Origin of the sequence: Demequina sp. NBRC 110053 (genome assembly GCF_002090095.1) — a bacterium.
GTDB lineage: Bacteria > Actinomycetota > Actinomycetes > Actinomycetales > Demequinaceae > Demequina.
Window position 1 is genome coordinate 1,514,720 of the sequence record NZ_BBRJ01000002.1, and the last position, 230,686, is coordinate 1,745,405.

The following is a 230,686-nucleotide window of genomic DNA, read 5'->3' on the forward strand; positions in this document are numbered from 1 at the left end:
CGTCGCGTGCGGAGGAGCTGCTCGACGAGGTGGCAGGACTCAGCGCCCAGGCGTACACGCAGGCCACCTGGAGCGCGGTCGAGGACGCGGCCGAGTGGCTCGCGGAAGCGGTGGACGGAGCGTCGACACAGAATCAGATCGACGCTCCTGAGCACGAGCTCGAGGTCGCGCTCGTGTCCCTGAGGCCCGCTCCGTCGGTGTCGTTCGTGGACGTGACGCCGGACAGCACGGAGTTCTTCGAGGAGATCATGTGGCTGGCTGGTCGCGGGATCACCAAGGGCTGGGAGACTCCTGCGGGGATGGAGTTCCGTCCCGAGAGCGAGATCACTCGTGATGCGATGGCGGCGTTCCTGTACCGCTATGCGGGTGAGCCTGAGGTGGACACCTCTGGCGAGTCGCCGTTCGTGGATGTGACGCCGGACAGCACCGAGTTCTACGAGGAGATCGTGTGGCTGTCCGAGCAGGACATCACGCTGGGCTGGGACACGCCCAGGGGTCAGGAGTTCCGTCCCACGGCGCCTATCACCCGTGATGCGATGGCGGCGTTCCTGTATCGCCTGGCCGGGGAGCCCGACTGGGACGCTCCGGAGGAGTCTCCGTTCGTGGACATCACGGACTCGAACACGGAGTTCTACACGGAGATCACGTGGCTGGCTGACACGGGCATCACGCAGGGCTACGACTCGCCTCGTGGTCTGGAGTTCCGTCCGTTCAACGAGACCACTCGTGACGCGATGGCCGCGTTCCTGTACCGCTACGAGGCGGCCGCCGCATGATCGGCCGCGAGCGCGCTGGCGCGCTGGATCGCGCCGTGAGACCTCAGACCACGAACCACGAACCACACCAAGCACATCCAAGGAGGAATGTCACCATGGTTCTGAAGACACCACGACGGGCCGCGGTCGCGGCCGTGGGGTTGGGTGCGGTGCTCGTCGCCGCGCTCGTTCCCGCGGCTCACGCCGCGGACCTCGAACTCATCCCGGACGGCGGCTTCGAGTCGGGCAGCCTTGAGGGCTGGTCGGCTCAGCGCGGCGGCGCCCTGCAGATCACCGATGACGCTCGCACCGGCGACCAGGCGATGCAGGTGAACAACCGCACCGGCACGCAGTCGGGCCCCTACTTCGACATGTCGGACGCCGCTGAGGCGGGCGTCGAGTACAGCGTCTCCCTGTGGCTGAAGTGGAACTCCGCGGAGGCCACCGTCACCGAGAAGACGTTCAACCTCACCACGTGGTCGGGCGCCTACGCGTTCGACGACCGCTTCTCCGTCACCGCCCAGGAGGGCGAGTGGACCGAGCTGACCGGCACCTTCACGCTCACGGAGGACCAGGTCAACGAGGACACCTCGATCATGATCGAGACCCCGTTCGTCGGCTCGCCCGGCGCGAACGACCTCATGAGCTTCGTGGTCGACGACGTCTCCCTGCTGGCCCCGATCCCCGAGGATGCCAACATCATCGAGAACGGCGGCTTCGAGGAGGGCATCGAGCCCTGGTACGGCGACGGCAACGGCGTGTCCACGATCGAGCTCACGGATGAGACCGAGGCCCGCACGGGCGACGCAGCGCTGCTCGTCAGCGAGCGCGCGGGCACCTTCGCCGGAGCGTCCTACGATCTCAGCGGGATGCTCGAGCAGGGACGGCAGTACTACCTGTCGGCGTGGGTGCGCTACGAGGGCGAGGACACCCCGGCGACCAAGCGCTTCAACGGAACGGCGAGGTTCGGAGGCACGTCCAACACGTACTTCGACTTCGCCTACACCAACAGCACCGGCAACGGCGTCGCGGCCAAGGGCGAGTGGACGGAGATCACGGGAACTCTCAACGTCGGCGCCAGCGCCAACGTGGACGACGTGATCCTGTTCTTCGAGACGCCGTACGTCGCGAGCGGCGATCCCGACGCCGACCTCATGGACTTCTACCTCGACGACGTCGTCATGACGCTGCTCCCCGAGGTGGAGACCCCCGAGGCCGACGACGTCACCATCCCGATCGTCGGCAAGCGCGTGGGCGAGCACAATCCGCTGATGTCGCACCGCTTTGGCGCCGACGGCAACGCGTTCGTGTTCGACGGCCGCGTGTACATCTACATGACCAACGACACGCAGGAGTGGGACCCCACTCTGGACAGCGACACCAACACCTACGCTCGGATCAACGAGATCGTCGTGATCTCCTCCGATGACATGGTGAACTGGGTCGACCACGGCGCCATCTCCGTGGCCGGGCCCGAGGGCGCCGCGACGTGGGCATCCAACTCGTGGGCGCCCGCATTCGCGGCCAAGGAGGTCGACGGCGAGCAGAAGTTCTTCCTGTACTTCTCGAACAACGGCTCGAGCGTGGGCGTCCTCGAGGGCCCGACCCCGACCGGTCCGTTCACGAGCCCGCTCGACGGACCGCTCGCGGACCGCAATACCCCGGGCGTGCCCGAGGAGTACTCGGCTTGGTACTTCGACCCGGGCGTGTACGTCGCGGACGACGGCCAGGCGTACCTCTACTACGGCGGCGGCGACCCGAACCCGTCATCCGCGGTCGAGGACCCGGTCAACAACCCGATGACCACCTACGCGGTCAAGCTGGCCGACGACATGATCTCGCTCGACGGCGAGGCTCAGGTGGTCGACGCCCCGAACATCTTCGAGGCGAGCCACGTGTTCGAGCGAGACGGGAAGTACTACTACTCGTACTCGACGGACTTCACCACCGGCGGCCGTGATCCCGGAGCACCCCCGACGGGCGCGATCGCCTACCTGATGGCGGACGACCCGATGGGTCCGTGGACTCCCGCTCAGTTCGCTGGCACGGCGTTCCTCAACCAGGCGAACTTCTTCGGCAGCGGCACGGGTGGCAACAACCACCAGTCGTTCTTCGAGCTGAACGGCGAGTACTACTTCACGTACCACGCGCCCACGATCAATGCCCGGATGAACTCGGAGGCGGGGACCAACATCTCCGGCTACCGCAGCCCCCACATGCAGAAGGTGGAGTTCAACGAGGACGGCACCATCGTCCCCATCGTCGGCAACTACGCCGGCGTGGAGCAGATCAAGAACTTCGATCCGTTCCGCGTCATCGAGGCCGAGACCATCGGCTGGCAGTCCGGCGTGCTCACCGAGCTCATCGAGCGCGGCTCTGCGGAGTTCGGTCCTCAGGAGGCCAACTCCGTCCTGACGGCGCTGAACGATGGCGACTGGACCGCGCTGTCCTCGGTCGACTTCGGCGATGAGGACGAGGTGACTCTCACGGCCCGCGCGAAGCCGCTGGCTGAGGGCGCCGCCATCGAGGTCCGCGCGGGCAGCTCCACGGGCTCCCTGCTCGGCACCATCGACCTCGACGGCACCGTCGACGAGTTCGGCGAGTTCTCCACCACGCTGTCCGGCGTGGCCGGCGTGCACGACATCTTCTTCGTCTTCACGGGCGCCGAGGACGTCGAGCTCGCTGACATCGACACGTGGACCATGGCCCCCGCAGGGGGCAACGCCATCGAGTTCGGTGATGTGACGCCGGAGTCGACGGAGTTCTATGAGGAGATCATGTGGTTGGCCGGTGAGGGGATCTCGCTGGGCTGGGAGACTCCTGAGGGTCGGGAGTTCCGTCCCACGCGGTCGATCACTCGTGATGCGATGGCGGCGTTCCTGTACCGCTATGAGGGTGAGCCTGAGGTGGACACCTCTGGTCCTTCCCCGTTCGTGGATGTGACGCCGGACAGCACCGAGTTCTACGAGGAGATCGTGTGGCTGTCCGAGCAGGACATCACGCTGGGCTGGGACACGCCCAGGGGTCAGGAGTTCCGTCCCACGGCGCCTATCACCCGTGATGCGATGGCGGCGTTCCTGTATCGCCTGGCCGGGGAGCCCGACTGGGACGCTCCGGAGGAGTCTCCGTTCGTGGACATCACGGACTCGAACACGGAGTTCTACACGGAGATCACGTGGCTGGCCGACACGGGCATCACGCAGGGGTGGGACTCGCCTCGCGGTCTGGAGTTCCGACCGTTCTCCACGACCACCCGTGACGCGATGGCGGCGTTCCTGTTCCGCTACGACGACCTGCCCGTCTAAGGGCAGGTGACCGGTGTGCCCCGGCTCCCTTGCGAGAGCCGGGGCACACCCTCGCCCACAGCCACGCCGCATCGGTGACGGTGCCGCGCCCCGCTCGCAGACTCCGAGGAGAACCATGACCACCGCCCCCGCCTCTCGTGCCGTGACCGTCCTCACGGCGGGTCTCGCGCTCCTCGTCGTCTCCCTGGCACCGGCGGCTGCCGAGGAGCCGGAACCTGGCCTCACACCCATGGCGGAGGCTCTGGGCGTGCCCTTCGGGTTCGCGATCGACACGCGCGAGACGTCCGGGGCGGCTGCGGAGGTGCTGCGAACGCACGCAACGCAGTTCACGGCGGAGAACCACATGAAGCCCTACGCCTGGTACTCCGCGCCCGACGTGTTCTCCCCGCACCCCGACATCGAGACCCTCATGACCTTCGCGGTCGACAACGATCTCGACGTGCACGGCCACACGCTGGTTTGGCACTCGCAGACTCCCGACTGGTTCTTCGAGAACGCCGCCGGCGAGCCGCTGCCGGCTGACGATGCGGGTCAAGAGGTGCTGCGCGAGCGCATGCGCGACCACATCTTCGGCGTCGCGGAGCACCTCAGCTCCGAGTTCGGGCTGTTCGGCGCCGGCAACCCCATCGTCTCCTTCGACGTCGTCAACGAGGTGGTCAGCGACGGGTCGTCGGACCCGGGTGGGCTGCGCCAGTCGGAGTGGCATCGCATCCTTGGCGAGGACTTCATCGATCTCGCGTTCGCCTACGCCGACGAGGCGTTCAATCAGACGTACGCCGCTGCCGGCGCCGACCGCCCGGTCGACCTCTACATCAACGACTACTCGACGGAGTGGCCGGACAAGCGCGCCCGCCTCCACGACCTGGTCGAGAGGCTGCTCGAGCGTGGCGTGCCCGTGGACGTCGTGGGCCACCAGTTCCACGTCAGGCCGTTCATGTCGCCGCAGCAGCTCGACGACACGCTGGACGACTTCGAGGACCTCCCCATCGACCAGGCCGTCACGGAGTTCGACCTGCCCGTGGGCACGCCCGTCACCCAGCAGCGCCTCGAGGACCAGGCAGCGTACTACCGGGACGCCTTCGAGATCTTCGTCGCGCATCGCTCGGTCATCGCGGTCAGCGTGTGGGGCATCACCGACGACCGGAGCTGGCTCGCCGCGGAGGGCGCACCGCTGATGTTCGATGCCGCTGTTCAGCCCAAGCCCGCGGCGTTCGCGGTCGCCGACCTCGAGCCGCGGGTGTCCTTCGAGGATGTGACTCCCGAGTCATCGGAGTTCTTCGACGAGATCATGTGGTTGGCCGATCGAGCGGTGACGACGGGTTGGCCGACCGCGACAGGTCGGGAGTTCCGTCCCGAGAGCGAGATCACCCGTGATGCGATGGCGGCGTTCCTGTACCGGTATGCGGGTGAGCCTGAGGTGGACACCTCTGGCGAGTCTCCGTTCGTGGATGTGACGCCGGACAGCACGGAGTTCTACGAGGAGATCGTGTGGCTGTCCGAGCAGGACATCACGCTGGGTTGGGACTCGCCTCGGGGTCAGGAGTTCCGTCCCACGCAGCCGATCACTCGTGATGCGATGGCGGCGTTCCTGTACCGCTATGCGGGTGAGCCCGATTGGGATGCTCCTGAGGAGTCTCCGTTCGTGGACATCACGGAGGACAACACGGAGTTCTACACGGAGATCACGTGGCTGGCTGACACGGGCATCACGAAGGGCTACGACTCGCCTCGTGGTCTGGAGTTCCGTCCGTTCAACGAGACCACTCGTGACGCGATGGCCGCGTTCCTGTACCGCTACGACGACCTGCCCGTGTAGGTGGGCCAGTGGCGCTGAGGGCCGATGCGCGGTGTGGGCGGGCACCCGTCTACCCTTGACCCATGGCTGGAAACTCGAAGCGCCGCGGCGCCACCCGGACGGCGGGCTCCAAGAAGGGCGCGCTGAAGGGCACCGGTGGCCACGGCCGCAAGGCTCTCGAGGGCAAGGGCCCCACGCCCAAGGCGGAGGACCGACCCAATCACAAGGCGTACAAGGCCAAGCGCAGGGCCGAGTCCGAGGCCGCCAAGCGTCCGCAGCCCCGCCGCACCACTCCACGCGACCGGACCTCGGGCTCGCTGGAGCTCGTCATCGGCCGCAACTCCGTGCTCGAGGCGCTGCGCATGGGGATGGCGGCAGAGCGGCTCTCGGTCTTCACCCGGATCGACGCGGATGACCGCGTCACTGAGATCGTGTCGCTCGCCGTCGAGCACGGGCTCGAGGTGCGCGAGGTGACCAAGGCGACCCTGGACGCCATGGGCGGAGGGTCGCCGCACCAGGGCGTCGCGCTCGAGGTGCCTCCCTATGCGTATGCGGAACCCGAGGACCTGCTCGACGGGCGCGCGCCCGTGCGCATCGTCGCGCTCGACGGCATTCAGGACCCCCGCAACCTCGGCGCGATCATGCGCTCGGCTGCCGCGTTCGGTGCGACAGGAGTCGTCATCCCCGAGCGCCGGGCCGCGGGCGTGACGGTGGCCGCCTGGAAGGTGTCGGCCGGTGCCGCCTCCCGGGTTCCCGTGGCCCGCGCGACCAATCTCACGCGCGCGATCGAGGGGTACAAGAAAGCGGGCTGCTTCGTCGTGGGCCTCGACGCCGACGGCGACGTCGAGGTCGGCAGGTCCGAGCTGCTCGACGGCCCTCTCGTCATCGTGACCGGCGCTGAGGGTGCCGGTCTGTCCCGGCTCGTGCGCGAGGCGTGCGACCAGATCGTGTCCATCCCGATCGCCGGCGATACCGAGAGTCTCAATGCCTCCGTCGCGGCGTCCATCGCGCTGTACGAGGCACGCAAGGCCCTCGGCTGACCGAGCCCCTACTCCGCTGTCGGCTCCGACGGGGGAGAAGGGGGCGCGTCGGCCGTGGCCCGCTCCCGGTCACGGCCCGGCACCACGGGTGCGTTCCTCACCGGGATGCGTGTGGAGGACCGCCTGACGGTGGGCGGCTCCGACTCATCGGGCTCGGGCACCCGGCCCCACGCATACGTGTTGTCGTTGGCGTACGGGTCCCGCGCGGCGTACTCGGTGCCGTGCTCCTCGGTCAGAGCAGGGAGCTCCGCGGTCATCTCGGCGATCGAGCGGCCCAGCACGGCCTGCTCGTCGTCCTTGGTGGGAAGGATGTTCTTGACGTAGCTCGCCGTCGCCACCGGCAGGGGCACGTCGTGATCGGCGGCCTCCGCCAGGTACCACCGGTGATCGAGCACCTCGTGGTACACCTGCGCCGGCTCGAGCTTGCCGCGCAGCCCGCGCGGCACGGCCCGAACCGTGGGCTCGAACATGGTCGTCAGCCACTCGTGGGCCGCGTGCGCCTCATCCTGGTCGGGCTGGTCGCGCCACGCGCGGTACTCATCCAGATCGTTGAGCAGGCGGCGCGCCTGGTTCTCCTGGACGTCGAGCCCCGTCAGCCGCATGAGCCGCCGCTGGTGGAAGCCTGCGTCCACCACCTTGGGCCGGATGGTCACGGCCGTGCCGTCCTCGGTCTCCTCCATGTCGATCTCGTCGAGGTCGAAACCCAGGTCGTTGAGCTGGCGGACTCGTTCGGCGATCCGCATGCGGATGTTGGACGTGTGCGTCGAGGTCTCGGTCAGCGCGCTCCACAGCTCGCGATAGCGCTTCTCGAGCCGCGCGCCGATGTCGAACGGGTCGACGCTCTCATCGAGATCCTCGGAGGCTTGGAGGTCGAGCAGCTCTCCGGTGATGTTCGTGGTGGCGATGTCGAGGTCGGTCTCGCGCTGCCCGTCCGTGAGTCGCGCGTGCATGTCACCCGTCTCGGCGTCCACGAGGTAGGCCGAGAACTCCGATGCGTCGCGCCGGAACAAGGCGTTCGACAGCGACACGTCGCCCCAGTAGAAGCCCAGCAGGTGCAGTCGCACGAGCAGCACCGACAGCGCTCCCACCAGCCGCTTGAGCGTGGCGCGTCGCAGGCCCTGCGAGAACAGCGCGCGATACGGCAGCGAGTACGCGAGGTGCTCCGTGATCAGCGCGGCGGACAGCGGCTCGCCCGACGCGGACGTGCGTCCTGACACCACCGCGACGGGGTGCACGCACGGTGCCTCCATGCGCTGGAGCTCGCGCAGCATCGTGAACTCGCGGTGCGCGATCTCCGCGTTCGTCTCCTTCACCGCGATCACGCCGTCGCCGTGGCGCACGAACCGCACGACGTGGCGGGATAGCCCGCGCGGCAGCGCCGCGATGTGCTCCTCCGGCCACGCCTCGAGCGGCACGTCCCACGGGAGCTCGATGAGGGCAGGGTCTGCGGCTCCGGTGATGTGCAGCGGCATGGCCCCAGCGTAACCGGCGCCCGCGCGCCCGAGCCCGCCCGCGCATCGGCTCTGCGGCCGGCCGATGCGCTCCGTCCGAGTTTCGCAACCCGCGCTGCGCACCGGCGTCGCGGAGCAGGCGGCAGGGCGGGAACAGCAGGAGGGGCGGCCCCTCGCGGGACCGCCCCTCCTGTGACTGCTACGCGATCAGGCCTTGTGAGTCGCCGATGCGTCGGTGTGCACCTCGGACGACAGACGCTCGCCGGTGGCAGCGGAGAACACGTGCTGCTCGCCCTCGCGGATCTTGACCCACACGGTGTCGCCCTTGCCGGGGACATCGCGGGGGTCGATGCGCACGATCATCTGCGAGTCGCCAGCGGCGAAGTGCACGTCCTCGGCACCGCCGAACTCGTTGGGCACCTCGCCGTAGACGAAGGCGTCCGAGCCGAGCTCCTCGACCACGTCGACCTCGATCGGGATCGCTCCGTCGGTGTTGGGCGCCACGCGGTCGAGGGACTCGGGGCGGAAGCCCAGGACGACGTGGTTCTTGTCCTCTGCCTTGAGCGCGGAGACGGCCTCGCGGGCGAGGTCGACCTTGGCGCGGCCCACCTGAGCCTGGCCGTCGAACACCTGGTAGGTGCCGATGTTCATCGCGGGCGAGCCGATGAAGCCTGCCACGAACACGTTGGCGGGGGCGTCGTACATGTCGCGCGGCGAGCCCACCTGCTGAAGGACGCCGTCCTTGAGCACGGCGATGCGGTCGCCCATGGTGAGCGCCTCGACCTGGTCGTGGGTCACGTAGACCGTGGTAGTGCCCAGACGGCGCTGGAGCGCGGCGATCTGGGTACGGGTCTGGACACGGAGCTTGGCGTCGAGGTTCGACAGCGGCTCGTCCATGAGGAACACCTGCGGCTGGCGCACGATCGCGCGACCCATGGCCACGCGCTGGCGCTGACCGCCGGACAGGGCCTTGGGCTTGCGGTCGAGGTACTCGGTCAGGTCGAGGATCTTCGCCGCGGCCTCGACGCGCTGGCGGATCTCCGCCTTGTCGACCTTGGCGATCTTGAGCGCGAAGCCCATGTTGTCCGCCACGGTCATGTGCGGGTAGAGCGCGTAGGACTGGAACACCATCGCGATGTCGCGATCCTTGGGCTGGACGTGGGTGACGTCGCGGTCGCCCACCCAGATGGCTCCCTGGTCGATGTCCTCGAGTCCCGCGAGCATGCGCAGGGAGGTCGACTTTCCGCAGCCGGAAGGTCCGACGAGGACGAGGAACTCGCCGTCGGCGATCTCCAGGTCGAGGGAGTCGACCGCCGGGCGCTCGGTCCCGGGATAGATGCGCGACGCCTTGTCGTAGGTAACGCTGGCCATGAGATGGTCCCTTCACCGGCAGGTACGTGCCGGACGATCCGTAGTGAAGAGTGCCGATGTGGTGTCCACAGTGACACTTCCCGTGCCGAAGTCGAGACGGGTGCATTCATCCTGCCACATCGTGCGGACGGGTCCAACCGCGGTCGGGGTAGCGTGATGCCATGGCTGGCGTGACGCGCGAAGCGGGTGAGGACATCGGCGGGTACGTCGTCATCGAGACCTTGGGTCGGGGCGGCTCTGGCGCGGTGTACAAGGTCCGCGACGCCGGCGGCCACGAGGCCGCTCTCAAGCTGGTCGATGCCCGCCACGACCACGTCGCGGCGCAACGCCTCGAGCGCGAGGTGCACGCGTTGCAGGCCCTGCGGCACCCCGCGGTGCCGCGCATCCTCGACGCGGAGCTCGACGGCGACGAGACGTTCGTGGTGTTCGAGTACATCCCTGGGGTGAGCGTGTGGCAGCACGTCCAGGACCACGGCCCCCTCGTCGGAGAGGAGCTCGCGACCTTCGCCGAGCGGACTGCGTCCGCGCTGGAGGCAGCGCACCGGGCAGGCGTGGTGCACCGCGACGTCACCCCTTCCAACATCATGATGGGACCTGACGGACCGGTGCTGATCGACTTCGGTCTGTCGCACCGGGAGCAGGACCCCCGTCTGACCAGGGACGGACTCGTGTCCGGCACCGCCGGCTACGTCGCGCCAGAGGTCATCGACGGTGCCGTTCCCGGGCCCATCGCCGACTGCTGGTCGTGGGCGGCGACGGTCGCCTACGCGATGACGGGCAGGGCGCCGTTCGGTTCCGGCACCGGCGCGATCTCGAAGACCCTCGAGGCCGACGTCGACCTCCCGCGTGTTCCGGGCGCCGAGGCGCTGCAGGCGGCGCTCGGGCGCGACATCGGCGACCGCCCCTCCCCGTCCGAGGTGGTCGCGGCCATGCGCGGAGCCACCACGGTGATGGCGCGTTCGGACGGAGGCCTCGCGCCCACGGCCGTGATGACCGCATCGGCCGCGCACAGCGCATCCGCCGCGCAGAGCGGCATGGCCGTAGAAGGAGGCGCGGCCGTCGATCCGACCCTGATCTATGGCGATGACGAGCCGAGCGCGTCGACAGGCACCCCCGCATCGGTCCCGTCGCCGCCGCTGTCCGGCGACCCCATCGCGCTTGAGGACGCCGATGCGGGCACGCTGCCCATCGCGCGGGTCCGTCGCCACCACCTGATGGTGGCCACGTGGATGCTCGCCGTCGCCGGGGCGGCCGCACTCGCACCGTTCGTCGCGTTCTTCGTGCTGGTGGGCGGCGCAGTCGTGGTGCGGGCGGTGCAGCGACGCGCGCATGCGCTCCACCTTGCACGCCAGCGCAAGGGTCAGCGACGCGGGGACGCGGCGCTGCACACGCTCGGCCTGCCGTGGCACCTGCTGCGCGCGGCGGGCGAGACGGTGCCGGCCGCGCTGATCGCCGCTGGCCTGGGCGGCGCGACGGCGGCGGGCTCGTGGTGGCTCGTTTCCGCCGAGCACCTCGCGCCCGGCACCGATGCCGCTCAGGCGTGGGGTCATGCGATCGCGCTCGCGGCGGGAGGCGTCGTGGCCGCGCTCGCGCTGTGGTGGGGCCCCTGGATGGCGATGACCCGCGAAGGCGCGCACCGGGTCGCGGACGCCCTCGCGCCCACCCGCGGTGTCGCCGCGGCATGGGTCGTCGTGGCGCTCGCTGCCCTGGGCGTCATCGCGGTCGCGGTGTATCTCGGCGCGACGCCGTGGTCATGGCCGCTCCCTGAGCTTCCTGCGTAGCGAGCGGCCGGTCGCGGGCGCGAGGAGCTGTCCGCGTCAAGCGGTGGCGCGCACGGGAACCCGGGTCGGGTGCGGTACGTTGGCCCGGCAATGGCAAGAGCGCCAGGGGTGGGTCGCACCGCGCGATCGCACCCGGCGTGGAGGGATTCGACTTCATGGGCTTCAAGAGCCGCTTCGCGACAGTGCAGCCGTGGGTGAGCCTGCTGGTGCGCCTGTCGATGGCGATCATCCTGTTCGCAGCGGCGATCCCGAAGTTCGCCGACATCCAGCAGTCCGTCAGGGCCGTGCGCGCGTATCAGCTGCTTCCCGAGGCAGTGGTGCCGTTCGTCGGCACCATGCTGCCGTTCGTGGAGGTCATCCTGGGAGCGCTGCTGCTCGTGGGGGCCTTCACGCGCTGGGCAGCCGTCGTGTGGCTGGTGATGATGGCGGGATTCACGTTCGGCGTCATCTGGGCGTGGTCGACGGGACTCAACATCGACTGCGGCTGCTTCGGCGGCGGGGGAGAGGTCGCGGAGAGCGAGACCAACTACCCCATGCACCTGCTCGAGCGCGTGGGCTTCATCGCGTTGGGCACGTACCTGGCGATCTGGCCCCGCAGTCGGTTCTCGGCGGATGGCTGGCTCAGCGGCGGCGAGGCCGACCCCGAGGCGGACCTAGAATCTGTACCGAACGACGTGAGGAAGTAGCACCATGGCCAAGAACACCAGCGCCCCCAAGAACGCCAAGGCGGCCGCGGCTCGCGCCCAGGCGCAGAAGAACGTGAAGTCGCAGGAGCGCCGCACGACGCTCGGCATCATCATCGGGGTCGCCATCGCGATCGTGGTGTTCGGCGGCATCGTGCTGTTCATCGTGCAGTCGTCCCAGGTGCCCGGCCTCGACTCGGCGGACGCCGTGGCCCCGGCCGGGGCCGATGAGACCGGCGGCATCCCGATCGGCGCTGACGGTGCCGCGGGCGGCGCGGTTCCCGCAGACGCCCCGAGGCTCGACATCTATGAGGACTTCAACTGCGTGCACTGCGCGAGCTTCGAGGCGACCAACGGCGCGGACATCGAGGCGATGGCCGAGGCCGAGGAGGCGGCGATCTGGGTGCACCCCATCGCATTCCTGGGCGACTACTCGACGCGCGCGGCGAACGCCGCAGCGACCGTCGCGGACGCCGAGCCGGAGGCCTACCTCGACTTCACCTCCGCGCTGTTCGCCAGCCGTCCCGAGTCGGGCGGCCTCACCGACGACCAGATCGAGCAGGTCGCGGTGGACGCCGGCGTCTCTGCCGACGTGGCCGCCACGTTCACCGACGGCACGTTCACGAAGTGGGTCCTCGCGGCCACCGACCAGGCCAGCCAGGACGGCGTCACCGGCACGCCGTCGCTGATGCTCGACCGCGAGCTGCTGACGCAGGAGGACGTGCTGTACACCCAGCCGGGCGCTCTGCGAACGTTCATCCAGGAGCAGTAGCCGCGCAAGCGCTGGGAGCCCCGCCGCTGCTGCGGCGGGGCTCCCTGGCGTGTACGGCCGATGCGCAGGCTGGGTATCCTTCTGGGGCGGCCCCTGTCTCCCGAGGGTCAGACGCTGGCATGGCGCAATTGGTAGCGCACCGTACTTGTAATACGGGGGTTGCGGGTTCGAGTCCCGCTGCCAGCTCCCTTGAGCCCCGCGGCGCGCACGCACCCGTCCATCCCACTGGTGCGGGACCAGGGTCCCGGGTGTGATCCTCGTCACCGCGCGAGACTTGAGGTCATGGGACCGCGTAGGATTCCGTCGTTCCAGGTAAGCAGCGGGTTCGCGCGAGGATCGAAACGTTCTCGATACCTGGAACCAGAAACCGCGTCATCACCGTCTCGATGCCGCGTCCCATCCTCCGTGGCAGCGCCGGCGTCAGCCTGCCGGGCCCACAGCACGATGGCAACCCGTTCCAGGTGTCTCGAATTCGTCGAGCCCGGACGCATGTAGAACAGAGGAAAGAAATACGATGGCTCAGAAGAACAACACCCGCAAGCACGCGGCGATCGCACTCGGCATCATCGGCATCGCCGGCCTGTCGCTGGCGTCGGCCGCGACGCTCGGCGTCACCGAGGACTCGCCGCTCGTCGGCGTCAGCACCGGGGCCGAGTGCGACGACTCCGTCAACGTCGCCTACACGACCGCGTACGGCGCGACCGGCTTCTCGACGACCGGCATCAAGCTCTCCGGCGTCGACGCCGCGTGCAGCGGCAAGGCCGTCACGGTCTACGTCCTGAACGGCTCGGGCAACCAGATCGGTTCCGCGACGGGCACCCTGAACGCCACCGGCTCGGTCACCCTGACGCCGGCGTCGCCGATCGTCTCCGAGCAGATCCGCCAGGCCGCGGTCGCGATCTCCTGACATCGCTTCACCCGTATCGACGACCCCCCGTGACCGCACTCTCCGAGCGCCGGACCGCCGGCGGCCTTCGTGGCCGCCGGTGGTCTCGCGTGCTCTCGAACGTGCTGGCATGGGGGCTCGTCGGGGTGCTGGCCTACTTCGTCTGGCCCAGCAGCCTTGGCGGCGGCACGACGGCCATCGTCGTCAATGGCGAGTCGATGGAGCCGACGTATCACACCGGCGACATCGTGATCGCGCGCTCCGGCGAACCAGCCGTAGGCGATGTCGTCGTCTACACCTCTGAGGAGCTGGGCGATGGCAAGATCGTCCACCGCGTGATCGGCGGCGACGCGCGCTCCGGCTGGGTGCTGCAGGGCGACAACAACGACTTCATCGACCCGATCGAGCCCGTGGGCGACGACGTGCTCGGCGTGGCCCGGGTGCACCTGCCGTCCATCGGCGCCTGGGCCGGCGCCCTGCAGAGCCCGATCGTGTGGGGCAGCCTCCTGCTCGTCGCGCTCGCGCTGCTCATCTGGCCCTCGCGCCCGTGCCCCGAGACAGGCGACGCCGAGACACCGGCGCCGGAGTCCGCGGACTCCGCTCGACACGGCGACGCCTCGCGAGCCGGCTCATGAGTGAGCCCACGCCCCGTCGGACGCGCACCATGGCGGTGCTCTGCGCGGCTGTCGCCGCGATCGCGGCGCTCGTCGCGAGCTCCGTGACGCACGCCTCCGCAGCGACGCTGAACGTCTCCGGCTCGGGCATCGTGACCATGACCAATCAGGCCTGCACGACCGCGTCGCTGGCCGCCACGGCGCCCGCCGCCAGCGCCGCGCAGACCACCGTGCGACTCACGGGCGTGCCCGCGGCGTGCATCGGCACCAGCATCGATGTCGCCCTTCGTGCCTCCAACGGTGCGCGGCTGTCATCCGGCACTCTCACGCCGGCAGCTCAGGGTCAGAACGCTGTGCCGATGAGCAGCTATGACACGTCCGCCGTCGCGACGGTCGCCGTACTGCTGAACGGGTGGTGGGTGCCGGCGTCATGGACCGCGCCAGCGCCTCCAGCGGCCTACTCGTGCGTCAGCGTGAACGCTTCGCTGCAGCCCACCGGTGCCCCGTGCACGGTCAATCCCACCGGCCCGTTCGATTCCTACGGCTCCCCCGGGTCACGACAGGGCCACGGGACCTTCACCGTCACCACGACATCGGCGAACGCGATCGTGTCCCTGAACCTCAACGCGGCACCGTTGCCCTCCTGGGCGAAGGGTGCGGTCGGGACCAACGGCGACTGGATCAAGGTGCCCGGCTACTCGTGCTCGGAGCTGCCGGTGCTTCGGCTGTATGCCAATCCCTCGAACGGCGGGAAGGGCACGCCTGTCTACGTGAGCTTCGCCGAGAGCGCGTCAGCTGCGGTAGGCGGGCGGATCTGCCCCGCGCCCTGACGCGGGCTCGATGGGAGCGCCCCAGCGAATGGGTCGAGCCCCTTGCCTCTCGAGCAGCGCGTTGACCTGAGAGAACGGCCGCGACCCGAAGAATCCTCGTGAAGCGCTGAGGGGACTGGGGTGCGCGCTCGCGACGTACGGCACGTCGCCGAGCATCGGGATGAGCGACTGCGCGTCGCGGCCCCACAGGATTGCGACCAGTGGGCCGCCGCGCTCCACGAGCGTGCGGATGGCGTGCTCCGTGATCTCCTCCCAGCCCCGACCGCGATGGGAGGCCGGCGCGCCAGGGGTGACGGTCAGCACCCGGTTCAGCAGCATCACGCCCTGATCGGCCCAGTGGCTGAGATCGCCGTCGGCGAGCAGCTCGCCGGTGTCCTCCCGCAGCTCGCGCGCGATGTTGACCAGCGAGCGCGGCATCGGGTGTCCCGGCGGGACGGAGAAGCTCAGGCCCACCGGGTCGCCCGGAGTGGGGTAGGGGTCCTGCCCGACCACGAGCACGCGGACATCGGCCAGCGGGGCATGAAACGCTCGCAGGATCGCTGCGGAGGCGGGCAGGTAGCCGCGACCGGCAGCGATCTCCTCGCGGAGGAAGCCCCCGATCGAGGCGAGGCTCGGTGCCAACGGCGCGAGCGCATCGGCCCAATCGGTCGCCACCTGGGAGCGCCATGCATCCTCCATGCGGGTCACCCTAGCTGCCACCTTTGCGCCCTCGCCGGCGAGGCGTCTGCGAACGCCGGAGGGGCCGATGCGCTCGCTGCGAGGACGAATGACAGGCGTGTAGTTCGCGGGTAGGGTAGGCGCAGCAGGACGCGGCACTGGCACGAGGAGGAACGATGGGCGAAGCGGCACGCACCCTTGATGCGTCGACGGGTCTCGACCTGTCCGATCGTGACGCCGAGATCCTCCGGTTCGAGCGCCAGTGGTGGAAGTTCGCGGGCGCCAAGGAGGACGCGATCCGCGAGCTCTTCTCGATGTCCAGCACGCAGTACTACCAGGTGCTCGGCGCGCTGATCGACACGGAGGCGGCCCTGGTGTTCGACCCGATGCTCGTGAAGAGGCTGCGGCGCATGCGCTCCGCGCGCCAGCGCGGCAGGTCGGGTCGCGCCTTCGACGTGACCACCGTTCGCTAGAGTTCTGCCCGTGGCACAGGACTACCCGCGCGACGAGTTCGACGAGATGGCCGCCGAGGGCGGCCCCGTCGGCGTCCATCGGGCGCCGCGATCGTGGTGGACCCGGGTCCTCCCGCCACTCGTCGCACTGGTCGTCGGTGGCCTCGTCGCGTGGCTGATCGCGACCTGGCTGTGGAACTCGGGAGACACGCCCGCCGAGCCGCAGCCGACTCCGACCGTCACCGTCACACCCGACGCCGAGCCCACCACGTCTCCCGAGCCGTCCGCAGAGCCGAGCGTCGAGCCCTCCGAGGCCCCGAGCCCGGATCCGACGCCTACGGAGACCGCCGAGCCCGAGCCCGAGATCATCTACGACGCTCAGGTGCACGTGCGCAACGGCGCAGGCATCCAGGGCCTCGCCGGCGAGCAGGAGGCCATCCTCACGGAGGCCGGCTACACCAACACTGACGCGAACAACATCTCCGCGAGCCTGATCCCTGGTGACGAGAACGTGGTGCTGTACGACGGCGATCGCCTCGCGGACACGGCACAGGACGTCGCGGACCAGCTGGGCATCGATGCCGTCGAGGGCGGAGGCACGCCCGGCGGCGCCGAGATCGAGGTGCTGCTGGCCTCGGATCCCGGCTGATCGGGCTCGCTCGGCGCGGCGACGGACCGCCAGACAGTTTCGAACCTGCGCGCGGCGACACGCCGCCGCCACCGCCATCGCGGCCCCGTGCGAAGGGTGTCCGCTTCCGAGATGTTCGGGACTGTCGCGGCGAACAAGCTGGGGGCGTGACGCCGCCCGCCGTCCGCGCATCGGCGCTGCATGGGTAAGGGGCGCGGTCAGCGGACGGTGAAATCCCGGTGACACGGTTTGCACTCGCAGGTGGAGAGTGCCAGAATCGCATTTAGCACTCTCGTCATGAGAGTGCTAACCACCGGCTCGTCGAGCCGAGGTGACCGGACCGGGCGTGAAAGGAACGCGCGGCCTCGGCATCGTCCGTCGCGGGCGGCTCGACGCCACATTCATCGAAAGAGGAATAGACACCCATGGCAAAGCAGATTGCCTTCGATGAGGAGGCCCGTCGCGGTATGGAGCGGGGCATGAACGCCCTCGCGGACGCCGTCAAGGTCACCCTCGGCCCCAAGGGCCGCAACGTCGTGCTCGAGAAGAAGTGGGGCGCCCCCACGATCACCAACGACGGCGTCTCGATCGCCAAGGAGATCGAGCTGTCGGAGCCCTACGAGAAGATCGGCGCTGAGCTCGTCAAGGAGGTCGCCAAGAAGACCGACGACGTCGCTGGCGACGGCACCACCACCGCCACCGTTCTCGCCCAGGCGCTCGTCCGCGAGGGCCTGCGCAACGTCTCGGCCGGCGCCAACCCGATCGCCCTCAAGAAGGGAATCGAGAAGGCCGTCGAGGCCGTCACCGCCGAGCTGCTCAACTCCGCCAAGGAGATCGAGACCAAGGAGCAGATCGCCGCGACCGCTGGCATCTCCGCCGGCGACCCCGCCATCGGCGAGCTCATCGCCGAGGCGATGGACAAGGTCGGCAAGGAGGGCGTCATCACGGTCGAGGAGGCCTACCAGTTCGGCCTCGAGCTCGAACTGACCGAGGGCATGCGCTTCGACAAGGGCTACCTCAACCCCTACTTCGTCACGGACGCCGAGCGCCAGGAGGCCGTCCTCGAGGACGCGTACGTCCTGCTCGTCGAGTCGAAGATCTCGTCCCTCAAGGACCTGCTGCCCGTTCTCGAGAAGATCATGCAGGCCGGCAAGCCTCTGGCGATCGTCGCCGAGGACGTTGACGGCGAGGCCCTCGCGGCGCTCGTGGTCAACAAGCTGCGCGGCAACCTCAAGGTCGTCGCCGTCAAGGCACCCGGCTTCGGCGACCGCCGCAAGGCGATGCTGCAGGACATGGCGATCCTCACCGGTGGCCAGGTCATCTCCGAGTCGGTCGGCCTCTCGCTCGAGAACGCCGGTCTCGAGCTGCTCGGTCAGGCCCGCAAGGTGGTCGTCACCAAGGACGACACCACCATCGTGGACGGCGCCGGCGCCGAGGACCAGGTCGCTGGTCGCGTGAACCAGATCCGTGCCGAGATCGAGAACTCCGACTCGGACTACGACCGCGAGAAGCTCCAGGAGCGCCTCGCCAAGCTCGCCGGCGGCGTGGCCGTCATCAAGGCGGGCGCGGCCACCGAGGTCGAGCTCAAGGAGCGCAAGCACCGCATCGAGGACGCCGTTCGCAACGCGAAGGCCGCCGTCGAGGAGGGCATCGTCGCCGGTGGTGGCGTGGCCCTCATCCAGGCTGGCACCACGGCACTCGCCTCCCTCGAGCTCGAGGGTGACGAGGCCACGGGCGTGCGCATCGTCGAGTCCGCGATCACCGCGCCGCTGCGCCAGATCGCCGTCAACGCCGGCCTCGAGGGCGGCGTCGTCGTCGAGCGCGTCAAGGGCCTCGAGGTCGGTCACGGCCTCAACGCCGCGACCGGCGTCTACGAGGACCTGCTGGCAGCGGGCGTCAACGACCCCGTCAAGGTGACCCGTTCGGCGCTGCAGAACGCCGCATCCATCGCGGGCCTGTTCCTCACGACCGAGGCGGTCGTGGCGGACATCCCCGAGCCCGAGCCGGCGATGCCCGCCGGTGGTGGCGACATGGGCGGCATGGGCTTCTAAGCCACAGCCTCAACGCCACGAAGGCCCCCGGAGCTCGCGCTCCGGGGGCCTTCGTGCATCCTGGCGGCGCGCTTCCGCTCATCCGACGCCCATTGTGCGCGAGTGGGGCCCCACTCGCTCATGAGAAGGGGGCTGGTGAGCGAGAACCGACCACCAGGAGCCGGCAGGAGCGCCGATGCGCGGGCCGGCTCCGCCGGTCAGGCGCGGCCGTGACGCTCAGCGGCGGTGACGCGAAGCGGGGAGGCGCGCAGGCGGCGGATCAGCTCGCGAGTGCTCACGGGGCGCGCGCCCAGCGCGACGAGCGCGTCGTGGCGCTCGGCCGGGACGTCGTAGTGATCGAGGTCGAAGGCGCGAGCAGGAACGCCAGCGGACCGCGCGAGGGCGTGCAGCTCGTCGAGCGCTGCGTCCGAGACCAGATGGCTCCACGTGGTGCCGTGGCGGGGCCACAGCGGCGGATCGATGTACACCGTCACCATGCCGAGCGTACGCGCGCAGCCGACCCCGCATCGGCCGGGCTCCTAGGGCCGCGACGCAGCGACGGCAGGCGGGGCCGCCCCCAGCGCGGCCCCGCCCGAGCCCCGCTACCGCACCGTGAACAGGCGCGACGCGGTGTCCTCGGCGGTCTGGTACTCGCTCGCCGCCTGCGACAGCGCGACGGTGATCGAGTCCAGCGCGCTCTCGACCTGCGCCTGTGCGCCACGCCATTGGTCGAGCACGCCAGCGAAGGCGGTCGCCGCGGAGCCCTGCCACGTGCTCTCCAGGGCGGTGAGGTGGCCCAGCATCGCGCCCACCTCGGAGCGGATGGTGTCTGAAGAGCGGGCGGCGAGTGCCGAGGCGGATGCCACCTCTGCGGCGTCGACGTGATAGCGGGTCATCGGGGACTCCTTCCAGGTGAGCGGGCCGTGCCGCATCTGGCGCGAGCCGCACGCGGCGTCTGCCGCATGGCTCCGACGCTAGGTCGCCGCCGTGCTGCCCGGCAGGGGTCACTCGCCTTCTGTGGATAACTCTGTCGAGGCGTCGCCCGCGCGGGCGATGTCGCGCGTCAGGCGGGCGCGCTCGGCCGTGAGATTCTCGCGCGCCTGACGCTCCCATGGTGCGCCGAGCGGGCTCGTGTAGAGCCGGTCCCGCGACAGCAGCTTCTCGACGATCGAGCGGCGAGCCTCGAGATAGGCGGTCGTGGGGATGTGCGCGTACTCCTCCCGCACACGCTCCAGGTAGAGCCGGTAGCGCTGAGGGTCGGAAGCGAGGATGGCGAGGTCGGCGTCCGACAGGACTGCCGCGTCCACGCTCTCCGTGGGCGCCGCGTGGCGGGCGAGCCCCGCGACCATGGCGGCGACCCTGTCGACCGCCTCCTCGGGCAGCCCGAGCGCGGCGAGGTCCTCGCGCGCGACCTCCGCGCTCGCGGTCTCGTCCTCTCCGCCGCGGTGGGCGTACGCCGCGGACTCGTCAGCGTCGAAGATCGCTCCGTGGTACCAGGCGGCGAGGCGGACGGCATGGACGTCGTGCGCCTCCTGATGGAGCTCGTCCACATGCTGCAGCAAATCGACCAGATGCGACACATCGTGATAGCGCCGCTCCGGCTCGGACCAACGGTCGAGCAGTCGCCGTGCGGCCGCATCGATGGTCGCTGCTGGCGCGGTGGCGCCCGCGCCGGCGGCCGCACGCGCGAACGCAGGGATCAGCCACGCAGGAGCGGTGGACGGGGGCATGCGCACCTCGAGAGGATCGTCAGACGTGCCGGGACCCTTCCAGTCTGCTCCCGCGCAGGGCCGCGAGGCAAAATGGCGTGGCGGCAGGTGACGAAGTCCACCCGGCCTGGGTGAGCCCCATGAACGGTAGACTGAAGCGGCGCCGAATCCGCGGCGTCCAGGACTCACGCGAGGTAGATGTGCCCACCGGCAAAGTGAAGTGGTTCGACACCGACAAGGGGTTCGGCTTCATCGCCAGCGATGAAGGCGACGAGGTCTTCCTCCACGCATCGTCGCTGCCCGCCGGCATGTCGACGCTCAAGCCAGGTGCCCGCGTCGAGTTCTCCATCGCGGACGGCCGCCGCGGCCCATCGGCCATGGGCGTCTCCGTGCTCGACCCCGTCCAGACGGTCTCGCAGGGGATGCGCAAGAAGCCCGACGAGATGACGGTCATCGTCGAGGACCTCATCAAGATGCTCGACGGAGTGTCGACGTCGTTGCGTCGCGGCCGCTACCCCGACCACGCCAAGGGCCAGAAGGTGGCCGCGGTGCTGCGCGCGGTGGCGGACCAGTTGGAGGCGTAATGCCCGTCATGGATGCCGTGCTGGCGAAGGCGATCGACGTCGCTCGTGAAGCGGCGATCGAGGTCGCCGGCTCCGGCGACGCCGTCGGCGACCACCTCAGCGCGCACGGGGACAGCGACCGACTGCTGACTCATCTGTTCGCGTGCTCGTTGCCCGGCTACCGCGGCTGGGTGTGGTCGGTGACGCTCTCCCGTGCCCCTCGCGGCAAGGAGGCTGCTGTCTGCGAGGCGCACCTGGTCGCTGCTGACGATGCGCTGCTGTCCCCGCCGTGGGTGCCGTGGGCGGAGCGCGTGCAGCCGGGCGACATCAAGCCAGGCATGGCGGTGCCGCGGTTCGACCCTGACCCCCGGCTGGAGCCCGGCTACACCGTCACCGACAGCGACGAGCACGATGCCGTTGCCATCTGGGAGCTTGGTCTCGGGCGCGAGCGCGTGCTCGGCCCTCTGGGGCGAGACGAGGCGGCCGAGCGCTGGACTGCGCGCTCGCAGGAGTCCGGCTCGGCGTCGCGTGACTCGTCGACCCCGGTCGAGGCCGTCGGAGAGTTCGTCATCCCGCTTGCGGGATCCATGCGCCTGCACTTCGGAGTATGCGCGAACAAGTGGTGCCCGTTCGACGGGACCGTGGTGCCGCTCGATCACGCGTGCGACGGGCAGTCGCAGTCCACACCCGAGCGGTCCAGCTCCCTGTGGCCGGTCGACAACCCGGTGTTCGACACCGACGCTTCCGTGCCGCTGGACCTCAGGACGCCCGACGCGGGGGACGGCGGTGATGCGTCTGTCAACGGCGATGAGGCGCTGGCTGAGTCAGCAGACGAGGGCTCTACTGGCGCTGCGGTCGACGGCGCTGCGACGGAGGACGCCACGGCGACGGGTGACCCAGCGCCAACCGCCGAGCAGGCGGACCAGCAGGTGGGCGATCAGCCCGCTGGCGGAGAGCCTGAGGCGCAGGCCGCCGAGGAGCCCGAGCCTGCTGCGGCATCGACGGACGACGACGCATCCAGCGCGGCACCCGAGGTCCGCTGAGCCGAGTCGGCGCGCGCGAGCCGGGTGCGCTCGCCGAAGCGGTGGCTACCGGAAGTTCGCCGTCGTGTAGACGACGTTGCCGTTCGCGGTCGCCGCGGCCCCGGCACCCATCTGGGAGTACGACGGGTTCATGATGTTCATGCAATGGCCGTAGGACGCGATCCAGCCGGCGTGAGCCTTCGGGATTGCAGCTCCCATCGATGTGCCGGCGCTCGACCCGCTCATCGCGACGTTCTCGGCGCCGGGACGGTTGGGGTTGTGGGCGAGGGCGCTGCCATTGCCCTGGGTGTCCTTCGATGCCATCGATGACGACCACGATGCCGCGGCCGAGGCGAGCGATCCGCTCCACGACAGCGGCTTGGCGCCGATCTGTGCGCGCGCAGTGTTCGCCGCCGACAGCAGCGACTTGACGCTGCCCCCCGCAGCGCCGGAACCGGACGGCGCGGAGCAGTACTGCTCGGGGGTCTTGCTCGACGTCGACGTCTCGGAACGCGACGCCTTCGACCCGGACGCCTCGGACCCCGACGATGTCGCAGGCGAACCCGTGTCGGACCGAGCGGCCTTCGACGCCTCCGGCGCCGTGCCCACGGGGACGGGCTCGGGCTCGGGCGGCGGAGGGAGCGTGACCGTGATGGGCGAGACCTCCATCGCGAGGTTCACCTGGGTGGCCGAGCCGGGCGCGATCACCGGGGCGATGGTCGTCGCCATCGGCTCGAGGGGGCGGGCCGGCTCAGGGAGCGCGAGCGAGGTCTCCTCCGGCTCGGGCACGAGCGATGACGCGGCGAGCCCGGCGGTACCGGCGACGACGAGGGGCAGAGCTCCCAGCAGGATGACTCCGAGTGCGCGACGGCGTCGCCGCGGGATCTCGAGGACATCCTGCTGCTGGGTCATGTCACCAATCTCTCCACTAGCCAGTCGATGCAAGCAGTGAGCGCGGACACGTCGTCCGGATCCACGGCGGGGAACATCCCTACGCGAATCTGATTGCGGCCAAGCTTGCGGTACGGGTCGATGTCGACCACGCCGTTCGCCTTCAGATGCGATCGGATCTCGGTCGAGTCGAGCGGGTCGTGCAGGTCGACGGTAGCGACCACGGTTGACCGATTTGAATGAGATGTGACGAATGTCTCAGCGAAGGACGAGGCATCCGCCCAGGCGTAGATCCGGCGGGCGGACTCGTCGGCGCGGCCCGTGGCGAACGCCATCCCCCCGTTGTCGTTGAACCACCGGACCTGGGCGTCCATCATCACGAGCGTCGCGACCGCAGGCGTGTTGAGGGTCTGCTGCTGACGCGAGTTTGCCAGGGATGTCGCCAGATCCAGCGTGGGAGGGATCCACCGTCCAGACGAGGCGATGCGCTCGATGCGCTCGATCGCCGCAGGAGAGACCAGCGCGAACCACAGCCCTCCGTCGGACCCGAAGCTCTTCTGCGGAGAGAAGTAGTAGACGTCCGCCTGCGACGCGTCGAGCGCCAGGCCGCCCGCTGCCGAGGTGCCGTCGATCACAGTCAGCGCGCCAGCGTCGGCCACGACTCGCTCGACGGGCGCCATCGCCCCTGTCGACGTCTCGTTGTGCGGCCACGCGTAGACGTCGATGCCCTCTTGGGCCTCCGGCAGCGCCACGGCGCCCGGTTCGGCGGTTCGGATCACGGACGGCTCGAGAAACGGTGCAGTGTCGGTCACCGCCGCGAACTTCGCGCCGAACTCCCCGAACGCGCAGTGCTGAGCGCGGCTCTCGACGAGCGAGAACGCCGCGGCGTCCCAGAAGCTCGAGGCGCCGCCGTTTCCGAGGATCACCTCGTAGCCGTCCGGCAGGTCGTAGAAGGCGGCGAGCCCTTCCCGCACGGAGCGCACCACGTCCTTGACGGGCGCCTGGCGGTGCGACGTTCCCAGCACACCGGGCTGGGAGGCGACGAGCGCCTGGAGCTGCGCGTCGCGCACGCGCGACGGTCCCGACCCGAACCGCCCGTCGCGGGGCAGCAGGTCACGCGGGATGGAGAGCGGTTCGGCCATGGCCACAGCGTAGTGCTGAGGGGTGCTGGCACACTGTCGCCATGCACTTCCTCACCCCGGTCCTGCGTGACTACGCCTGGGGTACGTCACGGGACATCCCCGACCTGCTGGGAATCCGCCCGACGGGCGAGCCAGTCGCGGAGGCGTGGTGGGGAGCGCACACGAGCGCTCCTTCGCGGGTGCACTCCCACGACGGGCCGCTGCCGCTGAGCTCGCTCGTGGCACGTGAGCCTGTCGCGTGCCTAGGGGCCGATGCGGTGGCGAGGTGGGGAGCGAGGCTCCCCTTCCTCCTCAAGGTGCTGGCCATCGACAAGCCGCTGTCGATCCAGGTCCACCCCACGCTCGAGCAGGCGCGCGCGGGGTTCGAGCGCGAGCAGCGCGGGACGGGTGGGGCGGCTCATCACTTCCTCGACCCTTTCCACAAGCCGGAGATGGTCGTCGCGATCTCGCCGATGACGGTGCTCGTGGGCGTCCGCCAAATCGCTGCGCTCCGCGACGACCTGACCGCCATCGCGACCGAAGGCGCCGCGGTGCTGTCAGCGACGCTCGACTCGGGCGACCTGCACCACTTCATCCCGGCCGCGCTTGCGGGAGCGGCGGACTCGCGGACCCTGTCGCGGCTCGCAGAGGTGGGCGCGGGGGCGCCACCCGGCACGTCGCTGGGCGCGGCTGCGGCGGCGCTGCGGAGCTTCCCCGGCGATCCCGGCGCCATGATCGCGCTAGCGATGAACGTCGTCGAGCTCGAACCGGGGCAGGCCATCTTCACCGATGCCGGGGTGCTCCACAGCTACCAGTCGGGCATGGGGCTCGAGATCATGGCGAACTCGGACAACGTGGTGCGCGCAGGGCTGACGCACAAGCCGGTCGACGTCCCGCTGCTTCTCGACCTCGCCGACACCCAGCCGACCCTGCCCGCCCGGCCCGAGCGGCGCGAAGGCGAGGGGCGCGTCGACCTCACCACCTCCGCGGAGGAGTTCGCCCTCACCCTCGTGACGGCGAGCGCGACCGTGCCGGCCGGCTCGCGCATCGTCCTTGCCGTCCGCGGTGGTGCGACGATCACGGCCGGCGCCGCGACGATGACGCTCGCCCCGGGGCAGGCGGCATTCGTCCCCCACGCGCAGGGCGACGCGGAGATCGTGTCGACCGGGATGTGCGCGGTCGCGCGCGTGCCCTGACAGCGCGGTGCGGGCGAGTCGCAGCCGATAGTCTGAGCGGCATGGCTGAACGCATCTCCGTCTTCGGCACGGGGTATCTGGGTGCGACCCATGCGGCAGGGATGGCAGAGCTGGGTCACGAGGTCATCGGCGTCGACATCGATCCATCGAAGATCGAGCGGCTCGCTCGCGGCGAGGCCCCGTTCTTCGAGCCTGGCCTCCCGGAGCTGCTGAGCAAGCATGTCGAGTCGGGGAGGCTGCGCTTCACGACGGACGCCGCCACGGCGGCCGCGTTCGCCGATGTCCACTTCATCGCCGCTGGGACGCCGCAGGTGGAGAACGGCTACGGAGCGGACATGTCGCACGTCGACTCCGTGGTGGAGACGCTGGCGCCGATGCTCGACCGTCCCGCAGTGATCCTGGGCAAGTCGACTGTGCCCGTCGGCACGGCCCAGCGGCTCGCCGCCCGCGTGCGCGAGCTCGCGCCCGCAGGAGATCAGGTGCAGCTGGGCTGGAACCCGGAGTTCCTGCGGGAGGGACTGGCCGTCGAGGACACGCTCCGACCCGACCGGCTGGTGCTGGGAGTCGATCCTCACGACCCCGGTCGCGTCGAGGAGGTCGCTCGGCGCGTCTACGCGCAGGCTCTCGAGCGCGGCACCCCGTTCGTGGTGACTGACCTCGCGACCTCCGAGCTGGTGAAGGTGTCGGCCAACGCCTTCCTCGCGACCAAGGTCTCCTTCATCAACGCCATCGCCGAGGTGTGCGAGGCGACGGGCGCGGACGTCAAGGACCTTGCCGACGCGATCGGATACGACGAGCGCATCGGTCGGAAGTTCCTCGGTGCTGGCCTCGGCTTCGGCGGCGGCTGCCTTCCCAAGGACATCCGGGCGTTCATGGCGCGCGCGGGCGAGCTGGGCGTCGACCAGGCGCTGACGTTCCTTCGTGAGGTCGACACCGTCAACCTGCGCCGTCGCCAGCACGTCGTGAACCTCGCAGCCGCGCAGGTGGGAGGGCGTCTCAACGGCGCCCGCATCGCGGTGCTCGGCGCCGCGTTCAAGCCCGACAGCGATGACGTGCGCGACTCGCCCGCACTCGATGTCGCTGGCACTCTTCACCTGAAGGGCGCGCAGGTGCGTGTCCACGACCCCCAGGCGATGGACAGCGCCGCGCGCGTCTGGCCCACACTCGACTTCGTGCCCACCCCCGACGACGCGATGCGTGACGCCGACCTCGTCATCGTCGCGACCGAGTGGACGGTCTTTCGCGAGCTCGACCCCGACCACGTGGGCAGGCTCGTCGCGCACAAGCGCATCATCGATGCGCGCAACTGCTTGCCCGAACGTGCCTGGATCGACGCGGGATGGGCGTACCGAGGGATGGGACGGCACAGCGCATGAGCGACCTTGTCGACACGACCGAGATGTACCTGCGGACCATCTACGAGCTGATCGAGGACGGCGTGGTGCCCATGCGCGCGCGGATCGCCGAGCAGCTCGGCCACTCCGGGCCCACGGTGTCGCAGACCATCGCGCGCATGGAGCGTGACGGCCTCGTGCGCCTCGCACAGGACCGGCACCTCGAGCTCACCGACGAGGGCGAGGCGACGGCGCTGCGCGTGATGCGCAAGCATCGTCTCGCCGAACGGCTCCTCGTGGACGTCATCGGCCTCGAGCTGCCGTACGTGCACGACGAGGCGTGCCGCTGGGAGCACGTGATGAGCGAGCGCGTCGAGCGGCGGCTGCTCGAGCTGCTCCACGAGCCGCGTCGCTCCCCGTATGGCAACCCGATCCCCGCGCTGGACGAGCTCGGGCTCTCCGACGATGACACGTCCGAGGCGACCCTGATCTCTCTCGAGCAGGCGGCCGACGAGGGTGTGAGCAAGGTCACCCTGGTGCGCATCGGGGAGAACCCCCAGGCGGCATCAGGGTTCCTTGAGGCAGCCGTCTCGGCAGGCGTCGTACCAGGAGCGACGGTGACCGTGAGCGTCGAGGGCGGGCGCATCGCCGCAAGCACCGGCGAGCAGGGCGTGTCGATGACGCGAGAGGCCGCTCGACACCTCTTCGGAACCCCCGACTTGGAGATTCATCACGAATTGGTAACATAGGCGATCAGACACACCAGAGGAAGACCACCTCGCCGGTCTCTCGTACGCAGCTGGGGAAGGCTGCATCGTCCGAGAGGCCATGGAACATCGACGCACTGGATGGCGGTGCGGAAGGAACGTGGCATTGAAGTACGGATACATGCGTGCCAGGACGCGCGCGGTGGCGGCTACGGCCGGCGCAGCACTCGTCGTGGTACCTCTCACGGGAGCCGCTGCGGCCGCTCTCGTCTCGCAGGACCTGACCACCGACGGCACCGTCGACCCCGACACCCTCGCGATCGCGACGGTGTCTGACGATGTCGCAGCCGTCGACGCCGGCGCCGCCGCCGCGACGGACCTCGCAGCGGTGACCGCGACCGTGACCGCCGACGACGAGGCTGCCTTCGACGTCGCGACGCCGGAGATCAAGGTGAAGGAGGACCCGCCGCCCCCGCCGCCGCCAGTGGCCGCGACCTCGACGGCATCGGACTCGGGCGACTCCGGGAACTCCGGCAGCTCCGGCACCAGCGCCCGGCCCGTGGCCCAGTCCGCGAACGTGAAGTCCGCGATCTCGGGCTCGGCGATCATCGCCGAGGCCGCCAAGTACGTGGGCGCGCCCTACGTCTCAGGCGGGTCGTCGCCAAGCGGCTTCGACTGCTCGGGCTTCGTGTCGTACGTCTACAAGCAGTTCGGCATCTCGCTGCCCCGGTCATCGGGCGCGTACTGGAACGTGGGCACTCGCGTGTCCTCCCCGCAGCCGGGCGACATCATCGTCACCCCCGGCCACGTGGGCCTGTACGCCGGTCCGAACCTGCAGATCGACGCGCCGACGCACGGCAAGACCCTGCAGTTCCGTGGGATCTGGCAGTCGAACCCCACCTACGTCCGCGTCACGGGCTAGCGCCCCGACGCCTCACGAGAGCCGCCGCCCCGCTGGGGTCGGCGGCTCGCGTGCGTCGAGTGCGCCCGATGCGCGAATGGGGTCCAACTAGTGCGTCAAATGCGCCTGACGCGCGAGTGGGGCCCCACTGGTGCATCAAGAGGGCACGATGCACCAGGAGCGACCACTCCGGCTTCCTGAAGCCGATGCGCGGGCTCGGCTGTCGTCTGCCGCCACGTTCGCGCTCTGCCCGCCGCGTCCCCAGGTGGGAAGGCTTAGGGTGGAAGGCATGCGTTCAACCTTCGTCCCGCGGCTCGGCCGCGACGTGTCCGTGATCGGCCAGGGCTGCTGGCAGCTGGGGGCCGACTGGTCCCACGTGGGCGACGACACCGCGCAGGAGATCCTCAGCGCGGCTGCCGACGCCGGCGTCACCTTCTTCGACAGCGCCGACGTCTACGGCGACGGCCGCTCGGAGCGCGCGCTGCGTGACTTCCTGGCGTCCCACGGCGCGACGGGCATCACCGTCGCCACCAAGATGGGTCGGCGTGCCGACCCGCACGTCGCCTCCGAGTACACCCTCGACAACTACCGCCGCTGGACCGACCGCTCGCGCGAGAACCTGGGCGTCGACACCCTTGAGCTGGTGCAGCTGCACTGCCCTCCCACGGAGGTCCTGGAGGATCCGCGCACCTACGACCACCTGAGGACCTTGCGGGACGAGGGGCGCATCGCGCACTTCGGGGTGTCGGTGGAGACCTGCGACGAGGCGCTCGCCGCGTTGCGCGACCCCGATGTCGCAACGGTCCAGATCATCCTCAACGTGTTCCGCCGCAAGCCGCTCGAGCAGGTGGTGGGCGCCGCGCATGAGGCGGGCGTGGGCATCATCGCGCGCGTCCCCCTGGCCTCCGGACTGCTGTCGGGCAAGTACGACGAGTCCACGACGTTCGGCGAGGGCGACCACCGCAACTTCAACCGCCACGGCGAGGCCTTCGACGTGGGCGAGACGTTCTCGGGCGTGCCCTACGAGGTGGGGGTCGAGGCCGCTCGCGAGGTCGCCGCCCTCACGCCCGAGGGCTGGACGACGGCGCAGTTCGCGCTGGCCTGGATCTCCGCCGTCGGTGCTGCGACCATCATCCCTGGCGCCTCGCGGCCCGAGCAGGCGCGCGCCAACGCCGCCGCAGCTGACCTGCCGTCGATCGACGACGAGACGCTCGCCGCCCTGGCCGCCATCTACAACGACAGGATCCGCGAGCACGTCCACGCGCGCTGGTGAGGTGACGGGCGCATCGGCCGCCATGACGAGGCCGATGCGCAGGTGAGGGTACTCTCGTAGGTGCCCCACGCGCCTGTAGCTCAGGGGATAGAGCACCGCTCTCCTAAAGCGGGTGTCGCGCGTTCGAATCGCGCCAGGCGCACCACGAAGGTGCTGGTAGACGCGTTGGTCATTGCGCACGACCGAACGAGACCGGTTCACCAGTCCGCAAATAGTCCGCACGAGCCCGCTCCCGCGCCGAGTCGAGCGCGCCGGCCACGGCATCGAGATCCTCGTCGAACAGGTCCGAGTACACGTCGAGAGTCGTCGAGGCCTTCTCATGCCCGAGCATCCGCTGCAAGGCCAAGACGTTCGCACCGTTGCTCACGGCCAGGCTCGCCGCGGTGTGGCGCAGCTCGTGCGGCGTGAGGCCCTCGAGCCCGCAGGAAGCAGCCGCGAGGTCGAACCAGCCACGGCGTGCGTTGCGCACTCGAAGCGGTGTTCCCTGGCCCGTCGTGAACACCAGATCGCCCGACCCCTTGTCGGCCACTCGCGCCGCGAGATCGTTCGTCAGGAACGCCGGGAACGGCACTGCGCGCCGCTGGTGGTCTTTGGGCGCCGACCACGTGAGCGTGCCGTTCACCTCTGTGACTGACTCCTCGATCAGCACACGCCGCTTGAGCATGTTCACGCGCCCGACGCGCAGCGCAGCCATCTCGCCCCACCGAAGTCCGGTGTACGCGAGGAAGTGCACCACGTCGCCCCACTCGTCACACGCTTCGGCTAGGGCCTCGACCTCGAGTGCCGTCAAATACTTGCGTGGCACGAGGCGCTGACGCGGCAGCCGCAGGTCGGTGAGCGGGCTGACCTTGAGGCCGAGCGAGACGATGCCAGTAAACACTCCTGCGATCTTGCGAACGGTGCCGCCAGCGAGCCCCGACGCCGCGAGCTCATTCACCCACTTCTGAGCGTCCTCGAGCGTCACTCGGTTGAGCGGCACCGCTCCCCAGCGGGGCAGCACGTGTACGTCAAGGATGCTGCGCATGCGCGCGGCAGTCGACGCCGACCATTCCGGATGTGCGGCCCACACCTCGGCAGCGCTCGCCACGGTCTTACGCGCATCTTTGGGGTCGACGTAGGTGCCGGTCGCCACTGCGGTCGTCACGCCGTCGAGCCACGCCTGAGCATCGACCTTGCGGGCGAAGTGGCGCGAGTGCTCCTTGCCGCTGGCGTCCCGGTAGCGGGCTCGCCACTTGCCGTGTGGACGCTTCTTCACTGATGCCATTTCAAGCCTTCTTCTGTCCGCGCTTTGTTGGTGGAAGGTAGCCCCTTTTCCGAGCGCGCGAGACGTACTCAGCTGCCGTTCGCTGGCGCACCTGAAAGTAGTGCTCCACGGCCTTGTTGGGATGCCGGTCGATGTTTTCCCGGTAGACCCGGGCGACCTCGCGAAGAAGGGCATCGTTGATGTTGCGCGTTGCCGGGGATGTGCGCAGGCGGCTCGCGAACCGCAACGCGGCGTCGAAGTCAGGGGTATTCGCGTAGGGCGCGCGCACTTCCTTCGCGTCGCGATCGATGTAGAACGTGAACCCCGCGATGAAGTCCTCGAGCAGCGCCGAAATGGACACGTCGCGCAGGTCTTGCTGGATCACGCCGCGCTCGTCGTCGCCCGTGTCAAAGTGCAGCGCGGTGAGCTTCTGTCCGTGCTCACTTACCTCAACCCGGGCGTAGACGCGAGGCTCCCCAGGATTGGAAATCTCGATCTCGAGAGTGCGCGGGATCGAGTGATCGGAGAGCACGACGTGCTCGTCCGAAACGCGCAAGCGCACGGGAAGCCCGTCGAGAACTATCCACTCCGTACTGTTCCGCATGTTGCCAACTATGCACCCAACTATGCATCCTGTCAATGTGGCCACGCAGCGCCACCGACAACCACAGGGAGTTGAGCGGCATGACGAAGTACATGACCACCGAGGAAGTTGCGGAGTATTTGCGCACTTCCGTCGACACGGTGCGCTACTGGCACCACCGGGGCACTGGGCCGGCTTCCGTAAAGCTCGGGCGACGGCGGCTCTATGCAATCGAGGACGTTGAGGCGTGGATCGCGAAGCAGCGCGAGGCGGTGCCGGCCTGATGATGAGCATGGAAAAGCCCGCCCCTCGCGGCAACGAGGAACGGGCCGAGCAGATCAACCTCCAGGCGACTGCTGACCCCACACTACCGAGCCGCCGGGTCATCCGCGATGACCTCGAGCGCCAGAAGGTGTCCCATGCACTCGAGAGGATCATCGGTTCGCAGACCGCCCAGCGGGAACCCCGCCGTTCGTCGTACGGCATGACAGCACCACAGTTGCGGTCCTACGCCGCCGAGCTCATGTCGCACGGATGGCAGGCCTGGGAGTGCCGCGCGCGACTAATGGACCCTCGAGAGGTTGCCGCGTGACGACCGACTTACTCGCAGGCATCCGCACTGGCGACCAGCTCGACAGGATGCATTTTCCCCCGCTCGCGTGGGCCGTTCACGGCATCCTCCCGGAAGGGTTCGGGATCTTCACTGGTGCACCCAAGACCGGCAAGTCATGGGCGGCCTACGGGATCGCCCTCGCGGTCGCCAGTGGCAAGCCCGCTTTCGGGAAGATCGCCACGGGTCACCCGCGACCCGTCCTCATGCTCGCACTCGAGGACGGCGAGAAGCGCCTGCAGGCCCGAGCCCGCCACCTCCTCGACGAGGGGCAGCCGATCCCTGCGAACCTGCACTACCTGACCGTCGTGAACCCGCACGAGTGGGCAGACACGATCGCGGCCTGGCTCGAGGTGCACGGCGACCGCGACCCGCTGGTGGTGCTCGACACGCTCGGGAAGGTCATGCCGCCGTCGATGCCCGGCGAAGGTGCCTACAACCGCGACTATCGGATCGGGTCGAAGCTCAAGGCCCTTGCCGACGCCCACCCCGGCACCTGCCTGATTGTGGTGCACCACACGAACAAGCGCGCCGCAGGCGACGATTGGATGGACTCGACCAGCGGCACCAATGGTCTGAACGGTGCGGCCGACTTCACTGTCACGCTGACCCGGACGCGGGGCAGCACCGCCGGCACACTCAAGGTGACTGGGCGAGACGTTCCCGAATCCGAGTACGCCGTCACGAGCGATGACGGTCGATGGACGCTCGACGGGAACACCCTGGCCGATGCGGCCCGCGCGGCCTTCCAGCGCGGCACCACAGACGGTCTCGGGGATCGCTCCGCTGAGATCCTCGCCTACGTCGCTTCGCAGGCTGACCCTGTGAGCCCTAAGCAGGTCGACGATGCGCTCGACATCCCGGATGCGCGTGTGTACCTCAAGCGCCTTGCGGACAGTGGCCGTCTCGGTCGGGCGGGCCGTGGCCTGTACGTACCTGTAACAACCGTCACGGTGTCACTTTCCGATGAGGCACTACCCCTCGAAAGTAACGAAGTTACGGATGTAACACCGAGGCACCAGGGGGGCGACGAGTGATGGCCTCCGCGATCCAGATCCCGGGCGGTTGCCAGGACTGCGACGCCTTCCAGACCCTCGACGAGACGAGTCCCGGCATCTACGTGCTCGCGGTGCACCACGACGACACGTGCCCCCAACTGCGGGCGCAGATCCGAAAGGGGAACCGATGACCCGGCTGCGCGATGACCGCTACGGCTGGCCCAAGCGTGCACTCAAGGAGCGCAGACGCCGCCGACTCAAGTCCCAGGGGCAGCCCGACAAACCCGGCCCACGCGACTACGGCCTCGCGGGCGCTCAGTGGGAGATCGTGCGCGCCGTTCAGGCTCACCGAGAGCAGTACGGGCACATGACCTCACCGCCGCCCCCGCCGATCCTCGAGGCCCCACGCCTTGACCTGAACGGACGCCCTGCCCGCGGCAGGAACTGAAAGGAAACACGATGACCACGACGCCCCCACGTGACCCGATGGCCGACTTCGCTCGCCAGCTGTTCGGGACCGCTGACCCTGAGCCCACCGCCGAGCCCGACACTCGCCCCGGCCCGCGCGCTCCACAGTCCAAGCGCACAGCCTCCGGCACGGACGTACTCGCGTACGGCAAGCACGGCGACATGAGCGACTTCACCCGCCGCCTGTTCGGGCGCGACTGAACACCCCCAACGAAAGGAATCACCATGACTACCGACCTCGACCGAGCCATCGCCCCGGCCCGCACGCACCAGTTGTCTGGCGTGATCTCATCCCTGCGAAACCTGGGACTCGACCTGCCGGCCAAGCATGCCAAGGCCATCGACACCGCGCAGACCCTCCCTGCTAGCATCGCAGAGCACGCGCCCACGCCTGACGAGGTGCTCGCCGCGATGGAGAAGGCACTCAAGGGCGGGAAGAACCCACTGGACTGCGAGGAAGCCCGTCGCTACGCCGCGGCGCAGATGCTCACCGCCCCCGACATCGCAGGCCTGAGCCGACGCCGTGCCGAGGCTGCGGTGAACGATGCCGTCGCACACGCCATCCCCGACGTGGTCGAGAGCGTCCGTCCCCTGGTCGAGAAGGCCGGCGAGGACATTGAGCACGCCTTCGCCAGCCTGGGCAGCGGATGGGTCAACCAGGCGTCGAACTCGTACGGCGGGGCGTCGCTGGCCGCATGGGCGAACGGCACCGAGGCCCTCAAGACCCTGCACAAGGTCGCCGGGCTGTGGGGGTCGATCATCAACCTGTCCAGCGTCAAGGCAGGCATGGGCGACAAGTGGCTGATCTTCGCTGAGCCAGATGCCGACCACCTCGCCATCCCGAGTGAGCGTCTCGACGCGCTGTGGCTCGTGCGCCAGGGCAAGCCCGTGGAGATGGCCACGCTCGAGACTCTCGCCCAGCGTCGCGCCAACGCAGCCGAACTGAACGCCGCGGCGCAGCGTGCCCAGCAGAGGAGCGACCTCGACGCTCGCACCAACCACATGAACCGCGTTCGCGTGAGCTAGCGAGTCGTCACAGCCGGTCCCGCGTCGACTCAACTGCTCGCGCGGGGCCGGCCCAGGGGGAGGTGCCCCCTCCCGGGGCGGCTCGGCTCACTCGCAGGCACTGAGCAATCCTTCCGCAGCAAATCTCAAATGACGAGCCCTTGAAAGGCCATGACATGACCACACGAGCCCCCACCGGCCTCAGAGCACCGGGCAAGAAACTCTGGTCCGCGGTGACGCACGAGTTTGAGCTGGCAGAGCATGAACTGGCTCAACTCGAGGAAGCGTGCCGGGTTCGCGACACGATCGCGAGGCTTCGTACGGCCCTCGAGAGGGACGGCACCATGATCGCGTCGTCTCAGGGGTCGCGCCTGCACCCGGCGATAGCTGAGATTCGCCAGCAGCAACTCGCGTTGGCGCGACTGCTAGCGACACTCGATGTGCCCGGCCTCGAGGATGACGACCTACCGGCCTCACGGGGCGTGCGCGGCGTCTATAGCCTCGGATCGCGGAGCGCGTGACATGCGCCGTCGGCGCCCAGCCGTCGAGGTACAGGACATCCCAGAGCATCTCGACCTGTTCGACATCGCGTATTGGCATCCCCTGCCCGCCGACAAGGCACACGAGCAATGGCTCGAGGCGCGCAGAGAGTGGATTGCAGCGCACCCGCTGTTCCCCCTCGAGCTGTGTGATGGCGACTACTTCGACGGCACAGGCTCGGAGTTCGTCGACGCCCGCGAGGCTTGGGAAGCGTTGCACGATCGGGAGCTGCCGTGGCCCGAGCGCGTGCCCGACGATCCGTTCGACCCCGACGATGTTTGACCACCAACTGTGCCGCGCCGGGTTTCCTCCTTTCCCCGTCGCTGCGGCCCCAGCGCCACCCCGCCGACACTTACCCCCGCCTGGCGGGGTGGCGAGCTGGGCCTACACCAACGAACGTGCGTGCCCCGTGGATGCCGACCTCGCGGGGGGGGGGGGGGGAAGTGGGCGTGGAATGCAATTGTTCACCCAGCGACGAGAATCAGGCGTTTCTAGTGCGTGTCAGAGGTGTGATGCACCATGATGAGACATACCGGCGAGAGTGGAGGCAACATCGTGGTTGAGGTTCTCGATCCCCAAGATGCACGCGAGCGTCGCGACGCACTCCTTCGCACTGTGCACCTCTCTGAAGATGAGCTCGCTGACCGGGCGGAGCGCTACGCCTTGACACTCGACGAACTCGAAGTCGCTGACGAGGTTAAGGGCCTGACGTTCATCATCGGCGACCGTTGACGTCTGCCGACGACGCGAGGCTCATTTCCGAGTCGAGCGCGTTCGCACAGCGTTGTAGCAACCTCGTGCGCTCGGTGGTCGGAGACCACTGCCCCGCATTCTCGGCGGTCGCCGTTGCCGGTGGTGACGCCGTTTTTGTTCGCCAAGAAGGCAAGGGCATTCCATTGCGGAGCAGTGACGGGCGCCTAGTCCTGTACCTTCAGGCAAAGTTCAACTGCCGCTTCAGCGCGATGCACGATTACCTCAAGGTCGAGCGATCGTCCTTCTCGGTCTTCCCAGCTCTCGACGAAACGCCGGCAGAGCCCGTTGTGCGCTACGACTTCAATGAAGATCCTGTGGGAGACGTTCCAGCTGCGCACGTGCAGTTCCACGGTTCCCACCGGGGCCTCGAAGCGGTCTTGGCGGTGTCCGGGGACTCAACTCGGCGTGGACGCCGCCGCCGCAGGGCCGCGGATCGCGGTGACGCTATGCACATCCACCGCCTGCACTTTCCGGTCGGTGGCCGACGTTTCCGACCCGCACTCGAGGACGTTCTAGAGATGCTTATTGTCGAGTTCGGGATCAGTCATGTCGAAGGCTCTAGGGAGGCGATAGCCGACGAACGCGAGCACTGGCGACGAATCCAACTGCGAGCGGCCGTGGCGGACGCTCCCGAGGTCGCAGTGCAGGAACTAGAACGGCGTGGCTACGTTGTCGACAACTCGAAGGCGGACCGCGTCGGCAGCCCTAATCGAATGCGCGAGGCCTAGTTGCGCGCGGATAGGATCCCTAGGATCGCCTGCCGGTCTTCGCAACTCACACGCAGATCGTTGGCACTGGGCGAGGTGTAGACCTCGACTGGGCTGTCGCGGCTCGCCACGTTGATTGCGAGGAATGCCGATCCTGGCCGCAACCGTTCGACATTGCGTGCATCACTCGCGAGCCCTCGGAGCCCCGCAAGTTCCGTCCACTGACCGCACCGGAGCGCTACCGTCGGGTCATGGAGAAGCGTAATGGCGTGTGGACCTCGCAAACGCGCGAGGATGACGCTCGAGACATCGCGTCGCTCGCGCGGCGCATCGCTGAGTCGACTGACGACCCGCAGGTCAAGGAGTGGGCCGAGAAGATTCGCAGGCTCGCGCGAGACCTCGAGGACAGTTAGCCCAGTGGACACACCACCGCCCCACCTAGCCGCAATGGTCGGGTGGGGCGGTGTTTGTGTCCGACGCGCAGGAGATGGTCCGTCGCTCCGCGTTCGCGCTAGGAAAGGCGATTCGCGCTGGGCAAGAGACCGGGACGATTCGCCGTCAAGGGTAAGAACGTGGTTACACCCAACAACTTCCGATGCCCACCGACTTCGCAAGCCACGACGAACCGATGGGCAACGAGGCCGGCATCTACCAGATGTCCGACGGCCTGGACGAGGCTGAGTTCGAGTCTGCTCTGTCCGAAGCCCGCGCCGAGGGCAACGTCTCCCGCGCCAACGTCGTGCGCGCTAGGGTTCCCTCATGGAAACCGTTGCAGTCCGAGACATCCCCGAAGACTTCACCAAGGGCTCGTATCGCATCATTGTCGATGGAGACGAGTACCGTGTGAGCCGGTTTCAGTCGAACGTGATGCTCGACCGACTCGACACCAAGAGCCACATCGGAGAGGTCTATCCAGTAGAGGGGGGCTGGACCAGCGACGGCGCGCCAGTCGACGCGTCCCTCGAGGACGCCATCATGCGTTTTTTGACACGGTAACCGCCACCGCCCCGCCAGCCCAAGCCGACGGGGCGGTGCTCATGCGTGTCAGGCGCCCTGCATCGCCCAGCCCTCGCGCCGGGCAGCCTCGACAACCTCCTCGAAGTCGACCTCGACAGGCGCAGCGTCGACGTCCCCTGCGACCCCCGACAACACCGCACTCGTTCCGACGCGCAGTGCTCGAGCAAGTCTCGCCACGTGGTCGGTGTTGAACGGCAGATCGCCGTTGATCATCGTGGCGAGTTGAGTGGGACGAATCTCCGCGGCCTCTCCGAGTTGCTTGATGGTGAGGCCTCGCTGATCTGCCAACTCCGAGATCGTCGCACCGATGGCGAGCGCGAGGTTCGCCCCCTCGTGCCGACTCATGATGCCGCGGCTTCCGCTCGGTACATCACGTCACTCAGCCTCTCGCCGAGTGCGTTCGCCAGCACGCGCGCCTCATCGACCCGCATCTTGCGAGGGTGCCCGCTGAGCTTGTTGGCGACGGTTGACCACGCCATGCCGGTACGCCGTGCCAATTCAGCACGTGTCACCCCGGCCTCGTCTGCCATGCGCGCGAGCTCGCGGCTCAGAGCGAACGCGGGGTCGTAGTCCGCTGGCTTCATCGCGCATCCCCGAACGCGCGCTGCATCACATCGCCGGGCATCACGCCCCTGGCCCTGCAGGCGCGTACGAACGCGACGATGCCGATTTCCTCACCGTCCTCATCCTTGACGGGGATGCCGTAGTGCTCGAGGGCGAGCTGCCACTTCGCTTCGTCGAACACGCGCGCAACATCGCGGCCCGACTCATCTGCCTCGATGAGCACGTCAGTCGCTGTCTCGTACTTGGTCATGATTCCTCCTGTAGTTGTCGTGCGCGGCAGCGCACCATCGGAGGCCGTGCGCCCCCGAAGATCTGAGGGCGCGAGTCCGCGCCAGTCCGCAAACAGTCCGCAAGAACTCCACAAACGACCACTAACAGCCAATGGGCCGATGCGCGCGGGGAATTGGTTTGGCCTGCTATTCCGCAATGGCCGTCGGTGGCCACCAAGTGCCACCAACCGCCGGTGCGCTCTCCTAAAGCGGGTGTCGCGCGTTCGAATCGCGCCAGGCGCACCACCTCGCCCCACGTGCGGATCGCGAGCGCCAGAGCCGCCGCCCGTGAGCGCCGAGCCCCTGAGGCGTCTCGCGGGCGCCGACACCTTCATCGGCATCGGACCACGAGGCCGCTGCGTGTCCGGGTCGGTGTCCGACGGCACGCTGGAGACGGAGACTTAGGGCGTCATCATGGACGGCGCGTGCCACCCCGCCACCGGCTGCTGACGGCGTCACGCCGAGCGCTCTCGCGGCGCTACGATCTGCGTAACAGTGCGTGTCGGCTGCATAAGTCGGCGCGCACTGTCTCGTTCTCGGGGCGGGTGCGGCGGCGTGGTGGCGAGGTGCCTCAGACGCGGGCGGATACCGTAGGGGAGTGGTGGATTACATCGGACGCGCGCTGGTCGCCGACGCCCTTCGCGAGTGGCGCGAGCAGCTCCACGACCACGCGTCCGCGTCCCCGCTGCGCGACCTCGACGGCGCGCGCGCGAGGCTGATCGACATCCGCGCGGGCCACCCATCTGGACTGGCCCAGCTGTTCGCCTCGCGCCCCACCGCGGTCTCCGCGATCCTTCGCGACCCCCAGGTGCGCGAGGCCGGTCTGCATCGCGCGCGGCTCATGCTCGACGAGGCCGAGCGCGTCCGCGCGGCGACGGGGGCGTGGACGGCGGCACTCGTGGTGGGCACGGTCGCCTGGACCGAGGGCGAGCGCCCGGTCGAGATGCCATTGCTGATGCGGGCGATCGAGCTCGAGCGGTACCGCTCGGACGACGTTCAGGTGACGCTCGGCCCGCAGACCGAGCTCAATCCGGTGTTCCATGGCGTGCTGCGCGAACGCGCCGCCGTCGCCGGTCGCGAGCTGTCGTTGCCGCAGGTCGCGGGCGGGTCCGACTTCGATCCGCGTCCGCTGTGGGACGCCGTGCGCGAGCTCACCGACCTGCTCGGCGAGGACCTGGAGGTCAGGGACCGCCTCCTGCTGGGCGCGTTCGACGATCCCGAGCAGAGGCTGCTGGACGACCTCGACGACTGCGACCCCGTCATCGCAGGGTCGACCGTGCTCGCCGCCGCCGCCGGAGACCACGACGCGCGTGGCCAGCTGGGCGAGCCCCTGCCGGCCTTCCCCCGCGGTGACCGCGATCCCTTCGCCGAGCGCGGGGTGGGCGACCTCGACGACGTGCAGTTCGCGGTGCTCGACCTCGTGGCGACCGGCCGCGACGTGTTCCTGCAGTGCCCCCCTGGAGCCGATGCCGTGGGCATGGCTGCGGCGCTCGCGGCCGACGGCGCGGCATCCGGTCGCACGGTCGGTGTGATCGGCGGCGCTGAAGGCACGCTCGCGGCCATCGCCTCCCGGCTTCGCGCGCTCGGCGCCGCCGACCTGGTGGTGGACGCGACGGTGCCGTCGTGGAACGCGGAGGCCCGCTCGCGCCTGCTCGAATCCATCACGATGGGCACGCCGCCCGTCGACGATGCGGCACTGCGCGCCTCCGGCGAGACGCTGCTGCGCACGCGCGCCGAGCTGCACCGCCGGTTCGACGCCCTGCACCGCTCGCATCGCCCATGGGGAGTCAGCGCCTTCGAGGCCGTTCAGGCGATCGTCCGCCTCACCACGTCGGAGCCAGCTCCGGCCACGGGCCTCAGGCTCAGCACTCAGGCGGGCACCGTCGTGGCTGAGCACGGGTTCGCCTCGGTCGCGTCTGCGCTGAGCGCGGTGGTGCGCCCGCCGACCGCTGACGCCGAGCCCGAGCAGGAGCGTCAGCCCGCGCCTGTCGACACTTCTGGGCACGAGCCGTGGTGGACGGCGGTTGCGGAGCCCGAGCAGGGCGCGCGGCTCGACGAGGCTCTCGCGACGCTGCTGGGGCGCGTGGTGCCCAAGCTGCGCGCCGAGGCCGCGATCGCCGCGCACGAGACGGGCGTGGATGAGGCCGGCTCGATGCTCACGTGGATCGACCAGGTGCACATGTTCGAGGACCTGCGCGAGATCCTCGAGATCTTCTCACCCGCCGTGTTCCATCGTTCGCTGCATGACCTCGTCGCCGCCACCGCGCCCCACGGCTCGCCGCGGCACGTGGACCTGCCACGTCGCGAGCGCCGGGCGCTGATGCGCCGTGCGGTCGAGCTGCTGCGGCCGGGGCGCGGCAAGGAGTCGCTGCACGCTGACCTGGTGCGCGCGCACGAGCTGGCGCTGCGCTGGCGCTCCCACTGCTCCGCGGGCGGCTGGCCCGCCGTCCCCGACGACTACGACATCTTCACGGAGCGCGTCGCGGAGGCGACGGCCCTGTGGGAGACCCTGCGCGTGCCCGTCGAGACCGTGGGCGAGGAGGCCGAGGTCGCGTCGCAGCCGTGGGATGACATGGTGAACCTCCTCGACCGGCTCGGCCAGGGGCTGCCGGGCATGCTCGAGTTCGCCGGAGCCGAGCCCCTCGAGATCGATGTCGAGGCGACGGGGTTCTCGCCGCTCATCGACGATCTCCGGGGACGGGACGCCTCCGACGCGCAGGTCCGCCGCGACCTCGAGTTCGCGTGGTGGGCGGCGGCGTTCGACGCGATCGTCACCGCTGATCCCTCGCTGACCGAGTATGGCGCTCTCGGCGACGCTGTCGAGCGGTTCCGCGGTGCCGATGCGTCCTTCGCCGAGTCTCGCATCGGTCCTCTCATGCGCGCCGCCGCGGAGCGACGGCGCACGGCGATCGCTCGGCACCCCGACGTGGCACGCGACCTGTTCGCCGCGCTGGTCGAGGGCGGGAACGCATCCATCAAGGAGCTGTGGCGTGACTATGGGGCGCTGACCTCCGCGCTTCGGCCCGTGCTCGTGTCGAAGGCAGAGCAGGTGTCCCGACTCGCGCCGCCCACGCGCGTGTTCGACGTGGTCGTGCTGGTGGCGAGCGAGTCCCTCGCACTCGCGGAGCTGGTGCCGGCTCTCGCCCGAGCCAAGCAGGTGGTGGTCGTGGGCGACGCCCACGCCGCGACGCGCTCGGCCGTCGCCGCGCTCGCGTCGATGCTCCCTCGCGTCACTCTCCACGCCACCCCGCAGCCACGCGATGTCCGTGTCACCGCCGTTCTCTCCCGCGCGGCGTACGGGCGCAGTCTCGAGGCCCTCCCCGCCGCCCAGGACGCAGGCGCCTTCGCAGTCCACCACATCGACGGCGTGGGTGCTCCCGTCGCGGGCTCCTCGGTGGTCGAGTCCACGCGCGCCGAGGTGGCTGCCGTGGTGGAGCACGTCGAGCGCGCGCACGCCTCGCTGCCGCGCCGCTCGCTCCAGGTGATCGCCGGCAACGAGCTGCACGCCTCGCGCATTCGCGACGCGCTCGCCGAGCGTTCCGCTCGACTCGCTGCGACCGTCCCTGTCGCCGCGCTGGGAGACGTCGCCGGACCAGTGGTGGATGAGGCAGTGCTCGCCCTGGGCTTCGCGCGAGACGCACGCGGCACCGCGCCAGAGCTGCTGGGGGTGCTGTCCGAGCCCTGGGGCCACGAGGCGTTGGTGCAGGCGCTCGTTGCGACGCGCGAACGGCTGGAGGTGTTCACCGCGCTGGACCCCACGCATCTGCCGAGCGACTCACCTGAGGGCGCGGGCGTCGACGATCTGCGAGACCTCCTGCATGCCGCGTCCGAGCGTGCGATCCCGCCCGAGCGGCCCGAGCCCGCGCCCAGCGACTGGCTGCTCGCCGACGTGGCGCAGCGGCTGCGTCTGCAGGGCTACGGCGTGCACGTGCGCTACGGAGCCGGACCCGATGCGGTGCCGATGGTCGTGGGCGGCAAGCGCGAGCGCGGCTATCGCGTGGCAGTCGTCACCGACGAGGCCGCGCCCGCGGGGTCCGCATCGCTTCGCGACCGCATGCGGTGGCAGCGCGCCTCGCTGGAGGCCCTCGGCTGGACCGTCGTCCCCCTGTGGACCATCGACGTCTTCATGGACCCTGATGCCGCCGCGGCACAGGTGGTCGAGGTGCTTGAGCACACCGACCCGAGCGGCGTGCAGGACGCGCTGGAGATCGAGCTTCCGCCGGTTGCGCAGGCGGCGCCGGTCGACGACGACTCGGCTCCCGAGGCCGACGGTGACGCCGATGTCGAGGTGACGACTGCGCCGGCCCCCGAGGTCGACGCTGACGCCGACCTCGAGGCCGCCGATACGTCTGCTCCTGGGGCCGACGGCGACAGCGACCGCCCCGGCGCATCGGCTCTCCAGGATGACCGTGACCTCGACGACGACCCGGCCACAGCCTCGCCCACATCGTCAGACGACGAGGGCGACGAGGACGAGGCGGGCGGCGACGACGGCCCGGCCGCCGCATCGGCCCCCGACGCCGATGACGACCGTGAGGGCGACGCGGCGAGCGCATCGGCGGCCGAGGTGCCGGGCATGCTCGACCTCGATGGCCTTGGCGACGACGGCGCCGCAGGCGACGAGGGCGACGATCCCGACCCCGACCCCGAGCGTGATCCCGAGCCCGAGTCGAGCGCTGGCCCGGCTCCTGTGCCGCCGACGCTGCCTGTCACCTCACGCGGCGCCGACCGCCCGCTGATCCCCACGCGCGCGCGAGAGGACCTCGACGAGAGCTGGGGCGGCGCCGACCATGACAGCCGGGACGACGAGATTCTCCGGGAGCGGCCACCGCACTGGTGAGCCGCCGGGCGACGTCAGGAGTCGGACGAGCTCTTGGCCGCGGCGCGGGAGTCGGTGCGGTAGAAGCCGGAGCCCTTAAAGGTCACGCCGACGTTGCCGAACACGCGGCGAACGGCACCATCGCAGGACGGGCAGGCTTCAAGCGCATCGTCGTGAATCGACTGGACAGCATCGAAGGTGTGTCCGCAGGCGCGACAGGCGTAGGCGTACGTGGGCATGCGCGTATTCTACGCCGTCAGAGAGGTGAATCCCTCCGGCGTGATGACGGCGTGGACGCCCACGTCGTGCGCCTCGCGCGGCAGCGGCAGGTCGTCGGGCCCGCGGAACTCCGCGGCGAAGGCGAGCGCGACGATCGGCACGCGCGGATCCAGGCCCTCGAGAGCGCGGTCGTACCAGCCTCCGCCCTGCCCGAGCCGGGTTCCGCGCGAGTCGACGGCGAGCGCCGGCACGACCACGACGTCGGCTTCGCCGATCGCGTCGGAGCACAGGAACTCGCCCGACGGCTCGGGCGGGCGGCCAGGGGCGCGCTCGATGAGGTCCTCGGCGCCCTGGTAGGGGGACCAGCCGCGCTGGAGGCCGTCGCCCAGGCGCGGGATCAGCACGCGCACGCCCCGCTCGTGGAGCGCCTCGATGAGCGGCAGGGTCCCGGGCTCGTGGGCGCGCGAGGCGTACACGGACACGCATGTGGCCCCCGCGATCGCAGGCATGGCGAGCACGTGGTCGCGCAGCAGCAGGGCGAGCTCCTCGCGCCGACGCTCCGAGCGGTGCAGGCGGGCCTTGCGGATCGACGTTCGCAGCTGCGCCTTCGCGTCCTCCGGAGCCGGTGCGCGGGTGCCTTGCTGTGACGTCGACATGCCACCCATCATGTCAGTCATGTGCGTCCGGCACCTGACGCGCGCCGCACGACGTCGCGGTTGGCTGCTGGGCCGGCGTTGTTTGCCCAGCCCTGTGCGCCACGGGACAATGGCGTCATGACCGCTCGCAGCCTGGCCGACCACCGCGATGCCGTGGCAGCGGCGCTGAGGCCGAGCCTCGTCCTCGACGTCCTGCTGGCCGACGCGGTGGGCGCGACGCTCGCCGAGGACCTCGTCGCTCCTTCCGACCTGCCGCCCACGCCAGTCGCCGAGCGCGACGGCTACGCGGTGGTCGCGGCTGACACGGCGACCGCCAGCGCCGATGCGCCCGTGTCGCTGGCCGTCTCCCATGACGTCAGCTTCGACGTCCGCGCGCCGCGCAGGCATGTGCGGGGGGCCGCGGCGCGCGTCCCCTCGGGTGCTGCCGTCCCCACGGGAGCCGATGCGGTGGTGGCCCTGTCGGACACCGACATGGGTGTGGCGAAGGTGGGGATAGCGCGGCCCGTCCAGCGCGGCGAGGGTGTGCGCGAGGCCGGGTTCGACGCGCGCGGAGGCACCGTACTGGTTGCCGCCGGCACCAGGCTGGGCCCGCGTCAGGTGGCAGCTGCGGCCGCGCTCGGCCGCGCACGTGTGCGCGTTCGCCCGGTGCCGCGCGTCGTCGTGCTGGCCGTGGGCGACGAGCTGATCGAGCCGGGCACCTCTCGACCTGGCGGCGGGGTCGCGGAGGCCACCACCCACATGATCGCCGCCCTGGTCCAGGAGGCCGGTGCCAAGCCGTATCGCGTGGGGGCGGTGCCGGATGACGCGCTGCAGCTGCGCGGCGCGATCGAGGACCAGCTGGTGCGCGCTGACATGGTCATCACGACTGGCGGGCTGTCGGACGGACCGCAGGACACCGTCGCGGACGTGCTCGCCCGCATGGGCCGCTTCACCGCCGTCGACCTGCAGCTGCGCCCCGGGCGGCGGCACGGGCTGGGCGTCATCGATGCCGGTGACCGGGAGGTGCCGGTCGTGGCGCTGCCGGGCTCCCCCGCCGCTGCCGCCATGGGGTTCGAGGCCTACGTGCGGCGCGCGGTGCGCGTGCTGTGCGGTCACCCCAACGTCGAGCGGGCTCCCTTCGCGGCGCGTGCGCGCCGCCGTTGGATCGCGGCGCCTGGGGTCGTGACGGGCATGCCGGTGGTCGTCGAACGCGATGCTGACGGGATGCTGTCCGTGACGCCCCTCGGAGCCGAGAACCTCTCGCTCGCTGACCTCGCCAGGGCCGATGCGGTGGTCTGGTCCGGCCCCGATGCGCACGTCTTCGACGTCGGCGACACGGTGTCGTGCACCGTGTGGGGGGGCTAGCCGGTGAAGCCCGTCGAGCTTCTCGCCGGCCCGATCACTTTGCGTGCCCTCGCGCGAGCGGACGAGACCGCGTGGATGGCGGTGCGCCGCCGGCACCGCGCCTGGCTCGCGCCGTGGGAGGCCGCGTCGCCCCCCGAGCGCGCCGAGAAGACCGTCACGTTCCCGCAGCTCGTGCGACGGGAGCGCGCCCAGTGGCGAGAGGAGTCGGCGTATCCCTTCATCGTGGAGCACGACGGCGAGCTCGTGGGTCGCGTGAGCGTGTCCGGGATCCGCTGGGGAGCGGAGTGCGGCGGCTCGATCGGCTACTGGATCGCGCAGTCGCACGCCGGGCGGGGGATCACGCCGCGCGCCGTGGCGCTCGCGACCGAGTTCGCTTTCTCGCGGGGGCTCCACCGCCTCGAGATAGCAGTGCGGCCCGAGAACGTCGCGAGCCTGCGCGTGGCGCACAAGCTGGGCTTCCGCGAGGAGGGTCTGCGCCCGTCGTACCTGTACATCGACGGGGCGTGGCGCGACCACACGATCTTCGCTCTCACTCAAGGTGAGCCGCGAACCGGCCGATATTGGTCGGATGGCTCCTGACACGCCGCGCGCCATCCGCGGCTGAGCAGTCCCCGAGCCGTACCGTCGTGGCATGGTTCCCGTTGGACTTCTCGCGATCATCGCTCTGGGTCTCGTGGTCGCGTACGTCCTTCCGCAGCGTGTCCGCGAACGCGGCGAGTACGCGCTGGTCCGCGTGGATGACCGGTACTCGTCGGACATGCGGGTGGTGAGGTCGTCGGCGCAGCGCGTCGGGCGTGCCGCCGCGCGCCCCTCCACCGACTCGGGGGAGATGCCGCTGCTGCGCACGGGTGCTGCGCGGGCCGATGCTCGCGTCGAGCACATGTCGCGCCCCGCCACGCCCCTGGATCGCGCTGCGGTGCACGCACGCCGGGAGCAGTACGCGATGCGGCGCGACCGCGCGCGAGTGGGCGCTGCCCGGGCTGCGCAGGCGCGCCGCCGCGGGCTCGTCGCGCTCGCGGCGACGGTGATGACGCTGATCGCGTGGGGCCTCGTGGCCTTCGCAGGGGCGTCGGCGGTCCTGGGTGCGGTCGCGACGTCCGTCCTGGTAGGGGTCGTCACGTCGAGCACGCGCGCCGCGTCGGCACATCGTCGAGCCGACGAGGAGATGGTCGCCGTGTCGCGCGAGGTCGAGGCCGCCGCGACCGCGACGCAGGCGCTGCGGGTGGTGTCGCGCGAGCGCGCAGCCGGTCACGAGGCCGAGCCGTCGGACGTCGCGACGCAGGCCATCCGTATCGTCACCGCGGAGGACCTCGCACCCCTGGCCGTGCCCGCCGCGATCCCCGCTCCCGAGCTTCCCGCAGTGGAGGAGGATGCCGGAGCGCCGTGGGTGCCCCAGGGCGTTCCCGCTCCCGCATACACGCTCAAGTCCACGGTGCGTCAGCGCGAGGCGCGGCCCATCTCGGACGAGGACTACGACGCCGCCGCAGCCCGCGCGGCCCGATGGGGCGACCTGCGTGCCAACGACGCTCCCGAGCGCTCGACCGCGGCGTATCAGCTCGACGAGGCCGCGCCGACCACCGCCGCGCTCGACGCGATCCTCGCGCGGCGCAAGCGCGCGTCAGCGTAGAGCAGCAGCGGGGCGCAAGCGCGCGTCAGCGTAGGCGCACACCGCGTGCGCGGTGCGGGCTGTTGCGGGCTGCCGAGCCGCGCCCGCACGGGTCGGCACGACACCTGAGCGCCCTCGCGACTCGCGCTGCTCGCACCCATCAGTCGTGAACGCGCGCATGCGTCGGTTCCTGCGGGCGATCGGGCCGCCGTCCCCGCGGGAACCTGCGAAGATGCACTTCCTGCGGGCGATCGGGCCGCCAGACCCTCGCGATCCGTCGGAGCCGCCGCCGGCGCCCGCGGTCAGTGGTGCGCCACCACCGCGACCTTCTCGAAGAGCCGGTCGAACACAGGCTCGCGATCGAACTGCATGGCGAACACCCGCGCCCGGGCGCGGTGAGCGGCCCGCGCTGCGGCGCTCATCCCGAGCACGGCCGTGTCGATCGCACCGGCGATCGCGGCCGGATCCTCCACGGGGACCATGAGCGCCGTGTCGCCCACCGCCTCGGGGATGCCTCCCGTCGGGCAGGTGATCACCGGCCCGCCGCCCGCCAGCATCTCCTCGACGAGCGCGATCCCGAACGTCTCCGTGAACTCCCGCCCAGGCTTCGACGGCAGCGCGTAGGCGGCGCAGGCCGCCATGAGGTGGGGCTTCTCCTCGTCGCCCACGTCGTCGAGGAACACGATCCGGTCCGCGGCGTCCGAGCTGGCGGCATGCGCGCGCAGCGCCTCGGCGTCCGGCCCCCGCCCGGCGATGACCAAGGTGGTCGAATGCCCCGCCATCGAGGCCGCGAAGCCGTCGATGAGGTCAGCGACGCCCTTCGAGAACCCGAGCCGCGACAGATACAGGATGTACCCGTCTCGCGTGAGGCCGCGGGCGGCGAGGAACCGCTCCGTGTCCGCGGGGTCGAGGTCAAGGTAGGCGGACGTGTCGATCGCGGGGAAGGAGATGCCGATGCGGTCGCGGCACCGGGGCGCGAAGCGCGTGCCATGCCGGGCGTCGATCTGTTCGGCCGCCTCGACGATGACGTCCTTGGTGTACTGGGAGACGGCGACGCAGACGTCCTGCTCGAGGTAGGCGGACAGCACGTGGGCCGCCGCGCCGAAGCGGTCGGCCTCGACGCACTCCTGCACCACCGCCGTGACGTCCGAGCCCACGGCCTCGGCGATGGTGGTGACGTCCATCGGCAGTCCCGTCGAGCGTGCGACTCGCACCGCATCGGCGACCGCGAGGGTGTGGGGCGACAGGTACAGCGACATGCACACCGTGGGGACCCCGTCGGTGAACAGCTCGACGAGCCGTCCGACGAGCCCGGAGAGGTAGCGCCCGTCGGGGATCTTGTACCCCCCCACGGGCTCGGGGCGCTCCACGGTGATGCCAGGGCTGTAGGGCAGCACGCTGTCGACGGGCTTGAGGGGCAGCCCGGTCCGCTCGAGCAGCTCGATGGGCCACGACAGGATGCGAACGTCGTCGAAGCCGCGCGCGAGGGCGGCCTCGGCCAGGTTGCGCGCCTCGCCGGAGTGACCGCAGATGACGGGATCGGCGCGGACGACGATGACCAGCCGGCGGTCGGGCTTGACGTTCATGATGTCTCCTCGATGACCTCTGGCGCCGATGCGGGGATCGGCTCGGGCTCGACCTGGAAGGTCGGGTTCGGGTGGGGCGGCTGGGCCCCAGCCGGTCGGAAGGATGGGGGCCGATGCGCTCGTCCCCAGTCGCTCGGCTCGGGACCGAGCGAGATGTGAAGCCTGCCGCCCTCGTGGAGGTCGGTCCCCGACAGCCACGATGAGTCGAGCGATGCACCGTTGAAGCTGACGGACTGGATGTACTGCACAGGGCCGCCCGGCGTGGGCTCGACGAAGCCTGAGGTGTCGATGGTGAGCGACCCACGGGCCATGGGCATGGTCGAGTAGCGGAAGGCCGGTGGATGGATGAGGAAGAGGTTCTGGCCCGCCACGGGGAACAGCCCGAGCGCCGCCCAGAGGTACCAGCTCGACAGTCCGCCCGAGTCGTCGTTGCCCGGCAGGCCGCCGCGCCCGGTGCCGAACTGCTGGGTCACGATCGCGTGCACGATCTCGGCCGTGCGGTCCGGGCGGCCCGCGTAGTAGTAGGCCCACGGGGCCTCCATGTCGGGCTCGTTGTTGAGACCCTCGAAGCGGCCCAGCTCGTACCCTGCCGTCATCTCCTCCGACGACGGGGACTCGCCAGGCTGAACCACCGCATCGGCCCCATACCCGAAGAACTCGTCGAGGAGCGCGACGAACCGGTCGTCGCCGCCCGCCAGAGCGATGCGCCCCTCCATGTCGTGCTGGAGGCGGAACGAGTAGTTGTGCCGCGTGCCCTCGTAGTAGGTGGAGTCCTTGAGCAGACCTGTGCTCGCGTCGTAGGCGTTGACCCACCGCTCGGCGAGCTGGTCGAACTCCTCGGCCAGCGCATCGTCCCCGACGACGGACGCGACGTGTCGCGTGCACCAGTAGCCGAACGCAAGGTCGAGGGTGTGGCTGATGGGGTGCGCATGCCCGTGCAGCAGGTAGTCCTCGCCGTAGGTGCGGCGCAGGTCGGTGGCGAGGTGCACGAGCGCCCAGTCCCAGTCGATGCCCGGCAGCCCGAGCTGGCAGATGTCGGACAGCAGGGTGTGCGCGAGGGCGCTGCCCTGACGCCCGAAGCGGTCGGAGCCGCGAGCCATCCGGTAGCCGATGGGCAGGTTGCCCTCCTCCTCGCAGATCGTCAGCAGCGCGTTCGCGAGCTCGACGGACTTGTGCGGCAGCAGGGCGGTGAGCAGCGGCAGCTGGGTGCGATAGATGTCCCACATGGTGGAGACGTCGAACACCCACGGCCCCTTGGCGGGCCAGAAGGGGCTCTCGTCAGCGGCGAACGACGGCTTGATGAGCGAGTGATACAGCGCGGTCGCGAACACCTGACGACGGGCGGGGTCGGCGGTCTCCACGCGGATCGCGTCCAGCCGCTCGCGCCATTGCTCCTCCGTGTCGGCTCGCCTGCTGTCGAAGGCGGGAACGACCTCCGCGGTGTCGCGGTGCAGGTTCTTGCGCGCCTGTCCCTCGCCGCGCAGCGAGAAGCCGATCCGCAGCTCGACGGTCTGGCCGGCCAGCGACGGACCGGCCCACATGAGGCCGAAGGGGCGCAGAGTGGTGGGCCGGATGTGGTCGAGGTCGAGCCGGGTGCCGCCCGGCATGAGGCGCCGGTCGTACCAGAGCATCTGACGCCAGCCCTCGACGTCGCACTCGAGGTGCACGGCGAGCGGGGCTCCCTCGACAACGATCTCGCCCTGGGCCACGCCCGGTGCGACGGACTCGAGGTGGCCGCGCAGCGGCACCGTCGCCCCGTAGGGGATCTTCAGGCCGCCCATCGAGAAGTCGACCACGACGCGGGCGTCGCGGTGCTCGGGGAACGTGTACCGATGGATCGCGGACTTGGGGCCCACGGTGATCTCGGCTCGCACGCCGGAGTCGAGCGTCGCCGCGTAGTACCCGGGGTTCGCGGCCTCCTCAGTGAGCTCCCAGGTGCGTCCCAGCACGTCGAGCGGTTCGAGCATGGGGCTCACGCGGAAGTAGTTGTAGTACTTGCGGATCGCTCCCGTGCCTGACTGCTGGAAGTGGGTGAAGCCCGAGGCGTGGTCGCCGTCGTGCAGCCGCGGCGGCAGCCCCTCGGTGGACAGGTCGAACGGGCCGTAGCCGGTGGGGTAGCCGCCCGAGTACGCGCATGCGCTCACCATCCCCAGCGGGTACGTGGCGCCCGGGTGGGTGTTGCCGACCTGCGGCTTGGGCCACCACCAGGTCGCGGCCAGGCCGGTCTGCGCGGGCAGGTCGGTCCGGCCCGTCCCGATGAAGGGATCGACGTCGTCGAACACTGTGGCCTCCGTTCCCGCGCGCTGGACCGCCCTCGCTCCCGCCGTGACACTCCTGACGGTACGGCCGCGGCTTTGCGCGGCCGTTGCGACTGTGTGACGGTCTGATGACGGCCGATGCGCCGGCTGGGCGGTCGCTCTCGCGACAGGCGGGCGCCGGGCGGGTCAGGCGTCGATGGTCGCTGGACCCTTCGGGACGGCCTTGCCCAGCATGTATGCCTGGATGAGTCCCGCGACGCCGAGGAGCACCAGCGACACCCCCGTGACGATGACGAGAGCGAGGGCGCTCCAGCCGGGGACGACGAGCACCACGATGCCGGCGATGATCGCGATCGCGCCGCGCAGGTATCCCCACGCCGAGCCCTGGCCCCGGCCCGTCTGAGCCAGCGTCGCGATGCCCTCGATGATCCATCCGATGCCGATCAGCACCACCACGATGAGTGTCAGGACCCCGGTGGCCGCCGCGAGATTCTTCAGCACCACGATGCCGCTGATGAGGAGGAACAGGCCGAGGATGATGTTGAGGACGCGGAAGCCGGTCGAGCTGTCGCCCATGAAGATGCCCACGCCGATGCGCACGACGCCCGTGATCGCGAAGAACGCTCCGGTGAGCGCGCCGAGCACCACCAGCGTGGCCTCGGGCCACACCACGAGAGCGACGCCGATCGCGAGGGCGAGGAATCCGAGGACGCCGATCATCACGCGCGCCATCCCCACCGCCTTGCGGCCGAGTTGATCCGCGTCGAGCGCGATGCCATCGAGGTTGAACTGCGGGGACTGCTGCGACATGGCTGCTCCTGTCGGGTCGGGTGATGCCTCGACCTCATGCTAGCGACGGATGCCTCGCGAGTGTCGGACGAGTGTGCGCAGGTGGTAACCTGTCATCTGCACTTTGGGGCTGTGGCGCAGTTGGTAGCGCGTCTCGTTCGCAATGAGAAGGTCAGGGGTTCGATTCCCCTCAGCTCCACCACCGAGGGCCGCCTGATGATCAGGCGGTCCTCTGCCGTTTCGGTGCACTGGTCTTCGCCGTGAGGGAGGCGCCGTGAGCGACGCGCAGGACATCGAGTCGCGGTGCGACTATTGCGGCAAGGTCGTTTCCGACCGGGGCTGGATCGGCCTCGAGGTCTCGAGACCCAGGGTAGCGCCGGAGGAAGCCAACTATCCCTTCCCTGACTACCTCAACGAGATCTTCTGCAGCCAGGAGCACGCGGCCCTGTGGCTACAGCAGCCCCTCCCCGACCCCGAGCCGGTGAAGCCGTACGTACCTTCCTGGCGGGAGCGGCTCATGGACGTCGGTCTGGTGAGTGCACTCGTGGTGACGGTCGCCTTCGCCGCGGTCGGGCTGACCCTGACGCTGCGGTGGCTCCTGTTCGACTGACCGGCGCGATGCGGACGTGCGGCCTGCACCGCCGTCCCGACCGAGGCGGTCACCCGCCTCAGCCGACGTGCGAGGCCGCGAGGCCCGCGCATCGGCCCTGTGCAGTCTCGTCAGCCGGCCCAGGAGGTGAGACGATGCCGCCATGACACGCGACGTGCGCTCCAGCCTCACCATCGATGCGAGCGGCCCCGTCCGCCTGGTCCTCGCGATCGCCGTGGCAGAAGGGCAGCGGGTGAAGGAGACCCTCGCCGTCACCCAGGACGGCCAGCCCGTCGAGGTCCACGAGCTCAGCGAGGAGCATGGCGGTCGACTCCACTCGTGCGACGTGACGCAGGGCCGCATCGAGGTCTCCTACTCTGCGACGGTCGACGGCCGCGCCGAGCCGGCCCTGTTCGACCCCCTCGACGAGATCCGCTATCTGCGACCGAGCCGCTACTGCGAGTCGGACACGCTGCTGGCGGTCGCGGCGGCGGAGTTCGAGGGACTGGCCTCCTTCGAGCTGCTGGCGGCCGTGTCGAGCTGGGTCGGGACCCGGCTCACCTACGATGGCGCGTCCACCGACCCCACCGATGGCGCCGCCGCGACCCTGCTGTCGCGCCGCGGCGTCTGCCGGGACTTCGCCCACCTGGTCGTGGCGCTGCTGCGCGCGCTCGACGTCCCCGCCCGGGTGGTCGCCGTCTACGCCCCCGGCCTCGAGCCCATGGACTTCCATGCCGTGGCGGAGGCGATGATCGACGGCCAGTGGTGGGTCGTGGACGCGACCACGCTCGCGCCGCGCCAGAGCATGGTCCGCATCGCCACCGGGCGCGACGCCGCTGACACGGCGTTCCTCACGAGCATCGGCGCCGACATCCAGCTGGTGTCGATGGAGGTCGTCGCGACAGCCGATGCACTCGCCGAGGACGACGTGCGCGCGCCGGTCCAGCTCGGGTAGCCGCGGCGCGGGGCACCGAGGTCCTCCCGCACTACGGTGGAGCCGTGGACATCCTGGTGGTCGCCTCGACCGTGCCGGCGCACGCCGACGATGCGGTGCCGCGGTTCGTGCTCGACCAGGCGCTCGCGCTTGCTGCAGGCGACCCGGGCGTGACGGTGCGGATCCTCGCGCCGCACACGCCAGCGTCGCGCAACCGGCAGTGGCCACAGGCCGAGTCCGCTGACGGGCGCGTGACCCAGGATCGGTTCTCCTACGCGCCGCGCTCGCTCGAGACGCTGACCGCGCGCGGCATCATGCCGGCGATTCGCGAGCGCCGCGCGATGGCGGCGGTGGTGCCGCTGCTGGTCGCGGGCGAGCGCCGTGCGCTGGCCAGGGAGGTCGCCCGCACCCGGCCCGACGTGATCTACGCGCACTGGTTCACTCCACAGGCGATCGTCGCAGCGGGGGTGGCGCGGCGCGCGGGCATCCCGTTCGGCTTCACGACCCATGCGGCCGACGTCGCCGTCCTGCGGCGGCTGGGTCCGGTCGGGCGATCCGTGGTGCAGCGCGTCACCGGCAGGGCCTCGTTCGTGACCGCCGTGAGCCGCCAGACCGCGGAGCGGCTGCTGTCCTTCTACCGTGCCGAGCTGCGCGGCAGCGTCCGCGGCCGGATCGCCATCGCCCCCATGGGCGTGAACCTGCCGGAGCAGCCCGCTGCGCCGGGCGATCCACACGCCGTCGCGGTGATCGCTCGGCTGGTCGAGAAGAAGGGCATTCAGGTGCTGCTCGAGGCGTGGCCGGCGGTGCGCGCCGCCGTCCCCGACGCGCGACTCGTGATCGCCGGCGACGGGCCGATGCGCGGGCAGCTGGAGCGGCAGGCGAGCGGCCTCGACGGAGTCGAGTTCGTCGGCTTCGTCACGGGGGACGCGAAGGCTGCGGTCGAGTCCGGGGCCGGCATCGTGGCGGCGCCGTCCGTCTCCGCTTCCGATGGGGACGTCGATGGGCTGCCCGTCGCGGTGCTCGAGGGCCTCGCTCGAGGTGCGTTCGCCGTGGTGAGCGACGCCTCGGGCGCTCAGGACATCCTCGGGGGAGGTCCTGCCGGAACCGTGGTGCCCGCCGGCGATCATGCCGCCCTCGCATCGGCCCTCATCGATGCCATGCGACGCGGCGACGGCGAGACCGACCGCGACGCGGCCGCCGCGCGTGCCGTGGCGGAGACGGTCAGCTGGGACCACCTCGCCCCCCGGATGCTGGCCACCCTGCGGGCTGTGGCAGGGTTGCCCGCGTGAGGGTGCTCGTCGTCAACTCGGACCTCGCCGCGAACCGCGGGGACCGCGCCATCGCGGCCGGCCTGGTCACGCTGATCCGCGACGTCCTCCCGGGAGCGGACATCACGCTCGTCTCCCAGCATGCCGAGCGAGACGCCGCATGGTTCGGCACCGAGGTGCTCGCGCAGGGCATCCACTCGCTGTCGCCGCTGGGCCTCGTGCGCCTCATGCGCGCCGCACGGAAGGCGGACGTGGTGCTGTGGGGCGGTGGCGAGCTCTTGAAGGACTACACGAACCGCCTGGGCGTCTGGTACTGGGCGGTGAAGATGAGGTGCGTGGCCTGGGCCAACCCTCGGGTGATCGGAGTCTTCCAGGGCATCGGCCGCACCGAGGGGGCGTCCAGCCGGCGTCTCATCGCCGCGACGGTGCGCCGCACGCGCGCGTTCCTCACCCGCGACGAGCAGTCGAAGGGGCTGCTCGAGTCATGGGGAGTCCCGCCCGGCCTGGTGACCGCGAGCTTCGACAGCGCGGTCTACGCAGCGGGTGTGCCCGATCGCGAGCTGCCCGAGGGGCTGACCGACCTGCTCCCCGACCGCTACGCGGTGGTGGCACCACGGCGCTGGTTCCACTACGCCCAGGGAGGCTGGCTGCCCCACCGGTGGCGTCGCGGCTCCGGCACCTCGCGCGGTGGCGGCGGCTCACGACGCGCCGAGCTGTTGACGCAGCGCCTGGTCGCGGCGATCGACGCGCTCGTCGAGTCGCACGGCGCCGTCGCCGTGGTCCCCATGCACATGGACGAGGACCCCGCGTACGCGATCGAGCTGCGAGCGCGCGCCGCCCGACCCGACCGCGTGGTCGCGCTCACGGCGGACTCGCTGGGTCCTGAGGATGTGCGCGCGGTCATGGCCGGCGCGGACGTGGTGGTCGCGCTGCGACTGCACGCGGGCATCGTCGCGATGTCGGCAGGCGTGCCCACGCTCACCTACTACTACGTCGACAAGGGCAGGCTCTTCGCAGGCCAGGCGGGCGCGAGCGCCTATGCGCGCCCCATCGAGAGACTTCTCGAAGCCGATGCGCTCGCGGAGCTGGAGGGCCTCGTTGCCTCGGTCGAGGCGGACGGGGCGCAGCGGGACGAGTCCGCAGCGCGGCTGGCCGACATGCGCGATCGGCTGCGCGAGGACTTCGAGGCCGCGCTCGCCCAGGCGGGCGTGACGACCGCGGCGGCGAGCCCCGGTGAGCGGGGCGCTGACGAGACGCTCGGGGACGGCGCATGACGGGGGAGTCGACGGGGCGCGCCGAGGTCCCCGCCCGTCCGCCGGCGCCCGCGCCAACACGCTCCCGGTGGCGCACCGGTGCGACGTGGGCGTTTTACGCGGCGATCGTGGCGGCGTTCGCCTGGTTCGCGTGGACGGTCGACTGGCAGGCGCTCCAGGGGATCGACCTCGGCTGGGCATGGGTCGTCGCAGCCACGGCCGTGGCGATCGCCTTCCGCTACCTGGGCGTCGTGGTGTGGCGCGTCGTCCTCGTCCGGCTCGGCGCGCGCCGCATGCCTCCCATGCGCGTGCTCGCCGACGTCTACGCGCGGGCGTGGCTCGCGCGCTACATCCCCGGCACGCTGCCGTGGATCGCCGGCAAGATCTACCTGGCTGCCGAGCAGGGCATCTCGAAGTCCCGCCTCGCCGTGTCGACGCTGGTCGAGTCGGCGGCGCAGGTGGTCGCGGTCGGTGCGGTTTCGCTCACGCTGCTGGCGACGGATCCGCGCCTGGGCGAGATCTCACCGACGCTTCGGGTGCTGGTGGCCGCAGGCGCGGTGGCCGCGTTCGTCGCGATGGCCCCGCCGGTCTTCAATCGCCTTCTGGTGCTGGGCTTCAGGCTGCTGCGGCGCGGGGCCGCCGTGCCGGTGGGGTGGCCCGTCGTGCGCGACGCGGTGCTGCTCTACGGCGGCGGAGCTCTGCTGTCGGGGCTGGCGTATGCGCTGCTCATGCGCTCCGTGGTGCCGGACGCCGTCGGCCGCGACCTGCTGTTCGCCGTGGGCGCGTTCGGCTTCGCGGGCGTCGTCGGAATCCTGACGCCCTTGGTTCCGAGCGGCCTGGGGACCAGGGACGCGACCCAGCTGGTGCTGCTGCTGCTGATCCTGCCCGCGCCCACCGCGGCGCTCGTGGTGCTGCTCAGCCGCGTGTGGTCCGCAGCTGTGGACGTGCTGTTCTGGGCGATCGCCGCCGGGTGGGCGAGGCTCAGGCCCGTGCGTGCTCCGTGACGGTGAGACCGAACAGGTCCTTGGGGTCAGCCGGATCCGCGATGAGGTCGATCTCCTCGACGAAGTCCGTGCCGTGCACGGACGCGAGCAGGAATCGCAGCGCGGAGAAGTCCTCCATCGCGAAGCCCACCGAGTCGAAGACGGTGATCTGCGCATCGGCCGTGCGCCCCGGCGCCTCGCGGTTGAGCACGTCCCACAGCGCCGTGACCGGGAAGTTGGCCGGCATCTGCTGGATCTCGCCCTCGATGCGCGTCTGCGGCTCGAACTCGATCGCGACCACGTCCGCCTGCGTCAGGATCGCCGCCTCCAGCTCCGTCTTGCCGGGGCAGTCGCCGCCGATGGCGTTGACGTGGACGCCAGGCTCGATCATGTCCGCCGTCAGGACCGTGGCATTGGTCTTGTCGGCGGTGCACGTCGTGATCACGTCGGCGCCGGCGACGGCGTCCGCTGCCGACGACGCGCGGCGCACGCGCAGGCCAGAGCCCCGCATGTTGCGCTCGAACTTGTCGAGAGCGGCCGGATCGGTGTCCCAGACGGCGACGGACTCGATGCCCACGGCGGCCCGCATGCCGAGCGCCTGGAACTCCGCCTGGCTGCCGGCGCCGATGAGGGCGAGGTGAGTGGAGCCGGGACGCGCCAGCGCGCGCGCCGCCACTCCCGAGGTCGCCGCGGTGCGCAGGGCGGTGAGCAGCGTCATCTCGGCCATCAGCACGGGGTAGCCGCTGGACACGTCGGCGAGCACGCCGAACGCCGTCACGGTCTGCAGCCCGCGCGACGGGTTGGAGGGATGGCCATTGACGTACTTGAAGGCGTACTGCGCGCCGTCCGAGGTGGGCATGAGCTCGATGACGCCCACAGGGGAGTGCGAGGCGATGCGAGCCGTCTTGTCGAACCGACGCCAGTGGCGCAGGTCCTCCTCGACCGCGTCCATCATTGCCGCGACGATGGGCTCGGCTCCGACGGTCGCGATCCACCGCCGCATCTGCGGCACTCCCACGAACTGCACCATGTGCCGCCTCCACCTGAGCTCCATGCCGCGCGCCTGCCGCGAGGACCCTGCCAGTCTCGCAAAGTGGAGGTGAGGATTTCTTGACAGAAGGAGGGGTTCCTTGCGTAGTCTCATGCCCAATCGCATGATTCGTGCGGCTACGCGCAACTCTTGGGGAGAAGATGAGCGTCGACGCCCTTGACCGGCGAATACTGGCCATGCTGCGAGCCGACGGCCGCGCGAGCTTCGCCCAGATGGGGGACGAGGTGGGCCTCTCGCCCTCGGCGGTCAAGCGGCGTGTCGACCGACTGGTCGCCGACGGCGTCATCCAGGGCTTCACGGCGCTCATCGACCCAGAGATCGAAGGGCGCTCGACCGAGGCGTACGTCGAGCTGTTCTGCCGCGGCACCGTCGCCCCTGCCGAGCTCACCCGCATCCTCAGCCAGATCCCCGACGTCGACGAGGCGTTCACCGTGACCGGCAGCGCAGACGCGATCGTGCGCATCCGCGCGGTCAGCCCACCGGCGCTCGAGATCGCGCTCGAGCGGGTCCGACTCGCGCCCCAGGTCGACTCCACGCGGTCCGCGATCGTCCTGTCACGACTCTTCGGCCCGCACGCGGCTGACCCGCTCGACGGCGGTTCGCGGTAAGGTCACGGAACAGCCACGACGGCCGCGGGTCGGGAACCATTCACCGTTCCCATCGGTTGTCGAGGTGCCCCAGCGGCCCGCGCGGCCGCTCTCGCGCGCCTGGTGAACGGCCTGCGCCACCTGAACTACGCAAGGAGCCCTTTCCTGTGAACAAGCACCTGCCCTGGGCTGCGGCCTCCGCCGCGGCCGTCCTGGTCCTCGCCGGCTGCGCGAGCGGCGGCGACGATCCGCAGGATGGCGGCGAGTCCCAGCAGCCGTCCGCGGACGCCAGCACCAACGCCTCCGGCGACGGCTTCGGAGCGCCTGAGGACATCGCGATCCTCGAGGGCCTCACCTGGACCGAGGACGCCGAGGGCAATCCCACCCTCGAGTTCGAGTCGCCCAGCTCGGTGAGCGCCGTCGCCACCCTGGTCAAGGATCCGGGCGAGGGCGACCCCGTCGCCGCCGGCCAGCTGGTCGCGCTCGACTACACGATGGTGAACGGGTCGGACGGCAGCGTCCTGTACTCGACCTACACGGCCGGCGCACCCGAGGCGATCCTCCTCCAGGAGGACACGTTCGACCCCGAGCTGTGGAACGCGCTCCTGTCCACAGGCGAGGGCGGCGAGCTCATCTACGCGAGCGTGAACCCGGAGGCCACCTCCGCCGACGAGTCGACCACGTACATGGCGATGACGGTCACGGAGGTCGTGGCGCCCCTCGACGAGGTGGCCGGCGCTGAGGTCGAACCCGAGGCCGGCGTCCCGACCATCACGTTCGGCGAGGATGGGATCCCGGCCGTGTCCTTCGAGGGCGCCGAGAAGCCGGACGAGCTCGTGATCCAGCCCTTGGTCGAGGGTGAGGGCGCGGTGGTCGAGGAGACCGACACCGTGCTCGCGCACTACACCGGCTGGGTGTGGGATGGCGAGCAGTTCGACTCATCGTGGGACCGCGGCGCTCCCACCTCCTTCTCGCTGCAGGGCGTGATCCCCGGGTGGACCCAGGGACTGGCCGGGCAGACGGTCGGCTCGCGGGTGCTGCTGGTGATCCCGCCGGACCTGGGCTACGGCGAGGCCGGCCAGGGCGAGAGCATCCCCGGCGACTCGACGCTCGTGTTCGTGGTCGACATCCTGGGCGCGATCTGACGCCCCCCTGAAGCACTCGGTCGAGCGCCGGTCACCCCGCCAAGGGTGACCGGCGTTCGCCGCTTGTGGCGTGCGCGCGCCGAGGCGAGCCGCTCACCACACGCGTGCGACTGGTGGGACGCGAGGGACGGATGGGACGGCACACGGTCCTCTCGAGTCACTCCTGTCCCAGCCGTGTGTTGGCGTGCACGCACGGAGGGCTGCTGCACGAGCGCTCGACCGTGCCCGCGCATCGGCCCCCCGAACGTGCCAGCACTTGGACAGCCCGAACCACGTCAGGGTCGACACGCCGGTGGCGCCACCGGCGGGGGTGCCACGAGCGGGGCCTCGGGCGCGCCAAGGTTCGCGGCTAAGGGCGAGCGTCCTCTGGGGGAGAGGTCTTCTCCGGCGCGTGGCCGGGCAGACCGTCGCCGTCGGCGTCCTCGAGCACCTCGTACGTCCTGCCCGTGTTCTTCGCGATCGACGTGATGAGCGCGGCGACGGGCAGGGCCATGAACGCGCCCATCGGCCCAGCGACCGCGCCGCCGGCCATGGCGCCGCCGAATGCGACGGCGCCATTGAGCTCCATCGTCTTCGATGACAGTCGCGGGCTGAGCAGGTAGTTCTCGATCTGCTGGTACACCAGCACCCAGCCCAGTAGCACCAGCCCCGGCACCAGGCCCTGCACCGCGATCACCACGAGGATCGGGATCGCGGCGCCGATGTACGTGCCGATGAACGGGATGAACACGGACACGAAGCCCATGAACAGCCCCAGCGGCAGCGCGTAGACCATGGGCAGGCCCACGATCAGCATGACCACGAAGCCGGAGCCGCCGCACACGATCATGAGCAGCAGGCGCGAGTAGAAGTAGCCGCCGGTCTGCTCGATCGACGTGCGCAGCACCCAGGCGGCGACCTTCTGGCGCTCAGGCGGCATGCGCCGCATGATGGCGCGCGTGAGGCGCGGGAAGTCGGCCGCGAAGTAGAAGGTGAACATCGCGATGGTGAGCAGGTCGAACGCGATCCCGAGCCCCGAGGTGAGAAGCCCGAAGAGATTGTCGCCCCACTGCTGGACGGCGTGCAGCAGCGCCTCGGTACCGCTGGCCGCGGCCTCCGAGTCGATGACCTCACCCCCCGTCTGGGACGCGAGCCAGCCGTCGAGCTGCTCGTACCAGCCCGCCACGTTCGAGCTGACGGCCGCGGCGAACTCCACGATCGCGGGGATGAGCACGGAGACCATGAAGATCAGGAATGCGAGCGCCGCGAGGTAGATGATTCCCACGGCGGCGCCGCGGCGCATGCCGAAGCGACGGTTGAGGGCCTCGACGCCCGGGATGATCGCGAGCGCGAAGAACAGCGAGATGACCAGCGTCGAGATCAGGCTCCGTAGGTCGATGACGACGAACACGCCGACCGTGACGAGCACACCGACCGCGACGACCTTCCATAGGACGGTCCACACCCACCGGTTCAGCCACGCCGGCGGCGCTGGAGCGTCGCCCTCGTCCGCCTCGGCGGCGATGACCGCGTGCCTCACCTCCGTGGGCGGCTGTGCGGGCGGCTGTGCATCGGACATGGTGTCATCGTGCCAGGGACGGCGCCGATGCGCGGGCCAGCCACGCGCGCGGGTGCGACCTCGGCTGCGCCGAGTCAGACCCAGCTGGGCAGCCACATGTGCAGCTGCCAGTACCCGAAGGGGATGGGATCGCCTATCCAGATGGGCGCGAAGAAGCCCGCCACGACGATGGTCGCGGAGACGAACACCGCGGCGGCTATTGCGCCCGGCGGCCACCAGCGTCCCGCCAGGCGCGCGGGCTGCGCGAGGCGGCTGAGCCCCCACACCAGCACCAGCACGAGGAACGGCGCCATCGCGACGGTGTAGAACGTGAAGATCGTGCGGTGAGCGTACGGCAGCCAGGGCAGCCACGCGGCGAGCACGCCGGTGGCGACGGTCAGCGCGAGCAGGTCGCGGCGCACCACGATCCGCCACAGCGCGTACGCCAGGACGATGGCGCCCGCCCACCAGATGAGGGGGTTGCCGATCGCGTGGATGGCGCTCACGCAGCGGTCGGCGCCGCAGTCGACGTCGACGACGTCCTCGAAGTAGAAGGCCGTGGGTCGGTACTGGATGATCCACAGCCACGGGTTCGACTCGTAGTTGTGCGGGCTGTCCAGGGTGCGATGGAACTCGTACGCGGTCTGGTGGTAGTGCAGCAGCGAGTTGAGGCCGTCGGGCAGCCACGTGACGCCCTCGCCGGGGTGCTCCGCCGCCCAGTCCCTGCCATAGCCGTCGGGGGACCGGAACCAGGGAATCCACGTCGCGAGGTACGTCAGCGGCAGCAGGACCAGCGTGGCGACGAAGGCTGCGACGCCGCGCACCAGGCCGCCGGCGAACCATCGCTCGGCGCCCGCCTCGCGACGGTCCGCCCAATCCCAGATGACCGACAGCAGCAGGAACGCGGCCGCGAACCACAGGCCCGACCACTTCACCCCGGTCGCGAGCCCGAAGGAGACGATCGCCGCGAGCCGCCACCACCTGACCCCCGTCCGCGGGCCGAGGCCCGTGACCACCGCATCGGCGCTGAGGAGGCGCCGCCGCGTGCGCGCGCGATCGACCAGCAGCAGGGCGAAGCCTGCGACCACGAAGAACGTGAGGTAGATGTCGAGCAGCGCCGTGCGTGACAGCACGATGTGCGCGCCGTCGACCGCGAGCAGCACGCCCGCCACGGTCCCCCACAGCGTGGACCGCAGCAGGTGGCGCGCGATGAACGCGACCATCACGACGGTGATGACGCCCAGCAGCGCGCCCATGAATCGCCAGCCGAACGGCGTGGGCCCGAACATCTGCATGCCGAGGGCGATGAGCAGCTTGCCGACCATGGGGTGGACGACATAGTCGCCGTCGGTCGACAGCTGCGAGACGTCGCCCGATGCGAAGTCCTGGTTCTCGCCGCCCCACTCGCCTTCGAAGCCCTGGGTGAGCAGCGAGTAGGCGCCGCGCGCGTAGAACACCTCGTCGAAGACGAGCGCCTGCGGCGACCCGAGGTTGGCGAAGCGCAGCAGCGCCGCGAGAGCCGCGACACTTACGGCCATCAGCGCGACGCGCCAGCGGTACGCGGTCTCGACGATCACAGGCGTCAGCCTAGTTGTGGCCGCCCTGCGCACGATGCCGGGCCAGGGTGTCGCGCGCGGCGGGGGTTCGTGCCGTCAGGGCGCTGCGCCGAATGGGGCCGCAGCGCCGATGCGCCGGCTGGGTCAGGCGACGGCCTCGCGTGCCGCCCGCGCGGGCCGCACCTCGAGCGTGCAGCACTTGACGCCACCGCCGGCGAGGCGCAGCTCGCTGAGATCCACGCCCACGGGGACGAAGCCATGGGCCGCGAGCTGGGCGTGGAAGCGCGTCGCCTGCGCGGCCGTCACCACGTGGAGGCCGTCGGACACGGCATTGAGGCCGAAGACCGCGGCGTCCTCCTCCGACACCTCGATCGCATCGGGGTATCGACGGCGCAGCTCCGCGAGGCTTGCCGCGTCGAACGCACTCGCCAGGAAGGCCACCTGCTCGTGGCCGGGGCGGGCATCGAGCACGGCGATGGCGGTGTCGAGGTGGTAGTAGTCGTCGCGCACGAGCGTGAGCGGCACGACCTCCATGTCGATCAGCTCGCTGAGCTCGTCATGCGACCCTGGCGTCGAGCGGAAGCCGGTGCCGGCGAGGATCGCGTCGCCGACCACCAGGAAGTCGCCCTCGCCCTCGTTGACGCACGCCGCGCGCGCGACCTCGAGCCCCGCCGTCGCGAACCAGTCCGCGTAGGCGTCCGCCTCGGGCTGGCGCTGCGCGTGACGGAAGCTCGCCGTGTACGCGAGTCCGTCGACCACCAGCCCCCCGTTCGCCGCGAACACCATGTCCGGCAGTCCGGGCACGGGCTCGATGAAGGACACCGAGAAGCCGAGCGACCGGTAGGTGGCGACGAGCGCATCCCACTGGGCGATCGCGCGGGCGGTGTCGGTCGGGGTCGCGGGATCCATCCACGGGTTGATGCTGTAGGACACCGTGAAGTGGGTGGGGCGGCACATGAGGACCGACAGGGGGCTGGGGTGGCGCGCGGGAACGGTCATGGCACCTCCTTCGGGTCAAGGATGACAGCGATCGCGCGCACGCGTGGGGGGTTCCGGAACAGGAAAGCGGCGAGAAGGACCCATTGTGCGCTCGATTGTTGCGTGGGAGGCACCTGTGGCGCTCGAAGCGACGTGACGCTCGGCGCCGGTGCGCTGTGGGACGCTGGAGTCATGACCGGACGCATCGTGCTGGCGGCGACGCCCATCGGCAACGCCGCCGACGCCTCCGAGCGACTGCGCGAGGCCCTCGCCAGCGCCGACGTGGTCGCTGCCGAGGATACCCGGCGCGCGCGCGATCTCGCGCGTCGCATCGGCGCGGAGATCGCCGGAGACCTCATCGCAGTCCACGACCACAACGAGGCGGACCGCGCGGCCGCGCTGGTGGAGCGCGCCTCGGCAGGGGCGACGGTCGTGCTCGTCTCCGATGCCGGCATGCCCACGGTGTCCGACCCAGGCTTCCGACTCGTGGAGGCCGCGACCGCCGCCGGCGTCGACGTGACGGTCCTGCCCGGCCCGAGCGCGGTGCTCGCCGCGCTCGCTCTCTCTGGACTGCCCACCGACCGCTTCTGCTTCGAAGGGTTCGCCCCGCGCAAGGCCGGCGAGCGGCAGCGAGCCTTCGCTGCGCTCGCCGCGGAGGCGCGGACCATGGTGTTCTTCGAGGCCCCGCACCGGCTCGTCGACACGCTCGCGGCGATGGTCGCGTCATGGGGACCGGACCGGCGAGCGTCCGTGAGTCGTGAGCTCACCAAGACATACGAGGAGACCAGGCGCGGCACGCTCGGAGAGCTCGCGGCCTGGGCTCGCCAGTCCGAACCGCGCGGCGAGATCGTGGTGTGCATTGCGGGCAGGCCCGCGCAGGCGCCCTCGATGGAGGCGCTGGTCGAGGAGGTTCTCGCGAGGGTCGACGGCGGCGAGCGGGCGAAGGATGCCGTCGCGGACCTCTCGCAGACCTCGGGCGTCTCGCGGCGCGACCTCTACGCCCGCGTGCTGCAGGCGCGAGGCGAGCGCTAGTGGGGCACGGCGGCGGCGCGTCCGCCCGGGCACGGGGTGCTCGCGGGGCACTGGCATGAGCGGCGCGCACGAGCACGATGACGGCGGGCCGACCGGTGCTCGGCGCAGGCGCCTGGCGCTCGTCGCCACCGCGGTGGTGGCACTGTTCACGTTCGGCGGCGCGCTCGGCGTCGCCGGCGCGCTGTGGCTCGGCAGCCCTGCCGAGCGGAGTGCGCCGGGGCCGCCGGCTCCCACCGTGACCGTCACGGCTGGCGCCGTCGCGGGCGAGGCTGGCGATGGAGCCGCGACGGGCGCGCCCACCGACGCCGCCGCGGACGCCCCCGCCACCACCGCGGCGAACACGACGGCGCCCATCACCGCCCCGTCTCTGGACTCGTCGAGCGCCGCCGCGCCCGAGCCGCGCGTGTCCGTGTCCCCGAGCGTCGATCTCGACGCGCACTCGCTCGACGACCCCGCATCCATATGGGTCGTCGTCAACAAGCGCCGCCCGATCGATCCGCTCGGGTGGGCGCCGCCCGAGCTCGATCCCGTCCCTGGCGGTGGCCGGATGACGCCCGAGGCGGCGACGGCGATGATCGCCATGCGCGACGCGGCGGCCGATGCGGGGGCCGGCTTCTCGATCGGCACGGCCTACCGCAGCCACGGCGTGCAGCAGGGACTGTACTCGCGATACGTGGGCACCTGGGGCACGGAGCGCGCGGACACGTTCTCCGCACGACCCGGCTACTCGGAGCACCAGACGGGCCTCGCCGCCGACATCTATCAGTCGAGCGCGTGCCGACTGAAGCCATGCTTCGGAGACGAGCCCGCGGGGCGATGGGTGGCGGAGCACGCGCACGAGTTCGGCTTCCACCTGACCTACCCCGAGGGATCGACGGACGTCACCGGCTATCGCTATGAGCCGTGGCACGTGCGCTACGTGGGCGTCGAGCTCGCCACCTACCTTCACGACCAGTCGATCGCGACGCTCGAGGAGGCCTTCGGCCTGCCGGCAGCACCCGACTACGACTGAGCGGCACAGGTTTCTGAGCCTGCCCAAGCCCGCCGGCGCCCGCATCAGCGGCACCGCCTGCGGTCACTAGGATGGTCGCCATGTCTCGCATCCTCTCCGCTGTCGCCTGGCCGTACGCCAACGGGCCCCGTCACATCGGCCACGTGGCCGGTTTCGGCGTGCCATCGGACGTGTTCAGCCGGTACATGCGGATGGCGGGCGAGGACGTCCTGATGGTGTCGGGCACCGACGAGCACGGCACGCCCATCCTGGTGCAGGCCGAGGGCGAGGGCGTCAGCGCGCAGGAGCTCGCGGATCGCTACAACAGGGTGATCGTCGAGGACCTCGTGTCGCTGGGCCTGTCCTACGACCTGTTCACGCGCACCACCACCGGCAACCACTACAAGGTCGCCCAGGCCATGTTCAAGGCCGTCCACGCCAACGGCTACATGATCGAGCAGACCACCCGCGGCGCCATCTCCCCATCGACGGGGCGCACCCTGCCCGACCGATACATCGAGGGCACGTGTCCCATCTGCGGCTACGACGGCGCCCGCGGCGATCAGTGCGACAGCTGCGGCAACCAGCTCGACGCCATCGACCTCAAGAACCCGGTGAGCCGCATCAACGGCGAGACGCCCAGGTTCATCGAGACCGAGCACTTCTTCCTCGACCTGCCCGCGCTCGTGGGGCCGCTCTCCGAGTGGCTCGGGGCGCGCCACGGCTGGCGGCCCAATGTGCTGAACTTCTCGCTCAACCTGCTGAACGACGTGCGCCCGCGCGCGATGACGCGCGACATCGACTGGGGCATCCCGGTGCCGCTCGACGGGTGGTCCGACAACCCGAGCAAGCGCCTGTACGTGTGGTTCGACGCGGTCATCGGCTACCTGTCCGCGTCCATCGAGTGGGCACGCCGCGAGGGCGATCCGGACGCCTGGCGCCAGTGGTGGAACGACCCGGAGGCGCTGTCCTACTACTTCATGGGCAAGGACAACATCACCTTCCACTCGCAGATCTGGCCCGGTGAGCTGCTCGCCGCGAACGGCCGGGGAGCGAAGGGCGGCAACCTCTCCGAGTTCGGCGACCTGCAGCTGCCCACCGAGGTGGTGTCGAGCGAGTTCCTCACCATGGAGTCCAGCAAGTTCTCCTCGAGCCGCGGCCACGTCATCTACGTGCGCGACATGCTCAGCCGCTACCAGCCCGACGCGTTGCGCTACTTCATCGCGGTCGCCGGACCCGAGTCATCCGACGCCGACTTCACCTGGTCGGAGTTCAAGCGCCGCACCAATGACGAGCTGGTCGCCGGCTGGGGCAACCTCGTCAACCGCACCGCGTCGCTGCTGCACAAGAACGTGGGCTCGATCCCCGAGCTGACGGACCTCCAGGACGTCGACCGGGCGGCGCTCGCTGGATCGGAGAAGGCCTTCGGCGCGGTGGGCGACCTCATCCGCGGCCAGCGCCAGCGCGCCGCGGTCAACGAGGCCATGCGCGTGGTGGGCGACGCCAACAAGTACCTCGCGGACACGGCCCCGTGGAAGCTCAAGAACGAGGATCCCGAGCGCATGCGCACCGTCCTGGGCGTCGCGGCGCAGCTCGTGACCGACGCCAACACGATGCTCGCTCCCTTCCTGCCGCACAGCGCCCAGAAGGTGCACGAGGTGCTGGGCGGCGAGGGCACCTTCGCGCCCATGCCCGTCATGAACGAGGTCGAGGACCTCGACCTGCCCGACCGGCACTACCCCGTGATCCAGGGTGACTACTCTGCTGCGCACGGCACCTGGGGCAGGCGGCAGGTGGTGCCGGGCACGCCCATCGGCAAGCCCGAGCCGGCGTTCGTCAAGCTCGACGACGAGATCGTGGAGTCCGAGCTTGAGCGCATGCGCACGGGCGACGAGTGACAGGAGCTGCGTGAGGGTGGCGCGCTCGGGCCAGTGGCCGCCGACGCCCGAGGCGCTGCCAGCGCCCATCGTCGACAACCACTGTCATCTGGAGTACCCCGCGGGCGACGGGTCGGAAGGTGCCGCGCCGCGCTCCGTCGAGGATCGGCTCGCCGAGGCCTCCGCGGCCGGCGTGACGCGCGTGGTCCAGATCGGCTGCGACGTCGAGTCGGCGAGGTGGACGGCCGATGCGGTCGCACGCTTTCCCTCCATGCTCGGGGGAGTGGCCCTGCACCCCAACGACGCGGCGACGCTGGCGGCGGCGGGGGAGTACGACGACGCCTTCGCGGAGATCGCGTCGCTCGCGCGGGGCGAGCGCATCCGTGTGGTGGGCGAGACCGGCCTCGACTTCTTCCGCACGGGACCCGAGGGGCATGCCGCGCAGATTGCGGCCTTCCGCGACCACATCGCGCTCGCCAAGGAGCTCGGCAAGCCGCTCCAGATCCACGACCGCGAGGCGCACGCCGAGGTGATCGACGTGCTGCTGCGCGATGGCGCTCCCGAGGCGACGGTCTTCCACTGCTTCTCCGGCGACGCGGCGATGGCCCGACTGGCGGCGCACCAGGGGTGGTACCTGAGCTTCGCCGGAACGGTGACGTTCAAGAACGCGCATCCCCTCCGTGCTGCGGCGGCCGTCACTCCGCTCTCGCAGATGCTGGTCGAGACGGACGCGCCCTTCCTCACCCCGCATCCGCACCGGGGCGCACCGAACGGGCCCGCGCAGGCGGCGCGCACGGCACGCGAGCTCGCGCGGGTGCTCGACGTGCCGCTGGTCGACCTCTGCACCACTGTGTGGGAGACTTCGCACAGGCTGTATGGTCCCTGGTAGATTGCCGATGCGCGAGCACCTCAGCGGATCGTCTGTGAGATCTCGGCTGGCTTTCTGAGGGTGACGTGTGAGATAACAGTTCGGTTACGGACACCCGTGCCCCACGCAAGTGGAGCGCGGGGCGGACGCCGAGAGAGGACCTGACCGAGTGAGCTACCGACGCAGAGCCGCCGCACCGGGCGGTCGTAGGGACGCGCGCGAGCGCACCGCGACCCGCACGCGCACCACACGGACGTTCGCGGGCGGCATCGCCCTCAGCGCCTTCGCGGTCGGCTCGTTCGCCTCCGCAGGGGTGAACGCCTGGGCGCAGGAGACTCCGACTCAGGACTCGCAGCTGGCCGTCGCGAGCGAGGTCGCCGCCGTGAACGCCGGCGCCTCCGACCTCGAGGTGGTCACGCGTACCGAGGAGGAGACCATCGCGCACTCCTCGGTCGAGGAGAAGGACTACGACGAGTACGAGGGCTCGGAGAAGGTCGTCACCGAAGGCGAGGACGGCACCGCGCTGGTCAGCTACACCGTGACCCTCAAGAACGGCGAGGAGGTCGAGCGTCAGGCGGGCATCCGCGTCGTGGTCGACGAGCCCGTCGACGAGGTGGTCGCCGTGGGCGCCCGCAAGGAGCCCGTGATCCCGAAGACGTCGAACGCCGGTGCGAACCGCGCCCTGGGTCGTGAGCTCGCCGCGCAGCGCGGCTGGACCGGATCGGAGTGGGAGTGCCTCAATGCGCTCTTCACGAAGGAGTCCAACTGGCGCCACAACGCGCACAACCGGTCGTCGGGCGCGTACGGCATCCCGCAGTCGCTGCCTGGCTCGAAGATGGCGTCCGTCGGCTCGGACTGGCGCACCAACCCTGCGACCCAGATCACGTGGGGTCTCAACTACATCAAGGGCCGCTACGGCACCCCGTGCGGCGCCTGGGGTCACTCGGTCAACCGCGGCTGGTACTGAGCGGCCGGTAGACCGACGTGGCGGAGCTGTTCGGTCCCACGGACATCCGCACCCTCGCTGAGTCCCTGGGCACCGCGCCTCACAAGAAGTGGGGCCAGAACTTCGTGGTCGACCCTGGCACGGTGCGGCGGATCGCGCGCATCGCCGGGGTCGGACCCGACGATCACGTGGTCGAGGTGGGTCCCGGCCTCGGCTCCCTGACGCTGGCCCTGCTCGAGACGGGTGCGGCCGTCACCGCCGTCGAGATCGACCCGCTCCTCGCGGCGGCGCTGTCCCAGACCGTGGCGACCCGCGCCCCGGATGAGGCGGACCGCCTGACCGTCCTCCACCGGGACGCACTCACGGTGACCGGGCTCGACCGCGAGCCGACGGCACTGGTCGCGAACCTGCCCTACAACGTGTCCGTTCCCGTGATCCTGCACTTGCTCGAGACCTTCCCTGCCATCGGGCGGGTGCTCGTCATGGTGCAGGCGGAGGTCGCCGATCGTCTCGCGGCGCCTCCGGGCTCGCGCACCTACGGCATTCCGTCAGCGAAGGCGGCGTGGTACAGCGCGACCCGCCGAGCGGGTGACGTGGGACGCGCGGTGTTCTGGCCGGTGCCGCGCGTCGACAGCGCGCTGGTCCTGATGGAGCGGCGCGATCCGCCGGAGACTACCGCGAGCCGCGAGGAGGTGTTCGCGGTCGTCGACGCCGCCTTCGCCCAGCGGCGCAAGGGCCTGCGCGGGGCGCTGTCAGGCATCGCCGGCTCGGGCGCCGGGGCCGAGGAGGCGCTGCGCTCGGTCGGGATCGAGCCGCTCACGCGCGGCGAGCAGCTCGACATCGTCGCGTTCGCGCGGATCGCGGAGGCGTTGGCCTCCCGCAGCCCGGGCACTTCTGACACAGTGGGGGCATGACCCGCTCCGTCACCGCGCGCGCCCCGGGCAAGGTGAACCTGCAGCTGTCGGTGGGGCCGGTGCGCGAGGACGGCTATCACCCGCTCGCGACGGTCTTCCAGGCGGTCGACCTCTACGAGACGGTCACGGCGACGGTCCGCGCCGACGAGGCGATCACGGTGCGCGTCCGGGCCGCCCGCGGCGCGACGGTCGACGTCGACGCCGTCCCGCTCGACGAGACCAACATCGCAGTGAAGGCGGCGCAGGCGCTGCGCGCGGAGTTCGGCGTCACCGACGGCGTGGACCTCGAGATCGTCAAGGGCGTGCCCGTCGCCGGCGGGATGGCAGGGGGCAGTGCGGACGCCGCCGCTGCGCTGCTCGCGTGCGCCGAGGCGTGGGACCTGGGCGCGTCGCGTGCTCAGCTCGACGAGGTCGCGGCGACGCTCGGCGCCGACGTGCCGTTCATCCTGCATGGCCACACGGCTGTGGGACTGGGCCGCGGTGACGAGATCACGCCGGCGATGACGCGTGGCGAGTACCACTGGGTGCTCGCGACCCAGTCGGAGGGGCTGTCGACGGCCGAGGTGTACGCGGAGTTCGACCGCATGATCGAGCGGGGCCACGTGCCCGCCGAGCAGCCGCAGATCTGTGACGAGGTGATGGTCGCGCTGCGCGCCGGTGACGCCGAGGTGCTGGGCGACGTGCTCATCAACGACCTGCAGCCTGCCGCGATCCGGCTCGCTCCCCACCTGCGCGCCGTGATGGAGCAGGCGCTCGAGGCGGAGGCGCTGGGCGTCATGGTGTCTGGCTCCGGCCCCACGGTCGCGGCGCTCGCGCGCTCGCGCCAGCACGCGCTTGCCGTGGCGGCGCACCTGACCGTCTCAGGTACGGCCGATGCGGTCGTCACGGCCTCGGGCCCCGCGCCGGGCGCGGTGGTCGTCGGCTAGCGTGCGTCGGGGGGCGCGGTCGCCGTCTCGTCCTCCACGAAGCTGGGCCGGCAAGCGTAGCGGCCCGCGATCAGGCCCGGGATGACGGTCGCCGCGAGCACGAGGATCGGGATCGTCCACGAGCCTGTCCACTGTCGCAGCAGGCCCAGCCCGATGGGCCCGAGGCAGGCGAGTCCGTATCCGATGCCCTGGACGAACCCCGACACCGCGGAGGCCGCCTGCGCAGTCCTGGTCCTCCGGTTGATCAGCGTCATGCACAGGGGGAACGTGCTCACGCCTATCCCCAGCAGGCACGCCCACAGGACGGTGCCGCTGAGAGGCGCGAGGATCAGTCCCAGATATCCAGCCACCAGCAGCACGGTGCAGACGATGACGACCACGAAGGGGTTGGCCATCCTCGTGGCGACCTGCGGGACCACCAGAGCGGCGACCACGCCCCACGACGAGTACAGCGCGACCATGGTGCCGCCCAGCGTCGCGCTGCCTCCGGCGTCCGTCAGGATGGCGGGCAACCAGGTGATGATCGAGTAGTTCGAGATGGACAGCACCGCGAACAGGCCCACCAGGCCCCACACGGTCGCCGAGCGGCTCACGCGGATGCGCTCGAATCTCGACGTGGCCGTCGGAGCTCCAGCGGCTGCGCGGTCGCGTCTGGGCGAGCCCGCGGCCACGACGATCCACACGATCGCCGTCACCGCGGCCGGCACGGCCCAGACGCCCACCGAGAACCGCCACGACGTGGCCTGGGCCACGGGGACCGCGAGCAGCGGGGCGATGAACTGCCCCGTCTGCATGAGCAGCAGGTACAGCGAGGTCCACAGCGCGAGGCGATCGGGGAACCACGCCTTGACCAAAGGGACGATCACGACGTTCGCCGCTCCGATGCCCGCGAGGGCCAGCACCGTCGATGCCACCAGCGCGGTGGGTGTGGGCGAGAAGGCGCGGAGCGCAAGCGACAGTGCGGTCAGCGCGAGGGCGACCGCCGCCGTCCGCTCGAGCCCGAAGGAGCGGGTGACGGCCGGCGCGAGGAACCCGAACACCGCGAAGGTCGCCGCCGGCACCGTGCCGATCAGACCGGCGACCGCGACGCCGAAGCCCAAGTCGGCGCCCATGGTCTCCAGGAGCGGCGTGAATCCCGTGACCGCGGTGCGGAGGTTGATCGCGGTGAGCGTGATGGCAAGTCCGGCCCACCACGCGAGGCGGTGGGGCCGCGTTCGAAGACCGGAGGGAAGGGCAGTGGTCACGCTAGACTCCACGGAAGGCCGATGAATGATGGGGTCATGGGATGAATGTCGATCAAGATAGCACGCGCGCTCCCATGCGCCGGTGGGGTCTCGTGGGCCAGGCCTCGGAACGCTTCCGTGACGAGGTGCTCTCGGGGCGATGGCCCGTAGGAGAGCGGATCCCGACCGAGCCCGAGCTGGTGGAACAGTTCGGGATCGGCCGCAACACGGTCCGTGAGGCGCTCCAGTCCCTGGTGCACGCGGGGCTGCTGCGCCGTGACCAGGGTCGCGGCACCTTCGTGATCTCCACCTCCGAGCTGACGGGAAGCCTCGAGCGTCAGCTCGCGGGCGGCAGCCGGCGTGACTACCTGGAGCTCCGCCTCGCCCTCGACAGCACCGCGGCCGCGCTCGCCGCCGCACGACGATCCGTGGACGACGTGGCGCGCCTGCGGGAGCTGTGCGGGCGGCGCCAGGAGGCGTGGCGAAGCGAGGATGTCGCCGACCGCGCGAACGCGGATCTGGCGCTGCATCGCGCCGTCGTGGATGCGACGCACAACCCGCTCTACGTCACGCTCTACGCGGGCATGCTCGACGTCTTCGCGGTCCACATGCGTGACGACGAGGACTCGGACGCCGATGCTGCGCACGACCTCCACCTCGAGCTGGTGGAGGCGATCGCCGACCAGGACGCCGACCGGGCCGCACGGGCCGTCGCGGCGATCATCGATCCCTTCCTGGAGTGACCGGCGCACGCGCGCCGGGGGCGGCCACGCCCGCTATGGGCGGGGACGGGTCCTGAGCTCGTCGCGGATCTCCATGAGGACCTCGACCTCCGTGGGCCCAGCCTCCTCCACCACCTCGTCGCCCTTCTTGCGTCGCTCGGCGAGCTTGTTGAGCGGCATCACCACGAGGAAGTAGATCGCCGCCGCGATGATGAGGAAGTTGAGGATCGCGGTGAGGAAGGCGCCGATGGCGAGCACCGCATCGTCGGCGGGGTCGGGCGTGCCGGCGTCGTTGAGCGTCCACACCAGCACCTCCGAGAGGTCTGGCTTCCCGAACAGCGCTGCGATGATCGGATTGATGACGTTGTCGACGAGCGATGTGATCACCGCGCCGAACGCGGCGCCGATCACGACTGCGACCGCCAGATCGACCACGTTGCCGCGAGCGATGAAGTCCTTGAAGCCCTTGATCATTGCTATGCCCTCTCCTCCGGTGACGATCGTCGTTGACACTGTAGGGCGCATCGGCGCTGGAGCGGCAGATGCGCGCGACGGAACCGGTGCTATTCCGCGGTCGGTTCGCGCGACGGCAGCACCGGATCCGCCTCGAAGTCGCTGAGGCCGTTCCACGCGAGGTTGACCAGGTGCGCCGCGACCTCCTCCTTGGACGGCTCCCGCACCTCGGCCCAGTGCTGGCCGGTGAGCGCGACCATGCCCACGAGCATCTGCGAGTAGATGGGAGCCGCGGACGGGTCGAGGCCGCGCTTGGAGAACTGGTGGGCGAGCAGGTGCTCGACCTGGGTCGCGACGTCGCCGATGAGTGAGGAGAACGTGCCCGTCGCCTGCGCCACCGGCGAGTCGCGCACGAGGATGCGGAACCCGTCAGGCGAGGACTCGATGTAGCTGAGGAGTGCGAACGCTGCTCGCTCGACCAGCTGCTTGGGGTGGCCACGCTCCGACAGGGCGCCGGACAGCGCGCCCAGCAGCGCCTGCACCTCGCGGTCCACGATGACGGCGTAGACGCCCTCCTTGCCGCCGAAGTGCTCGTAGACGACCGGCTTCGAGACATCCGCGCGAGCGGCGATCTCCTCGACCGACGTCCCCTCGAAGCCGCGCTCGGCGAACAGCGCGCGGGCCACCGTGAGCAGCTGCTCGCGGCGCTCGCGTGCGCTCATGCGGGCGCGCGGAGCCTTCCTTGGCATGTCGGTCACGTTCCTAGTGTGCCGTGAATCCTGGCAGACTTGACCATTCGTGGGGGCCCGACCCCGCGTTCCGCCCTGGTGTAACGGCAGCACGCAGGCCTTTGGAGCCTCGCAGTACAGGTTCGAATCCTGTGGGCGGAGCGGTGCGAGCGCGGCGTGCGACCACATGACGCGCAGGTAAAGTGGTGGGTGCATCTGTACCCCCAGCAGGGCGATCGAAGGGACCTCGGTGAGCCTCACCCGACCCGCCGCAGTGATGATCCTCGCCGCCGGCGCCGGCACCCGGATGAAGTCGGCCACCCCCAAGGTGCTGCACCCGCTCGCGGGACGCTCGCTCGTGGGTCACGCTCTCACGGCCGCCGCCGCGCTCGATCCGCATCGCGTCGTGGTGGTCGTGCGCCACGAGCGAGAGCGCGTGGCGGCCCACGTCGAGGCGATCGCTCCTCACGTCCTGCTGGCCGACCAGGACGAGATTCCCGGCACCGGTCGCGCCGTGTACTGCGGGCTGTCGACCCTCGACGCCACCGCGGTCGCCGCGCGCGTCGCGGGTGGCGAGGTGGGCGCGGACGTGCTCGACACGCAGCTCGACGGCGCGGTCGTCGTCACCAGCGGTGACGTGCCTCTCGTCGACGGCGAGCTGCTGACCGCTCTGGCCGATGCGCACGTCGCCACCGGTGCCGCCGTCACCGTGCTCACGGCGCAGGTGGAGGAGCCGACCGGCTACGGCAGGATCGTGCGCGACGCCGGCACGGGCGAGGTGGTGGAGATCGTCGAGGAGAAGGACGCGACCGAGGAGCAGCGCGCGATCACCGAGATCAACGCCGGGATCTATGTGTTCGACGCCGCGACCCTGCGCGGAGCGCTGGCCCGGCTGGGCCAGGACAATGCGCAGGGCGAGATGTACCTCACGGACGTCATCGCGATCGCGCGCGGAGACGGCGGTCGCGTCCAGGCCTTCGTCGCCCCTGACGCCGATGCGGTCGAGGGCGTCAACGACCGCGTGCAGCTGGCAGCAGCCGGGCGACGCCTCAACACCAGGATCGTCGAGCGCTGGATGCGCGAAGGCGTGACGGTCATGGACCCGGAGACCACGTGGATCGACGCGGAGGTGGTCCTGGCGCCTGACGTCACGCTGCTGCCTGGCGTTCAGCTGCACGGAGCGACCGAGGTCGCGAGCGGCGCCGCCGTAGGCCCCGACACGACTCTGACCGACGTCTCGGTGGGAGCGGGGGCGACCGTCACCCGCACGCACGGCTCGCGCGCCGTCATCGAGGCCGGCGCGACGGTGGGCCCATTCTCCTTCCTGCGGCCCGGCACCCACCTGGGCGCGGACGGCAAGATCGGCGCGTTCGTCGAGACCAAGAACTCGACCATCGGGGCGCACTCCAAGGTGCCGCACCTCAGCTACGTGGGTGACGCCACCGTGGGGGAGCACAGCAACGTCGGCGCGGGCACCATCTTCGTCAACTATGACGGCGTCACGAAGAGCCATTCGACGGTGGGCGACCACGTCCGCATCGGCTCCGACAACGCGTTGATCGCGCCCGTCACCATCGGTGACGGCGCGTACACCGGCGCAGGCACCGTGGTCCGCCGCGATGTGTCGCCCGGCGCGCTCGCGCTGAGCGCGGGTCCCCAGCAGAACGTGGACGGGTGGGTGCAGCGGCGCCGTCCCGGCACCCCGTCGGCCGCGGCAGCCGAGCGCGCAGAGCAGGCACGCGCAGACGGCGACGCACTATCGTCAGACACACAGGCCGGACCGGCCGCGAACTCTCGAGGAGACGCATGAGCGCAGGGATCTCGCACGCGAGCGAACGTCGACTGGTGCTGGCGGGCGGACGCGCTCACCCCGAGCTCGCTGAGGCCGTCGCCTCGGCGCTCGAGATCGAGCTGCTGCCCACCACCGCCTACACCTTCGCCAACGGCGAGCTCTACGTGAGGTTCGGCGAGTCCGTGCGCGGCGCCGACGCCTTCGTGATCCAGTCCCACGCGGCGCCCATCAACGAGGCGATCATGGAGCAGCTCATCATGGTCGACGCCCTCAAGCGTGCCTCGGCCAAGCGCATCACCGCCGTGATCCCGTGCTACGGCTATGCGCGCCAGGACAAGAAGCACAAGGGGCGCGAGCCCATCTCCGCACGACTGATGGCGGACATGTTCAAGACCGCCGGCGCCGACCGCGTCATGTCGGTCGACCTGCACACGGCGCAGATTCAGGGCTTCTTCGATGGGCCCGTCGACCACCTGTGGGCGATGCCCATGCTCGCCCAGTACGTGCGCACCCGGGTCGCCCCCGACAACCTCACCATCGTCTCGCCGGACGCCGGCCGCGTGCGGCTGGCCGACCAGTGGTCGGATCACCTGGGCGCGCCGCTGGCGATCATCCACAAGCGCCGCGACCCCTCGGTCCCCAACCAGGTCAAGGTGCACGAGCTGGTGGGCGAGGTCGAGGGTCGCACCTGTGTGCTGGTGGACGACATGATCGACACCGGCGGCACCATCGTGCAGGCAGCGGAGGCGCTGTTCGAGAACGGCGCCAAGGACGTCATCGTCGCCTCGACCCACGGGCTCCTGTCGGGCCCGGCCGTCGAACGCCTGCGCGACTCTCAGATCACCGAGGTCGTCATCACGGACACCCTGCCCATCACGGACGACAAGCAGTTCGACAAGCTCACCGTGCTGTCGATCGCGCCGCTGCTCGCGCGTGCGATCAGCGAGGTTTTCGACGACGGCTCGGTGACGAGCCTGTTCCAGGGCGGCGTCTGACCCGCGCGGGCGCGCGGATCTGCCGAGGGCCGGCGGCGGCCGGGCTACGGCCGCTGCGCCGTACGGCTGGGTGACGTGGTGGCCTCCTCGGGTGCGTCCGCCCGGTCTCCGGTCGCCTCACCGCCATCGGAGATCACGCCGGTCGACGTCGTGCCGCTCACCACTGAGCCCGTCGTGCGGGTGCTCATGGCCGTGCCGGCCTCAGCGCTCGCCGCGATCACCCCTTCGGCGGCGTCGCGCAGCGGCAGCCAGTTCCACGCGATGAGGGCGCACGTAGTACCGACCACGAACCCGGCGATCACGTCGGACGGGTGATGCATGCCGCGGTACACGCGTGACACGCCCACGCCGACGGGCACCGCCACGCAGAGCACCTGGATGGTGATGCGCAGTCCCGCGTTCCCGATCCGCGTCGCGCAGAGAGCGAACGCGAGATAGACCGCGGTCGAGGCTCCTGTATGCCCGCTCGGGAAGCTCGAGGTGGGAGGCGCGTGGTCCAGCTGCTCCACCTCGGGCCTCGGGCGGCCGATGACGAGGGACGAGGTGAGGAAGACCAGCGCCTCCAGGCCGAGCGCCAGCGCCGGGACGATCGCGAACCACCATTGCCGGGACTGCCACCAGATGAAGGCGACGATCAGCAGGCACGTGGCGATCAGCACCTGAGTGTTGCCCATCTCCGAGATGACCGCGGAGACGCTGTCGAGCGTGTCGGTGCGCGCTTCGACGAAGGCATCGCTCACGGCCCTCTCGTCGAGCGCGATGACATCGACGATCAGCAGGCCCGTCCCGACGACCGCGAGCCACAGGATCGTGGTCGGCAGGAGCACGCGGCGCAGCATCGAGGTGCCGACGAGCGAGGCGGAGGGCGCTGTCGTGCCCGGGCCATGTCCTATCACGGCGTCACAGCCGCCCGTAGCGGGCGCGGACAAAGCTGTACAGTCCGTAGGCGGCGAAGCCCAGCCCCACCAGGATGACGATCACCGGACCCCCAGGCAGGTCGAGCAGCGACTTCACCGCTCCGTCGAGCCCTTCGGCGTTGTCGGGATCGGCAGTCACGGCGGCGTAGGTGAAGAGCACGCCCACCACACCGAGCGCGACACCCTTCGCGATGTAGCCCGTCATGCCGAGACCCCTGACGACGCGGCCGGAGCCGCTCGGCACGCCACGAAGGTCCTCCAGGAACTTCTTGCGCGCTCCCTTGATGACGTGGAACACGCCTGCTCCGAGGATCGCGAGGCCGACGGCGCCCACGATGAACTGTCCGCCCGGCCATCCGAGCGCGGTCGCCACGATGCCCTGGGCCTGCGAGTCCCCGCCGCCCCCGCCAGAGCCCATGGCGATCGACGCGGCGCTGAACGCGAGCACCGCGTAGACGCCGGCCTTGGCGGCAGCCTTGACGCGGTCCTTGGCCTCGTCGTGACCCCGCAGGGCGTCCGCGAGCTGCCACAGGGCGAGCGCTGCGAACGCCACGACGGCGATCCACAGGATGACGGCGCCGAAGGTGTTGTCGGCGAGACTGGACAGCGCTTGGCTCGAGCTCGCCTCCTCGCCCCCTCCGCTGAGCCCGATCTGGGCGATGAGCAGGCCGAGGGCGATGTGGAGGGCTCCCGACACGGCGTATCCGGCCCTGGCGGCCTTCTCCCAGGCGCCTCCGGCGCTCGACGGCTTCAATGGCGTGTTCGACGTGACCATGGCTGATGAACTTCCGGCGATGCCCCTCCTATTCCCGCCGACGTCGATCATGCCGCGCGTGTGCGGGTACACTGGTGCGGTTCCTCGGCGAGGGAGGCCCACTGGGCGCTCCGTGATCGACGCGGCAGATGCACACCGCAGCCTGCCTTGCCGTGGCCATCTGACCGATCCCGAGGAGAACCACCATGTCTGACAAGCTCAAGCTCACGGCCGAGACTCGCACCGAGTTCGGCAAGGGCGCCGCCCGCCGCATCCGCGCAGCGCACCAGATCCCCGCCGTCATCTACGGCCACGGCGAGGACCCCCTGCACGTCGTGCTGCCCGGCCACGACACGATGATGGCGCTCAAGCACCCGAACGCCTTGCTCACCATCGAGCTCGACGGCGACAAGCAGCTCGCCATCGCGAAGGACGTGCAGCGCGACCCCATCAAGCCCGTGATCGTCCACGTTGACCTGCTCACCGTGAAGAAGGGCGAGAAGATCACCGTCGACGTGCCGGTGCACCTCGAGGGCGAGTCCGCTCCCGGCACCATCCACGTGCTCGAGAACTCCACGCTTCAGGTGCTCGCCGAGGCGACGCACATCCCGGAGTTCTTCACCGTCTCGATCGAGGGCCTCGAGGAGGGTGCGAAGGTGACGGCTGCCGAGGTCGAGCTGCCCCAGGGCACCGAGCTCGCCGTCGACGGCGAGCTCCTCGTGGTCCACGTCACCGTGCCGCGGGCCGCTGCCGACGACGAGGCCGAGGCGCCTGAGGGCGACGTCGTGCCCGCGACCGAGGAGGGCGACGGCCCCTCGGAGGCTCCCGAGGGCGACGAGAACTAAAGTCGTATCCATGCCGAGCGCCCGTCACCCTTGGTGGCGGGCGCTTCGCATCGGTGGTGCCGGTCGCGGCGCCACTCGAGACGCTGTCGTCCCTGACACGTCCGCGACGAGGGAGATCATGACCGCGCTGGTGATCGGCCTGGGCAACCCGGGCGAGGAGTACGCGGCGACGCGCCACAACGTTGGCCAGATGGTGCTCGATGAGCTCGCGTCGCGTGGCGGCGGCGCGTTGAGCGTGCACAAGAAGACCAGGACCCGCTCCGCGACGGTGCGGCTCGCCTCGCAGCCCGTCGTGCTGGGCGTCCCCATGTCCTACATGAACGTCTCCGGCGGGCCGGTGTCCTCGCTCGCGAAGTACCACTCCGTCGAGCCTGCGGACATCATCGTCATCCACGACGAGCTCGACATTCCCTTTGGCGAGGTGCGGCTTAAGCGCGGCGGCGGCTCGGGCGGGCACAACGGTCTTAAGGACCTCTCCAAGGCTCTCGGCACTCCTGACTATGTACGGGTCCGCGTCGGGATCGGCCGCCCGCCGGGTCGCATGGACGCTGCCGCGTTCGTCCTCAAGCCGTTCTCGGCAGCCGAGCGCAAGGAGCTGCCCCTCCTTCTCCACGACGGTGCCGATGCCGTCGAGACGGTGCTCTCGGACGGACTCGAGGCCGCTCAGCAGCGCTTTCACACCAGGTCATAGAGCGCATCGGCGGTGGGGCCGTCCGCGTGTGATGTGACCGACGCGGAATGGACAGACCCCCGGGGCGCGTCACTACTATCGAAGTGCCGGAGCGGGCCCACCGTCGCGCCTGCGTCGCACCACGTCGATTGCACGAGGAGGACGCGTGACCACCACCGAGAACACCTGGGCGATCCCCCAGACCCCCGAGCGCCTCTATGCTGCGGCGCTCTTCGACCTCGATGGGGTGCTGACGCCTACGGCCGAGGTCCACATGAAGGCTTGGAACCGGATGTTCACGGACTACTTCACCGCGCATGGCATCACGCCCGAGTACACCGACGCGGACTACTACGCCTATGTCGACGGCAAGCCCCGCTACGACGGCGTGCGTGCCTGCTTGGCCTCGCGGGGCGTCACCCTGCCGGAGGGCGATCCGTCCGATCCGGCGGGCGCGGAGACGGTGTGCGGCATCGGCAACACCAAGAACGATGCGTTCGCGGCCATCCTGCGCGACGAGGGCGTCTCGCCCTTTCCCGGCTCCGTGAGGCTCCTGGACCACCTGCGATCGCTCGGCACGGAGATGGCCGTGGTCTCGAGCTCGCGCAACGCTCCGGACGTTCTCGCAGCGGCCGGCATCGCCGATCGCTTCGATGTCGTGGTCGACGGCAACGTGGTCGCTCACGAGGGTGTGAAGGGCAAGCCCGCGCCCGACATGTTCGAGCTCGCCGCGTCGCGGCTCGGCGTCGCTGGGGCCGATGCGGTGGTGGTCGAGGACGCGCTGTCAGGCGTGGCCGCAGGGGCAGCGGGGGACTTTGGGCTTGTCGTGGGCGTGGACCGCGGCGCGGGCGCCGATGCTCTGCGCGCGGGCGGAGCCGACATCGTGGTGGACGACCTCGAGGAGCTGATCGCACAGTGAAGGCCGCCAAGCGCACCGTGGGCGACACGTCCGCGCCTGACTACCTGGACCGGCTCCGATTCCCCGTCGATCCTTGGCGGCTGGTCGAGACCGAGTTCTCGAAGGAGGACCTGGGCGTCACCGAAACCCTTTTCGCGGTGGGCAATGGCTACCTGGGGCTGCGGGGCAACGTGGAGGACGGTCACGACGCCCACGCGCACGGCACCTTCATCAATGGCTTCCACGAGACGTGGAAGATCCTGCACGCCGAGGAGGCGTACGGCTTCGCGCGCACGGGCCAGACGATCGTCAATGTCCCCGACCCCAAGATCATCCGGCTCTACGTCAACGATGAGCCGCTGCTGCTGTCCATCGCCGACCTCGTGAGCTATTCGCGCGTGCTGGACATGCGCGAGGGGGTGCTGTCGCGCGATCTGCTGTGGCGCACCCCGTCGGGCAACAGGGTGCGGGTGCGCTCGAAGCGCATGGTGTCGTTCGCGCAGCGCCACCTGGCCGTCATGTGCTTCGAGGTGACGCTGCTGGACCAGGAGGCCCCCATCGCCATCTCGTCGCAGCTGCTCAACCGGCAGGCAGGCCTCGACGAGTACCGCGCGAATCCCTCGCCGGACGTCATCGCCGACCCCCGCAAGGCGGAGAAGCTCGAGAAGCGGGTGCTGGAGCCCCGCCTGCACCACGGTCAGGATGACCGCATCGTGCTCGGCTACCAGTGCGCAGCCTCTGGCATGACGCTCGCCGCCGCGATGGAGCACTCCGTGGACTTCGAGGACGACTACGATACGGTCACCGAGGTCGAGGAGGACTACGCGAAGCAGGTCTTCCGGGCGCGCGCCAAGCCAGGACAGACGTTCTCTCTCACCAAGGTCGTGAGCTATCACACCTCTCGCGTGGTGCCGCCGCGCGAGCTGGCTGACCGGTGCAACCGCACTCTCGATCGGGTGCGCTCCGAGGGCCTGTCGACGCAGTTCGAGGACCAGCGCCGCTGGCTCGAGGAGTACTGGGCGAAGTCGGACGTCGAGATCGGCGGCAACGACGCCATCCAGCAGGCAGTGCGATGGAACCTGTTCCAGCTCGCACAGGCTGCGGCGCGCGGCGACGGCCACGGCATCGCCGCGAAGGGCGTCACCGGATCCGGCTATGGCGGCCACTACTTCTGGGACTCCGAGATCTACGCGCTCCCGTTCTTCACCTATACCTCGCCGGTGATCGCGAGGAACGCGCTTCGATATCGGTATCGAATGCTCGGGCAGGCCGAGAAGCGAGCGGCCGAGCTCGCCCAGAACGGTGCCCTGTTCCCGTGGCGCACCATCAACGGGGAGGAAGCGTCGGCCTACTACGCGGCAGGCACCGCGCAGTATCACATCGATGCCGACATCGCGTATGCGATCGACAAGTACGTGCGCGCCACGGGCGACGACGACTTTCTCGCGCGCGAGGGCATCGACATCCTCGTGCAGACGGCGCGCATGTGGGCTGACCTGGGGTTCTGGCGCCAGATTCCCGGCAACGGGGAGTCGTTCCGCATCCATGGGGTCACCGGACCCGACGAGTACACGACGGTCGTCAACGACAACCTGTACACGAACGTCATGGCGCGGTTCAATCTTCGCTGCGCCGCGCAGAACGTGCGCAAGCTCCAGGATCGCTGGCCCGATCAGTACGCGCGTCTCACGTCTCGCCTGGGCGTGACCGATCAGGAGATCGCTGAGTGGGAGCGGGCCGCCGATGGCATGGCGATCCTGTGGGATGAGCAGCTGGGCATCCACCCGCAGGACGCGCTGTTCAACGAGCGCGAGGTGTGGGACCTCGCCAACACGCCGGCCGAGAAGCGTCCGCTGCTGCTGCACTTCCATCCGCTGGTCATCTACCGCTTCCAGGTGCTCAAGCAGGCCGACGTGGTACTCGCACTCTTCCTGCAGGGCGACTACTTCACCTATGAGCAGAAGAAGGCCGACTTCGACTACTACGACCCGATTACCACGGGCGACTCGACGCTGTCCGGCGTGGTGCAGTCGATCATCGCCGCCGAGGTGGGCTATCACGAGCTCGCGCTGCGCTACTTCTGGGATTCGCTCTACGTCGACCTGGGAGACCTGCACGCGAACGCTGCCGATGGCGTCCACGTGGCGTCGACCGGCGGCGTGTGGTCGGCGCTCGCGTATGGGTTCGGCGGTTTCCGTGACCAGGGTGACGTGCTCAGCTTCGATCCGCGTCTGCCTGACTCGTGGGACTCGCTCACGTTCCGCCTGAGCCAGCGGGGCACTCGCGTGAAGGTGACGGTCCGTCAGGAGGAGGTGACCTTCACCATCGAGGAGGGACCGGGGTTGTCGGTCGAGGTGCGCGGCGAGCGCTTCTCGCTCACGCAGCTCCAGCCGTTGACGGTGCCGCTCGAGAATCAGGGGCCACGGCTGAGTGGCGCTCCCGATGCGACGGCGTACCACGGCACCGTGCGCGCAGATGGCACGGTCATTCGCCCGTCGCTGCCCACCACGGTGAACGAGGAGACCACGATGACGCATGAGATCCAGCTCGACGAGGTGGTTCATCACTATGCCGAGGACGAGGACTAGAGAAGTGTGAAGTGGCCGTCGGGTGGCGGCTGGTCGAGCCAGGACGGTGTGGCGGCGGGCTGAGGGCGCTTGCGACGTCGAGGCGACTGCTTGCGCTGTGACCGGTGCTCGGGTCGTGGCACGGCATTCGCAAGGGGCGCGTTGCGGTGCCCGGCCTCGTCGGGCGGTCTGGCTGCGAGTTCGAGCTCTCGTTGTTCTCGTGCGGTGATGCCGAACTTCGCTGTGCCGCCCAGTTGCCACGGCCGTTTCGGGTCCACCGACCCTGGCGGTCGGAAGTACACGTCGGTGGCGGTGGCGTCGATGTCCCAGCCGCCGGCATGAACCGTGTGGTGGCAGGCGACGCGCAGCAGGACACCGTTGTCGAGATCGGTGCGGCCGCCATGGGACCACCAGTCGATGTGGTGGGCTTCGCAGTGGCTCACGGGTGCGCCGCACATCGCGCAGCCCCCATCACGGTGCACGAGGGCGGCCCGCTGAGCCGGGGTGAACAGCCGCTGCTCACGTCCGACGTCCAGCGGCTGAGAGTCGCCGCCGAGGACGACGGGCAGGAAGCCGGCGTCAACGGCAAGGCGTCGCAGCTGCGAGATCGGCATGGCGGCACCGTCGATGTCGGCCACGCCCGCGCCGGCACGCAAAGCGTCCAGGTCGATGCGGATCTCCACTCGGGTGGTGGCATGCGCGAGGGGTGCCTGGTCGCAGCCGAGCATGTGGGTCGCGAACGACGCCAGCGCGTCGGCGCGGATCTGGCCGGTGGTGCGCTTGTCCTCAGCGAGCGCATCACCGTCGCGGCGCCGGCGCAGCGCATCCTTGACCGCACCTTCCAATGCGGCACGGATGGGCGCGGCCGACACGGGATCGAGCACGCCCTTGACCTCGATGGCGCCGTCCTTGCGGTCGGACAGGATCAGATACCGGCTGTCATGCAGGTGTTCCTGGCGCCGCTCAGCGGCAGCGGCTTGGAGCTGATGCTGGAAGCGCCGCACGATCGGCGCGAGCTGGTTGACCGACAAGCCGTTGGCTTTGTCCACCAGCATCGTCTCAACGCGCGCGATCCGCTCCGGTGTCGCATCACAGCGCGCCGAGTCGAGCATGCTGGTGATCATCGACGCCGCCGCGGCAGAGAGGTCTCCTGTGGCAAGCGCCTTTGCGACCACCGGATACACGGGTGTGTCTGGCTCGGGTGCGGGGAGGCCGGCTTGCTGGGCCTCGCGGGCCTTCTTCTCATGCTCGGCGGCCTCACCCAGCGTCGCACCGGTGCGGATGAGATCGTGTGCCTCGCGGCGCGACCCGCCCGTGATCCCGGCCAGGAACCTCTCGGGGGTGGTGTGCCCGTTCTTGCGCGCCAGCCCCTTGGCGCCCAGCTCTGGCGCGGAGCGCCGGCCGATCTCCGCGGCAGCGGTGGCGACCATCAGGTCCCACTCCTTGCGTGCAGCGGCGGTCGCGTGCTGCAGCTCGAGCAGCGCCCCCTCGGACAGGTCCCGGACCGTGGCCGCACAGATCAGCTCCTTGGCCTTCGCGCGCGCCACCCGGTCGGCCTCGAGCGCTTGCGCAAGCTCGGCGGGGACCTCCGTGAAGGAGGACTCAGCAGGGGCCGTGGTGGTCATGACTCCAGTCCACCACCTACGTCTGACACACGAAATCGGCCCACCACCATCCTGTGGACAGACCCAACAGGACCCCACCCTGGGGACGCCAACGAGCGCATCGGCCCATTGCACGCGACCCGGCCACGGAACCCGCCCACGGAACCCGACCGCGCGACCTTCGCCAGCCGGCGGCACCTGCCGGCCACCACCGCGCGACGCGCTGTCACCGTCCACGCCTAGGATGGCCATGCCGGAGATTCCGGTCGTTTGGCATGCCCTGGAGGCTGTGTGACCCGCCCGCTCGCCCCCCTGCTCGAGCGCCTCGACGCGCCCGCCATCGATGCCGCGCACCTGGTGGCGCCCACGGCGGCGGCACCCCCGATGATCGCCCGCACCGTCCGCGATCAGGACGGGCTTCTCGTCGTCGTCACGGCGACGAGCGGTGATGCAGACACGTTCGCGGCGGCCCTCGGCAGTTACCTCGACCCCGCGCGCGTGACCGTGCTGCCGGCCTGGGAGACCCTCCCGCACGAGCGCCTCAGCCCTCGTTCCGATACCGTCGCGCGCCGCCTCGCGACCCTGCGACGCATCGTCCATCCGGAAGCTGTGGCACAGGAGGCCGGCCTCCCGCCCCTGGACGTCGTCGTCGCGCCCCTGCGTGCGATCCTGCAGCCCGTCATCCCGGGCCTCGCCGACCTCGAGCCGGTCTCGCTCCACGCGGGCGACGTGCGTGACCTGACTGACCTCACCGAGGCGCTCGGCAGCGCCGCCTACACGCGCGTGGACATGGTCGAGCGCCGCGGCGAGTTCGCCGTCCGCGGCGGCATCGTCGACGTCTTCGCGCCCACGGATCCTCACCCCGTGCGCATCGAGTTCTTCGGCGACGAGGTCGACTCCATCCGCTCCTTCTCGGTCGCTGATCAGCGCTCGCTCGCGTCCGTCGATCAGCTCTGGGCGCCGCCGTGCCGCGAGCTCCTGCTGACCGAGGACGTGCGCGTGCGCGCCGCGGCGCTGCAGGACCAGGTGCCCGCCGCCGCGGACATGCTGGGCCGCATCGCGAGCGGCGTCGCGGTGGAGGGCATGGAGAGCCTCATCCCGCTGCTCGTCGACCGCCTGGTCCCCGTCACCGATGCCCTTCCGCGCGGAACTCGGCTGGTCGCGATCGAGCCCGAACGCCTCGCGCGCCGCGCCGAGGATCTGCAGCGCACCGCGCAGGAGTTCCTGGCCGCCGCGTGGGTTGGCGCCGCCGCCGGCGCGGATGCCCCTCTCGAGCCCACGGAGGGCTCGTTCCTCTCGCTGGAGCAGATCGAGGAGTCGGCCGCCGATCGCGCGCTCCACTGGTCGACCGTCGGTCCGTTCGGCAGCGCCGATGCGGTCGCCACGGGCCTCGCCGACGTCGAGGACCACCGTGGTCGGCTCGAGGCGGCGCTCGCCGCCGTTCGCACGCGCGTGGCGGAGGGCTGGACGGTCGTGGTCACGGCCGCCGGCACGGGCTCGGCTCACCGGATCGCCGAGCAGTGCGGCGAGCTGGAGATCGCCGCCCGCGTCACCGAGGTGTGGGAGCCCGCCGACGGCGTGGTCAGCATCGTGCCGCACATCACGGGCGCCGGCTTCCAGTCGCCCGAGGCGCGGGTGATGGTGGTCCATGAGTCCGATCTCACGGGACGCGCCGCGGCCGCGGCCGGACCCAAGGTCAAGGTGCCCAGCCGCCGACGCAACGCCGTCGATCCGCTCCAGCTGCGCCCGGGCGACTTCGTGGTCCACGAGAGCCACGGCGTGGGGCGGTTCATCGAGCTCACCAAGCGCACGGTGAGGGGTGTGGAGCGCGAATACCTAGTCATCGAGTACGCGCCCTCGAAGCGCGGCGGGCCCGCCGACCGCCTGTCCGTCCCCACCGATCAGCTCGATCTGGTCACCAAGTACGTGGGCGGCGAGGCGCCGAGCGTCAACAAGATGGGCGGCTCCGACTGGGCCAAGACCAAGGGGCGGGCGCGCAAGGCGGTCAAGGAGATCGCTGCGGAGCTCATCCGGCTGTACTCCGCGCGCATGGCCTCCAAGGGCCGCGAGTTCGGCCCCGACACCCCGTGGCAGCGTGAGCTCGAGGAGGCATTCGCGTTCGTCGAGACGCCCGACCAGCTCAGCACCATCGACGAGGTCAAGGAGGACATGGAGAAGGGCGTCCCGATGGACCGCCTCATCTGCGGCGACGTGGGCTTCGGCAAGACCGAGATCGCCGTGCGCGCCGCGTTCAAGGCGATCCAGGACGGCGCGCAGGTCGCGCTGCTGTGCCCGACCACGCTGCTCGTGAAGCAGCACGCGGACACCTTCGCGGAGCGCTTCGCGCAGTTCCCGGTCAAGGTCGCCGCCCTGTCGCGCTTCCAGACCGACAAGGAGGCCAAGGAGATCGTCGAGGGCCTCGCGGACGGCACCATCGACATGGTGATCGGCACGCACCGGCTGGTGACGGGCCAGGTGCGGTTCAAGGAGCTCGGCCTCATCATCATCGACGAGGAGCAGCGGTTCGGCGTCGAGCACAAGGAGACGCTCAAGGCGCTGCGCACCGACGTGGACGTGCTCGCGATGTCGGCGACGCCCATCCCGCGAACGCTCGAGATGGCGGTCACCGGCATCCGCGAGATGTCCACGCTGGCGACGCCGCCGGAGGAGAGGCACCCGATCCTCACCTACGTGGGTCCGCAGGAGAACCCGCAGGTCGCCGCGGCCATCAGGCGCGAGCTGATGCGCGACGGTCAGGTGTTCTACATCCACAACTCGGTCAAGACCATCACGAGCGCCGCACGGCGCCTCTCCGAGCTCGTGCCGGAGGCACGCATCGCGGTCGCGCACGGTCAGATGAGCGAGAAGCAGCTCGAGCAGGTGATCGTCGACTACTACGACCGGCGCTACGACGTGCTGGTGTGCACGACCATCGTCGAGACCGGGCTCGACATCTCGAACGCCAACACCTTGATCGTCGAGCGCGCGGACAAGTTCGGGCTGTCGCAGCTGCACCAGCTGCGCGGCCGCGTGGGCCGCGCCCGCGAACGCGCGTACGCCTACTTCCTGTACCCGCCGGATCGCACGCTCACCGAGACCGCGCACGATCGCCTGCAGACCATCGCCGCCAACACGGACCTGGGCGCGGGCATGGCCGTTGCGATGAAGGACCTCGAGATCCGCGGCGCCGGCAACCTGCTGGGCGCGGAGCAGTCGGGCCACATCGAGGGCGTGGGGTTCGACCTCTACATCCGGATGGTGGGCGAGGCCGTCGCCGGCTTCCGCGGCGAGGGAGGGGAGGAGCGCGCGCCCATGACGATCGACCTACCCATCGACGCCCACATCCCCGAGCAGTACATCGAGCACGAGCGACTGCGTCTCGAGGCGTACCGCAAGATCGCCGATGCGGCCGACGAGGCCGCGCTCGCCGCGATCGAGGAGGAGCTGCGCGACCGCTACGGCAACCTGCCCGAGCCGGTGGAGCACCTGTTCGCGGTGGCACGGCTGAGGCTCGAGGTGCGGGAGGCCGGCATCACGGACGTGGTGGCGCAGGGACGGTACGTGCGCTTCTCGCCCCTGGAGCTGCCGGACTCCGCGACCATGCGCATCAACCGCCTCTACCCCGGCACGCTCATCAAGCCGGCCGTGCGGCAGGTGCTGGTGCCCGCGCCCATGACCTCCCGCGTAGGAGGCAAGCCCGTCGAGGGTCCCGAGGTGCTCGAGTGGGCACGCGAGGTCATCAAGGCCACCCGTCCCGCGACAGTAGGATGATGCCCATGCCTCAGCTTCACCGCCGTTCGCTCGTGGCCGCCGTGTGCGGCGCGCTCGTCCTCGCCGGCTGTGCCGTGCCCGGTCAGCCTGCGCCCGCTGGAGTGGCGGCGGAGCTCGATGGCGTGCAGCTCACCAACAGCGAGGTCACGGCGCTGTCCGACGCCTGGCTCGAGGACATCGGCGCTCCGGCGGACCGACGTCAGGTCATCACCCTCGAGATGATGCGCGAGCCGCTCCTGGCGGCGACGGACCAGATCGATCTCGAGTACACGCGCTCGCAGTCCCGCCAGCAAGCGGAGGCGCTGCTCGAGCTGCAGGGCGTCACGACGGAGCCGAGCGAGGAGATGGTCGATGCCGTGGAGGGCGCGCTCATGATCGCGGCCTTCACGGTGCTGCCCGCGGACACCTCGGTCATCCAGTCGGTCGCCGAGCAGGTCGAGGCCGACGCGACGACCAACGCCCGCACCGGCTCGTTCAGCACCGACGCCTTCATGGAGTCGCTGGTGGTCACCGCGGAGAAGGCGGCTGCCGCCGCGCAGCAGGGCCAGCCCGCGTGGTTCCTCGAGTTCAACGATGTCGTCGGCCTCACCGAGCCCGACGCGTCCTGGATCGTCAGTGAGTGACGGAGTCGACCGACTCATCCAGGTGATGGATCGCCTGCGCTCGCCAGGCGGCTGCCCGTGGGACGCGGAGCAGACCCACCAGACCCTCACCGCCTACGCCCTCGAGGAGACCTACGAGCTCATCGAGGCCATCGAGTCGGGCTCGCGCGAGGACATGCTCGAGGAGCTGGGCGACGTGCTGCTCCAGGTGGTGTTCCACGCGCGCGTCGCGCAGGAGCACGCCGAGGCCCCGTTCGACATCGACGACGTCGCGAACGCCGTTGCCGACAAGCTCGTCGAGCGTCACCCGCACGTCTTCGATGGGGCCGATGCGGGCTCGGCCGAGGAGGTCCACGCTCGCTGGGAGCGGATCAAGAAGGAGACCAAGCAGCGGGAGTCCGTCATGGACGGCATCCCCGCTGCCCAGCCTTCTCTCGCCCGCGCGCAGAAGGTGATCAGCCGCGCGGCCCGAGCGGGGCTGTCCGTGCAGGACCCCGCGGGCGTCGGCATCGGCCCGCAGCTCCTCGCGCTGGTCGCCCGCGCCCAGGCCGAGGGCGTCGACGCGGAGGCGGCGCTGCGCGACGCGACCCGCGACTACGAGGCCGCTGCGCGCGAGGCCGAGGCAGCATCGGCCGTCACCGAGGGTTCACCCAGCCGGGACCTGGGTCGCGACGCGACGCCAGCGAGCCGCCGATAGACTCCACGGAGAACCCCTACACAACTGAAGGAGCATCCATGGCCAGCATTGAGGCTATTGGCGCACGCGAGATCCTCGACTCGCGCGGCAACCCGACCGTCGAGGTCGAGGTCGCGCTCGAGGACGGCACGTTCGCCCGCGCAGCAGTCCCGTCCGGAGCATCGACGGGTGCATTCGAGGCGGTGGAGCGTCGCGACGGCGGCTCCCGCTACCTGGGCAAGGGCGTCGAGCAGGCCGTGGACGCGGTCATCGACGACATCGCCCCCGAGATCGTCGGCCTCGACGCGACCGAGCAGCGCATCATCGACCAGACCATGCTCGACCTGGACGGCACCGACAACAAGGGCAAGCTGGGCGCGAACGCGATCCTCGGTGTCTCCCTCGCGGTGGCGAAGGCCGCTGCGGACTCGGCCGACCTGGCGCTGTTCCGCTACCTGGGCGGCCCCAACGCGCACCTGCTGCCCGTGCCGATGATGAACATCCTCAACGGCGGCTCGCACGCGGACTCGAACGTCGACATCCAGGAGTTCATGATCGCTCCCGTGGGCGCCTCGACGTTCCGCGAGGCCTACCGCTACGGCGCCGAGGTCTACCACGCCCTCAAGTCCGTCCTCAAGGAGCGCGGTCTGGCCACCGGCCTGGGCGACGAGGGCGGCTTCGCCCCCAACCTCGAGTCCAACCGTGCGGCACTGGACCTGATCCTGGTCGCGATCGAGAAGGCCGGCCTCAAGCCCGGCGAGGACGTGGCGCTCGCGCTCGACGTCGCCGCGACCGAGTTCTTCAAGGACGGCGCCTACCAGTTCGAGGGAGCCGCGAAGTCCGGCGAGGAGATGTCCGCCTACTACGAGCAGCTCGTGGCCGACTACCCGCTCGTGTCGATCGAGGACCCGCTGTCCGAGGACGAGTGGGCTGACTGGTCGCACCTCGTGTCGACTATCGGCGACAAGACCCAGATCGTCGGCGACGACCTGTTCGTCACGAACCCGACCCGCCTCAAGCGCGGTATCGACGAGAAGGCCGCGAACGCGCTGCTGGTGAAGCTCAACCAGATCGGCACGCTCACCGAGACCATCGACGCCGTCTCCCTCGCGACCGCCAACGGCTTCACCTCGATGGTGTCGCACCGTTCCGGCGAGACCGAGGACGTCACCATCGCCGACCTGGTCGTGGCGCTCAACACCGGCCAGATCAAGACCGGCGCTCCGGCCCGCGGCGAGCGCATCGCCAAGTACAACCAGCTGCTCCGCATCGAGGAGGAGCTCGACGACGCCGCGACGTACGCGGGCACGTCGGCCTTCCCGCGCAGCTACTAGGCGCACGGCTTCGACGGCCGCGGCTCCCACGTGAGGGGGTCGCGGCCGTCGTGCTGTCCGGCCCTCCGCGCGCCTGACCGGAACCGCGCCGCGCTCCGGAGAGAATCATCGCCATGAGTGTGCCCAGCCGCCCCGGTGCGCCGCGAACGTCCCCCACGACGCCGCGGCGCGCTGCGACAGGCCCGGCGGAGCGCGCGCGCACTCGCGCCAAGGCGGAGCCCCAGCACGCCCCGTCCGCGCCAGCGCGCGGCAGCGCCAAGCCCACGCGGTCGTCCTCGACGTCCACGCGCCGCGGTCCGACGACGGGACCCATCGCCAAGCCGAGCAGCCGTCCAGGCGGCCCCACCGCATCGGCCCGTACGAATCGGGACGCGGGACCGCGCATCGACCCCTCCCGCCCTCAGGGATCGTGGACGGGCATGCTCACCTGGCGCACGGCCGTCATGGTGGGCGTCATCGCCATCGCGTTCGCGGTGGTCGCACCGTCGGTGCGCGCCTACCTCAACCAGCAGGCGATGCTCGAGTCGCTGCGCACGGAGGCCCAGGCTGCACAGACGGAGGTCGACGACCTCGAGGCAGATGTCGCGCGCTGGGACGACCCCGCCTTCCTGGTCGCGCAGGCGCGCGAGCGCCTCGCCTACGTGTTCCCCGGCGAGACGCCCTACCGCGTGATCGATCCCGAGTCCGTGGGCAGCGCGAGCGAGGGATCACCCATGGAAGGCACCACACCCGAGTCGCTGGTCGACGCCGCGTGGTACGACCGCCTGTGGGGCTCGGTGGTCGAGGCAGGGGAAGGCGCCGATGCGGTTGCGCCGTCGCCGCAGGATGTGTCGGCGCCGCCGGAGCCGGGCGAGGCGTCCGTCGACGCCGGCGGCGAGTCCGGGTAGCCGACCGACGTAGACTTCGGAGGGTGACAGACACGCCCGCGACCGAGAGCGACCTGCGGGTGCTCGCGGCGCAGCTGGGACGCGAGCCGCGTGGCGTGGTCGCGATCGCCGCGCGCTGCGTGTGCGGCAACCCCACCGTCGTGCACACCGCGCCGCGACTGCCGGACGGCACGCCCTTCCCCACGCAGTACTACCTCACGCACCCCGAGGCGGTGTCCGCGGTGTCGACCCTCGAGGCCCGCGGCGTGATGAAGGACATGACGGAGAGGCTCGCGGAGGAGCCGTCGCTCGCGGAGCAGTACCGGCGTGCGCACGAGACCTATCTCGAGGAGCGCTACGCGCTCGAGGACGTCCCCGAGATCCACGGCATCTCCGCTGGCGGCATGCCCGACCGCGTCAAGTGCCTCCATGTGCTCGTGGGCCACGCGCTCGCGGCTGGCCCCGGCGTCAATCCGCTGGGCGACGACGCGCTTGAGATGATCCGCAGCCACTGGCGGCCCGACCGGTGCACGTGCCCCGCGCTCGGCACCGACCCGGACGCCGCCGTCTCCCTCGACCCCGACGCCTACACCCAGGAGGCCTGATGCCACGCGTCGCCGCCATCGACTGCGGAACCAATTCGATCCGCCTGCTCATCGCCGATGTCGACCTCGCCTCCGGCACCCTCACCGACGTCGTGCGCCGCATGCTGGTGGTGCGCCTGGGCCAGGGCGTCGACCGCACGGGCCGGTTCGCTCCCGAGGCGCTCGAGCGCACGCTGGCCGCGACCGACGAGTACGCGGCTCAGTGCCGCGAGCACGGCGTCGAGGCGATCCGGTTCGTCGCGACCTCGGCCACGCGCGACGCGAGCAACCGAGTGGACTTCATCGAGGGCGTGCGTGCGCGGCTGGGCGTGGCGCCTGAGGTGATCTCCGGGACCGAAGAGGCAGAGCTGAGCTTCCGCGGCGCGCTGTCCGCGCTCGATGCGTCCCGCCCGGGACCGTACCTCGTGGTCGACCTGGGCGGCGGCTCCACCGAGCTCGTGCTGGGTCAGTCCACGCCGGACGCTGCCCACTCGATGGACGTGGGCTGCGTGCGGATGACGGAGCGTCACCTGGAGGCCGACCCGCCGACTCAGGAGCAGGTCGAAGCGGCCCGCGCGGACGTCCGCGCGGCGCTCGACGCAGCATCGCGCGAGGTGCCGCTGGGCGATGCCCGCACGCTGGTGGGCCTGGCCGGGTCGATCACCACGGTCACCGCGGCGGCGCTCGACCTGCCCGACTACGACCGCGACGCGATCAACGGCGCCGAGCTCGCCATCGACGATGCCGCGCGCGCGTGCGACGAACTGCTCGCCGCCACCCGTGAGGAGCGGGCCGCGATGCCGTTCATGCACCCCGGTCGCGTCGATGTGATCGGTGCCGGCGCGCTCGTATGGCGCGAGGTCATGGAGCGCGTGCGCGCCGAGGTCGCCGCCGCAGGCGGGGAGCTCGCCACGGCCGTGACGAGCGAGCACGACATCCTCGACGGCATCGCCTTCTCCGCGGCCGAACGGCTGTAGCAGCCCCGGCCCAGCCAGCGCATCGGCCCTCCGCGCGCGTGCGAAGGGCCGATGCGCCCGCCCGGCGCTACTCGACGATGTCGCGTCCGTGCACCGTGAGCGCCCAGATGACGAACACGGCCAGCGCGATCATGATGATCCCCCACACGGGGTACCAGGGCAGCCACAGGAAGTTGGCGACGGCGCTGAGCACCGCGAGGATGACGCCGATGGTGCGCGCCCATACCGCTCCGCTGAACACGAACACGCCTGCCAGGGCCACGACGATGCCGAGGATCAGGTGGATCCACCCCCACGTGCTGATGTCGAACTGGAAGATGTACTCCTCACCGACGACGAAGAACTCGTCATTGAAGAGGGCGATCAGGCCCGTCAGCGCCTGGACGAGTCCTGCCGTCATCATCAGGACTCCGGCGAAGACGGTGAAGCCGACCGCTGTGGTGCTGCGGGGCGTGGCGTCGTGCTGCGTCATGGCTGCTCCCTCGAGTGGCGGTTCTGCCTGCGCCTTCGCGTCGTTGCGTCGGCACTGCCAGTATGTCGTGCGCGCCGCCGCGGCGCGCGGCGAGCGTCTCGGATGCGGGAGGATGGAGGCGCGCCCTCGTAGCCCAATTGGCAGAGGCGGCCGACTTAAAATCGGCGCAGTGCGGGTTCGAGTCCCGCCGAGGGCACGGGAATCGGATCGGGCCGGGCCTGGTTGCATGTGTCCGTGCCGCCCTCCTCAGCCTCGGTGGGCCTGCGCTCCGAGCGCGGGCCCATCCTGCTGTCGTTGATGCTCTCCACCGCCCTGGTCGCGCTCGATGCGACGATCATCGCCACCGCGTCCGCGACCATCGCGAGCGAGCTCGGCGCCTTCGAGCAGGTTCCATGGCTGTTCTCCGCCTACCTCCTGGCCCAGGCGGTCAGCACGCCGCTGGCAGGCCGGCTCTCCGACATCCTCGGCCGCAAGTCGCTGATCGTGGCCGGGATCGGGATCTTCCTGGCGGGCTCGGTCCTGTGCGGCGCGGCATGGTCCATGGGTGCGCTCATCGCCGGTCGCGTGCTGCAAGGGCTCGGCGCGGGCACCGTGATGCCGGTGGCACAGACCATCGCCGCCGACATCTACTCGCTCGAGGAGCGGGCTAAGGTGCAGGGATACCTCGCCTCCGTCTGGGCGATCTCCGCCGTGGTGGGGCCGACCCTGGGGGGCGTCTTCTCCGAGTTCGTCTCGTGGCGCTGGATCTTCTTGATCAACGTCCCCCTGTGCGCGCTTGCCGCCTGGATGATCCTGCGCCGCTATCACGAGGCCCCTCGCGAGGGGGCCCGCGAGCCCATCGACTACACCGGCGCGGTGCTGCTCGCGAGCGCCAGCACGCTGCTCCTGTTCGGGCTCCTCGAAGGCGGGACCACCTGGGCGTGGTGGTCGGTGCCCTCGGTGCTGGTCCTCGCCAGCGCGATCGCGCTGGGCGCGTGGTTCGTGCGCCACGTCCTGCGCTCGCAGCACCCGATCGTCGACCTCCGCCTGCTCCGTCGCCGGGTGATCGGCGTCGCGACGGCCGTGTCCCTCGTGGTGGGCATGGTCGTCCTCGGACTGTCCACCTACATCCCCATCTACGCCCAGGGAGTCCTGGGCTACGGTCCGCTGATCGCAGGCTTCGCGCTCGCGGCGATGACGATCGGATGGCCCCTCACTGCATCGAACTCCGGACGGCTCTACCTGCGCCTGGGCTTTCGCATCACGTCGGTGATCGGAGCCGCGGTGGTGGTGGTGGGCAGCGCCGCCACCCTGCTGCTGACCTCGACGACGCCCCTCATCGTGACGGCCGCCGCCACCTTCCTCGTGGGCGGCGGCATGGGTCTGTGCGCGATCCCGACCCTCATCGCCGCGCAATCGGCCGTGGGTCGAGAGATCCGCGGCGGCGTCACCGGGGTGAACATCTTCGCGCGATCGCTCGGCTCGGCTGTCGGCGTCGCCATCTGCGGTGCCATGGTCAACGCGCACGCGCGGATCGGGCCGGACGGATCGCCGCAGGGCGACGGCCTCATGGAGGGACTGCACCTGGTCTTCATCTTCGTCGCGATCAGCGCCGTCGCCCTTGCGGCGCTCACGGCCGCCATGCCGCGCGACCGCGAGGAGGCGCGCGACAGGCGGGCCGCTCGGAGCCGCGAGCAGGAGAGAGCCGTCGAGGGTCAAGGCGCGGAGTAGAGCGGCCGTAGGCTCGGGGCCATGGCAGCAGGCGCGACCGTCCACACCTTCGAGATCACGCTCGCCGACGTGGACCGCGGCGTCTACGAGGAGGTGAGCCTGCGGGTCGCCCGCCATCCCTCCGAGACCGCCGCGTTCATGATGACCCGCGTGCTCGCGTTCTGCCTCGAGCACCAGGAGGGCATCGCCTTCAGCGAGGGCATCGCGACCGCCGACGAGCCGGCCATCGTGGTGCGCGACCTGACCGGAGCGCTCGTGGCGTGGATCGAGGTGGGCGCGCCGGATGCGGAGCGGCTCCACCGGGGCAGCTGCGCCGCGGACCGCACGGCGGTCTACACCCACCGCGAGCCCGCGAAGCTGCTCGCGAGCTGGGAGGGCAAGCGCATCCATCGGCGCGAGGGGGTCGCGCTCCACTCCTTCGACCGCGCCTTCATCGACGCTGCGGCAGCGCTCGTCGAGCGCCGCAACGCGGCGACGGTCTCCGTGACCGAGCGCCACCTCTACCTCGAGCTCAACGGCACGAGCATCGACACCGCGATCTGCGATCACCCGCTGACCTGAGTCCTCGCGCTGTCCCGACCCGCGCATGGGCCCCCCTGCGCCCCAGCAGGTGCTCAGTGCCCAAATCGGCACGAACTGGGCACTCAGGACCTGCTCGGGCGCCGGGCGCGCGAGGAGAGCGCGAGGGCATCGCAGGCCGAGCCAGCGCCGCCGGCCGAGCCCGCACGCGCATCGGCCCCTTGCGCTCCCGCTATTCAGTGTTACTATCTACTGGTAGTCAACATCACTGAGTAGTAGGAGGCCCACCGTGGGCAAGCAGATGACCGAGATGCTCAAGGGGACCCTTGAGGGCATCGTCCTCGCGATCCTCGCGGCGAGCCCCGCCTACGGCTACGACATCACGGCGCGGCTGCGCGAGCAGGGCTTCGCCGACATCGCCGAGGGCACCGTGTATGCGCTGCTGCTGCGCCTCGAGAAGAAGGAGCTCGTCGCAGTGGAGAAGGTGCCGTCGGAGAAGGGCCCGCCACGCAAGGTCTACAGCATCACCGCCGAGGGTCAGGGATACCTCGATGACTTCTGGAACACGTGGAGCTTCCTGAAGGACCGACTCGACCAGCTCCACACGAAAGGACAGGGATCATGAGCAGGAATTGGATCGAGATCGTCACCGGCTCGCTCGAGGACAAGAAGAAGTACCGCGAGTACAAGGCGCGCAAGGCCGCACTTCCGGCTCCCTACGAGCAGACGGTGGAGGCCGTCGAGCGCTATCTCAACTACGCAGGGGGCATCTCGAAGGGTGACGTGCTGGTCGAGATGTACGAGGACCTCATCGTGCTGTTCGAGCAGGCCGCGGCCGACGGAACGCCCGTGCGCGGCGTGGTGGGGGACGACGCCGTGGAGTTCGTCGAGGACTTCCTCCGCGGCTACGAGGACGGCCGCTGGGTCGCCAAGGAGCGTGCTCGACTCACGGACGCCGTGGATGCGGCGGCGAAGGAACAGGGGCACGGCCATGGTGACTGACGCCGCCGTTCGGATCGAGGGGCTCGTCAAGTCCTACGGCGATCTCGAGGTGCTGCGCGGAGTCGACCTGGCGGTCTCGCGCGGCTCCATCACCGCGCTGCTCGGCGCGAATGGCGCGGGCAAGACCACGCTGGTGCGCATCCTGTCCACCTTGGGCAGCGCCGATGCGGGGGTCGCCTCGGTCGCGGGTGCGGACGTGGACAAGGAGCCGGGGAAGGTGCGGGAGGCTATCAGCCTCACCGGCCAGTTCGCAGCCGTGGACGAGATCCTCACGGGACGCGAGAACCTGGTGCTGGTGGCGAGGCTGCGACACGTGGACTCACCGCGAGCCGTGGCGGAGCAGCTTCTCGCGCGCTTCAGCCTCTCCGACGCCGCCGACCGTCGCGTGGGCACCTACTCGGGTGGCATGCGCCGCAGGCTCGACATCGCGATGAGCCTCATCGGCGAGCCGCCGGTCGTGTTCCTCGACGAGCCCACCACCGGCCTGGACCCTCAGGCACGCCAGGAGGTCTGGGAGGCCGTGCGCACGCTCGCGGCGGGCGGCACCACGGTGCTGCTCACCACGCAGTACCTCGAGGAGGCCGAGCAGCTCGCCCACCAGATCGCGATCCTCCACGAGGGCCGCATCATCGTCGACGGAACCCTTGCGGAGGTCAAGGCCCTCATGCCGCCCGCGACCGTCGAGTACATCGAGAAGCAGCCGAGCCTCGAGGAGATCTTCCTCGCGGTCACCGGATCGAGCATGGCCACGCCTGAGGAGCTGTCATGACCACCCACGCCCTTGCGGACACCACCACCCTGACGGGCCGCAGCCTGCGCCACATCCTGCGCAGCCCCGACACCATCATCACCACGGTGATGATGCCCATCGCGTTCCTGCTGCTGTTCGTCTACGTGCTGGGCGGCGCGATCGATGCGGGCACGGAGTCCTACGTGGGCTACCTGCTGCCCGGCATCCTCGTCATCACGATCGCGTCGAGCGTCTCGTACACCGCCTTCCGGCTGTTCACCGACCTGCAGGGCGGGATCTTCGAGCGCTTCCAGTCGCTGCCCATCACCCGCTCGGGGCCGCTGTGGGCGCACGTCCTCACGTCTCTTGTGGCGACGGCGGTCTCGCTCGTCGTGGTCGTGGGCGTGGCGCTCCTGATGGGCTTCCGGCCGCAGGCGGACGTGCTCGACTGGCTCGCGATCGCGGGAATCCTCGGACTGCTCACCCTCGCGCTCACGTGGCTCGCCATCATCCCCGGGCTCACAGCGAAGACGCCCGACGGCGCGGCGGCGTTCTCCTACCCGCTCATCCTGCTGCCATTCGTGAGCTCGGCCTTCGTGCCCACGGAGTCGATGCCCGGGCCAGTACGAGCGTTCGCCGAGAACCAGCCCGTGACGGCCATCGTCGACGCGCTGCGCGACCTCATGGCCGGCCAGGCTCCCGGGAACGACCTCTGGGTCGCCCTCGCATGGTGCGCAGGGATCCTCGTGGTCGGCTACCTGGTCGCCACGGCGCTGCACCGCCGCCGCGCGGCGTAGCGTCACGGGCGCGGCGTCTCCCGATCGTTCGCACGGGGGATGCCGCGCCCGGGATGCGCGCGGGTATGCTGAATCCGCCAACCCCGTCGAGGAGGACCTCCATGGCCAGCCCCGTTTTCAGCTCGAACAGCGCCTTCAAGCCCGGTCAGACGTACGACGTCAACGGCACGCCGGTGACCGAGGCTGACCTCGAGCAGCAGTACGCGATGCCGTCCGCCGGCCCGGTGGAGACCGGCCGCATGAGCTACGAGGGCGTCATCACCAAGGCCTCCGGCATGATCCTGCTGGCGTTCCTCACGGCGATCCCCGGCTACATGTTCTTCAACTTCGCCGGCCTGATGATCTCGGCGATCGCCGGCATGGTGCTGGGCCTCGTGCTCGCCTTCAAGAAGGTCACGACACCGGCCCTCGCGCTGGCCTACGCCGCGATCGAGGGGTACTTCCTGGGCTCGATCTCGACCTACATCGAGACAGCCTTCGACGTCCCCGGCGCCGCGCTGCAGGCGCTGCTGGCCACGGCCTGCACGTTCGCCGTGTGCCTGTGGCTCTACAAGTCCGGCCGCGTGCGCTACACGCCCAAGATGCAGAAGTTCCTGATGATCGGCGGCATCTCCTACCTGCTGTTCTCGCTGGTCAACATCGGCCTGATGATCTTCGGCGGCACCGACTCGGCGTGGGGCCTGCGCACGGGCGTCGAGATCGCCGGCATCCCGCTCGGCGTGCTCATTGGCGCCTTCGCCGTGATCCTCGGCTGCGTGTCCCTCATCGGCGACTTCGACTTCGTCGAGAACGGCGTCAAGAACGGGCTGCCTCAGCACTTCGACTGGAAGGCCGCGTTCGGCATCGTCGTCACGCTCGTGTGGCTCTACATCGAGTTCCTGCGGATCATCGCGATCCTCCAGGGCCGCGACTAGCGCCCGGAGACACCCGACCATGGTGAAGCACGGGCTCACCCGCGCCCGCACCTCGCCTGTGGCGGCGCACGTGCTCGGTGCAGAAGGCGCGTGACCCGTGCCCCTGTTCGACCTGCCTGAGGACCAGCTGCGCGCGTACCGCCCCGACGTGCGCGAGCCTGCGGACTTCGACGCATTCTGGACGTCCACCATCGATCAGGCTCGTGAGACGCCGATGCGCGTGGACCGGCAGCCGGGTCCTGTCGACCTCGCTCAGGTGGTCCTCGAGGACGTGACCTTCCCCGGCTTCGATGGCCACCCCATCAAGGCGTGGCTCGCGTATCCTCGCGGCGCCGACGCCCCGCTGCCGTGCGTGGTCGAGATCAATGGCTACGGCGGCGGACGCGGGCTTGCGCTCGAGCGCATCCTCTGGGCGACCGCCGGCTACGCCCACCTGTACGTCGACTCCCGCGGGCAGGGAATCACGTGGGGCAACGGCGGCGCGACGGCGGACCCGGTCGGGCATGCCCCGGCCGCGCCCGGCGTGATGACGCGTGGCATCTCCGACCCCCACGACTACTACTACCGTCGCCTGTACACGGACGCCGTTCGCGGGGTCGACGCGGCGCGATCGCTGCCCGAGGTCGACGCGGCGCGCGTCGTCTTCGTGGGCGGATCGCAGGGCGGCGGAGTCTCACTCGCCGTGGCGGGCATGGTGCCGGACCTCGCGGGCTGCGTCGCCGACGTGCCTTTCCTGTGCCACTTCGAGCGCGCCATCGACATCACGGACGAGTACCCGTATCAGGAGCTCGTCACCTACCTGAAGACCACGCGCCTGCCGCGCGACGCGGTGCTCGACACCCTGCAGTACTTCGATGGTGTGAACCACGCCAAGCGCGCCCATGCGCCTGCCCTGATGTCGGTCGCGCTTTTGGACGCGGTGTGCCCGCCGTCCACGTGCTTCGCCGCCTTCAACTGGTACGGAGAGCGGTCGGGCCAATCGGACAAGACCATGGAGGTCTACGGCTACAACGGCCACGAGGGCGGGCAGGCGCACCAGCAGGAGCGTCAGCTGGAGTTCGTCCGCCGCGTCACCGCCTGAGACCTCGACCAGGCGTACGGCCGATGCGCACTCGAGCGCGCATCGGCCGTCCCCCTACGCCGTGGCTGGGGCGTAGCTGACCTGGCAGAAGCCGTGGTTGCAGTACCCGCCGGGGTTCTTGTGCAGGTACTGCTGGTGGTAGTCCTCGGCGTAGTAGAAGCGGCCGTCTCCGGCATCCTCGGCCCGCACGATCTGGGTCGTGATCGTGCCGAACCCCTTGTCCGCCAGCTGGGCCTGGTAGCGATCGCGCGACGCTTCCGCGGCAGCGAGCTGCTCGTCCGAGGTCGCGAAGATCGCGCTGCGGTACTGGGTGCCGATGTCGCCGCCCTGCCTGTTGAGCGTCGTGGGGTCGTGGTTCTCCCAGAACGCTCCCAGCAGGGTGTCGAACGCCACCTTCTCGGGGTCGTACACCACCTGCACGATCTCGGCGTGGCCGGTCCGCGCCGTGCAGGTCTCCTGGTACGTGGGATTGGGCGTCCAGCCGCCCATGTAGCCCACGGACGTCGAGTGCACGCCGTCCAGCTGCCAGAAGATCCGCTCCGCCCCCCAGAAGCACCCCATGCCCACGTACAGCACCTGGTGCCCGTCGGGCCACGGCTCCGTGAGGGACGTGCCCAGCACCATGTGCCGGTCCGCCACCTCGAAGCTCGTGTCGCGGCCGGGCAGCGCCTGATCCGCGGTGATCATCGTCGTCTTGTCCAAACCAAGCATCATCGCTCCTTCCACGCGGCACAACGCCGCCGTGCCCACTCCTGTTCCTGCCGAGCGACAGATTCTCGACGCCGTCGCTGCGCCCCCACCGGGGCGGCGCGCGTTAGGCTCGCGACATGGCCAACAGTCCTGGTGAGAGCAAGCCCACGTCGTCCGTGCTCTACACCGAGCAGACGTCCGTGGTGGACCGCGTTCCCGTGACGCTCAGGGTGGCGGGCGCGTGGTCGTGGCGGATCGTCGTCGTCGGCATCGTCGTGGCGGCCGGGGCGTGGGCGTTCACGAGCCTGTCCGCCCTCTTTGTGCCGCTCATCATCGCGCTGATCATCGCCGCCCCCCTCGAGCGCCTGGTCGCCCGCATGGCGCAGGTGGGCGTGCCGCGGGCTCTCGGCTCCGTCCTCGCGATCCTCGGCCTCATCGCGGTCGTGCTCGGCCTCGGCACCCTCGCCTCCACGTCGTTCGTCAACGACTTCGACGAGCTGCGAGAGTCAGCCGTCGAGGGCTTCGAGACCTTCGTGGCGTGGCTCGTCGAGGGGCCGCTGGGGATCAGCCAGGAGCAGATCGATCAGGTCGTGGGCAACATCCAGGAGTTCGTGCAGGGCAACGCGCTGGGTGTCGCATCGGGAGCGCTGTCCGTGGGATCGGCGATCGGTGGCGTGTTCGCCGGCGTCGTCATCGCCCTGGTCGCGCTGTTCTTCTTCATGCGCGACGGTCGCCAGATCTGGTCGTGGACCGTGGGCCTGCTGCCGGACTCCGCGGTCGAGCGCGCCGATCACGCGGGCGTGCACGCCTGGGTGACGCTGCGCCGCTACACCCAGACCACGGTGTTCGTGGCGTTCGTGGACGCGGTCGGGATCGGCGTGGGCGCCTGGATCCTCGGAGTGCCGCTCGCGCTGCCCATCGCGATCATCGTCTTCCTGTTCTCCTTCATCCCGCTCATCGGTGCGACGCTGTCGGGCATCATCGCTTCGCTCGTCGCGCTGGTCAACGGCGGCTGGGTCGATGCGCTGTGGATGATCGGCATCGTGCTGCTGGTGCAGCAGATCGAGGGCAACGTCCTGTATCCCTGGCTGTTCGGCAAGGCAGCGTCGATCCACCCGCTCGCAGTGCTGCTGACGATCTCCGCCGGAACCCTGACGCTGGGTCTCATCGGCGCGATCATCGCGGTGCCCATCGTGGCCACGCTCTACGCGTTCAAGCGTGGCCTGCGGCTGGGAGACGCCATCGACGAGGTGGACCGGCCACCCATATCGACGCAGATGCCCGTGGTCGCGGAGAGATTCCGACGTGCCAGGGAGGCCGTGACGCACACCGGCGAGATCCGCACCCGCCGCCACGGACACGGGGACGCGCCCGCCACGGACGAGCATCCGGTCGCCGGCGCAGACGGCGCCCACGTCGCGGAGCCTGAGCCGCACAGCGAGCAGATCCGCACGCGACCCCCGCGTGACGACGACGCCTGAGGCTCGTGCAGCGAGGCCCCGACCATCCCCTCCGGTGCGAGTATCACGCCGCCGGACTGTGCTTCTCCTGCACGCTGATCGATGAGCCCTACTCGCGGCAGGTCGCGGACAAGCAACGGGCGATCGCGGCCCTGATCGACCCGCTCGCGCCCGGCCTGCGGTGGCTCGAACCGCGCCTCAGCGAGCAGCTCGGGTTCCGCACCAAGGCCAAGATGGTGGTCGCCGGAACCGTCGATGAGCCCACCATCGGGATCCTCGCGGCCGATGGATCGGGGCAGGACCTGAGGGACTGCCCGCTCTACCCGCCTGCGCTGTCGAGCGCGTTCGCGCCGCTCGCCGCGTTCGTGACCCGAGCGCGCCTCGAGCCGTACTCGGTGCCGCTGCGCACCGGCGAGCTCAAGCACGTCCTGGTGACGGTCGCACCTGATGGCGACCTCATGGTGAGGTGGGTGCTGCGGTCGACAGAGGCGCTCGCGCGCGTCCGCAAGCACCTGCCGTGGCTCCTGGAGCAGCTGCCGCGGCTCGCCGTCGCCTCCGTCAACGTGCTGCCAGAGCACAAGGCCGTGGTCGAGGGCGAGCGCGAGATCGTGCTCACCGAGCGCGAGACGCTCGCGATGACCGTGAATGGCATCGATCTGCACCTTCGCCCGCAGAGCTTCTTCCAGACCAACACCGAGGTGGCCGCCGCGCTCTACCGTCAGGCAGGCGCCTGGCTCGAGGCCGTGTCGCCGGACAGCCTGTGGGACCTCTACTGCGGCGTGGGCGGGTTCGCGCTCCACTGCGCCGCGGCGGGGCGAGAGGTCGTGGGCGTCGAGGTCAGCGAGCAGGCCGTCGCGTCCGCTCAGCGCTCGCGAGACGAGCGCCTGGCCGCTGACGACGCGACGATGGAGTCGGTCACGTTCGTCGCGGACGACGCCGTGGGCTGGGCCTCTCGACAGCGCGGCGCGCCCGCGGCGATCGTCGTCAATCCGCCCAGGCGAGGCCTGGGGGAGGAGCTGTCGCGCAGGCTCGAGGAGTCCGGTGCGGAGGCCATCGTCTACTCGAGCTGCAACGCGACCACGCTCGCGCGCGACCTCGCGTGGATGCCGTCCTATGCCGCCCGCGAGGCGCGGCTGTTCGACATGTTCCCGCACACGGCTCATGGCGAGGTCGCGGTGCTCCTCGAGCGACGCTGACCCCCACCAGGGGTGGTCACCTCGACGGCCCGAAGACGATGGCGGGCGCGAGACGTGGTCACCTGGTGCTCGCGCCAGGCGCGCGGGCTATCCCGAGAAGGGCTCCGCGGCGATCACCTTGACGGAGATCTCGTTGCCATTGGGGGCGGTGTAGCTGGTCTCGTCGCCCACGGACTTGCCGAGGAGTGCAGCACCCAACGGGGACTGGGCGGAGAACACGTCGAGCTCGGTGCCGCCCGCGACCTCGCGCGATCCGACCAAGAACTTCATCTCCCGACCCGCGACCTCGGCCGTGACGACGGTGCCGGACTGGATCTCGCTCGAGTCGGCGGCCTCGCCCACCGTCGCGGTCTGCAGGATGTGGCGCAGCTGCTGGATGCGCGCCTCCTGCTTCGCCTGCTCCTCGCGCGCAGCGTGGTAGCCGCCGTTCTCCTTGAGGTCACCCTCCTGGCGGCGCTCGTCGATCTCCTTGGCGATCGCCGCGCGGCCGTCGCCCACGAGGTGGTCGTACTCGGCCTGAAGACGGTCGTACGCCTCCTGGGTCAGCCAGGTGCCAGTGGTCTCGGTCACGATCGTCCCTCCTTCTGGACAGAAGAGGTCAGGTTAGCAGGAGCGATCGGGCGCATGAAAGCAGCATCCCTCTCGTGAGCCCGTCGACCTCGTTCGGCGACGGCTACTGCACAGGGACTACTGCACTGGGACTACTGCACTGGGCCGCAGCCGCGCACGAGGGCCGTGTTGGCCTCCTCGACCGTGCTGATGGGTACGGTGAGCCGCTGCTGGGACCCGTCCGCTGGATCGATGTCGACCTCGGCGACGCCCACCTCGGCGTACTGGACGTTCATGGCGTGCAGGTAGCAGGTCACGGGCTCGTCGTCGTAGAAGTAGATCTCGAACGTCGCCTCGACCTGGGTGGGCGAGATGATGTCGAACCCGACGTCCTGCCACCGCACCGGCTGATCGGTGACGAGGTAGGCGATCCAGGCGGTCACTGCGGTGAGCGCGACCAGTCCGGTGAGCACCCATGCCCAGCCCTTGCGCGACAGCCGGGGCCGGGCGCCGGAGCGCTCGTCCTCGATCGGGTCAGGCGCGGTGCTCATGATGAGGCAGGATAGTTCACGGAACGAAAGGGGCTCGACCGTGGCGGACTTCACCGGGGGACCGGGCTTCGCGGCATTCGTCGCGACGTTCGCGCTCGTCGCGGGCGCGATCCTGCTGTTCCGCTCGCTGTCCAAGCACCTCCGCAAGGTCCGCACCCACCCGCCCGAGGGCGAGAAGCCCGCGGGCGCATCGGCTTCCGAGCGGCCGCCCGCGACGGACGCTGCGTCCGACGGCGCGGCCCCTTCGACGCCGAGCCCCGCCTCGGGAGCCTAGGCGGAGACGGAGAACACCACGATCGCGATCGCGATGTAGTGGCAGAGGAACCCCGCGATGGTGAGCGCGTGGAAGATCTCGTGGAAGCCGAAGTACCGCTCGGAGCCGCGCGGCCACTTGGTGCCGTAGATGATGGCGCCCACCGTGTAGCACAGGCCTCCGACGATGATCAGCGTCACCACGGCCGCGCCGCCTGCAGCGTAGAACGGCCCGATGAACCCGACCGCGACCCAGCCGAGCGCGAGGTACAGCGGCACGTACGCCCATCGCGGGGCTCCCAGCCAGAAGATGCGCAGCAGCAGCCCGATGAGCGCGCCACCCCACACGACCGCGAGCACCACCACCCGCGTGGTGCCGTCGAGCAGCATCACGGTCAGCGGCGTGTAGGTGCCCGCGATGATGAGGAAGATGTTCGCGTGGTCCATGCGGCGCAGCACGGCCAGCGTCGTGGGCGACCAGTTGCCGCGGTGATAGACGGCGGAGGTGCCGAACAGCATGACGGCCGTGAGCGTGAAGATCGCCGTCGAGACGCGGCCGGCGAGCGTGGGCGCGAACACCACGAGCACCATGCCGGCGATGAGGGCGATGGGTGCTGCACCCAGGTGCAGCCAGCCGCGCATGAGCGGCTTTCCTGGCACAGGGAGGTTCTCGGACATGAACCTACGTTACCGTAGGTTAGTGCGCGCGAGTACCGTGTGATCCATCACGTGAGTCACGGGAGGGATGCCGATGGGACTGCGCAGCCTGCTCTATGGGCCATACGAGAGGCAGCTGGCGCGCACCCTTCGCGAGCAGGGGGAGATCCCCCGGCACATCGGCGTGATCCTGGACGGCAACCGCCGCTGGGCGAGAGCCTCCGGAGAGTCTGCAGCGCATGGGCACCGGCGTGGGGCGAGCAAGATCGCCGAGGTCCTCGGGTGGTCGGAGGAGGCCGGCGTCGAGGTCGTGACGCTGTGGATGCTCTCCACCGACAACCTGTCGCGCGACCCCGCCGAGCTGGACGCCCTGCTCGAGATCATCTGCTCCGCGGTCGAGTCGCTCGCGGACGACGGGCGCTGGCGGCTCCAGCACGTGGGCGCGGCCGACCTGCTGCCGGCCGATGCGGCGGCCAGGCTGGATGCGGCCGTCGCGAGGACGTCCGCGAACAAGGGACTGCACGTCAATGTCGCCGTCGGCTACGGCGGGCGCCAGGAGATCGCCGATGCGGTGCGGTCGGTCCTGCGGGAAGGCGTGGCCTCGGGGAAGTCGCTTGAGGAGCTCGCGGAGACGGTGTCCGTCGAGCACATCGCCGAGCACCTCTACACGAAGGGCCAGCCCGACCCCGACCTCGTCATCCGAACCTCGGGCGAGCAGCGGCTGTCGGGGTTCCTCATGTGGCAGTCCGCCCACTCGGAGTTCTACTTCTGTGACGCCTACTGGCCGGACTTCCGCCACGTGGACTTCCTGCGAGCGTTGCGAGCGTTCTCCCAGCGCGAGCGCCGGCACGGGCGCTGAGCAACCTGCCCCGCGTGCACGCAAGCGGGCGCATGCGTCCAACCCGCCCGCGCATCGGCCTCGGTGAACGTGCGTGCGGGCACGACTGCGAGACGCGCCCGCCCGGGCGAGCGCGCATCGGCGCCCGCGACCCGCGCGAGCCAACGTGACGAACATGTGACGCGCGGCGTGTCGCGCGGTCGGCTCGGATCCCGGGCGTACCGTCAGGATCGTGGTACCCAACCGACGTCGGCCCGACTTGGGACCGGCCTAGACCGATCGCCGTGGGGCGTTCGGCGCCCTGCGGCCTGAAACGCGGGGAGCCCCTGTGAGCATCACTCAGCCCGACACCACCCCCTCCGTCAACGCCGCAACGGCGACCGAGCTGCGAACGTTCGTGCTCGACACGTCGGTGCTGCTGTCGGATCCGAGGGCACTCAAGCGCTTCGCGGAACACGCGGTGGTGCTGCCGGTGGTCGTCATCACCGAGCTCGAGGCCAAGCGCCACCACCCCGAGCTGGGCTACTTCGCTCGCTCCGCGCTGAGGATGCTCGACGAGTTCCGCGTCCAGCACGGCAAGCTCGACGAGCCCGTCCCGGCGAACGAGGCCGGCGGCACCGTGCGCGTCGAGCTCAATCACACGGATCAGGACGTTCTGCCCAGCGGGTTCCGCCTGGGCGACAACGACACGCGCATCCTGGCGGTGGCAGCGAATCTCAAGGCGGAGGGTCTCGCCGTGACGGTGGTGTCGAAGGACCTTCCGATGCGCGTGAAGGCCTCGGCGCTCGGCATCGAGGCGGAGGAGTACCGCGCCGAGCTGGCCGTCGACTCCGGCTGGACCGGCATGCGCGAGATCCAGCTCACGGACGAGCAGATGTCCGCGCTGTACGAGGCCGAGTCCGCTCCGGCTCCGGCCCCGGAAGACTGCGGCGAGGACCTCGCGACCCTGCCCGTTCACACGGGTCTCGTGATCCACTCGCCGCGCGGGGGAGCGCTCGGCCGCGTCACGGATGACGGAGCCATCCGGCTTGTGCGCGGCGACCAGGAGGTGTTCGGGGTCCATGGCCGCAGCGCCGAGCAGCGCATCGCGATCGATCTGCTGCTCGACGAGACGGTCGGGATCGTGTCCATGGGCGGCCGCGCCGGCACCGGCAAGTCCGCCCTCGCCCTGTGCGCGGGCCTCGAGGCCGTCATGGAGCGGCGCCAGCACAAGAAGATCATGGTGTTCCGCCCGCTGTACGCCGTGGGCGGTCAGGATCTGGGGTACCTGCCCGGCAACGAGTCCGAGAAGATGAACCCCTGGGCGCAGGCCGTGTTCGACACGCTGGGCGCGATGGTGTCCTCCGAGGTGGTCGAGGAGGTCATGGCGCGCGGGATGCTCGAGGTGCTGCCGCTCACCCACATCCGCGGCCGCAGCCTCCACGACGCCTTCGTGATCGTCGACGAGGCGCAGTCGCTCGAGCGCAACGTGCTGCTCACGATGCTGAGCCGCATCGGCCAGGACTCTCGTGTGGTGCTCACCCACGACGTCGCGCAGCGCGACAACCTGCGTGTGGGACGCCACGATGGCATCGCCGCGGTCATCGAGGCGCTCAAGGGTCACCCGCTGTTCGCGCACATCACCCTCGAGCGCTCGGAGCGCTCGGCGGTCGCCGCGCTGGTGACCGACATGCTCGAGCGGCTCGACCTCTAGTCCCAGCCCGAGAACGACGGAAGAGCCGATGCGGTGGCAGCCACCGCATCGGCCCTCCTGACGCGCTCGAGGACTCTCCGTCAGGCGCTGCAGAGCCCAGAAGGTCTCGCTGCATCGTGGCAACGGGCCCATCTGAGTCCTGCATCGCCGCGACCGAAGTCCTCGATCGCCCTGCGCTTCGCGTCTGCACGGGTGCGTGCTCGCTGGGTGCGGGAGTCCTCATGCGGACTCGCTGCTGATGAGCGTCGCTTCTCGACCATCGCCTGGTGCAGCTGGTCGTTGCCCATGCTGGCCTGGCCGTTCGCGCGCCTCCGCTGGCGGCGTCTCTTGCTCATCGCTGTCTCCTCTCGTGTCGTCGCCGTTGGACATGATGACCGATGCGGCCGATGACGGCAACGGCGCCCGATGATTCGAGGGAGCGCTTCAGCAGTCCTCGAACCCGACGCCAGACAATACGGAAAGGCCGATGCGGCGGCAGCCACCGCATCGGCCCTGCGGCGTTCCTGGTGGTCGATTCTCGCTCGCCTCCGGCGTGAGGCGAGCGAGTGGGGCCCAACTCGCTCGAAGAGTAAGGAGCGGGACCGGCTAGAGACCCAGCTCCTGGAGGTAGGGCTCGAGCTCGAGCCAGTTGACCTCGTCCGGGCGCGATTCGTCCCAGATGGCCGCGTACTTCGCCTGCTGCTCGGGGGTGAGGGCGTTCCACTTGCGCAGCTGCTCCTCCTGGTCCACGTGCCAGTACCCGACGATCCGGTACAGCGTGTGGTGGCGCGTCCACTCCTGGCGGATGAACGTGCGCGCCCGACGGGACTCCGCGGACTCGCACGCCACCCACACGTAGGCGTCGCCCTCGGGGACGGGGAGGCTGCGCATGCAGCTCACCAGCGCCGAGGGGCCGCGGCCGTTGCCGGACACGCGCCACTCCACGTTCACGGTGGCGGGGGAGGGCAGCGCGATCGCATCGTCCATGGAGATGAGCTCGATCAGCACGTCGAAGGTCTCCTCGGGTGCCGCCTCCTCGAGGATGCGCGCGATGGCGGGCAGGCCAGTGGCGTCCGCGATGAGGAGGCGTCGCGTCGAGCCCTCGGGCGCACCGTAGTACCCGTGCGCCGTGCTGATGGCGCACACGTCGCCCACCTGCGCGTCGCGAGCCCAGCTCGCGCCCAGGCCGTGGCCGTGCGTGACGACGTCGATCTCGACGCTCGGCACCTCGGGGTTCCAGCGGCGGATCGTGTAATGGCGCGCGATGTCGTGGTCGTCCTCCCAGCCCTCGGCGGGGTCCTCGCCGGGGATGTGGACGTGCACGAACTCGTCGGGCTTGCTGGTGGACTCCCACGCGCGCAGCGCCTCACCCGCGAGCGTCACGCGGCGCAGGTTCGGGCTCAGCTGTTCGGTGGCGGTCACATTGACGAGGTACGAGTCGGTCATGGTGTCTCCAGTTCCGGGTGGGGCTGGTGGTGAGGGCCGATGCGCGGGCCGGCCGCGCATCGGCCCTCACCGGGGCGTCAGCTGGCGGACTCGAACGGCACGACCTCGGTGGCGGTGTCACCATCGAGGGCCTGCTCGAGCATGGGCACGAACGCGTCGAGCGAGTACAGGATCGAGGAGGGGGAGTTCGCGAAGAACGCTCCCTCGAGGATCGGGTCCGACAGCCAGATGTTGCCGCCCACCTCGGTGGAGTTCAGCGACGGGAACAGCGGCAGCGCCTCGAGCTCGCCACGCGCCTCAGGGGTCGTGGCGACCTGCCACACCACGGAGTCGAGGTCGCCGATCACGGTGTCGAGCTGCTCGGCGCTGATCTGGAGCCATGCCTCCTCGGTGTTCTCGACGGCGGTCACGTCGAGACCAACGTTCGCGAGGAACTGGTTGCGGGTGTCGTTCACGGCGTAGACGAAGGCCTGGCCCTCGTAGTAGCCGCCCACCTGGCTGGTGAGGCCCTCCCACTCGGGGTGCGCCTCTCGGACCTCGGTGTAGGCCGCATCGATCTGGTCGATGATGTCCGCGGCCTTGTCGGTGGTGCCGGTGGCCTGCGCGAGGATGGTCAGCTCATCGGCGAGGCTCACGCCCCACTCGGCGGTCTCGTTGCCCTCGGAGTCGGTGGCAGGGCGAGTGACGACCGGCGCGATGCCGGACAGCAGGTCGAACTCCTCCTGAGTCATGGTGTGGTTCGGGTACGTCGCGACGATGAGGTCGGGGTCGAAGGCCGCGATCGCCTCCGCGTCGTAGGTGGTGGTGCCAGGCTCGAAGAGCTCGGGCTCCGCGCCCGCGGCCAGGCGGTCCGCCTCTGCCCACGGGCCGGTGCCGTTGTCGTAGCCCTGCCAGGAGACCGGCACGGCGACGGGCGCGACGCCCAGCGCGTACAGGTACTCGTGCTCGTGCGATCCGAGCGTGACGACGCGCTCGGGCGCCTCCTCGACGACGACCTCGCCCATGACGGTGTCGAGGGTCACGGGGAACGCGGACGCGTCCGCCGAGGTGCTCTCCTCGGCGGTGGGCTCGTCGGAGGTGCCGGCGGTGGCCTGCTCGTCGGCGTCGCCCGAGGAGCAGGCGGCGAGCACGAAGGCCGCTGCTGCGGCCATGGTGATGGCGCCGCTGCGGCGCTTGGATGTCGTGAACATGGTGGTCCTCTCTTCGGGGGTGGGGTGCCTAGACGGCATCGGTGGTCGCGATCAGGTGCGCGACCAGGCAGGACGAGAACGCCGCGAGGGCGACCTCGTCGAGGTTGGGATCGTGCTCGTGCGGAACGGTGGCGGCGCCGGAACGCGTGACGCGCACCACGGACACGCCCAGCTCCTCGTCGCCACGGACCATCGCGAGGAAGGGCGGGCGGACGGCGTCGGAGGCGCGCAAGGTGTCGGCGGTGTGGCAGGAAGGCAGCGGGCTGACGAAGTAGCGGGCGCCTGGCGTGCGCGCGAGGCCCGTCGCTGCATCGACGCCATCGACCTCGAGCGATCGCGCACCGTGGGCCGCCGCATCGGCGCCGCGCATCACCAGCTCGCGGAAGCCCTCGCCGCACAGCTCCGCGTCCTCCGCCGCGCCCGCGATCACGCGGGCGCCGCCCGCGGTGGTGAGCCGGCACACGATGCCGGGCACGCACGCGGCGAGCGCGGCGGCCGATCGCAGCTGGGGCCCGGTGACGCTCATCGCGTGCCTCCTGGTCCGTGGGCGGGCACGACCATGGGCGTGCCGGTGACGGGGTCAGGGATGACGCGAGCCTCGAGCCCGAACACCCGGCGGATCAGGTCCTCCGTGAAGACCTCGGCGGGCGGTCCAGCGGCGGCGACCTCGCCGGCATGCATCGCGATCACATGATCGGCATAGCGAGCCGCCTGATGAAGGTCGTGGACCACCATGACGATCGTGCGCTCCTGCCGGGCATTGAGCCTGTGCAGGAGGTCCATGACGTCGTACTGATGCGCGATGTCGAGGTAGGTGGTGGGCTCGTCGAGCAGCATCAGCGGCGTGTCCTGGGCGAGCGTCATCGCGATCCAGGCGCGCTGGCGCTGCCCGCCCGAGAGCTCGTCGACCACAGCGTCCTCGATGTCGGTGAGTGCCGTCGAGTGCAGCGCTGACATCACTGCCGTCTCGTCGGCGGGGCTCCAGGGACGCAGGATCCTCTGATGAGGCGTGCGACCGCGCGCGACGAGCTCCTTGACGGTGATGCCGGCCGGGGCGACCGGTGACTGTGGCAGCAGTCCCACGCGCCGCGCCACCTCCCGGGTGGGGATGCGATGGATGTCGCCGCCGTCGAGCAGCACGGTGCCGCCGCTGGGCTCGAGAAGCCGCACGAGGGCGCGCAGCAGGGTCGACTTGCCGCAGCCGTTGGGGCCGACGATCGCGGTGATCCTGCCGTCAGGAACCTCGACGTCGACGCCGCGCACGATGGGATCGCCACCGTAGCCGATGATCGCCTGGTCAGTCCGGAGTCGAGTCATGCGGGACCTCCTCGAGATGCTCGCCACACGAGCCACAGCAGGTACGGGGCGCCGATCGCGGCGGTGAACACCCCGACGGGGAACTGGAGAGTCGCGGGCATCTGCTGCGAGACCTGGTCGGCGGCGAGCAGCAGGGTCGCCCCCATCAGGGCGGACGGAATGAGCGTCGCGCCAGCGTTGCGGGTCACACGCAGCGCGAGCGCAGGAGCCACCAGGGCGATGAAGCCGATGGGCCCGCAGACCGCGACCGCCGCGGCGGCGAGCAGCACGGAGCACACGGCGAGCACGCCCCTCGACGCTCCCACGCGGATGCCGAGCGCGCGGGCGGCGTCCTCGCCCATCTCCATGGTGCGCAGGGCCCGAGCGTTCCACAGCACGAGCGGGACCAGCACGGCGCAGCACAGCGCGGCGACGGAGACGTGCGTCCACGTGCGGCCGGTGGTGGTCCCTACGAGCCAGCCGAGCGCGTTCTGGGCGTCGTGCACGTCCATCCGTGTCAGCAGGTACTGGGTGGTGGCCTGCGCGACGAACCCGATGCCGATGCCCGCCAGGATGAGGCGCAGCGGAACGATGCCGCGCCGCAGCCAGGACAGGGCGAGGATCAGCGCCGCGGTGATCAGAGCGCCGGCGACGGCGCCGGCGGCCGTGACCCACAGCGACGCCGCGCCGATCAGCCACAGCGTCAGCACCGCTCCGGTGCCGGCGCCCATCGTGATCCCGATGAAGTCTGGCGACGCGAGCGGGTTGCGGGTGAGCGACTGCAGGATCGCTCCCGACAGACCGAGCATCGCGCCCACGAGGACCGCGGTGAGCATGCGGGGCGCGCGCACCTGGCCTACGATGAAGTCCGCGGGGGAGTCAGACGTCGCTCCCACCGACGCCCTGATCGCGTCGAGCATGCTGTACCCGGACTGTCCCGCGGTGAGCGCGACCAGCATCAGGCCCGCGAGGACCGCGAGCAGGGCGAGGCCAGCGATGAAGGTGCGGCGGTGGGTGGTGATTCCCAGGGGGCCGATGCGGAGGATCTTCACAGCTCCACCACCTTCATCCGCCGCGCCATCAGCGCGAAGATGAGGCCGCCGATGAAGGCGGTGGTGATGCCGACGCCGATCTCGGACGGCGGGGCGACCACGCGCCCGATCACGTCGCACACGAGCACGAGCGCGGCGCCGCCGAGCGCGCTGACGGCGACGAGCCAGGGAAGCGATGCGCCCACGAGCGCGCGAGCGACGTGCGGCACCGCGAGTCCGACGAAGATGATGGGGCCGGCCGCCGCGGTGGCGGCCGCCGCGAGCAGCGTCACGATGACGATCACGACGGTGCGGATGAGGCCGATCCTCACGCCGAGCGCTCGCGCTGCATCCTCGCCGAGCGCGACGGCCTCCAACTGGCGGGAGGCGATCAGCGCGGCGACGATCGCGACCACGACGATGGGCACGAGCATCATGACGTCGCTCGCGTCGCGCCCCGTGAGCGAGCCGGCCACCCACAGGCGGTACTGCTCGAGCGTCGCGTCGTCCACCAGCAGCACGGCGTAGACCAGCGACTGGATGAGCGCGGTGAGCGCCACGCCCGCGAGGGCCAGGCGGACAGGTGCCCCCGCCGCCGCGCCTCTCGCTCCGATGGCGTACACGATGAGCGCGGCGACGCCTGCGCCCACGAAGGCGATGGGGACCTGCATCGCGAAGCTCGTCGCCAGTCCCGTGGTGAGGGCCAGCACCACGGCCAAGGAGGCGCCCGCGTTGATGCCGAGCAGGCCAGGGTCCGCGAACGGGTTGCGGGTGAGCGCCTGCATGAGAGCCCCTGCCACTCCGAGCGCGGCTCCCGCGAGCAGTCCGATGAGGGTCCGCGATGCGCGCAGCTCGCGCACGATGAGCTGCTCCGGATCGGTGTCGTCGAAGCTGACGACCGCATCCCAGACGGTCGAGGCGTCGATCACGCGCGAGCCGATGGCGAGCGACAGCGCGATGGCGATCAGCAGCACCACGGCGGCGGCGATCGCGATCAGGGCGCGGCGGCGCATCGGTCTCCTAGCGGGGGGGGTGGCGCGCACGTCGTGGTGCGCAGTGAGGCTTGCCTAACCTAACGCACGGAAACCCATTAATCCAACATGGGAGTTGCTGAAATGGTCACGGTTCTCTCACGATCCGCACCGCGCCCCTTAGGTGCGCGAGTTGGGCCCAACTCGCGCATCTGAGACGTTGAGTGCACGAGAATCGACCACTCCAGCGGCCGGGTGAGGGCCGATGCGCGGGGCGCGCGGAGCGTCCAGGCTCAGTTCAGCGCTGGTCGCCGAGGTACGCGTGGGCAGGCAGCTCGACCTGGATGTCCTGGCCCATCTCGGGGGCCGGGCAGGCATCCGGCGGCACGTCGACGCCGATGCCGTACAGCGCGCGGATCGCGTCGAGGTAGCGCTCGGCCTCGCCGGCCTGAGCGTGCTCCCGGGCGCGCACCGTGGGGGTGTGCAGGAGGGTGCGCGCAAAGCGGCGCAGCGCCTCCTCGGTCGCGTCCGCGACGGCGACGGCCTGGTCGCTCGCTCCCGAGCCGGGTCGCACGCGCGCCACCTCGCGCTCGAGCAGCCCGAACACGTGCTCGCGCAGGGCGACCACCGCCGGGTCGAGCGCGCGGGCGGACTCGCCGTCGCCGAACCGGGCGACCGCGTGGGCGACGATGGCGCGCGCAGCCTCGATGGAGCCGATCGACTCGTCGGGCGCGTGGGCGCCCACGGACTCGAGGTCCACGACGGTGACACCACGCAGCTGCGCGACGCCGGGAGCGACATCGCGGTGGAGCGCAAGGTCGACCAGGGTAAGGGGCTTCGTGGAGTCCTGCCGCGCTGCCGCGACCAGCGCCGGGGTGAGCACGATGGACTCGCCACCGGAGCACGCGAGCACCACATCCACCTCGGCGAGCGCCGCTCGCAGCTGCTGGTGGTCGAGAGAAGCAATGCCGTGGCGGCAGCCGAACTCCTCGCCGCGGCCCGACGGCGAGAAGACGCCGGCGATGGAGACGCCGCGGGCGAGCAGTGACCCGACTCCCGTCTCTGCCAGGGCGCCGGTGCCGATGATCGCCGCCCGCGCATCGGCCCATTCCACGGTCTCCGAGGCGAGGTCGAAGGCGACGGACACGACGGAGCGGCCCGACGTGCCGAGTCCCGTGGAGGACGCGACCACGCGCGAGGTGCGCAGGGCGGACTGGAACAGGCGGTCCAGCAGGGGGCTCAGGTGGCCAGAGGCCTGCGCGTCGATGTGCGCGCGGCGGACCTGCCCCGAGATCTCCCGCTCGCCCACGACCATCGACTCGAGACCGGAGGAGACGGACAGCAGATGCTGCACGGCATCGTCGCCCTCATAGGTGGCGAGCGCCGTCTCGATCGCCTCGCGGTCCAGCGCCGTCGTGCGCGACAGCTCGGCGACGACGGCCTCGCGCCCAGACTCGACGTCCTCGGCCTCGAGGTACACCTCGAAGCGGTTGCACGTCGGTAGGACGACTGCACCGCTCACGGACGGGCCACCCGCGACCGCTGGACCGAGCGCGTCGGAGCCCACGCTGAGCTGCTCGAGGACGGCGAGGTCACGGTTGCGGTGCGTGGCCACCAGAGACATCAGAACCACGGCTCCATTCTGACACGTCTGAGAAACAGGGCAGAATCGAGACATGACGTCCGCCGTGCTGCCCACCTCCCACCCGCTCGTCGATGGGCGCACGGCGACCTCGCCGCTGGTGACGGCGCTGCGCGGCGGCGCACCCTCTCACCGGCCCGTGTGGTTCATGCGGCAGGCGGGCCGGTCCCTCCCCGAGTACATGGAGGCGCGCGCCGGCACCGCCATGCTCGAGGCGTGCCTGACCCCAGGACTCGCGTCGGAGATCACCCTGCAGCCGGTGCGACGCTACGGCGTGGACGCCGCGATCTTCTTCTCCGACATCGTGGTGCCCATGAAGGTCGCCGGAGTCGACGTGGACATCAAGCCGGGCGTCGGCCCGGTGTTCGCGCGGCCCATCAGGACCATGGCCGACATCGAGGCGCTGCCGGCGCTCGGCATCGTGGGCGACCGCGGGCCGTTCGACTCAGGACTGGACGCCGTGCGCGCGGCAGTCCAGCTCACCGTGCAGGAATTGGACCGCACGCCGCTCATCGGATTCGCGGGCGCGCCGTTCACCCTCGCGGCGTACATGGTGGATGGGCGACCTTCGCGCGACCACCTGGGCGCGCGCGAGCTGATGCACACCGCGCCCGACGTCTGGCAGGCGCTGGTGCGCTGGACGTCCAAGGCCGCAGGCCTCTTCCTGCGCGCGCAGGTGCTCGCGGGGGCGTCGGCCATCCAGCTGTTCGACTCGTGGGCCGGGTCGCTGTCGGCGCGCGACTACGCCGAGCAGTGCCAGGGCGGCTCGCACACCGCGCTGATGGCCGTGGCAGATCTCGACGTCCCGCGGATCCACTTCGCCGCCAACGCCGGCCACCTGCTGATCGAACTGGGCGCTGCGGGCGCGACGGCGCTCGGCGTCGACTATCGCACGCCCCTCGATGTGGCGGCAGAGATGACCGATGGGCGGTTCCCCTTGCAGGGCAACATCGACCCCGCGATGCTCGCCGCGCCGTCCGCGACGCTCGAGCGCCACGTGCTCGACGTGCTCAGACGCGGAGAGGCTGCCCCAGGCCATGTGGTCAACCTCGGCCACGGCATGCCGCCGCACGCCAACCCCGACACGGTCAAGCGCATCGTCGACCTCGTCCATGAGCGTGGCTGAGCGGCGCAGCTTCACGGTCGTCGGTGCCGGGCCCGCGGGTCTGCTCGCGGCGCGCCGCCTCGCGCGCGCCGGCCACCATGTCACGGTGCTCGAGTCCGAGCCGCACGTCGGCGGCCGCGTGTCCCGCATGTCCGTCGACGGCCTCGACCTCGACGCGGGCGCAGAGTCCTTCGCGACCCGAGGCGGGCATGTCGCGAGGCTCGTGCATGACCTGGGCATCGGCGACTCGATCGTCGCGCCCGAACCGCTGCCGGCGTGGGTGGTGACGCCGGACGACGCGTACCCGCTGCCTCGCGCGGGCTGGCTCGGCGTCCCGACGGTCTCCCTCGCGCGCGACGTGCGGCGTGCGATCGGCTGGCGGGGCGCCCTGCGCGCGGTCGGTGATCGGCTGCGACCCGTAGGGCACGTCGCGCCGGACACGAGCCTGGGCTCGCTCGCCCGCGACCGGCTGGGCGATCGCGCCACCGATCGGCTGGTCGCGCCGGTCGTGCAGGGCATCTACTCGCGCCCCATCGAGGACATCGCTCTGGGCGACATCGCCCCCGGCCTCGCCGAGGACATCCGAACCAAGGGCGGGCTCGTGCGCGCGGCCACCGCGCGGCGGGCCGCCGCTCCCGCCGGCTCCGCGGTGCTGGGGCTGCGCGGCGGCGTCGCCACCCTGGCAGAGGCCCTCGCGGCCGATGCGCGCGCTGCCGGCGCTCGAATCCTCACCGAGTCGCCGGTCGGGGCGGTGGAGAGGGTGGGGAAGCGGTGGCGCGCGTGGTCCGAGGGGACCGCGCACGACGGCGACCACCTGGTGCTCGCCGTCCCCCGACCCATCGTGTCCGCGCTCGTGCCGGACGTCGCGTGGGCAGAGGATCGCCAGGTCGCGCTCGTCACGCTGGTGCTGGACGCGCCCGAGCTCGATGCGGCCCCGCGCGGGACGGGCGTGCTCGCTGCGGGCTTCGACTCCGGCGCGAAGGCGCTCACGCACTCCACGGCCAAGTGGTCGTGGCTCGCGGCGGCGGCCGAGGGCCGGCACGTGGTGCGGCTGTCCTACGGCATCGACAACGCGCGGGACGCGCGGCCCCACGCGCTCGCGGACGCCTCGGCCCTGCTGGGCGTCTCGTTGAGGGAAGGCCAGCTGCGCGACATCGAGCGGGTGCAGTGGCACGACTCGGCGCCCGCTGCTGTCGACGATCGGGAGCCGGTGCCGGGGCTGCATCTCGTGGGCTCCGCAGCGGGGCTGAGCGGCCTGGCGGCGATCGTGGCCGACGACGCGAGCTCGACCCTCGGCGCCTGAAGCGGCGCTGTCCCCCGCGCAGTCGCGCACGCTCCCCGACAGTTCCGAACATTCTCGATGCGATCGCGCGGCGATTCGGACGCGCAGGGGTGTCCGCCGCGGCGTGCCATGGCGAGATGGTTCGGAAGTGTCGGACTGGGGTGGGTGGGTCGTCGGCCGGCGCATCGGCGCTTGCGGCGCCACCGGGATTCGCATCCGCGAGCCCGACCACGGACAATGGAGCCATGACCGATGCGACCGCTGACGATCAGCCCCACGGCTTCACCCTCTTCTCCGTCCTCGACGGCCTGCTCGACGCCCCGGACGAGGACCTTCCTGACATCGTCGAGCACTTCGACCAGGCGGTCGAGGAGCTCGCCGAGCACGACGTGGTCCTGCGCGGCATCTACGACGTGTCCGGCCTGCGCGCCGACGGCACCGTCATGCTGTGGCTGCATGGCCCCGACCTCGCCGACCTGCAGCTGGCGCTGCGCGAGCTGCACGCGACCGAGTTGCTGGCCGACACCACGCTCACCTGGTCCGCCGCAGGCGTTCACCGCCCAGCAGAGTTCAACAAGGCCCACGTGCCGGGCTTCCTGCGGGGCGAGCGCCCTCGGGACTGGCTGACCGTCTACCCCTTCGTGCGCAGCTACGAGTGGTACCTGCTGAGCGACGAGGAGCGCGGCCAGATGCTGCGCGAGCACGGCATCAAGGGCTCGAAGTTCAAGGGCGTGATCGCGAATACTGTCGCGGCGTTCGCCTTGGGCGACTACGAGTGGCTGCTGCCCATGGAGGCCGACGAGGTCACGGATCTGGTCGACATGATGCGCGACCTGCGCTACACCGAGGCGCGGCGTCATGTGCGCGAGGAGGTCCCGTTCTACACCGGGCGCCGAGTCGAGACGGCCGAGGCCGTGGAGGTGCTCGCGTCATGACCGAGCCCACCCCCGCCCAGGTGACGACCGAGCTGCCGCCGCTCGCCGCATCGGCCCGCACGAAGGCGCCAGCGACGTACGACTGCATCCTGCTGGCTGGCTTCGGCGGGCCCGAGGGTCAGGACGACGTCATCCCCTACCTGCGCAACGTCACGGCTGGTCGAGGAGTGCCGGATGAGCGCCTCGAGGAGGTCTCGCACCACTACCGCCACTTTGGCGGCGTGAGCCCCATCAATCAGCAGAACCGCGACCTCAAGGCCGCGCTCGAGGCGGAGATCGCCTCGCGCGGCCTCGGCCTGCCGGTCTACTGGGGCAACCGCTTCTGGGCGCCCTACTTCGACGACGCGCTGCGCGAGCTCCACGCGGACGGCCACCGCCGCGTGCTGGTGCTCGTCACCACCGCCTTCTCCTCCTACTCGGGGTGCCGGGCCTACCGGGAAGACCTCGCGGCGGCGCTCGAGCGGACCGGGCTCGACGGGGAGATCGTGCTCGACAAGGTGCGTCAGTACTTCGACCACCCCGGGTTCGTCGAGCCCAACGTGAACGCGGTGCTCGAGGGCCTGCGGCAGCTGGTCGCAGACGGCAACGGCGAGAGCCCGCACGTCATGTTCGCGACCCACTCGATCCCCTCGGCGGCGGCCGATGTGTCCGGACCTCGTGAGGCGCGCCCGGACGGCACCCCGGTGCCCACCGGAGGGGGCGAGGCCTGGTACGCGGGCGGCGGCTGGTACGCCGAGCAGCAGCGGGCCGTGTCCGCGCTGGTCATGGATCGCGTCGCGGGCGAGTTCCCCGACGTGCCCTGGACGCTGGTCTACCAGTCGCGCTCGGGCGATCCGTCCGTGCCGTGGCTCGAGCCCGACATCAACCTCGCGATCGAGGCGCTCGACGAGTCCGTGACCGGACTCGTGATCTCGCCCATCGGGTTCGTCTCGGATCACATGGAGGTCGCGTGGGACCTCGACAACGAGGCCCTCGAGACGTGCGAGGAGCGCGGACTGCCGATGGTGCGCGTGCCGACGGTGGGGATCGATCCCGCGTTCGTGTCGGGGCTCATCGACCTGGTCGAGGAGCGCCATGTGGGCGCGGCCGACGACGCGCCGCGGCCGCGCGAGGCGCTGACGGACCTCGGGCCGTGGCAGGACGTGTGCCCGGCCGACTGCTGCCTCGGCCGCGCTGCGAAGCCGACCGTCGCATCGGCCGGCTGAGCCCCTCCTCGAGGGGGCGTCGGCCGCCGGCGCCGATGCGCGCGCCCGTCGATTTACGTCACACGGGTATTGCTTAAGTCGGGTCGGGTGGCTAGCGTGGGCACTGCGAGGTCGCCTCGCAGCCGCACCCTGGAGGATCACATGGCCATGCCCGTCTCGACGCTCACCCACGTCGCCGCCCTCGCCGGGGCCGTGCCGCACCTCACGGTCTCGCTCGACACGGACAATGGCGCGACCGTCATCGTGGGCGATTTTCCAGAGGCTTCCCTGTGCACGCACGCGTTCCGTCAGGTCATCGCCGACTGGCCGACCGAGTCCGGGCACGCTCCGTGCGTCGACGACATCCACTTCGACGGGGCCGACGCGCGCGGGCCAGTCCTCGCCACCGGCCAGGTGCGATGGTTCTCGACGGGGCTCGGGGCCCAGCGTGCCGTCGCGGCGCTGCGCACGTCCCGCAGGGGTCAGCAGAAGATCAGCGTGCAGGTGCGCTTCGACGCGCTGCTCGCCGTTTCGGTGGTGCGCATGGAGTCGGACGCGCTCGCGGACGACGAGCTCGATGACGCCGCCATCGCCGCGTACGCGACCTGTGAGGCCGAGAGCCTCCTGGCCTCGGTGAGCGCCGCCGCCTGACCTAACTGTCCGCCGCCTCGGTGAAGGCCCGTCGCGGCTCATGGATCCGACCCATCGACACGAGGTCACGGCGGAAGAACAGGGCGGTCGTCCAGTCCAGCACCACCCGCGCCTTGCGGTTGAAGGTCGGGATCTGGCTCATGTGATAGGTCCGGTGCATGAACCACGCGGGCCAGCCGCGCAGCTTCACGCCCATGACGTCCGCGACGCCCTTGTTGAGGCCGAGCGACGCGACGAGGCCCAGGTGCTTGTGCTTGTAGTCCGTGAGCTCTCGGCCCCTCAAGTGGTCCGCCAGGTTGGCGCCGAGGTGACGCGCCTGGCGCACCGCGTGCTGGGCGCTCGGCGCGCAGTAGGCGGGCTGCTCCTTGGTGAGGTCGGGCACCTGGGCGCAGTCGCCTGCGGCCCACGCGCCCTCCACGACGGTGCCGTCCTCGTCGGTCACCTGCAGGGTCGGCGCGCAGATGACGTGACCCTTGGGGCCGAGGGGGAGATCGGAGGAGCCGAGGATCGGCGATGGCTTGACGCCCGCTGTCCACACCACCGTGTCCGCCTCGAACGCCTCGCCATTGGACAGCTCGACGTGCCCATCGACGCATGACTCGAGCTTGGTCTCGAGGTAGACCTCCATGCCGCGATCGCGCAGCTCCTTCAGGGTGTACTCGCCCATCTCCTCGCCCATCTCGGGCAGGATCCTGGGCATCATCTCGACCATGACGAACCGCAGATCCTTCGCCGACAGCTCGGGGTGATAGCGCAATGCCGCCCGCGCCATGTCCTCGGTCTCCGCGAAGGCCTCGACGCCTGCGAACCCACCACCCACGAACACGAACGTAAGCAGGCGGCGGCGCAGGTCAGGATCGTCGGTCGACGCGGCTCGAGCGAGTCGGCCCAGAACACGGTTGCGCAGGTTGATGGCCTCCTCGACGTACTTGAAGCCGATCGCGAACTCCTTGAGCCCCGGGATGGGCAGCGTGCGGGACACCGACCCGAGTGCGACCACCAGCTCGTCGTACTCGAGGGTGCGCTCGTCGCCGTAGTCGCTCGTGACGTCCACCTGTCTCTGATCGTGGCGAATCGCCGCGACCCGTCCCTGGATCACCCGGGACCCTTTCATCTCTCGCCGCAGCGGCACCACGGAGTGGCGTGGCTCGATCGAGCCTGCGGCCGCCTCGGGCAGGAAGGGCTGGTAGGTCATGTAGGGCCGGCGGTCGACGATGGTGACGTCGACGTGCCTGCCGGCCCTCTTCTTGAGCTCGAGGGCGGTGTACAGGCCTACGTATCCGCCGCCGAGGATGAGCACGCGAGTTGTCATGGAAGAGCCTCCTGGACAGTGCAACCGAACGGCGGCCGACACTGTTCCGCGAGAGGTGGTGATGCGGCGCTGCCGCGGTGGTCGGTGGCGAGCCATCGCGACAGCGCGGGTTCTCGATCATCTCGCGCCCGAAGGATTCGAGAACGATTTCGATGCTGAGGGGATCGCCTCAGCGTTGACCTGGACTAGATGTGAACGCTAACGTTCTCGGCATCGCACGAGGCCGTGCCGCGGCCGACAATCACGATGGAGTGAGTCACCTCATGAACGATGGCGTTCGCAATCGCACCGCACGTCCCCTCAGCGCTTCCCTGATCGCCGTCCTCGTGGCGAGCGCGGCAGGCACCGTCGCGGCGGCTTCCCCGCTCGACGACGCCGCGGGCGACCTGGTCCTGCACTATGACTTCGCCGATGGGATCGTGGACGGCGCTGTCGTCGACGTCTCCGGAGGGGGACACCACGGCACGGTGCAGGGCTCCGGGGCCACGGTGGAGGACGGCGCGCTGGTCCTCAGCGGCGAGGCGACGGTCGACCTCCCCGCCGAGGTGTTCGAGGGGCAGGACGCCCTCACGATCAGCACGTGGCTGCGCAACGACGTCCCGGACGGCAACTACGCCGCCCTCTACGTGGGTAGCGAGGAGCTGCCGCCGTCCCAGTACTGGCTGCTCAACCCCTCGAACCCGGCTGGCCGCTTCAAGTCCGTCATCACCGACGGCCTGGACGCAGGCGCGCCGTGGAACACCGAGTCCGGCATCTCTCCCACGACTGCGTCGCGCGGGATCGCGGGGCCCGTCACCGGCTCCGACTTCGCGCTGTACACCACCGTCATCACCTCCACCTCGATCACCGGGTACCTCGACGGCGACAAGATCGGCACCGTGCCGACCTCGCGCGGCATCGGCGACCTCGGCACGGAGCTGATAGCCCGCATCGGCACCTCGCCGTACTCGGGTTACGGCGATCCCCACTGGGAGGGCGCGATGGGCGACCTCAAGGTCTTCACCGCGGCCCTCACGGATCAGCAGGCCGCGTCGCAGTACTACGAGGAGCTGGGCGACGACGCGATCAGCCAGGCGGGGGTGGACGAGGACGCCGCCGCGCTGTCGCTCCCCGCGACCACGGCATCCGACCTGGTGCTGCCCACTGCGGGCGTCAACGGCTCCGAAATCGTATGGTCGAGCTCGGACGAGGGCGTCATCGCGACGGACGGCACCGTCCAGGTGCCCGGCGCCGACACCGCCGTCACCCTGACGGCGGACCTCGAGCTCGCCGGGCAGACCGCCCAGCGCGAGTTCACCGTGACGGTCACCGGCGACCTCGACTCCACCCTGGTGCTGCGCTACGACTTCACGGACCCCATCGACGACGGCACCATCGACGACATCTCCGGCAACGGCTTCGACGGCACGGTCGCCGGCACCGGAGCGACGGTCGACGCCGAGGCCGGCGTGCTGACGCTCCCCGGCGGCGCGGGTGGCTCGGGAGCGGGCCACGTCTCCGTGCCTGCCGAGGCGTTCGAGGGCAAGAACACCCTCACGATCTCCACCTGGCTGCGCAACCGCACCGGCTCCGGCAACTACGCCGCGATGTTCTTCGGCAAGGCCGCGAGCACCCCGCTGCAGTACTGGCTCCTCAACCCCAAGAACCCCGAGGGTCGCTTCAAGACCGTCATCACCAACGGCAATCCCTCCTCGCAGCCGTGGACCACGGAGGCCGGCGTCACGACCGGCACCAGCGCGACGCGCGTGCAAGGCCCCGTCACGCCGGTCGACGAGTGGATGCACATGACGACGGTCATCACGCCCACCTCGGTCTCCGGATACCTCGACGGCGAGCTCGTGGGCACCGTTCCGGTGACCCGCACGGTCTCGCAGTTCGGCGCGGATCTGGTCGCCTACCTGGGGCGCTCGTCCTACCCCGACAAGTTCTTCGCGGGCGACTTCCGCGACGTCGCGGTCTACGAGGCCGCGTTCACCGAGCAGCAGGTGTCCCAGGAGTACTGGACCAGCGCCGGCGACGACGCGATCGACGTCGCTCTCGAGGCGGATGCGGACGCGATCATGTTGGACGGCACGTCCGTGACCGAGGACGTCGACCTGCCCTTAACAGGTGCGTCGGGCTCGACCGTCACCTGGGCGTCCTCCGACGAGGCCGTGATCTCCACGGACGGCGCCGTCACGCGACCGGCCGATGCGAATGCCACGATCGCGTTGACGGCCACCTTCGAGTTCTACGGCCGCACCTACGAGCGCGCCTACGAGGTCACTGTCATCGCGGACAACCCGGAGGCGGATCTGGATTACGCGGTCGCGCAGTACGACCTGGGCGTGTCCGTGCTGTGGGACGACATCACGCTGGCCGACTCGTGGGGCGAGGCCATCGCCGTCACGTGGGAGACCTCCGATGACGCGGCGGTGACGGACGAGGGCATCGTGACCCGCGGTGCGAGCGCGCAGGATGCGACGCTCACCGCGACGTTCACGCGCGACGCGGTGAGCGTCGAGCGCGCGTTCGACGTGACGGTGCTGCCCGAGGTCGCGGGCTACCTGGGCACGTATATCCGCACCCCGCAGAACGACGACGACACCGCAAGCGTCCACCTGGCGCTGTCCGAGGACGGTGCGGCGTTCCAGGCCCTGAACGACAACAAAGGCGTGCTGTTCCCCTCGGCGGCGGACGTGAACACCGACGTCAATCGCGAGATCGCCTCCCCCACGGCATTCCATCTGCCGGACGGCGGGTACGGACTGCTGGCGACCATTCCTGGGACCAGCGCGAACGACGCCTACGTGTACGAGACCGACGACCTGGTGACCTACGCGAACCAGCGCCGTGTGACGTTCGCGCCCGGCACCTCAGGAGTGACCCGAGTGGCCGTCGAGTTCGACAACGCGATCGGCGCGTACCGCCTGCTCTACACCGCCGGCGGCACCGACTACGAGGTCACCACCCCGGACTTCTCGAGCTTCTCCGAGCCGGTGGAGGCGGACCAGGCCGCATCGTTCGTGAGCGGCACGTTCCCCGAGGGTGCGCTCACCACCGACGCCATCGGGATCACGCAGGCGCAGTTCGACCACCTCGCCATTGCCCTGTCCCTCGAGCGCGTGCACTCGGTCAGCGTGGACGGCTTCGACCCGCTCGACGTCAACCGCAGCGAGGGCGTCGAGCTGCCCGACAGCACCACGGTCCACTACTCCAGCGGCGACACGTCTCGCATGGCCGTCGAGTGGGACACCGAGGGCATCGACTTCGATATACCCGGCACCTACGAGATCACCGGCACCGTCCAGGCTCCGCTGTCCACGACCGCGCTCGAGCCGCTCGCCTGGAAGCGTGCGGACCCCGACGTGACCGTGGGGGACGACGGCCTGTACTACCTGACCGGCTCGTACCCGATGTTCAACGCCTCGGACCCGGACGGCTATGACCGTGTGGTCCTCCGTCGGGCGGAGACCCTCGAGGGCCTCGACGCTGCAGAGTCCGAGGAGACCACCATCTGGCTCGAGGACGACCACCCGGGCTACAACGAGTACGTGTGGGCCCCCGAGCTCGCGAAGATCGGCGACGACTGGTACATCCTGTTCACGACCTCGCGCAACACCAGCGTGTGGGACAAGCAGCCGGCGATGCTGAAGTACACGGGCGGCGAGCTCGCGGGCGAGGGCCCGCTCCAGGCCGAGAACTGGGAGACCGTGGGCTACACCGAACCAGCGGCCGGCGACTCGATCGCCTTCAGCGGCAACTTCGCGCTCGACATGACCCACTTCGAGCACGACGGCACCGACTACATGGTGTGGGCCGACAAGTTCGCGCTGTCCACGCTCCGGATGGCGTCGGTGGACGCCGATAATCCGCTCGAGCTCACGAGCGAGTCGATCGAGATCACCTCGCCCGAACACGCGTGGGAGATCGAGAGCGAGTCCGGCACCCCGGTGAACGAGGGCCCGGCCGTGCTGAAGCACGACGGACGGATCTTCATCGCGTTCTCCTCCTCAGCGGTCAACACGTCGTACAACATCTCGTTCCTGTGGGCCGATGAGGACGCCGACCTGCTGGACCCCGCGTCATGGCACAAGGCCCAGTATCCGTACCTCGGCACGGGCGACGTCCCCGGGATGTACGGCATGGGCCACAACTCGTTCACCGTGGACGAGCTCGGCAACCCGGTCCTCGTGTACCACGCACGCTCCTACGACGACACCGACGTCCCGTCCGGCACGGCCACCAATGGGGGCCTGTTCGACCCGCGCCGCAACGCTCACGCCAGGCTGGTGCACTTCGACAAGCTGGGCATGCCGATCCTCGACATGACCCCCGCCGAGGAGCTCGACCCCGCGCTCGCGGACGTCACGATCAGCGTGACCGTGCAGCCCGAGGAAGGCCTCGTGGGCCACTGGCCTCTCGACGAGACCGAGGGGACCGTCGCCGCGGATACCTCGGGCAACGGTCTCGACGCCACCTACGTGGGCGGGCCTGAACTGCAGGGAGACGCCGGCGCTCGTCTGGACGGCATCGACGACTACATCCAGCTTCCCGATGACGTGATGGACGGCCTCGACTCGATCACGGTCAGCACGGAGGTGCTGGTGCGCTCGGGCCAGGCAACGCCCTACTTCATCTGGGGCCTGGGCAATCCCGCCACCTCCAGCTCTGGCGACGGCTACCTGTTCTCGACCGGCAATCCGTACCGAGCCACCATCTCGGACACGAACTGGCAGGGCGAGCAGAACGTCAACTCGGGCGCGAACCTTGAGCGCGGCGTCTGGAAGACGCTGACCTACACGCTCGATGGGGCCACGGACACCGGCGTGCTGTACCTCGACGGCGTCGAGGTCGAGCGCTCCGAGTCCATCACGTTGTCGCCCAGCGACATCGGCGACGGCGTGACGACTCGCAACCTCATCGGCTGGTCGAACTACGCGGCCGACAACCGCCTCGCTGGCACGGTGAGAAACTTCCGCATCTACGACCGGGCGTTGGATGCCGGCGCGGTCGAGGCGCTCGACCCCTCGGATGCGCTGCGAGTGCAGCGCGATCGTCGGTGGCTGGCCATCGACGGCGCGACCGCGGTCACCGACGACATCGACCTGCCGCAGGCAGGCGTCAACGGCAGCGCCATCACCTGGTCCTCGTCCGACCCCTCGGTCATCACCGACGATGGTGTGGTCACGCGGCCCTCGGTGGCCGAGGGCGACGCCTCGGTGGTGCTCACCGCCACGCTCACGCGCGGCGACGAGACGGTGACCAAGGCCCTTTCCGTCGACGTGCGGGCGCAGGCCGACGACCAGTCGATCGCCGATGCGGCGGTGGGCGCTCTGGAGATCGTGAACATCGACGATGTGCGCGGCAACCTGTTCCTCCCGGACTCCTCGTTCGGTCAGGACGTGGTGTGGTCCAGCGCGGACGAGGCGATCGTGGGCACGGACGGTGTGGTCTCGCGTCCCGAGGCGGACGCCGCGGTGACCCTCACCGCGACGGTGACCGTGGGCGAGGCGACAGCCACCCGCGAGTTCGACGCTCAGGTGCGCGCGGCGATCGAGCTGGCGCCGTTCGAGGGCTATGGCTTCTCGTACTTCACCGGGAACTCGATCGACGGCGAGAAGATCTACTTCGCGGCGTCCGACGGCAACGACGCGCTGCACTGGGACGAGCTCAACGGCGGCGAGCCGATGCTCGAGTCCGAGTACGGCACCCGTGGGCTGCGCGACCCGTTCATCATCCGCTCTCCCGAGGGCGACACCTTCTACATGATCGCCACCGACCTGTCGATCGGTCGCAACGGAGACTGGGGTGCCGCGCAGACGAACGGCTCGCAGTATCTCGAGGTGTGGGAGTCCGACGACCTGGTGAACTGGTCCGAGCAGCGGCACGTGAAGGTCGCGCCGGACAACGCCGGCAACCTGTGGGCACCGGAGGCCTACTACGACGAGTCGATCGGCGCGTACGTGGTGTTCTGGGCCTCGAAGCTCTACCCGGACAATGACCGCAGCGTGAGCGTCCCCAACGAGATGCTCTACTCCACCACTCGCGACTTCGTGAACTTCTCGGAGCCGCAGGGCTGGCAGACGGGGCTGTCCCGCATCGACTCCACGGTGCTGGAGGAGGACGGTGTCTATCACCGCTTCACCAAGGACGAGGGTGCCGGCACCACCGGTTGCTCCGACATCATCCAGGAGTACTCGGATGACCTGCGGGCACCCCTCGACGAGTGGGAGTTCGTGACCGGCTGCATCGGCGACAACGCCGGGACCGGTGCGGTCGAGGGTCCGTCGATCGTCAAGTCCAACCCGGGCGACGTGAACGGCGACCACTACTACCTGTTCGTCGACGAGTACGGCGGCCGTGGCTACATCCCGCTGCAGACGGACGACATCGCGAACCCGGACTGGCAGGTGGCGTCCGACTACGACCTGCCGGCCAGCCCGCGTCACGGCACCGTCTTCCCGGTGACCGCCGCGGAGCTCGAGACCCTGCGTGCCGAGATCGTGACGGCGGACCCGGTGAAGGCAGACGAGGACGGGCAGGTGCTGCGCTATGACTTCGAGTCGTACGACGGCACCACGCTGACCGACGTGACGGGCAACGGCTACGACGGCATCATTCAGGGGGGCGCGTCGCCTGTGGATGGAGCGCTGGCCTTCACGGGCGACGACTACGTCGACCTGCCTGACAACATCTTGGCGGGGGTCGAGGACATCACCATCGAGGCGGAGGTCTACCTGGACCCGGCGCTGAGCGGCAACTACTTCATCTACGGGCTGGGCAACACCGACGGTTCGGGAGTGGGCAACGGCTACCTCTTCACCACGGGCAACGCCCAGTACCGCTCCAGCCTCGCCACAGGCAACTGGTCCACGGAGCAGACCGTCCGGGCGTCGTCCGCCTTGCCGCGAGGCGAGTGGGTGACGATGGTCTACACGCTCGACGGCGACACCGCGACCCTGTACCTGAACGGTGTCGAGGTGGCCACGGGCACGGTGACGGCCAACCCTGGTGACATCGGGGCCGGCTTCACCACCGCCAACCACCTGGGTCGCTCCAACTACGATGCCGACGGGCTGTTCCGCGGTCAGTTCCGCGAGTTCGCGCTCTACAACCGGGCGCTGAGCCCGGAGGAGGTCCTCGCGGGCTCCGGCCAAACCGACGTGCTGCTCGGCATCAGCCTCGAGGACGAGTCCGTGCTCAAGGTCGACCCGATCGTGAACCAGACCGAGCGCACGGTCGTGTTCCCCGTCGAGCCGGGGACCGATCTGACCCAGCTGGCCCCCGTGTTCTCCACGGTCGACGGAGTCACCTCCGACCCGGCCTCCGGCAGTGTCGTGGACCTCAGCTCGGAGGTCACCTACCAGCTCGGTGGTGACTCCGATGCGACATGGACCATGGAGGCAGTCGAGATGCGGTCGCCGGTGCTGCCGGGCCTGTACGCGGACCCGAACATCATCGCGTTCGGCGACACGTACTACATCTACGCGACCTCGGACGGCTACCCCGGCTGGGGCGGCAACGAGTTCTACACCTGGTCGTCGAAGAACCTCGTCGACTGGGAGCGCGCGGAGGAGCCTTTCTTGACCCTCGATGGGGAGGACGGCGACGTGCCGTGGGCCACCGGCAACGCGTGGGCGCCCACCGCGATCGAGCGGGACGGGAAGTACTACTTCTACTTCTCAGGTCACAACGCCGAGCTGAACCGAAAGACCATCGGCGTCGCCGTGGCGGACCACCCTGAGGGGCCGTTCGTGGCGCAGCCGGAGGCGATGATCCTCAACAACGAGGCCGTCACCTCAGGCCAGGCGATCGACCCGCACGCGTTCAAGGATCCCGTCTCGGGCACGTACTACCTCTACTGGGGCAACGGATCGCCCGTGATGGCCGAGCTCGCGGACGACATGGTGTCGCTCGAGCCGGGCACCATCCAGGGCATGGCGGGCCTGACCGGGTACCGCGAGGGCTCGTTCATGGTCTACCGCGACGGGATCTACCACCTGACCTACTCGATCGACGACACCGGCAGCGAGAACTACCGGGTGGGCTATGCGACCTCGGACTCCCCTGAGGGTCCGTGGACCTACCGCGGAGTGATCCTCGAGAAGGACGCGTCGTTGGGCATCCTCGGCACTGGTCACAACTCGATCCTCAACGTGCCGGGCACGGACGACTGGTACATCGCGTACCACCGCTTCGCCATCCCGGGCGGCAACGGCACCAACCGGGAGACCACCATCGACCGGCTCACGTTCAACGAGACTACGGGTCTGATCGAGAAGGTCACGCCGACTCTCGGATCCGTCGACCCGCAGGAGATCGAGACCGACGATCCCTCGGTGGAGTCGATCGCGGTGACTCAGCCGCTGACCAAGACCGAGTACATGGTCGGCGACGAGCTGGACCTGGATGGCTTGGAGGTCACGGCGACGTGGACCGACAACGCCACGACGGTCCTGTCCGAGGACGAGTACACGGTGTCCGGCTTCGATTCGTCGACTGCTGGTGACGTGACTGTGACGGTCACGTACGACGAGGACACCTCGATCACCACCACCTTCGCGGTGACGGTGGCCGAGGAGCCTGCCACGGTGGAGTCGATCGAGGTCACGCGGCTGCCGACCACGACGGACTACATGGTGGGTGAGGGCCTGGATCTGGCGGGTCTGGAGGTCACGGCAACGTGGACCGACAGTGCCACGACGGTCCTGTCCGAGGACGAGTACACGGTGTCCGGCTTCGATTCGTCGACTGCTGGTGACGTGACTGTGACGGTCACCTATGACGAGGACACCTCGATCACCACCACCTTCGCGGTGACGGTGGCCGAGGAGACGCAGCAGCCGGAGTTCACGGATGTGGATCAGTCGCTGGAGCACTACGCGTCGATCATGTGGCTGGCGGAGCGTGGCATCTCGAAGGGATGGCAGACCGACAACGGTAGGGAGTTCCGACCGTTCGAAGACATCACGCGTGATGCGATGGCGGCGTTCCTGTACCGCTATGCCGGTTCGCCGGACGTGGACACCTCCGGTCCTTCGCCGTTCGTGGACGTGAACGAGGGCAACACCGAGTTCTACGACGCGATCGTGTGGATGGCTCAGGAAGAGATCTCCGAGGGTTGGGAGGTCGACGGAGAGTACGAGTTCCGTCCGTTGGAGCCCATCACCCGCGATGCGATGGCGGCGTTCCTGTACCGCTACGCGGACGAGCCCACGTTCACCCTGCCGGTGAGCTCGCCGTTCGAGGACATCACGCCCGCGAACACCGAGTTCTACGACGCGATCGTGTGGATGAACCACGAGGGCATCTCGTTCGGCTGGGAGGTGGACGGCGGCTACGAGTACCGGCCGTTCCAGCCCACTACCCGTGACGCGATGGCCGCGTTCCTCGAGCGGTTCCACGAGCAGATCAGCTAGGAACGAGCACACGGACGAGCCCCGGCCCCACCCACGGCGCCGGGGCTCGTCGCGACTGTCAGGAGGGTCGGCGCTCGCCCACCATGGTGGTGACGTCGAGCAGGCGGTCGAGCTCCTCGACGGTGATCTCCCCGCGCTCGACGAAGCCCAGGTCGAGCGTCGCCTCGCGGACCGTGAGGCTCTGCTTGACCGCGTGCTTCGCGATCTTCGCGGCATTCTCGTAGCCGATCACGCGGTTGAGCGGCGTCACGATCGACGGCGAGGCCTCCGCGAGGAACCGGGCACGGTCGATGTTCGCGGTGATCCCGTCGACGGTGCGCTCGGAAAGGACGCGGGAGGCGTTGCCGAGGAGGCGCATGGACTCGAGGACGCCGAGTGCCATGACCGGGATCTGGACGTTCAGCTCGAATGCTCCTGACGCCCCGGCCCACGCGACGGTGGCGTCGTTCCCGACCACGCGGGCGCACACCATCAGCACGGCCTCGGGCACCACAGGGTTGACCTTGCCCGGCATGATCGACGATCCGGGCTGGAGGTCGGGCAGGGCGATCTCGCCGAGCCCCGTGTTGGGGCCTGAGCCCATCCAGCGCAGGTCGTTGCAGATCTTGGTGAGCGACACGGCGATGGTGCGGAGTGCCCCCGAGACCTCGACCAGGCCATCGCGCGCCGACTGCGCCTCGAAGTGGTCGCGCGCCTCCGTGATCGGCAGGCCGGTGTCCTCGGCGAGCAGCTCGATCACGCGCTGGGGGAAGCCCGCAGGGGTGTTGATGCCCGTCCCCACGGCGGTGCCGCCCAGCGGGACCTCCGCGACGCGAGGCAGCGCGGCCTCGAGCCGCTCGATGCCGTAGCGAACGGCGGCCGCGTAGCCGCTGAACTCCTGACCGAGCGTCACCGGCGTGGCGTCCATCAGGTGCGTGCGGCCGGACTTGTAGACCTCGGCGAACTCGGACGCCTTGGCCTCGAGCGAGGAGGCCAGCCGGTCGAGCGCGGGGATCAGGTCGTTCACCAGCGTCGACGTGGCGGCGACGTGCACCGAGGTCGGGAACACGTCGTTGCTCGACTGCGAGCAGTTGACGTGGTCGTTCGGGTGCACCTCGGAGCCGAGCGATCGGGTCGCCAGGGTGGCGATGACCTCGTTGGTGTTCATGTTCGAGCTGGTGCCCGAGCCGGTCTGGAAGATGTCGACAGGGAAGTGCTCGTCGTGCGCACCCGAGGCGACCTCGTCCGCGGCGGCGACCACCGCATCGGCGATCGCCTGGTCGAGAACGCCGAGCTCGGCGTTCGCGCGTGCCGCGGCCTTCTTCACGCGGGCGAGCGCCTCGATGTGGCGGCGCTCGAGCGCGGTGCCGGAGATCGGGAAGTTCTCGACGGCGCGCTGCGTCTGGGCGCGGTAGAGGGCGTGCGCGGGCACGCGGACCTCTCCCATGGTGTCGTGCTCGATGCGGTACTCGGCGGCGTCGTCGCTCTGCTGGCTCATGGCGCCATTGTGTCAGGGCCTCATGGGCGAGACTTCACGGAAGTCGCGTCATCGTGGTCAGGCGCGGCCCTCTCATCTGCTGACAGGACGTCCATCACGAGAGGGAGGCGCCGATGCACGAGCCGCGCAAGCCGTGGACGCCGCAGACGCGCAGGGATCTGCGCGAGGTGCTGGCGCACCCGTCGCATGAGCGCGCCGTGCAGCTTGCCGGCTCCCGCAACGCCCTGGTGCGCGCGACACTCGCGGCGGCGCATGAGACGCCCATCGGGGTGCTGATCCACTTGTCGACCGACGACCACACGGCGGTCCGAGCCGCCGTTGCCGGCAATGCGGCTGTCGTCACGTCGGTGAGCACGGTGCGCCGCCTCGCGGCAGACTCCGATCGCACGGTGCGCGACGCGCTGCGCGCGAACCCCGCGGTGCCCTCCGCGCTGCTCGCGCCGGGAGCTCTCGCGCTCGTGTGAACGCGGAAGCGCGACGCAGTGGGGCCGTCACCGGTCGGTGACGTCAGGCCTCGCCCAGCTCCGCGCTGCTCGGAGGATTCGCCCCTGGCCGTGACACCGTGACGGCCGCGATGCGGGCGCAGCGCTCGAGGACCGCGACCAAGGTCGCATCGTCGATCGCGCGCAGGGCGGAGCGGCGATGGGCACCGAGCAGACCGGCCGTCCACAGCCCGTCCACCAGGCCGCCCATGAACGAGTCGCCGGCGCCCACGGTGTCCGCGACGTCGACGCTGGGCGCATCGATCGTCACCTCGCGCCCGTCCGCGACGAAGGCCGTGGCGCCGTCGCTGCCGCGCGTGAGCACGACGAAGGCGGGTCCGCGAGCGGCCCACTGGTGGGCGACCGCATCGACGTTCTCGCCGTCGGTCAGCCACGCGATGTCCTCGTCCGACACCTTCACCACGTCCGCCAGGGCGATCACGCTCTCGATCCGAGCCAAGGCGCTGGCAGCGTCCCCCATGAGGGCGGGCCTGGCATTCGGGTCGTAGGTGATGGTCGACGTGGACCGTGCGTCCGACAGCAGCCGCATCACGTCGGCGCTCCCTGGCTCGAGCACCGCGGCGATGGAACCGGTGTGCACGACCACAGGCTCGGGGGTGGGTGCCGCGTTCGCTGGCACCTCCCACGTGAGGTCGAAGTCGTAGGCGGCGGCACCGGAGCCATCGAGTGTCGCCGTCGCCACGGGCGTCTGCGCCGCGGTCTGCGAGCCCGCCACGAGGCGCACCCCTGAGGACTCGACGTGCTCGCGCACCTGCGTGCCGTGCGCATCGGCGCCGAGCCAGGTCAGCAGCTCGACCGAGCGGCCCAGCCGCCCCAAGCCGATTGCGACGTTCGCCGGAGAGCCGCCGGGGTGGGCGTCGGTGGAGCCATCCGTGCGGCGCACCACGTCGACCAGCGCTTCGCCGATGATCAGCGCCGTCTCGCTCACGCGTCGTCCTCGGCGGCGGGATCGGGCTGCGTGGCGACGACGACGACGCCGGCGTCAGCGTCGTCCCCCCGCGCCTGCGTGATCCGGTCGCGAGCGCCGTCGAGAAGGTGCTGGCAGCGCGCGGCGAGCGCCTCGCCGCGCTCCCACAGTCCCAGGGACTCGTCGAGCGTGGCCGCGCCGGCCTCGAGCTTGGCCACGATCCCGATGAGCTCGTCGCGTGCCTGCTCGTAGGACAGGGAGTCCACGTCGTCTTGAGACATATGCCACACGCTATCGCGTCATGGCAGTGACCTCGGGCACTCTCATCGTGTACAAGCCACGGGTACACCGATTCACAACGGAGTGATGACCGATGTTCAGTGAGAACTACTCGCGCCAGACCGCGCTGGCCAGCGTCCAGAGGGCGCTCGATCACAACCTGACCGACAACGAGCTCTACGCGCTGGCGCGCTCCGAGGAGGCCAAGGTGCGCGCCGCGGTCGCCGAGAGGCCAGGCATGCCGTTGACGACCCTGCTCAAGCTCGCCGAGGATGTCTCGCCCGTGGTCAGGGCGGGGGTCGCGCGCAATCCACGTGCTGACATCCCGGAGGACCTGCACCGTCAGCTCGCGGGCGACAAGTCGCCCGAGGTGGTGTTCGCGCTCATCGAGAATCCGCAGGTGCCCGACTCGGTGATCGCCAAGCTCGCTCGACAGGTGCACAAGGAGTACGCCGCCGCTGCGCGTGCTCGTCTCGCGTCCAAGGGCGGCAGCGCGAAGCTGCTGGGCCGCCTGGGATTCGCGACGAGCCGCTGACTCATGAGCCACTGAGCCGAGGGCGGGTCTCGCGGCCTCACTGAGGGGTGCCGCGCTCGAGCCCCAGCGTCCCCCGCGGACGCGGGGCTCGCGCTGGACGGCCGCGAGACCCGTCTTCCATCGTGCGCAGGCGTGAGCAGGCCGACGGCCGCCGCGCCAGTCAGCCGGCCTTGCCTGCGACCTCCGCGTCGATCTCGCCGCGCGCGACGCGTACCCGCAGCCGCTGCCCGGGGTCGACCACGGACACGTCGCGCACGATCGTGCCCTGCGCATCGCGCGCGATGGCGTAGCCGCGGTCGAGCGTCCCCTGCGGGCTGAGCGCGCGCAGGCTCGCCGCGAGCTCGCGGGAGGCTCCGTCGGCGGCGGTGAGCGTGGCCACGAGCGCGCGACCGCTGTGCTGGCGCAGCTGCGCGAGTCGCTCCGCATGGGGATCGAGCATGCGGTGAGGATGCGCCAGCACGGGTCGCCCTCGGAACTGCTCGAGCCCGTGCGTCTCGCGATCGAGCTGACGCGCGACCGCGCCGCGAATGTCGGCACGCGCCTGTTCCAGTCCTGCTCGTTCCGCCCGGTCGTCCGGGACGATGCGCTTGCCGGCATCCGTGGGCGTGCTCGCCCGGTAGTCCGCGACGAGGTCGAGGATGGGGGAGTCCTTCTCGTGCCCGATCGCGCTCACGAGCGGGGTCTCGCAGGCCGCAGCAGCCCGGACGAGGGACTCGTCGGAGAAGGCGATGAGGTCCTCGAACGACCCGCCGCCGCGGGCGACCACGATGACGTCCACGTCGGATGCGGCGTCGAGCTCGCGGATCGCCGCCGTCACCTCGCGCACGGCATGCCTGCCCTGGACGGACACGCGCCGGATCTCGAAACGCACGGAGGGCCATCGCTGCGTGGCGTTGACCACGACGTCGTGCTCCGCGTCACCCTGTGTCGCGCACACCAGCCCGACGGTGCGCGGGATGAGCGGCAGCGGTCGCTTGCGGTCGGCGTCGAACAGCCCCTCGCCGGCGAGGGCCTCCTTGAGCGCCTCGATGCGCGCGAGCAGGTCGCCCACGCCCGCATGGCGGATGTCCGAGGCGTCGAGCTTGAGCTGGCCGCCTCGCGGCCACCACCGGGGGCGGGCGTGGACCACCACGCGAGAGCCGTCATCGAGGTCCGCCCCCATGCGCTCGAGAACGCTCGCCTGCGTGGACACGCCCAGCGTCATGTTCTCGTCAGCGTCCCGCAGGTCGAAGAACACCAGCGACTTCCAACGAGACGGTCGCAGCACCTGACCCTCGACCCACACCGGCCCCATGCGGTGCACGTACTCCCCGATCTTGGAGGTGAGGTGGCTCACCGGCCACGGCGCCTCCGCGGTGGTGTCCGCGGCGGTCGCGGGCAGTCCGCGTGGCCGGGAAGCATCCGGCCCGTCCGGCACGTTGGGGGAGGAGATGCCGTGAGTCACGCCACCTAGCGTGCCACGTAGGATGGAGATCATGCCTGACACCACCGCCAAGCGCGTGCTGCTCGCTGCGCCCCGCGGCTATTGCGCGGGAGTCGACCGCGCAGTCATCGCCGTCGAGAAGGCGCTCGAGATGCACGGCTCGCCCATCTATGTCCGCAAGGAGATCGTCCACAACAAGTACGTGGTGGAGACGCTGTCCGAGCGCGGAGCGATCTTCGTGAATGAGACCGACGAGGTCCCCGAGGGCGCGCGCGTGGTGTTCTCCGCCCACGGCGTCTCGCCCGCAGTGCGGCAGAGCGCCGATGCGAGGAACCTGCTGTCGATCGACGCGACCTGTCCGCTGGTCACCAAGGTTCACAAGGAGGCGGTGCGGTTCGCCAAGGCCGAGCAGACGATCCTGCTGATCGGTCACGACGGTCACGAGGAGGTCGAGGGCACGGCCGGTGAGGCGCCCGAGCACACCATCGTCGTGAACTCGCCCGACGAGGCGGACACGATCGAGGTCGCGGATCCCGACAACGTGGTGTGGCTGTCGCAGACCACGCTGTCCGTCGACGAGACCATGGAGACGGTGCGCCGCCTGCGCGAGCGCTTCCCCAACCTTCAGGATCCGCCCAGCGACGACATCTGCTACGCGACTCAGAACCGCCAGGTGGCGGTGAAGAAGCTCGCACCCGAGTGCGACCTTGTGATCGTGGTCGGCTCGGCGAACTCCTCGAACTCGGTGCGGCTGGTCGAGGTCGCGCTGCAGTCGGGTGCCCGGACGTCGTATCGCGTCGACACCGCGAAGGAGATCCGCGACGAGTGGTTCGATGACGTGACGACCGTGGGTCTCACGTCGGGCGCGTCGGTGCCCGAGATCCTCGTGAAGGACGTCATCGCGGACCTTGCGGATCGCGGCTACGCGACCGTGGAGGAGGTCCGTACCGCGACCGAGGACCTCATGTTCTCGCTGCCGCGTGAGATCAGGGCGGACATGAAGGCCCAGGAGGCCGAGCGCGCGCTGCGCGCGTGACCAACCGGCGCCTGAGCGCCCTATGAGGACGCCAGTGACGGGTCTGCGCGCGGCTCGCGTCCTGTGAGGACGTCCGTGCCCAGATGGTGACGCAATGCGAGCGCCTCCCGGAGACGGGGCCGGGCGGCGCTCAGGTCGCGCGGTCGTCGGCGAGCTCAGGTGCGCTGAGCTGGCGCACGTCCGTCTCGACCTGGCGTGACTCGTCGATCGGAGCGTCGATGTGCTGCATCGCCCCGAACCGTCGGGCGCTGACCAGCACGCGCGACTCGAGCGACGCCACCGTCTCGTTGTAGGCCTTGCCTGCAGACTCGATCGCGCGACCCACCTTCGCGAGATGCCCGCCCATGGTCGCCAGCCTGTCGTACAGCTCCTTGCCGGTGGAGAGCACCTGCTGCGCATTCTGAGCGAGCGCGTCCTCCTTCCACGCATGCGCGACGGTGCGCAGCATGGCGACCAGCGTGGTGGGCGTCGCGATGACCACCCGCTTGCCGAACGCGTACTCCTGCAGGTACGGGTCCTGCTCGACCGCCGACTGATAGAAAGCCTCCGACGGCACGAACATCACGACGAACTCGGGCGCGGACGCGAACTGATCCCAGTACCGCTTGCCGGCGAGGTCGTCGACGTGTCTGCGCACATGCTTGGCGTGCGCCTGCAGCCGCTCGGCGCGTACCGACTCGTCCTCGGTCTCGAACGCCTCGAGCAGGGCAGCGAGAGCGACCTTGGAGTCCACCACGATGGTGCGCCCGCCGGCGAGCCGCACCGTCATGTCGGGCCGAAGGTTGCGGCCCTCGGCGTCACGGACGGACTCCTGCTCCTCGAAGTCGACGTGCTGGACCATGCCCGCCAGCTCGACCACGCGCCGCAGCTGCACCTCGCCCCAGTTGCCGCGCACATCCGAGCGCCGCAGCGTGTTGATGAAGTCCGTGGTCTTGCGGTCGAGCCGAGCCGACGCCTCGATCATCTGCCGCACCTGCTCGCCCATCGCCGCCTCGCCCGCGGCCCTGGCCTTGTCCGTCTCGGTCGTCTGCCGCTGCACCTTCTCGAGCGCCTCGCGCATGGGCTCGACCAGCTGACGCATCGCCTGCTCGCGCCTCGCCAGCTCCTCCGTGCCGGTCGCCTGGGCGCGCGCGAACCTCTCGCCGGCGACGCGAAGGAAGGTCTCCTGATTCGCCGCGAGCGCATCGGCGCTCAGCGCCTTGAACTGGGCGAGGAGCCTGTCCTGGTCGCCACGCACCTGAGCCACGTACCTCTCGTGCTCGGACTGGAGCCGAGCCTCGCGTGCGGCTGCCGCATCGGCTTCACGGCGCAGCCGATCCTCGAGCGCGGCGCGCTCCGAGCGCGCCCGTGCGAGCTCGGCGTGGCCCGACCCGAACCGCGAACCGAGCCAGAGCCCGAGCCCCAGCCCTAGCACGACGGAGAGGACGGCGATGATCGCTTCAGTCATGCAGACATGGTGGCGCGACGGTCTGACACGTCGCGGCAGCACGCGCGGTCGGGGCCAGCGGCGGGCGCTCCCGTTCGCGGTGTGACAAATGTCACACTTCGCGCGCATTCTGTCACGATTCGGACACGATGCGCAGTCTCACAGGGTTCTCGTCACATGCGTGAAACAACGATCGACTTATCCTGTGCGGGCTGTCCGGCGCACCAGCCGGCACCACTGTCGTTGTCGCGAAACCCCGCGGCAGCGCCATCCCACAGCTCGCACAAGCAGCGGGCGCAAGGAGGAAAAGTGAAGATCAACAGGAAGATCCTCGGGGGTGTGGCCGTCCTCAGCGCCGCCACCCTCGTGCTGGCGGCGTGCACGTCTGACCCTGAGGGCGAGGAGACGAGCGAGTCCCCCACCGCAGAGGCCACGACCGGCAGCGCTGCCGGCCCGAACGACGACACCATTCTTATCTCCGTCGGTGAGGACGAGTGGGCCGGCTACAACAACATGACGCCGGACACCTACTCGACGTACAACTCGGTCGTCAACGACCGCGTGCGCGAGACCTTCACGTACTTCGACGAGGAGTCCGCGATCCAGATCAACGAGGAGTTCGGCAACGTCGAGCTCATCTCGGAAGACCCCATGGTCGTCGAGTACACCATCGCCGAGGACGCCGTGTGGTCGGATGGCACCCCCATCACGTATGACGACGCCCTGCTGACCTGGGCCGCCCAGAAGTTCGCCGATGGCGAGAACGAGGACGGCACCCCTGTCCAGCTGTTCAACCACGTGGGTGGCCTGGACTACGGCGAGCGCGTGCCTGCCGGACCGCAGGGCGAGCCCGGCGGCAAGACCTTCACGGTCGAGTACACCAACCCCTTCCCTGACTACCTGCTCACCACGGTCATCGACCTTCCCGCGCACGTCGCGGCCGAGCAGTCGGGCGTGTCGCTCGAGGACATGGCCGCCGCGATCGCGGCTGAGGACATCGAGGCCCTGCGCCCCGTGGCCGAGTTCTGGAACACCGGCTGGCTGTCGCCGGTCCCCGGAGAGCTGCCCGACCCCTCCATCGCGCTGTCCTCCGGTCCGTACACCTACGGTTCGTGGGAGGCCGGTCAGTCGATCACGCTCGTCCCGAACGAGAACTGGTGGGGCACCCCTCCCGCCACGGGCAACCTGACCTTCCGCTTCGCCGCTGCTGACACGCACGTGCAGGCGCTGCAGAACGGTGACCTCAACGTCATCGAGCCTCAGGCGACCGTCGACACCCTCTCCCAGCTCGAGGCCATCGGAGACGCCGTCACCGTCGGCACCTACGACACCCTCATCTGGGAGCACCTGGACATCAACTTCAAGGAGGGCGCTGCCCTCGCCGAGAGCCAGGAGCTGCGTGAGGCCTTCGCCATGTGCGTGCCGCGCCAGCTGATCGTGGACAACCTCATCGCGCCCATGAACCCCGAGGCGGGCATCATGAACGCTCGCGAGGTCTTCCCGTTCCAGGAGAACTACGAGGAGATCGTCTCCGCCTCGTACGACGGCCGCTACGACGAGGTCGACATCGAGGGCGCGGCCGCCAAGATCGCCGAGGCCGGCGTGACGGAGCCCGTCCAGGTGCGCATCGGCTACAACACGCCGAACCCCCGTCGTACCGACATCGTCGCCCTGATCAAGGACTCCTGCGACCAGGCCGGCTTCGAGATCGTCGACAACGGCAACGCCGACTTCTTCGGCGTCGACCTGACCGCCGGTGACTTCGACGTCGCGCTCTACGCGTGGTCCGGCTCCGGCCAGATCGCCTCCGGCCAGAACATCTACGCCTCCGATGGCGCCCAGAACGTCACGGGCTACGTGAACGAGGACGTGGACGCTGCTTGGGACGCTCTGACGTCGACCCTCGACCCCGAGGTTCAGAAGGAGCAGACCATCATCATCGAGGGTCTCCTGTGGGACACGCTGTTCGGCATCCCGCTGTTCGCGCACCCCGGTGTCGCGGCCTGGGACTCCACCATCCAGGGTGTGGTGCCGACGCCGTCGCAGTCCGGCATCGTGTGGAACGCTGAGGAGTGGGTCCGCTAGGCTTGACGACCTAGTAGCACAGCACCTGCCGGTGGGGTGGGGCTTCACGGCCCCACCCCACCGGTCACATGTGGGTCAGCTGCGGACCACCGCCAGCAATGGAGCGGCGTGGCGAGCGGACAGCTCACTGTTCACGAGGAAGCCTCTACATGACCCGCTACATCCTCAGGCGACTGGCGATCTCCTTCGGAGTTCTGTTCGTCGGTTCGTTCCTGCTCTACATCATGGTGATCAACTCGGGCGACCCGCTCGAGGATCTGCGCCAGTCGACCGCGAGCAATCGCGACGTGCTGATCCAGGGGCGCATCGACACCATGGGACTCGACCTTCCCTGGTACCAGCGTTACTGGGACTGGCTGACCGGAGTCGCGGGGTGCTTCACGGGCAACTGCGACCTGGGCACCGACCAGACCGGCACGGACGTCCTGTCCATGCTCGAGCAGGCCGCGACGGCCACGCTGCGCCTGGTGACGATCGCGACCTTCGCCGCCATCATCATCGGCATCATCGTCGGAATCCTCACCGCGATCCGCCAGTACTCCGGCTTCGACTACGCGGTCACCTTCCTGACGTTCCTGTTCTTCTCGCTGCCCGTGTTCTGGGCGGCGGTGCTCCTCAAGGAGTACGGCGCCATCCGCTTCAACGACTGGATAGCGGATCCACAGATATCCGTGCTGCAGGCGTTCATCGTCGGAGCGGTGCTGGCATTCATCTTGCAAGCGGTGATGGGCGGCTCGATGCGGCGCCGCCTGTTCACGGCGGGCGCCACCGGCGCCTTCTCCGTCATCGCGCTGCTGTACTTCACGTACGTCGGCTGGTGGCGCAGCCCTGCGCTCGGGCCAGTCATCGTGATCCTGGTGTCGCTCGCCTTCGCCGTGGGCCTGGTCGCGCTCTTCGCCGGCCTGGGCAAGCGGCGCGTGCTCTACGCGACTCTCACCACCGTGGGCGTGGGGTCGGTCCTGTACTTCGCCCTCGCCCCGCTGCTGGAGGAGCCCAACTGGTGGCTGCTGCTGGGGCTGCTGGTGTCCGCCGTCGTGGTCGGCCTCGTGGTCGGCTACTTCTGGGGCGGCTACTCGCGGGGCCAGGCGATGGCCATGTCGGCCATCACGGCAGTGTTCATGGCGGGCATGACGTTCGCCGATCACCTCGTGTATGCGTGGCACGGGTTCCTCGAGCTCAAGCCCAGGCCGATCTCCACGATCGGCGCCTCCACCCCCAACTTCCAGGGTGACTTCTGGGAGACGACGCTCGACTGGGGCACGCAGCTGATCCTGCCCACGATCCTGCTGACCCTGATCTCGGTGGCGACGTACTCGCGCTACACGCGCTCGTCGATGCTCGAGACCATGAACCAGGACTACGTGCGCACCGCTCGCTCGAAGGGCCTGTCCGAGCGCACGGTGATCACCAAGCACGCCTTCCGCAACGCGCTGATCCCCATCACGACCATCATCGCGCTGGACTTCGCCGCCCTGATCGGCGGTGCGGTCATCACCGAGACGGTGTTTGGCTGGAACGGCATGGGAGCGATGTTCCGCGAGGGTCTCGACCACGTCGACCCCAACCCGGTGATGGCGTTCTTCCTCGTCACAGGCACGGCGGCGGTGGTCATGAACCTGGTCGCTGACCTCGCGTACGCGTCCCTCGACCCGCGGATCAGGAGGTAGTGCCATGACCATCGCTGCCTTCACCACCGCGCAGGAACGGAGCCACTCATGAGCGAGGAACGGCGCGACTCCGCCATGCAGGGCTCACCCGAGCCGCTGCCTCATGCAGGCGTCGAGATCGACGAGCCCAAGTTCGCCGACAAGTCCTACAGCCAGGGCCAGCTGGTCCGCCGGCGCTTCTTCCGCCACAAGGGCGCGCTGGCCGGGCTCGCCGTGCTCATCCTGATCACCCTGCTGGCGTTCACGTCGATCGGCATCGGCCCCCTGCCCGGGTGGTGGGACAAGGACTTCACGACGACCGGCAGCGTCATCAACGGCGGCAGGCCGACGATGGGCTGGTTTTACCTGGGCGAGCACCCGTTCGGCCAGGACACCACGGGCCGCGACTACTTCGCGATGGTGATGCGCGGGACGCAGATCTCGCTGGTCATCGCGTTCACGGTGGGCATCCTGTCCACCATCATCGGCACTCTCATCGGCGCGATCGCGGGCTACTACCGCGGCTGGACCGAGAGCCTCCTGATGCGCGTGACGGACCTGTTCATCATCATCCCGCTCCTGGTCTTCGCCGCGGTGCTGGGCCAGATCGCGGGCGGCGCGGGCATCTTCGCCCTCGCTGTCGCACTCGCCTTCGTCACCTGGACCGGCCTCGCGCGCCTCGTGCGCGGCGAGGTGCTGTCGCTGCGCGAACGCGAGTTCGTCTCAGCCGCCCAAGCCATCGGCACGGGCAGCTGGCGCATCATCATGCGCCACATCCTGCCCAACACCATCGGCGTGATCATCGTGGCGACGACCTTCGCCATCGCATCGGCGATCCTGCTCGAGACCTCGCTGTCGTTCCTGGGGTTCGGCGTCCAGCCGCCGGACATCTCCCTGGGGTCACTGATCAGCGACTACCAGACCGCGTTCACCTCGCGCCCCTGGCTGTTCTGGTTCCCGGGTCTCTTCATTCTCGCGATCGCGCTCAGCGTGAACTTCATCGGTGACGGGCTGCGCGACGCGTTCGACCCGCGCCAGGGCAAGGACGGTTGATCATGACCATCATCGACGAGACCCCCGCCCAGCCCGTCCAGGGTGGCGCGGTGCTGTCCTTCACCGACCTCGAGATCAAGTTCAACACTGAGTTCGGCCGAGTCCACGCGGTCAAGGGCATCACCCTCGAGGTGAATCCCGGCGAGGTGCTCGCCCTCGTGGGCGAGTCGGGCTCGGGCAAGTCCGTGACGTCGACCTCGGCATTGGGACTGCTGCCGCGCAACGCGACCGTCAATGGCGCGATCAGCGTCGCCGGCAAGTCCGTCGACTCGATGTCGGACCGCAGCCTGCGCAAGATGCGCGGCGACGACGTCGCGATGGTCTTCCAGGAGCCCATGACGGCGCTCAACCCGGTGCTCACGGTGCGCACGCAGATGATCGAGGCGCTCGAGCTGCACGGCAAGGCGTACGGCAAGGACGCCGAGGCGCGAGCGGTCGAGCTGCTCACCATGGTGGGCATCCCCGACCCCGAGCGCCGCATCAAGCAGTACCCGCACGAGTTCTCGGGCGGCCAGCGTCAGCGCATCGTGATCGCGATGGCGCTGTCCTGCGATCCGACGGTGATCATCGCCGACGAGCCCACGACGGCTCTCGACGTGACCGTGCAGGCCGAGATCCTCGACCTGCTGCGCTCCCTCAAGGACGAGCTCAACACGGGCATTCTGCTCATCACCCACTCCATGGGCGTGGTGGCGGACATGGCCGACCGCGTCGCCGTCATGTACAAGGGGGACCTGGTCGAGCAGGGCAGCGCGCAGGAGGTGCTCACGCGCCCCCAGCACGAGTACACCAAGCGTCTGCTCGAGGCGGTGCCCAAGCTGGGCTCGCGGGGCGAGACGGCTCCGGTGGTCCAGGAGGAGGGCCCCAAGGCTCTGGAGGTCCACGACCTGGTGGTCGAGTACCACCGCCAGGGCAAGGAGCCCTTCCGCGCCGTCGACGGCGTCTCGCTCAGCGTCAAGCGAGGCGAGATCGTCGGACTGGTGGGCGAGTCGGGCTCCGGCAAGTCCACGATCGCGCGCTGCGCCCTGGGTCTGATCCCGGCGGCCTCCGGCGAGGTCGCGATCCTGGGCGAGGACATCACCCAGATGAGCCGCAAGCCCCTCAAGGAGCTGCGCCGGCGCATCGGCGTGGTGTTCCAGGACCCGGCGAGCTCGCTGAACCCGCGCCTGCCGGTGGGCGACTGCATCGCGGAGCCGATGGACGTCCACAGCATCGGCGACTCCAAGTCCCGCCGGGAGAAGGTCGCGGAGCTTCTCGATGCGGTCGAGCTGCCCCGCTCGGTCGCGAACCGCTACCCGCACGAGCTGTCGGGCGGTCAGCGCCAGCGCGTGTCCATCGCGCGCGCGCTGAGCCTCGACCCGGAGTTCCTGGTGGCCGACGAGCCCACCTCTGCGCTCGACGTCTCGGTGCAGGCCTCCGTGCTCAAGATGTTCACGCACCTGCAGGAGCAGTACAACTTCGGCTGCCTGTTCGTCAGCCATGACCTCGCGGTGATCGACATGCTCGCGGACCACGTGGTGGTGCTTAAGGACGGCAAGGTCGTCGAGCAGGGCGCCCGCCACAAGGTCCTCGCCGACCCGCAGGAGGAGTACACCAAGCGCCTGCTCATGGCCGCGCCGGTGCCGGACCCAGCGGAGCAGCGCGCCCGGCGCGAGCAGCGCTACGCGTTCATGAAGGAGATCGGCGAGGAGGACCACGGGCTGCACATCGAGCACGACGACTCGGCGCGCGGCAACGGTCCCAACCAGCCGTTCAACTCCAGTGGTCTGGGTGGTTTGGCCGGAGGTCACTAGCGCAGCGGCGCCGTGCCACTGCGGCGCCGCGCCACTGAGCAGCGCCGATGCGCGGGCTGGCTACTCCTGCTCGGGTCGCTTGACGCGGGGAGGGTCGGGCAGCACCGCGGCGGCCGCAAGCGGAGGGATGATCACCTCGTAGCCGTCCTCCGTCTCGAGCGGACGGTCGCCCGCAACGGGCGACGGCGCCGGCAGGATCTTCTCCGAGTTCAGCTCCTTGGCCATCTCGGCCTCGCCGGGGTTGAAGATCGATCCGAGTTCCGTCATGCGGCGACTCTACGCTCAGCCGAGCCCGCCCGCCACGGTGACCACCGCATCGGCGCGCCGCACCCGTGCACCTCCCAACACACGGCTGTTGCGCGTGGGACGGGAGCGGCTCACGTGCATGATCACCCGTCACACCTGACTCACGGTCACCACCCGTGTGTGGGGTGGTACGGGATAGGCCGATGCGCGGGCCGGGTGGCGCTCCAACTACACTTGTCGCCCGTGGCACTCACTATCGGAATCGTCGGCCTGCCCAACGTGGGCAAGTCCACCCTGTTCAATGCTCTCACGCGCGCCGAGGTGCTCGCTGCGAACTACCCGTTCGCGACCATCGAGCCCAACGTGGGCGTGGTCCCGTTGCCCGACTCGAGGCTCGGCCGTCTCGCCGAGGTCTTCAAGTCCGAGCGCGAGGTGCCAGCGACGGTGTCGTTCGTCGACATCGCGGGCATCGTCAAGGGCGCGTCCGAGGGCGAGGGCCTGGGCAACGCGTTCCTTGCGAACATCCGCGAGGCGGACGCGATCTGCCAGGTGACGCGCGCCTTCGACGACGCGGACGTCACCCGCGTCGAGGGCTCGACGGACGAGGCGGGCGACCTCGAGACCATCTCGACCGAGCTCATCCTCGCGGACCTGCAGACCATCGAAAAGGTGCTGCCGCGGCTCGACAAGGAGGTCAAGGCCAAGAAGGCCTCGCCCGACTTCCTCGCCGCCGTGAACCAGGCCAAGGAGATCCTCGAGGCCGGCCAGACGCTCTACGCGGGCGCGGCTGCCGCCGGGCTCGGCACCGCTGAACTGCGCGAGCTCAACCTCCTCACCACCAAGCCCTTCATCTACGTCTTCAACACCGACGACGCGGGCCTGCTCGACGAGGACAAGAAGGCGCGGCTCGAGGCGCTCGTCGCCCCCGCGAAGGCCATCTTCCTGGACGCCAAGTTCGAGTCCGAGCTCATCGAGCTCGACGAGGATGAGGCCCGCGAGATGCTCGAGTCGACGGGCCAGACCGAGTCGGGGCTGTCCCAGCTGGCGCACATCGGCTTCGACACCCTCGGGCTGCAGACGTACCTCACCGCCGGCCCCAAGGAGTCCCGCGCGTGGACCATCCGCAAGGGCGCCACCGCCCCGCAGGCCGCTGGAGTCATTCACACCGACTTCGAGAAGGGCTTCATCAAGGCAGAGGTCGTGTCCTTCGACCACCTCATGGAGCACGGCTCGATGGCCGATGCGAAGGCCGCCGGCAAGGTGCGCATGGAGGGCAAGGACTACGTCATGCACGACGGCGACGTGGTGGAGTTCCGCTTCAACGTGTAGCCGCGCCCGAGCGGCAGTTCCGGGTGCTGGGTGCCGGCCAGCCCCTCGACGAAGAGCGCCTAGCGCATGTTGGTTGTCGCCTGCAGCAGCGGAATCATCGCCTCGTCCACGACGCGTTCGAGGCCTGAGGCGCGCTCCGTGCCCGGCACGAAGACCATCTGGTGGCGGACCAGCGCAACGATGGCCTCCACCGCCGCGGCTGGTACGGGCTCTGGTCCCAGTTCGCCGGCCTCGCGGGAGCGCTCGAAGATCTCGGACAGCCATGCCTCGACCTGCGGCATCACCAGTCCGGACACCCGGGCGACAGTCGCATCGTCCACTTCGCCGATGATGCCCCTGAACGTCTCGACTCCACCAGGCCCCATGCGGTCCATGATGCCGCGCGCAAGTCCCAGGAGGTCGTCGCGAAGTGGGCCCGAGAAGACTGCTGGTGGGGTGCTGAGCCTTGAGGTTACGAGTGCGTCGATGACCATGTCCGCTCGGTTGTCGAACCGCCGGTAGAGCACCGGCTTCGACGTTCCCGCGCGACGTGCGACGCCCTCGAATGTCACGCCCCGGTAGCCGGAATCGGCGAGCTCGGCGCGCACGGCTTCGCGAATGGCGTCGAGCAGCTCTCCTGCGCGACGTCGGCGCGTCGCCTCTGCAGCCATCGTGCCTCCCTAATCGCGGTCGACGTCACCCTATCTTCATCGTAAGATACGGTACGTATCGTATCCACGCCCGCACTGGAGGACGTCCCGATGACCCAGCCCGCCCCCGCCCAGCAGAGTTGGAAGCCGGTGATCGGCCTCGCCATCGGCCTCTCGGCTCTGCTCAGCACCATGCTCATCGCCTTTGGCCTTCCGGCGGTCACTTCAGGCCCGAGTGACGTGCCCATTGCCATCGCCGCGCCCGAAGTCGTCGTAGACCAGATCACGGACGCGCTCGACGACGCCCAGCCCGGCGCTTTCGACGTCACCGTCGCGCCCGACGAGGCCGCGGCCACGGCCATGATCCTCGACCGAGACATCTATGGCGCGTTCGTCGTCGGTCCGGACGGCCTGACCGTCGACATCGCCAGCGCCGCGAGCCCGGCGATCGCACAGCTCGTCACGGCAGTGGGTCAAGACGCAGGCGCACAGCTCGGCGCCGACGTCGTCGTCAACGACATCGTGCCAACTTCGGAGGATGACCCCAATGCGGTCGGTCTGTCTGCGGGCGCGCTCCCCATCGCGCTCGGCGGCTTCATCGCCGGTGTCGCGACGACGCTGCTCGTGCAGGGCACGGGCCGGCGCCTCGCGGCCGTCAGCGCCTTCGCCGTGATCGCAGGTCTGGCGATGACGGCTATCCTCCAGTTCTGGTTCGGCACGTTCACCGGAAGCTTCTGGGCGACCGCAGCTGCCGCGATGCTCGGGATCGTGGCAACCAGCGCCACAGTGCTGGGGCTTGAGAGTCTGCTCGGCAGGCCGGGCATCGTCATCGCCGCGTTGGCGGTGGTCTTCCTCGGCAACCCGCTTTCCGGAATCGCGACCGGTCCCGAGATGCTGCCCACGCCGTGGGGCGCGATCGGTCAGTTCCTGCCGCCGGGCGCCACAGGAACTCTGCTGCGCAACGTCGCGTTCTTCGACGGCGCGGCGATCGGCCAGCCAGTCGCTGTGCTGCTGTGCTGGCTCGCCTTGGGCGCGACGTTGCTGGTGGTCTCCGGACTCCGTCCGCGCCGTGTGGCGCAGCCGGCCGTCGCATAGCTGCACCCTTGAGACGAGGCCCTTCTGGCGCACGCCGGGATGGCCTCGTCGAGTTCCGAGACCTCTCGCGCGTGGGTGTTGTTCGGCTGCGGAACGCGGTCGAGTTCAGTTTCAACGTGTAGGTCCCGTTCAACCTTGGAACGGACGTGGTGAGTAGGTTGCTGCTCTCCCTCGATCGCGGGTGACACGCTGAATCCTGCCGGTGCGCAGCGTGGCAGGTCGAGCGATGGCAGTCGCTGTGCCGCCCATGCGCGCACTTGGTCGTGACCTATGCTTCGAGGGTGCCGACAACCCTTGCAGACGAGCTGCGCCGCCATTTGAGGGAGCCGTTCCCGGACTCTGTGGTCAAGGGCAGGGACTACGGCGAAGTGGATGCAGTGATGATCGACGCAGATATCTTCGGTTGGGCCTCGAGGGCCGGCTCACTAACCGAGTCTGACCGTGCTGGTCTACGTCACGCGGGCGACGAGCTGGGGCGCTCGCTCGACGCGTTTCCCGAGAATGCGCGCCCCTATTACGAGCGCCTGATCCGGATCGCACGTATGGCGGTGGCTGTCTAGGCCCTTGCGGATGCCCTCCGGTCGCACGGCGAGGTCGGGCTTGAGCGCTACGCGATCTAGGAGGACGTCGTGGGAATCGCGCCGCGTTCGATCGGGCGAGTTCGCGCAGTCCAGACGTTATTCGGCTACGGAACGCGGTGGAATTCCGCTCCAATGTGTAGGCGACCTGGTGGAGTCCGCCCGGCACACGGATGTTCGTCGACCTCCGACAGTCTGCCGAGTGTCGCAGTCACCGCGACCAGAAGTCCTCAGGGTTGCGCCCCGGACGGTAGCCGAGCGATTCCACCATCGCCACGGCCTCCGGAAAGTTCGCCGCCAGTGATGCGGCCTCGTGGGCGTCACTCCCGAACGTGACGGTTCGGCCTCCCTCTTGCGCCCACCACTCAGGCACCCAGGACCAGAGGCGGCGTGTGTTCATCTCGAGCGCCCTGCCCGAGCCCGCGATGGCCCGCATCCCTTCGCGGAATCCCTCTTCGAACCGACGAGGATCGAACGGTCCTGCTGACTGCACCGGCCAGGACCGGACCGCGTAGTCGATGTGCGTGAAGACCGAGAAGGAATCCGATCCGTTCACCATTCTCGGAATCTCTTCGAGATATGCCCACATCACCTCGTCGGCCGGCCTGTGATGGTACAGCGTCGTCGGTTCGGTCAGGTCGCCGTCGGAGATCGGGAGCATGTGAAGAGAGCCGTTGACGCGATCGATCAGCCCGCTGCGCAGCAACGAGTCGGCCCGAGCGTCCCTCAGATGTGGTTGGCCGAACTCCACGCCTGTGAGGATCCGAAGGTCAGGATGCCTGTGGCGGCACCGATCGATGGCAGCCAGGTAGCCGTCGACGTCGAATGGAGGCAGACGAACAAACCCGTCGTCATCGACGTACTTCTGCCCGTGCTCGCCGATGTCCCCGGTCTCGACTCTCCACGAATCCTCGAAATCCAGGTGCTCGGTGAAGACGACGGCCGGAAGCCCAATCTGGACCGCCCGCGCACAGATCCGATCCATCGACCCAGCCGAGGTCGGGTCAGAGCCGGCATCCCACGACCACTCGCTGTGCACGTGTGAATCTGCCGGCAGAGTCATACCGCACAACCTACGCGCCTTCGCGCGGGCCGTGAGCGACCCGCCCCTTCCCAGAGATGGCAGCAGCCCGGGAGCGACCAGCTCATGTTCGCTACCCTGAAGGCGGTGGCTCACGCCGCCGCCGGCACTTCCACGTGCAGATCACGTGAATCATCGCGGAGAGGCCCGAGCAGGTCAGGACACGTCCGGATGGGGTGTGGCGCATCGATGCGCCGACTTCATGCCGCCGATGCTCGTCATCGGCTGACGAAAGGACATGACATGCCCTCCAAGGACGAGAAGAACCTCGCCCAGGTGCTCGACAAGATCGACTCCATGGACGAGCCGCAGCGATCGCTCGTGCGGCAGGTGCACGGCCTCATCCTCAAGGCGGCACCGTCGCTCAAGCCACGCATCTGGTACGGGATGCCCGCCTACGCCGCCTCCGCCAGCACCCCTGCACTCGTCACCTTGCGTAACGACGAGCGCGTCAACCTCGCGCTCACCGAGAAGGTGGCGTTGCAGCCCGCAGGAGGCGCCGATGGCTCGCTGATGCCGGCCGCGTGGTACTTCGATGCCGTGGACGATGCGGCCGCCACGCGCATCGGCGACATCGTCCGAGCAGCCACTCGCTGACAGACCGCTGACGCGACCCTCCCGGTGCGAACCACGCTCGCCAGAGCGTGCGCACCGGGAGGGCCGGGGACGCCTTGCGCTCGAGAGACGTCCAGACGTCAGCCGGGCCACTCGAGCGCGCGCCGGCTCTCGAAGGCCACAGGCGTGCCGTCCACTGGATCCGTGAACGCCAGCCGTCGAGCGATCAGTTGCAGGGGGCGCGAGAAGTCGTCGGCCGGCACGTCGACGACGTCGGGATAGAGCGGATCGCCCGCGATCGGCAGCCCGAGGGTCGCCATCTGCACGCGCAGCTGGTGCGTCTTGCCCGTCAGCGGAGTCAGGCGATAGCGCGCCCACGCTCCGCGCACCTCGAGGACGTCGACGTCGGTCGAGGCGTTCGGCTCCCCGGGCACGATCCGCGCCTGCAGCTCACCGCGGCGCTTCTCGATGCGGCCGACGAGCGTGCGCGGGAACTCCAGGGTCGGGTCGACCGGCGCGATCGCCTCGTAGGTCTTCGTCGCGCGGCGTCCCTGGAACACTCCTGCGTAGGCGCCACGGTGCTCGCGCCGGGTCGTGAACAGCAGCACTCCTGCCGTGAGCCGGTCGAGCCGATGCGCGGGTGCCAGCTCGGGCAGGTCGAGCGCCACGCGCAGCCTGACGAGCGCGGTCTCGCGCGCGTGGGCGCCGCGCGGCGTGGTGGCGAGGAAGGGTGGCTTGTCAACCACGACGTACCGGTCGTGCTGCGCGAGCACGTCCACCTCGAACGGCACGGGTGTCTCGGGAGCGAGAGGACGGTGGAACCACACGAACACGTGCGGGCGGTAGGCCTCGTCGCCGCTCCACGGGTGGCCGCTGCTGTCGACGAACTCGCCTGCGGACAGGCGCCTCTCCACCTCGGCATGCGCGGGCAGCCGCACGACGAGGAAGTCGCGCATCGTGGCCCACGAGATCGCGGCGCCGTCCCCGGGGCCAGGCGTGCGAACCCACGCCGCGTCGAGGCCATGGCGCTGGGGGAGCGGCGAGCGCGGTGGCATCAGATCGACGCGTGGAAGGCGGAAGTGGGCACGGCAAGCATCGTACGGACTGGCGCTGCACCGACTACCGTGAGCGCCATGAAGCGCGTCTCGGTGGTCGGCTCGTCGGGGTCGGGCAAGACGACGGTGGCGCGCCAGCTCGCCGAGGCGCTGGGGATTCCTCACACGGAGATGGACGCGCTGCATTGGGGAGCGGACTGGACCCCGACGGACGACGAGCTGCTCGCCGAGCGCGTGCGGGCCGTGGCCGCCGCCGACTCGTGGGTGATCGACGGCAACTACCACAGCAAGATCGGCCCCGTGGTGTGGGAGAGGGCCGATGCGGTGGTGTGGCTCGACGTGCCACGGCACCGGGCGCTGTGGCGGGGCGTGACGCGGACCGTCCGGCGGGCGGCGACCCGCGAGGAGCTGTGGAACGGCAACCGCGAGCACTGGAGCGGGCTGGCGTTCTGGCGCGGGGACGAGTCGATCATCTGGTGGGTGTGGACGAGTCACCGCCGCACGCGCCAACGCTACGCCGCAGCGATCGACGACCCCCGCTGGGCGCACCTCAAGTTTCACCGCCTGCGCAGCCGGCGCGACGTCGCCCGGTTCCTCGCCGCGGCGCGACCGTCTCTGTAGCATGAGCCAGCCGGACGGTCCGGTGACACATGCGAGGGGGCGACATGGCCGCTGAGGCAGGCTGGTACGACGACGGATCCGGCAAGGAGCGGTGGTGGGACGGCCAGGCGTGGACCGAGAGCTTTCGCGACAAGCAGCCTGTCGGTGGCGGGATCTCGGGCATGGTGAGCAGGGCGCAGGCCGATGCGGCAGCAGGGGCTCAACCACGCCCGGGCGCCGCGGGCGCGGCCTACGTGGTGCTGCAGGTGGTGCTCAAGGAGAAGTTCATGGGCTCAGGGTCGAACAACCTCACCGAGCTCGAGTCCGTCATCAACCGTCAAGCGGCGCTCGGGTATCGCCTCCACACCATCACCACGGCGTCGGGCGGCTCGCAGGGGTTTGGCGGCGGCGACCGGATCCAGGCGACGATGGTGTTCGAGCGGCTCACCTGAGCCGCGCCGCTCCTAGGCGAGCGATACCAGGCCAGCCACTCCCGCCACGAGCGACGCCGCGGCCAGCACCAGTGCGGTGACGATCAGCACGACGTGGACGCGGTAGAACCGCGTGCGGGCGCCTGAGTTGTCCGTGGACCGCTCGTCGGCCGCGATGCGCTTCATGAACTGCGGCCATACCACTGCGGCGAAGAGGGCGTTCACGAGGAGCACGATGCTGAGGGCGAGGACCATCCCGTCAGGCTAGTGCGCGGCGTCCGACACGCTCACACCTGCCGGTACTCGATCCGGTTGTCGAAGGGGCCGTGGCTGTGGAACCGCTCGGTTCCTGTCGTCACGAGTCGCCCACAGCGCGCCTGACCAGCGCGGTGATCTCCTTCTCCTCGGCCGAGCCGAGCGAGACGAGCGCGAACGACGCCGGCCACATCGCGCCATCGTCCAGCGCCGCGGTGTCCTGGAACCCGAACGTCGAGTAGCGCGACTCGAACTTGGTTGCCGGCTGGAAGAAGCACAGCACCTTGCCGTCCTTCGCCCACGCCGGCATCCCGTACCACGTGCGGGGCTCGAGCTGCGGCGCCGCCTCCATCACCAGGGTGTGGAGACGCTCTGCCATGACGCGCTCGTCGTCCGGCATCTCAGCGACCTTGGCCATGAGGTCGGCCAGCGCATCGGCCCGCTTCTTGCCGCCCCTCTCCGCGCGCAGCTCCTCAGCGCGCTCCTTCATGGCTGCCTTCTCGGCTTCCGACCAACCGCTGCCGCTCATGCGCGCATCTCCTCGCTCGCCTACCGCCACGCTAGCGCGGGCATGGCTTCCGGGCACGTCGCGTTGGTGTGAATACTCTGAAGCCAAGTGAAGGGAGCCCTGCGTGGCCATCGGACGAGGACGATCGCGGCACGGCGAGGTGTCCCAGGCTGCGGCAACGGGCGACGGGGCCGCGTGCCTGGTGCGCGTGGTGGACGACGGGGACCCTGACTGCGCACCCCTGGGGACGTCGCCGCGCCAAGCGCTCGAGCTCATCGCAGGCGAACCGACGCGCATGGCGTTGCTGCTCTACCCGCGTGCCACAGCGGAGGCTGTCCGCGAGATCGCCGACGACTGGGACCTCCACCCGGTGCTGGTCGAGGACCTCGATCACGCGGGTCAGCGGCCCAAGCTCGAACGCTATGGCGACGTGCTGTTCCTCGTGGTCCGCTCGGCGCATTACGACGATGAGCGCGAGGACGTGCACTTCGCCGAATTCCACGTGCTCGTGCGCCCCGGCGCCGTGGCGATCCTGTGCCAGGACGAGCTGTGGTTCGACGGCACGCCGGCATCGGAGCTGGTGGATCCCGACAGCGGGGCGGGGGAGCGCGCCGTCTCGGACCTGCTGAGCGATCACCTGCTGCGCCTGGGTCCCGAGGCGGTCGCGTATCGCCTGCTCGACCGCATCGTCGACGGCTATCCGCCGGTGCTGCGTGAGGTGGGGATCGACAAGAATCAGATCGAGAAGCAGGTCTTCAGTGCGGATCCGGCCGTCGCCGAGCGCATCTACCGCCTCAGCCAGGAGGTCATCGACCTGCAGCACGCGGCCGGCTGGCTCGTGCAGATCGTGGCCGACCTGCGCGACGGCTTCGCCAAGCACGAGGTCCCGGAGGAGCTGCAGACCTACCTTCAGGACGTCGCCGACCACCTCGACCGGGTGAGCGCGCAGGTGGCGGAGTACCGCGAGGCTCTCGCGCAGATCCTGAACGTCAACGCCACGCTGGTCGCTCAGCGTCAGAACGAGGACATGAAGAAGATCTCGGGGTGGGCGGCGATCCTGTTCGCGCCCACGCTCATCGCCGCGATCTATGGCATGAACTTCGACGCGATGCCCGAGCTTCACTGGTCGTTCGGATACCCGCTCGCGGTGTTCACGATGGTCGGGTTCTCCGTGGGGCTGTACCTGGTGTTCAAGGCCAAGAAGTGGATGTGACGCTCAGGCGAGCGGCGCCGATCTGCGGACTCTTGAAGCATGGAGCAGGACGCTGGTAGATTTCCAGGGACGATGGCGCCGTCTCAACTCAAGGAGCCAACGTGGTCATCGTCCCTACCCGCCAGAAGGCGGCAGCACTGATCGTCGCCATCCTGGTCGCACTCTCTCTTGCCACCGCGTCACCTGCTGACGCCGTTCCCAACTACAAGACCGCGTCGCTGGGGTCGCGAACCTCATCGACCATCTCGTATGCCGGCACAGACAACTATGGCGACCGGTACGCCATCACTGCGACTGCGAACCTCTCATCAAACACTTCCACCAGTGTGCGTGTATCGAGCGTGAAGGTCTGCTACTCGGGCGCCAGGAACTCGTCCATCCATGTGCACCCTTGGATTCGGAACACCAGCCGCTCGAGCATCTGGGCGGCGTCTGGTTATCGGAGCTTCACCTACACCTCGCAGGCTGTCTGTCAGACCTGGTCGGTGAACAAGACCATCACGAAGCCCAGCAACTCGAGCCATGACATCTTCCGCCTGACGCTCAACATCAAGAGCGCACAAGGGACGTACGCGCCGATCTTCGCTTGGTATAGGTAGCGGACACTCCGGCGCGCGGTGGGCGACGCGGCCCCGCCTGGGTGCTTCCAGGCGGAGCCGCGTGCGGCCCGGGCTCACGAGAGGGCCGCGGGAGATGCGTTCGCCTCAGCCCTGGCCTGGGCGGCCCGGGCGTGGACGTACGCGCGTCGCAGCAGCACGACGTAGAACGCGCGGACGCGCCGCACGGTGCGCTGCTGCCTCCGGGCACGGCGTGCCGCGCCCGCGTTGGTGACGAGCTGCCGATGCTCGGCGTGATGGACGGTGAGCATCGACTCGGGATCGATGACATGCATGACAGTTCCTTGACAGGTGGTGCGAAAGAGGAGCCGATGCGCGGGCACGCATGCGATGCGTGGCGTCAGCGGCAGATCGCGCGACAGCGGGGCGCGCGGCGGAGGCGTCAGGCCTGGGCCAGGACCTCGCAGCTCACAGGGCGCGAGGACTGCGGATCTGGTGTCAGGCGCGGCCGATGGGCAGGCGCAGGCCGAGCTTCGCGGCGTCAGTTGCGGCAAAAATCATGGTCGTGCACCTCCTCGATCTCTTCAGCACGTTCGGCGGGTGGCCGAAACGACTCGAACGTACGCCGTGCGCCACCATCGGGCAAGACCACTTTGCCGAACTGTGACAATCGCGGTCGCATGCACGAGCAACGCCGATGCGCCGGCCAGGTCAGGAGGAGAGGGCGTCCTCCACGGCGGTCACCCACTCGGGACGCAGCTGCGCGTACAGGTGGGGGAACAGCTCGGAGCCGCCAGAGGTGTTCTCGAACCTGACCTCGGCGCCGTCGGCCTCGATCAGCGCGGTGTCGAGCACCAGGACCGCCAGATCCGCCCGGTCGACATCGTCGTAGTGTCGCGCGAGAACGCCCGGGAGCTGATCGCGGGTCGCGCAGTGGACGAAGCCTTCGTCCGCGACAGTCATGCCGCGACCGGACACCTCGTACGGCCTACCGGCGAGCGCATCATCCCAGATCGATCGGAAGGCGACGTGAAGGATCTCGCTCACGACGCCTCCGCCTGTCGCGCGCGGTAGGCGGCCTGGGCTGCACGGTTGGTGCACGTCACGGAGCAGTACTTGCGCGAGCGGTTGCGCGACAGGTCGAGGACGATGCCGTCGCAGTCATCCATCTCGCAGCGCCCGAACCGCTGGAACTCGTCCGCGCGGATCACGTCGATCATCGCCATCGCCGTCTCGACCAGGATCCGCTCCGCGAGCGGACGGTGGTCGCTGGTCGCGTGGATATGCCAGTCGCGGCCGTCATGGCGGACCAGTCGGGGCAGCGCGCGCTCCTCCGCCAGGACCGCGTTGACGAGTGGCACGGCGCCATCTCGGCTCGACTTGAAGAGCTCGCGCAGGCGGGTGCGGATGGCTCGGACCGGTTCGAGGTCGCTGCCGGAGGGGCGCGAGCCGGAGTAGTGGAACTCGTCGAAGAACGTCACGAGCTCCTCCTGAGAGGTGAGCGTGTCCGGCTCGAGCTCGGAGTTGGCGAGAAAGGCAGCCGCCTCGAGCGCCTCGGCGGTGTCATGGGTGAAGACCATTTTGACACCTTACCAAGCGAGCGGTAGCGTCATGACCCATGGCCGTAATGACTCATGACATGTGGCGCTCGACGCGCACCGTGCGCATCCGCCGGACCGGCTCCAGCCGCGTCGCCTCCGGTCTGGTGTTCGCGATGGTGTCCGCCGCCTCCTTCGGCATGTCCGGGTCGCTCGCGCGCGGCCTCCTGGACGCCGGGTGGACCGCCGGCGCCGCGACGCTGGTGCGCGTCGCGATCGCGGCGCTCGTGCTCGTGGTGCCCGGTGCGCTCGCGCTGCGCGGCCGCTGGCACCTGCTGCGCCGCGGCTGGGCTGTGATCGTGGCCTACGGAGTCTTCGCCGTCGCGGGCGCGCAACTGTGCTACTTCATCGCCGTCGGATACCTCGACGTGTCGGTGGCGCTGCTCATCGAGTACACCGCGCCGGTGGCCGTGGTGCTGTGGATGTGGATGCGTCACGGGAACCGGCCCACGCGGCTCACGGTCGCGGGCGCGCTGATCGCCGCGGCGGGGCTGGTGCTGCTGCTCGACGTGCTCGGCGGTGGCGCGAGCGTCAACCTCGTGGGCGTCGCGTGGGCGCTCGCGGCCATGGTGGGCGCGTCCGTCTACTTCGTCATCGGTGGCGACGAGTCCAACGGTCTGCCAGGCATGACGCTCGCCGCAGGCGGCCTGCTGGTCGCTCTCGTCGTGCTGGCCGCCGCAGCGCTCGCGGGGGTGCTGCCCATCGCATGGAGCACCGACACCGTGCAGTTCGTGCCGTTCGCCGCGCCCTGGTGGGCTGTCGCCCTCGTGCTGGGCATCGTGACCGCCGCGACCGCCTACGTCACCGGAATCGCCGCGACCCGAAGGCTGGGCGCGCGTCTGGGCTCGTTCGTCGCGCTCACCGAGGTGATGATGGCGACGCTCTTCGCGTGGCTGCTGCTCGGCCAGGTGCCGGTCGCGATCCAGGTGGCGGGCGCTCTGCTCGTCGTCGCAGGCGTCGTGGTGGTCAAGCTGGGCGAGCGCCCGGCGGAGACCGTCATCGACTCGATCGAGCAGCCCCCCGCGACCACCGACTCGCCGGCGCCGATCCCCGTGTGAGCCAAGCGCGCCGCGTCGCCGACGCCGCGGCGCGTCCACCCGTGCGGCCGGGCCGATGCCACCCCCTCCTTGCGCATCGGCCCGCGCCGCATCGCCACCCAGCCGGCGCATCGGCCGTGGGTCGCAACCCTCTGGTGAGCGGCGCAATTCGGCAGCGCCGATGCGCGCTCACGCGTCGTCGGCACCCTTGCCTTCCAAGCGTCACGAGCGCAGGCACGACGAAGGGCCCGGCGCCGCGAGGCACCGGGCCCTTCGAGGTTCTGGGGACAGATCAGATCGAGGGATCGAGCCCCGTGGCATCCTGCGTGGGGTCGGTGGATGCACCGCCGCGGATCTCGCCGCGCCATCCCCCTTCCTCGGTGCCGCGCTCCTCGATGAACTTCTTGAAGCGCTCCAGGTCGCCGCGGACCAGGCCGTCGTCGATCTGCAGCGCGGCGCCCGCCTTCTCGGCGAAGCCGGAGGGATCCCAGTCGAGGGTGAGCGAGACGCGGGTGGTCTCGGGACCGACCGGCTCGAAGGCGACGGTGCCGCCCTGGTCGAGCTCGCCCACGCTGTGCCACGTGACGTGGTCGTCCGGCACCTGGTCGGTGATCTGCGCATCGAACTCGCGAGTGACGCCGCCGATGCTGGTCACCCAATGGGTGCGCGCGTCGTCGAGCTGAGTGACGGACTCGACGCCCGACATGAAGTGCGGGAAGGACTCGAGCTGAGTCCACTGGTTGTACGCCGTGCTGAGCGGGACATCGACGTCGATCGTGCTCTGTGCAGTGGTCATCATGTCCTCCTTGGTCGGTGGCGGTGCCCGGGAGCGGTATGCCCCCGTCGTCCGTGGCAACGCGACTGCGTGCGCTTGTCATCCCCGTGGACGCCCTCAGCCGGTCCGGTCCGCACGACTGAGAACTCTGATGGCGTGTACCAGGGCATTCCCCGCAGGCGTTCGCGCCGCGTGAACGCCCCTGCAGCGCAACCGGGCCGCATCTCGTACCCGGCCGACGCGGTGTCCTTGCTGATCGGCGCCTCGCCGCTCGGCGCGGTCGACGTGGGCGCGGGCCCACTACCGGGGACCGGCCGGGCAGGGAGTCCTTGACCCCGCGGGCGAGCGTATGAGGTTCGCCACGCCGGCAATGCAGGCTGTTCCCATCCCTGCGGGCGTCCCGTAGGGTGCTCTCTTGGCAGGCTCCGGCTCAAGCGGAGCAACGATGGCACATCACGGCTGAGGGGTCGATTTTGAGAACGTCCGTACTCGCGCGCGCCAAGAACTCGGTGACGAGTCGCGTCGCGTCAATGGTGGCAATGACGGTCCTGGTGACGACGGCGATGATCCCCGTCTCCGTGCTCGCCGCCACGCAGGCGGACGCGGTCCGCTCGACCGGCGGCTCGGCGACCTTCCCACACGTGGAGTGGGTGTCGTGGGGCGCGCCCGGAGCGTCGCTGATTCCGAACGCGAGCGGCACCATCACCCGAGTGGAATCCTTCACGGCCGGCGGACAGACCTTCGAGACCACGTGCGTGCTGTCGAACCTCGTGCGCTTGGGTGGCAGCAATCAGTCGGGCAAGCCGTCGAACGCGATCATCTCGGCGTGGCGAAGCGGCACCTGGCAGGGCGACGGCCTCGATGACCTCTACGCGCTTCCCTCCGGCGCGGCGCCGGGCATTCTGAACATTCACGATGGCAACACGGTCGAGTTCGATGTGGCGTGCCAGGTCGAACTGGTGGTGGGCCCGTCCACGCGCGTTCCCGTGCCCACGGCGGGACTCGTCATGGCCCAGGCGGAGTCCGCCGTCTCCGGAGCCACCTCCAGCGGCACCGTGCAGGAGTACATCGGCGCGACCATCCCAGCCGGTGGGACCTGGCGCGTGCTCGACCGCGTCCGCGGCGCGAGCTGCACCCAGCAGACCTATGCGCGCCACACCGTTGCGGGCGGGGGCACCCGCCTCGAGCTGCGCGGCGCCCTCGACGACTCATGCGAGGGCAGCAACGCCGCGGCGCGCCCCAACCCCACCGTCGTCGCGCTCGCGGACGGCGTGATGTCTGTCTCGGACGTCACCATCCGCGGTCGTGGATTCGAGGCGGTGGCGTTCGGCGTGGTGCTGCCGTTCGACTTTGGCGACGCACCCGCGGGCTACGGAGTGGCTGGAGCGCTCGCGCTCGCGAGGTTCTCCGGGGGCACCGTGCCCAACTACACGTCGGGCAACGGCACCTCCATGTTCGGGTCGTTCTCGCTCGCGCAACAGGTCCAGCCGAACATCGGCCTTGGAGCCTCGGTCTCCTACGAGTCCGCATCCGCCCACAACGCCTCGGCGACGGGCGATGGCAACGACAATGCGATGGCTTCCCCCGGCACGCTCAACGTGACTCCGGGCGGCACCTACACGCTTCCCAACGTCCAGTGTCGCGCGACCGCCAGCTCGCCTGCTCACGTCGCCGGCTGGATCGACTGGCACGGCGACGGCACGTTCGGCGCTGAGGATGCATCGGCCACCGTGACGTGCCCCACGGGTGGTGGCACCGTCAGCCTGGTGTTCGACGTGCCCACGTCAATGCCTGCGACGCCTACGGTCGCCAGCTTCGTCCGTCTGCGCACGGCGCCCACCGGCACGGCGCTCACACCCACCGGCGTCACCCTCGAGGGTGAGGTCGAGGACTACGCGGCAACGCTGCAGTACCCCGTCACGCCGGCGCTCGAGATCGACAAGACCCACACGGGCGGCGAGGTGGTCGCCGGGCAGACGCTGGCGTTCACCCTCGAGGTCACCAACACGGGCAACGTGCCGCTGGCCAATGTCGCGGTGAGCGACCCGACAGCGACCGTCTCGGGCTGCTCGTGGGCGACCCTCGCGGCCGGTGCGACGCAGAGCTGCTCCGCGACCTACGTGGTCGACTCGGACGACGTAGCGGCGGGCCTCGTCACCAACACCGCGACCGCGACCGCGCTGTACTCGGGCAGCCCCATCACGCCGGCCGAGGACACCGTCACGGTCTACGCAGACCTCGTGGCACAGGACGACACCGACACCACGACCGTGGCCGTCGCCATCACCAGAGACGCCGCGAACGGTGTGCTTGTCAACGACTCCGGAGCCGGGCTGGACGTCGTGGCCTTCACTCCGGTTGACGCGGGCGAAGGCTCGCTGACCATCAACGCGGACGGGTCATACACGTTCACCCCCGCACCGGGCTTCTCGGGTGTCGTCACGTCTGACTACACGGTCGAGAGCTCCAACGGCGACAGCACGACGGCGACGCTCACCATCACGGTGACGCCGACGGCTGCGGACGACGTGGAGTCGACGCCGGCGAACACGCCGGTGGACGTTGACGTGACCGACAACGATGCGGGCTCGGGTCTGGATGTGGTGTCGGTGACGCAGCCTGCGAACGGCACGGCAAGCATCAACCCGGACGGCACGGTCGAGTATGACCCCGCCACCGGCTTCTCCGGCACGGACACCTTCACCTACACCGTGGAGGACGACGAGGGTCAGCAGGTCACGGCGACGGTGACGGTCACCGTCACGCCGACGGCGGCGGACGACAGCGAGACAACGTCGGCGAACACGGCGGTGGACGTTGATGTGACGGCCAACGATGCGGGCACGGCCCTGGATGTGGTGTCGGTGACGCAGCCTGCGAACGGCACGGCGTCCATCAACGCGGACGGCACGGTCGAGTACGACCCCGCCACCGGCTTCTCCGGCACGGACACCTTCACCTATACCGTGGAGGACGACGAGGGTCAGCAGACCACCGCGACGGTGACGGTCACCGTGACGCCGACGGCGTCAAACGATGCTGAGTCGACGCCGGTCAACACCCCGGTGGACATCGACGTCACGGACAACGACGCTGGCACCGGTCTGGAGGTCGTGAGCGCCACCGATCCCAGCAACGGTGAGATCCTCGACAACGGTGACGGCACGTTCACCTACACCCCCGATACCGGTTTCTCTGGCGTCGACACCTTCACCTACACGGTGGAGGACGACGAGGGTCAGCAGGTCACCGCGACCGTGACCGTCAATGTCACGCCCACCGCAGGCAACGACGGTGCATCGACTCCCGTCAACACGCCCTTCGACATCGACGTGACGGCCAACGACATCGGGACCGCTCTCGACGTGGTGTCGGTGACCCAGCCTGCTAACGGCACCGCATCCATCAACCCTGATGGCACGGTCGAGTACGCGCCCGACACCGGCTTTACGGGCACCGACACCTTCACCTACACGGTCGAGGACGACGAGGGTCAGCAGGCCACCGCGACGGTCACCGTGACCGTGGGTCCGGAAGCGACGGACGATGCGGAGACGATCCCGGCGAACACGACGATCGCTGTCGATGTCACGGACAACGATGCCGGTACCGGGCTTGAGGTCGTGTCCATCACGCAGCCGGCCAATGGCGCGGCCGACATCAATCTTGACGGCACCGTGCAGTACACGCCGGACGCCGACTTCTCCGGCACGGACACCTTCACCTACACGGTCGAGGACGACGAGGGACAGCAGACCACCGCGACCGTGACGGTCACCGTCACGCCGACGGCGGCGGACGACGCGGAGTCGACGCCGGCGAACACGGCGGTGGACGTTGATGTGGCCGACAACGATGCGGGCTCGGGTCTGGATGTGGTGTCGGTGACGCAGCCTGCGAACGGCACGGCGTCCGTCACCCCCGATGGCACGGTCGAGTACGACCCCGCCACCGGCTTCTCCGGCACGGACACCTTCACCTACACGGTCGAGGATGACGAGGGTCAGCAGACCGCCGCGACGGTGACGGTCACGGTGACGCCGACGGCGTCGAACGATGCTGAGTCGACGCCGGTCAACACGCCGGTCGACATCGATGTCACGGACAACGACGCTGGCACCGGTCTGGAGGTCGTGAGCTTCACGGATCCCAGCAACGGTGAGATCCTCGACAACGGTGACGGCACGTTCACCTACACCCCTGACACCGGTTTCTCCGGCGTCGACACCTTCACCTACACGGTGGAGGACGACGAGGGTCAGCAGGTCACCGCGACCGTGACCGTCAGCGTGACGCCTACGGCTGCAGACGACGCGGAGACCATCCCGGCGAACACCACTGTCGCCGCCGAGGTCACGGACAACGACGCCGGCACTGGGCTCGAGATCGTGTCCATCACGCAGCCGTCTCACGGTGTCGCGGTGATCAACCTCGATGGCACGGTGCAGTACACCCCGGACGCAGACTTCTCGGGCACGGACACGCTCACGTACACGGTGGAGGATGACGAGGGTCAGCAGGTCGGCGCGACGGTGACGGTCACCGTCACGCCGACGGCGTCGAACGATGCTGAGTCGACGCCGGCGAACACCCCGGTGGACGTTGATGTGACCGACAACGATGCGGGTTCGGGTCTGGATGTGGTGGCGGTGACGCAGCCCGCGAACGGCACGGCGTCCATCAACCCCGATGGCACTGTCGAGTACGCGCCTGGCACCGACTTCTCGGGTACGGACACCTTCACCTACACGGTCGAGGATGACGAGGGTCAGCAGGTCACGGCGACGGTCACCGTCACGGTGGGTCCGAATGTGGTGAACGATGCCGAGACCATCCCGGCCAACACCACGGTCGCCGTTGACGTCACGGACAACGATGGGGGCACTGGGCTCGAGGTCGTGTCCATCACGCAGCCGTCGTACGGCGTGGCCGTCATCAATCTTGACGGCACCGTGCAGTACACGCCGGCCGCCGACTTCTCGGGCACGGACACGCTCACGTACACGGTGGAGGATGACGAGGGTCAGCAGGTCACCGCGACCGTGACGATGACGGTGACGCCGACGGCTGCGGACGACTCGGAGTCGACGCCCGCGAACACGGCGGTGGATGTCGACGTGACCGACAACGATGCGGGCTCGGGCCTGGATGTGGTGTCGGTGACGCAGCCTGCGAACGGCACGGCGTCCATCAACCCCGATGGCACCGTCGAGTACGCGCCTGGCACGGACTTCTCCGGCACGGACACGTTCACCTACACGGTCGAGGACGACGAGGGTCAGCAGACCACCGCGACCGTGACGGTCACGGTGACGCCGACTGCGGTGGACGACGCTGAGTCGGCGCCGGCGAACACGCCGGTGGACGTTGATGTGACGGCCAACGACGCGGGTTCGGGCCTGGATGTGGTGGCGGTGACGCAGCCTGCGAACGGCACGGCGTCCATCAAACCCGATGGCACCGTCGAGTACGACCCCGCCACCGGCTTCTCCGGCACGGACACCTTCACCTATACCGTGGAGGACGATGAGGGTCAGCAGGTCACGGCGACCGTGTCGGTCACGGTGACGCCGACGGCGTCGGACGACGCTGAGTCGACGCCGGCGAACACGCCGGTGGACGTCGATGTGACCGACAATGATGCGGGCTCGGGCCTGGATGTGGTGTCGGTGACGCAGCCTGCGAACGGCACGGCGAGCATCAACCCTGATGGCACGGTCGAGTACGCGCCCGCCACCGGCTTCTCGGGCACCGATACCTTCACTTACACGGTGGAGGACGATGAGGGTCAGCAGGTCGCCGCGACCGTGTCGGTCACGGTGACGCCGACGGCTGCGGACGATGCTGAGTCGACGCCGGTCAACACCCCGCTGGACATCGACGTCACGGACAACGACGCTGGCACCGGTCTGGAGGTCGTGAGCTCCACGAATCCCAGCAACGGTGAGATCCTCGACAACGGCGACGGCACGTTCACCTACACCCCCGACACCGGTTTCTCCGGTGTCGACACCTTCACCTACACGGTGGAGGACGACGAGGGTCAGCAGGTCACCGCGACGGTGACGATGACGGTGACGCCGACGGCGGCGGACGACGCTGAGTCGACGCCGGCAAATACGCCGGTGAACGTCGCTGTGAAGGACAACGATGCGGGCTCGGGCCTGGATGTGGTGGCGGTGACGCAGCCTGCGAACGGCACGGCGTCCATCAACCCGGACGGCACGGTCGAGTACGCGCCCGCGACGGGCTTCTCGGGCACCGACACGTTCACCTACACGGTCGAGGATGACGAGGGTCAGCAGGCCACCGCGACGGTCACGGTCTCCGTGACGCCGACGTCGGTCGATGACTCGGCGACCACCCCATCGGGCACCGCGGTGCTCGTCCAGGTCCGCGCGAACGATGCAGGTACGGCGCTGACCGTGACAACCGTGTCGGCACCCAGCCACGGCACGGCGTTCGTGACTCCTGGTGGCGACGTCGGCTACACGCCGTCCATGAGCTTCTCGGGCACGGACACCTTCACCTACACGGTGGTGGACGGCGAAGGCCAGGAGACGACAGCCACGGTGACGGTGACGGTGACGCCGCTTGCGACCAACAACGCGGTGAGCACGCCGGGCGGCACGCCCGTGCGGGTGGACGCCGAGAACGGCGTGCTGGGCAATGACGGCGGCACTGGCATTCGCGTGGTGGGGCACGAGCCCGTACCCGCAGACCAGGGCGCGCTGGTGCTGAACGAGGATGGATCGTACGTCTTCACCCCGGCGCCTGGGTTCTCGGGAGTGGTCTCGGTGGTCTACACCATCGAGGACGCCGACGGTAACCGTGCCAGCGCGGTTCTGTCGATCGAGATCGGCGCCGAGCTGCCGCTGGTGCTCGGCTCTGCGGCCGCGCAGTGCGCGGCTGCCACGCCCTACCTGACCTGGGACGTGGAGCTTCCGGAGGGCTTCCCCGACCAGGGTGCCAACCCGCTCATGGTCACGTTCGTCAATCCTGATGGCGACGACTACGTGCTGACGGACCTCCCGCTGGAGGGTCGTACGCTCTGGCCTGGCGCCTCCGACGAGGAACCCCTGCAGTGGCCCGGCTGGGAGCGGCTCGCGGACGGCACCTATGCCGAGACGGACGGAAACTACCGGTGGACGCGCGGCGCGATCGAGGTCCGCCTCGAGGTCAACCCCGAGGTCACGACGACCGTGTCCTACCCGACCGAGGCAAGCGACTGCGCGAACCCGCCGGAAGATGCTGATGGTGGCGATCTCGCCTCCACCGGCACCGAGGCAGCTCGCCTGGCTCTCTTCGCCGCGGCACTGGTGGGCGTGGGCGCGCTGCTCCTGTTCGGCGCACGTCGCCGCAGCGACGCGGTGCAGTAGCGTCTCGCGACCGCTGGCACGGGCGCGGCCTCGCAAGGGGGCCGATGCTCGTGCCAGCGGGCGCAGACGGTAGGCTTGGGCGTCGAGTCGCGTCTGGCTCGCACCCCCTCCCAAAGAATCGAGTCCCTGCCATGCCTGTGCGCTCCGACCTGCGCAACGTCGCGATCGTCGCCCACGTCGACCACGGCAAGACCACCCTCGTGGACGGCATGCTCGTCCAGGGCGGCGCCTATGGCGACCACGCCCACATCGAGGACCGCGCGATGGACTCTGGCGACCTCGAGCGCGAGAAGGGGATCACGATCCTCGCCAAGAACACGGCGATCCGCTACACGGGCGAGGCCGCCGGCCCCGACGGCGTCACCATCAACGTCATCGACACCCCCGGACACGCCGACTTCGGCGGCGAGGTCGAGCGCGGCCTGTCGATGGTCGACGGCGTCGTCCTGCTCGTGGACGCCTCTGAAGGCCCGCTGCCCCAGACCCGCTTCGTGCTGCGCAAGGCGCTTGCGGCCAAGCTGCCGGTCATCATCGTCGTCAACAAGGTCGACCGACCGGACAGCCGCATCTCCGCCGTGGTCGACGAGACCCACGACCTGCTGCTGGGCCTGGCCGCCGACCTCCATGACGAGGTCCCCGACCTGGACGTCGACGCTCTCCTCGAGGTGCCGGTCGTGTATGCGTCGGCCAAGGCCGGTCGCGCCTCGCTCGAGCAGCCAGCAGACGGCGCCCTGCCCGACAACGAGAACCTCGAGCCGCTGTTCCAGACCATCATGGAGCGCATCCCCGGCCCCGCCTTCGAGGAGGGCCACCCCCTCCAGGCGCACGTCACCAACCTCGACGCCAGCCCGTTCCTGGGCCGCCTCGCCCTGCTGCGCATCTTCAACGGCGAGCTGCGCAAGGGCCAGCAGGTGGCGTGGGCCCGCGCTGACGGCTCGATCCAGACCGTCAAGATCACCGAGCTGCTCGAGACCAGGGGCCTCGACCGCGTGCCCGCCGAGGTCGCCCGCCCAGGTGACATCGTCGCCGTGGCCGGCATCGAGGACATCACCATCGGCGAGACCCTCACCGACATCAACGACCCCCGGCCGCTGCCGCGCATCACGGTCGACGACCCCGCCATCTCGATGACCATCGGCATCAACACGTCGCCGCTCGCGGGTCGCGTCAAGGGCGCCAAGGTCACGGCACGGCAGGTCAAGGACCGCCTCGACAAGGAGCTCATCGGCAACGTGTCGCTGCGCGTGCTGCCGACCGACCGCCCCGACGCCTGGGAGGTCCAGGGCCGTGGTGAGCTCGCCCTCGCCATCCTCGTCGAGCAGATGCGCCGCGAGGGCTTCGAGCTCACCGTCGGCAAGCCCGTGGTCGTCACCAAGGAGATCGACGGCAAGAAGCACGAGCCCATGGAGCACATGACGATTGACGTGCCCGAGGAGCACCTGGGCGCCGTCACGCAGCTGATGGCCAGCCGCAAGGGCCGCATGGAGTCGATGTCGAACCACGGCACCGGCTGGGTGCGCATGGAGTTCATCGTCCCGGCGCGCGGCCTCATCGGCTTCCGCTCGACGTTCCTCACGGAGACCCGCGGCACCGGCATCGCCTCGTCGATCGCGCACGGCTACGCGCCGTGGGCCGGGCTGATCGAGTACCGCACCAACGGCTCGCTGTGCGCCGACCGCCAGGGAGCGGTCACGACCAACGCGCTGCTGACGCTCCAGGACCGTGGCACCTTCTTCGTGAAGCCCACGCAGGAGGTCTACGAGGGCATGGTCGTGGGCGAGAATTCGCGCGGTGAGGACATGGACGTCAACATCACCAAGGAGAAGAAGCTCAACAACATCCGGTCGGCGACCGGTGAGGAGCTCGAGCGCCTGACACCGCCGCGCGTCCTGACCCTCGAGGAGTCCCTCGAGTTCGCCCGCGAGGACGAGTGCGTCGAGGTGACGCCCGAGAACATCCGCATCCGCAAGGTGATCCTCGACGCGACCGAGCGTGGCCGCGCCGCAGCCCGCGCGAAGCGCCAGGACGCCTGAGCCGTCCCTGGCTCGCCGGACCCGTCCGGCTCTCGCCGGGCGGAACCTCGGCGTCACGGCCCGCAGGGTGTTGCGCGCCGGTGCGGTTCGAGCAGCCGTGGGTGCGCCTATCCTGGTACGCATGAAGGTCGCCCTCGCCTATGCCGTGCTCGCCGTGGGCGGACTCATCACCGCGAGCGTGGGTGCCGTGGCGCATCGTGGCTACGCGCCATGGGGTCTTGTCGCGAGCATCCTCATGGTGGGTCTGGCCGCCGTCTTCTCGCGGGCGTGGCTGGGCTTCACTGGCCTGACGTTGTTCGCGGGCGCGTGGCTGGTGGCGACCTTCGTGTGGTCGCTCAACGGCCCGGGAGGCTCCGTGCTCATCGTGCAGGACGCGCTGGGCATCGCATGGCTCGCGGGCGCGACGATGATGGTGGTGGCGTCGGCTCTGGTGCCGACTCGAATTCTGGTGGGGGACCATGGCACGCGGTAGGGATGCGGATCGGCGCGCGGCGGAGCGGGAGGTCGCTCGGCGCCGCAACTCGGCGGCGCACCGCTCGTTGCGCAGGCGAGCCGAGCGAGGCAAGGGCGCGCACACGGCGCCAGCGAGCGGCCCCGATGCGCCCGCGACTGACGATCGCGTGACACCCGAGCAGGCCGCCCGCAGTGAGGCTCCAGCCCCCATGGAGGAGCGAGTTCCCACCTCGGAGCTGCGCACACCTGCGTGGCTGACGGAAGCGCCGGCCGACGCCCTGGATCCGCAGGAGCCCGACGAGCAGGCTGCCGGCGAGGATCCGGATGACGTGCCCGAGTGGGCCAAGGAGGACGGCAGCCCCTACACGCCGACATACGACCCCGCGCCGCGCCCCGGGGATCCCGACTACGTGGACGACGACGATCCGGACGCCGCAGGGCCCGATCCCAACACGGTCGCCGACGAGGCCGCAGAGGCTGACGCGGACGGCGAGCCTGGCCGTGGAGCCGGCGATGCCGGTCCCTCGGTCCCCTCCGTCGCCGATGCCGAGGAGACCGCAGTTCTCGAACCCGTCGTTCTCGAGCCCGTGGGCCCGGACTCCGCCGAGGGGCCCGATGACGACGCACCGCTGGCGGACACCGCCGTGCTTCCGCCAGTCGGGGACGAGGCGGGCGATGCTGAGGCGGCCGATGCAGAGCCAGCTGAAGCGGAGGTCGACGAGCGGCCCGTCGTGGCTCGCTCGAGCGTTCTGGGCGGCGCCGCCGCTGGCGCGGCGTCGGCGTCCCAGCCGACCGCGGACGCGTCGTCCTCCGAGGTCGCTGGCGAAGCGCCACCCTCCGCTGAGGCGAATGCCGAGACCTCGACTGCCGCGCCGTGGGCCGACGCTGCCGCGCCCGCAGCCTCGCCCCCAGCTTCGCCCGACCGTTCCGAGCACGGTGCGGCAGCGTCGGACGCGACTGGCGCCCGCGAGACGGGCGACCACGCGGCCCGTCCCCGGCGCAAGGGCCGCTGGGCCATCGTGCCCCTTGCCATCGTGGCGCTCGGCGTGCTCTACGTGGGTGCGCAGGCGCTGCTGTCCGGCACCGTGCCGCGCGAGACAGAGTCGCTCGGAGTGTCGATCGGTGGGATGAGCGCCGCCGAGGCGACCGGCGCGCTGGGCGACCTCGGCGATGCCGTCGCGAGCGAGGACCTCGTGCTCGAGACCTCGGGGCTGTCCTACACCACCACCGCTGCTGCGGCCGGCCTCGCCGTGGACGCTGACGCGACCGTCGACCAGGTGACGGGCTTCACCCTCGCCCCCCAGCGTCTCTGGATGCATGTCAGCGGCGGCGGTCACATCGAGCCGGTGGTGACCGTCGATCAGGAGGCGCTCGACGCCACCGTCGCCGAGGCGGCGCAGGAGGTCGATGGACCCGGCGTGGATGCGAGCGTCTCGATCGAGGGCGAGAGCGTCGAGGTGATCCCTGGGCGTCCTGCAGTCGAGGTGGATCAGGCGGCCTCGGCTCAGCTCGTCGCTGCTGCATGGCCGGGTTTCCGCACCGTCGCGCTCGTCGCCGACGTGATGGAGCCGGACATCACCGATGCGGACGCCGAGTCGTTCGCGCAGACGATCGACCAGCAGTACCTGGCGGGACCCGTGACCCTGGTGGGGGACGACGTCGAGACCACGGTCGAGCCCGCCACGGTCGCCAGCCACGCCACCGTCGTGACCGGGCCGAACGGGCTGGAGCTGGAGATCGACGGCGCCGCGCTCGCCGCGCAGATGGTCGCCGACGACCCGGAGCTCGCGACGGAAGGCGAGAGCGCGTCTGTCACCTTCGACGACGACCACGAGATCGTCATCGACGAGGGCCGTCCCGGGATCACGATCGACGGGGACGCGCTCGCCGATGTCATCGTCGCCGCCGCATCGGCTCCCGACCGCTCCGGAGAGCTGCCCTACACGGCGGCGGAGGCCGAGGTCTCGCCCGAGGACCTGGGGATCCCGGACCTCAAGGAGGTGGTGGCGTCCTTCAACACCCCGCTCACGGCCGACCGCGTGCGAACGCAGAATCTGCGCACCGCGGCCGCGGACGTCCAGGGCACGGTGCTCCTGCCCGGCGATGAGTTCAATCTCTACGAGGTCCTGTCGCCCATCACCGCCGAGGAGGGGTACGGCGATGCGCCGGTGATCGTCGACGGCGTCCTGACAGCCGGGCTGGGCGGCGGGCTGTCGCAGATGGCCACCACGACGTACAACGCGGCCTACTTCGCCGGGTTCGAGCTGCTGCAGCACCGCCCGCACTCGGTGTGGTTCGCGCGCTACCCGGCGGGCCGCGAGTCGACCCTGTGGGGCTCGACGATCAACGTCAGGTTCGTCAACAACACTCCGTACGCCGCCGTCATCAACAGCTACACCGACGGCGGCTCGCTCCACGTCGACGTGTGGTCGACGCCGCACTTCGAGGTGGAGACCTCGGCGAGCCCCAAGACGAACGTGACGCAGCCCGGCACCAAGGAGGTCCGCTCGGCCAACTGCGAGGCGAAGGGGCCGGGCCAGCCCGGCTTCACGATCACCAACACGCGCGTCGTGACCCTCGACGGTGAGGAGGTCGATCGCAACGTCGACACCTGGACCTACCAGCCGGATGACGCGATCCGCTGTGTGAGCGAGGACGAGCAGGACGACGACAGCGACGATTCCTGACCGAGCGCGGGCAGTGCCAGTGGCGGGATGGCACGGCGCTACAATGGTGCGGTTCGCACCCTCGCCTGAAACGGAGATGAAGTGACCTACGTCATCGCCCTGCCTTGTGTCGACGTCAAGGACAAGGCCTGCATCGACGAGTGTCCGGTCGACTGCATCTACGAGGGCGAGCGCTCGCTGTACATCCACCCGGACGAGTGCGTCGACTGTGGCGCATGCGAGCCCGTGTGCCCCGTCGAGGCGATCTACTACGAGGACGACGTCCCGGACAAGTGGGCGGACTACTACAACGCGAACGTCGAGTTCTTCTCGGAGATCGGCTCACCGGGCGGCGCAGCCAAGATGGGCCTGATCGAGCACGACCACGACCTCATCAAGTCCCTGCCGCCCAACCCCAACGACTGATCGGCGCTCGTGGGACTCCAGCCGGGCGCCTTGCCCGACTTCCCGTGGGACTCGCTCGCGCCGTACCGCGCGCTCGCCGCTGAGCACCCCGGCGGGGTGGTCGACCTCTCGGTGGGAACGCCGGTCGACCCGACGCCCGCGCTGATCCAGGACGCATTGCGCGCGGCGGCGGACGCACCGGGCTACCCGACCACGCACGGCACGCCCGCGCTCCGCGAGGCCGTGGTCGGATGGTTCGAGCGCACGCGGTCGGTGACGGGCCTCGGGGCCGACGCGGTGCTGCCAACGGTGGGGTCCAAGGAGCTGGTGGCGTTCCTGCCTGCCCTGCTGGGGCTGGGGGAGCGCGACACCGTCGTCCACCCTGCCGTCGCCTATCCGACGTACGCCGTGGGTGCGACCCTCGCCGGCGCATCGGCTCTCGCCACCGACGACGTCGCGACGTGGGAGGGCCGCGAGGACGTGCGGCTCGTGTGGGTGAACTCGCCCTCCAACCCGACCGGCGGCGTCCTGAGCCGCGATCACCTGCGCACGGTGGTGCAGGCCGCCAGGCGCATCGGCGCCGTGGTGGCGTCCGACGAGTGCTACGCGGCCCTGTCATGGACCGACGACCCCGTGCCATCCATCCTCGACGCGGACGTGTGCGGCGGCTCGCACGACGGCCTGCTCGCCGTGTACTCGCTGTCCAAGCAGAGCTCGATCGCGGGCTACCGCGCCGCCTTCGTCGCGGGTGACGCCAGCCTCATCGCCGGACTGCTTGAGGCGCGCAAGCACGCCGGGATGATCGTTCCCGCGCCAGTCCAGGCGGCGATGACGGTCGCGCTGGGGGACGACGACCACGTCGCGGCGCAGCGCGAGACGTATCGTGCCCGGCGCGAGGCGCTGCTCGAAGCCGTCCACGACGCGGGGCTGTCGGTCTCCGGCTCAGAGGCCGGACTCTATCTCTGGGCGACGCGTGACGAGGACTGCTGGCAGACCATAGAGTGGCTCGCGGGCCGTGGCATCATCGCCGCGCCCGGGGCCTTCTACGGTGCCGCAGGTGCTCGCCATGTGCGGATCGCGCTCACAGCCACCGACGAGCGCGTCCAGGAGGCGTGCAGGCGGCTCTCCATAGACAGGTAAACTCGCTGCCAAGCGAACGCACAAGGGCGCCGCGGCGCACTGGGAGGACTCTAGGTATGACACGAGTGGTCGACGCCCGACTCACCGTCGATGGAACCTCGCGCGAACTGCCGCTCGAGCGCGCGACCGTGGGCAACGACGGGGTGTCGGTCTCGACCCTCCTCAAGGACACGGGACTCGTGACCGTGGACCCCGGCTTCATGAACACCGCCGCCTGCGAGAGCTCGATCACGTACATCGACGGCGACGCTGGCATCCTGCGCTACCGGGGCTACCCCATCGAGCAGCTCGCGGAGAGGTCGACCTTCCTCGAGGTCGCGTACCTGCTGATCCACGGAGAGCTGCCCAGCGAGGACCTGCTGACCGCGCTGAACAATCGCGTCGCCCGTCACATGCACGTGCACGAGGGCATCAAGACGTTCCTCGAGGCGTTCCCGCGCGACGCCCACCCCATGGCGGTGCTGTCGGGCGCTGTGAGCGCGCTGTCGACGTTCTACCCCGAGTCGGTGGGCCGCGGCGAGTACGAGACCGAGCTGGCTACCGTCCAGCTGCTCGCGAAGACGGCCACCGTCATCGCGTACCTCCAGCGGCGCGTCACCGGCGGCGACATCATCGAGCCGCGCAAGGACGGCAGCTACGTCGACGAGTTCATGCGCATCGCGTTCTCGGGTCCTGACGGCGAGCTCGACGTCGACCCGACCATCCGCCAGGCTCTCGACCTGCTGCTGATCCTCCACGCCGACCACGAGCAGAACTGCTCCACGTCGACAGTGCGCATCGTCGGCTCGTCGCAGGCCAACATCTACGCCTCCGTGTCCGCCGGCATCGGCGCGCTGTCAGGACCGCTGCACGGCGGCGCCAACGAGGCCGCGCTCGCGATGTTCGACGGCATCAAGGAGTCCGGCGACACGGTCGAGCAGTTCGTGGCGAAGGTGAAGGACAAGGCCGAGGGCGCCCGCCTGATGGGCTTCGGCCACCGCGTCTACAAGTCCTACGACCCGCGCGGCGCCGTCGTCAAGGACGTGGCGAACAAGGTGCTGAGCGAGCTGGGCGGCAACGACGAGACGTTCCAGATGGCGCAGGAGCTCGAGGAGATCGCGCTGTCCGACGAGTACTTCATCGAGCGCAAGCTCTACCCGAACGTCGACTTCTACACCGGCCTGCTCTACTCGGCCATGGGGTTCCCGCGGCAGATGTTCACGCCCCTGTTCGCGCTGGGCCGCATGCCGGGCTGGATCGCGCACTATCGCGAGATGCAGGCCGACCCGCGCACCAAGATCGGCCGTCCGCGCCAGATCTACACCGGCGAGGTCGAGCGCGACTATGCGCCCGTCGACGAGCGCTGAGCTGGCCGCGAGGATCACTCCGTCCGCAGCGTGACCGCGGGCGCCTCCGACGGTGACGGCTCCTCGCCGCGCGTCCACGCGGCGTCCTCGCGCACCGACGCGGTCACCCCTGATGCCTGGGCGACCGCGACGGCCCATCGCTGCATGGCATCGTCGAGCCTCGGGTCCCCTGCGATGATGGCCACCTCGGTCGACTCGGCGTCGACGTCGGTCACGGCCACCTCGTAGGTGCCGGCGCCGAAGTCGGCCGCGATGCGCTCGCTGAATGCCCGCGCGGTGGTGATCGACGCATCGCCCAGGTCGCACGCGACGTCGCCGCCGTACCCTGTGAGGGCCGAGGCCCAGAGCCGGCCCTCCTCCTCGTGGTCGGCGTACGCATCGGGGAATGCCGAGCGCTGGACGGCCTGCGCGGCCACGGTCACGTCGAGCTCCTGCCAGCCGTCGACCTCGACGAGGCCTGCGTAGAACCTGGCGGTGGAGTAGTACGGGTCCATGATCTCCTCGACCGATCCCCAGCCCTGCGACGGACGCTGCTGGAAGAGGCCGACGGAATCACGATCGCCGTAGTCGATGTTGCGCAGCGACGACTCCTGGATGGCGGTGGCGACGGCGATGGTGGCGGCGCGAGCCGGGAGCCCGTCGCGGATCGATCCGGCCACGATGATCGCGATGTTGTTCGCCTGCTCGGCGGACTTCGAGTCCGACCGGTCGCCGAGGGTCACGGTGCATCGGCCCGACGGCAGCACCTCGTCGCCGAACCGGCCCCAGAGACCCGGTCCCCAGATCACCGCGGCCGTCCCCACCCCAGCGATGAGCAGCAGGGCCATGAGGCCGCGGCCCCGCTGCCCCCGCGCCACGTCAGTTGGCGTGCAGCGCGGCGTTGAGCTCGACGCCGTGACCCTGGCGGGCGACCACCTCGATGGCCCCCGAGACCGAGTTGCGGCGGAACAGCAGCCCGTCACGGCCCGCGAGCTCGACGGCCTTGACCACGACGGGCTTGCCGTCGTCGTCGCTCTGCCCCACAAGCAGCACCTTCGACCCGGCCGTCACGTAGAGGCCGGCCTCGACGACGCAGTCGTCGCCGAGCGGGATGCCCAGCCCCGAGTTGGCGCCCAGCAGCGAGCGCTCGCCGATCGAGATGACCTGCGTGCCGCCGCCCGACAGCGTGCCCATGATCGAGGCTCCGCCGCCCACGTCCGAGCCGTCCCCCACGACCACGCCGGCGGAGATGCGACCCTCGACCATCGAGTGGCCCAGCGTGCCGGCGTTGAAGTTCACGAAGCCCTCGTGCATGACGGTCGTGCCCTCGGCCAGGTGGGCGCCCAGGCGCACGCGGTCAGCGTCGGCGACCCTCACTCCCGACGGCACCACGTAGTCGACCATGCGCGGGAACTTGTCGACGCCGTAGACCGTCAGGTGCTGACCTGCGGCGCGGAACCGCAGACGGGTGGACTCGAAGCCGTCGATCGCGCATGGCCCTGCGGACGTCCAGACCACGTTCGTGAGCGAGCCGAAGAGCCCGTCGAGGTTCAGCCCGTGCGGTTGCACCAGTCGATGCGACAGCAGGTGCAGCCGCAGGTACGCATCCTCGACCGAGGCCGGCGCGGCATCCAGGTCGATCTCGACGCGGACCGTCCTGATCTCGACGCGCCGCAGGTCGTCCGTGCGCTCGGCGGCGGCGAGCGCCTCGGGCACCGCGGAGCCCGCTGGCGCCTCGCCGAGCCCGGGCGCGGGGTACCACGTGTCGAGCACCGTGCCCTCACGGTCGATCGTGGCCAGTCCGAATCCGTGTGCGGGTCGCGTCATGGGCACCAGGGTAGTAGGCCGAGGCCGGAGGGCCGATGCGATGGCCGGCTTCACGCACCGGCGTCTCGCGGCGCGCGTGCACGGCGGCAGTCGCTGAGTGCCGCGTGCGTGCCGGATCCCGGCACTCAGTGACTGCCAGGGCGCGCGGAGCATGCCGGTAGCCTGGCCGCATGCCCGACCTTGACCTGACCGCTTCCGTCGAGCAGCTCGCGGCGCAGCTGATCGACATCCCCTCGGTGAGCGGCGGGGAGCACGCGATCGCCGACGCGGTGGAGGCGGCGCTCGCGGCGCAGGCGCCGCACCTGAGCATCACCCGCGACGGCGACGCGCTGATCGCCCGCACCGCGACCGGCGCCGCCGAGCGCGTGCTCGTCGCCGGCCACCTCGACACCGTCCCGATCAAGGGCAACGTGCCCAGCCGATGGGACGACGACGGCGCGACCCTCGTGGGCAGGGGCAGCGTGGACATGAAGGCCGGCGTCGCAGTGATGCTGTCGCTCGCCGCCCAGCTCGACGCACCCTCCCGCGACATCACGTGGGTCCTCTACGACCACGAGGAGGTCGAGGAGGCCAAGAACGGCCTCGGCCGACTGAGCCGCCAGCACCCCGAGCTGCTGACCGCCGACTTCGCGGTGCTGTGCGAGCCTACGAGCGCCGCGATCGAGGGAGGCTGCAACGGCACCCTGCGGGTGGACGTCACGGTCGCCGGCCGCGCCGCCCACTCGGCACGGTCGTGGAAGGGGAGCAACGCGATCCACGGCATCGGCCCGCTGCTGTCGGCCCTCAGCTCGTACGAGCCGGCCACCGTCACGGTGGACGGCCTCGACTACCGCGAGGGCCTCAACGCGGTCGGCGTGCGCGGCGGCATTGCCGGCAACGTCATCCCGGACGCCGCGACCGTGACCATCAACTACCGGTTCGCGCCCGACAAGTCCGTCGAGCGGGCCCAGGCGCACGTCGAGCAGGTCATCGCGGGCGCAGGGCTGGGCGAGCACACCGTCGAGTGGACCGACCTGGCCGCCGCGTGCCGACCAGGGCTCGATGCCCCGCTCGCGCAGTCCTTCGCCGCGGCAGTGACGGCCGCAGGAGGCGGCACGCCCCGCGCCAAGGAGGGATGGACCGACGTCGCCCGCCTGGGGGCGCTGGGCATTCCCGCCGTCAACTACGGCCCAGGGGACCCCGAGCTGGCGCACGCCGACGACGAACGCTGCCCCATCGACCAGATCCACGCATGCCGTGCCGGCCTGGAGGCATGGCTGACCGCCTGACCCGGCCCGCGCGTCGGCGCCGCATGTCTCACCGAGCAACCGACCCCGACCTGAGGAGACACCCGTGACGGACTATCGCAAGGGACCTGTGCTGCTGCGCGGCCGCAACGTTCCGCAGACGTCGACCTCCGGACGTCTGCTGGGCGGCCAGGACGAGCCCGACTGGCTGCACGAGGATCCGTGGCGGGTGCTGCGGATCCAGAGCGAGTTCGTGGAGGGGTTCGGGGCGCTCGCCGAGCTGGGGCCGGCGATCTCGGTCTTCGGCTCCGCGCGATCCAAGCCCGGCGCCGACGACTACGAGCAGGGCATCGTCGCGGGACGCCGCCTGGTCGAGGAGGGCTTCGCCGTCATCACGGGCGGCGGCCCCGGCGTCATGGAGGCCGCCAACAAGGGCGCGCAGGACGCCGGCGGGGTCTCGGTGGGTCTCGGCATCGAGCTGCCGTTCGAGCAGGGCGTCAACGAGTACGTCAATCTGGGCATCAACTTCCGGTACTTCTTCGTGCGCAAGACGATGTTCGTGAAGTACGCGCAGGGCTTCATCGTGCTGCCTGGGGGCTTTGGGACGTTCGACGAACTGTTCGAGTCGCTCACGCTCGTGCAGACCCGCACCATCACGCGCTTCCCGATCGTGCTCGTCGGCCACGCGTACTGGGATGGGCTCGTCGACTGGCTTCGCAGCGTCGTCGCCGTCGACGGCAAGATCGCCGAGACCGATCTCGACCTGTTCCACGTGACGGACGACATCGAGGAGGCCGTGAGCATCGTCTCCGAGTACGCGCGCGGCGAGGGCACCGGTCCGGTCGAGCCACCCGAGGGGCCAGCCGACTCCGCCATGTAGGCGCCTTGCCGCCCATTCACCGCGCGCCGATGCGCCCGCAGCCGACGCTCGGAGGCTCGGCTGGGAGGCGTCGCGTGTTTGGGAGAGGGTCGCGGCTCGGCGTAGAATGGTGCCGGCCCCGCGGAATCCGCGGTGGGCCCGCGATACTCGGAGGAGAACCACATATGGCTGCGATGAAGCCCCGCACCGGCGACGGCCCCATGGAGGTCGTGAAGGAGGGTCGTGGCTATGTGATGCGCGTGCCGCTCGAGGGCGGCGGCCGACTGGTCGTGGAGATCAATGCCGACGAGGTCGCCGAGCTGCGCGACGCGCTCGCGGGAGCTCTGCAGTAGCGCTCTACGCGTCGATGAGATAGCTCGTCACGGAGGTCACCGACGCCGTGGGCGCCGCCGCATCGGCCCTCGCGAGAGCGATCGCGAGGTCGCCGCTCATGCGCCCACGGTACGTCAGGCGGTCTTGACCGCCACCAGCAGCCCGTCGCCGCTTGTCAGCAGCATGGGCTGCAGCACGTCGGACTCGCGCACGGCCTTGAGCGTCATGCGCACTGCGGTGGTGCTCTCGTCCCGCTGAGCGGGATCCGGCACGCGCGAGTGCCACAGCGCGTTGTCGATGATCACGATCCCACCGGCGCGCAACAGCCGCAGCGCCTGCTCGAGGTACTGGGGGTACTCCGCCTTGCGGGCGTCGATGAGCACCAGGTCGTAGCCGTGGTCGGTCAGACGGGGCAGGACCTCGAGCGCCCGCCCGGTGATCATGCGCGCCCGCTCCGGCGCGAAGCCTGCCGAAGCGAGAGTCCTGCGCGCGGCCTTGTGGTGCTCGGGCTCCACGTCGATGGTGGTCACCACGCCTGAGGCTCCCATGCCGCGCAGGAGGTACGTCGTCGAGACGCCCGCGCCGGTGCCGATCTCCACCGCGGAGCGGACTCCAGCCGTGCGCGCCACGAACTCGATCACGCGGGCCGCGCCCGGCAGGACCGGCACGCAGCCGAGCTGGTCCGCGACGTCACGCGCCGCCAGGATCACGTCGTCCTCGGGGACGAAGTCCTCGCAGTACGCCCAGTTGGCGGCATCGGTGCTCATGGAGTCCTCCTTCAGGAGGAATGGTATCCGTCACATAGGACCTCCGGCCGATGCGCTCTCAGGTTGGGCATGGGAACATTGATCAGTAGGTAACCGTTGGGAGAACCGTGGAGGAGGCACAGCACATGACGCACACGCACGCGCCAAGCGCGACCGCAGCGCCCGCCTTCACGTCCGAGACCCTTCCGCCCGAGCTGACGTGGGAGCGGATCGTCGAGGAGCACTCGGGCCGGGTCTACCGGCTCGCCTATCACCTCACCGGGAACCAGCACGACGCCGAGGACCTCACGCAGGATGTCTTCATCCGCGTGTTCAACTCGCTGTCGCAGTACAAGCCCGGCACCTTCGAGGGCTGGCTGCACCGCATCACGACCAATCTGTTCCTCGACCGCGTGCGCCGCAAGAAGCGCATCCGGTTCGACTTCATGGCAGATGACGACGTCGCGGTGGCGACCTCCGAGAGCTTCGATCGCCACGAGCGCTCGGGCCAGCCAGAGGATGCCTTCGACATGTCCCACCTCGGTGACGACATCGTCGCGGCGCTCGCGGATCTGCAGCCCGAGTACCGTGCCGCCGTCGTCCTGAGCGACATCGAAGGACTCTCGTACGAGGAGATCGCCGCCACGCTCGGCATCAAGATGGGCACCGTCCGCTCCCGACTTTCTCGCGCCCGCGCGAAGCTCCGTGAGTCCTTGGCTCACCGCGCGCCGGTGCGAGGTGGAGTGTGAACGAGCACCACCTCGGCGAGAGCGTCCACGACCTCCTCGACAACCGGCTGAGCCCTGCGCAGGCCGCGCGCGCCATGCACCACCTCGAGGCGTGCGTTGAGTGCCGCTCGCGGTGGGACGAGCTGCGCGCCGCACGCGAGGCACTCAAGACGTCGGAGGCAGGCATCGACCTGCGCTTCACGCAGCAGCTGCTCGACCGGGAGCGCATGGCGCAGATCGCCCAGGGAGAGTCGAAGCAGCGCGCCCGGGCCGCCCGCCCGCCGGACCGCAGGCCCATGCTCGCCGTGGCCGCCGTGGTCGCGGTCCTGACCGTCATGGTCACCGCCGGATACGTCGCGGGCGAGCCCGATGAGGTCGCGCTCGAGTTCGCCGAGCCCGAGGAGACGGTCGCGGCCTCCGCCGCCGTGACGCAGGTGGGGGCGCAGGCGATGCGCTCGGGCGAAGAGCTGCGAAGCTGGGTGCACCCCGACTGGGAGAGCACCGGGCTGGTGCCCGTCGAGGCGCGCGTGATGCGCTCCTCGACCGGAGAGAACGTCCTGGTGGCGTCGATGCTGGCTCGCCTCGAGCCCATCCTCGTCGCCCAGCAGCATGGCCAGCTGCCGGGGGTCATCGCCGAGTACTACGAGAGCGTGGACCTCGGTCACACGGTCGCGTATGTGCTCAGCGAGCAGCCCCGCACGCTGGTATGGCAGACCGGAGATGTGGTGATCTCCCTGAAGTGCACGTGCACTGCGTCGACGCTCGAGGCCGTGGCCTCCGCGTTCCCGGCGCATGGCGAGCCGACCTTTGTTGACCGCGTCACCGACGGATTGAGCGAGATCGCCGACGTCGTGACGCCATGATGCGTGAGGAGCATCCCGTGTCTGACCCGACCTTCGCCCCGCCAGGGGCACCCTCCAGCGCGCCCGCCGCACCCCCGCGCGCGGACCGCGAGCCCGACCTGAATGCCACCCAGCCACTGCCGCACGGAGCGGCCGTGACCGGTGCCGCGCACGCTGACACCAGCGCCGCGCAGCCGCCTCAGGCGCCGCAGCCCGGCAGCTTCGCGCCCGGCGCGGATGGCGTGATGTACACCGGCGAGCCGCAGCACGACGGCTCGGGCTACGAGCCGCCGGAGCCGCCCGTCGAGCAGAAGGCCCCGCGCGGGCGCGTGCGGAAGTCCACCGTGGCTCTGATCCTCGTGTCCGCGCTCATCGTGGGCGCAGGGGCCGGACTCGGCGGCGCATGGATCTACGACGAGTACCTCGAGCCCACCCCGACCGTGCAGGTCGCGACCGGCGATCCCGTCGATCGCGCGGAGGACTCCGTGGCGGTGGTCTCCGCCGCCGTGATGCCGTCCGTGGTGTCGATCGAGGCATCCTCTGGCGCCCTCGGCGGCGGCACCGGCTCGGGGTTCGTGATTCGCGAGGACGGCTACATCCTCACCAACAACCACGTGGTCGAAGGCGCCGAGAGCATCACCGTGGTGATGTCGGACGGGTCGGAGTACGACGCGGATCTCGTGGGCGCGACCGGCGACTACGACCTCGCAGTCATCCAGATCGAGGCCGACGGCCTCACCCCCATGACGTTCGCCGACTCCGATGACGTCGTGGTCGGCGACGAGACCATCGCCGTCGGCTCGCCCCTTGGCCTGACGGGAACCGTGACGACGGGCATCGTCTCCGCCGTCCACCGCCCCGTGACCGCCGGCGACAGCAGCGGGCCGGCGTACATCGACGCGATCCAGACGGACGCGGCGATCAACCCCGGCAACTCAGGTGGGCCGCTGCTGAACGCCAAGGGCGAGGTGATCGGCGTGAACTCGGCCATCGCGGCGCTGCCGGGCCTCACGCGCACGAGCACCGGCTCCGTCGGGCTGGGATTCGCGATCCCGTCGAACCAGGCTCAGCACACCGCGGAGCAGCTCATCGAGACCGGCTCCGCCACGTATCCCGTGATCGGCGTGCAGCTCGACGGCCGCTACACCGGCGAGGGCGTGCTGATCCTCGACGACGAGACCGGGGTGGTCGAGGGCGGGCCCGCCGACAACGCCGGCCTCGAGCCGGGTGACGTGATCACCGCCATCAACGGCCGGCCCATCACCCAGTCCGACGAGCTCGTCGTGCAGATTCGTGCGCAGGCTGTGGGTGACGACGTGACCCTCACCGTCGAGCGCGACGGCGACGAGCGCGAGGTCGTCGTGACGCTCGACTCGAGCTCCGCCGTCGAGTTCGACACTGGTGAGCCCGAGCCCGACACGCAAGAATAGGGCCCATGCTGGGCATCAACGGCTGGGAGTTCCTGGTCCTCATCGTGGTCGCGATCGTCGTGATCGGACCCGAGCGGATGCCCGAGTACGCCCGCCAGCTGAGAGAGTGGGTCGTGTCGATGCGCGACCTCGTGAACTCCAACAAGGACACGCTCACGTCCGAGCTGGGACCCGACGTCGACTGGAAGCAGTACGACCCGCGCCAGTATGACCCGCGCCGCATCGTGCGCGAGGCGCTCTACGAGCCCACGCCGTCGGCGGCGGCCGCACCTGCGGCCGCCGCCGCGGCTGCTCCGGAGCAGGGAGCGCCGGCCCCCTACGACTCCGAGGCCACCTAGCCACCGCATCGGCGCTGCGCGATGGCGGCCCTCTGTCGTGAGCGAAGGAGGCCCCACTCGTCCTCGAGGGGGAGCGCCGATGCGCGGGTTGGGCTCCCGTGCGCGCGTGGGCAAGAATGGGGGCATGAAGCCTCGCGTGTTCTCGGCCATGCAGCCCACGGCAGACTCCCTCCAACTCGGCAACTACCTGGGGGCTCTGGTGCAGTGGGTGAGGCTGCAGGACACGCACGACGCCATCTACAGCGTGGTGGACCTGCATGCGCTGACGGTGGCGCCGGACCCGGAGGTGCTGCGCCGCCGGAGTCGTGCCACGGCCGCCCAGTTCCTCGCGGCGGGAGTGGATCCGCAGCGGTCCATCGTGTTCCTCCAGTCCCACGTCGCGGAGCACGCGCAGCTCGCCTGGCTGCTGAGCACGTTCACCGGCATGGGCGAAGCCGGCCGGATGACGCAGTTCAAGGACAAGTCCGCCAAGGTCGGCGAGGCCGGCACCAACGTGGGCCTCTTCACGTACCCGATTCTGATGGCGGCTGACATCCTGCTGTACGACACTGATCTGGTGCCGGTGGGCGAGGACCAGCGCCAGCATCTCGAGCTGTCGCGCGACCTGGCGGAACGCCTCAACACCCGCCTGGGTGAGGGCTCGGTGGTGGTGCCCGATGCGCACATCGTCGAGTCGGTCGCGAAGATCTACGACCTCCAGGACCCCACCAAGAAGATGTCCAAGTCCGCGGTGAGCCCCAAGGGCACGATCGAGATCCTCCAGGACCCCCGGCAGGTCGCCAAGAACATCAAGTCCGCCGCCACGGACTCCGACGCGGTCATCGCGTTCGACCGGGAGGCGAAGGCGGGCGTGTCGAACCTGCTGACCATCTACTCCGCGCTCGACGGCCGCTCCGTCGAGCAGCTGGTCGCGGACTACGAGGGCAAGATGTACGGCCACCTCAAGGTGGACCTCGCCGAGGTGGTCGTCAGCTACCTCACGCCGCTCCGCGACAGCGCGATGGAATGGATCGAGTCGCCCGCGCGGTTGGACTCGGTACTGGAGGAGGGCGCCGCGAAGGCTCGCACGATCGCCAGCGCGACGCTCGCACGACTGTACGAGCGGGTGGGCCTGGTGGCCCCGACATCCCGGAGGTGAGTGTGTGGCGGGCGACGACGCATCGCTGACCGAGCGCGGCAAGTCCGCGGTAGCGAAGGCGAAGACGCTCAAGGAGCGCTTCGACGCCACCCACGCGGGGCGCACGCTCGAGCGGTACAACGATCGCAACGGGTCCGTCATCGCGGGCGGCATCGCGTTCTTCTCCTTGACGTCGATCGCGGCAGGACTGCTGATCGCCGTGACCCTGGCGAGCTGGTTCATCGCAGGTGATGAGGAGCTGAGGGACACGATCTTCGAGTTCATCGACGACGCGATCCCCGGCGTGGTCGCCACCGAGGACGAGTCGGGCCTGGTCGACCCTGCCGCGCTCGCCCCCACGGCTGTGACCGGGGTGGTGGGCGCCGTCGCGTTCCTGATCCTGTTCAACACCGCGGCGCGCTACATCAGCGGCATGCGCATGGGCGTGTGGGCCATGCTGCAGGTGGATGATCGGACGCCTCTGCAGGGCAAGCTGCGGGACTTCGCTGCGCTGCTGGGCATCGCGCTGATGGTGCTCCTGGGCGTGGGCCTGCAGATCGCGACGTCGGTCGTGGCCAACGAGGTGGCGAATCTGCTCTTCGACTCAGCGCCGCAGGAGTGGGCCGTGCGCCTGTCGGGAATCGCGGTGCTGTACGTGGTCGACATGGCCTTCGCCGCGATCGTGCTGGTGTTCCTGGGCGGCGTGCGACTGCCGCGCCGGTACGTGCTGACGACGCTCGCGGTCGCGGCGCTGGGCATGGCGGTCCTGCGCCAGGTGATGTCGCTCATCATCCAGGGCGTGTCGGACAACGCCGTGCTCGCACCGTTCGCCGGCATCCTGACCCTGCTGCTGTTCACCAACTACACCGCCCGCATCATGCTGTACTCGGCGGCCTTCCTGGGCACCTATCGCAGGTCGGGGCCGCTCGCGAAGGAGGAGCTGTCGCCGGCCTTCGCCGCGTTCGTCCGCGACGATGCCCGAGCGAGCATCACGGAGGCTGGCACCGGAGTGGTCACCATCGACACGGGCCCGCGCCACCCCGACCTGCTGCTCGAGCGCGACAGTGAGGACGTCGTCTCCGTCAGCCTCGCGCCGGTGGTGGGCGAGCCGTGGAGCGCCATGCGGTCGCCGTCCCTGCGCGCCGCGGAGCGCTACGCCGCCCTGAGCCTCGCCAGCATCGCGCGCGATGCCCATGGCGTCGAGGGCAGGCTGGTGGTGCACAGCGCCCGCGACCTGTGGCTGCCCGATGTGACAATGGCCCACGACGAGGACAGCGAGCACCCGTTCGTGCTCCTCGTGAGCGGCGAGGAGCTCGCGCGCTTCTCTCGTGCGAGCGACGCCCGCGAGGCCGCGGTGTATCTCGCCGCCCCCATCGAGGAGCTGACCCAGTCGATCCTCGAGCCGGACGGCGGCGCCCTGCTCGGAACCCCCGATGGCGGACTGCAGCGCATCGGCGATCGCGTGCGCTCCTGGCTGCGGCGCTAGCCTGCGCCCCGACGCGCACGTGGGCGGTGAGAGGTGCGCCACTGCCTGCTGGCCGATGACGGCCGCGCCCAGTACAGTCTGCTCGGACGCCGCGCGACGATCGCGCCACGCTGAGAGAGGACCCGAGCCGTGACCACGCAGGACCCGTTCCAGAATCCCCCGTCGACGGGCGGATGGGCCCCCGAGTCGGCGGCGCCGCCGACCCCCGAGTACCAGGTCAACACCTACGGCGCGGGAGACACCGCAGGATACTCGAGCCCACCGTCGTATGCGTACCCGTCGCCGGCTGCGACCGCCACCCAGTCGTCCTCATATCCGGCGCCCCCGTACCAGCAGGCGTCGTCCTCGCCTTCGGGCGGCACCGATGGCGTGTCGATCGCCGCGCTCGTCACCGGCATCCTGGGTCTCGGCTTCGTCGCCACCATCCTCGGGGCGATCGGCCTTCGCCGCACGGCCGACGGCGACCGGTCAGGCGCGGGCATGGCGTGGGCGGGCGTCGTCCTCGGCATCCTCGGCACCATCGGGTGGAGCGTCGTGATGGGGTTCTGGATCGCCACCGCGAACGCGGCGTTCTCGACGTTCGAGGAGGAGTTCTCGGCGGGGTTCGAGGAGGGCCTCGAAGGCTCCGCCTACTCGGGCGACGGGGACTTCACGGCGAGCCCCACGTACGGCGACGACCCGGCGCTCGACGCGCTGTGGGACGCATGCGAGGCGGGCGACGATCCCGCCTGCGACGACCTGTACGAGCAGGCCGAATGGAACTCCGGCTACGAGGCCTTCGGCGACGCGTGTGGCGGGCGCGGGCGACCGGTGAGCCAGCTGTGGTGCGAGGATGGCCGCGGCTTCTGACGGCCGACGCGCCTGAGACATGCAGCGAGGGCGGCCCCCCGGTGGGGGGCCGCCCTCGCTGCTGCGTGCCGGGGCGCGGTCGGGCTCAGACCTCGCCGGAGGTGAGCGCGCGCTTGACCTCGGCGATCGCCTTGGTCACCTCGATGCCGCGCGGGCACGCCTCGGTGCAGTTGAAGGCGGTGCGGCACTTCCACACGCCCGCCTTGTCGTTGAGGATCTCGAGCCGGTCCCATTCGCCCTCGTCGCGGGAGTCGAAGATGAAGCGGTGGGCGCCCACGATCGCCTGAGGCCCGAAGTATTGGCCGTCCGTCCAGAACACCGGGCATGCAGTCGTGCATGCCGCGCACAGGATGCACTTGGTGGTGTCGTCGAAGCGCTCGCGGTCCTCGGGCGACTGGAGCCGCTCGCGCTCGGGGGCCGGCCCGCTGGCCATGAGGAACGGCATGATGTCGCGGTAGGAGGCGAAGAACGGCTCCATGTCGACGATCAGGTCCTTCTCGACCGGGAGGCCCTTGATGGGCTCGACGGTGATGGGGCGCGCGGGGTTGAGGTCCTTGAGAAGCGTCTTGCATGCCAGGCGGTTGCGCGCGTTGATGCGCATGGCGTCGGAGCCGCACACGCCGTGCGCGCACGAGCGACGGAACGCGAGCGAGCCGTCCTGCTCCCACTTGATGGCGTGAAGCGCGTCGAGCACGCGGTCGGTGGCGTGGGCCTGGACCTCGAACTCCTCCCAGTACTCGGTGCCGGGCTCGCGCCCGTCGAGGCCGTCGGGGTCGTGGCGGAGGATCTTGAGCGTCACCGTGAAGGACTCCACGGCGCCCACCTCGGGCTCTGCCTCGGCAGTCGCGGTCATGTCATCCCTCCTAGTACTTGCGTTCCATGGGCTGGTACTTGGTCACCACGACGGGCTTCCAGTCCATCCTCAGCCCGTCGGGCGTCGAGTACACCATGGTGTGCTGCATGTAGTTCTCGTCGTCGCGGGTGGGGAAGTCCTCGCGGTAGTGGCCGCCGCGGCTCTCCTTGCGGCCGTCGGCGCCAGCGATGACCACCTCCGCCAGCTCGAGCAGGAAGCCCAGCTCCACGGCCTCCAGCAGGTCCGTGTTGAACCGCGTTCCACGGTCGTGGATCGCGATGCTCTCGTACCGCTCGCGCAGGTCCCTCACCACCGATGCGGCCTCAGCGAGCGACTCCGCGGTGCGGAACACCTGGACGTTCATGTCCATGGTCTCCTGCAGCTCCTTGCGAATCTGGGCGACCCGCTCGGTGCCCGAGCCGCCGACCGTCTCCCGCAGGGAGGTGACCATGCCCTCCACCCTGGAAGCCGCATCGGCTGGCAGCGCCGGACCCGCGTCGATGGAGGTCGCGTACTCCGCCGCGGCGATGCCCGCGCGACGCCCGAAGACGTTGATGTCGAGCAGCGAGTTGGTGCCCAGGCGGTTGGCGCCGTGAACGGACACGCAGGCGACCTCGCCGGCGGCGTAGAGTCCCTTGACCACATCGGTGTTGTTGCGCAGCACCTCGGCGTTGACGTTGGTGGGCACGCCGCCCATCGCGTAGTGCGCGGTGGGGAACACGGGCACCGGCTCGGTGTAGGGCTCGACGCCCAGGTAGGTGCGCGCGAACTCGGTGATGTCCGGCAGCTTCTCGTCGATGTGCTTGGGCTCGAGGTGCGTGAGATCGAGCAGCACGTAGTCCTTGTTGGGTCCGCAGCCGCGACCCTCGCGCACCTCGTTCGCCATCGCGCGCGCGACCATGTCTCGGGGCGCGAGGTCCTTGATGGTCGGGGCGTAGCGCTCCATGAAGCGCTCGCCCTCGGAGTTGCGCAGGATGCCGCCCTCGCCTCGCGCCGCCTCGGACAGCAGGATGCCCAGGCCCGCGAGGCCCGTGGGGTGGAACTGGAAGAACTCCATGTCCTCGAGCGGCAGGCCCGCCCGCAGCGCGATGCCCATGCCATCGCCGGTGAGCGTGTGCGCGTTCGAAGTGGTCTTGAAGACCTTCCCGGCGCCGCCCGTGGCGAACACGACGGACTTGGCGCGGAAGGTGTGGACCTCGCCGGTCGACAACTGGTACGCGACCACGCCAGCGACAGCCACCTCGTCGCCGTCGGCAGCCGCCTGCGGGTCGCCGTCGAGGATCAGATCCAGGACGTAGAACTCGTTGAAGAACTCCACCTCCTGCTTGATGCACTGCTGGTACAGCGTCTGCAGGATCATGTGGCCGGTGCGGTCAGCGGCGTAGCAGGCGCGGCGCACGGCGGCCTCGCCGTGGTTGCGGGTGTGGCCGCCGAACCGGCGCTGGTCGACCTTGCCGGCCGTGGTGCGGTTGAAGGGCAGACCCATCTTCTCGAGGTCGAGCACGGCGTCGATGGCCTCCGTGCACAGGATCTCGGCCGCGTCCTGGTCCACCAGGTAGTCGCCGCCCTTGATCGTGTCGAAGGTGTGCCACTCGGCGTTGTCGTCCTCGACGTTGGCGAGCGCCGCTGCCATGCCTCCCTGCGCCGCCCCGGTGTGGGAGCGCGTGGGGTAGAGCTTGGTCAGCACCGCGGTCTTGGCCCGCTGGGAGGACTCCAGGGCCGCGCGCATACCGGCGCCGCCGGCACCGACGATGACGACGTCGTACTCGTGCTCGGTCATACGACACTCTCGCAGAAGCTCGGGACTCCCGGCATCAGATCGCCGGAGGAGTCGAGGGGACAGGCGTCGAAGGTCCAGATCACCAGCGACCCCAGCACGATGATGACGACCATGGTGATGAGCAGCGCCCACTGGAGCGTCGCGCGCAGCCATGGCCTCCTCGCGTAGTCGTCCACCAGGATCCGCATGCCATTGGTGCCGTGCGTCATCGCGAGCACCAGCATGGCGAAGTCCCACCACTGCCACAGCGGGTCAGCCCACTTGCCGGCGACGAAGGCGAAGTCGATCTGGCTCACGCCGTCGCCGACCATGAGGTTGACGAACAGGTGGGTGAAGATCAGGGCGATGAGGATCACGCCGGAGATGCGCTGATACATCCACCCCCACCGCTGCGTGCGGCCCAGGGTGCGCAGGTTCGCGGGCCGCTGGCGCGGCGTGGTCAGCTCGGGAGCGGCCATCAGTGAGCGCCCCCGAACACGTTCATGAGGTGGCGCGGCAGGAAGCCGGCCATCAGCACGGCGAAGATGCCCCACACGATCCATACGAGCATCCGCTGGTGGCGCAGCGCCCAGTTCCAGCGGTCGACGGCGATCACGCGCAGGCCGTTGAAGGCGTGCAGGATGATCGCGCCCACGAGACCGGCCTCGACGATCCCGAAGATGGGGGACTTGTAGTGCCCGATGATGAGGTTGTATGCCTCAGGCGACACGCGCACGAGCGACGTGTCGATCACGTGGATCACCAGGAAGAAGAAGATCGCGACGCCGGTCGTACGGTGCACGACCCACATCCACATGCCTTCGCGGCCTCGATACAGCGTGGGTGCGGGGGACACGGGTTTCTCCCTTGAGGTCATGCGTGTGTGGTGTGTCTGTGTGGTGCTTCTGCGGTGCCCCCATCCTAATGTGGACTCCGTGACTCAGAATTCCACGCCCTCGCGCACGATCGACGGCTTCGTCCCCGTGGTGCCGGCGGGCGGGGTGGGATCGAGGCTGTGGCCGCTGTCGCGACCCGACAGGCCCAAGTTCCTGATCGACCTGCTCGGCACCGGCTCGACACTGATCCAAGACACGGTCGCGCGGCTCGCCCCCCTGAGCGCCGAGGTGATCATCGTGACCGGCGAGCGGCACGCCTCCGCGGTCGCCGCCCAGCTGCCCGATCTCGACGAGCGCGCCATCGTCGCGGAGCCCAGCCCGCGCGACTCGATGGCGGCCATCGCGCTCGCGGCAGCGCTCATCGAGCAGCGCCACGGGGAGCAGATCATGGGCTCCTTCGCGGCGGATCACGTCATCCCCGACGCCGATGCCTTCCGCGAGGCGGTGGCGACGGCGGTGGGCGCCGCTCGGACCGGCAAGGTCGTCACCATCGGCATCGAGCCCACCGGGCCGTCGAGCGCGTTCGGCTACATCCGCTCGGGCGCAGCGCTGGCCGATGCCCCGGGAGCGTTCGAGGTCGAGGCGTTCACCGAGAAGCCCGACCACGAGGCGGCCGCGGCGATGCTGGCCTCAGGGGGGCACGTGTGGAACGCGGGCATGTTCGTGGTGTCGACCTCCGTGCTGCTGGGCCATCTCGCGCGCCTGCAGCCGTCCCTCGAGGCCGGAGTGCGGCGGATCGCCGCGGCGTGGGACGGGCCCGGCAGGGCCGATGCGCTCGCGGAGATCTGGCCCACGCTCACGAAGATCGCCATCGATCATGCGATCGCCGAGCCGGTCGCCGCCGAGGGCGGCGTCGCCGTGGTGCCCGGCTCGTTCGCATGGGACGACGTGGGTGACTTCGACGCGCTCGCATCGATGCTGAGCGCCGATGCGGATGGCGTGATCCGCATCGGCCGCGATGCTCCCGTCTCCGTCGTCGACGCTCCGGGAGCCGTCGTGGTCGGCGGCACCAAGCCGCTGGCTGTGGTGGGCATCGCCGATGCGGTGGTCGTCGAGACCGACGAGGCGCTGCTGGTGCTGGGCCGCCACGCCGCTCAGCGGGTCAAGGATGTGCGGCTCTAGCAGGCAGGTCCCTCCCGAGCCACGCCCTGGACGCTGCTGGCGTGCCATCGCACGCGCACGAGATGTGCGCTAGATCACACCTACCAGGGCGGATCGATACCAAACCGTTGCCGTGCCGCAACGTCTGGGCGAGAACACGAAACAAAGCGCACGTAGCATGGGAGCCGACGCACCTGCCTGGCGTACCCAACAGGCACGACCCAAATGTGAGGGAACTACACATGAAGAACACGATTCGCTTCGGTGCCATCGCCGCTGCTGGTGCGCTCGCGCTCGCCGCGTGCGGAACCGCCCCCGAGGAGGAGCCCACGGCTGCCGAGACCGGTGGCACCGAGTCCGAGGCGCCGGTCGAGGAGGTCGACTTCAAGGCCTGCATGGTGTCCGACCAGGGTGGCTTCGACGACGCCTCTTTCAACCAGTCCGCATACGAGGGCCTGCAGCGTGCCGCCGACGAGCTCGGCGTCGAGATCGCGCAGGCCGAGTCGACCGCCGAGTCTGACTACGGCCCCAACCTCGACGCGCAGGTCGCTGCGGGATGCGACCTCATCATCACGGTGGGCTTCCTCCTCGGTGACGCGACCCTCGCCGCCGCGCAGGCGAACCCTGACGTGAACTTCGCGATCGTGGACTTCGGCTACGAGGAGCCCGTCGAGAACATCAAGCCCCTCTTCTACGAGACCGACGAGGCGGCGTTCCTCGCCGGCTACGCCGCCGCCTCGGCGACGCAGACCGGCACCCTCGGCACCTTCGGTGGCATCAACATCCCCACCGTGTCGATCTTCATGGACGGCTTCCTCGCCGGCGCCAACTACTACAACGAGCAGAACGGCGCGGACGTGACGGTGCTCGGCTGGGACGGCGCTGACGGCTCGTTCACCGGCGACTTCGAGAACCAGGCCAACGGCCAGAACACGGCGCAGGGCTTCCTCGACCAGGGCGCGGACATCGTGATGCCCGTCGCCGGTCCGGTGGGCCTGGGCGCGGCGCAGGCCGTGCAGGCGGCAGGCGACGCGTGGCTCATCGGCGTCGACTCCGACTGGACGCAGTCCGCTCCCGACTACGCCGACGTGATCTTCACCTCGGTGCTCAAGAACATCGGCAACTCGGTGTTCGACACCATCGAGGCCTCGATGACCGAGTACACGAACGAGCCCTACGTCGGCACCCTCGAGAACAGCGGCGTGGGCGTCGCGGACTTCGCCGAGGGCACCGTCTCCGATGAGGTCGTCTCCGAGCTCGAGACCATCGCCGCCGCGATCATGAACGGCGAGATCGAGCCGTCGACCGCGGGCTAAGTGCCTGATAGGGGACATATCTCCCCACCCCCAACTCGCGAGGGGCGTGCCGCTTGGACGCGGCACGCCCCTCGTGCTTGACTTGAGGAGCCGCGCGGGCGGCTCGGTGCTGAGAGGACGATGGCGTGAAACTTGAGCTCCGTGAGATCACCAAGCGGTTCGGTGACTTCACCGCGAACGATGCGATCAGCATCACGGTCGAGAGCGGCACGGTTCACGCGCTGCTGGGGGAGAACGGCGCGGGCAAGTCGACGCTGATGAACGTCCTGTTCGGGCTGTACGACGCCGACGGGGGCGAGATCCTGCTCGACGACGAGCAGGTGACGTTCGCCGGGCCAGGCGACGCCATGGCGGCCGGCATCGGCATGGTCCACCAGCACTTCATGCTCGTCCCGGTGTTCACCGTCGCGGAGAACGTGATGCTCGGCCACGAGCAGGTGAAGGGACCGGCGAAGCTGCTCGACGTGGACGCCGCGCGCGAGAAGGTCCGTGAGCTGTCGGAGCGCTTCGGCTTCGACATCGATCCCGACGCGCTGGTCGAGAACCTGTCCGTGGGCGCGCAGCAGCGCGTCGAGATCATCAAGGCGCTGTCGCGCGACGCGGAGGTGCTGATCCTCGACGAGCCGACCGCCGTCCTCACGCCACAGGAGACCGACGAGCTGCTCGAGATCGTGCGCCAGCTGCGGGACTCCGGCACGGCCGTGGTGCTCATCACCCACAAGCTCCGCGAGGTCAAGGCCGTCGCGGACACCATCACCGTCATCCGTCGCGGCAAGGTCGTCGGCACCGCGGAGCCCAGTGCTTCGCAGGAGGAGCTCGCGTCCCTCATGGTGGGGCGCGACGTGTCCATGACCGTCACCAAGGGAGACGCCGAGGTGGGCGGCGTGATGCTCGAGGTCATGGACCTCACCGTCGTCGACGAGGACACGCAGGTCACCGTGCTGGACACCGTGTCCCTCGACGTCAGGCGCGGCGAGATCCTCGCCGTCGCTGGCGTCCAGGGCAATGGGCAGACGGAGCTCGCGGAGGCCCTGCTGGGCGTCATCAAGGCGGACTCGGGAAGCGCGCTTCTCGACGGCGAGGAGCTGCTGGGGCGTTCCATCCGCGACAACCTGGACGCGGGCATCGGGTTCGTGCCCGAGGATCGCACCGAGGACGGGGTGGTCTCGGCCTTCACCGTCGCGAACAACCTGATCCTGGACCTGTACGGCCACGCGCCGTACTCGCGCCGCGGCGCGATCGATCCGAAGGCCGTCGCCAACCACGCCGACGAGCAGGTCGAGCGGTTCGACGTGCGCACCACCTCGATCGAGTCGCTCACGGGCGCTCTGTCGGGTGGCAACCAGCAGAAGGTCGTCCTCGCTCGCGAGCTCGCCAGGGACCTCAAGCTGCTCATCGCCTCTCAGCCCACGCGAGGGCTCGACGTCGGGTCCATCGAGTTCGTGCACAAGCGCATCATCGAGGAGCGCGACAAGGGCGTCGCCGTCCTCATCGTGAGCTCGGAGCTCGACGAGGTCTACGCGCTCGCCGACCGCATCGCGGTCATGTACCACGGGCGGATCGTCGACATCGTCGAGCCCGACACCGATCGCGACACGCTGGGCCTGATGATGGCCGGCGCACACGGAGCTGAGGAGGAGGCCGCGTGAGCGACCAGCAGAAGCCGCGCGGCAAGGGCAAGGGAAAGAGCTCGGGCAAGGGCGCGCCACAGCGCGAGGCCGAGGCGACCGACACCGAGAGCCCCTCTGGCGACGTTCGCGAGGACTCGGCCACCGCGTCGGCCTCCTCGACCGATGCGACGGCAGTGGAGGCCACGGCGCCCGAGCCCGAGGGCTCGGGCGGGAGCACCGAGCCCGCGTCGTCGGACGAGCAGGCGCCACGCGCGCAGTCGGTGCTGAGGGAGATCCTCGAGAGCTCGACCCTCGTGGTGATCATGGCGATCCTCGCGTCGCTCGCGATCGGCGGATTGCTCATCGTCTTCGCGGACGAGGCGGTCCGCGAGGCATCGGCGTACTTCTTCTCTCGCCCCGGCGACACGTTCTCGGCCATGGCCGATGCGCTGGGCGCCGCCTACTCCGCGATGTTCCAGGGCGCGGTGCTGAACGTCGACGCCACCACGTTCGCTGGGATGATCAAGCCGTTCACGCAGACCCTCACGATGGCGACGCCGCTCATCTTCGCTGGCCTCGGACTCGGCATCGGGTTCCGCGCGGGCCTGTTCAACATCGGCGCGCAGGGGCAGCTGCTCATCGGCGCGACGCTCGGCGCCTACGTGGGGTTCGCGTGGCACCTGCCGTGGGGCATCCACCTCATCGTGGCTGTCCTGGGCTGCGCGCTGGGCGGCGCGATCTGGGGATTCATCCCCGGCTTCCTCAAGGCGCGCACGGGGGCACATGAGGTGATCGTCACGATCATGCTCAACTACATCGCGCTCAACCTGGTGTCCTGGCTCCTCACGCTCGACACCTTCCAGCGCGAGGGCTCCGACAACCCCATCACGCCGGTCGTCGACGAGACGGCGCAGTACCCGCTGATCCTCGGATCGGGGTTCAACCTCCACCTGGGCTTCCTGCTCGCGCTCGCGTGCGCGTGGGGCGTGTGGTGGCTCATGGAGCGCTCGACGCTGGGCTTCGAGTTCCGCGCCGTGGGCGCCAACCCCCACGCCGCGCGCACCGCCGGCATGAGCGTGTCGAAGGCCTACATCCTCGTCATGGTGATCGCTGGTGCGCTCGCGGGTCTGGCGGGATCGGCGCAGGTGCTGGGGACCGAGAAGGTGCTGACGACCGCCACGGCTGGCTCGCTCGGCTTCGACGCGATCACGGTCGCGCTGCTCGGGCGCTCGCGTCCGCTCGGAACCGTCATGGCCGCGATCCTCTTCGGCGGCCTCCGCGCATCGGGCCCGACGCTCCAGGTGCAGGCGGGGCTTCCCGTCGACATCATCTTCGTCATCCAGGCACTGATCGTGCTGTTCATCGCCGCCCCGCCGCTGGTCAGGAGCATGTTCCGCCTGCCTGCACCGGCTCATGAGAAGGAGGTGGCGGCATGAGCACGACCGCCGTCGACGCCCCCGCAGCGCCCGGATCGAGCGCGCCGCGAGGCCCCCAGCGGACCAAGTCCTGGAGGGCCACCATCGGCCTCGGGGTGGTCGCGCTGCTGTCCCTGCTCGTGTTCGGGCTCGGCACGCCCACCGGCGTGGAGACCACCTTCAGGGTCGCCACGAGCACGGACTTCATCCAGCTCCCCAGCCTCACCGTCCCCGCGAAGGCGGCCGCCGTCACCCTGTCGCTCCTCGCGCTCGCGTTGGTCGGCTTCGTCGCCTACCGCGCGAACCAGTACCGCAAGGTCGGGATCTGGCTTCCGATCGTGTTCGGCATGGCGGTCATGGGAGCCCTGCTGACGTGGGCCGGAGCCGACCGGTCCGGCACGACCATCCAGCTCACGGGGCTCCTGACCTCCGCGCTGTTCCTGTCCGTGCCGCTCGTCTTCGGCTCGCTCGCCGGCACCCTGTGCGAGCGCTCGGGCATCATCAACATCGCGATCGAAGGGCAGCTGCTCGCCGGCGCGTTCCTCGCGGCGCTGATCGCCTCGATGGTCGGCAACGCCTACGTGGGCCTCATCGCCGCCCCCATCGCCGGCGCTCTGGTGGGCTGGCTGCTCGCCGTGTTCTCGACCAAGTACTGGGTCAACCAGATCGTGGTCGGCGTGGTGCTCAACCTCCTGGTCCTGGGGCTGACGAGCTTCTTCTTCAGCACGCTGATGAGCGACAACCCCGAGCTCAACCAGCCGCTCAACATGCCCGACATCGCGATCCCGCTGCTGTCCGGCATCCCGGTGATCGGCCCCGTGCTCTTCGACCAGAACCTGCTGGTGTACATCATGTACGCGGCGGTGGTCGTCATCCAGATCATGCTGTTCCGGTCGCGCTGGGGGCTGCGTGTGCGCGCCGTGGGCGAGCACCCGAAGGCAGCGGACACCGTCGGCATCAAGGTCAACCGGACGCGCGTGCGCAACACGGTCCTGGGCGGTGCCGTCGCCGGGCTGGGCGGCGCGTTCTTCACCGTCGCGTCGGGCCTCGCCTTCGGCAAGGACATGTCCGCCGGCAAGGGCTACATCGCGCTCGCGGCGATGATCCTGGGCCGCTGGAGCCCCAAGGGCGCGCTGGCGGCCGCGCTGCTGTTCGGCTTCGCCGACGCTCTCCAGCAGCAGCTCGGCATCATCGGCTCCGACATCCCGTCGCAGTTCCTGCTGATGACGCCGTACCTCGCGACCATCTTCGCGGTCGCCGGACTCGTGGGCCACTCCCGCCCGCCGGCCGCGGAGGGCACGCCCTACAAGAAGTAGTTCCGCCATCACCAGAAGTGGGAGGCCACGTGCCTGAGATCGACTGGGAGGCCCTGCGCGCGCGAGCGCGCGAGGTGGCCACCAGGGCGTATGTGCCGTACTCGACCTTTCCCGTGGGCGCCGCCGCGCTCACGGACGGCGGCGAGATCGTCGTGGGCGCCAACGTCGAGAACGCCAGCTACGGATTGACGCTGTGCGCCGAATGCGCGCTGGTGTCGAAGCTGCACGTCGACCATGGAGGCGGGCGCCTGGTGGCGTTCACGTGCGTGGACGCCAACGGCGACCTGCTGGCCCCGTGCGGGAGGTGCCGGCAGCTGCTGTTCGAGCACGGCGGCCGGACCCTGCTGGTCGACACCGCCGGCGGCGTGATGACCATGGACGAGTTCCTGCCGGGAGCCTTCGGGCCCGACGACCTGGGGAGGGTGTGATGACCGAGCGACACGATGCGGTGGATGTGATCCGCGCCAAGCGCGACGGCAAGGCGCTCAGCGACGACCAGATCGACTGGGTGGTCGACGCCTACACCCGCGGCGCGGTCGCGGACGAGCAGATGAGCTCCCTCGCGATGGCCATCCTGCAGCGCGGCATGGCCCGCGAGGAGATCGCGCGCTGGACGCAGGCGATGATCGCGACCGGCGAGCGGCTGGACTTCTCGGACCTCGGCAAGCCCACCGCTGACAAGCACTCGACCGGCGGCGTGGGAGACAAGATCACGCTGCCTCTGGCACCGCTGGTCGCCGCTCATGGCGTCGCGGTGCCGCAGCTGTCGGGGCGCGGGCTCGGCCACACGGGCGGCACGCTCGACAAGCTCGAGTCGATCCCCAGCTGGCGAGCGTCGCTGTCGAACGAGGAGATGCACGCGCAGCTGCGCGACGTGGGGGCCGTCATCTGCGCGGCGGGCTCGGGCCTCGCTCCCGCCGACAAGAAGCTCTACGCCCTGCGTGACGTGACCGGCACGGTCGAGTGCATCCCGCTCATCGCGAGCTCGATCATGTCCAAGAAGATCGCCGAGGGAACCGGCTGCCTGGTGCTCGACGTCAAGGTCGGCTCGGGCGCGTTCATGAAGGACCTCGAGTCCGCCCGCGAGCTCGCGGCCACCATGGTCGACCTGGGCACCGATGCGGGGGTGCGGACCTCGGCGCTGCTCACCGACATGTCCACGCCCCTGGGTCTCACGATCGGCAACGGCCTCGAGGTCGAGGAGTCGGTCGAGGTGCTCGCGGGCGGCGGGCCCGCTGACGTGGTGGAGCTCACCGTGGCCCTGGCTCGCGAGATGCTCGCCGGCGCCGGCATCACCGATGTCGACCCCGCCGATGCGCTGAGGGACGGCCGGGCGATGGACGCCTGGCGCCACATGATCGCCGCGCAGGGCGGAGACCCGGACGCCAGCATGCCCGACGCCCCACACGTCGAGGAGGTGCGCGCCCCGTCCGATGGCGTCATCACCAGGCTCGATGCGCTTGGGGTGGGTGTCGCCGCGTGGCGCCTGGGCGCGGGACGTGCGCGCAAGGAGGACCCGGTCCAGGCGTCGGCGGGCGTGCGCCTGCACCGCACGCTCGGCGAGCGCGTGGCCAAGGGCGACGTCATCATGACGCTCCACACCGAGACCGAGTCGCGCATGCCGCGCGGTCTCGCGGCGCTCGAGGAGGCGTGCGACGGCGCCGGTGCGGTCGAGATCGGCGAGCAGGCTCAGGAGCGTCGCATCGTGCTCGACACGGTGGGCACCGCCACCTAGGTTGTGGGGATGAGCGGCTGGACCCTGACGTCGGTCGCGGCACGCACGGGCCGCGTGGTCGGGCTGCGCGGCCGGTGGGCGACGCCGTACTCGGCCGCCCACGCGGCCGGACGCGCCCAGCGCGGCGGGGCGAGCGGCGACACCGTGTTCGCTCGCGCGTACGCGCGGAGGCTGGCGGGCGCATCGGCCGCTGACACGAAGGCCCTCACGGCAGCCGTCGCGGAGGTGGGCGATGATGCCGCGGTCATCCAGCGGGCCGCGGCATCCGGCGCCCCGGTCGCCGCGGTCGCGTCCCTCGCCGCCGGCTGGAGCCGCCTGCCTGCGTCCGCTCGCAGCGTGATCCGTCACCCGGCCGGCGCCGGCATGGGCGCACTGAGGCTGGGCGGCGTGCGAGCGCGCCAGGTCGATCAGAGGACGTGCGGCGCCGCGTCGATGGCGATCATGCTGATGATGGGCGACCCCCTGGTCGCGGCGTGGGTCATGACCGGCAGGACCTTCGGCGACCACCTGCCGCGCGAGGTCCTCGACGTGGTCCTCGCCGAGGTGGGGGTGCGCACCATCGAGGAGCGCTGGCACGGCCTGCAGCACGTGCTCCACCGACGCACCACGCGCGGTGGCCTCGGCATCGCCCCGTGGCCGCGGGCGTTCGGCACGCCGCCGTGGCGCGTGGACGACGAGACCCGCTTCGCCGGCGTGAGGTTCCGCGGGGCGATCCTCGACGACACCGACTCGGACGCCGTGGCCGCCGCCATCGCCCACGCCTCCGCCGCGCTGCGCGACGGGATCCCCGTCCCGCTGTACGTGGGCGGCGACTCGAGCGGAGGGCTGTCGAACGTGGTGCCGCGCCACGTGGTGCTGCTGGTCGGGCGCACCTCCCATGGCTTCGCGGTCTATGAGCCCGGCACGGGCCGCGTACTTCCGCTCGCCGAGGCCCGGCTGTACGGGCGCGGCCCACGTGAGCCCGCGTATGGCGCGTGGAGCAGGGCCTGCTGGATGATCCTGCCGCGACGCAGGCGCGAGTCCTGACTCGCGGCAACCGCATCGTCGCTGTCATCGCCCCTCCCGCGCGGCACCGCTCGACACACGGCCGTGACACGCCGTGCTCGTGGGGCTGATGCGCTGCACCTCTGGCCCCCGCCGTCCCACCAGCCCCACGCGTGTGGTGACCGGGACGGTCCGCGGCTCGGTGAGCGGTGCCGTCGCGACCGCGTCGTGCCCGTCTGCGGCGCCCCCGCGCCGCGGCTAGCCTGGTCTCATGACCCTCACGCATGACGAGATCGTTGCCCTGCCCAAGGTCCTGCTGCACGACCACCTCGACGGCGGCCTGCGCCCCGCGACCCTGATCGAGCTGGCCGGAGAGATCGGCCACGAACTGCCCTCGACCGACCCCGAGGAACTCGCGCGCATCTTCGCCCAGAACGCGAACTCCGGAGACCTCGTGAAGTACCTCGAGGCCTTCGCGCACACCACCGCCGTGATGCAGACGGAGGACAACCTTCGCCGCATCGCGCGCGAAGCCGTCGTCGACCTCGCGGCCGATGGGGTGGTGTACGCCGAGCTCCGCTACGCCCCCGAGCAGCACGTCGCCGGCGGGCTCGACCTTCAGCAGGTGGTCGAGGCCGTGCAGGCCGGCATCGAGGAGGGCATCGCCGAGGCCGCCGAGGCCGGCCACGGCATCCGGGCCGCCGCGCTGCTCGACGCGATGCGCCACCTGGACCGCTCCGAGGAGATCGCGGCACTCGCGATCGTCAACCGCGGCACGTGCTGCGTGGGCTTCGACATCGCCGGCCCCGAGAAGGGCTTCCCGGCCTCGAACCACGCGCCCGCCTTCGCCGCTCTGCGCGCCGCGCACCTGCCCGTCACCATCCACGCGGGCGAGGCAGATGGCGTCGACTCGGTGAGCGACGCGCTGTTCCACGGCGCCCGTCGCCTGGGCCACGGCGTGCGCATCCACGAGGACATCGAGGGGCTCGACACCGATGAGCCCGTCCTCGGCTACGTCGCACGGCACGCCCTCGACCAGCAGATCCCGCTGGAGGTGTGCCCCACGTCCAACGTGCAGACCGGCGCCGCGACCTCCGTCGCCGACCACCCCATGCACGCGCTGCGCGACCTGGGCTTCGCCGTCACCGTGAACACCGACAACCGCCTCGTGTCAGGAGTGTCGATGTCCGGGGAGTTCGCGGCGCTGGTCGAGGCCGGCTGGACCACCGATGACCTGCTCGAGGCGACGCTCGCGGCCGCGTGGGGCGCGTTCCTGCCCTACGAGGAGCGCGGCGACCTCGCCGAGCTGATCCTCGAGGGCTACGGCATCGAGCTGTAGGGAGTGATGACGGCAGGCGCCTCCGTGATCGGGAGGCGCCCGCCGTCGCTTCGCGGCGAGGTGGAGGGGTGGACCCCGCCGCGCAGAGCGTCTCGTGAGGGTGCGCGTCAGTGGGCCAGCTTGAGGCCCACGACGCAGCCGACGATGCCGAGGATCAGGAAGACCTTCACCACGGAGAAGGCCTCAGCGCCCGTCGCCATCGCGTAGATGACTGTCAGCGCCGCGCCGATGCCGACCCAGATCGCGTATGCGGTGCCCACCGGCAGCGTCTTCAGCGCGAACGCGAGCCCGCCCATCGACGCGGCGAGCGCCACGAAGAAGACCACGGACGGCCACAGCCGCGAGAAGCCCTCGGTCCTGCTGAGCGCTGTCGCCCAGACGGCCTCGAGGATGCCGGACACGATGAGGATGGCCCACGCCATGATGACTCCCAGCGAGACGTCTTGTCGCATGCGCCGGGTACGTCACCTCGTCCGGGAGCCGGGGATGGGCTCTGACTCGAGGATCGCACGCGGCCGATGCGCAGGCAAGCGGTGGTGAGGAAGGTCACCACGATCCGGGGCGGCGTGGCCCCACGCGGCGGCGGGCGAGGCAGGGTCGGGCGAGGCAGGGTGGAGCGCGGCATCGCCGCGCGGGAGATAGGCTGGAGATCTTGAGTGATGTCCACCCAGGCGGCCTCGCGGCCGCGTTCCCCCAGCACCGGGGCGTCGAGGGGAGTGCACGGAGTGTCCGACAATCAGGTCCTGCTGGCGCCGGCCGAACGCGCCATCCAGATGATCGGCGGGGACCTCACCGAGAAGGCGCTCAGGCGTCATCTCGAGGGGCTGCCAGGCGTCGACGCGGTCGGGCTAGAGGCGCGCGCCGCCTCGCTCGCCACCCGTTCGATCAAGACCACGTCCAAGCAGTGGGCGCTGGATGCGATCATCCGGATGATCGACCTCACGACGCTCGAGGGCGCCGACACTCCCGGCAAGGTGGAGTCGCTGTGCGCGAAGGCGCTCACGCCGGACCCGGCCGACCTCACCACGCCGCGCGTCGCCGCCGTGTGCGTCTACGGCGACATGGTGCCGCACGCGGTCGAAGCCCTGGGCGAGGACAGCGGCATCAACGTCGCCGCCGTGGCCACCGCGTTCCCGTCCGGCCGCTCATCGCGCACGATCAAGCTCGCAGACACCCGCGACGCCGTCGCTGCAGGCGCGAGCGAGATCGACATGGTCATCGACCGGGGCGCGTTCCTGGCCGGCCACTACGGCCTGGTGTTCGACGAGATCGTGGCGGTCAAGGAGGCGTGCATGCGCCCCGACGGCAGCTACGCGCACCTCAAGGTGATCCTCGAGACCGGCGAGCTCAACACCTACGACAACGTGCGCCGCGCGTCGTGGCTCGCGATCCTGGCCGGCGCCGACTTCATCAAGACCTCGACGGGCAAGGTCTCGCCTGCGGCGACGCTGCCGGTGACCCTGCTCATGCTCCAGGTGGTGCGCGACTGGCACACGCTGACCGGCGAGCGCATCGGGGTGAAGCCCGCCGGCGGCATCCGTGCCTCCAAGGACGCGATCCGCTACCTCGTGACGGTGGCCGAGACGGTGGGCGAGGAGTGGCTCCAGCCCGACCTGTTCCGCTTTGGCGCGTCCAGCCTGCTCAACGACGTGCTCATGCAGCGTCAGAAGATGAACACCGGCCGCTACAGCGGCCCGGACTATGTGACGGTGGACTGAACCGATGGCCGCTTCCCAGACCAGCTTCCTCGACTATGCGCCCGCGCCGGAGTCGACCTCGATCCTGGACCTCAAGGACAGCTACGGGCTGTTCATCGACGGCGAGTTCGTCGATGGCACCGGTGACGCGTTCACGACCATCTCTCCGGCGACGGAGGAGACCATCGCCGAGGTGGTCGCGGCGAGCAGGAAGGACGTCGACCGCGCGGTCGCGGCCGCTCGCAAGGCCTTCGACGGGCCGTGGTCCAGGCTGAGCGGAGCCGACCGCGGGAAGTACCTGTTCAGGATCGCGCGCCTGGTCCAGGAGCGTGCCCGCGAGCTCGCGGTCGCCGAGAGCCTCGACAACGGCAAGCCCATCAAGGAGAGCAGGGACGTGGACGTCCCGCTGGTCGCCGCGTGGTTCTTCTACTACGCCGGCTGGGCGGACAAGCTCGACCATGCTGGGCTCGGACCGAACCCGCGGGCGCTCGGCGTCGCCGCACAGGTGATCCCGTGGAACTTCCCGCTGCTCATGCTCGCGTGGAAGATCGCCCCGGCGCTCGCGGCCGGCAACACGGTGGTGCTCAAGCCCGCCGAGACCACCCCCCTCACCGCGCTGATCTTCGCGGAGATCCTGCAGCAGGCCGACCTCCCGCCCGGCGTGGTCAACATCGTCACCGGCGCGGGCGAGACCGGCGAGCTGCTGGTCAACGCCGCCGTCGACAAGGTCGCCTTCACGGGCTCCACGGAGGTGGGCCGCGCGATCGCTCGCTCGACCGCGGGAACCGGCAAGAAACTCACGCTCGAGCTGGGCGGCAAGGCCGCCAACATCGTGTTCGACGACGCTCCGCTCGACCAGGCCATCGAGGGCATCGTCGACGGCATCTTCTTCAACCAGGGCCACGTGTGCTGCGCCGGATCCCGGCTGCTGGTGCAGGAGAACGTCGAGGCGGAGGTCATCGAGCGGCTCAAGCACCGCATGTCGACCCTGCGCCTGGGTGATCCCCTCGACAAGAACACCGACGTGGGCGCCATCAACTCGCGCGAGCAGCTCGACAGGATCCGCGAGCTGTCGGACATCGGGGAGGCCGAGGGCGCGGAGCGCTGGAGCGCCCCGTGCGAGATCCCCGCGAAGGGCTTCTGGTACGCGCCCACGATCTTCACGGGCGTCGACACGAGCCACCGCATCGCCCGCGACGAGATCTTCGGTCCAGTGCTCAGCGTGCTGACCTTCCGCACGCCGGGGGAGGCCATCTCGAAGGCGAACAACACGCCGTACGGACTGTCCGCAGGGATCTGGAGCGACAAGGGCTCGAAGGTGCTCGCCGTCGCGGACAAGCTCCGCGCGGGCGTGATCTGGACCAACACGTTCAACAAGTTCGACCCGTCGTCCCCGTTCGGCGGCTACAAGGAGTCCGGCTACGGCCGCGAGGGCGGCAGGCACGGCCTCGCCGCCTACCTCGCGAGCGCGAAGGAGGGTGCGCGATGACTCACCTCGCCGTCCCCAAGACGTACAAGCTCTACATCGGCGGGAAGTTCCCGCGCAGCGAGTCCGGTCGGGTCTACGAGGTCACGACTGCCAAGGGCGAGTTCCTCGCCAATGCCGCGAAGGCCTCGCGCAAGGACGCGCGCGACGCCGTGAGCGCCGCTCGCGCCGCGGTCTCCGGATGGTCGGGCGCGACCGGCTACAACCGCGGCCAGGTGCTGTACCGCGTCGCCGAGCTGCTCGAGGGTCGCCGCGCGCAGTTCGTCGACGAGCTGACCAAGGTCGACGGTCTCACCGCCGCGGCCGCTGACAAGCAGGTCGACGCCGCGATCGATGCGTGGGTCTGGTACGCGGGGTGGGCGGACAAGTACGCGCAGGTCGCCGGCAACGGCAACCCCGTCGCGGGGCCGTTCTTCAACATCTCGGTGCCCGAGCCCACGGGCGTGGTCGCCGTCGTCGCGCCCAAGGAGCAGGGGCTCTTCGGACTGGTGAGCGTGATCGCGCCGGTGCTCGTGAGCGGCAACACCGTCGTGGTGGTCGCGAGCGAGACCTCGCCGCTGAGCGCGATCAGCCTGTCCGAGGTGCTCGCCACCAGCGACGTGCCGGGCGGCGTGGTCAACGTGCTGACCGGATCGGCGGCCGAGCTCGCTCCGTGGCTCGCCGACCACTCCGACGTCAACGCCGTCGACCTCTCGGGCGCGGGCGATCTCGACTGGTCGGACCTCCAGGTGAAGGCCGCGCAGACGCTCAAGCGTGTGCGGGAGCCGGAGACCGGCGAGGTGGAGCGCAGCGTGGAACGCGTGACGTTCTTCACCGAGACCAAGACGGTCTGGCACACCAAGGCGCTCATCTGACCCCGAGCGCCACCCCGCTCCCGCCCGCCTCGCCACCCCACCTGCGCATCGGCCTGCCACAATCGAGGTGCCACGATCGACCTCGTTCGAAGGAGTCCCATGGCCGAGCACGCCGCCGACACCCACGACGTCCTCCGCGTCGCCGGAGCCCGCGAGAACAACCTCAAGGACGTCTCGATCGAGCTGCCCAAGCGCCGGCTCACGGTCTTCACGGGGGTGTCCGGCTCGGGCAAGTCCTCGCTGGTGTTCGAGACCATCGCGGCCGAGTCGCGCCGCATGATCAACGAGACGTACAGCTCCTTCATCCAGGGGTTCATGCCGTCGCAGGCCCGCCCGGACGTCGACGTGCTCGAGGGCCTCACGACGGCGATCATCGTCGACCAGGAGCCGATGGGCGCGAACGTGCGCTCGACCGTCGGCACCGCGACGGACGTGTTCGCCATGCTGCGGATCCTGTACTCGCGCATCGGCGATCCCCAGGTGGGGCCGCCGCACACGTTCAGCTTCAACGTCGCCTCCTCGAGCGGGACCGGCTCCGCGACGGTGACGCGCAAGGACGGCTCGGTCGCCCGCGAGCAGCGCGAGTACAGCCAGACCGGTGGCATGTGCGTGAGGTGCGAGGGCACAGGGCGGATCTCGGAGCTCGACATGGCGCAGATCGTCGACGAGTCGAAGTCCCTGGCGGAAGGCGCGCTCACCATCCCGGGCTACACCGCCGACGGCTGGATGGTGCGCATCTTCACGGAGTCAGGCTTCCTCGATCCCGACAAGCCGGTCGGGAAGTACTCCAAGCGTGAGCGCGACGACCTCCTGTACAAGGAGCCGACCAAGGTCAAGCTCGCCGGGATCAACATGACCTACGAGGGCCTGATCCCCAAGATCACCAAGTCGATGCTCTCCAAGGATCCCGACGCGATGCAGCCGCACATCAGGGCCTTCGTCGACCGCGCCGTGACCTTCGCGATCTGCCCCGACTGCGACGGGACGCGGCTGAGCGAGCTCGCGCGCTCCGCCAAGGTGAACGGCAAGGGCATCCACGAGCTCGCCGCCATGCAGATCAGCGACCTGGCGGCGTGGATGCGCGAGCTCGACGAGCCGTCCGTGGCGCCGCTGCTGACCGCTCTGCGCGACACCCTCGACTCGTTCGTGGAGATCGGGCTGGGCTACCTCTCGCTGGACCGCTCGGCGGGCACGCTGTCAGGGGGCGAGGCGCAGCGCACCAAGATGATCCGCCACCTGGGATCGGCGCTCACCGACATCACGTACGTGTTCGACGAGCCCACCGTCGGACTGCATCCGCACGACATCGAGCGCATGAACCAGCTGCTGCTGCGGCTGCGCGACAAGGGCAACACGGTGCTCGTGGTCGAGCACAAGCCGGAGGCGATCGCCATCGCCGACCACGTCGTCGACCTGGGTCCCGGCGCCGGCACCGGCGGCGGCGAGATCTGCTTCGAGGGCACCGTCGATGGGCTGCGCGCCTCCGGAACGCTCACGGGGCGCCACCTCGGGTACCGGGCCCGCCTCAAGGAGGCCGTGCGCGAGCCGAACGGCAGGATCGAGATCCGGGGCGCGACCCGCCACAACCTCCAGGACATCGATGTCGACGTGCCGACGGGCGTGCTGACGGTGGTCACGGGTGTGGCCGGCTCGGGCAAGAGCAGCCTCATCCATGGCGGGATCCCGGCCGAGGCGGGAGTCGTCACCGTCGATCAGTCACCCATCCGCGGGTCGCGGCGATCGAACCCGGCGACCTACACGGGCGCCCTCGAGCCCATCCGCAAGGCATTCGCCAAGGCCAACGGCGTCAAGCCGGCGCTGTTCAGCGCCAACTCCGAGGGCGCGTGTCCCGTGTGCAAGGGGGCGGGCAAGATCTACACCGAGCTCGGCGTGATGGAGACCGTCGAGTCCACGTGCGAGGCGTGCGAGGGGCGCCGCTTCAAGGACGAGGTGCTGGAGTACCGCCTGGCGGGCCAGTCGATCGCGGACGTGCTCGAGATGCCCGTCGAGCGGGCCTTCGCGCACTTCTCGGAGGGGGAGGCCAAGAACCCGGCGGCGGCGAAGATGCTGGGCCACATGGTGGACGTTGGTCTGGGGTACGTCGTGCTGGGCCAGCCGCTCACGTCGCTGTCCGGCGGCGAGCGCCAGCGCCTCAAGCTCGCCACCCACATGGGCGACAAGGGCGGGGTCTACGTGCTCGACGAGCCCACGACGGGTCTGCACCTGGCCGATGTCGAGAACCTGCTCGCGCTGCTGGACCGGCTTGTGGACTCCGGCAAGTCGGTGATCGTGATCGAGCACCACCAGGCCGTGATGGCGCACGCCGACTGGATCATCGACCTGGGGCCCGGCGCCGGCCACGATGGCGGGCGCGTGGTGTTCGAGGGGACGCCGGCCGCGCTCGTGTCAGACGCTTCGACGCTCACGGGGCAGCACCTCAAGGAGTACGTCTCCGGCTGATTCTCCTCACAGAGCGCAGTACACCCCTCGAGACCGTCACGCGCCTCCTCGTACGACGCCAAGGCGGGACAGTCAGGGGAGGAGGGCGCGGACGTCCTTCTCGAGGGCGGCCATGGCGGCCGATGCCGCCTCGCGGTCGGCGGCCACGTCACCCGACGCCGGCACGACGACCTCGAGATAGGCCTTCACCTTGGGCTCGGTGCCCGATGGCCGGATGATGACACGCGCGCCGTCAGCGGCCAGGTGCAGCCCATTGGTGGGAGGCAGGCCCCTGAAGCCGTCGTTCATGTCGTCCGTGGACGTGACGGGTGCTCCGCCGAGCGTGTCAGGGGGAGAGGCGAGCAGCTGCGTCATGAGCTCCGGGATCTGCGCCACGTCGGCGAAGCGTGCCGAGACCTGACGCGTGAGATAGACGCCGTACTCGCGGGCGAGGTCGTCGATCGCGTCGGCGAGCGTTCGCCCCTGCGCCTTGAGCTCGGCCACGAGGTCGGCCACGACCACCGCCGCGCTCACCCCGTCCTTGTCGCGCACCAGGTCCGGAGCGACGCAGTAGCCGAGCGCCTCCTCGTACCCGTAGAGGAGCCCCGCCTCGCGACCGATCCACTTGAAACCCGTCAGCGTGCTCGCGTGCGCGAGGCCGTGGCGCGAGGCGATGGCCGCGAGCTGCTGCGAGGACACGATCGAGTTGGCCAGCACCGCGTCCGCAGGCGCGGTCCCGGCAACCCGTGCCGCGACGCGATCGCCCAGCAGGGAGCCCACGACGTCGCCGTGCAGCATGGTCCACGAGCCGTCGATGACGGTCGCGACGGCGCAGCGGTCCGCATCAGGATCGTTGGCGATCACGACGTCGGCTCCCACGGACTCGGCCAGCGCGAGCGACAGGTCGATCGCGCCGGCCTCCTCCGGATTGGGAAAGTCGACCGTGGGGAAGTCGGGGTCGGGCTCGGCCTGCTCGGGAACGGTGTGGAGGTCGGTGAAGCCGGCGGCCTCGAGCGCCCGCTCGACGGTCTCGCCTCCCACGCCGTGCAGGGGCGTGAGCACGATGCGCACGCCCCTGCGCGCATCGGCGTCGCCCCCTCCGGCGACGGCGGACACGGCCTCGACGTACTGGGCGGCGACCTCGTCGCCGAGCGTCGTCCACCCTGCCTCGGCGCGCGGCACGGATGCGACCGAGTCGACCGCGGCGATGCGCGAGGCGATCTGAGCGTCGTACGGCGGCACGATCTGTGCTCCCTGCCCATGATCGGTCACGACCCGTCCGCCCAGGTAGACCTTGTAGCCGTTGTCGCGCGGAGGGTTGTGGGAGGCGGTCACCATGACGCCCGCGTCGGCGTCGAGCGAGCGCGTAGCGAACGCCAGGACGGGCGTGGGCAGGGTGCGGGGCAGCAGCAAGGCATCGTGGCCTGCAGCCGTCATCACGGCCGCGGTGTCGATCGCGAACTGGCGCGACCCGTGGCGGGCGTCGTAGCCGATCGCGACGCGTGCGGGCCCGTCGATGCCCAGCTCGACCAGAGCGTCGGTCAGGTAGCGCGCGAGACCAGCCGCGGCTCGGATCACGACGGCGCGGTTCATCCGGTTCGGTCCGGCGCCGATCGCGCCGCGCAGGCCGGCGGTTCCGAACTCGAGGGAGCCGCGGAAGCGGTCTGCGAGCTCGGCGCCCGCGTCGCTCGATCCCGCCTGGTAGCCGGCGATCAGTCGCGCCAGCTCGTCGCGCGTCTCAGGATCCGGGTCGTCATCGATCCAGGCCTGCGCCCGTTCGACCAGCGCGGTCATCGCATGGCCTCGACGATGTCCGCGAGCAGGCGCGAGATGCGCGGGCCGGAGGCGGCGCCCACGTCCAGCACCTCGGAGTGGTCGAGCGTGTCGCCGCCGATGCCGGCGGCGAGGTTGGTGACGAGCGACAGCCCCAGGATCTCGAGGCCGGCCTGGCGCGCCGCGAGCACCTCGAGCGCGGTCGACATGCCCACCAGGTTGGCGCCCAGGATCGAAGCCATGCGAACCTCAGCGGGGGTCTCGTACTGCGGCCCGGTGAACTGCGCGTACACGCCGTCGGGGAGCGACGAGTCGATCGACAGGGCGAGCTCCCGCAGGCGCGGCGAGTAGGCCTGGGTCATGTCCACGAAGCTCGCGCCCTCGAGGGGCGTCGCTCCCGTGAGGTTGAGGTGATCCGCGATCAGCACCACGGAGCCGGGACCCACCTCGGGCCTGGTCGAGCCGCAGCCGTTGGTGATGACCAGCTGGGTCGCTCCGGCGGCGGCCGCCATGCGCACCCCGTGCGCGACCTTGCCGGCGTCTCGCACTTGGTAGAAGTGCTGGCGCGAGCCGAGGACGAGGACGTGGCGGCCGTCGGCTGTGCGGAGCGCGCGCATGGTGGAGGAGTGGCCCGCGACCGCGTGGGCGTCGAAGCCGGGCAGGTCGGCCGCCTCGATCGAGCCCACCTCCTCGCCGATGAGGTCCGCCGCGCCGCCCCAGCCGGATCCCAGGACGAGGGCGATGTCGAACGAGTCGACGCCGGTCGCGGCGCGCAGGGCATCCGCGGCCTCGGCGGCTCTGGTGGCGGCGGTGGTGGAAGAATCGGTGGCAGCGTCGGTCATGACTCGACACTATCGCCGAAGACCGGCCACGACCTGCCAAGGCCTCACCGCGCCGGGGGCAGGGAAGGGGCAAGGCCGAGGGCGCCGGGTCTGGGCGCGATGCGGAACAATGGATGCATGGCGACACGCATCGTGATCATCGGCGGAGGCCCAGGCGGATACGAGGCGGCACTGGTCGCGGCGAAGGAGGGCGCCGAGGTCACGCTCATCGAGCGTCAGGGCCTGGGAGGCAACGCCGTCCTCACCGACGTGGTCCCCTCGAAGACCATCATCGCCACCGCCGAGTGGCGCACCATCGCGGATCGCGCTCCGCAGCTGGGAATCCGCGACACCGACGGCTCGGACTCGGCGGAGTTCTCCGAGCACATCGTCGACATGGAGGCGATCAATGCGCGCATCCGCAAGCTCGTGCTCAAGCAGTCGCACGAGATCGCGACCCGCATGGCGAAGAACGACATCCGGGTGATCGGCGGCCACGCGCGCCTGGTGGGCCCCACCCAGGTCGAGGTGGAGGACGAGGTGCTCGACGCGGACGCGATCCTCGTCGCGACGGGCGCGAGACCGCGCATCCTGCCGACGGCGCAGCCTGACGGCGACCGCATCTTCACCTGGACCCAGCTGTACGACCTCAAGGAGGTGCCCGAGCACCTGATCGTGGTGGGCTCGGGGGTGACGGGCGCGGAGTTCGCTGGCGCGTACCGGCTGCTCGGCTCGGACGTGACGCTGATCTCGAGCGGAGAGAGGGTGCTGTCCACCCAGGATCCGGAGGCCGCGCACCTCATCCAGGACGTGTTCGCCGGGCGCGGCATGACGGTCATCGGCGGCGCCCGCGCCCAGGCCGTCGAGAACACCGGCAGCGGCGTGGCGGTGACGCTGGCCGACGGTCGCAGGATCGAGGGCTCGCACTGCCTCATGGCGGTGGGCTCGGTGCCCAACACGCAGGACATGGGCCTCGAGCAGGCCGGCGTCGCGGTCGACGAGCGCGGGTACATCGTGGTCGATCGCGTCTCGCGCACGAGCGCCCGCGGCGTCTACGCCGCGGGCGACTGCACGGGTCTGCTGCCGCTCGCCTCCGTCGCCGCGACGCAGGGCCGCATCGCGATGGCCCACGCGCTGGGCGACGCCGTCCAGCCCATCGAGCTGCGCCACGTCGCCTCGAACGTCTTCACCACGCCCGAGATCGCATCGGTGGGCGCCACCGAGGCGGAGCTCAAGGATCGCGGCATCTTCTACGAGGTGTCGACGCTCGAGCTCGCTCGCAATCCTCGCGCGAAGATGCTGGGCATCGACGCGGGCTTCGTGAAGATCTTCGGCCACACGGTGACGGGACAGATCCTCGGCGCCGTCATCGTCGGCTCGCGCGCCGGCGAGCACATCTTTCCGCTGTCGCTCGCCGTCGCCCACCACCTGACGGTCGACCAGGTGGCGAGCACCTTCACCGTCTACCCGTCCCTGTCTGGCACGACCTCCGAGGTCGCCCGGCGCCTGCACGGCATGCGCGATCCGCAGCAGCCGTAGGCGTCACTCCTCGTCGGGGCTGGGGGTCGCCGCTGCGCCGGCCGAGGGCCTCGCGGAGGCTGTCGGGCTGGGCGACGGGCTGGGGCTCACGCCCGCCTCGGGCTGGGGCTCGTTGACGTCGTCGCCGACGTCGGTGGGCGCCGATGCGCCGGTCGTCACGCGCGCGAGCGCGGGGAGATGGTTCGACCATCCCACCCCGATGGTCTCGAAGCTCGAGAACGAGACGGAGCGCCCCAGCAGGTGATCGCGCGTCGCGGTCTCCAGCCCGTCGGGGTCGCTGCCGAGGTACGTGGGCCCCGCGACCCCCAGCTCCTGCTGCGCGTCGGTGAAGCCGGCCTGAGCGAGAGCCGCGATGGTGCCATCGGAGGCCTGCTCGCCCAGCGAGACGCCGACGACGAGTGGCTGAGCGACGTCGAGCCACTCTGCCAGCGCATCGGCCTGCAGCTCGCTCCCGCCCGCCACGCGGGCCGTCGCGAACGTCGCTCCCATGAAGTCGACCGCGACGGCGCTGCGACGCACGCCGTCGGGCCCAGTGGGCAGGTCGATGCTGCGCGGGTCGCCGTGCGCGCGCGAGGTCAGGATCGCGTTGCCCAGCTGTCGCTGGTGCGCGTCACCGTACGCGTAGGGAAGGCGCAGCTCGCCCGCGAGGTACTCGAGCATGTCCGTGCCGCCCGCGATGAGCCTGCCCCGGTCGACGGCCTGGAGCATGATCACGTCGGCGGCCGAGCTCTCGATGGTCGACGCGATGTCGTGGAGCGCGACCCCGGGTCCGCCGGTGACGCGCGGGGTGACGCCCGCGTGCAGGTTCCACGTCATCACGGACGGCGCGATGAGGAAGTCCTTGGACAGCGCGCGCTCGGTCTCGAACGTCGCGGCCGTCCAGAAGGCGAGGCCTCCGCCGGCCAGTAGCCCCGCCACGGCGCCCGCGAGCACGCCGGGAGCGATCCACGGCTCGCGAGACTGTGCCCCGCGAGACGTGTGAGCCCCGCTCCCGACCTGCGGCCCGTCGGGGCCGGCGCTCTCGACGGTGTCGGGTCCGGCCGGAGCCTTGCTCTGCCACGCGACCCATGCCCCGCCGGCGATGAGGGCGGCGCCCGTGATGATGAACCCGGACTCAGCGGGCCCCGGCAGCCCCATCACCGCGTCCAGCTGGGCGGCGAGCGGCGCCGCCACGAGCGCCAGCCCGAACACCGTCGCTGCCCCCAGCCGGCGCATCGGCGAGCTGTCCGCAGGCCGCAGCACGACGGCGGCAGACAGCGCCGCGACGGCCGAGGCCACGGGCAGCGCGACGGCAGCGGTCATGCCAGGCCGCAGCAGCAGGATGCCCAGCGCGGCCAGGCCGACCGCCGCGAGGATGGCGACGACCAGCCGCGAGGTGCGCGGCGCCTGGGCCGCGAGTGCGGCGGCGGTCACGAGCGAGACCATCGCCAGCGCCGCCCCTGTCGACATGCGCACCTCGGCCTGGGCGTTCACCCAGGCGACGTTCGCGACTAGGGCGACGATGAGGCCCCACAGCAGGCCGTACGCCCACCAGCCGCGCGACGCTCCCACGGGCTCGAGTCCGCGGCACAGCCACCCGACCGACACGGCGAGGACGGCGAGCACCCCCATCGCCAGCCAGCCCGAGAGATCCCCCCGCCACACCGCATCCCAGGTGCGCAGCAGCGTCTGCTCGGCGACCGCCCCAGCGGCGCCCAGCGCGGTGCCCGCGACGGTGGTCGCCGGTCCGCCGTTGCCAAGCGCCATGCGTGCGGCCAGCACGACCGTCGTGATCGCGAGGGCCAGCAGGTACAGCCCCGCGTTGATGAGCCAGAGGCCGTCGAGCAGCGGCAGTCCCAGGCGCAGGACGCCGACGACGGCGAGCATGAACAGGAGCACCGTGCCCGGTCCGAAGTGACGGCCGGCGATCGCGCACAGCCACGCGAGCACGCCGCCGGCCGCGAAGGCGGCGACCGCCGCCGCCAGGGCCAGCGCGCCGCTGTCGTCGGCAAGGCTCCCGAGGAGCGGTCCCGCGCCCCTGATGGAGTCGACCAGCAGCCACGAGGCGACGGCGACCAAGGCCAGCGTGCGGCGCGCGGGGCTCGCCAGTGAGGACACGGTGCTCATGACCGCCACCGTACCGGGGGTCAGGCGGGGTCGGCGATCTCGCAGATGACGGTGCCCGAGCTCACGGACGCGCCCACGGCGTGTGAGAGGCCCGTGACCGTGCCCGCCTTGTGGGCGACCAGGGGCTGCTCCATCTTCATCGCCTCGAGGACCACGATCAGGTCGCCCTCGGCGACGATCGCGCCCTCCTCGACGGCGATCTTGACGATGGTGCCCTGCATCGGGGAGGCGAGCGACGTTCCCGATGCGGTGCGGGCGGCACCGCCGTTGCCGCGCCGCGCGGCTCGCCTGGTGGGCCCGCCGCGTCGGGCGCTCGCCCGGCCGGCCTGGGCCAGCGAGGCGGGGAGGACCACCTCGAGGCGCTTGCCGCCGACCTCGACGACCACGCGCTCGGTGAGCTCGTGCTCGGCGGCGGGGTCGGCGCCTGCTCCCGCGCTCCCCAGATCAGCGATCCGCTCCGCGAACTCCGATTCTATCCACGTCGTGTAGACGCCGAAGGAGCCGTGGGCGGCGGAGAACTCGGGCGCGTCGAGCACGGCTCGGTGGAACGGCAGCACCGTGGGGATGCCCTCGACCTCCATCTCGCGCAGCGCTCGTCGGGAGCGCTCGAGCGCCTGCTCTCGCGTGGCGCCGGTGACGATCACCTTCGCGATCATCGAGTCGAAGTTGCCCGACACGGTGTCGCCCTCGCGCACGCCGGCATCGATGCGCACGCCCGGACCGGTCGGGAAGCGCAGCGTGCTGATCCGACCAGGAGCCGGCATGAAGCCCAGTGCGGGGTTCTCACCGTTGATGCGGAACTCGAAGGAGTGGCCGCGCGTGATGGGCTCGAGGGTCTCGATCGGCTCGCCGGCCGCGATGCGGAACTGCTCACGAACCAGGTCCACGCCGGTGACCTCCTCGGTCACGGGGTGCTCGACCTGCAGGCGAGTGTTGACCTCGAGGAAGCTGATGGTGCCGTCGGTGCCGACCAGGTACTCGCACGTGCCCGCGCCCTCGTAGCCGGCCTCGGCGAGGATCGCCTTGCTCGCCTCGACGAGCCGCTGGTTCTGCTCGTCCGTGAGGAACGGCGCGGGCGCCTCCTCCACGAGCTTCTGGTGGCGGCGCTGGAGCGAGCAGTCGCGCGTCGAGACCACCACGACGTTGCCGTGGCGGTCCGCGAGGCACTGCGTCTCCACATGCCGAGGACGGTCGAGGAAGCGCTCGACGAAGCACTCGCCGCGCCCGAATGCCGCCACGGCCTCGCGCGTGGCGGAGTCGAACAGCTCGGGGATCTCCTCCCGCGTGCGGGCGACCTTGAGGCCGCGGCCGCCGCCCCCGAACGCCGCCTTGATGGCGACCGGCAGGCCATGCTCGTCGGCGAAGGCGAGCACCTCCTCGGCGTTCGCCACGGGATCCTTCGTGCCAGGCACCAGCGGGGCTCCTGCGCGCTGCGCGATGTGCCGCGCGCTGACCTTGTCGCCCAGGGCGTCGATCGCGGCAGGCGACGGCCCGATCCACGTGAGCCCGGCGTCGATGACGGCCTGCGCGAAGGCGGAGTTCTCCGCGAGGAAGCCGTAGCCGGGGTGGACCGCCTGCGCCCCCGATCGGCGAGCGACGTCCACGATCTTGTCGATGTCGAGGTAGGTCTCTGCAGCCGTGGCCCCGCCCAGCGAGTACGCCTCGTCAGCGAGGTGCACGTGAGGCGCATCGCGATCGGGCTCCGCGTAGACCGCGATCGATCGCAGGCCGGCGTCGGCGCACGCGCGGATGATCCGCACGGCGATCTCGCCGCGGTTGGCGACCAGGACCGAGGAGAAGGGGGACACGCGGCTACGGTAGCGCGGGCCCTGCGCGCATCCCCCATGGTGCGGGGAGCGCGCGTGATCTTTGGTCGCCGGGCTAAGGTCGCGACGATGCGCTTGTGGGTTTCCTACAACCGACTTGGCAATTCCTTGGGCTACGGCCGCGTAGGTTGTGGCGTTTCCACAATACGGCCCTAGGCCCGGAGCTCGTGGAAGTCGACGCCCAAGCTCCGCAGCAGCACCCGCAGCAGCGGCAGACTCACGCCCACGACGCCGTGGTAGTCGCCCTCGATGGCCGTCACGTACGGGCCGCCGAGGCCGTCGACGGTGAAGGCCCCTGCGACGTGGAGCGGCTCGCCGGTCGCGACGTAGGCCTCGATCTCGTCGTCCGTGAGGTCGGCGAAGTGGACCACCGTCGACGAGGTGTCGCCCGCGATGGTCGCTGCGCCGGTCGACGCGCGCACGCCGTGCCGGTTGTCGATGATCGCGTGGCCGCTGTGCAGCACCCCGGTGCGCCCGCGCATGGCGCGCCAGCGCTCGATGGCGATCTCGGGCGAGTGGGGCTTGCCCAGGATCTCGCCATCGAGCTCGAGCATGGAGTCGCAGCCCAGCACGATGGCGTCAGGGTCCAGGCGGGCGACGACGTCGTCCGCCTTGGCGCGGGCCAGCAGGTACGGCTGATCGCGCAGTGCGAGCACGGTGCCGGCGGCCGCGGCGGCCGCCCGCGCGGCATCCAGCAGGGCGTCCTCGTCCACGCCGCTCACCTCGACCCGCGGCTCGACCCCCGCCGACCGCAGGGTGGCGAGCCGGGCGGGCGAGCGGGATGCGAGGAGGAAGGGCACGGCCATGCCGGAGATCGTATCCAAGCCGTGCCGCTCTCCACCCCCGATGCCTGGCGACCGCGGCTGCCTGCCGGGGGTGAGCCCGCATCGGCAGTCCCAGCCGCCGACCGCGCACGGCTTGCCCCGCTGCGTGCCGCGAGCCGCGGACGGCGAAGCGATCCGTGTCGGCGCCGCGCTGCGGCCGTGAGGTGCGTGCCGAGCCCATGCGCGCGGCGGACGGCGACGCGCACCCGGCCCGCTGGAGATAGCGTGGCGATCATGTGGACGAGGCGCTGGCAGAAGAGGCGCACTGCGCCGTGCGCAGGTCCCGGCATACCGGCCTCGCGCCCTTGGCCCCGGAGCGCGACGCAGGGACGAGCGGGCTCGGCGCCCGGCGAGGCTGCGAGACGGTGGGCCTGCGCGGTCGTGCGCGAGCGAAGGGCGACGGACCCATGCGGGTGGTGATCGCGCCCGACTCCTTCAAGGGCACCGCCTCCGCGAGGGATGCCGCGGCCGCGCTCGCGGACGGCTGGCGAGCCGTCGCCCCCGACGTCGACGTCGATGTGCGTGCCATGGCGGACGGCGGCGAGGGCACCCTCGATGCGCTCGGGGCAGCGCCCGGCGCGGCGCAGCACGCCGCACGCGTGAGCGGGCCGGACTCCCGTGCGGTGGACGCTGCGTGGGTGATGCTCGTCGGCCCCGGAGGCCCCACGGCCGTGATCGAGCTCGCCCAGTCGAGCGCGATCACCTCGCTGGACGCGCCCACGCCGATGGATGCGCACACCCTGGGGCTCGGCGAGACCATCGCGGCGGCGCTCGACGCGGGCGCTCGGAGGCTGCTGGTCGCCGTGGGCGGCTCCGCGTCCACTGACGGAGGCTCGGGCGCGCTGAGGGCTCTCGGCGCCCGCTTCGTCGACGCCGCCGGTGCCGAGGTGGCGCTCGGCGCACGAGGGCTCGAGTCGCTCGACCGGGTCACGCTCGACGGCCTCGTCGCGTTGCCGCCAGGGGGCGTCGCGGTGCTCACCGACGTCGCCAACCCCCTCGCCGGCCCATGCGGTGCTGCCGTGACCTATGGGCCGCAGAAGGGCGCGAGCGCGGACCAGATCGCCCGGATGGATGCGGCGCTGGCTGGTCTCGCACGTCTCGTCTCCGCCCAGTGGCCCGAGCGCGCGGTGGACCCCGACGCGCCCGGCATGGGCGCGGCCGGCGGCACCGCGTACGGCCTCGCCGTGTGGGGCGCGCAGCTGACCCCCGGCGCCGCGGCGGTCGCGGACGCCGTGGGTCTCGACGCCGCGCTCGCGCGCGCGGACCTGATCGTCACCGGCGAGGGCCGCTTCGACGGCCAGTCATGGCACGGCAAGGTCGTGTCCGAGGTGTCGCGCCGCGCCGCCGCGGCTGGCGTGCCCGTCGCGCTCGTCGCGGGATCGATCGACGCGCCCGTCGGCGCCTTCGCGGCCGCGGTGTCTCTCACCGATCTCGCCGGTTCGTCGCGCGCCGCGAGGACGGACGCCCTCGCGTGGCTGCGCGGGGCGGGCCGCCTGCTCGCTCGCATGCGCTGGAGCATGGCGCCGGTCTCAGGGTCTCCCTAGCCGCCCCGCGCTCGCATGCCCAGGCGGCCGCGCGCGCGTGCAGGCGGCGTCGCGCGCGGCTCCGAGATGGCACGATGAGGTGGCCAGTCCGTCGTCTCGGCGCTGGCCGCCACGTCACCCGAGACCCCGTCAGAAAGCACGCCGCAGATGCCGCCATCACGACCGTCCACGGACATCGACCTGCAGACTGCGCGGACCTCGCCGTTGCATCACGTGTGGAGCGAATGCGTGGGCGCGGGCCGCGCCAACGAGGGCCTGCGCGCAGACTGGCAGCGTCAGCTCTCCCAGGCGGTCGAGCGCATCGGCTTCAGGTACATCCGCTTCCACGGGCTCTTCCACGACGACATGTTCGTGCACCGCGCGACCTACGGAAGCGGGTTCGGACCCGATGCCACGCTGGCTGAGCCGGTGCACACCTTCGGCTACGTCGACTCGCTGTTCGATGCGCTGCTCGAGATGGGCATCAAGCCCTTCGTGGAGCTGGGATTCATGCCGAGCGGTCTCGCGACGCAGCACCGCACCGTCTTCTGGTGGGGCGCTCACTGCTCGCCTCCCCGCGACATGTCGGGGTGGGTGTCGCTCGTCGAGGCCACGGTGCGCCACTGGATCGAGCGCTACGGCATCGACGAGGTGCGGACGTGGCGATTCGAGATCTGGAACGAGCCCAATCTCACGCCGCACTTCTGGACGGGCACTCGCTCGGAGTACTTCGAGCTCTACGAGCACACGGCCCGTGCCCTCAAGGCCATCGATGGGGCACTGATGGTGGGCGGACCGTCCACGTCCGTGTTCGTCCCGGACGACCGCTACGCAGGGGAGACGGAGGATCGCACCGTCGAGGCCGCCACAGCCCGAGCCGCCGACCCTGACACGCTCGACTGGCGGCCCGTGTGGATCCGGGAGCTGCTCGACTATTGCGCCGAGCGGGACCTGCCGGTCGACTTCGTCTCCACGCACCTGTATCCCACGGACTTCGCCTTCGCCGCCGATGACGAGCTGGTTCCCATCACCCGGCACGCCGACGCGACGCGCGAGGACCTGCTGCAGCTGCGCGAGGTCCTCGACGCCTCCGAGTACGCTGGGGCCGAGATCCACATCTCCGAGTGGTCCAGCTCGCCATCGAGTCGCGACCGCATCCACGACACCGTCTTCGGGGCCACGTACATCACGCGCGCCTACCTGCGCTGCGCGGGCCTGGCCGACTCGATCTCCTACTGGACCTTCACCGACATCTTCGAGGAGGGCGGTGCGGGAATCGGCCCGTTCCACGGCGGCTTCGGGATGGTGAACGAGCGCGGCATCCGCAAGCCCACGTTCCACGCCTTCGAGATGCTGTCGCGCCTGGGCGACGAGCTGGTGCACGGGTGGGAGCACGGCGTCGTGACGCGTTCGAGCGCCACGGGGGTCATGTCAGCGGTGCTCGTCAACTATCCCACCGACATGGCGGGCGCGTCAGTGGCCGCCTGCGACTCGTATGCGGAGGCGGCTCGGCTCGAGGCCAAGGGACCGCCGCTCGACATCGACCTGCGGATCGGCGGCCTCGAGCCGGGATCGTCGTACGAGCTCGTGCGGCTCGACCTGGACCACGGCAACCCGGCGCGCGCCTGGCATGCGATGGGAGAGCCGATCAACCTCACCCGCGAGCAGGAGCGGGAGCTGCGCCGCGAGGCCGATGCGCTCGCACGCGAGTCGCTCGAGGTGTCGCCCGATGGTGTGCTCACCCTCTCGTTCACACTGCCGCCGTGGGCGGTGCTGGGGATCTCCCGAAGCTAGATCGCGGCGCCGTCACCCAGCCGAGCGGTGGCCTCGGCCTGGGCCGGCCGCCCCTTTCGACTCATCGCTCCGAGTCCTGCTGGAGGATCCGTGCGAGCCGCGTCCTGACCTGGCAGCGCTCCAGCGAGAAGTCCTGCGCCAGCGACTCGGCCTCGTCCGGCGTGACTCCCGCGAAGGCGCGAGCGAACTCGTCCACCATCGCCTCGGCGAGCATGACGTGACGCACATGGCCGTGGATCCAGCGCTTGGCGCCCCACGGATAGGGCGCGAATTCGGGGAACTCGCGCTCGAACAGGTCCTCGATCGGGTCGAGCACGTCGCGCACCTGCGCGTCGGTGGAGCCCCAGGAGTCCACGCCCAGCCGGGCCTTCTTCTCGAGGACAGGCCGGATGCGAGTGAGATAGCCGGAATCCGGTCGGGCCGACACGAGGCCCTGCAGGCCGATGTCCTTGTACGTCCAGAGCGCCCAGCTCGCCTCGTGACGACGGTAGATCCCGAGCTGGTCCTCGAGAAGCTGGAAGCGCTCATCGTCCCGCCGGGCGTCGCCCGTGTAGACGGGGCCGAACTCGCCCACCCAGATGGGCGTTCCGGTCTCGCGCATGTACGCCGTGCGAGTGAGGAAGGTCTGCTCGACCACGTCGCGGTCGACGTGCTGGCCGCGGCTGGTGCCAGGGTAGGGCCCGCCATCGACGAACCCGGGAAGGGCGTAGTCGTGAGCGGTGTAGACGCAGTTGGGGAGCGGGTCGCCCAGCTGGTCGAACTGGGTCGAGTAGCGGTTGCCGTCGAGGAACAGGATGTGGTCGGGATCCACGGACCTGATGGCCGCCTCGAGCCGCCGGTAGAACGGGCCGATGCTGTCGCCGTGGGCGTCCGCGGGCTCGTTGATGGGGTTGTAGCCCGCGACCCACGCGTTGCCGCGATAGTGTTCGGCGATCTGCTCCCACAGGTGGACGACGCGGTCCTGGAACTGTCGCTGACTCCAGAAATGCGCCCACTGCGTGGGGTTGTCGCTGTGCCAGTGCTGGTTCTGCGAGCCCGGGACGGCGTGCAGGTCGAGGATCGTGTAGATGCCGTGCCGTCCGCACGCATCGACCACCCGATCCAGCAGCTCGAACCCTTCGCGCTTGATCTCGAACGGTGCGCTGTCGTCCTCGAAGTGCCGGTAGTTGAAGGGCACCCTGAGCGAGTTGAGTCCCAGCGATGCCATGAGCGCCGCGTCGTCGTCCGTGAAGAAGTCGTGGAGGAAGCGGTCGAAGAAGCGGCGGTACCCCTCGTCGCCCAAGGTCCGGTGCAGGGCGCGCCGCTGCTGCGACTCGCTCCCCGCGTACCCGCTGATGAAGTTCTCCATGTTCATCCAGCCGCCCAGGCCGAAGCCGCGCAGGATCACCGTCTCATCCCCGGAGACGATGCGCGTGCCGTTGACGCGCAGGATCGCCGGGGTCGCGACGGCGGTCATCGGGCCTGCTCCGACCGCAGCGTGATGACGGTCCACGACACCGGCGGGAGCGTGACGGAGGCGGTGCCGTCCTGGATCGTCACCGTCTCGTTCGTGACGAGTCCCACGCGCTCGGGGTCGTCCTTGGTGTTCCTGGCGTGCACGTCGTCGTCGGCGAGAGTATGCGCCTCGTGCACCGAGACGGCGCCGAGCATGCGCGTGTCGATCTCGAGCGCGGCCTCGGTGGTCTCGCTGCGGTTGACGAGGAAGACCGCCGTACCGCCCGAGGCGCGGTCGTGCGTCGCCACGGCGTCGACCAGCGGCACCTCACCGTGCAGGGCGGTGCTGTAGGTGGGGCACTCGAGGCGGAGCTCGAGCGCCTCGCCGCGGGCCAGTCGTGACGTGACGGCGAACGGGAAGAACGTGGTCTGTCGCCAGGCGTGGGAGCCCGGCTCCGTCATGATCGGGGCGATCACGTTCACCAGCTGGGCGAGGCTCGCCGAGGTCACCCGGTCCGCGTGACGGATCAGCGAGATCAGCAGGTTGCCAAACACCACCGCGTCCATGACGGAGTACGAGTCCTCGAGGATTCGCGGTGCGACGGGCCAGGACTGGGGGTCGGTGATGCGGTCCACCTCGTTGTAGCGCGACTGGTACCACACGTTCCACTCGTCGAACGAGATCTGCATGGTCTTGTCGCTGCCGCGGACGGCCTTGACGTGATCGGCGGTCGCGACGACGGAGTCGATGAAGCGGTCCATCTCGACCGCCGAGGCCAGGAAGCTGCCGAAGTCATCGCCCTTGGGCTCGTAGTAGGCGTGGCACGAGATGAAGTCGACGTCGTCGTACGTCTCCTCGAGGACCTCCCGCTCCCACGTGCCGAACGTGGGCATCTGTGCGCTCGAGCTGCCGCACGCCACCAGCTCGAGGTCGGGGTCGATCTGGCGCATCGCGCGCGCCGTCTTGGACGCCAGTCGTCCGTAGTCCTGCGCCGTGCCGTGGCCCAGCTGCCAGGGGCCGTCCATCTCGTTGCCCAGGCACCACATGCGGATTCCGTGCGGCTGTGCGGTGCCGTTCGCGACACGGGCATCCGCGAGCGTGGTGCCGCCCGCGATGTTCGCGTACTCGAGGACGTCGAGCGCCTCCTGCACGCCGCGGGTCCCGAGGTTCACGGCGTAGACCAGCTCGGAGCCCACCTTGCGCAGCCACGTGGCGAACTCGTCGAGACCCACCTCGTTGGTCTCCGTCGAGTGCCAGGCGAGGTCGAGCCGGCGCGGCCTCGCCTCGCGCGGTCCCACCCCGTCCTCCCATCGGTAGCCGGACACGAAGTTGCCGCCCGGGTAGCGCACCGCCGTCACGCCCAGCTCTCGCACGAGCTCGATCACGTCGGAGCGGAAGCCGTCCTCGTCGGCCGTGGGGTGGGCCGGCTCGTAGATGCCGTCGTAGATGCCGCGACCGAGGTGCTCGAGGAACGAGCCGAACAGGCGGCGGTCGATCGTGCCGACGGCGAAGTGGGGGTCAACGGTCAGGTGTGCGCGAATCATGGTCCTCAGGTTCCTAGGTGTCGTTGGAAAACGTTATCGTCGCCGCGACCCGGCGGCGGCCGGCCCCGTGTCGGCATGTCTACTTCAGGCTTCCGATCGACAGCCCGCCGCGCCAGTAGCGCTGCAGGCTGAGGAAGGCGATGATCAGCGGGATCACCGAGATGAGCGCTCCCATGATGATGATGCTCCACAGGGACGTGCCGCCCGCGTTGTTCGCCGACGCGATGCCCTGCCACTGGCCGATGCCCACGGTCACCGGGTACAGCGTGTTGTCCGAGAGCATCGCGAGCGGGAGGAAGTAGTTGTTCCACGACGCGACGACCGACAGCAGCAGCACCGTCACCATGGCCGGTCGCAGCAGCGGCAGCGCCACCTGGAGGAAGGCACGGAACTCGCCCGCCCCATCCACGCGCGCCGCATCGATGAGCTCGTCGGGGACCGCGTCACGCGAGTAGACGTGCATGAGATAGACGCCGAACGGATTGAGCAGGGTCGGGAGGATCACCGCCCACATGGTGTTGGTGATGCCCAGTTGCGAGAACAGGATGAAGGTGGGGATCACCAGTGCCGTCGGCGGCACCATCACGGCGCCCAGCAGCACCGCGAAGCTGAACCGGCGGCCCGCGAAGCGATACTTCGCGAACCCGTAGCCGGCGAGCACGGCGAGCGCGGTCGCACCCACGCCTCCCACGAATGCGTACACGGCGGAGTTGCCGAGCCAGCGCAGGTAGATCCCGTTGTCATAGCTGAAGAGGTCGACGACGTTGCCCACGAAGTCGATGTCCTCGGCGAACCACAGGGCGTTGCTGCCGCCGAACAGCCCCGAGGCGTTCTTGGAGCTGTTGACGATCACCCACCAGAAGGGGATCAGGAAGTACACCACGAGGAACGCGAGCAGCACCTGCATGGGGAGGTACGGGTGCGGCTTGCGCTGGGTGGGCGTCGTGGACGCCGTCCGCCCGGGCTGCGAGGTCTGTGCGGTGGTCGTCATGACAGGAAGCTCCCTCGCTTGCGGGTGACGAACATGAAGATGTAGACGCACACGAACACCACCGCTCCGAGCGCGAACGAGATCGCCGAGCCGTAGTTGAAGTTCGCCAGGGAGAACGCCTGCTGGTACGCGTACATGTTCGGGGTGAAGTCGGGCCCGATGGTGCCGGCCGCGAGGTACCTGAGGATCTGCGGCTCGTTGAAGAACTGCAGCGTGCCGATGAGCGCGAAGACGAGGATGAGCACCAGTGCCGGCATGATCAGGGGGATCTTCACGCGCAGGATGATCTGCATGGTCGACGCGCCGTCGATGCGGGCGGCCTCGTAGAGCGTGGGATCGATGCCCTGCAGAGCGGCGTAGAGGATGATCATGTAGTAGCCGGCCCACTGCCACACGACGATGTTCAGCAGGCCAGCGAAGATCAGATCGCGACTGAGGAAGTCCGGCGCCGGTTGGCCGATGAGCCCGAAGACGTCCGTGAGCGGCCCGAAGTTGCGGCTGTAGAGGAAACCCCACATGAGGGCGCCGATCACGGCAGGGATCGCATACGGCAGGAAGATCAGGAGCCGCGAGGTCCGCATGAACCGGTTGGTGAGCGTGTCGAGCATGAGGGCGATCGCGAGTGAGATCACCATCTGGAGGGGGATGAGCACGAGCGAGAACCGAATGACGAACGAGGCGCCTTCGATGAAGCTCGGGTCGGTGAACGCCTTGACGTAGTTGTCGAAGAGGACGAAGCGCCGTCCGCCGATGAGGGCGTCCCGGTAGAGGCTCAGGTACAGGGCGTACAGGAGCGGCGCGACGAGGAAGGCGAGGAACACGAGGGCGAAGGGCGCGACGAACAGCCAGCCGGTGAGCTGCCGGCGCAGCGGCTCGCGATGGGTTCTCGTGCGGGCACGGACGGAGGTCTGGCGAGGAGCGTCGTCGTGAGCGTGCGCTCCGGCGTCCTCGTCGATCGGTGTGGTCATGGCTGCTCCCATGGTCGAGGCTGATCGGACGCGCACGGGCCGGCTCGGTGAGGTCCCGAGCCGGCCCATGCGGTGGGGGTCACTGGACGGTGAAGCCCTGCTCCTCGGCGTACTGGACCACGGTCTCCTGGATCCTGTCCGCCGCCTCCGATCCGGTGATGTCGCCGGCGAGCATGTTCGCCACCTGCTCCGTCATCGCGTCGTAGTAGAACTGGCCGAACGGGGCGTAGGTGAATCCCGAGTACGCCTGCGCGGCCGGGATGTACACCTCCTTGTTCGCCTGCTGGCCCGCGAAGAACTCCACCTCAAGATCCTCGAAGGCGGGGTCGTCGAGCGCGTTGTTGTTCAACGGGAAGATGACCTGGTTGGTCCACCCGTCCGTGAGCGACGCCTCGTCGGCGTAGACGCCGAGCGCGACCTTCGCCGCGAGCTCAGGGTCGGACGCCTGGCTCGTGACCGAGAACGCGGAGCCTCCCCAGTTGACCTCGACCGGGTTGGCCGGGTCCCACTGCGGCAGAGGTGCGACCTTGAAGGTGCCCTCGTCCGCGCCCTCGCCCACGCCGGCTCCGGTGAGGTACCCCGGTGCCCACGCGGCTGAGATGTACGTCGCGTAGTCGCCGTTGACCATTCCGGAGATGTACTCCGGCGTGAACTGGTCCTGCGTGCCCACGAGGCCCTCCTCAGCGAGTCCGGCCCAGTACTCGAGCACGTCCTTGGACGCCTGGTCGTTCAGCGCGATCCCGATGGTCTCGGGCGAGTCCGGGTCATAGGTGAAGGGCTCCGCCCCCTTCTGGATCTGGAGAGCCATGTTCAGCGCGGAGACGTTGGCGGCGAAGTCGCCGAACAGGGGGCCGCCAGCGTCGCGAACGGTCCGCGCCGCCTCGGCATACTCGTCCCACGTGGTGGGAGGAGTGATGCCGTACTCGTCGAAGATGTCCTCGCGGTAGATCATCGCGAGGGGCCCGCCGTCGACCGGCACCCCGTAGACGCCACCTCGGATGGTCATGTCCTCCCAGGCGCCCTCGCTGTAGTTCGCCCGCACATCCTCGACCCCAAGGCCGCTGATATCCACGAGCGCCTCCTGGATCTGGAAGGTCGGGATGCGGTCGGCCTCGAGCATGATGACGTCCGGGGCGCCGGTGCCCGCGGCGATCGCCGTCTGGAACTTGTCGTACTCGTCGCCGCCCTGGCCCACGTTGGTCCAGCAGACCTGGACGTCGTCGTGCTGCTCGTTGAAGTTGTCGATGACCAGCTGCATGTTCGGGTACCAGGCCCACATGGTGACGACCGGCAGGTCGGGCTTGGGGATCGTGTTGGTGCAGGCGGCGTCGCCGCCGCCGTTGCCCTCCGGCTGACCCGCGGAGCCGGACGGCGAGGCTGAGGAGCCGCCGTCTGACGAGCAGGCCGCGAGGGTGGCCGCGAGCGCGATGGCGGACGCGGCGGCGATGATCGGCTTGGTCTTCACTGGTGTCGTTCCCTTCGAGATGCGTCGGACGTCGTTGTCGGTGCATGTCCCGATCCGCCTGAGGTCGCGACGCCGGCTCCGGTGCCGGGGTCGAGCGCGAGAGAGGCGACTCGGTTTACAACGTTGTATATTCTCGTTGTAGACGACAGTATCGTCGGCGTGGTGGGGGCTGTCAACAGTTCGTTGCGCGATCGTGACGTTCGGTGGGCGACCCGCCGCAGGTAGGGTACGAACACGGCGCTCGCGGAGCGTGGAAGGCAGAGTGAGGGTGCGATGGGGCCGACGATGCACGACGTGGCGCGTGTGGCTGGCGTGTCCGTGAAGACGGTCTCGAACGTGGTCAACGAGTACCAGCACGTGAAGGCGGGAACCAGGTCGCGAGTGCTCGCCGCCATCGACGAGCTCGGCTACCGGCCCAACCTCACCGCGAGGGGCCTGCGCTCAGGCAGGACCGGCGTGATCAGGCTCGCCGTCCCCGACATACGCCAGAACTACTTCGCTGAGCTCGCCGATGAGATCATCCGCGCCGCGGACCGACGTGGGCTGGGCGTGCTCGTCCAGCAGACGGGCGGCGACCGGGAGCGCGAGCTCGAGATCCTCGCTGGCCGGTCGCTGCAGATGACGGACGGACTCCTGTTCAGCCCCGAGCGCCTGGGGCAGGAGGACCGCGACCTGCTCGACGTGCCCTTTCCGCTGGTCCTGCTGGGCGAGCGGATCTTCGGCGGACCCACCGATCACGTGACGATGCACAACATCAGCTCCGCGAGCGCGGCCGTCCAGCATCTCGTGGAGGTGGGTCGCCGGCGGATCGCCGTCCTCGGCGCGCATCCCGACGGGCGCGAGACGCTCCGCTCGTCAGACCTCCGCGTGCGCGGGTATCGCCAGGCGCTCGACGCCGCCGGCATTCCCTACGACCCCGACCTCGTGCGGGTCACGGCGCCGTGGCATCGGGAGAACGGCGCCCACGCCATGCGGCTCCTCCTGCGCGCCGGCGTGGAGTTCGACGCGGTCTTCGCGCTCAACGACACGCTCGCTCTCGGAGCGCTGCGCGCCCTGGGCGAGGCCGGCGTCGCGGTACCGGAGGACGTGGCCGTGATCGGCTTCGACAACATCGACGAGGCGCACTTCGCGGTGCCGTCGCTGTCGAGCGTGGACCCCGGCCGCGCGAAGATCGCCGGAATCGCCGTCGACCTCCTGGTGGAGCGGATCGAGGAGAAGGGGGAGCGGCGACCTCCGCGACGGATCAAGCCTGACTTCGGGATCGTGCGTCGCGAGTCGACCGGCTTTCCGCAGCCGCGTGACGTCCGACTGGATGACAGCAGCGGCACCGCGCTGTCGTGACGGTCAGCGACCGGCTCGCTCGCCGTCAGGCGCGTCACGTCGTGCCTGCGCCGCCGCCGCGACGCTCGCCTCCCACTTGCGGGCGCGGTACCGCCGCCACGCGATGACGGCGAAGACGAGCGCGCAGATGATCAGGACGAGGCACAGCTGTGCCCACGGGAGCGTCCACGCGGCGTAGGGGGTCGAGGAGGTCGTGAGGAGCGAGCCGTCCACCTCATCCTCGCCCACCACGGTCGGGGATGCGGCGATGTCGCCCCAGGCGCGCACGAGCGGCCACGTGGGCACGCTGGCCGTGAGCTCGGCAGTCTGGCCGGGGAGGACCTCGCGCATCGAGTCATCCACGAGCTGCGGGTCCCCGTCGAAGGGTCCGGACTGGCGCACCGCAAGGTCTGCCCCGACGCGAACATTGCCGTGATTGGCCACGGTGTACGTGATCTCCACGGTCCCGGGGGCGAAGGGGTTCCAGGAGGGCATCCACGTCGCCTCGACGTTCTCGACCGTCAGGCGAGGATCGAGGTCGCCCGCGGCACGCAGATGGACGCGCACCCCCACGCGGGATGCGAACGACACCCCGTTCGCATCCTCGCGACTGAGCTCTGCGACGATCCCAGCGGGATGGTCGCCCGGGGTGGAGTCCGCAGGCGCTGCGATCTCGACGGGGATCGCCAGTGCGGTCTCTGCGGGAATCTGGACGGTCAGGCCGCCGGGTTCTCGCGGCTCAGAGTCAGGGACGTCTCCGAAGGAGATCCACGCACCGCCGTCCGAGGGCGCCTCCACGGGCGCGATGAGGTCGAAGTTACCGTCGGCCGTCACGATGCCGTCGCTGGCGTAGACGTCGTAGGTGGCGGCGTCGGGTCCGTAGTTGGTGACGATCACGGCATCCTGAACGGACGTACCAGGCTCGATGGTGTGGCGCAGCGAGACCCGCCCGTCCGCCATCCCCTCCGTCGCTGGCGCGATCGCCCACGTCGTCCCGGCCGTGTCGGGGCTTGGCGATGGTGTCGTCGCGCTCAGTGCAGGAGCTCCAGCGAGCACGATCGCGAGCGCGGCGATGGCGAGCGTGCCAGCGGCCGTGCGGCCGCGAAGTGAGGGGGGCTGTGCCATGGTGTCCGTCCTTCGGGGAGTGGTGCGGCCGGCCGGGGCTTCCCGGCCGGCCGCACCGTCATGCGGAGGTCGACGTCAGTCGACCGGGAACAGGGACACGGTCATGGTCCCCGAGTACTCGCCCGCCGCCGTTCCGACGGGCGCCTCGAGCACCAGGTCGGCGCCCAGTGATGCGCTGCCGAACCGGCCCTCCGCGCTCGCCTCGGCGAGCCGGGCGGGAGTGGCGAGGCCCGGCCCATTGCTGAGCACCGTCCTCACTCGGTCGCCCCGCTCGAGGCCCGGACGCGGCGTCTTCACGCGTGGCGTCCAGCCCAGGTGCTCGCCTCCGAGCACCTCCTCGTCGGCGGTGAACGCGCTCACCTGACCGGAGACGGCCCAGCCGCCGCCGCGCGCCTGGCGATCGTTGCGCGAGTCCGTCACGACGACCGTGGGCAGATCGCCCTCGAAGCGCAGCCGGTCGCCGGCGTTGCCCGCGTCCACGAGCTCGACGGCGTCGCCGTAGTCGGCGATGGTCATCGCCAGGGCGCCAGGTGCCGCCTCCTCGACCGTCGCGCGCAGCTCGATGCCCTCGGCGTCCTCGCCGCGGAACAGTCGCGGTACGAAGTCGATGAGAGCGTCCTGCCACACGTTCCAGCCGTGAGGGCCGATGCCGAAGCCCGGGAACTCATAGTCGATCCCGATCTCGTCGAAGGTGGTGATGGCGTTCAGCACGCTGTTGTAGGTGAAGTCGGTGAAATCACCGTTGTACAGGCGCAGCAGCGTCGTTCCTTCGTTGAACTCGTCGACGTCGACGTCGGGCATCCCACCGAAGAACCCGGCGGAGAAGGAGCCCACGTAGGCGAACTCTCCGGGGTGGGAGAAGACGGTGTCGAGAGTCTGGCCGCCGCCCATCGACAGCCCTGCGAGGGCTCGCCGGTCGGGGTCGTCCGAGACGTTGTACTGCGACTCGGCCGCCGGGACGATGTTCTCCAGCAGCTCGGTGGGGAAGTCGACCCCGTTGCCGTTGCTCATCACGACCACCATGGGCTCGAGGTCGCCCTTGAGATAGTGGTTGTCGAGGATCTGCTTGGCGCGACCGACCTGGATCCAGTCGGAGTAGGTCTGGCCGCCTCCGTGCTGCAGGTAAAGCACCGGGTACGGCTGCTCGCGATCGGCATCGTAGTTCGGGGGCGTCCAGACGAGCGACGTGCGCTCC

208 protein-coding genes, 6 tRNA genes, 1 pseudogene and 1 riboswitch (2 of these 216 cut by a window edge) are annotated in these 230,686 nt (G+C 70.0%); of the genes and pseudogenes, 139 read left to right on the forward strand and 76 right to left on the reverse strand.

Translation table 11 applies throughout. The features are described 5' to 3' along the window. The 4 genes from B7K22_RS07135 to rlmB all read left to right on the forward strand — a co-directional run. Positions 1-776, forward strand: the end of a protein-coding gene (locus B7K22_RS07135; protein WP_084039253.1) for a carbohydrate binding domain-containing protein. The gene continues 2,413 nt to the left of window position 1, outside the view; the window shows 776 of its 3,189 coding nt (coding positions 2,414-3,189); its start codon lies off the left edge, out of view; its stop codon occupies positions 774-776. Between the two features lie 95 nt (positions 777-871). Then, positions 872-4,060, forward strand: a complete 3,189-nt coding sequence (locus B7K22_RS07140; RefSeq protein ID WP_159448798.1) for a carbohydrate binding domain-containing protein — start codon at positions 872-874, stop codon at positions 4,058-4,060. A 115-nt stretch (positions 4,061-4,175) separates the two neighbouring features. Continuing rightward, positions 4,176-5,876, forward strand: coding sequence for an endo-1,4-beta-xylanase (locus tag B7K22_RS07145; protein ID WP_084039255.1), 1,701 nt, complete (start codon positions 4,176-4,178; stop codon positions 5,874-5,876). Between the two features lie 62 nt (positions 5,877-5,938). Continuing rightward, positions 5,939-6,895 (forward strand): 23S rRNA (guanosine(2251)-2'-O)-methyltransferase RlmB, encoded by a 957-nt coding sequence (rlmB, locus tag B7K22_RS07150; RefSeq protein WP_084039256.1) that lies wholly within the window; start codon positions 5,939-5,941, stop codon positions 6,893-6,895. Positions 6,896-6,903: 8 nt separating this feature from the next. Here rlmB and B7K22_RS07155 read toward each other — a convergent pair whose 3' ends face one another. Then, the gene (locus B7K22_RS07155; protein ID WP_084039257.1) at positions 6,904-8,367 is read right to left on the reverse strand and encodes a DUF4032 domain-containing protein; all 1,464 of its coding nucleotides are present in this window, start codon (positions 8,365-8,367) and stop codon (positions 6,904-6,906) included. Positions 8,368-8,553: 186 nt separating this feature from the next. Continuing rightward, on the reverse strand, positions 8,554-9,717 hold the full coding sequence (locus tag B7K22_RS07160; protein ID WP_084039258.1) for an ABC transporter ATP-binding protein: 1,164 nt from the start codon (positions 9,715-9,717) through the stop codon (positions 8,554-8,556). Between the two features lie 161 nt (positions 9,718-9,878). On the opposite strand from B7K22_RS07160, the gene B7K22_RS07165 reads away from it, so the two are divergent. From B7K22_RS07165 to B7K22_RS07190, 7 genes are all read left to right on the forward strand, one after another. Further along, entirely contained in the window at positions 9,879-11,498 is a 1,620-nt protein-coding gene (locus B7K22_RS07165) for a serine/threonine-protein kinase (protein WP_084039259.1), read from the forward strand. Positions 11,499-11,653: 155 nt separating this feature from the next. Further along, positions 11,654-12,184 (forward strand): DoxX family protein, encoded by a 531-nt coding sequence (locus tag B7K22_RS07170; RefSeq protein ID WP_144276279.1) that lies wholly within the window; start codon positions 11,654-11,656, stop codon positions 12,182-12,184. 4 nt (positions 12,185-12,188) lie between these two features. Then, positions 12,189-12,953 (forward strand): thioredoxin domain-containing protein, encoded by a 765-nt coding sequence (locus B7K22_RS07175; RefSeq protein WP_084039261.1) that lies wholly within the window; start codon positions 12,189-12,191, stop codon positions 12,951-12,953. A gap of 113 nt (positions 12,954-13,066) precedes the next feature. Then, positions 13,067-13,139: transfer RNA gene (locus tag B7K22_RS07180), tRNA-Thr, on the forward strand. Positions 13,140-13,467: 328 nt separating this feature from the next. Then, a complete protein-coding gene (locus B7K22_RS12075; protein WP_159448799.1) occupies positions 13,468-13,860 on the forward strand; it encodes a hypothetical protein in 393 nt (130 codons plus the stop codon). A gap of 29 nt (positions 13,861-13,889) precedes the next feature. Further along, positions 13,890-14,474 (forward strand): signal peptidase I, encoded by a 585-nt coding sequence (locus B7K22_RS07185; protein ID WP_159448800.1) that lies wholly within the window; start codon positions 13,890-13,892, stop codon positions 14,472-14,474. Between the two features lie 29 nt (positions 14,475-14,503). Beyond that, positions 14,504-15,283: a hypothetical protein gene (locus tag B7K22_RS07190; RefSeq protein WP_084039263.1), complete on the forward strand. Its 780-nt coding sequence runs from the start codon at positions 14,504-14,506 to the stop codon at positions 15,281-15,283. Here the strand turns inward: B7K22_RS07190 and B7K22_RS07195 are convergent. After that, positions 15,245-15,961 carry a uracil-DNA glycosylase gene (locus B7K22_RS07195; RefSeq protein WP_084039264.1) on the reverse strand — a complete coding sequence of 239 codons (717 nt, stop codon included), beginning with the start codon at positions 15,959-15,961 and terminating at the stop codon, positions 15,245-15,247. The two genes, B7K22_RS07190 and B7K22_RS07195, sit on opposite strands and share 39 nt — an antisense overlap. Before the next feature lie 155 nt (positions 15,962-16,116). On the opposite strand from B7K22_RS07195, the gene B7K22_RS07200 reads away from it, so the two are divergent. The 3 genes from B7K22_RS07200 to groL all read left to right on the forward strand — a co-directional run bounded on the left by B7K22_RS07200 (position 16,117) and on the right by groL (position 19,071). Next, positions 16,117-16,413 carry a DUF3263 domain-containing protein gene (locus B7K22_RS07200; RefSeq protein WP_084039265.1) on the forward strand — a complete coding sequence of 99 codons (297 nt, stop codon included), beginning with the start codon at positions 16,117-16,119 and terminating at the stop codon, positions 16,411-16,413. Positions 16,414-16,423: 10 nt separating this feature from the next. Next, positions 16,424-17,041, forward strand: a complete 618-nt coding sequence (locus B7K22_RS07205) for a LytR C-terminal domain-containing protein (protein WP_084039266.1) — start codon at positions 16,424-16,426, stop codon at positions 17,039-17,041. Between the two features lie 404 nt (positions 17,042-17,445). Continuing rightward, on the forward strand, positions 17,446-19,071 hold the full coding sequence (gene groL, locus B7K22_RS07210; protein ID WP_084039267.1) for a chaperonin GroEL: 1,626 nt from the start codon (positions 17,446-17,448) through the stop codon (positions 19,069-19,071). Positions 19,072-19,268: 197 nt separating this feature from the next. Here groL and B7K22_RS07215 read toward each other — a convergent pair whose 3' ends face one another. The 3 genes from B7K22_RS07215 to B7K22_RS07225 all read right to left on the reverse strand — a co-directional run bounded on the left by B7K22_RS07215 (position 19,269) and on the right by B7K22_RS07225 (position 20,780). Next, a complete protein-coding gene (locus tag B7K22_RS07215; RefSeq protein ID WP_084039861.1) occupies positions 19,269-19,544 on the reverse strand; it encodes a DUF4031 domain-containing protein in 276 nt (91 codons plus the stop codon). A gap of 108 nt (positions 19,545-19,652) precedes the next feature. Further along, on the reverse strand, positions 19,653-19,946 hold the full coding sequence (locus B7K22_RS07220) for a WXG100 family type VII secretion target (protein ID WP_084039268.1): 294 nt from the start codon (positions 19,944-19,946) through the stop codon (positions 19,653-19,655). Positions 19,947-20,054: 108 nt separating this feature from the next. Continuing rightward, the gene (locus tag B7K22_RS07225) at positions 20,055-20,780 is read right to left on the reverse strand and encodes a hypothetical protein (RefSeq protein WP_200807372.1); all 726 of its coding nucleotides are present in this window, start codon (positions 20,778-20,780) and stop codon (positions 20,055-20,057) included. A gap of 179 nt (positions 20,781-20,959) precedes the next feature. Between B7K22_RS07225 and B7K22_RS07230 the strand changes: the two genes are divergently transcribed. Both B7K22_RS07230 and B7K22_RS07235 read left to right on the forward strand, forming a co-directional pair. Then, positions 20,960-21,343, forward strand: a complete 384-nt coding sequence (locus B7K22_RS07230; RefSeq protein ID WP_084039270.1) for a cold-shock protein — start codon at positions 20,960-20,962, stop codon at positions 21,341-21,343. Continuing rightward, the gene (locus tag B7K22_RS07235) at positions 21,343-22,365 is read left to right on the forward strand and encodes a DUF3027 domain-containing protein (RefSeq protein ID WP_084039271.1); all 1,023 of its coding nucleotides are present in this window, start codon (positions 21,343-21,345) and stop codon (positions 22,363-22,365) included. Before B7K22_RS07230 ends, B7K22_RS07235 begins: the two co-directional genes overlap by 1 nt. A gap of 45 nt (positions 22,366-22,410) precedes the next feature. On the opposite strand, the gene B7K22_RS07240 is transcribed toward B7K22_RS07235, so the two are convergent. Further along, positions 22,411-23,256 (reverse strand): CAP domain-containing protein, encoded by an 846-nt coding sequence (locus tag B7K22_RS07240; RefSeq protein WP_084039272.1) that lies wholly within the window; start codon positions 23,254-23,256, stop codon positions 22,411-22,413. After that, complete coding sequence (serC, locus tag B7K22_RS07245) at positions 23,253-24,377, reverse strand: phosphoserine transaminase (RefSeq protein ID WP_084039863.1); 1,125 nt, start codon at positions 24,375-24,377, stop codon at positions 23,253-23,255. Before serC ends, B7K22_RS07240 begins: the two co-directional genes overlap by 4 nt. Positions 24,378-24,418: 41 nt before the next feature. On the opposite strand from serC, the gene manA reads away from it, so the two are divergent. From manA to B7K22_RS07275, 6 genes are all read left to right on the forward strand, one after another. After that, entirely contained in the window at positions 24,419-25,552 is a 1,134-nt protein-coding gene (gene manA / locus B7K22_RS07250; protein ID WP_084039273.1) for a mannose-6-phosphate isomerase, class I, read from the forward strand. A gap of 41 nt (positions 25,553-25,593) precedes the next feature. Next, entirely contained in the window at positions 25,594-26,928 is a 1,335-nt protein-coding gene (locus B7K22_RS07255; RefSeq protein WP_084039274.1) for a UDP-glucose/GDP-mannose dehydrogenase family protein, read from the forward strand. Further along, complete coding sequence (locus B7K22_RS12435; protein ID WP_084039275.1) at positions 26,925-27,635, forward strand: iron dependent repressor, metal binding and dimerization domain protein; 711 nt, start codon at positions 26,925-26,927, stop codon at positions 27,633-27,635. The genes B7K22_RS07255 and B7K22_RS12435 overlap by 4 nt, the downstream gene beginning before the upstream one ends. A gap of 118 nt (positions 27,636-27,753) precedes the next feature. After that, positions 27,754-28,515, forward strand: coding sequence for a C40 family peptidase (locus tag B7K22_RS12440; RefSeq protein WP_371327657.1), 762 nt, complete (start codon positions 27,754-27,756; stop codon positions 28,513-28,515). Between the two features lie 268 nt (positions 28,516-28,783). Beyond that, the gene (locus tag B7K22_RS07270) at positions 28,784-29,767 is read left to right on the forward strand and encodes an aldo/keto reductase (RefSeq protein WP_084039277.1); all 984 of its coding nucleotides are present in this window, start codon (positions 28,784-28,786) and stop codon (positions 29,765-29,767) included. A 69-nt stretch (positions 29,768-29,836) separates the two neighbouring features. Beyond that, positions 29,837-29,912 (forward strand) — tRNA-Arg (locus B7K22_RS07275). Between the two features lie 24 nt (positions 29,913-29,936). On the opposite strand, the gene B7K22_RS07280 is transcribed toward B7K22_RS07275, so the two are convergent. Together B7K22_RS07280 and B7K22_RS07285 are read right to left on the reverse strand one after the other, a co-directional pair. Then, positions 29,937-31,031: a site-specific integrase gene (locus B7K22_RS07280; protein WP_084039278.1), complete on the reverse strand. Its 1,095-nt coding sequence runs from the start codon at positions 31,029-31,031 to the stop codon at positions 29,937-29,939. A 1-nt stretch (position 31,032) separates the two neighbouring features. Continuing rightward, positions 31,033-31,542: a hypothetical protein gene (locus B7K22_RS07285; RefSeq protein WP_144276281.1), complete on the reverse strand. Its 510-nt coding sequence runs from the start codon at positions 31,540-31,542 to the stop codon at positions 31,033-31,035. A 152-nt stretch (positions 31,543-31,694) separates the two neighbouring features. Between B7K22_RS07285 and B7K22_RS07290 the strand changes: the two genes are divergently transcribed. The 12 genes from B7K22_RS07290 to B7K22_RS11885 all read left to right on the forward strand — a co-directional run bounded on the left by B7K22_RS07290 (position 31,695) and on the right by B7K22_RS11885 (position 37,670). Next, positions 31,695-31,877 carry an AlpA family transcriptional regulator gene (locus B7K22_RS07290; protein WP_084039280.1) on the forward strand — a complete coding sequence of 61 codons (183 nt, stop codon included), beginning with the start codon at positions 31,695-31,697 and terminating at the stop codon, positions 31,875-31,877. A gap of 8 nt (positions 31,878-31,885) precedes the next feature. Beyond that, on the forward strand, positions 31,886-32,185 hold the full coding sequence (locus B7K22_RS12225) for a hypothetical protein (protein ID WP_144276282.1): 300 nt from the start codon (positions 31,886-31,888) through the stop codon (positions 32,183-32,185). Continuing rightward, entirely contained in the window at positions 32,182-33,240 is a 1,059-nt protein-coding gene (locus B7K22_RS07300) for an AAA family ATPase (protein WP_084039282.1), read from the forward strand. Before B7K22_RS12225 ends, B7K22_RS07300 begins: the two co-directional genes overlap by 4 nt. Next, entirely contained in the window at positions 33,240-33,392 is a 153-nt protein-coding gene (locus tag B7K22_RS12080; RefSeq protein ID WP_159448802.1) for a hypothetical protein, read from the forward strand. The genes B7K22_RS07300 and B7K22_RS12080 overlap by 1 nt, the downstream gene beginning before the upstream one ends. Next, positions 33,389-33,649, forward strand: a complete 261-nt coding sequence (locus tag B7K22_RS11875; RefSeq protein ID WP_144276284.1) for a hypothetical protein — start codon at positions 33,389-33,391, stop codon at positions 33,647-33,649. The genes B7K22_RS12080 and B7K22_RS11875 overlap by 4 nt, the downstream gene beginning before the upstream one ends. A gap of 11 nt (positions 33,650-33,660) precedes the next feature. Beyond that, on the forward strand, positions 33,661-33,870 hold the full coding sequence (locus B7K22_RS07305; protein WP_144276285.1) for a hypothetical protein: 210 nt from the start codon (positions 33,661-33,663) through the stop codon (positions 33,868-33,870). A gap of 24 nt (positions 33,871-33,894) precedes the next feature. Then, positions 33,895-34,695: a hypothetical protein gene (locus B7K22_RS07310; protein WP_084039284.1), complete on the forward strand. Its 801-nt coding sequence runs from the start codon at positions 33,895-33,897 to the stop codon at positions 34,693-34,695. A gap of 501 nt (positions 34,696-35,196) precedes the next feature. Then, on the forward strand, positions 35,197-35,496 hold the full coding sequence (locus B7K22_RS07320; protein WP_084039285.1) for a hypothetical protein: 300 nt from the start codon (positions 35,197-35,199) through the stop codon (positions 35,494-35,496). Between the two features lie 273 nt (positions 35,497-35,769). Next, a complete protein-coding gene (locus tag B7K22_RS12085) occupies positions 35,770-35,946 on the forward strand; it encodes a hypothetical protein (RefSeq protein ID WP_159448803.1) in 177 nt (58 codons plus the stop codon). 65 nt (positions 35,947-36,011) lie between these two features. Then, a complete protein-coding gene (locus B7K22_RS11880) occupies positions 36,012-36,695 on the forward strand; it encodes a hypothetical protein (RefSeq protein WP_144276287.1) in 684 nt (227 codons plus the stop codon). Positions 36,696-36,925: 230 nt separating this feature from the next. After that, positions 36,926-37,087, forward strand: coding sequence for a hypothetical protein (locus B7K22_RS12090; RefSeq protein WP_159448805.1), 162 nt, complete (start codon positions 36,926-36,928; stop codon positions 37,085-37,087). 346 nt (positions 37,088-37,433) lie between these two features. Further along, positions 37,434-37,670, forward strand: a complete 237-nt coding sequence (locus B7K22_RS11885; protein ID WP_144276288.1) for a hypothetical protein — start codon at positions 37,434-37,436, stop codon at positions 37,668-37,670. Positions 37,671-37,718: 48 nt separating this feature from the next. On the opposite strand, the gene B7K22_RS07330 is transcribed toward B7K22_RS11885, so the two are convergent. Genes B7K22_RS07330 through B7K22_RS07340 form a run of 3 tightly spaced genes read right to left on the reverse strand, consistent with a single transcriptional unit; the run spans position 37,719 to position 38,505 of the window. Beyond that, the gene (locus B7K22_RS07330) at positions 37,719-38,036 is read right to left on the reverse strand and encodes a helix-turn-helix domain-containing protein (protein ID WP_084039287.1); all 318 of its coding nucleotides are present in this window, start codon (positions 38,034-38,036) and stop codon (positions 37,719-37,721) included. Beyond that, complete coding sequence (locus tag B7K22_RS07335) at positions 38,033-38,275, reverse strand: helix-turn-helix domain-containing protein (RefSeq protein WP_084039288.1); 243 nt, start codon at positions 38,273-38,275, stop codon at positions 38,033-38,035. The genes B7K22_RS07330 and B7K22_RS07335 overlap by 4 nt, the downstream gene beginning before the upstream one ends. Next, positions 38,272-38,505: a hypothetical protein gene (locus B7K22_RS07340; protein ID WP_084039289.1), complete on the reverse strand. Its 234-nt coding sequence runs from the start codon at positions 38,503-38,505 to the stop codon at positions 38,272-38,274. Before B7K22_RS07340 ends, B7K22_RS07335 begins: the two co-directional genes overlap by 4 nt. A 143-nt stretch (positions 38,506-38,648) precedes the next feature. Between B7K22_RS07340 and B7K22_RS12095 the strand changes: the two genes are divergently transcribed. Next, a tRNA-Arg gene (locus B7K22_RS12095) sits at positions 38,649-38,770 on the forward strand. Positions 38,771-39,122: 352 nt separating this feature from the next. Continuing rightward, positions 39,123-43,364 (forward strand): hypothetical protein, encoded by a 4,242-nt coding sequence (locus B7K22_RS07345; protein WP_084039290.1) that lies wholly within the window; start codon positions 39,123-39,125, stop codon positions 43,362-43,364. Between the two features lie 23 nt (positions 43,365-43,387). Here B7K22_RS07345 and B7K22_RS07350 read toward each other — a convergent pair. Beyond that, positions 43,388-43,582, reverse strand: a pseudogene (locus tag B7K22_RS07350) (FmdB family zinc ribbon protein); the annotation flags it as partial. 9 nt (positions 43,583-43,591) lie between these two features. After that, a complete protein-coding gene (locus tag B7K22_RS07355) occupies positions 43,592-44,239 on the reverse strand; it encodes a 5-formyltetrahydrofolate cyclo-ligase (RefSeq protein WP_371327658.1) in 648 nt (215 codons plus the stop codon). Positions 44,240-44,335: 96 nt separating this feature from the next. Here B7K22_RS07355 and glp point away from each other — a divergent pair, with 96 nt between their 5' ends. From glp to B7K22_RS07370, 3 genes are read left to right on the forward strand one after another with little or no spacing between them, the layout of a single operon-like run. Then, positions 44,336-45,562 (forward strand): gephyrin-like molybdotransferase Glp, encoded by a 1,227-nt coding sequence (glp, locus tag B7K22_RS07360; RefSeq protein ID WP_084039292.1) that lies wholly within the window; start codon positions 44,336-44,338, stop codon positions 45,560-45,562. Between the two features lie 3 nt (positions 45,563-45,565). Then, positions 45,566-46,141, forward strand: coding sequence for a GNAT family N-acetyltransferase (locus B7K22_RS07365; protein ID WP_144276289.1), 576 nt, complete (start codon positions 45,566-45,568; stop codon positions 46,139-46,141). Positions 46,142-46,193: 52 nt separating this feature from the next. Then, positions 46,194-47,189 carry a hypothetical protein gene (locus B7K22_RS07370; RefSeq protein WP_144276290.1) on the forward strand — a complete coding sequence of 332 codons (996 nt, stop codon included), beginning with the start codon at positions 46,194-46,196 and terminating at the stop codon, positions 47,187-47,189. Between the two features lie 281 nt (positions 47,190-47,470). Here the strand turns inward: B7K22_RS07370 and B7K22_RS07375 are convergent, their stop codons facing one another. The 3 genes from B7K22_RS07375 to B7K22_RS07385 all read right to left on the reverse strand — a co-directional run bounded on the left by B7K22_RS07375 (position 47,471) and on the right by B7K22_RS07385 (position 51,822). Then, positions 47,471-48,754, reverse strand: a complete 1,284-nt coding sequence (locus B7K22_RS07375) for a glycosyltransferase (protein WP_084039294.1) — start codon at positions 48,752-48,754, stop codon at positions 47,471-47,473. Beyond that, positions 48,751-51,036 carry a glycoside hydrolase domain-containing protein gene (locus B7K22_RS07380; RefSeq protein ID WP_084039295.1) on the reverse strand — a complete coding sequence of 762 codons (2,286 nt, stop codon included), beginning with the start codon at positions 51,034-51,036 and terminating at the stop codon, positions 48,751-48,753. The genes B7K22_RS07375 and B7K22_RS07380 overlap by 4 nt, the downstream gene beginning before the upstream one ends. A 162-nt stretch (positions 51,037-51,198) precedes the next feature. Then, positions 51,199-51,822 (reverse strand): HdeD family acid-resistance protein, encoded by a 624-nt coding sequence (locus B7K22_RS07385; protein ID WP_084039296.1) that lies wholly within the window; start codon positions 51,820-51,822, stop codon positions 51,199-51,201. A gap of 105 nt (positions 51,823-51,927) precedes the next feature. Between B7K22_RS07385 and B7K22_RS07390 the strand changes: the two genes are divergently transcribed. The 6 genes from B7K22_RS07390 to B7K22_RS07415 all read left to right on the forward strand — a co-directional run bounded on the left by B7K22_RS07390 (position 51,928) and on the right by B7K22_RS07415 (position 56,849). Continuing rightward, a tRNA-Ala gene (locus B7K22_RS07390) sits at positions 51,928-52,003 on the forward strand. Positions 52,004-52,075: 72 nt separating this feature from the next. Next, positions 52,076-52,411, forward strand: coding sequence for a hypothetical protein (locus tag B7K22_RS07395; protein WP_084039297.1), 336 nt, complete (start codon positions 52,076-52,078; stop codon positions 52,409-52,411). Positions 52,412-52,553: 142 nt separating this feature from the next. Continuing rightward, positions 52,554-53,345: a transglutaminase family protein gene (locus B7K22_RS07400; RefSeq protein ID WP_084039298.1), complete on the forward strand. Its 792-nt coding sequence runs from the start codon at positions 52,554-52,556 to the stop codon at positions 53,343-53,345. 44 nt (positions 53,346-53,389) lie between these two features. After that, positions 53,390-54,613 carry a glycosyltransferase gene (locus B7K22_RS07405; protein ID WP_084039299.1) on the forward strand — a complete coding sequence of 408 codons (1,224 nt, stop codon included), beginning with the start codon at positions 53,390-53,392 and terminating at the stop codon, positions 54,611-54,613. Next, complete coding sequence (locus B7K22_RS07410; RefSeq protein ID WP_159448806.1) at positions 54,610-55,866, forward strand: polysaccharide pyruvyl transferase family protein; 1,257 nt, start codon at positions 54,610-54,612, stop codon at positions 55,864-55,866. The genes B7K22_RS07405 and B7K22_RS07410 overlap by 4 nt, the downstream gene beginning before the upstream one ends. A gap of 107 nt (positions 55,867-55,973) precedes the next feature. Further along, entirely contained in the window at positions 55,974-56,849 is an 876-nt protein-coding gene (locus B7K22_RS07415; protein WP_084039301.1) for a lysylphosphatidylglycerol synthase domain-containing protein, read from the forward strand. Here the strand turns inward: B7K22_RS07415 and B7K22_RS07420 are convergent. Further along, positions 56,827-57,858 carry an ornithine cyclodeaminase gene (locus B7K22_RS07420; RefSeq protein ID WP_084039302.1) on the reverse strand — a complete coding sequence of 344 codons (1,032 nt, stop codon included), beginning with the start codon at positions 57,856-57,858 and terminating at the stop codon, positions 56,827-56,829. The two genes, B7K22_RS07415 and B7K22_RS07420, sit on opposite strands and share 23 nt — an antisense overlap. A gap of 161 nt (positions 57,859-58,019) precedes the next feature. Here B7K22_RS07420 and B7K22_RS07425 point away from each other — a divergent pair, with 161 nt between their 5' ends. After that, entirely contained in the window at positions 58,020-58,487 is a 468-nt protein-coding gene (locus B7K22_RS07425; protein WP_084039303.1) for an Lrp/AsnC family transcriptional regulator, read from the forward strand. Positions 58,488-58,633: 146 nt separating this feature from the next. Continuing rightward, positions 58,634-59,611, forward strand: coding sequence for an FKBP-type peptidyl-prolyl cis-trans isomerase (locus B7K22_RS07430; protein WP_084039304.1), 978 nt, complete (start codon positions 58,634-58,636; stop codon positions 59,609-59,611). A 349-nt stretch (positions 59,612-59,960) separates the two neighbouring features. Here the strand turns inward: B7K22_RS07430 and B7K22_RS07435 are convergent, their stop codons facing one another. From B7K22_RS07435 to ddaH, 3 genes are all read right to left on the reverse strand, one after another. Next, positions 59,961-61,169, reverse strand: coding sequence for an AI-2E family transporter (locus B7K22_RS07435; protein ID WP_084039305.1), 1,209 nt, complete (start codon positions 61,167-61,169; stop codon positions 59,961-59,963). A gap of 74 nt (positions 61,170-61,243) precedes the next feature. Continuing rightward, positions 61,244-62,725, reverse strand: a complete 1,482-nt coding sequence (locus tag B7K22_RS07440; RefSeq protein WP_084039306.1) for a dolichyl-phosphate-mannose--protein mannosyltransferase — start codon at positions 62,723-62,725, stop codon at positions 61,244-61,246. A 123-nt stretch (positions 62,726-62,848) separates the two neighbouring features. Continuing rightward, positions 62,849-63,703 carry a dimethylargininase gene (ddaH, locus tag B7K22_RS07445; protein WP_084039307.1) on the reverse strand — a complete coding sequence of 285 codons (855 nt, stop codon included), beginning with the start codon at positions 63,701-63,703 and terminating at the stop codon, positions 62,849-62,851. A 171-nt stretch (positions 63,704-63,874) separates the two neighbouring features. Here ddaH and rsmI point away from each other — a divergent pair, with 171 nt between their 5' ends. The 7 genes from rsmI (at position 63,875) to B7K22_RS07480 (ending at position 71,236) form a co-directional block, all read left to right on the forward strand. Continuing rightward, the gene (gene rsmI / locus B7K22_RS07450; protein WP_084039868.1) at positions 63,875-64,714 is read left to right on the forward strand and encodes a 16S rRNA (cytidine(1402)-2'-O)-methyltransferase; all 840 of its coding nucleotides are present in this window, start codon (positions 63,875-63,877) and stop codon (positions 64,712-64,714) included. A 55-nt stretch (positions 64,715-64,769) separates the two neighbouring features. Further along, the gene (locus B7K22_RS07455; protein WP_084039308.1) at positions 64,770-65,726 is read left to right on the forward strand and encodes a M15 family metallopeptidase; all 957 of its coding nucleotides are present in this window, start codon (positions 64,770-64,772) and stop codon (positions 65,724-65,726) included. A gap of 80 nt (positions 65,727-65,806) precedes the next feature. Continuing rightward, positions 65,807-67,603, forward strand: a complete 1,797-nt coding sequence (gene metG / locus B7K22_RS07460) for a methionine--tRNA ligase (RefSeq protein ID WP_084039309.1) — start codon at positions 65,807-65,809, stop codon at positions 67,601-67,603. A 10-nt stretch (positions 67,604-67,613) separates the two neighbouring features. Next, a complete protein-coding gene (locus tag B7K22_RS07465; protein WP_371327659.1) occupies positions 67,614-68,471 on the forward strand; it encodes a TatD family hydrolase in 858 nt (285 codons plus the stop codon). 148 nt (positions 68,472-68,619) lie between these two features. Continuing rightward, a complete protein-coding gene (locus tag B7K22_RS07470) occupies positions 68,620-69,417 on the forward strand; it encodes a G5 domain-containing protein (protein WP_371327660.1) in 798 nt (265 codons plus the stop codon). Positions 69,418-69,434: 17 nt separating this feature from the next. After that, positions 69,435-70,310, forward strand: a complete 876-nt coding sequence (gene rsmA, locus B7K22_RS07475; RefSeq protein WP_084039312.1) for a 16S rRNA (adenine(1518)-N(6)/adenine(1519)-N(6))-dimethyltransferase RsmA — start codon at positions 69,435-69,437, stop codon at positions 70,308-70,310. Continuing rightward, the gene (locus B7K22_RS07480) at positions 70,307-71,236 is read left to right on the forward strand and encodes a 4-(cytidine 5'-diphospho)-2-C-methyl-D-erythritol kinase (RefSeq protein WP_084039313.1); all 930 of its coding nucleotides are present in this window, start codon (positions 70,307-70,309) and stop codon (positions 71,234-71,236) included. Before rsmA ends, B7K22_RS07480 begins: the two co-directional genes overlap by 4 nt. Here B7K22_RS07480 and B7K22_RS07485 read toward each other — a convergent pair. Beyond that, positions 71,233-72,480: an MFS transporter gene (locus B7K22_RS07485; protein WP_159448807.1), complete on the reverse strand. Its 1,248-nt coding sequence runs from the start codon at positions 72,478-72,480 to the stop codon at positions 71,233-71,235. The two genes, B7K22_RS07480 and B7K22_RS07485, sit on opposite strands and share 4 nt — an antisense overlap. A gap of 74 nt (positions 72,481-72,554) precedes the next feature. Here B7K22_RS07485 and B7K22_RS07490 point away from each other — a divergent pair, with 74 nt between their 5' ends. Then, complete coding sequence (locus B7K22_RS07490; protein WP_200807373.1) at positions 72,555-73,202, forward strand: FadR/GntR family transcriptional regulator; 648 nt, start codon at positions 72,555-72,557, stop codon at positions 73,200-73,202. Positions 73,203-73,235: 33 nt separating this feature from the next. Here B7K22_RS07490 and mscL read toward each other — a convergent pair whose 3' ends face one another. Next, entirely contained in the window at positions 73,236-73,655 is a 420-nt protein-coding gene (mscL, locus tag B7K22_RS07495; protein WP_084039315.1) for a large conductance mechanosensitive channel protein MscL, read from the reverse strand. Positions 73,656-73,744: 89 nt separating this feature from the next. Then, positions 73,745-74,356 (reverse strand): TetR/AcrR family transcriptional regulator, encoded by a 612-nt coding sequence (locus tag B7K22_RS07500; protein WP_084039316.1) that lies wholly within the window; start codon positions 74,354-74,356, stop codon positions 73,745-73,747. A gap of 96 nt (positions 74,357-74,452) precedes the next feature. On the opposite strand from B7K22_RS07500, the gene B7K22_RS07505 reads away from it, so the two are divergent. The 3 genes from B7K22_RS07505 (at position 74,453) to B7K22_RS07515 (ending at position 77,149) form a co-directional block, all read left to right on the forward strand. Continuing rightward, positions 74,453-74,524: transfer RNA gene (locus B7K22_RS07505), tRNA-Gln, on the forward strand. 88 nt (positions 74,525-74,612) lie between these two features. Continuing rightward, the gene (glmU, locus tag B7K22_RS07510; protein ID WP_084039317.1) at positions 74,613-76,172 is read left to right on the forward strand and encodes a bifunctional UDP-N-acetylglucosamine diphosphorylase/glucosamine-1-phosphate N-acetyltransferase GlmU; all 1,560 of its coding nucleotides are present in this window, start codon (positions 74,613-74,615) and stop codon (positions 76,170-76,172) included. Beyond that, positions 76,169-77,149 carry a ribose-phosphate diphosphokinase gene (locus B7K22_RS07515; RefSeq protein ID WP_084039318.1) on the forward strand — a complete coding sequence of 327 codons (981 nt, stop codon included), beginning with the start codon at positions 76,169-76,171 and terminating at the stop codon, positions 77,147-77,149. Before glmU ends, B7K22_RS07515 begins: the two co-directional genes overlap by 4 nt. 44 nt (positions 77,150-77,193) lie before the next feature. On the opposite strand, the gene B7K22_RS07520 is transcribed toward B7K22_RS07515, so the two are convergent. Beyond that, on the reverse strand, positions 77,194-77,976 hold the full coding sequence (locus tag B7K22_RS07520; protein ID WP_234983344.1) for a phosphatase PAP2 family protein: 783 nt from the start codon (positions 77,974-77,976) through the stop codon (positions 77,194-77,196). 73 nt (positions 77,977-78,049) lie between these two features. Continuing rightward, complete coding sequence (locus B7K22_RS07525; protein ID WP_084039320.1) at positions 78,050-78,841, reverse strand: DUF1206 domain-containing protein; 792 nt, start codon at positions 78,839-78,841, stop codon at positions 78,050-78,052. Between the two features lie 185 nt (positions 78,842-79,026). On the opposite strand from B7K22_RS07525, the gene B7K22_RS07530 reads away from it, so the two are divergent. From B7K22_RS07530 to B7K22_RS07545, 4 genes are all read left to right on the forward strand, one after another. After that, a complete protein-coding gene (locus tag B7K22_RS07530; protein WP_084039321.1) occupies positions 79,027-79,665 on the forward strand; it encodes a 50S ribosomal protein L25/general stress protein Ctc in 639 nt (212 codons plus the stop codon). Positions 79,666-79,783: 118 nt separating this feature from the next. Next, positions 79,784-80,356: an aminoacyl-tRNA hydrolase gene (pth, locus tag B7K22_RS07535; RefSeq protein WP_084039322.1), complete on the forward strand. Its 573-nt coding sequence runs from the start codon at positions 79,784-79,786 to the stop codon at positions 80,354-80,356. 145 nt (positions 80,357-80,501) lie between these two features. Then, entirely contained in the window at positions 80,502-81,254 is a 753-nt protein-coding gene (locus B7K22_RS07540) for an HAD family phosphatase (RefSeq protein WP_255372170.1), read from the forward strand. Continuing rightward, the gene (locus tag B7K22_RS07545; protein ID WP_234983345.1) at positions 81,251-83,821 is read left to right on the forward strand and encodes a glycoside hydrolase family 65 protein; all 2,571 of its coding nucleotides are present in this window, start codon (positions 81,251-81,253) and stop codon (positions 83,819-83,821) included. The genes B7K22_RS07540 and B7K22_RS07545 overlap by 4 nt, the downstream gene beginning before the upstream one ends. Here the strand turns inward: B7K22_RS07545 and B7K22_RS07550 are convergent. Beyond that, positions 83,818-85,425, reverse strand: coding sequence for a DUF222 domain-containing protein (locus B7K22_RS07550; RefSeq protein WP_159448808.1), 1,608 nt, complete (start codon positions 85,423-85,425; stop codon positions 83,818-83,820). The two genes, B7K22_RS07545 and B7K22_RS07550, sit on opposite strands and share 4 nt — an antisense overlap. Before the next feature lie 270 nt (positions 85,426-85,695). Between B7K22_RS07550 and mfd the strand changes: the two genes are divergently transcribed. From mfd to B7K22_RS07585, 7 genes are all read left to right on the forward strand, one after another. Continuing rightward, the gene (gene mfd, locus B7K22_RS07555) at positions 85,696-89,175 is read left to right on the forward strand and encodes a transcription-repair coupling factor (protein WP_234983346.1); all 3,480 of its coding nucleotides are present in this window, start codon (positions 85,696-85,698) and stop codon (positions 89,173-89,175) included. Between the two features lie 5 nt (positions 89,176-89,180). Next, entirely contained in the window at positions 89,181-89,798 is a 618-nt protein-coding gene (locus tag B7K22_RS11890) for a hypothetical protein (RefSeq protein WP_144276293.1), read from the forward strand. After that, the gene (locus tag B7K22_RS07565; protein WP_234983347.1) at positions 89,791-90,474 is read left to right on the forward strand and encodes a YabN family protein; all 684 of its coding nucleotides are present in this window, start codon (positions 89,791-89,793) and stop codon (positions 90,472-90,474) included. Before B7K22_RS11890 ends, B7K22_RS07565 begins: the two co-directional genes overlap by 8 nt. Before the next feature lie 38 nt (positions 90,475-90,512). After that, positions 90,513-91,787 carry a phosphopyruvate hydratase gene (gene eno / locus B7K22_RS07570; protein WP_084039326.1) on the forward strand — a complete coding sequence of 425 codons (1,275 nt, stop codon included), beginning with the start codon at positions 90,513-90,515 and terminating at the stop codon, positions 91,785-91,787. Positions 91,788-91,900: 113 nt separating this feature from the next. Continuing rightward, positions 91,901-92,674, forward strand: a complete 774-nt coding sequence (locus B7K22_RS12355) for a septum formation initiator family protein (RefSeq protein WP_084039327.1) — start codon at positions 91,901-91,903, stop codon at positions 92,672-92,674. Positions 92,675-92,697: 23 nt separating this feature from the next. Continuing rightward, positions 92,698-93,258, forward strand: coding sequence for a DUF501 domain-containing protein (locus B7K22_RS07580; RefSeq protein ID WP_084039328.1), 561 nt, complete (start codon positions 92,698-92,700; stop codon positions 93,256-93,258). Further along, a complete protein-coding gene (locus tag B7K22_RS07585; RefSeq protein ID WP_084039329.1) occupies positions 93,258-94,214 on the forward strand; it encodes a Ppx/GppA phosphatase family protein in 957 nt (318 codons plus the stop codon). Before B7K22_RS07580 ends, B7K22_RS07585 begins: the two co-directional genes overlap by 1 nt. Before the next feature lie 67 nt (positions 94,215-94,281). On the opposite strand, the gene B7K22_RS07590 is transcribed toward B7K22_RS07585, so the two are convergent. Beyond that, positions 94,282-94,686 carry a hypothetical protein gene (locus B7K22_RS07590; protein WP_084039330.1) on the reverse strand — a complete coding sequence of 135 codons (405 nt, stop codon included), beginning with the start codon at positions 94,684-94,686 and terminating at the stop codon, positions 94,282-94,284. Positions 94,687-94,808: 122 nt separating this feature from the next. Between B7K22_RS07590 and B7K22_RS07595 the strand changes: the two genes are divergently transcribed. From B7K22_RS07595 to B7K22_RS07635, 9 genes are all read left to right on the forward strand, one after another. After that, positions 94,809-94,882 (forward strand) — tRNA-Leu (locus tag B7K22_RS07595). Between the two features lie 38 nt (positions 94,883-94,920). Continuing rightward, positions 94,921-96,396, forward strand: a complete 1,476-nt coding sequence (locus B7K22_RS07600) for an MDR family MFS transporter (protein WP_234983348.1) — start codon at positions 94,921-94,923, stop codon at positions 96,394-96,396. Positions 96,397-96,417: 21 nt separating this feature from the next. Beyond that, complete coding sequence (locus B7K22_RS07605; RefSeq protein WP_084039331.1) at positions 96,418-96,957, forward strand: YaeQ family protein; 540 nt, start codon at positions 96,418-96,420, stop codon at positions 96,955-96,957. 247 nt (positions 96,958-97,204) lie between these two features. After that, positions 97,205-97,540: a PadR family transcriptional regulator gene (locus tag B7K22_RS07610; protein WP_084039332.1), complete on the forward strand. Its 336-nt coding sequence runs from the start codon at positions 97,205-97,207 to the stop codon at positions 97,538-97,540. Continuing rightward, complete coding sequence (locus tag B7K22_RS07615; protein WP_084039333.1) at positions 97,537-97,917, forward strand: DUF1048 domain-containing protein; 381 nt, start codon at positions 97,537-97,539, stop codon at positions 97,915-97,917. Before B7K22_RS07610 ends, B7K22_RS07615 begins: the two co-directional genes overlap by 4 nt. After that, complete coding sequence (locus B7K22_RS07620; RefSeq protein WP_084039334.1) at positions 97,907-98,686, forward strand: ABC transporter ATP-binding protein; 780 nt, start codon at positions 97,907-97,909, stop codon at positions 98,684-98,686. Before B7K22_RS07615 ends, B7K22_RS07620 begins: the two co-directional genes overlap by 11 nt. Then, on the forward strand, positions 98,683-99,444 hold the full coding sequence (locus B7K22_RS07625) for an ABC transporter permease (RefSeq protein ID WP_084039335.1): 762 nt from the start codon (positions 98,683-98,685) through the stop codon (positions 99,442-99,444). The genes B7K22_RS07620 and B7K22_RS07625 overlap by 4 nt, the downstream gene beginning before the upstream one ends. Positions 99,445-99,545: 101 nt before the next feature. Beyond that, positions 99,546-100,358, forward strand: a complete 813-nt coding sequence (locus B7K22_RS07630; protein ID WP_084039336.1) for a Bax inhibitor-1/YccA family protein — start codon at positions 99,546-99,548, stop codon at positions 100,356-100,358. A gap of 97 nt (positions 100,359-100,455) precedes the next feature. Further along, positions 100,456-101,439 carry an acetylxylan esterase gene (locus tag B7K22_RS07635; RefSeq protein ID WP_084039337.1) on the forward strand — a complete coding sequence of 328 codons (984 nt, stop codon included), beginning with the start codon at positions 100,456-100,458 and terminating at the stop codon, positions 101,437-101,439. Positions 101,440-101,493: 54 nt separating this feature from the next. Here B7K22_RS07635 and msrA read toward each other — a convergent pair whose 3' ends face one another. Beyond that, positions 101,494-102,126 (reverse strand): peptide-methionine (S)-S-oxide reductase MsrA, encoded by a 633-nt coding sequence (gene msrA, locus B7K22_RS07640; RefSeq protein WP_234983349.1) that lies wholly within the window; start codon positions 102,124-102,126, stop codon positions 101,494-101,496. Between the two features lie 140 nt (positions 102,127-102,266). Here msrA and B7K22_RS07645 point away from each other — a divergent pair, with 140 nt between their 5' ends. After that, positions 102,267-103,610, forward strand: a complete 1,344-nt coding sequence (locus B7K22_RS07645) for an AI-2E family transporter (protein ID WP_084039339.1) — start codon at positions 102,267-102,269, stop codon at positions 103,608-103,610. A 5-nt stretch (positions 103,611-103,615) separates the two neighbouring features. Continuing rightward, a complete protein-coding gene (gene rlmC, locus B7K22_RS07650; protein ID WP_084039340.1) occupies positions 103,616-104,785 on the forward strand; it encodes a 23S rRNA (uracil(747)-C(5))-methyltransferase RlmC in 1,170 nt (389 codons plus the stop codon). Between the two features lie 87 nt (positions 104,786-104,872). On the opposite strand, the gene greA is transcribed toward rlmC, so the two are convergent. Together greA and B7K22_RS07660 are read right to left on the reverse strand one after the other, a co-directional pair. After that, positions 104,873-105,355, reverse strand: coding sequence for a transcription elongation factor GreA (gene greA, locus B7K22_RS07655; RefSeq protein ID WP_084039341.1), 483 nt, complete (start codon positions 105,353-105,355; stop codon positions 104,873-104,875). Positions 105,356-105,486: 131 nt separating this feature from the next. Continuing rightward, a complete protein-coding gene (locus tag B7K22_RS07660; protein WP_084039342.1) occupies positions 105,487-105,885 on the reverse strand; it encodes a DUF4307 domain-containing protein in 399 nt (132 codons plus the stop codon). A gap of 40 nt (positions 105,886-105,925) precedes the next feature. Here B7K22_RS07660 and B7K22_RS07665 point away from each other — a divergent pair, with 40 nt between their 5' ends. Beyond that, positions 105,926-106,159, forward strand: coding sequence for a hypothetical protein (locus B7K22_RS07665; RefSeq protein ID WP_084039343.1), 234 nt, complete (start codon positions 105,926-105,928; stop codon positions 106,157-106,159). Here the strand turns inward: B7K22_RS07665 and B7K22_RS07670 are convergent. Further along, complete coding sequence (locus B7K22_RS07670) at positions 106,156-106,815, reverse strand: hemolysin III family protein (protein WP_084039344.1); 660 nt, start codon at positions 106,813-106,815, stop codon at positions 106,156-106,158. The genes B7K22_RS07665 and B7K22_RS07670 overlap by 4 nt on opposite strands. A 73-nt stretch (positions 106,816-106,888) precedes the next feature. Here B7K22_RS07670 and B7K22_RS07675 point away from each other — a divergent pair, with 73 nt between their 5' ends. Both B7K22_RS07675 and B7K22_RS07680 read left to right on the forward strand, forming a co-directional pair. Continuing rightward, a complete protein-coding gene (locus B7K22_RS07675; RefSeq protein ID WP_084039879.1) occupies positions 106,889-107,653 on the forward strand; it encodes an isoprenyl transferase in 765 nt (254 codons plus the stop codon). Positions 107,654-107,966: 313 nt separating this feature from the next. Then, on the forward strand, positions 107,967-109,325 hold the full coding sequence (locus B7K22_RS07680) for a PhoH family protein (RefSeq protein WP_144276369.1): 1,359 nt from the start codon (positions 107,967-107,969) through the stop codon (positions 109,323-109,325). A gap of 585 nt (positions 109,326-109,910) precedes the next feature. Here the strand turns inward: B7K22_RS07680 and B7K22_RS07685 are convergent. From B7K22_RS07685 to B7K22_RS07715, 7 genes are all read right to left on the reverse strand, one after another. Next, positions 109,911-110,750, reverse strand: a complete 840-nt coding sequence (locus B7K22_RS07685; protein ID WP_159448810.1) for a siderophore-interacting protein — start codon at positions 110,748-110,750, stop codon at positions 109,911-109,913. A gap of 77 nt (positions 110,751-110,827) precedes the next feature. Next, a complete protein-coding gene (locus B7K22_RS07690; RefSeq protein WP_159448811.1) occupies positions 110,828-111,940 on the reverse strand; it encodes an ABC transporter substrate-binding protein in 1,113 nt (370 codons plus the stop codon). A 28-nt stretch (positions 111,941-111,968) separates the two neighbouring features. After that, positions 111,969-112,466: a hypothetical protein gene (locus B7K22_RS07695; protein WP_084039348.1), complete on the reverse strand. Its 498-nt coding sequence runs from the start codon at positions 112,464-112,466 to the stop codon at positions 111,969-111,971. Beyond that, entirely contained in the window at positions 112,463-113,257 is a 795-nt protein-coding gene (locus tag B7K22_RS07700) for an ABC transporter ATP-binding protein (protein ID WP_084039349.1), read from the reverse strand. The genes B7K22_RS07695 and B7K22_RS07700 overlap by 4 nt, the downstream gene beginning before the upstream one ends. Next, a complete protein-coding gene (locus tag B7K22_RS07705; protein WP_084039350.1) occupies positions 113,254-114,288 on the reverse strand; it encodes an iron chelate uptake ABC transporter family permease subunit in 1,035 nt (344 codons plus the stop codon). The genes B7K22_RS07700 and B7K22_RS07705 overlap by 4 nt, the downstream gene beginning before the upstream one ends. Next, positions 114,285-115,280 carry an iron ABC transporter permease gene (locus B7K22_RS07710; protein ID WP_084039351.1) on the reverse strand — a complete coding sequence of 332 codons (996 nt, stop codon included), beginning with the start codon at positions 115,278-115,280 and terminating at the stop codon, positions 114,285-114,287. Before B7K22_RS07710 ends, B7K22_RS07705 begins: the two co-directional genes overlap by 4 nt. 256 nt (positions 115,281-115,536) lie before the next feature. Further along, the gene (locus tag B7K22_RS07715; RefSeq protein ID WP_234983411.1) at positions 115,537-116,862 is read right to left on the reverse strand and encodes a glutamyl-tRNA reductase; all 1,326 of its coding nucleotides are present in this window, start codon (positions 116,860-116,862) and stop codon (positions 115,537-115,539) included. A 52-nt stretch (positions 116,863-116,914) separates the two neighbouring features. Between B7K22_RS07715 and hemE the strand changes: the two genes are divergently transcribed. The 5 genes from hemE to B7K22_RS07740 all read left to right on the forward strand — a co-directional run bounded on the left by hemE (position 116,915) and on the right by B7K22_RS07740 (position 122,037). Next, on the forward strand, positions 116,915-118,006 hold the full coding sequence (gene hemE, locus B7K22_RS07720; protein WP_084039353.1) for a uroporphyrinogen decarboxylase: 1,092 nt from the start codon (positions 116,915-116,917) through the stop codon (positions 118,004-118,006). After that, a complete protein-coding gene (locus tag B7K22_RS07725; protein ID WP_084039354.1) occupies positions 117,993-119,288 on the forward strand; it encodes an NAD(P)/FAD-dependent oxidoreductase in 1,296 nt (431 codons plus the stop codon). Before hemE ends, B7K22_RS07725 begins: the two co-directional genes overlap by 14 nt. Positions 119,289-119,512: 224 nt before the next feature. Next, positions 119,513-120,202: a hydrogen peroxide-dependent heme synthase gene (hemQ, locus tag B7K22_RS07730; protein ID WP_084039355.1), complete on the forward strand. Its 690-nt coding sequence runs from the start codon at positions 119,513-119,515 to the stop codon at positions 120,200-120,202. Further along, complete coding sequence (locus B7K22_RS07735; RefSeq protein WP_084039356.1) at positions 120,199-121,407, forward strand: ferrochelatase; 1,209 nt, start codon at positions 120,199-120,201, stop codon at positions 121,405-121,407. Before hemQ ends, B7K22_RS07735 begins: the two co-directional genes overlap by 4 nt. Positions 121,408-121,554: 147 nt before the next feature. Further along, positions 121,555-122,037, forward strand: a complete 483-nt coding sequence (locus B7K22_RS07740; RefSeq protein ID WP_144276297.1) for a hypothetical protein — start codon at positions 121,555-121,557, stop codon at positions 122,035-122,037. 1 nt (position 122,038) lies between these two features. Here the strand turns inward: B7K22_RS07740 and B7K22_RS07745 are convergent, their stop codons facing one another. Further along, on the reverse strand, positions 122,039-123,349 hold the full coding sequence (locus tag B7K22_RS07745) for an NAD(P)/FAD-dependent oxidoreductase (RefSeq protein WP_084039358.1): 1,311 nt from the start codon (positions 123,347-123,349) through the stop codon (positions 122,039-122,041). 263 nt (positions 123,350-123,612) lie between these two features. Between B7K22_RS07745 and B7K22_RS07750 the strand changes: the two genes are divergently transcribed. Next, a complete protein-coding gene (locus tag B7K22_RS07750) occupies positions 123,613-132,750 on the forward strand; it encodes a family 43 glycosylhydrolase (protein WP_084039359.1) in 9,138 nt (3,045 codons plus the stop codon). Between the two features lie 58 nt (positions 132,751-132,808). Here B7K22_RS07750 and B7K22_RS07755 read toward each other — a convergent pair whose 3' ends face one another. Continuing rightward, entirely contained in the window at positions 132,809-134,227 is a 1,419-nt protein-coding gene (locus B7K22_RS07755) for a class II fumarate hydratase (protein ID WP_084039360.1), read from the reverse strand. Between the two features lie 113 nt (positions 134,228-134,340). On the opposite strand from B7K22_RS07755, the gene B7K22_RS07760 reads away from it, so the two are divergent. Next, the gene (locus B7K22_RS07760) at positions 134,341-134,691 is read left to right on the forward strand and encodes a hypothetical protein (protein ID WP_084039361.1); all 351 of its coding nucleotides are present in this window, start codon (positions 134,341-134,343) and stop codon (positions 134,689-134,691) included. A 43-nt stretch (positions 134,692-134,734) separates the two neighbouring features. On the opposite strand, the gene B7K22_RS07765 is transcribed toward B7K22_RS07760, so the two are convergent. Then, a complete protein-coding gene (locus B7K22_RS07765) occupies positions 134,735-135,658 on the reverse strand; it encodes a carbohydrate kinase (RefSeq protein ID WP_084039362.1) in 924 nt (307 codons plus the stop codon). Then, positions 135,655-135,918, reverse strand: a complete 264-nt coding sequence (locus B7K22_RS07770; RefSeq protein WP_084039363.1) for an exodeoxyribonuclease VII small subunit — start codon at positions 135,916-135,918, stop codon at positions 135,655-135,657. Before B7K22_RS07770 ends, B7K22_RS07765 begins: the two co-directional genes overlap by 4 nt. Positions 135,919-136,010: 92 nt before the next feature. Here B7K22_RS07770 and B7K22_RS07775 point away from each other — a divergent pair, with 92 nt between their 5' ends. Next, on the forward strand, positions 136,011-136,451 hold the full coding sequence (locus B7K22_RS07775) for a DUF2336 domain-containing protein (protein WP_084039364.1): 441 nt from the start codon (positions 136,011-136,013) through the stop codon (positions 136,449-136,451). A 160-nt stretch (positions 136,452-136,611) separates the two neighbouring features. Here B7K22_RS07775 and xseA read toward each other — a convergent pair whose 3' ends face one another. Next, the gene (gene xseA, locus B7K22_RS07780) at positions 136,612-137,895 is read right to left on the reverse strand and encodes an exodeoxyribonuclease VII large subunit (protein WP_234983350.1); all 1,284 of its coding nucleotides are present in this window, start codon (positions 137,893-137,895) and stop codon (positions 136,612-136,614) included. 31 nt (positions 137,896-137,926) lie between these two features. On the opposite strand from xseA, the gene B7K22_RS07785 reads away from it, so the two are divergent. Further along, a complete protein-coding gene (locus B7K22_RS07785) occupies positions 137,927-138,910 on the forward strand; it encodes a 4-hydroxy-3-methylbut-2-enyl diphosphate reductase (protein ID WP_234983351.1) in 984 nt (327 codons plus the stop codon). 130 nt (positions 138,911-139,040) lie between these two features. On the opposite strand, the gene B7K22_RS07790 is transcribed toward B7K22_RS07785, so the two are convergent. After that, complete coding sequence (locus tag B7K22_RS07790) at positions 139,041-140,357, reverse strand: DNA recombination protein RmuC (protein ID WP_084039366.1); 1,317 nt, start codon at positions 140,355-140,357, stop codon at positions 139,041-139,043. A gap of 288 nt (positions 140,358-140,645) precedes the next feature. Between B7K22_RS07790 and B7K22_RS07795 the strand changes: the two genes are divergently transcribed. The 4 genes from B7K22_RS07795 (at position 140,646) to B7K22_RS07810 (ending at position 146,913) form a co-directional block, all read left to right on the forward strand. Beyond that, a complete protein-coding gene (locus tag B7K22_RS07795) occupies positions 140,646-142,421 on the forward strand; it encodes an ABC transporter family substrate-binding protein (RefSeq protein ID WP_084039367.1) in 1,776 nt (591 codons plus the stop codon). 149 nt (positions 142,422-142,570) lie between these two features. Continuing rightward, positions 142,571-144,088, forward strand: coding sequence for an ABC transporter permease (locus B7K22_RS07800; protein ID WP_084039368.1), 1,518 nt, complete (start codon positions 142,571-142,573; stop codon positions 144,086-144,088). A 75-nt stretch (positions 144,089-144,163) separates the two neighbouring features. Continuing rightward, positions 144,164-145,120 carry an ABC transporter permease gene (locus tag B7K22_RS07805; protein ID WP_200807412.1) on the forward strand — a complete coding sequence of 319 codons (957 nt, stop codon included), beginning with the start codon at positions 144,164-144,166 and terminating at the stop codon, positions 145,118-145,120. A gap of 2 nt (positions 145,121-145,122) precedes the next feature. Next, positions 145,123-146,913, forward strand: coding sequence for an ABC transporter ATP-binding protein (locus B7K22_RS07810; protein ID WP_084039370.1), 1,791 nt, complete (start codon positions 145,123-145,125; stop codon positions 146,911-146,913). Between the two features lie 60 nt (positions 146,914-146,973). Here B7K22_RS07810 and B7K22_RS07815 read toward each other — a convergent pair whose 3' ends face one another. Next, the gene (locus B7K22_RS07815) at positions 146,974-147,180 is read right to left on the reverse strand and encodes a hypothetical protein (RefSeq protein WP_084039371.1); all 207 of its coding nucleotides are present in this window, start codon (positions 147,178-147,180) and stop codon (positions 146,974-146,976) included. A gap of 222 nt (positions 147,181-147,402) precedes the next feature. On the opposite strand from B7K22_RS07815, the gene ychF reads away from it, so the two are divergent. Continuing rightward, the gene (gene ychF / locus B7K22_RS07820) at positions 147,403-148,488 is read left to right on the forward strand and encodes a redox-regulated ATPase YchF (protein WP_084039372.1); all 1,086 of its coding nucleotides are present in this window, start codon (positions 147,403-147,405) and stop codon (positions 148,486-148,488) included. 59 nt (positions 148,489-148,547) lie between these two features. Here the strand turns inward: ychF and B7K22_RS07825 are convergent, their stop codons facing one another. Beyond that, positions 148,548-149,138, reverse strand: a complete 591-nt coding sequence (locus tag B7K22_RS07825; RefSeq protein WP_084039373.1) for a TetR/AcrR family transcriptional regulator — start codon at positions 149,136-149,138, stop codon at positions 148,548-148,550. Positions 149,139-149,228: 90 nt separating this feature from the next. Between B7K22_RS07825 and B7K22_RS07830 the strand changes: the two genes are divergently transcribed. Both B7K22_RS07830 and B7K22_RS07835 read left to right on the forward strand, forming a co-directional pair. After that, entirely contained in the window at positions 149,229-150,212 is a 984-nt protein-coding gene (locus B7K22_RS07830; protein ID WP_084039374.1) for a hypothetical protein, read from the forward strand. A 281-nt stretch (positions 150,213-150,493) separates the two neighbouring features. Further along, complete coding sequence (locus B7K22_RS07835) at positions 150,494-150,772, forward strand: hypothetical protein (RefSeq protein ID WP_144276298.1); 279 nt, start codon at positions 150,494-150,496, stop codon at positions 150,770-150,772. Between the two features lie 229 nt (positions 150,773-151,001). Here B7K22_RS07835 and B7K22_RS07840 read toward each other — a convergent pair whose 3' ends face one another. Continuing rightward, positions 151,002-151,853, reverse strand: a complete 852-nt coding sequence (locus B7K22_RS07840) for a PHP domain-containing protein (RefSeq protein WP_084039376.1) — start codon at positions 151,851-151,853, stop codon at positions 151,002-151,004. Between the two features lie 261 nt (positions 151,854-152,114). Between B7K22_RS07840 and B7K22_RS07845 the strand changes: the two genes are divergently transcribed. Beyond that, a complete protein-coding gene (locus tag B7K22_RS07845) occupies positions 152,115-152,468 on the forward strand; it encodes a DUF1801 domain-containing protein (protein WP_084039377.1) in 354 nt (117 codons plus the stop codon). Between the two features lie 98 nt (positions 152,469-152,566). On the opposite strand, the gene B7K22_RS07850 is transcribed toward B7K22_RS07845, so the two are convergent. Next, the gene (locus tag B7K22_RS07850) at positions 152,567-153,481 is read right to left on the reverse strand and encodes a pseudouridine synthase (protein ID WP_084039378.1); all 915 of its coding nucleotides are present in this window, start codon (positions 153,479-153,481) and stop codon (positions 152,567-152,569) included. A gap of 78 nt (positions 153,482-153,559) precedes the next feature. Here B7K22_RS07850 and B7K22_RS07855 point away from each other — a divergent pair, with 78 nt between their 5' ends. Further along, entirely contained in the window at positions 153,560-154,102 is a 543-nt protein-coding gene (locus B7K22_RS07855) for a hypothetical protein (RefSeq protein ID WP_084039379.1), read from the forward strand. Positions 154,103-154,146: 44 nt separating this feature from the next. Continuing rightward, positions 154,147-154,533: a DUF2510 domain-containing protein gene (locus B7K22_RS07860; RefSeq protein WP_084039883.1), complete on the forward strand. Its 387-nt coding sequence runs from the start codon at positions 154,147-154,149 to the stop codon at positions 154,531-154,533. Between the two features lie 12 nt (positions 154,534-154,545). Here B7K22_RS07860 and B7K22_RS07865 read toward each other — a convergent pair whose 3' ends face one another. Together B7K22_RS07865 and B7K22_RS07870 are read right to left on the reverse strand one after the other, a co-directional pair. Beyond that, positions 154,546-154,767, reverse strand: a complete 222-nt coding sequence (locus B7K22_RS07865) for an SCO4848 family membrane protein (RefSeq protein WP_084039380.1) — start codon at positions 154,765-154,767, stop codon at positions 154,546-154,548. Between the two features lie 100 nt (positions 154,768-154,867). Then, positions 154,868-155,296, reverse strand: coding sequence for an iron chaperone (locus B7K22_RS07870; protein ID WP_084039381.1), 429 nt, complete (start codon positions 155,294-155,296; stop codon positions 154,868-154,870). 103 nt (positions 155,297-155,399) lie between these two features. Here B7K22_RS07870 and B7K22_RS07875 point away from each other — a divergent pair, with 103 nt between their 5' ends. Beyond that, entirely contained in the window at positions 155,400-156,488 is a 1,089-nt protein-coding gene (locus tag B7K22_RS07875; protein WP_234983352.1) for a magnesium and cobalt transport protein CorA, read from the forward strand. Positions 156,489-156,589: 101 nt separating this feature from the next. Beyond that, complete coding sequence (locus B7K22_RS07880; RefSeq protein WP_084039382.1) at positions 156,590-157,087, forward strand: hypothetical protein; 498 nt, start codon at positions 156,590-156,592, stop codon at positions 157,085-157,087. Positions 157,088-157,161: 74 nt separating this feature from the next. On the opposite strand, the gene B7K22_RS07885 is transcribed toward B7K22_RS07880, so the two are convergent. From B7K22_RS07885 to B7K22_RS07895, 3 genes are all read right to left on the reverse strand, one after another. Further along, complete coding sequence (locus B7K22_RS07885) at positions 157,162-157,380, reverse strand: hypothetical protein (RefSeq protein ID WP_084039383.1); 219 nt, start codon at positions 157,378-157,380, stop codon at positions 157,162-157,164. Positions 157,381-157,756: 376 nt separating this feature from the next. Further along, complete coding sequence (locus tag B7K22_RS07890) at positions 157,757-158,092, reverse strand: DUF952 domain-containing protein (RefSeq protein WP_159448813.1); 336 nt, start codon at positions 158,090-158,092, stop codon at positions 157,757-157,759. Next, complete coding sequence (locus B7K22_RS07895) at positions 158,089-158,625, reverse strand: CGNR zinc finger domain-containing protein (RefSeq protein WP_084039385.1); 537 nt, start codon at positions 158,623-158,625, stop codon at positions 158,089-158,091. Before B7K22_RS07895 ends, B7K22_RS07890 begins: the two co-directional genes overlap by 4 nt. A 38-nt stretch (positions 158,626-158,663) precedes the next feature. On the opposite strand from B7K22_RS07895, the gene B7K22_RS07900 reads away from it, so the two are divergent. Then, a complete protein-coding gene (locus B7K22_RS07900; RefSeq protein WP_084039386.1) occupies positions 158,664-159,701 on the forward strand; it encodes a DMT family transporter in 1,038 nt (345 codons plus the stop codon). A gap of 271 nt (positions 159,702-159,972) precedes the next feature. On the opposite strand, the gene B7K22_RS07905 is transcribed toward B7K22_RS07900, so the two are convergent. Beyond that, on the reverse strand, positions 159,973-160,476 hold the full coding sequence (locus tag B7K22_RS07905; RefSeq protein WP_084039885.1) for an SRPBCC family protein: 504 nt from the start codon (positions 160,474-160,476) through the stop codon (positions 159,973-159,975). 518 nt (positions 160,477-160,994) lie between these two features. Here B7K22_RS07905 and B7K22_RS07910 point away from each other — a divergent pair. From B7K22_RS07910 to B7K22_RS07940, 7 genes are all read left to right on the forward strand, one after another. Beyond that, the gene (locus B7K22_RS07910) at positions 160,995-167,834 is read left to right on the forward strand and encodes a CshA/CshB family fibrillar adhesin-related protein (protein WP_144276300.1); all 6,840 of its coding nucleotides are present in this window, start codon (positions 160,995-160,997) and stop codon (positions 167,832-167,834) included. 131 nt (positions 167,835-167,965) lie between these two features. After that, a complete protein-coding gene (gene typA, locus B7K22_RS07915; protein WP_084039388.1) occupies positions 167,966-169,867 on the forward strand; it encodes a translational GTPase TypA in 1,902 nt (633 codons plus the stop codon). A 121-nt stretch (positions 169,868-169,988) separates the two neighbouring features. Further along, positions 169,989-170,339: a hypothetical protein gene (locus B7K22_RS07920; RefSeq protein WP_084039389.1), complete on the forward strand. Its 351-nt coding sequence runs from the start codon at positions 169,989-169,991 to the stop codon at positions 170,337-170,339. 190 nt (positions 170,340-170,529) lie between these two features. Then, positions 170,530-173,007: a VanW family protein gene (locus tag B7K22_RS07925; RefSeq protein WP_144276301.1), complete on the forward strand. Its 2,478-nt coding sequence runs from the start codon at positions 170,530-170,532 to the stop codon at positions 173,005-173,007. Between the two features lie 81 nt (positions 173,008-173,088). Further along, positions 173,089-173,412 carry a ferredoxin gene (gene fdxA / locus B7K22_RS07930; RefSeq protein ID WP_084039391.1) on the forward strand — a complete coding sequence of 108 codons (324 nt, stop codon included), beginning with the start codon at positions 173,089-173,091 and terminating at the stop codon, positions 173,410-173,412. A gap of 30 nt (positions 173,413-173,442) precedes the next feature. Then, positions 173,443-174,531 carry a succinyldiaminopimelate transaminase gene (dapC, locus tag B7K22_RS07935; protein ID WP_234983353.1) on the forward strand — a complete coding sequence of 363 codons (1,089 nt, stop codon included), beginning with the start codon at positions 173,443-173,445 and terminating at the stop codon, positions 174,529-174,531. 56 nt (positions 174,532-174,587) lie between these two features. Then, positions 174,588-175,877 carry a citrate synthase gene (locus B7K22_RS07940; RefSeq protein ID WP_084039393.1) on the forward strand — a complete coding sequence of 430 codons (1,290 nt, stop codon included), beginning with the start codon at positions 174,588-174,590 and terminating at the stop codon, positions 175,875-175,877. 14 nt (positions 175,878-175,891) lie between these two features. Here the strand turns inward: B7K22_RS07940 and B7K22_RS12230 are convergent, their stop codons facing one another. Both B7K22_RS12230 and dapD read right to left on the reverse strand, forming a co-directional pair. Continuing rightward, on the reverse strand, positions 175,892-176,704 hold the full coding sequence (locus B7K22_RS12230) for a hypothetical protein (RefSeq protein WP_084039886.1): 813 nt from the start codon (positions 176,702-176,704) through the stop codon (positions 175,892-175,894). A gap of 31 nt (positions 176,705-176,735) precedes the next feature. After that, positions 176,736-177,683: a 2,3,4,5-tetrahydropyridine-2,6-dicarboxylate N-succinyltransferase gene (gene dapD / locus B7K22_RS07950; RefSeq protein ID WP_084039394.1), complete on the reverse strand. Its 948-nt coding sequence runs from the start codon at positions 177,681-177,683 to the stop codon at positions 176,736-176,738. A 170-nt stretch (positions 177,684-177,853) separates the two neighbouring features. Here dapD and dapE point away from each other — a divergent pair, with 170 nt between their 5' ends. From dapE to B7K22_RS07965, 3 genes are all read left to right on the forward strand, one after another. After that, entirely contained in the window at positions 177,854-178,951 is a 1,098-nt protein-coding gene (gene dapE / locus B7K22_RS07955; RefSeq protein WP_084039395.1) for a succinyl-diaminopimelate desuccinylase, read from the forward strand. Between the two features lie 64 nt (positions 178,952-179,015). Beyond that, positions 179,016-179,789, forward strand: coding sequence for a TIGR00730 family Rossman fold protein (locus tag B7K22_RS07960; protein ID WP_084039396.1), 774 nt, complete (start codon positions 179,016-179,018; stop codon positions 179,787-179,789). Positions 179,790-179,953: 164 nt separating this feature from the next. Then, entirely contained in the window at positions 179,954-180,121 is a 168-nt protein-coding gene (locus tag B7K22_RS07965) for a DUF3117 domain-containing protein (RefSeq protein ID WP_083966629.1), read from the forward strand. Between the two features lie 114 nt (positions 180,122-180,235). On the opposite strand, the gene B7K22_RS07970 is transcribed toward B7K22_RS07965, so the two are convergent. Continuing rightward, positions 180,236-180,868, reverse strand: coding sequence for an O-methyltransferase (locus B7K22_RS07970; protein WP_084039397.1), 633 nt, complete (start codon positions 180,866-180,868; stop codon positions 180,236-180,238). Between the two features lie 125 nt (positions 180,869-180,993). Between B7K22_RS07970 and sigE the strand changes: the two genes are divergently transcribed. The 7 genes from sigE to B7K22_RS08005 all read left to right on the forward strand — a co-directional run bounded on the left by sigE (position 180,994) and on the right by B7K22_RS08005 (position 187,637). Then, the gene (gene sigE / locus B7K22_RS07975) at positions 180,994-181,596 is read left to right on the forward strand and encodes an RNA polymerase sigma factor SigE (protein WP_084039398.1); all 603 of its coding nucleotides are present in this window, start codon (positions 180,994-180,996) and stop codon (positions 181,594-181,596) included. Then, the gene (locus B7K22_RS07980) at positions 181,593-182,438 is read left to right on the forward strand and encodes an anti-sigma factor (protein ID WP_084039399.1); all 846 of its coding nucleotides are present in this window, start codon (positions 181,593-181,595) and stop codon (positions 182,436-182,438) included. Before sigE ends, B7K22_RS07980 begins: the two co-directional genes overlap by 4 nt. A 17-nt stretch (positions 182,439-182,455) precedes the next feature. Beyond that, positions 182,456-183,847, forward strand: coding sequence for a S1C family serine protease (locus B7K22_RS07985; protein WP_234983354.1), 1,392 nt, complete (start codon positions 182,456-182,458; stop codon positions 183,845-183,847). A gap of 5 nt (positions 183,848-183,852) precedes the next feature. Then, positions 183,853-184,185, forward strand: coding sequence for a twin-arginine translocase TatA/TatE family subunit (locus B7K22_RS07990; RefSeq protein ID WP_084039400.1), 333 nt, complete (start codon positions 183,853-183,855; stop codon positions 184,183-184,185). A 124-nt stretch (positions 184,186-184,309) separates the two neighbouring features. Next, the gene (gene trpS / locus B7K22_RS07995) at positions 184,310-185,323 is read left to right on the forward strand and encodes a tryptophan--tRNA ligase (RefSeq protein ID WP_084039890.1); all 1,014 of its coding nucleotides are present in this window, start codon (positions 184,310-184,312) and stop codon (positions 185,321-185,323) included. Between the two features lie 4 nt (positions 185,324-185,327). Further along, positions 185,328-186,788, forward strand: coding sequence for a YihY/virulence factor BrkB family protein (locus tag B7K22_RS08000; protein ID WP_084039401.1), 1,461 nt, complete (start codon positions 185,328-185,330; stop codon positions 186,786-186,788). 129 nt (positions 186,789-186,917) lie between these two features. Beyond that, a complete protein-coding gene (locus B7K22_RS08005) occupies positions 186,918-187,637 on the forward strand; it encodes a DUF4190 domain-containing protein (protein ID WP_084039402.1) in 720 nt (239 codons plus the stop codon). 85 nt (positions 187,638-187,722) lie between these two features. Here the strand turns inward: B7K22_RS08005 and B7K22_RS08010 are convergent, their stop codons facing one another. From B7K22_RS08010 to sdhC, 4 genes are read right to left on the reverse strand one after another with little or no spacing between them, the layout of a single operon-like run. Further along, on the reverse strand, positions 187,723-188,490 hold the full coding sequence (locus B7K22_RS08010) for a succinate dehydrogenase iron-sulfur subunit (RefSeq protein WP_084039403.1): 768 nt from the start codon (positions 188,488-188,490) through the stop codon (positions 187,723-187,725). Between the two features lie 10 nt (positions 188,491-188,500). Then, the gene (gene sdhA, locus B7K22_RS08015; protein ID WP_084039404.1) at positions 188,501-190,270 is read right to left on the reverse strand and encodes a succinate dehydrogenase flavoprotein subunit; all 1,770 of its coding nucleotides are present in this window, start codon (positions 190,268-190,270) and stop codon (positions 188,501-188,503) included. Then, positions 190,267-190,728 (reverse strand): succinate dehydrogenase hydrophobic membrane anchor subunit, encoded by a 462-nt coding sequence (locus B7K22_RS08020; RefSeq protein WP_144276302.1) that lies wholly within the window; start codon positions 190,726-190,728, stop codon positions 190,267-190,269. Before B7K22_RS08020 ends, sdhA begins: the two co-directional genes overlap by 4 nt. Further along, a complete protein-coding gene (gene sdhC, locus B7K22_RS08025) occupies positions 190,728-191,126 on the reverse strand; it encodes a succinate dehydrogenase, cytochrome b556 subunit (protein ID WP_084039405.1) in 399 nt (132 codons plus the stop codon). The genes B7K22_RS08020 and sdhC overlap by 1 nt, the downstream gene beginning before the upstream one ends. A gap of 49 nt (positions 191,127-191,175) precedes the next feature. Between sdhC and B7K22_RS08030 the strand changes: the two genes are divergently transcribed. The 9 genes from B7K22_RS08030 (at position 191,176) to B7K22_RS08065 (ending at position 201,961) form a co-directional block, all read left to right on the forward strand. Next, on the forward strand, positions 191,176-192,267 hold the full coding sequence (locus B7K22_RS08030; RefSeq protein ID WP_371327661.1) for a mannose-1-phosphate guanylyltransferase: 1,092 nt from the start codon (positions 191,176-191,178) through the stop codon (positions 192,265-192,267). Between the two features lie 221 nt (positions 192,268-192,488). After that, complete coding sequence (locus tag B7K22_RS08035) at positions 192,489-193,562, forward strand: BMP family protein (protein ID WP_084039407.1); 1,074 nt, start codon at positions 192,489-192,491, stop codon at positions 193,560-193,562. 125 nt (positions 193,563-193,687) lie between these two features. Further along, positions 193,688-195,211 carry an ABC transporter ATP-binding protein gene (locus B7K22_RS08040; RefSeq protein ID WP_084039408.1) on the forward strand — a complete coding sequence of 508 codons (1,524 nt, stop codon included), beginning with the start codon at positions 193,688-193,690 and terminating at the stop codon, positions 195,209-195,211. Beyond that, entirely contained in the window at positions 195,208-196,608 is a 1,401-nt protein-coding gene (locus tag B7K22_RS08045; protein WP_234983356.1) for an ABC transporter permease, read from the forward strand. The genes B7K22_RS08040 and B7K22_RS08045 overlap by 4 nt, the downstream gene beginning before the upstream one ends. After that, the gene (locus tag B7K22_RS08050; protein WP_144276303.1) at positions 196,605-197,903 is read left to right on the forward strand and encodes an ABC transporter permease; all 1,299 of its coding nucleotides are present in this window, start codon (positions 196,605-196,607) and stop codon (positions 197,901-197,903) included. Before B7K22_RS08045 ends, B7K22_RS08050 begins: the two co-directional genes overlap by 4 nt. Positions 197,904-197,932: 29 nt before the next feature. Beyond that, positions 197,933-198,331 (forward strand): cytidine deaminase, encoded by a 399-nt coding sequence (locus B7K22_RS11900; RefSeq protein WP_144276304.1) that lies wholly within the window; start codon positions 197,933-197,935, stop codon positions 198,329-198,331. Beyond that, complete coding sequence (locus tag B7K22_RS08055) at positions 198,331-199,638, forward strand: thymidine phosphorylase (RefSeq protein ID WP_084039409.1); 1,308 nt, start codon at positions 198,331-198,333, stop codon at positions 199,636-199,638. Before B7K22_RS11900 ends, B7K22_RS08055 begins: the two co-directional genes overlap by 1 nt. Positions 199,639-199,647: 9 nt before the next feature. Then, entirely contained in the window at positions 199,648-200,664 is a 1,017-nt protein-coding gene (locus B7K22_RS08060; protein WP_084039410.1) for a hypothetical protein, read from the forward strand. Positions 200,665-200,893: 229 nt separating this feature from the next. Further along, positions 200,894-201,961, forward strand: a complete 1,068-nt coding sequence (locus B7K22_RS08065; RefSeq protein ID WP_084039411.1) for an adenosine deaminase — start codon at positions 200,894-200,896, stop codon at positions 201,959-201,961. A 107-nt stretch (positions 201,962-202,068) separates the two neighbouring features. Here B7K22_RS08065 and B7K22_RS08070 read toward each other — a convergent pair whose 3' ends face one another. Next, positions 202,069-202,383: a multidrug efflux SMR transporter gene (locus B7K22_RS08070; protein ID WP_084039898.1), complete on the reverse strand. Its 315-nt coding sequence runs from the start codon at positions 202,381-202,383 to the stop codon at positions 202,069-202,071. 10 nt (positions 202,384-202,393) lie between these two features. Further along, positions 202,394-202,458: riboswitch (guanidine-III (ykkC-III) riboswitch) on the reverse strand. Positions 202,459-202,734: 276 nt separating this feature from the next. Here B7K22_RS08070 and deoC point away from each other — a divergent pair. The 4 genes from deoC (at position 202,735) to B7K22_RS08090 (ending at position 208,458) form a co-directional block, all read left to right on the forward strand. After that, a complete protein-coding gene (gene deoC, locus B7K22_RS08075) occupies positions 202,735-203,679 on the forward strand; it encodes a deoxyribose-phosphate aldolase (protein WP_084039899.1) in 945 nt (314 codons plus the stop codon). A gap of 4 nt (positions 203,680-203,683) precedes the next feature. Continuing rightward, on the forward strand, positions 203,684-205,147 hold the full coding sequence (locus tag B7K22_RS08080) for an aldehyde dehydrogenase family protein (RefSeq protein ID WP_084039412.1): 1,464 nt from the start codon (positions 203,684-203,686) through the stop codon (positions 205,145-205,147). Beyond that, a complete protein-coding gene (locus tag B7K22_RS08085; RefSeq protein WP_084039413.1) occupies positions 205,144-205,998 on the forward strand; it encodes an aldehyde dehydrogenase family protein in 855 nt (284 codons plus the stop codon). The genes B7K22_RS08080 and B7K22_RS08085 overlap by 4 nt, the downstream gene beginning before the upstream one ends. A gap of 99 nt (positions 205,999-206,097) precedes the next feature. Beyond that, positions 206,098-208,458 (forward strand): excinuclease ABC subunit UvrA, encoded by a 2,361-nt coding sequence (locus tag B7K22_RS08090; RefSeq protein ID WP_084039414.1) that lies wholly within the window; start codon positions 206,098-206,100, stop codon positions 208,456-208,458. 72 nt (positions 208,459-208,530) lie between these two features. Here B7K22_RS08090 and B7K22_RS08095 read toward each other — a convergent pair whose 3' ends face one another. Both B7K22_RS08095 and B7K22_RS08100 read right to left on the reverse strand, forming a co-directional pair. Then, positions 208,531-210,231, reverse strand: coding sequence for a phospho-sugar mutase (locus B7K22_RS08095; RefSeq protein ID WP_084039415.1), 1,701 nt, complete (start codon positions 210,229-210,231; stop codon positions 208,531-208,533). After that, positions 210,228-211,052: a purine-nucleoside phosphorylase gene (locus B7K22_RS08100; protein ID WP_084039416.1), complete on the reverse strand. Its 825-nt coding sequence runs from the start codon at positions 211,050-211,052 to the stop codon at positions 210,228-210,230. The genes B7K22_RS08095 and B7K22_RS08100 overlap by 4 nt, the downstream gene beginning before the upstream one ends. 117 nt (positions 211,053-211,169) lie before the next feature. Here B7K22_RS08100 and B7K22_RS08105 point away from each other — a divergent pair, with 117 nt between their 5' ends. Further along, the gene (locus B7K22_RS08105; protein ID WP_234983357.1) at positions 211,170-212,570 is read left to right on the forward strand and encodes an NAD(P)H-quinone dehydrogenase; all 1,401 of its coding nucleotides are present in this window, start codon (positions 211,170-211,172) and stop codon (positions 212,568-212,570) included. A 3-nt stretch (positions 212,571-212,573) separates the two neighbouring features. Here the strand turns inward: B7K22_RS08105 and B7K22_RS08110 are convergent, their stop codons facing one another. The 3 genes from B7K22_RS08110 to B7K22_RS08120 form a co-directional block, all read right to left on the reverse strand. Then, positions 212,574-214,676, reverse strand: coding sequence for a hypothetical protein (locus B7K22_RS08110; RefSeq protein ID WP_084039418.1), 2,103 nt, complete (start codon positions 214,674-214,676; stop codon positions 212,574-212,576). A gap of 20 nt (positions 214,677-214,696) precedes the next feature. Then, complete coding sequence (locus B7K22_RS08115) at positions 214,697-216,484, reverse strand: biotin carboxylase N-terminal domain-containing protein (RefSeq protein ID WP_084039419.1); 1,788 nt, start codon at positions 216,482-216,484, stop codon at positions 214,697-214,699. 170 nt (positions 216,485-216,654) lie between these two features. Further along, positions 216,655-217,308 carry a nucleoside triphosphate pyrophosphatase gene (locus B7K22_RS08120; RefSeq protein ID WP_084039420.1) on the reverse strand — a complete coding sequence of 218 codons (654 nt, stop codon included), beginning with the start codon at positions 217,306-217,308 and terminating at the stop codon, positions 216,655-216,657. Between the two features lie 383 nt (positions 217,309-217,691). Here B7K22_RS08120 and B7K22_RS08125 point away from each other — a divergent pair, with 383 nt between their 5' ends. Both B7K22_RS08125 and B7K22_RS08130 read left to right on the forward strand, forming a co-directional pair. Further along, complete coding sequence (locus tag B7K22_RS08125) at positions 217,692-218,870, forward strand: glycerate kinase (protein WP_371327662.1); 1,179 nt, start codon at positions 217,692-217,694, stop codon at positions 218,868-218,870. Positions 218,871-219,017: 147 nt separating this feature from the next. After that, positions 219,018-220,643, forward strand: a complete 1,626-nt coding sequence (locus B7K22_RS08130) for a beta-xylosidase (protein ID WP_084039421.1) — start codon at positions 219,018-219,020, stop codon at positions 220,641-220,643. Between the two features lie 61 nt (positions 220,644-220,704). Here B7K22_RS08130 and B7K22_RS08135 read toward each other — a convergent pair whose 3' ends face one another. The 5 genes from B7K22_RS08135 to B7K22_RS08155 all read right to left on the reverse strand — a co-directional run bounded on the left by B7K22_RS08135 (position 220,705) and on the right by B7K22_RS08155 (position 227,046). Then, positions 220,705-222,099, reverse strand: a complete 1,395-nt coding sequence (locus B7K22_RS08135; RefSeq protein ID WP_084039903.1) for a glycoside hydrolase family 5 protein — start codon at positions 222,097-222,099, stop codon at positions 220,705-220,707. Further along, positions 222,096-223,622 carry an alpha-N-arabinofuranosidase gene (locus tag B7K22_RS08140; protein WP_084039422.1) on the reverse strand — a complete coding sequence of 509 codons (1,527 nt, stop codon included), beginning with the start codon at positions 223,620-223,622 and terminating at the stop codon, positions 222,096-222,098. Before B7K22_RS08140 ends, B7K22_RS08135 begins: the two co-directional genes overlap by 4 nt. A 79-nt stretch (positions 223,623-223,701) precedes the next feature. Continuing rightward, positions 223,702-224,613, reverse strand: coding sequence for a carbohydrate ABC transporter permease (locus B7K22_RS08145; protein ID WP_084039423.1), 912 nt, complete (start codon positions 224,611-224,613; stop codon positions 223,702-223,704). Then, positions 224,610-225,581: a carbohydrate ABC transporter permease gene (locus tag B7K22_RS08150; protein ID WP_084039905.1), complete on the reverse strand. Its 972-nt coding sequence runs from the start codon at positions 225,579-225,581 to the stop codon at positions 224,610-224,612. The genes B7K22_RS08145 and B7K22_RS08150 overlap by 4 nt, the downstream gene beginning before the upstream one ends. Before the next feature lie 79 nt (positions 225,582-225,660). Further along, positions 225,661-227,046 (reverse strand): ABC transporter substrate-binding protein, encoded by a 1,386-nt coding sequence (locus tag B7K22_RS08155; RefSeq protein WP_084039424.1) that lies wholly within the window; start codon positions 227,044-227,046, stop codon positions 225,661-225,663. 285 nt (positions 227,047-227,331) lie between these two features. On the opposite strand from B7K22_RS08155, the gene B7K22_RS08160 reads away from it, so the two are divergent. Beyond that, positions 227,332-228,387, forward strand: a complete 1,056-nt coding sequence (locus B7K22_RS08160; RefSeq protein WP_234983358.1) for a LacI family DNA-binding transcriptional regulator — start codon at positions 227,332-227,334, stop codon at positions 228,385-228,387. A gap of 3 nt (positions 228,388-228,390) precedes the next feature. On the opposite strand, the gene B7K22_RS08165 is transcribed toward B7K22_RS08160, so the two are convergent. Then, complete coding sequence (locus tag B7K22_RS08165) at positions 228,391-229,491, reverse strand: hypothetical protein (RefSeq protein WP_084039426.1); 1,101 nt, start codon at positions 229,489-229,491, stop codon at positions 228,391-228,393. A gap of 75 nt (positions 229,492-229,566) precedes the next feature. Further along, a protein-coding gene (locus B7K22_RS08170; RefSeq protein ID WP_234983359.1) for an alpha/beta hydrolase-fold protein crosses the window boundary here: on the reverse strand, positions 229,567-230,686 show its final stretch. The gene runs 1,523 nt beyond the window's last position; the window shows 1,120 of its 2,643 coding nt (coding positions 1,524-2,643); its start codon lies beyond the right edge, outside the window; the stop codon is at positions 229,567-229,569.

Bases quoted from the DNA above. Each gene is read 5' to 3' on its own strand.
- B7K22_RS07140 (WP_159448798.1), top strand. From the start codon at position 872: ATGGTTCTGAAGACACCACGACGGGCCGCGGTCGCGGCCGTGGGGTTG.
- B7K22_RS07145 (WP_084039255.1), top strand. From the start codon at position 4,176: ATGACCACCGCCCCCGCCTCTCGTGCCGTGACCGTCCTCACGGCGGGT.
- rlmB (WP_084039256.1), top strand. From the start codon at position 5,939: ATGGCTGGAAACTCGAAGCGCCGCGGCGCCACCCGGACGGCGGGCTCC.
- B7K22_RS07155 (WP_084039257.1), bottom strand. From the start codon at position 8,367: ATGCCGCTGCACATCACCGGAGCCGCAGACCCTGCCCTCATCGAGCTC.
- B7K22_RS07160 (WP_084039258.1), bottom strand. From the start codon at position 9,717: ATGGCCAGCGTTACCTACGACAAGGCGTCGCGCATCTATCCCGGGACC.
- B7K22_RS07165 (WP_084039259.1), top strand. From the start codon at position 9,879: ATGGCTGGCGTGACGCGCGAAGCGGGTGAGGACATCGGCGGGTACGTC.
- B7K22_RS07170 (WP_144276279.1), top strand. From the start codon at position 11,654: ATGGGCTTCAAGAGCCGCTTCGCGACAGTGCAGCCGTGGGTGAGCCTG.
- B7K22_RS07175 (WP_084039261.1), top strand. From the start codon at position 12,189: ATGGCCAAGAACACCAGCGCCCCCAAGAACGCCAAGGCGGCCGCGGCT.
- B7K22_RS12075 (WP_159448799.1), top strand. From the start codon at position 13,468: ATGGCTCAGAAGAACAACACCCGCAAGCACGCGGCGATCGCACTCGGC.
- B7K22_RS07190 (WP_084039263.1), top strand. From the start codon at position 14,504: ATGGCGGTGCTCTGCGCGGCTGTCGCCGCGATCGCGGCGCTCGTCGCG.
- B7K22_RS07195 (WP_084039264.1), bottom strand. From the start codon at position 15,961: ATGGAGGATGCATGGCGCTCCCAGGTGGCGACCGATTGGGCCGATGCG.
- B7K22_RS07200 (WP_084039265.1), top strand. From the start codon at position 16,117: ATGGGCGAAGCGGCACGCACCCTTGATGCGTCGACGGGTCTCGACCTG.
- groL (WP_084039267.1), top strand. From the start codon at position 17,446: ATGGCAAAGCAGATTGCCTTCGATGAGGAGGCCCGTCGCGGTATGGAG.
- B7K22_RS07220 (WP_084039268.1), bottom strand. From the start codon at position 19,946: ATGACCCGCTATCACGTCGACGCCGCAGAGGTGGCATCCGCCTCGGCA.
- B7K22_RS07225 (WP_200807372.1), bottom strand. From the start codon at position 20,780: ATGCCCCCGTCCACCGCTCCTGCGTGGCTGATCCCTGCGTTCGCGCGT.
- B7K22_RS07235 (WP_084039271.1), top strand. From the start codon at position 21,343: ATGCCCGTCATGGATGCCGTGCTGGCGAAGGCGATCGACGTCGCTCGT.
- B7K22_RS07240 (WP_084039272.1), bottom strand. From the start codon at position 23,256: ATGACCCAGCAGCAGGATGTCCTCGAGATCCCGCGGCGACGCCGTCGC.
- serC (WP_084039863.1), bottom strand. From the start codon at position 24,377: ATGGCCGAACCGCTCTCCATCCCGCGTGACCTGCTGCCCCGCGACGGG.
- manA (WP_084039273.1), top strand. From the start codon at position 24,419: ATGCACTTCCTCACCCCGGTCCTGCGTGACTACGCCTGGGGTACGTCA.
- B7K22_RS07255 (WP_084039274.1), top strand. From the start codon at position 25,594: ATGGCTGAACGCATCTCCGTCTTCGGCACGGGGTATCTGGGTGCGACC.
- B7K22_RS12435 (WP_084039275.1), top strand. From the start codon at position 26,925: ATGAGCGACCTTGTCGACACGACCGAGATGTACCTGCGGACCATCTAC.
- B7K22_RS07270 (WP_084039277.1), top strand. From the start codon at position 28,784: ATGCGTTCAACCTTCGTCCCGCGGCTCGGCCGCGACGTGTCCGTGATC.
- B7K22_RS07280 (WP_084039278.1), bottom strand. From the start codon at position 31,031: ATGGCATCAGTGAAGAAGCGTCCACACGGCAAGTGGCGAGCCCGCTAC.
- B7K22_RS07290 (WP_084039280.1), top strand. From the start codon at position 31,695: ATGACGAAGTACATGACCACCGAGGAAGTTGCGGAGTATTTGCGCACT.
- B7K22_RS12225 (WP_144276282.1), top strand. From the start codon at position 31,886: ATGGAAAAGCCCGCCCCTCGCGGCAACGAGGAACGGGCCGAGCAGATC.
- B7K22_RS12080 (WP_159448802.1), top strand. From the start codon at position 33,240: ATGGCCTCCGCGATCCAGATCCCGGGCGGTTGCCAGGACTGCGACGCC.
- B7K22_RS11875 (WP_144276284.1), top strand. From the start codon at position 33,389: ATGACCCGGCTGCGCGATGACCGCTACGGCTGGCCCAAGCGTGCACTC.
- B7K22_RS07305 (WP_144276285.1), top strand. From the start codon at position 33,661: ATGACCACGACGCCCCCACGTGACCCGATGGCCGACTTCGCTCGCCAG.
- B7K22_RS07310 (WP_084039284.1), top strand. From the start codon at position 33,895: ATGACTACCGACCTCGACCGAGCCATCGCCCCGGCCCGCACGCACCAG.
- B7K22_RS07320 (WP_084039285.1), top strand. From the start codon at position 35,197: ATGCGCCGTCGGCGCCCAGCCGTCGAGGTACAGGACATCCCAGAGCAT.
- B7K22_RS12090 (WP_159448805.1), top strand. From the start codon at position 36,926: ATGGAGAAGCGTAATGGCGTGTGGACCTCGCAAACGCGCGAGGATGAC.
- B7K22_RS11885 (WP_144276288.1), top strand. From the start codon at position 37,434: ATGGAAACCGTTGCAGTCCGAGACATCCCCGAAGACTTCACCAAGGGC.
- B7K22_RS07330 (WP_084039287.1), bottom strand. From the start codon at position 38,036: ATGAGTCGGCACGAGGGGGCGAACCTCGCGCTCGCCATCGGTGCGACG.
- B7K22_RS07335 (WP_084039288.1), bottom strand. From the start codon at position 38,275: ATGAAGCCAGCGGACTACGACCCCGCGTTCGCTCTGAGCCGCGAGCTC.
- B7K22_RS07340 (WP_084039289.1), bottom strand. From the start codon at position 38,505: ATGACCAAGTACGAGACAGCGACTGACGTGCTCATCGAGGCAGATGAG.
- B7K22_RS07355 (WP_371327658.1), bottom strand. From the start codon at position 44,239: ATGACTGACATGATGGGTGGCATGTCGACGTCACAGCAAGGCACCCGC.
- glp (WP_084039292.1), top strand. From the start codon at position 44,336: ATGACCGCTCGCAGCCTGGCCGACCACCGCGATGCCGTGGCAGCGGCG.
- B7K22_RS07370 (WP_144276290.1), top strand. From the start codon at position 46,194: ATGGTTCCCGTTGGACTTCTCGCGATCATCGCTCTGGGTCTCGTGGTC.
- B7K22_RS07375 (WP_084039294.1), bottom strand. From the start codon at position 48,754: ATGAACGTCAAGCCCGACCGCCGGCTGGTCATCGTCGTCCGCGCCGAT.
- B7K22_RS07385 (WP_084039296.1), bottom strand. From the start codon at position 51,822: ATGTCGCAGCAGTCCCCGCAGTTCAACCTCGATGGCATCGCGCTCGAC.
- B7K22_RS07400 (WP_084039298.1), top strand. From the start codon at position 52,554: ATGACACGCGACGTGCGCTCCAGCCTCACCATCGATGCGAGCGGCCCC.
- B7K22_RS07420 (WP_084039302.1), bottom strand. From the start codon at position 57,858: ATGGTGCAGTTCGTGGGAGTGCCGCAGATGCGGCGGTGGATCGCGACC.
- B7K22_RS07425 (WP_084039303.1), top strand. From the start codon at position 58,020: ATGAGCGTCGACGCCCTTGACCGGCGAATACTGGCCATGCTGCGAGCC.
- B7K22_RS07435 (WP_084039305.1), bottom strand. From the start codon at position 61,169: ATGTCCGATGCACAGCCGCCCGCACAGCCGCCCACGGAGGTGAGGCAC.
- ddaH (WP_084039307.1), bottom strand. From the start codon at position 63,703: ATGACCGTTCCCGCGCGCCACCCCAGCCCCCTGTCGGTCCTCATGTGC.
- rsmI (WP_084039868.1), top strand. From the start codon at position 63,875: ATGACCGGACGCATCGTGCTGGCGGCGACGCCCATCGGCAACGCCGCC.
- B7K22_RS07455 (WP_084039308.1), top strand. From the start codon at position 64,770: ATGAGCGGCGCGCACGAGCACGATGACGGCGGGCCGACCGGTGCTCGG.
- metG (WP_084039309.1), top strand. From the start codon at position 65,807: ATGTCTCGCATCCTCTCCGCTGTCGCCTGGCCGTACGCCAACGGGCCC.
- B7K22_RS07480 (WP_084039313.1), top strand. From the start codon at position 70,307: ATGACCCGCTCCGTCACCGCGCGCGCCCCGGGCAAGGTGAACCTGCAG.
- B7K22_RS07490 (WP_200807373.1), top strand. From the start codon at position 72,555: ATGCGCCGGTGGGGTCTCGTGGGCCAGGCCTCGGAACGCTTCCGTGAC.
- mscL (WP_084039315.1), bottom strand. From the start codon at position 73,655: ATGATCAAGGGCTTCAAGGACTTCATCGCTCGCGGCAACGTGGTCGAT.
- B7K22_RS07500 (WP_084039316.1), bottom strand. From the start codon at position 74,356: ATGAGCGCACGCGAGCGCCGCGAGCAGCTGCTCACGGTGGCCCGCGCG.
- B7K22_RS07515 (WP_084039318.1), top strand. From the start codon at position 76,169: ATGAGCGCAGGGATCTCGCACGCGAGCGAACGTCGACTGGTGCTGGCG.
- B7K22_RS07525 (WP_084039320.1), bottom strand. From the start codon at position 78,841: ATGGTCACGTCGAACACGCCATTGAAGCCGTCGAGCGCCGGAGGCGCC.
- B7K22_RS07530 (WP_084039321.1), top strand. From the start codon at position 79,027: ATGTCTGACAAGCTCAAGCTCACGGCCGAGACTCGCACCGAGTTCGGC.
- pth (WP_084039322.1), top strand. From the start codon at position 79,784: ATGACCGCGCTGGTGATCGGCCTGGGCAACCCGGGCGAGGAGTACGCG.
- B7K22_RS07550 (WP_159448808.1), bottom strand. From the start codon at position 85,425: ATGACCACCACGGCCCCTGCTGAGTCCTCCTTCACGGAGGTCCCCGCC.
- B7K22_RS11890 (WP_144276293.1), top strand. From the start codon at position 89,181: ATGCCTCAGCTTCACCGCCGTTCGCTCGTGGCCGCCGTGTGCGGCGCG.
- eno (WP_084039326.1), top strand. From the start codon at position 90,513: ATGGCCAGCATTGAGGCTATTGGCGCACGCGAGATCCTCGACTCGCGC.
- B7K22_RS12355 (WP_084039327.1), top strand. From the start codon at position 91,901: ATGAGTGTGCCCAGCCGCCCCGGTGCGCCGCGAACGTCCCCCACGACG.
- B7K22_RS07585 (WP_084039329.1), top strand. From the start codon at position 93,258: ATGCCACGCGTCGCCGCCATCGACTGCGGAACCAATTCGATCCGCCTG.
- B7K22_RS07590 (WP_084039330.1), bottom strand. From the start codon at position 94,686: ATGACGCAGCACGACGCCACGCCCCGCAGCACCACAGCGGTCGGCTTC.
- B7K22_RS07605 (WP_084039331.1), top strand. From the start codon at position 96,418: ATGGCAGCAGGCGCGACCGTCCACACCTTCGAGATCACGCTCGCCGAC.
- B7K22_RS07615 (WP_084039333.1), top strand. From the start codon at position 97,537: ATGAGCAGGAATTGGATCGAGATCGTCACCGGCTCGCTCGAGGACAAG.
- B7K22_RS07620 (WP_084039334.1), top strand. From the start codon at position 97,907: ATGGTGACTGACGCCGCCGTTCGGATCGAGGGGCTCGTCAAGTCCTAC.
- B7K22_RS07625 (WP_084039335.1), top strand. From the start codon at position 98,683: ATGACCACCCACGCCCTTGCGGACACCACCACCCTGACGGGCCGCAGC.
- B7K22_RS07630 (WP_084039336.1), top strand. From the start codon at position 99,546: ATGGCCAGCCCCGTTTTCAGCTCGAACAGCGCCTTCAAGCCCGGTCAG.
- msrA (WP_234983349.1), bottom strand. From the start codon at position 102,126: ATGATCACCGCGGATCAGGCGCTGCCCGGCCGCGACACGAGCTTCGAG.
- B7K22_RS07645 (WP_084039339.1), top strand. From the start codon at position 102,267: ATGGCCAACAGTCCTGGTGAGAGCAAGCCCACGTCGTCCGTGCTCTAC.
- B7K22_RS07660 (WP_084039342.1), bottom strand. From the start codon at position 105,885: ATGAGCACCGCGCCTGACCCGATCGAGGACGAGCGCTCCGGCGCCCGG.
- B7K22_RS07670 (WP_084039344.1), bottom strand. From the start codon at position 106,815: ATGTCCGAGAACCTCCCTGTGCCAGGAAAGCCGCTCATGCGCGGCTGG.
- B7K22_RS07675 (WP_084039879.1), top strand. From the start codon at position 106,889: ATGGGACTGCGCAGCCTGCTCTATGGGCCATACGAGAGGCAGCTGGCG.
- B7K22_RS07685 (WP_159448810.1), bottom strand. From the start codon at position 110,750: ATGACCGACTCGTACCTCGTCAATGTGACCGCCACCGAACAGCTGAGC.
- B7K22_RS07690 (WP_159448811.1), bottom strand. From the start codon at position 111,940: ATGTTCACGACATCCAAGCGCCGCAGCGGCGCCATCACCATGGCCGCA.
- B7K22_RS07695 (WP_084039348.1), bottom strand. From the start codon at position 112,466: ATGAGCGTCACCGGGCCCCAGCTGCGATCGGCCGCCGCGCTCGCCGCG.
- B7K22_RS07700 (WP_084039349.1), bottom strand. From the start codon at position 113,257: ATGACTCGACTCCGGACTGACCAGGCGATCATCGGCTACGGTGGCGAT.
- B7K22_RS07710 (WP_084039351.1), bottom strand. From the start codon at position 115,280: ATGCGCCGCCGCGCCCTGATCGCGATCGCCGCCGCCGTGGTGCTGCTG.
- B7K22_RS07715 (WP_234983411.1), bottom strand. From the start codon at position 116,862: ATGTCTCTGGTGGCCACGCACCGCAACCGTGACCTCGCCGTCCTCGAG.
- hemE (WP_084039353.1), top strand. From the start codon at position 116,915: ATGACGTCCGCCGTGCTGCCCACCTCCCACCCGCTCGTCGATGGGCGC.
- B7K22_RS07725 (WP_084039354.1), top strand. From the start codon at position 117,993: ATGAGCGTGGCTGAGCGGCGCAGCTTCACGGTCGTCGGTGCCGGGCCC.
- hemQ (WP_084039355.1), top strand. From the start codon at position 119,513: ATGACCGATGCGACCGCTGACGATCAGCCCCACGGCTTCACCCTCTTC.
- B7K22_RS07735 (WP_084039356.1), top strand. From the start codon at position 120,199: ATGACCGAGCCCACCCCCGCCCAGGTGACGACCGAGCTGCCGCCGCTC.
- B7K22_RS07740 (WP_144276297.1), top strand. From the start codon at position 121,555: ATGCCCGTCTCGACGCTCACCCACGTCGCCGCCCTCGCCGGGGCCGTG.
- B7K22_RS07745 (WP_084039358.1), bottom strand. From the start codon at position 123,349: ATGACAACTCGCGTGCTCATCCTCGGCGGCGGATACGTAGGCCTGTAC.
- B7K22_RS07750 (WP_084039359.1), top strand. From the start codon at position 123,613: ATGAACGATGGCGTTCGCAATCGCACCGCACGTCCCCTCAGCGCTTCC.
- B7K22_RS07755 (WP_084039360.1), bottom strand. From the start codon at position 134,227: ATGAGCCAGCAGAGCGACGACGCCGCCGAGTACCGCATCGAGCACGAC.
- B7K22_RS07760 (WP_084039361.1), top strand. From the start codon at position 134,341: ATGCACGAGCCGCGCAAGCCGTGGACGCCGCAGACGCGCAGGGATCTG.
- B7K22_RS07770 (WP_084039363.1), bottom strand. From the start codon at position 135,918: ATGTCTCAAGACGACGTGGACTCCCTGTCCTACGAGCAGGCACGCGAC.
- B7K22_RS07775 (WP_084039364.1), top strand. From the start codon at position 136,011: ATGTTCAGTGAGAACTACTCGCGCCAGACCGCGCTGGCCAGCGTCCAG.
- B7K22_RS07785 (WP_234983351.1), top strand. From the start codon at position 137,927: ATGCCTGACACCACCGCCAAGCGCGTGCTGCTCGCTGCGCCCCGCGGC.
- B7K22_RS07790 (WP_084039366.1), bottom strand. From the start codon at position 140,357: ATGACTGAAGCGATCATCGCCGTCCTCTCCGTCGTGCTAGGGCTGGGG.
- B7K22_RS07800 (WP_084039368.1), top strand. From the start codon at position 142,571: ATGACCCGCTACATCCTCAGGCGACTGGCGATCTCCTTCGGAGTTCTG.
- B7K22_RS07805 (WP_200807412.1), top strand. From the start codon at position 144,164: ATGCAGGGCTCACCCGAGCCGCTGCCTCATGCAGGCGTCGAGATCGAC.
- B7K22_RS07810 (WP_084039370.1), top strand. From the start codon at position 145,123: ATGACCATCATCGACGAGACCCCCGCCCAGCCCGTCCAGGGTGGCGCG.
- B7K22_RS07815 (WP_084039371.1), bottom strand. From the start codon at position 147,180: ATGACGGAACTCGGATCGATCTTCAACCCCGGCGAGGCCGAGATGGCC.
- B7K22_RS07825 (WP_084039373.1), bottom strand. From the start codon at position 149,138: ATGGCTGCAGAGGCGACGCGCCGACGTCGCGCAGGAGAGCTGCTCGAC.
- B7K22_RS07830 (WP_084039374.1), top strand. From the start codon at position 149,229: ATGACCCAGCCCGCCCCCGCCCAGCAGAGTTGGAAGCCGGTGATCGGC.
- B7K22_RS07840 (WP_084039376.1), bottom strand. From the start codon at position 151,853: ATGACTCTGCCGGCAGATTCACACGTGCACAGCGAGTGGTCGTGGGAT.
- B7K22_RS07845 (WP_084039377.1), top strand. From the start codon at position 152,115: ATGCCCTCCAAGGACGAGAAGAACCTCGCCCAGGTGCTCGACAAGATC.
- B7K22_RS07850 (WP_084039378.1), bottom strand. From the start codon at position 153,481: ATGCCACCGCGCTCGCCGCTCCCCCAGCGCCATGGCCTCGACGCGGCG.
- B7K22_RS07855 (WP_084039379.1), top strand. From the start codon at position 153,560: ATGAAGCGCGTCTCGGTGGTCGGCTCGTCGGGGTCGGGCAAGACGACG.
- B7K22_RS07860 (WP_084039883.1), top strand. From the start codon at position 154,147: ATGGCCGCTGAGGCAGGCTGGTACGACGACGGATCCGGCAAGGAGCGG.
- B7K22_RS07865 (WP_084039380.1), bottom strand. From the start codon at position 154,767: ATGGTCCTCGCCCTCAGCATCGTGCTCCTCGTGAACGCCCTCTTCGCC.
- B7K22_RS07870 (WP_084039381.1), bottom strand. From the start codon at position 155,296: ATGAGCGGCAGCGGTTGGTCGGAAGCCGAGAAGGCAGCCATGAAGGAG.
- B7K22_RS07885 (WP_084039383.1), bottom strand. From the start codon at position 157,380: ATGCATGTCATCGATCCCGAGTCGATGCTCACCGTCCATCACGCCGAG.
- B7K22_RS07895 (WP_084039385.1), bottom strand. From the start codon at position 158,625: ATGGTCTTCACCCATGACACCGCCGAGGCGCTCGAGGCGGCTGCCTTT.
- B7K22_RS07900 (WP_084039386.1), top strand. From the start codon at position 158,664: ATGGCCGTAATGACTCATGACATGTGGCGCTCGACGCGCACCGTGCGC.
- B7K22_RS07905 (WP_084039885.1), bottom strand. From the start codon at position 160,476: ATGACCACTGCACAGAGCACGATCGACGTCGATGTCCCGCTCAGCACG.
- B7K22_RS07910 (WP_144276300.1), top strand. From the start codon at position 160,995: ATGACGGTCCTGGTGACGACGGCGATGATCCCCGTCTCCGTGCTCGCC.
- typA (WP_084039388.1), top strand. From the start codon at position 167,966: ATGCCTGTGCGCTCCGACCTGCGCAACGTCGCGATCGTCGCCCACGTC.
- B7K22_RS07920 (WP_084039389.1), top strand. From the start codon at position 169,989: ATGAAGGTCGCCCTCGCCTATGCCGTGCTCGCCGTGGGCGGACTCATC.
- B7K22_RS07925 (WP_144276301.1), top strand. From the start codon at position 170,530: ATGGAGGAGCGAGTTCCCACCTCGGAGCTGCGCACACCTGCGTGGCTG.
- B7K22_RS07940 (WP_084039393.1), top strand. From the start codon at position 174,588: ATGACACGAGTGGTCGACGCCCGACTCACCGTCGATGGAACCTCGCGC.
- B7K22_RS12230 (WP_084039886.1), bottom strand. From the start codon at position 176,704: ATGGCCCTGCTGCTCATCGCTGGGGTGGGGACGGCCGCGGTGATCTGG.
- dapD (WP_084039394.1), bottom strand. From the start codon at position 177,683: ATGACGCGACCCGCACACGGATTCGGACTGGCCACGATCGACCGTGAG.
- dapE (WP_084039395.1), top strand. From the start codon at position 177,854: ATGCCCGACCTTGACCTGACCGCTTCCGTCGAGCAGCTCGCGGCGCAG.
- B7K22_RS07965 (WP_083966629.1), top strand. From the start codon at position 179,954: ATGGCTGCGATGAAGCCCCGCACCGGCGACGGCCCCATGGAGGTCGTG.
- B7K22_RS07970 (WP_084039397.1), bottom strand. From the start codon at position 180,868: ATGAGCACCGATGCCGCCAACTGGGCGTACTGCGAGGACTTCGTCCCC.
- sigE (WP_084039398.1), top strand. From the start codon at position 180,994: ATGACGCACACGCACGCGCCAAGCGCGACCGCAGCGCCCGCCTTCACG.
- B7K22_RS07990 (WP_084039400.1), top strand. From the start codon at position 183,853: ATGCTGGGCATCAACGGCTGGGAGTTCCTGGTCCTCATCGTGGTCGCG.
- trpS (WP_084039890.1), top strand. From the start codon at position 184,310: ATGAAGCCTCGCGTGTTCTCGGCCATGCAGCCCACGGCAGACTCCCTC.
- B7K22_RS08010 (WP_084039403.1), bottom strand. From the start codon at position 188,490: ATGACCGCGACTGCCGAGGCAGAGCCCGAGGTGGGCGCCGTGGAGTCC.
- sdhA (WP_084039404.1), bottom strand. From the start codon at position 190,270: ATGACCGAGCACGAGTACGACGTCGTCATCGTCGGTGCCGGCGGCGCC.
- B7K22_RS08020 (WP_144276302.1), bottom strand. From the start codon at position 190,728: ATGGCCGCTCCCGAGCTGACCACGCCGCGCCAGCGGCCCGCGAACCTG.
- sdhC (WP_084039405.1), bottom strand. From the start codon at position 191,126: ATGACCTCAAGGGAGAAACCCGTGTCCCCCGCACCCACGCTGTATCGA.
- B7K22_RS08035 (WP_084039407.1), top strand. From the start codon at position 192,489: ATGAAGAACACGATTCGCTTCGGTGCCATCGCCGCTGCTGGTGCGCTC.
- B7K22_RS08050 (WP_144276303.1), top strand. From the start codon at position 196,605: ATGAGCACGACCGCCGTCGACGCCCCCGCAGCGCCCGGATCGAGCGCG.
- B7K22_RS08055 (WP_084039409.1), top strand. From the start codon at position 198,331: ATGACCGAGCGACACGATGCGGTGGATGTGATCCGCGCCAAGCGCGAC.
- B7K22_RS08060 (WP_084039410.1), top strand. From the start codon at position 199,648: ATGAGCGGCTGGACCCTGACGTCGGTCGCGGCACGCACGGGCCGCGTG.
- B7K22_RS08065 (WP_084039411.1), top strand. From the start codon at position 200,894: ATGACCCTCACGCATGACGAGATCGTTGCCCTGCCCAAGGTCCTGCTG.
- B7K22_RS08070 (WP_084039898.1), bottom strand. From the start codon at position 202,383: ATGGCGTGGGCCATCCTCATCGTGTCCGGCATCCTCGAGGCCGTCTGG.
- deoC (WP_084039899.1), top strand. From the start codon at position 202,735: ATGATCGGCGGGGACCTCACCGAGAAGGCGCTCAGGCGTCATCTCGAG.
- B7K22_RS08080 (WP_084039412.1), top strand. From the start codon at position 203,684: ATGGCCGCTTCCCAGACCAGCTTCCTCGACTATGCGCCCGCGCCGGAG.
- B7K22_RS08085 (WP_084039413.1), top strand. From the start codon at position 205,144: ATGACTCACCTCGCCGTCCCCAAGACGTACAAGCTCTACATCGGCGGG.
- B7K22_RS08090 (WP_084039414.1), top strand. From the start codon at position 206,098: ATGGCCGAGCACGCCGCCGACACCCACGACGTCCTCCGCGTCGCCGGA.
- B7K22_RS08095 (WP_084039415.1), bottom strand. From the start codon at position 210,231: ATGACCGCGCTGGTCGAACGGGCGCAGGCCTGGATCGATGACGACCCG.
- B7K22_RS08100 (WP_084039416.1), bottom strand. From the start codon at position 211,052: ATGACCGACGCTGCCACCGATTCTTCCACCACCGCCGCCACCAGAGCC.
- B7K22_RS08105 (WP_234983357.1), top strand. From the start codon at position 211,170: ATGGCGACACGCATCGTGATCATCGGCGGAGGCCCAGGCGGATACGAG.
- B7K22_RS08110 (WP_084039418.1), bottom strand. From the start codon at position 214,676: ATGAGCACCGTGTCCTCACTGGCGAGCCCCGCGCGCCGCACGCTGGCC.
- B7K22_RS08120 (WP_084039420.1), bottom strand. From the start codon at position 217,308: ATGGCCGTGCCCTTCCTCCTCGCATCCCGCTCGCCCGCCCGGCTCGCC.
- B7K22_RS08130 (WP_084039421.1), top strand. From the start codon at position 219,018: ATGCCGCCATCACGACCGTCCACGGACATCGACCTGCAGACTGCGCGG.
- B7K22_RS08135 (WP_084039903.1), bottom strand. From the start codon at position 222,099: ATGACCGCCGTCGCGACCCCGGCGATCCTGCGCGTCAACGGCACGCGC.
- B7K22_RS08140 (WP_084039422.1), bottom strand. From the start codon at position 223,622: ATGATTCGCGCACACCTGACCGTTGACCCCCACTTCGCCGTCGGCACG.
- B7K22_RS08145 (WP_084039423.1), bottom strand. From the start codon at position 224,613: ATGACGACCACCGCACAGACCTCGCAGCCCGGGCGGACGGCGTCCACG.
- B7K22_RS08150 (WP_084039905.1), bottom strand. From the start codon at position 225,581: ATGACCACACCGATCGACGAGGACGCCGGAGCGCACGCTCACGACGAC.
- B7K22_RS08160 (WP_234983358.1), top strand. From the start codon at position 227,332: ATGCACGACGTGGCGCGTGTGGCTGGCGTGTCCGTGAAGACGGTCTCG.
- B7K22_RS08165 (WP_084039426.1), bottom strand. From the start codon at position 229,491: ATGGCACAGCCCCCCTCACTTCGCGGCCGCACGGCCGCTGGCACGCTC.